The sequence below is a fragment of the Vreelandella titanicae BH1 genome (assembly GCF_000336575.1).
GTDB classification, from domain to species: Bacteria; Pseudomonadota; Gammaproteobacteria; order Pseudomonadales; family Halomonadaceae; genus Vreelandella; species Vreelandella titanicae.
The window spans coordinates 744,070-972,463 of sequence record NZ_AOPO01000001.1 but is presented as its reverse complement, the minus strand read 5'-3'; the positions used below and the strand labels follow the sequence as shown (position 1 = coordinate 972,463).

General features: G+C 54.5%; 221 protein-coding genes and 1 pseudogene (2 of these 222 running past the window's edge). 132 read left to right on the top strand and 90 right to left on the bottom strand.

Translation table 11 applies throughout. From position 1 onward, the window contains the following. From rnpA to mnmE, 3 genes are all read left to right on the top strand, one after another. Nucleotides 1-27 carry the 3' end of a ribonuclease P protein component gene (gene rnpA / locus HALTITAN_RS04320; RefSeq protein WP_027958493.1) on the top strand. The gene continues 372 nt to the left of window position 1, outside the view, so the window shows 27 of its 399 coding nt (coding positions 373-399); the start codon falls outside the window, past its left edge; its stop codon occupies nt 25-27. 121 nt (nt 28-148) lie between these two features. Next, nucleotides 149-1,837 carry a membrane protein insertase YidC gene (yidC, locus tag HALTITAN_RS04315; RefSeq protein ID WP_009286358.1) on the top strand — a complete coding sequence of 563 codons (1,689 nt, stop codon included), beginning with the start codon at nt 149-151 and terminating at the stop codon, nt 1,835-1,837. 135 nt (nt 1,838-1,972) lie between these two features. Next, nucleotides 1,973-3,343, top strand: coding sequence for a tRNA uridine-5-carboxymethylaminomethyl(34) synthesis GTPase MnmE (gene mnmE, locus HALTITAN_RS04310; protein WP_039857850.1), 1,371 nt, complete (start codon nt 1,973-1,975; stop codon nt 3,341-3,343). Between the two features lie 18 nt (nt 3,344-3,361). Here the strand turns inward: mnmE and HALTITAN_RS04305 are convergent, their stop codons facing one another. From HALTITAN_RS04305 to rdgB, 4 genes are all read right to left on the bottom strand, one after another. Beyond that, nucleotides 3,362-4,207, bottom strand: a complete 846-nt coding sequence (locus tag HALTITAN_RS04305; protein WP_009286356.1) for a 23S rRNA (adenine(2030)-N(6))-methyltransferase RlmJ — start codon at nt 4,205-4,207, stop codon at nt 3,362-3,364. 83 nt (nt 4,208-4,290) lie between these two features. Next, nucleotides 4,291-4,965: a YiaD family glycine zipper/OmpA-like lipoprotein gene (locus tag HALTITAN_RS04300; protein ID WP_027958496.1), complete on the bottom strand. Its 675-nt coding sequence runs from the start codon at nt 4,963-4,965 to the stop codon at nt 4,291-4,293. A gap of 76 nt (nt 4,966-5,041) precedes the next feature. Continuing rightward, a complete protein-coding gene (gene hemW, locus HALTITAN_RS04295) occupies nt 5,042-6,226 on the bottom strand; it encodes a radical SAM family heme chaperone HemW (protein ID WP_009286355.1) in 1,185 nt (394 codons plus the stop codon). Further along, a complete protein-coding gene (gene rdgB / locus HALTITAN_RS04290; RefSeq protein WP_009286354.1) occupies nt 6,219-6,827 on the bottom strand; it encodes an RdgB/HAM1 family non-canonical purine NTP pyrophosphatase in 609 nt (202 codons plus the stop codon). Before rdgB ends, hemW begins: the two co-directional genes overlap by 8 nt. A gap of 281 nt (nt 6,828-7,108) precedes the next feature. Here rdgB and HALTITAN_RS04285 point away from each other — a divergent pair, with 281 nt between their 5' ends. From HALTITAN_RS04285 to HALTITAN_RS04260, 6 genes are all read left to right on the top strand, one after another. Beyond that, complete coding sequence (locus HALTITAN_RS04285; protein WP_027958498.1) at nt 7,109-7,801, top strand: response regulator transcription factor; 693 nt, start codon at nt 7,109-7,111, stop codon at nt 7,799-7,801. A gap of 24 nt (nt 7,802-7,825) precedes the next feature. Beyond that, on the top strand, nt 7,826-8,347 hold the full coding sequence (locus HALTITAN_RS04280; protein ID WP_039857848.1) for a CsgE family curli-type amyloid fiber assembly protein: 522 nt from the start codon (nt 7,826-7,828) through the stop codon (nt 8,345-8,347). Further along, the gene (locus HALTITAN_RS04275; protein WP_051051829.1) at nt 8,347-8,760 is read left to right on the top strand and encodes a curli assembly protein CsgF; all 414 of its coding nucleotides are present in this window, start codon (nt 8,347-8,349) and stop codon (nt 8,758-8,760) included. The genes HALTITAN_RS04280 and HALTITAN_RS04275 overlap by 1 nt, the downstream gene beginning before the upstream one ends. 70 nt (nt 8,761-8,830) lie before the next feature. Continuing rightward, nucleotides 8,831-9,661: a CsgG/HfaB family protein gene (locus HALTITAN_RS04270; protein ID WP_009286353.1), complete on the top strand. Its 831-nt coding sequence runs from the start codon at nt 8,831-8,833 to the stop codon at nt 9,659-9,661. Nucleotides 9,662-9,916: 255 nt separating this feature from the next. Continuing rightward, nucleotides 9,917-10,468, top strand: a complete 552-nt coding sequence (locus tag HALTITAN_RS04265) for a hypothetical protein (protein WP_051051827.1) — start codon at nt 9,917-9,919, stop codon at nt 10,466-10,468. 59 nt (nt 10,469-10,527) lie between these two features. Further along, complete coding sequence (locus HALTITAN_RS04260; protein ID WP_009286352.1) at nt 10,528-11,286, top strand: hypothetical protein; 759 nt, start codon at nt 10,528-10,530, stop codon at nt 11,284-11,286. Nucleotides 11,287-11,351: 65 nt separating this feature from the next. Here HALTITAN_RS04260 and HALTITAN_RS04255 read toward each other — a convergent pair whose 3' ends face one another. The 5 genes from HALTITAN_RS04255 to HALTITAN_RS04235 all read right to left on the bottom strand — a co-directional run bounded on the left by HALTITAN_RS04255 (nt 11,352) and on the right by HALTITAN_RS04235 (nt 16,196). Continuing rightward, nucleotides 11,352-11,714 carry a hypothetical protein gene (locus HALTITAN_RS04255; protein ID WP_051051824.1) on the bottom strand — a complete coding sequence of 121 codons (363 nt, stop codon included), beginning with the start codon at nt 11,712-11,714 and terminating at the stop codon, nt 11,352-11,354. Between the two features lie 79 nt (nt 11,715-11,793). Next, nucleotides 11,794-13,074: a glutamate-1-semialdehyde 2,1-aminomutase gene (gene hemL, locus HALTITAN_RS04250; protein WP_009286351.1), complete on the bottom strand. Its 1,281-nt coding sequence runs from the start codon at nt 13,072-13,074 to the stop codon at nt 11,794-11,796. A gap of 36 nt (nt 13,075-13,110) precedes the next feature. After that, nucleotides 13,111-13,920: a bifunctional hydroxymethylpyrimidine kinase/phosphomethylpyrimidine kinase gene (gene thiD / locus HALTITAN_RS04245; RefSeq protein WP_022521042.1), complete on the bottom strand. Its 810-nt coding sequence runs from the start codon at nt 13,918-13,920 to the stop codon at nt 13,111-13,113. Beyond that, nucleotides 13,920-14,351, bottom strand: a complete 432-nt coding sequence (hemJ, locus tag HALTITAN_RS04240) for a protoporphyrinogen oxidase HemJ (RefSeq protein WP_022521043.1) — start codon at nt 14,349-14,351, stop codon at nt 13,920-13,922. Before hemJ ends, thiD (HALTITAN_RS04245) begins: the two co-directional genes overlap by 1 nt. 9 nt (nt 14,352-14,360) lie before the next feature. Then, entirely contained in the window at nt 14,361-16,196 is a 1,836-nt protein-coding gene (locus HALTITAN_RS04235; RefSeq protein ID WP_009286349.1) for a chloride channel protein, read from the bottom strand. Between the two features lie 134 nt (nt 16,197-16,330). On the opposite strand from HALTITAN_RS04235, the gene argC reads away from it, so the two are divergent. The 19 genes from argC (at nt 16,331) to mgtE (ending at nt 34,293) form a co-directional block, all read left to right on the top strand. After that, complete coding sequence (gene argC, locus HALTITAN_RS04230; protein WP_009286348.1) at nt 16,331-17,365, top strand: N-acetyl-gamma-glutamyl-phosphate reductase; 1,035 nt, start codon at nt 16,331-16,333, stop codon at nt 17,363-17,365. Between the two features lie 290 nt (nt 17,366-17,655). Further along, nucleotides 17,656-18,009, top strand: coding sequence for an iron-sulfur cluster insertion protein ErpA (gene erpA / locus HALTITAN_RS04225; protein ID WP_007112206.1), 354 nt, complete (start codon nt 17,656-17,658; stop codon nt 18,007-18,009). A gap of 161 nt (nt 18,010-18,170) precedes the next feature. Beyond that, nucleotides 18,171-18,947 carry a transporter substrate-binding domain-containing protein gene (locus HALTITAN_RS04220; protein ID WP_009286347.1) on the top strand — a complete coding sequence of 259 codons (777 nt, stop codon included), beginning with the start codon at nt 18,171-18,173 and terminating at the stop codon, nt 18,945-18,947. 118 nt (nt 18,948-19,065) lie between these two features. Further along, nucleotides 19,066-19,737, top strand: a complete 672-nt coding sequence (locus HALTITAN_RS04215) for an amino acid ABC transporter permease (RefSeq protein ID WP_009286346.1) — start codon at nt 19,066-19,068, stop codon at nt 19,735-19,737. A gap of 11 nt (nt 19,738-19,748) precedes the next feature. Continuing rightward, nucleotides 19,749-20,519, top strand: coding sequence for an amino acid ABC transporter ATP-binding protein (locus HALTITAN_RS04210; RefSeq protein WP_022521047.1), 771 nt, complete (start codon nt 19,749-19,751; stop codon nt 20,517-20,519). 617 nt (nt 20,520-21,136) lie between these two features. After that, nucleotides 21,137-23,041, top strand: coding sequence for a tRNA uridine-5-carboxymethylaminomethyl(34) synthesis enzyme MnmG (gene mnmG / locus HALTITAN_RS04205; RefSeq protein ID WP_039857846.1), 1,905 nt, complete (start codon nt 21,137-21,139; stop codon nt 23,039-23,041). Further along, a complete protein-coding gene (gene rsmG / locus HALTITAN_RS04200) occupies nt 23,038-23,697 on the top strand; it encodes a 16S rRNA (guanine(527)-N(7))-methyltransferase RsmG (RefSeq protein ID WP_009286344.1) in 660 nt (219 codons plus the stop codon). The genes mnmG and rsmG overlap by 4 nt, the downstream gene beginning before the upstream one ends. Before the next feature lie 47 nt (nt 23,698-23,744). Further along, entirely contained in the window at nt 23,745-24,512 is a 768-nt protein-coding gene (locus HALTITAN_RS04195; protein WP_009286343.1) for a ParA family protein, read from the top strand. Nucleotides 24,513-24,527: 15 nt separating this feature from the next. Next, nucleotides 24,528-25,457 carry a ParB/RepB/Spo0J family partition protein gene (locus HALTITAN_RS04190; RefSeq protein WP_009286342.1) on the top strand — a complete coding sequence of 310 codons (930 nt, stop codon included), beginning with the start codon at nt 24,528-24,530 and terminating at the stop codon, nt 25,455-25,457. Between the two features lie 205 nt (nt 25,458-25,662). Next, entirely contained in the window at nt 25,663-26,055 is a 393-nt protein-coding gene (locus HALTITAN_RS04185; protein ID WP_022521050.1) for an ATP synthase subunit I, read from the top strand. Between the two features lie 32 nt (nt 26,056-26,087). Further along, a complete protein-coding gene (atpB, locus tag HALTITAN_RS04180; protein ID WP_009286341.1) occupies nt 26,088-26,915 on the top strand; it encodes a F0F1 ATP synthase subunit A in 828 nt (275 codons plus the stop codon). 76 nt (nt 26,916-26,991) lie between these two features. Further along, on the top strand, nt 26,992-27,219 hold the full coding sequence (gene atpE, locus HALTITAN_RS04175; RefSeq protein ID WP_022521051.1) for a F0F1 ATP synthase subunit C: 228 nt from the start codon (nt 26,992-26,994) through the stop codon (nt 27,217-27,219). Between the two features lie 76 nt (nt 27,220-27,295). Further along, nucleotides 27,296-27,766 carry a F0F1 ATP synthase subunit B gene (locus HALTITAN_RS04170; RefSeq protein WP_022521052.1) on the top strand — a complete coding sequence of 157 codons (471 nt, stop codon included), beginning with the start codon at nt 27,296-27,298 and terminating at the stop codon, nt 27,764-27,766. An 11-nt stretch (nt 27,767-27,777) separates the two neighbouring features. Beyond that, the gene (locus HALTITAN_RS04165; protein ID WP_027958508.1) at nt 27,778-28,314 is read left to right on the top strand and encodes a F0F1 ATP synthase subunit delta; all 537 of its coding nucleotides are present in this window, start codon (nt 27,778-27,780) and stop codon (nt 28,312-28,314) included. Nucleotides 28,315-28,330: 16 nt separating this feature from the next. Continuing rightward, nucleotides 28,331-29,875 (top strand): F0F1 ATP synthase subunit alpha, encoded by a 1,545-nt coding sequence (atpA, locus tag HALTITAN_RS04160; protein WP_009286340.1) that lies wholly within the window; start codon nt 28,331-28,333, stop codon nt 29,873-29,875. Nucleotides 29,876-29,943: 68 nt separating this feature from the next. Next, nucleotides 29,944-30,831, top strand: a complete 888-nt coding sequence (gene atpG / locus HALTITAN_RS04155; RefSeq protein ID WP_009286339.1) for a F0F1 ATP synthase subunit gamma — start codon at nt 29,944-29,946, stop codon at nt 30,829-30,831. 73 nt (nt 30,832-30,904) lie between these two features. After that, on the top strand, nt 30,905-32,284 hold the full coding sequence (atpD, locus tag HALTITAN_RS04150; protein ID WP_009286338.1) for a F0F1 ATP synthase subunit beta: 1,380 nt from the start codon (nt 30,905-30,907) through the stop codon (nt 32,282-32,284). A 24-nt stretch (nt 32,285-32,308) separates the two neighbouring features. After that, the gene (locus HALTITAN_RS04145; RefSeq protein ID WP_027958509.1) at nt 32,309-32,737 is read left to right on the top strand and encodes a F0F1 ATP synthase subunit epsilon; all 429 of its coding nucleotides are present in this window, start codon (nt 32,309-32,311) and stop codon (nt 32,735-32,737) included. 173 nt (nt 32,738-32,910) lie between these two features. Next, nucleotides 32,911-34,293, top strand: coding sequence for a magnesium transporter (mgtE, locus tag HALTITAN_RS04140; RefSeq protein WP_009286337.1), 1,383 nt, complete (start codon nt 32,911-32,913; stop codon nt 34,291-34,293). A gap of 26 nt (nt 34,294-34,319) precedes the next feature. On the opposite strand, the gene HALTITAN_RS04135 is transcribed toward mgtE, so the two are convergent. Further along, entirely contained in the window at nt 34,320-35,513 is a 1,194-nt protein-coding gene (locus HALTITAN_RS04135) for a cation diffusion facilitator family transporter (protein WP_039857842.1), read from the bottom strand. A 217-nt stretch (nt 35,514-35,730) separates the two neighbouring features. Here HALTITAN_RS04135 and HALTITAN_RS04130 point away from each other — a divergent pair, with 217 nt between their 5' ends. The 5 genes from HALTITAN_RS04130 to nhaD all read left to right on the top strand — a co-directional run bounded on the left by HALTITAN_RS04130 (nt 35,731) and on the right by nhaD (nt 42,724). Next, on the top strand, nt 35,731-36,531 hold the full coding sequence (locus tag HALTITAN_RS04130) for an undecaprenyl-diphosphate phosphatase (RefSeq protein WP_039857840.1): 801 nt from the start codon (nt 35,731-35,733) through the stop codon (nt 36,529-36,531). Nucleotides 36,532-36,543: 12 nt separating this feature from the next. Beyond that, nucleotides 36,544-37,713, top strand: coding sequence for an FAD:protein FMN transferase (locus HALTITAN_RS04125; protein ID WP_009286334.1), 1,170 nt, complete (start codon nt 36,544-36,546; stop codon nt 37,711-37,713). Nucleotide 37,714: 1 nt separating this feature from the next. Beyond that, entirely contained in the window at nt 37,715-39,085 is a 1,371-nt protein-coding gene (gene glmU, locus HALTITAN_RS04120) for a bifunctional UDP-N-acetylglucosamine diphosphorylase/glucosamine-1-phosphate N-acetyltransferase GlmU (protein ID WP_022521059.1), read from the top strand. 188 nt (nt 39,086-39,273) lie between these two features. After that, entirely contained in the window at nt 39,274-41,100 is a 1,827-nt protein-coding gene (gene glmS / locus HALTITAN_RS04115; RefSeq protein ID WP_039857837.1) for a glutamine--fructose-6-phosphate transaminase (isomerizing), read from the top strand. A 157-nt stretch (nt 41,101-41,257) separates the two neighbouring features. Continuing rightward, nucleotides 41,258-42,724 (top strand): sodium:proton antiporter NhaD, encoded by a 1,467-nt coding sequence (gene nhaD, locus HALTITAN_RS04110; RefSeq protein WP_022521061.1) that lies wholly within the window; start codon nt 41,258-41,260, stop codon nt 42,722-42,724. Between the two features lie 89 nt (nt 42,725-42,813). Here nhaD and HALTITAN_RS04105 read toward each other — a convergent pair whose 3' ends face one another. The 3 genes from HALTITAN_RS04105 to HALTITAN_RS04095 form a co-directional block, all read right to left on the bottom strand. Next, entirely contained in the window at nt 42,814-43,413 is a 600-nt protein-coding gene (locus tag HALTITAN_RS04105; RefSeq protein ID WP_027958514.1) for a CBS domain-containing protein, read from the bottom strand. A gap of 131 nt (nt 43,414-43,544) precedes the next feature. After that, nucleotides 43,545-44,930 carry an ATP-binding protein gene (locus HALTITAN_RS04100; RefSeq protein WP_009286329.1) on the bottom strand — a complete coding sequence of 462 codons (1,386 nt, stop codon included), beginning with the start codon at nt 44,928-44,930 and terminating at the stop codon, nt 43,545-43,547. Then, nucleotides 44,927-45,607 (bottom strand): response regulator transcription factor, encoded by a 681-nt coding sequence (locus HALTITAN_RS04095; RefSeq protein ID WP_009286328.1) that lies wholly within the window; start codon nt 45,605-45,607, stop codon nt 44,927-44,929. The genes HALTITAN_RS04100 and HALTITAN_RS04095 overlap by 4 nt, the downstream gene beginning before the upstream one ends. Before the next feature lie 169 nt (nt 45,608-45,776). Here HALTITAN_RS04095 and HALTITAN_RS04090 point away from each other — a divergent pair, with 169 nt between their 5' ends. Together HALTITAN_RS04090 and HALTITAN_RS04085 are read left to right on the top strand one after the other, a co-directional pair. Next, the gene (locus HALTITAN_RS04090) at nt 45,777-46,727 is read left to right on the top strand and encodes a GNAT family N-acetyltransferase (protein WP_009286327.1); all 951 of its coding nucleotides are present in this window, start codon (nt 45,777-45,779) and stop codon (nt 46,725-46,727) included. Between the two features lie 184 nt (nt 46,728-46,911). After that, nucleotides 46,912-47,787 (top strand): c-type cytochrome, encoded by an 876-nt coding sequence (locus HALTITAN_RS04085; protein WP_039857834.1) that lies wholly within the window; start codon nt 46,912-46,914, stop codon nt 47,785-47,787. A 106-nt stretch (nt 47,788-47,893) separates the two neighbouring features. Here HALTITAN_RS04085 and rep read toward each other — a convergent pair whose 3' ends face one another. Beyond that, on the bottom strand, nt 47,894-49,963 hold the full coding sequence (gene rep / locus HALTITAN_RS04080; RefSeq protein WP_009286326.1) for a DNA helicase Rep: 2,070 nt from the start codon (nt 49,961-49,963) through the stop codon (nt 47,894-47,896). Between the two features lie 110 nt (nt 49,964-50,073). On the opposite strand from rep, the gene HALTITAN_RS04075 reads away from it, so the two are divergent. Further along, nucleotides 50,074-50,544, top strand: coding sequence for a tRNA (cytidine(34)-2'-O)-methyltransferase (locus HALTITAN_RS04075; RefSeq protein WP_022521067.1), 471 nt, complete (start codon nt 50,074-50,076; stop codon nt 50,542-50,544). Here the strand turns inward: HALTITAN_RS04075 and pyrE are convergent, their stop codons facing one another. After that, entirely contained in the window at nt 50,545-51,210 is a 666-nt protein-coding gene (gene pyrE, locus HALTITAN_RS04070) for an orotate phosphoribosyltransferase (RefSeq protein WP_039857831.1), read from the bottom strand. Between the two features lie 141 nt (nt 51,211-51,351). Between pyrE and HALTITAN_RS04065 the strand changes: the two genes are divergently transcribed. Then, complete coding sequence (locus tag HALTITAN_RS04065) at nt 51,352-52,119, top strand: exodeoxyribonuclease III (RefSeq protein ID WP_009286323.1); 768 nt, start codon at nt 51,352-51,354, stop codon at nt 52,117-52,119. A 127-nt stretch (nt 52,120-52,246) separates the two neighbouring features. Here HALTITAN_RS04065 and rph read toward each other — a convergent pair whose 3' ends face one another. Further along, on the bottom strand, nt 52,247-52,969 hold the full coding sequence (gene rph, locus HALTITAN_RS04060) for a ribonuclease PH (protein WP_170834128.1): 723 nt from the start codon (nt 52,967-52,969) through the stop codon (nt 52,247-52,249). A gap of 478 nt (nt 52,970-53,447) precedes the next feature. On the opposite strand from rph, the gene HALTITAN_RS25205 reads away from it, so the two are divergent. Together HALTITAN_RS25205 and HALTITAN_RS04050 are read left to right on the top strand one after the other, a co-directional pair. Next, entirely contained in the window at nt 53,448-53,633 is a 186-nt protein-coding gene (locus tag HALTITAN_RS25205; protein ID WP_152419219.1) for a hypothetical protein, read from the top strand. Between the two features lie 41 nt (nt 53,634-53,674). Beyond that, on the top strand, nt 53,675-54,559 hold the full coding sequence (locus tag HALTITAN_RS04050) for a D-alanyl-D-alanine carboxypeptidase family protein (RefSeq protein ID WP_039857826.1): 885 nt from the start codon (nt 53,675-53,677) through the stop codon (nt 54,557-54,559). 123 nt (nt 54,560-54,682) lie between these two features. Here HALTITAN_RS04050 and HALTITAN_RS04045 read toward each other — a convergent pair whose 3' ends face one another. From HALTITAN_RS04045 to HALTITAN_RS04025, 5 genes are all read right to left on the bottom strand, one after another. Further along, the gene (locus HALTITAN_RS04045) at nt 54,683-56,239 is read right to left on the bottom strand and encodes an FGGY family pentulose kinase (RefSeq protein ID WP_009286321.1); all 1,557 of its coding nucleotides are present in this window, start codon (nt 56,237-56,239) and stop codon (nt 54,683-54,685) included. A 13-nt stretch (nt 56,240-56,252) separates the two neighbouring features. Beyond that, nucleotides 56,253-57,245, bottom strand: coding sequence for an ABC transporter permease (locus HALTITAN_RS04040; protein ID WP_039857823.1), 993 nt, complete (start codon nt 57,243-57,245; stop codon nt 56,253-56,255). Beyond that, complete coding sequence (locus HALTITAN_RS04035) at nt 57,242-58,240, bottom strand: ABC transporter permease (RefSeq protein ID WP_022521073.1); 999 nt, start codon at nt 58,238-58,240, stop codon at nt 57,242-57,244. Before HALTITAN_RS04035 ends, HALTITAN_RS04040 begins: the two co-directional genes overlap by 4 nt. Further along, a complete protein-coding gene (locus HALTITAN_RS04030; RefSeq protein ID WP_039857820.1) occupies nt 58,233-59,720 on the bottom strand; it encodes a sugar ABC transporter ATP-binding protein in 1,488 nt (495 codons plus the stop codon). Before HALTITAN_RS04030 ends, HALTITAN_RS04035 begins: the two co-directional genes overlap by 8 nt. Nucleotides 59,721-59,796: 76 nt before the next feature. Further along, nucleotides 59,797-60,780, bottom strand: a complete 984-nt coding sequence (locus HALTITAN_RS04025) for a substrate-binding domain-containing protein (protein ID WP_039857817.1) — start codon at nt 60,778-60,780, stop codon at nt 59,797-59,799. A gap of 300 nt (nt 60,781-61,080) precedes the next feature. Between HALTITAN_RS04025 and HALTITAN_RS04020 the strand changes: the two genes are divergently transcribed. Together HALTITAN_RS04020 and HALTITAN_RS04015 are read left to right on the top strand one after the other, a co-directional pair. Continuing rightward, nucleotides 61,081-62,097 (top strand): substrate-binding domain-containing protein, encoded by a 1,017-nt coding sequence (locus tag HALTITAN_RS04020; protein ID WP_009286319.1) that lies wholly within the window; start codon nt 61,081-61,083, stop codon nt 62,095-62,097. Nucleotides 62,098-62,202: 105 nt separating this feature from the next. Then, nucleotides 62,203-63,081 carry a YicC/YloC family endoribonuclease gene (locus HALTITAN_RS04015; RefSeq protein WP_009286318.1) on the top strand — a complete coding sequence of 293 codons (879 nt, stop codon included), beginning with the start codon at nt 62,203-62,205 and terminating at the stop codon, nt 63,079-63,081. 99 nt (nt 63,082-63,180) lie between these two features. Here the strand turns inward: HALTITAN_RS04015 and HALTITAN_RS24425 are convergent, their stop codons facing one another. From HALTITAN_RS24425 to HALTITAN_RS04000, 3 genes are read right to left on the bottom strand one after another with little or no spacing between them, the layout of a single operon-like run. Next, on the bottom strand, nt 63,181-64,014 hold the full coding sequence (locus HALTITAN_RS24425) for a GntR family transcriptional regulator (protein WP_051051822.1): 834 nt from the start codon (nt 64,012-64,014) through the stop codon (nt 63,181-63,183). Next, the gene (locus HALTITAN_RS04005; RefSeq protein ID WP_223828050.1) at nt 63,954-65,312 is read right to left on the bottom strand and encodes a short-chain fatty acid transporter; all 1,359 of its coding nucleotides are present in this window, start codon (nt 65,310-65,312) and stop codon (nt 63,954-63,956) included. The genes HALTITAN_RS24425 and HALTITAN_RS04005 overlap by 61 nt, the downstream gene beginning before the upstream one ends. Before the next feature lie 55 nt (nt 65,313-65,367). Continuing rightward, on the bottom strand, nt 65,368-67,191 hold the full coding sequence (locus HALTITAN_RS04000; RefSeq protein ID WP_009286317.1) for a CocE/NonD family hydrolase: 1,824 nt from the start codon (nt 67,189-67,191) through the stop codon (nt 65,368-65,370). A gap of 99 nt (nt 67,192-67,290) precedes the next feature. Between HALTITAN_RS04000 and HALTITAN_RS03995 the strand changes: the two genes are divergently transcribed. After that, nucleotides 67,291-68,076 (top strand): sulfite exporter TauE/SafE family protein, encoded by a 786-nt coding sequence (locus tag HALTITAN_RS03995; protein WP_039857812.1) that lies wholly within the window; start codon nt 67,291-67,293, stop codon nt 68,074-68,076. A 202-nt stretch (nt 68,077-68,278) separates the two neighbouring features. Here HALTITAN_RS03995 and HALTITAN_RS25905 read toward each other — a convergent pair whose 3' ends face one another. Beyond that, nucleotides 68,279-68,401, bottom strand: coding sequence for a DUF1016 N-terminal domain-containing protein (locus tag HALTITAN_RS25905; protein ID WP_233974174.1), 123 nt, complete (start codon nt 68,399-68,401; stop codon nt 68,279-68,281). 36 nt (nt 68,402-68,437) lie between these two features. Here HALTITAN_RS25905 and HALTITAN_RS03990 point away from each other — a divergent pair, with 36 nt between their 5' ends. The 3 genes from HALTITAN_RS03990 (at nt 68,438) to HALTITAN_RS03980 (ending at nt 70,854) form a co-directional block, all read left to right on the top strand. Then, entirely contained in the window at nt 68,438-68,764 is a 327-nt protein-coding gene (locus HALTITAN_RS03990; RefSeq protein ID WP_051051820.1) for a hypothetical protein, read from the top strand. 61 nt (nt 68,765-68,825) lie between these two features. After that, nucleotides 68,826-69,866, top strand: coding sequence for a zinc-dependent alcohol dehydrogenase family protein (locus tag HALTITAN_RS03985; RefSeq protein ID WP_009286315.1), 1,041 nt, complete (start codon nt 68,826-68,828; stop codon nt 69,864-69,866). Between the two features lie 112 nt (nt 69,867-69,978). Beyond that, the gene (locus HALTITAN_RS03980) at nt 69,979-70,854 is read left to right on the top strand and encodes a pirin family protein (protein WP_009286314.1); all 876 of its coding nucleotides are present in this window, start codon (nt 69,979-69,981) and stop codon (nt 70,852-70,854) included. Here HALTITAN_RS03980 and HALTITAN_RS03975 read toward each other — a convergent pair. Next, on the bottom strand, nt 70,851-71,477 hold the full coding sequence (locus HALTITAN_RS03975) for a DNA-3-methyladenine glycosylase family protein (RefSeq protein WP_009286313.1): 627 nt from the start codon (nt 71,475-71,477) through the stop codon (nt 70,851-70,853). The genes HALTITAN_RS03980 and HALTITAN_RS03975 overlap by 4 nt on opposite strands. Before the next feature lie 150 nt (nt 71,478-71,627). Here HALTITAN_RS03975 and HALTITAN_RS03970 point away from each other — a divergent pair, with 150 nt between their 5' ends. The 4 genes from HALTITAN_RS03970 (at nt 71,628) to HALTITAN_RS03955 (ending at nt 75,031) form a co-directional block, all read left to right on the top strand. Further along, a complete protein-coding gene (locus HALTITAN_RS03970) occupies nt 71,628-72,971 on the top strand; it encodes a type II toxin-antitoxin system HipA family toxin (protein WP_009286312.1) in 1,344 nt (447 codons plus the stop codon). Continuing rightward, nucleotides 72,968-73,288, top strand: a complete 321-nt coding sequence (locus HALTITAN_RS03965) for a helix-turn-helix transcriptional regulator (RefSeq protein ID WP_039857806.1) — start codon at nt 72,968-72,970, stop codon at nt 73,286-73,288. Before HALTITAN_RS03970 ends, HALTITAN_RS03965 begins: the two co-directional genes overlap by 4 nt. Nucleotides 73,289-73,446: 158 nt before the next feature. Next, a complete protein-coding gene (locus HALTITAN_RS03960) occupies nt 73,447-74,658 on the top strand; it encodes an MFS transporter (RefSeq protein WP_022521089.1) in 1,212 nt (403 codons plus the stop codon). A 121-nt stretch (nt 74,659-74,779) separates the two neighbouring features. Beyond that, the gene (locus HALTITAN_RS03955; protein ID WP_022521090.1) at nt 74,780-75,031 is read left to right on the top strand and encodes a hypothetical protein; all 252 of its coding nucleotides are present in this window, start codon (nt 74,780-74,782) and stop codon (nt 75,029-75,031) included. A 15-nt stretch (nt 75,032-75,046) separates the two neighbouring features. On the opposite strand, the gene HALTITAN_RS03950 is transcribed toward HALTITAN_RS03955, so the two are convergent. After that, complete coding sequence (locus HALTITAN_RS03950) at nt 75,047-75,742, bottom strand: extensin-like domain-containing protein (protein WP_039857803.1); 696 nt, start codon at nt 75,740-75,742, stop codon at nt 75,047-75,049. A gap of 148 nt (nt 75,743-75,890) precedes the next feature. Here HALTITAN_RS03950 and gmk point away from each other — a divergent pair, with 148 nt between their 5' ends. The 4 genes from gmk to HALTITAN_RS03930 all read left to right on the top strand — a co-directional run bounded on the left by gmk (nt 75,891) and on the right by HALTITAN_RS03930 (nt 79,560). Further along, complete coding sequence (gmk, locus tag HALTITAN_RS03945) at nt 75,891-76,523, top strand: guanylate kinase (protein ID WP_009286310.1); 633 nt, start codon at nt 75,891-75,893, stop codon at nt 76,521-76,523. A 115-nt stretch (nt 76,524-76,638) separates the two neighbouring features. Then, entirely contained in the window at nt 76,639-76,896 is a 258-nt protein-coding gene (gene rpoZ, locus HALTITAN_RS03940) for a DNA-directed RNA polymerase subunit omega (RefSeq protein WP_007112267.1), read from the top strand. A gap of 32 nt (nt 76,897-76,928) precedes the next feature. Continuing rightward, nucleotides 76,929-79,073, top strand: coding sequence for a RelA/SpoT family protein (locus HALTITAN_RS03935; protein WP_009286309.1), 2,145 nt, complete (start codon nt 76,929-76,931; stop codon nt 79,071-79,073). A 97-nt stretch (nt 79,074-79,170) separates the two neighbouring features. Beyond that, nucleotides 79,171-79,560 carry a RidA family protein gene (locus HALTITAN_RS03930; RefSeq protein WP_022521094.1) on the top strand — a complete coding sequence of 130 codons (390 nt, stop codon included), beginning with the start codon at nt 79,171-79,173 and terminating at the stop codon, nt 79,558-79,560. On the opposite strand, the gene HALTITAN_RS03925 is transcribed toward HALTITAN_RS03930, so the two are convergent. Then, on the bottom strand, nt 79,557-80,438 hold the full coding sequence (locus HALTITAN_RS03925; protein WP_039857799.1) for an SDR family oxidoreductase: 882 nt from the start codon (nt 80,436-80,438) through the stop codon (nt 79,557-79,559). The two genes, HALTITAN_RS03930 and HALTITAN_RS03925, sit on opposite strands and share 4 nt — an antisense overlap. A 217-nt stretch (nt 80,439-80,655) precedes the next feature. Between HALTITAN_RS03925 and HALTITAN_RS03920 the strand changes: the two genes are divergently transcribed. After that, complete coding sequence (locus tag HALTITAN_RS03920) at nt 80,656-81,585, top strand: hydrogen peroxide-inducible genes activator (RefSeq protein WP_022521096.1); 930 nt, start codon at nt 80,656-80,658, stop codon at nt 81,583-81,585. Continuing rightward, a complete protein-coding gene (recG, locus tag HALTITAN_RS03915) occupies nt 81,582-83,660 on the top strand; it encodes an ATP-dependent DNA helicase RecG (RefSeq protein WP_009286307.1) in 2,079 nt (692 codons plus the stop codon). Before HALTITAN_RS03920 ends, recG begins: the two co-directional genes overlap by 4 nt. Nucleotides 83,661-83,669: 9 nt before the next feature. On the opposite strand, the gene yccS is transcribed toward recG, so the two are convergent. Beyond that, nucleotides 83,670-85,874, bottom strand: a complete 2,205-nt coding sequence (gene yccS, locus HALTITAN_RS03910) for a YccS family putative transporter (RefSeq protein WP_009286306.1) — start codon at nt 85,872-85,874, stop codon at nt 83,670-83,672. 171 nt (nt 85,875-86,045) lie between these two features. On the opposite strand from yccS, the gene HALTITAN_RS03905 reads away from it, so the two are divergent. The 5 genes from HALTITAN_RS03905 (at nt 86,046) to HALTITAN_RS03885 (ending at nt 91,067) form a co-directional block, all read left to right on the top strand. Further along, a complete protein-coding gene (locus HALTITAN_RS03905) occupies nt 86,046-86,864 on the top strand; it encodes a DUF3100 domain-containing protein (RefSeq protein WP_009286305.1) in 819 nt (272 codons plus the stop codon). After that, the gene (locus tag HALTITAN_RS03900) at nt 86,851-87,345 is read left to right on the top strand and encodes a hypothetical protein (RefSeq protein WP_022521100.1); all 495 of its coding nucleotides are present in this window, start codon (nt 86,851-86,853) and stop codon (nt 87,343-87,345) included. Before HALTITAN_RS03905 ends, HALTITAN_RS03900 begins: the two co-directional genes overlap by 14 nt. Nucleotides 87,346-87,355: 10 nt before the next feature. After that, nucleotides 87,356-88,513: a M20 aminoacylase family protein gene (locus HALTITAN_RS03895; protein WP_009286304.1), complete on the top strand. Its 1,158-nt coding sequence runs from the start codon at nt 87,356-87,358 to the stop codon at nt 88,511-88,513. 101 nt (nt 88,514-88,614) lie between these two features. Further along, complete coding sequence (locus HALTITAN_RS03890; RefSeq protein WP_009286303.1) at nt 88,615-89,517, top strand: NAD(P)-dependent oxidoreductase; 903 nt, start codon at nt 88,615-88,617, stop codon at nt 89,515-89,517. After that, on the top strand, nt 89,517-91,067 hold the full coding sequence (locus HALTITAN_RS03885; RefSeq protein WP_009286302.1) for an aldehyde dehydrogenase family protein: 1,551 nt from the start codon (nt 89,517-89,519) through the stop codon (nt 91,065-91,067). The genes HALTITAN_RS03890 and HALTITAN_RS03885 overlap by 1 nt, the downstream gene beginning before the upstream one ends. Here HALTITAN_RS03885 and HALTITAN_RS03880 read toward each other — a convergent pair. From HALTITAN_RS03880 to HALTITAN_RS03865, 4 genes are all read right to left on the bottom strand, one after another. Next, nucleotides 91,046-91,990: a LysR family transcriptional regulator gene (locus HALTITAN_RS03880; protein WP_009286301.1), complete on the bottom strand. Its 945-nt coding sequence runs from the start codon at nt 91,988-91,990 to the stop codon at nt 91,046-91,048. The two genes, HALTITAN_RS03885 and HALTITAN_RS03880, sit on opposite strands and share 22 nt — an antisense overlap. 78 nt (nt 91,991-92,068) lie before the next feature. Next, entirely contained in the window at nt 92,069-92,425 is a 357-nt protein-coding gene (locus tag HALTITAN_RS03875) for a hypothetical protein (protein ID WP_022521104.1), read from the bottom strand. Next, entirely contained in the window at nt 92,425-92,697 is a 273-nt protein-coding gene (locus HALTITAN_RS03870) for an HU family DNA-binding protein (protein WP_007112276.1), read from the bottom strand. The genes HALTITAN_RS03875 and HALTITAN_RS03870 overlap by 1 nt, the downstream gene beginning before the upstream one ends. Before the next feature lie 108 nt (nt 92,698-92,805). Next, a complete protein-coding gene (locus HALTITAN_RS03865) occupies nt 92,806-93,996 on the bottom strand; it encodes an NAD(P)/FAD-dependent oxidoreductase (protein WP_009286300.1) in 1,191 nt (396 codons plus the stop codon). Between the two features lie 137 nt (nt 93,997-94,133). On the opposite strand from HALTITAN_RS03865, the gene HALTITAN_RS03860 reads away from it, so the two are divergent. The 7 genes from HALTITAN_RS03860 to HALTITAN_RS03830 all read left to right on the top strand — a co-directional run bounded on the left by HALTITAN_RS03860 (nt 94,134) and on the right by HALTITAN_RS03830 (nt 100,147). Next, entirely contained in the window at nt 94,134-94,709 is a 576-nt protein-coding gene (locus tag HALTITAN_RS03860) for a chorismate--pyruvate lyase family protein (protein ID WP_022521107.1), read from the top strand. Between the two features lie 35 nt (nt 94,710-94,744). Next, on the top strand, nt 94,745-95,635 hold the full coding sequence (gene ubiA, locus HALTITAN_RS03855) for a 4-hydroxybenzoate octaprenyltransferase (RefSeq protein WP_009286298.1): 891 nt from the start codon (nt 94,745-94,747) through the stop codon (nt 95,633-95,635). A gap of 125 nt (nt 95,636-95,760) precedes the next feature. Further along, nucleotides 95,761-96,450, top strand: coding sequence for a phosphate regulon transcriptional regulator PhoB (gene phoB, locus HALTITAN_RS03850; protein WP_009286297.1), 690 nt, complete (start codon nt 95,761-95,763; stop codon nt 96,448-96,450). 2 nt (nt 96,451-96,452) lie between these two features. Then, nucleotides 96,453-97,739 carry a phosphate regulon sensor histidine kinase PhoR gene (gene phoR, locus HALTITAN_RS03845; protein WP_009286296.1) on the top strand — a complete coding sequence of 429 codons (1,287 nt, stop codon included), beginning with the start codon at nt 96,453-96,455 and terminating at the stop codon, nt 97,737-97,739. Nucleotides 97,740-98,050: 311 nt separating this feature from the next. Next, nucleotides 98,051-98,365: a hypothetical protein gene (locus HALTITAN_RS03840; protein WP_022521110.1), complete on the top strand. Its 315-nt coding sequence runs from the start codon at nt 98,051-98,053 to the stop codon at nt 98,363-98,365. 651 nt (nt 98,366-99,016) lie between these two features. Continuing rightward, complete coding sequence (locus HALTITAN_RS03835) at nt 99,017-99,319, top strand: hypothetical protein (protein WP_022521111.1); 303 nt, start codon at nt 99,017-99,019, stop codon at nt 99,317-99,319. 498 nt (nt 99,320-99,817) lie between these two features. After that, nucleotides 99,818-100,147 carry a hypothetical protein gene (locus HALTITAN_RS03830; RefSeq protein WP_152419218.1) on the top strand — a complete coding sequence of 110 codons (330 nt, stop codon included), beginning with the start codon at nt 99,818-99,820 and terminating at the stop codon, nt 100,145-100,147. A 92-nt stretch (nt 100,148-100,239) separates the two neighbouring features. On the opposite strand, the gene HALTITAN_RS03825 is transcribed toward HALTITAN_RS03830, so the two are convergent. The 7 genes from HALTITAN_RS03825 to HALTITAN_RS03795 form a co-directional block, all read right to left on the bottom strand. Then, entirely contained in the window at nt 100,240-100,734 is a 495-nt protein-coding gene (locus tag HALTITAN_RS03825; protein WP_039857790.1) for a copper chaperone PCu(A)C, read from the bottom strand. An 87-nt stretch (nt 100,735-100,821) separates the two neighbouring features. Beyond that, nucleotides 100,822-101,577: a sulfate transporter CysZ gene (gene cysZ / locus HALTITAN_RS03820; RefSeq protein WP_009286295.1), complete on the bottom strand. Its 756-nt coding sequence runs from the start codon at nt 101,575-101,577 to the stop codon at nt 100,822-100,824. Between the two features lie 78 nt (nt 101,578-101,655). Continuing rightward, nucleotides 101,656-102,381: a phosphate signaling complex protein PhoU gene (phoU, locus tag HALTITAN_RS03815; protein WP_009286294.1), complete on the bottom strand. Its 726-nt coding sequence runs from the start codon at nt 102,379-102,381 to the stop codon at nt 101,656-101,658. A gap of 31 nt (nt 102,382-102,412) precedes the next feature. Next, nucleotides 102,413-103,228, bottom strand: coding sequence for a phosphate ABC transporter ATP-binding protein PstB (gene pstB / locus HALTITAN_RS03810; protein WP_009286293.1), 816 nt, complete (start codon nt 103,226-103,228; stop codon nt 102,413-102,415). After that, entirely contained in the window at nt 103,222-104,646 is a 1,425-nt protein-coding gene (gene pstA, locus HALTITAN_RS03805) for a phosphate ABC transporter permease PstA (protein ID WP_009286292.1), read from the bottom strand. The genes pstB and pstA overlap by 7 nt, the downstream gene beginning before the upstream one ends. Continuing rightward, complete coding sequence (locus HALTITAN_RS03800; RefSeq protein WP_009286291.1) at nt 104,643-105,758, bottom strand: ABC transporter permease subunit; 1,116 nt, start codon at nt 105,756-105,758, stop codon at nt 104,643-104,645. The genes pstA and HALTITAN_RS03800 overlap by 4 nt, the downstream gene beginning before the upstream one ends. A gap of 134 nt (nt 105,759-105,892) precedes the next feature. After that, on the bottom strand, nt 105,893-106,780 hold the full coding sequence (locus HALTITAN_RS03795) for a PstS family phosphate ABC transporter substrate-binding protein (RefSeq protein WP_152419217.1): 888 nt from the start codon (nt 106,778-106,780) through the stop codon (nt 105,893-105,895). Nucleotides 106,781-106,988: 208 nt separating this feature from the next. Here HALTITAN_RS03795 and HALTITAN_RS03790 point away from each other — a divergent pair, with 208 nt between their 5' ends. Continuing rightward, a complete protein-coding gene (locus HALTITAN_RS03790; RefSeq protein WP_022521117.1) occupies nt 106,989-107,405 on the top strand; it encodes an acyl-CoA thioesterase in 417 nt (138 codons plus the stop codon). A 79-nt stretch (nt 107,406-107,484) separates the two neighbouring features. Here HALTITAN_RS03790 and HALTITAN_RS03785 read toward each other — a convergent pair whose 3' ends face one another. The 3 genes from HALTITAN_RS03785 to hexR form a co-directional block, all read right to left on the bottom strand. Next, entirely contained in the window at nt 107,485-108,579 is a 1,095-nt protein-coding gene (locus HALTITAN_RS03785) for a TRAP transporter substrate-binding protein (protein WP_022521118.1), read from the bottom strand. Nucleotides 108,580-108,710: 131 nt separating this feature from the next. Beyond that, nucleotides 108,711-110,909 carry a DNA helicase II gene (gene uvrD / locus HALTITAN_RS03780; protein ID WP_009286288.1) on the bottom strand — a complete coding sequence of 733 codons (2,199 nt, stop codon included), beginning with the start codon at nt 110,907-110,909 and terminating at the stop codon, nt 108,711-108,713. A 256-nt stretch (nt 110,910-111,165) separates the two neighbouring features. Beyond that, complete coding sequence (gene hexR / locus HALTITAN_RS03775) at nt 111,166-112,017, bottom strand: transcriptional regulator HexR (RefSeq protein ID WP_009286287.1); 852 nt, start codon at nt 112,015-112,017, stop codon at nt 111,166-111,168. Nucleotides 112,018-112,342: 325 nt separating this feature from the next. On the opposite strand from hexR, the gene HALTITAN_RS03770 reads away from it, so the two are divergent. Next, nucleotides 112,343-112,558 (top strand): PA3496 family putative envelope integrity protein, encoded by a 216-nt coding sequence (locus HALTITAN_RS03770; RefSeq protein WP_022521120.1) that lies wholly within the window; start codon nt 112,343-112,345, stop codon nt 112,556-112,558. A gap of 89 nt (nt 112,559-112,647) precedes the next feature. On the opposite strand, the gene HALTITAN_RS03765 is transcribed toward HALTITAN_RS03770, so the two are convergent. Next, nucleotides 112,648-113,991 carry a sodium-dependent transporter gene (locus tag HALTITAN_RS03765; protein WP_022521121.1) on the bottom strand — a complete coding sequence of 448 codons (1,344 nt, stop codon included), beginning with the start codon at nt 113,989-113,991 and terminating at the stop codon, nt 112,648-112,650. Nucleotides 113,992-114,146: 155 nt separating this feature from the next. Beyond that, nucleotides 114,147-115,001 (bottom strand): DUF72 domain-containing protein, encoded by an 855-nt coding sequence (locus HALTITAN_RS03760; protein ID WP_027958715.1) that lies wholly within the window; start codon nt 114,999-115,001, stop codon nt 114,147-114,149. 210 nt (nt 115,002-115,211) lie between these two features. Here HALTITAN_RS03760 and hglS point away from each other — a divergent pair, with 210 nt between their 5' ends. Together hglS and aroQ are read left to right on the top strand one after the other, a co-directional pair. Continuing rightward, a complete protein-coding gene (gene hglS / locus HALTITAN_RS03755) occupies nt 115,212-116,573 on the top strand; it encodes a 2-oxoadipate dioxygenase/decarboxylase HglS (protein WP_039857781.1) in 1,362 nt (453 codons plus the stop codon). A gap of 58 nt (nt 116,574-116,631) precedes the next feature. Next, complete coding sequence (aroQ, locus tag HALTITAN_RS03750; RefSeq protein WP_039857779.1) at nt 116,632-117,075, top strand: type II 3-dehydroquinate dehydratase; 444 nt, start codon at nt 116,632-116,634, stop codon at nt 117,073-117,075. On the opposite strand, the gene HALTITAN_RS03745 is transcribed toward aroQ, so the two are convergent. Continuing rightward, nucleotides 117,068-117,847, bottom strand: coding sequence for an IclR family transcriptional regulator domain-containing protein (locus HALTITAN_RS03745; RefSeq protein WP_009286285.1), 780 nt, complete (start codon nt 117,845-117,847; stop codon nt 117,068-117,070). The two genes, aroQ and HALTITAN_RS03745, sit on opposite strands and share 8 nt — an antisense overlap. Nucleotides 117,848-118,077: 230 nt before the next feature. Between HALTITAN_RS03745 and HALTITAN_RS03740 the strand changes: the two genes are divergently transcribed. The 3 genes from HALTITAN_RS03740 (at nt 118,078) to HALTITAN_RS03730 (ending at nt 121,180) form a co-directional block, all read left to right on the top strand. Continuing rightward, nucleotides 118,078-119,064: a Bug family tripartite tricarboxylate transporter substrate binding protein gene (locus tag HALTITAN_RS03740; RefSeq protein WP_009286284.1), complete on the top strand. Its 987-nt coding sequence runs from the start codon at nt 118,078-118,080 to the stop codon at nt 119,062-119,064. A gap of 76 nt (nt 119,065-119,140) precedes the next feature. Next, the gene (locus tag HALTITAN_RS03735) at nt 119,141-119,647 is read left to right on the top strand and encodes a tripartite tricarboxylate transporter TctB family protein (protein WP_039857776.1); all 507 of its coding nucleotides are present in this window, start codon (nt 119,141-119,143) and stop codon (nt 119,645-119,647) included. A gap of 27 nt (nt 119,648-119,674) precedes the next feature. Next, on the top strand, nt 119,675-121,180 hold the full coding sequence (locus HALTITAN_RS03730) for a tripartite tricarboxylate transporter permease (protein ID WP_009286283.1): 1,506 nt from the start codon (nt 119,675-119,677) through the stop codon (nt 121,178-121,180). A gap of 1 nt (nt 121,181) precedes the next feature. Here HALTITAN_RS03730 and HALTITAN_RS03725 read toward each other — a convergent pair whose 3' ends face one another. From HALTITAN_RS03725 to HALTITAN_RS03695, 7 genes are all read right to left on the bottom strand, one after another. Beyond that, entirely contained in the window at nt 121,182-121,925 is a 744-nt protein-coding gene (locus HALTITAN_RS03725; RefSeq protein WP_039857773.1) for an SDR family NAD(P)-dependent oxidoreductase, read from the bottom strand. Between the two features lie 43 nt (nt 121,926-121,968). Next, nucleotides 121,969-122,919, bottom strand: a complete 951-nt coding sequence (locus HALTITAN_RS03720; protein ID WP_009286282.1) for an AEC family transporter — start codon at nt 122,917-122,919, stop codon at nt 121,969-121,971. Between the two features lie 74 nt (nt 122,920-122,993). Continuing rightward, complete coding sequence (locus tag HALTITAN_RS03715) at nt 122,994-123,872, bottom strand: shikimate dehydrogenase family protein (protein ID WP_051051817.1); 879 nt, start codon at nt 123,870-123,872, stop codon at nt 122,994-122,996. Next, complete coding sequence (locus HALTITAN_RS03710; RefSeq protein WP_009286281.1) at nt 123,869-125,755, bottom strand: bifunctional sugar phosphate isomerase/epimerase/4-hydroxyphenylpyruvate dioxygenase family protein; 1,887 nt, start codon at nt 125,753-125,755, stop codon at nt 123,869-123,871. The genes HALTITAN_RS03715 and HALTITAN_RS03710 overlap by 4 nt, the downstream gene beginning before the upstream one ends. Nucleotides 125,756-125,783: 28 nt before the next feature. Then, nucleotides 125,784-127,049 (bottom strand): TRAP transporter large permease, encoded by a 1,266-nt coding sequence (locus tag HALTITAN_RS03705; protein ID WP_009286280.1) that lies wholly within the window; start codon nt 127,047-127,049, stop codon nt 125,784-125,786. Next, nucleotides 127,046-127,543, bottom strand: coding sequence for a TRAP transporter small permease (locus HALTITAN_RS03700; RefSeq protein WP_039857768.1), 498 nt, complete (start codon nt 127,541-127,543; stop codon nt 127,046-127,048). Before HALTITAN_RS03700 ends, HALTITAN_RS03705 begins: the two co-directional genes overlap by 4 nt. A gap of 87 nt (nt 127,544-127,630) precedes the next feature. Next, complete coding sequence (locus HALTITAN_RS03695) at nt 127,631-128,677, bottom strand: DctP family TRAP transporter solute-binding subunit (protein WP_009286279.1); 1,047 nt, start codon at nt 128,675-128,677, stop codon at nt 127,631-127,633. Nucleotides 128,678-128,845: 168 nt separating this feature from the next. Between HALTITAN_RS03695 and HALTITAN_RS03690 the strand changes: the two genes are divergently transcribed. From HALTITAN_RS03690 to HALTITAN_RS03630, 13 genes are all read left to right on the top strand, one after another. Next, nucleotides 128,846-129,511, top strand: a complete 666-nt coding sequence (locus HALTITAN_RS03690; RefSeq protein ID WP_039857766.1) for a TetR/AcrR family transcriptional regulator — start codon at nt 128,846-128,848, stop codon at nt 129,509-129,511. A gap of 198 nt (nt 129,512-129,709) precedes the next feature. Further along, on the top strand, nt 129,710-131,038 hold the full coding sequence (locus tag HALTITAN_RS03685) for a class-II fumarase/aspartase family protein (protein ID WP_039857763.1): 1,329 nt from the start codon (nt 129,710-129,712) through the stop codon (nt 131,036-131,038). Nucleotides 131,039-131,213: 175 nt separating this feature from the next. Further along, a complete protein-coding gene (locus HALTITAN_RS03680) occupies nt 131,214-132,047 on the top strand; it encodes a CoA transferase subunit A (protein ID WP_009286278.1) in 834 nt (277 codons plus the stop codon). Further along, nucleotides 132,047-132,820: a CoA-transferase subunit beta gene (locus HALTITAN_RS03675; protein WP_009286277.1), complete on the top strand. Its 774-nt coding sequence runs from the start codon at nt 132,047-132,049 to the stop codon at nt 132,818-132,820. Before HALTITAN_RS03680 ends, HALTITAN_RS03675 begins: the two co-directional genes overlap by 1 nt. Before the next feature lie 26 nt (nt 132,821-132,846). Further along, nucleotides 132,847-134,049, top strand: coding sequence for a 3-oxoadipyl-CoA thiolase (pcaF, locus tag HALTITAN_RS03670; protein WP_039858068.1), 1,203 nt, complete (start codon nt 132,847-132,849; stop codon nt 134,047-134,049). 11 nt (nt 134,050-134,060) lie between these two features. After that, nucleotides 134,061-135,230, top strand: a complete 1,170-nt coding sequence (pcaDC, locus tag HALTITAN_RS03665; RefSeq protein ID WP_009286275.1) for a bifunctional 3-oxoadipate enol-lactonase/4-carboxymuconolactone decarboxylase PcaDC — start codon at nt 134,061-134,063, stop codon at nt 135,228-135,230. Nucleotides 135,231-135,547: 317 nt separating this feature from the next. After that, nucleotides 135,548-136,486, top strand: coding sequence for a pca operon transcription factor PcaQ (pcaQ, locus tag HALTITAN_RS03660; RefSeq protein ID WP_009286274.1), 939 nt, complete (start codon nt 135,548-135,550; stop codon nt 136,484-136,486). A gap of 134 nt (nt 136,487-136,620) precedes the next feature. Then, the gene (pcaH, locus tag HALTITAN_RS03655) at nt 136,621-137,343 is read left to right on the top strand and encodes a protocatechuate 3,4-dioxygenase subunit beta (protein ID WP_035556096.1); all 723 of its coding nucleotides are present in this window, start codon (nt 136,621-136,623) and stop codon (nt 137,341-137,343) included. Nucleotides 137,344-137,358: 15 nt separating this feature from the next. After that, nucleotides 137,359-138,003: a protocatechuate 3,4-dioxygenase subunit alpha gene (pcaG, locus tag HALTITAN_RS03650; RefSeq protein ID WP_009286272.1), complete on the top strand. Its 645-nt coding sequence runs from the start codon at nt 137,359-137,361 to the stop codon at nt 138,001-138,003. Between the two features lie 324 nt (nt 138,004-138,327). Then, a complete protein-coding gene (locus HALTITAN_RS03645; RefSeq protein WP_009286271.1) occupies nt 138,328-139,353 on the top strand; it encodes a TRAP transporter substrate-binding protein in 1,026 nt (341 codons plus the stop codon). A gap of 12 nt (nt 139,354-139,365) precedes the next feature. Next, nucleotides 139,366-139,893 (top strand): TRAP transporter small permease, encoded by a 528-nt coding sequence (locus HALTITAN_RS03640; RefSeq protein ID WP_039857757.1) that lies wholly within the window; start codon nt 139,366-139,368, stop codon nt 139,891-139,893. Beyond that, nucleotides 139,883-141,172, top strand: coding sequence for a TRAP transporter large permease (locus HALTITAN_RS03635; RefSeq protein ID WP_039857754.1), 1,290 nt, complete (start codon nt 139,883-139,885; stop codon nt 141,170-141,172). Before HALTITAN_RS03640 ends, HALTITAN_RS03635 begins: the two co-directional genes overlap by 11 nt. A gap of 65 nt (nt 141,173-141,237) precedes the next feature. Then, on the top strand, nt 141,238-142,689 hold the full coding sequence (locus HALTITAN_RS03630; RefSeq protein WP_022521167.1) for an aldehyde dehydrogenase: 1,452 nt from the start codon (nt 141,238-141,240) through the stop codon (nt 142,687-142,689). Here HALTITAN_RS03630 and HALTITAN_RS03625 read toward each other — a convergent pair. Next, nucleotides 142,682-143,596, bottom strand: coding sequence for a helix-turn-helix domain-containing protein (locus tag HALTITAN_RS03625; protein WP_009286269.1), 915 nt, complete (start codon nt 143,594-143,596; stop codon nt 142,682-142,684). The genes HALTITAN_RS03630 and HALTITAN_RS03625 overlap by 8 nt on opposite strands. 142 nt (nt 143,597-143,738) lie before the next feature. Here HALTITAN_RS03625 and pobA point away from each other — a divergent pair, with 142 nt between their 5' ends. After that, nucleotides 143,739-144,923, top strand: coding sequence for a 4-hydroxybenzoate 3-monooxygenase (pobA, locus tag HALTITAN_RS03620; protein WP_039857751.1), 1,185 nt, complete (start codon nt 143,739-143,741; stop codon nt 144,921-144,923). A 183-nt stretch (nt 144,924-145,106) separates the two neighbouring features. On the opposite strand, the gene HALTITAN_RS03615 is transcribed toward pobA, so the two are convergent. The 7 genes from HALTITAN_RS03615 to HALTITAN_RS03585 all read right to left on the bottom strand — a co-directional run bounded on the left by HALTITAN_RS03615 (nt 145,107) and on the right by HALTITAN_RS03585 (nt 151,802). Beyond that, on the bottom strand, nt 145,107-145,580 hold the full coding sequence (locus HALTITAN_RS03615) for a MarR family winged helix-turn-helix transcriptional regulator (protein WP_039857749.1): 474 nt from the start codon (nt 145,578-145,580) through the stop codon (nt 145,107-145,109). Between the two features lie 139 nt (nt 145,581-145,719). Then, complete coding sequence (locus HALTITAN_RS03610; protein ID WP_009286266.1) at nt 145,720-146,979, bottom strand: TRAP transporter large permease; 1,260 nt, start codon at nt 146,977-146,979, stop codon at nt 145,720-145,722. Between the two features lie 4 nt (nt 146,980-146,983). Continuing rightward, nucleotides 146,984-147,502, bottom strand: coding sequence for a TRAP transporter small permease (locus HALTITAN_RS03605; protein ID WP_039857747.1), 519 nt, complete (start codon nt 147,500-147,502; stop codon nt 146,984-146,986). 48 nt (nt 147,503-147,550) lie between these two features. Beyond that, nucleotides 147,551-148,552, bottom strand: a complete 1,002-nt coding sequence (locus tag HALTITAN_RS03600; RefSeq protein WP_009286265.1) for a TRAP transporter substrate-binding protein — start codon at nt 148,550-148,552, stop codon at nt 147,551-147,553. A 170-nt stretch (nt 148,553-148,722) separates the two neighbouring features. After that, on the bottom strand, nt 148,723-149,898 hold the full coding sequence (locus HALTITAN_RS03595) for a 3-hydroxybenzoate 6-monooxygenase (RefSeq protein WP_009286264.1): 1,176 nt from the start codon (nt 149,896-149,898) through the stop codon (nt 148,723-148,725). Beyond that, the gene (locus HALTITAN_RS03590; protein WP_035581672.1) at nt 149,895-150,752 is read right to left on the bottom strand and encodes a fumarylacetoacetate hydrolase family protein; all 858 of its coding nucleotides are present in this window, start codon (nt 150,750-150,752) and stop codon (nt 149,895-149,897) included. The genes HALTITAN_RS03595 and HALTITAN_RS03590 overlap by 4 nt, the downstream gene beginning before the upstream one ends. 30 nt (nt 150,753-150,782) lie before the next feature. Next, nucleotides 150,783-151,802: a cupin domain-containing protein gene (locus HALTITAN_RS03585; protein WP_009286263.1), complete on the bottom strand. Its 1,020-nt coding sequence runs from the start codon at nt 151,800-151,802 to the stop codon at nt 150,783-150,785. 336 nt (nt 151,803-152,138) lie between these two features. On the opposite strand from HALTITAN_RS03585, the gene HALTITAN_RS03580 reads away from it, so the two are divergent. After that, nucleotides 152,139-152,918 (top strand): IclR family transcriptional regulator, encoded by a 780-nt coding sequence (locus HALTITAN_RS03580; protein WP_009286262.1) that lies wholly within the window; start codon nt 152,139-152,141, stop codon nt 152,916-152,918. 83 nt (nt 152,919-153,001) lie between these two features. Here the strand turns inward: HALTITAN_RS03580 and HALTITAN_RS03575 are convergent, their stop codons facing one another. From HALTITAN_RS03575 to HALTITAN_RS03540, 8 genes are all read right to left on the bottom strand, one after another. Continuing rightward, nucleotides 153,002-153,553: an aldehyde dehydrogenase family protein gene (locus HALTITAN_RS03575; protein ID WP_200897109.1), complete on the bottom strand. Its 552-nt coding sequence runs from the start codon at nt 153,551-153,553 to the stop codon at nt 153,002-153,004. A 217-nt stretch (nt 153,554-153,770) separates the two neighbouring features. Continuing rightward, nucleotides 153,771-154,697 carry a VOC family protein gene (locus tag HALTITAN_RS03570; protein WP_009286260.1) on the bottom strand — a complete coding sequence of 309 codons (927 nt, stop codon included), beginning with the start codon at nt 154,695-154,697 and terminating at the stop codon, nt 153,771-153,773. Nucleotides 154,698-154,816: 119 nt separating this feature from the next. Beyond that, nucleotides 154,817-156,097, bottom strand: a complete 1,281-nt coding sequence (locus HALTITAN_RS03565; RefSeq protein WP_039857744.1) for a TRAP transporter large permease — start codon at nt 156,095-156,097, stop codon at nt 154,817-154,819. Then, nucleotides 156,094-156,609, bottom strand: coding sequence for a TRAP transporter small permease (locus HALTITAN_RS03560; protein ID WP_039857742.1), 516 nt, complete (start codon nt 156,607-156,609; stop codon nt 156,094-156,096). Before HALTITAN_RS03560 ends, HALTITAN_RS03565 begins: the two co-directional genes overlap by 4 nt. A gap of 51 nt (nt 156,610-156,660) precedes the next feature. Beyond that, on the bottom strand, nt 156,661-157,647 hold the full coding sequence (locus HALTITAN_RS03555) for a TRAP transporter substrate-binding protein (RefSeq protein WP_009286257.1): 987 nt from the start codon (nt 157,645-157,647) through the stop codon (nt 156,661-156,663). A gap of 105 nt (nt 157,648-157,752) precedes the next feature. Continuing rightward, a complete protein-coding gene (locus tag HALTITAN_RS03550) occupies nt 157,753-159,444 on the bottom strand; it encodes a bifunctional 3-(3-hydroxy-phenyl)propionate/3-hydroxycinnamic acid hydroxylase (protein ID WP_161609169.1) in 1,692 nt (563 codons plus the stop codon). Between the two features lie 235 nt (nt 159,445-159,679). Then, complete coding sequence (locus HALTITAN_RS03545) at nt 159,680-160,510, bottom strand: IclR family transcriptional regulator (RefSeq protein ID WP_083868677.1); 831 nt, start codon at nt 160,508-160,510, stop codon at nt 159,680-159,682. Nucleotides 160,511-160,517: 7 nt separating this feature from the next. Further along, a complete protein-coding gene (locus HALTITAN_RS03540; protein ID WP_039857740.1) occupies nt 160,518-161,369 on the bottom strand; it encodes a fumarylacetoacetate hydrolase family protein in 852 nt (283 codons plus the stop codon). Between the two features lie 506 nt (nt 161,370-161,875). On the opposite strand from HALTITAN_RS03540, the gene HALTITAN_RS26175 reads away from it, so the two are divergent. Then, nucleotides 161,876-162,004: a hypothetical protein gene (locus HALTITAN_RS26175; RefSeq protein WP_255200337.1), complete on the top strand. Its 129-nt coding sequence runs from the start codon at nt 161,876-161,878 to the stop codon at nt 162,002-162,004. Between the two features lie 387 nt (nt 162,005-162,391). Here HALTITAN_RS26175 and HALTITAN_RS25100 read toward each other — a convergent pair. The 10 genes and pseudogenes from HALTITAN_RS25100 to HALTITAN_RS03480 all read right to left on the bottom strand — a co-directional run. Continuing rightward, nucleotides 162,392-163,197, bottom strand: a pseudogene (locus HALTITAN_RS25100) (IS3 family transposase); the annotation flags it as partial. A 98-nt stretch (nt 163,198-163,295) separates the two neighbouring features. Beyond that, nucleotides 163,296-164,753 (bottom strand): benzaldehyde dehydrogenase, encoded by a 1,458-nt coding sequence (locus tag HALTITAN_RS03520; protein WP_039857733.1) that lies wholly within the window; start codon nt 164,751-164,753, stop codon nt 163,296-163,298. Nucleotides 164,754-165,017: 264 nt separating this feature from the next. Next, on the bottom strand, nt 165,018-166,076 hold the full coding sequence (locus tag HALTITAN_RS03515) for a hypothetical protein (RefSeq protein ID WP_009286254.1): 1,059 nt from the start codon (nt 166,074-166,076) through the stop codon (nt 165,018-165,020). A 31-nt stretch (nt 166,077-166,107) separates the two neighbouring features. After that, a complete protein-coding gene (locus HALTITAN_RS03510) occupies nt 166,108-167,112 on the bottom strand; it encodes a SphA family protein (protein ID WP_009286253.1) in 1,005 nt (334 codons plus the stop codon). A gap of 440 nt (nt 167,113-167,552) precedes the next feature. Then, a complete protein-coding gene (locus tag HALTITAN_RS03505) occupies nt 167,553-168,530 on the bottom strand; it encodes a helix-turn-helix domain-containing protein (RefSeq protein ID WP_022521192.1) in 978 nt (325 codons plus the stop codon). A gap of 255 nt (nt 168,531-168,785) precedes the next feature. Further along, nucleotides 168,786-169,409 (bottom strand): isochorismatase family protein, encoded by a 624-nt coding sequence (locus HALTITAN_RS03500; RefSeq protein ID WP_035581656.1) that lies wholly within the window; start codon nt 169,407-169,409, stop codon nt 168,786-168,788. A gap of 54 nt (nt 169,410-169,463) precedes the next feature. After that, the gene (locus tag HALTITAN_RS03495) at nt 169,464-170,822 is read right to left on the bottom strand and encodes a TRAP transporter large permease (protein WP_022521194.1); all 1,359 of its coding nucleotides are present in this window, start codon (nt 170,820-170,822) and stop codon (nt 169,464-169,466) included. Beyond that, nucleotides 170,815-171,441, bottom strand: coding sequence for a TRAP transporter small permease subunit (locus tag HALTITAN_RS03490; protein WP_022521195.1), 627 nt, complete (start codon nt 171,439-171,441; stop codon nt 170,815-170,817). The genes HALTITAN_RS03495 and HALTITAN_RS03490 overlap by 8 nt, the downstream gene beginning before the upstream one ends. A 2-nt stretch (nt 171,442-171,443) precedes the next feature. After that, complete coding sequence (locus HALTITAN_RS25715) at nt 171,444-171,731, bottom strand: type 2 periplasmic-binding domain-containing protein (RefSeq protein WP_233974173.1); 288 nt, start codon at nt 171,729-171,731, stop codon at nt 171,444-171,446. Continuing rightward, nucleotides 171,691-172,239, bottom strand: a complete 549-nt coding sequence (locus HALTITAN_RS03480; RefSeq protein WP_039857727.1) for a type 2 periplasmic-binding domain-containing protein — start codon at nt 172,237-172,239, stop codon at nt 171,691-171,693. The genes HALTITAN_RS25715 and HALTITAN_RS03480 overlap by 41 nt, the downstream gene beginning before the upstream one ends. A 963-nt stretch (nt 172,240-173,202) precedes the next feature. On the opposite strand from HALTITAN_RS03480, the gene HALTITAN_RS03475 reads away from it, so the two are divergent. From HALTITAN_RS03475 to HALTITAN_RS03465, 3 genes are all read left to right on the top strand, one after another. After that, nucleotides 173,203-174,705, top strand: coding sequence for an SLC13 family permease (locus tag HALTITAN_RS03475; RefSeq protein ID WP_176316207.1), 1,503 nt, complete (start codon nt 173,203-173,205; stop codon nt 174,703-174,705). 113 nt (nt 174,706-174,818) lie between these two features. Then, a complete protein-coding gene (locus HALTITAN_RS03470) occupies nt 174,819-175,640 on the top strand; it encodes a 3-oxoadipate:acetyl-CoA acetyltransferase (protein WP_039857726.1) in 822 nt (273 codons plus the stop codon). A gap of 39 nt (nt 175,641-175,679) precedes the next feature. Next, complete coding sequence (locus tag HALTITAN_RS03465; protein WP_039857723.1) at nt 175,680-176,087, top strand: nuclear transport factor 2 family protein; 408 nt, start codon at nt 175,680-175,682, stop codon at nt 176,085-176,087. A gap of 13 nt (nt 176,088-176,100) precedes the next feature. Here the strand turns inward: HALTITAN_RS03465 and HALTITAN_RS03460 are convergent, their stop codons facing one another. Next, a complete protein-coding gene (locus HALTITAN_RS03460; RefSeq protein WP_039857720.1) occupies nt 176,101-177,006 on the bottom strand; it encodes a LysR family transcriptional regulator in 906 nt (301 codons plus the stop codon). Between the two features lie 202 nt (nt 177,007-177,208). On the opposite strand from HALTITAN_RS03460, the gene salA reads away from it, so the two are divergent. The 10 genes from salA (at nt 177,209) to HALTITAN_RS03410 (ending at nt 187,913) form a co-directional block, all read left to right on the top strand. Further along, on the top strand, nt 177,209-178,522 hold the full coding sequence (gene salA / locus HALTITAN_RS03455) for a salicylate 1-monooxygenase (protein ID WP_009286249.1): 1,314 nt from the start codon (nt 177,209-177,211) through the stop codon (nt 178,520-178,522). Between the two features lie 67 nt (nt 178,523-178,589). Further along, nucleotides 178,590-179,762: an ABC transporter substrate-binding protein gene (locus tag HALTITAN_RS03450; RefSeq protein ID WP_009286248.1), complete on the top strand. Its 1,173-nt coding sequence runs from the start codon at nt 178,590-178,592 to the stop codon at nt 179,760-179,762. A gap of 510 nt (nt 179,763-180,272) precedes the next feature. Further along, nucleotides 180,273-181,391, top strand: a complete 1,119-nt coding sequence (locus HALTITAN_RS03445) for a muconate/chloromuconate family cycloisomerase (RefSeq protein WP_039857717.1) — start codon at nt 180,273-180,275, stop codon at nt 181,389-181,391. 58 nt (nt 181,392-181,449) lie between these two features. Continuing rightward, nucleotides 181,450-181,740 carry a muconolactone Delta-isomerase gene (gene catC / locus HALTITAN_RS03440; protein ID WP_039857714.1) on the top strand — a complete coding sequence of 97 codons (291 nt, stop codon included), beginning with the start codon at nt 181,450-181,452 and terminating at the stop codon, nt 181,738-181,740. A 64-nt stretch (nt 181,741-181,804) separates the two neighbouring features. Beyond that, nucleotides 181,805-182,779 carry a catechol 1,2-dioxygenase gene (catA, locus tag HALTITAN_RS03435; protein WP_009286246.1) on the top strand — a complete coding sequence of 325 codons (975 nt, stop codon included), beginning with the start codon at nt 181,805-181,807 and terminating at the stop codon, nt 182,777-182,779. Between the two features lie 98 nt (nt 182,780-182,877). Next, complete coding sequence (locus HALTITAN_RS03430) at nt 182,878-184,245, top strand: Rieske 2Fe-2S domain-containing protein (RefSeq protein ID WP_039857713.1); 1,368 nt, start codon at nt 182,878-182,880, stop codon at nt 184,243-184,245. Between the two features lie 33 nt (nt 184,246-184,278). Beyond that, nucleotides 184,279-184,767 carry a benzoate 1,2-dioxygenase small subunit gene (gene benB, locus HALTITAN_RS03425; RefSeq protein ID WP_039857710.1) on the top strand — a complete coding sequence of 163 codons (489 nt, stop codon included), beginning with the start codon at nt 184,279-184,281 and terminating at the stop codon, nt 184,765-184,767. Between the two features lie 24 nt (nt 184,768-184,791). Further along, entirely contained in the window at nt 184,792-185,817 is a 1,026-nt protein-coding gene (benC, locus tag HALTITAN_RS03420) for a benzoate 1,2-dioxygenase electron transfer component BenC (protein ID WP_009286245.1), read from the top strand. Continuing rightward, nucleotides 185,814-186,596, top strand: a complete 783-nt coding sequence (benD, locus tag HALTITAN_RS03415; RefSeq protein WP_039857709.1) for a benzoate diol dehydrogenase BenD — start codon at nt 185,814-185,816, stop codon at nt 186,594-186,596. The genes benC and benD overlap by 4 nt, the downstream gene beginning before the upstream one ends. A 72-nt stretch (nt 186,597-186,668) precedes the next feature. Beyond that, nucleotides 186,669-187,913, top strand: a complete 1,245-nt coding sequence (locus HALTITAN_RS03410) for a benzoate/H(+) symporter BenE family transporter (protein WP_009286244.1) — start codon at nt 186,669-186,671, stop codon at nt 187,911-187,913. Nucleotides 187,914-188,117: 204 nt separating this feature from the next. Here the strand turns inward: HALTITAN_RS03410 and HALTITAN_RS03405 are convergent, their stop codons facing one another. The 4 genes from HALTITAN_RS03405 to HALTITAN_RS03390 form a co-directional block, all read right to left on the bottom strand. Further along, on the bottom strand, nt 188,118-189,242 hold the full coding sequence (locus tag HALTITAN_RS03405; protein ID WP_009286243.1) for an NAD(P)-dependent alcohol dehydrogenase: 1,125 nt from the start codon (nt 189,240-189,242) through the stop codon (nt 188,118-188,120). Between the two features lie 52 nt (nt 189,243-189,294). Further along, nucleotides 189,295-190,761 carry a benzaldehyde dehydrogenase gene (locus HALTITAN_RS03400; protein WP_039857707.1) on the bottom strand — a complete coding sequence of 489 codons (1,467 nt, stop codon included), beginning with the start codon at nt 190,759-190,761 and terminating at the stop codon, nt 189,295-189,297. Nucleotides 190,762-190,908: 147 nt separating this feature from the next. Next, complete coding sequence (locus tag HALTITAN_RS03395; RefSeq protein ID WP_161609168.1) at nt 190,909-191,841, bottom strand: transporter; 933 nt, start codon at nt 191,839-191,841, stop codon at nt 190,909-190,911. Between the two features lie 264 nt (nt 191,842-192,105). Next, nucleotides 192,106-193,998, bottom strand: a complete 1,893-nt coding sequence (locus tag HALTITAN_RS03390) for a sigma-54-dependent Fis family transcriptional regulator (RefSeq protein ID WP_009286241.1) — start codon at nt 193,996-193,998, stop codon at nt 192,106-192,108. 543 nt (nt 193,999-194,541) lie between these two features. On the opposite strand from HALTITAN_RS03390, the gene catA (HALTITAN_RS03385) reads away from it, so the two are divergent. The 10 genes from catA (HALTITAN_RS03385) (at nt 194,542) to HALTITAN_RS03340 (ending at nt 204,410) form a co-directional block, all read left to right on the top strand. Beyond that, entirely contained in the window at nt 194,542-195,513 is a 972-nt protein-coding gene (gene catA, locus HALTITAN_RS03385; RefSeq protein WP_009286240.1) for a catechol 1,2-dioxygenase, read from the top strand. A 94-nt stretch (nt 195,514-195,607) separates the two neighbouring features. Continuing rightward, nucleotides 195,608-196,975, top strand: a complete 1,368-nt coding sequence (locus HALTITAN_RS03380) for a Rieske 2Fe-2S domain-containing protein (RefSeq protein WP_039857704.1) — start codon at nt 195,608-195,610, stop codon at nt 196,973-196,975. A 33-nt stretch (nt 196,976-197,008) separates the two neighbouring features. After that, complete coding sequence (gene benB, locus HALTITAN_RS03375; protein WP_039857703.1) at nt 197,009-197,497, top strand: benzoate 1,2-dioxygenase small subunit; 489 nt, start codon at nt 197,009-197,011, stop codon at nt 197,495-197,497. Between the two features lie 121 nt (nt 197,498-197,618). Next, complete coding sequence (locus HALTITAN_RS03370) at nt 197,619-198,791, top strand: ABC transporter substrate-binding protein (RefSeq protein WP_009286239.1); 1,173 nt, start codon at nt 197,619-197,621, stop codon at nt 198,789-198,791. Nucleotides 198,792-198,856: 65 nt separating this feature from the next. Further along, nucleotides 198,857-199,717: a branched-chain amino acid ABC transporter permease gene (locus tag HALTITAN_RS03365; protein ID WP_009286238.1), complete on the top strand. Its 861-nt coding sequence runs from the start codon at nt 198,857-198,859 to the stop codon at nt 199,715-199,717. A gap of 12 nt (nt 199,718-199,729) precedes the next feature. Next, nucleotides 199,730-200,797, top strand: a complete 1,068-nt coding sequence (locus HALTITAN_RS03360) for a branched-chain amino acid ABC transporter permease (protein WP_009286237.1) — start codon at nt 199,730-199,732, stop codon at nt 200,795-200,797. A 3-nt stretch (nt 200,798-200,800) separates the two neighbouring features. Next, nucleotides 200,801-201,568 carry an ABC transporter ATP-binding protein gene (locus HALTITAN_RS03355; RefSeq protein WP_039857702.1) on the top strand — a complete coding sequence of 256 codons (768 nt, stop codon included), beginning with the start codon at nt 200,801-200,803 and terminating at the stop codon, nt 201,566-201,568. Next, nucleotides 201,565-202,296, top strand: coding sequence for an ABC transporter ATP-binding protein (locus HALTITAN_RS03350; RefSeq protein WP_039857701.1), 732 nt, complete (start codon nt 201,565-201,567; stop codon nt 202,294-202,296). The genes HALTITAN_RS03355 and HALTITAN_RS03350 overlap by 4 nt, the downstream gene beginning before the upstream one ends. Before the next feature lie 74 nt (nt 202,297-202,370). Further along, nucleotides 202,371-203,567 (top strand): benzoate/H(+) symporter BenE family transporter, encoded by a 1,197-nt coding sequence (locus HALTITAN_RS03345; RefSeq protein WP_039857700.1) that lies wholly within the window; start codon nt 202,371-202,373, stop codon nt 203,565-203,567. Between the two features lie 39 nt (nt 203,568-203,606). Beyond that, the gene (locus HALTITAN_RS03340; RefSeq protein WP_039857698.1) at nt 203,607-204,410 is read left to right on the top strand and encodes a universal stress protein; all 804 of its coding nucleotides are present in this window, start codon (nt 203,607-203,609) and stop codon (nt 204,408-204,410) included. An 18-nt stretch (nt 204,411-204,428) separates the two neighbouring features. Here HALTITAN_RS03340 and HALTITAN_RS03335 read toward each other — a convergent pair whose 3' ends face one another. Continuing rightward, the gene (locus HALTITAN_RS03335) at nt 204,429-205,331 is read right to left on the bottom strand and encodes a LysR family transcriptional regulator (protein ID WP_009286235.1); all 903 of its coding nucleotides are present in this window, start codon (nt 205,329-205,331) and stop codon (nt 204,429-204,431) included. Nucleotides 205,332-205,540: 209 nt separating this feature from the next. Here HALTITAN_RS03335 and HALTITAN_RS03330 point away from each other — a divergent pair, with 209 nt between their 5' ends. Next, complete coding sequence (locus HALTITAN_RS03330; protein WP_027957998.1) at nt 205,541-205,984, top strand: universal stress protein; 444 nt, start codon at nt 205,541-205,543, stop codon at nt 205,982-205,984. Between the two features lie 150 nt (nt 205,985-206,134). After that, nucleotides 206,135-206,662, top strand: coding sequence for a large-conductance mechanosensitive channel protein MscL (gene mscL, locus HALTITAN_RS03325; RefSeq protein WP_022521214.1), 528 nt, complete (start codon nt 206,135-206,137; stop codon nt 206,660-206,662). A 60-nt stretch (nt 206,663-206,722) separates the two neighbouring features. On the opposite strand, the gene HALTITAN_RS03320 is transcribed toward mscL, so the two are convergent. The 4 genes from HALTITAN_RS03320 to hemC are packed head-to-tail and all read right to left on the bottom strand — an operon-like array spanning nt 206,723 to nt 211,227. Further along, nucleotides 206,723-208,000: a heme biosynthesis HemY N-terminal domain-containing protein gene (locus tag HALTITAN_RS03320; RefSeq protein WP_039857694.1), complete on the bottom strand. Its 1,278-nt coding sequence runs from the start codon at nt 207,998-208,000 to the stop codon at nt 206,723-206,725. Further along, entirely contained in the window at nt 207,997-209,493 is a 1,497-nt protein-coding gene (locus HALTITAN_RS03315; protein WP_009286234.1) for a uroporphyrinogen-III C-methyltransferase, read from the bottom strand. Before HALTITAN_RS03315 ends, HALTITAN_RS03320 begins: the two co-directional genes overlap by 4 nt. Nucleotides 209,494-209,506: 13 nt before the next feature. Then, nucleotides 209,507-210,286, bottom strand: coding sequence for a uroporphyrinogen-III synthase (locus HALTITAN_RS03310; RefSeq protein ID WP_009286233.1), 780 nt, complete (start codon nt 210,284-210,286; stop codon nt 209,507-209,509). Beyond that, nucleotides 210,283-211,227: a hydroxymethylbilane synthase gene (gene hemC / locus HALTITAN_RS03305; RefSeq protein WP_009286232.1), complete on the bottom strand. Its 945-nt coding sequence runs from the start codon at nt 211,225-211,227 to the stop codon at nt 210,283-210,285. The genes HALTITAN_RS03310 and hemC overlap by 4 nt, the downstream gene beginning before the upstream one ends. A 136-nt stretch (nt 211,228-211,363) precedes the next feature. Between hemC and HALTITAN_RS03300 the strand changes: the two genes are divergently transcribed. From HALTITAN_RS03300 to HALTITAN_RS03270, 8 genes are all read left to right on the top strand, one after another. Continuing rightward, nucleotides 211,364-213,421: a putative bifunctional diguanylate cyclase/phosphodiesterase gene (locus HALTITAN_RS03300; RefSeq protein ID WP_009286231.1), complete on the top strand. Its 2,058-nt coding sequence runs from the start codon at nt 211,364-211,366 to the stop codon at nt 213,419-213,421. A gap of 97 nt (nt 213,422-213,518) precedes the next feature. Next, nucleotides 213,519-214,922 carry an argininosuccinate lyase gene (argH, locus tag HALTITAN_RS03295; RefSeq protein ID WP_009286230.1) on the top strand — a complete coding sequence of 468 codons (1,404 nt, stop codon included), beginning with the start codon at nt 213,519-213,521 and terminating at the stop codon, nt 214,920-214,922. Continuing rightward, nucleotides 214,919-215,062, top strand: coding sequence for an LPS translocon maturation chaperone LptM (lptM, locus tag HALTITAN_RS25710; protein WP_152419215.1), 144 nt, complete (start codon nt 214,919-214,921; stop codon nt 215,060-215,062). Before argH ends, lptM begins: the two co-directional genes overlap by 4 nt. 33 nt (nt 215,063-215,095) lie before the next feature. Continuing rightward, the gene (gene lysA / locus HALTITAN_RS03290; RefSeq protein ID WP_009286229.1) at nt 215,096-216,367 is read left to right on the top strand and encodes a diaminopimelate decarboxylase; all 1,272 of its coding nucleotides are present in this window, start codon (nt 215,096-215,098) and stop codon (nt 216,365-216,367) included. After that, a complete protein-coding gene (gene dapF / locus HALTITAN_RS03285) occupies nt 216,367-217,200 on the top strand; it encodes a diaminopimelate epimerase (RefSeq protein ID WP_022521222.1) in 834 nt (277 codons plus the stop codon). The genes lysA and dapF overlap by 1 nt, the downstream gene beginning before the upstream one ends. A 16-nt stretch (nt 217,201-217,216) precedes the next feature. After that, nucleotides 217,217-217,927: a DUF484 family protein gene (locus HALTITAN_RS03280; protein ID WP_022521223.1), complete on the top strand. Its 711-nt coding sequence runs from the start codon at nt 217,217-217,219 to the stop codon at nt 217,925-217,927. Next, the gene (locus tag HALTITAN_RS03275; protein ID WP_022521224.1) at nt 217,920-218,864 is read left to right on the top strand and encodes a tyrosine recombinase XerC; all 945 of its coding nucleotides are present in this window, start codon (nt 217,920-217,922) and stop codon (nt 218,862-218,864) included. Before HALTITAN_RS03280 ends, HALTITAN_RS03275 begins: the two co-directional genes overlap by 8 nt. Further along, the gene (locus tag HALTITAN_RS03270; RefSeq protein WP_039857690.1) at nt 218,861-219,619 is read left to right on the top strand and encodes an HAD family hydrolase; all 759 of its coding nucleotides are present in this window, start codon (nt 218,861-218,863) and stop codon (nt 219,617-219,619) included. Before HALTITAN_RS03275 ends, HALTITAN_RS03270 begins: the two co-directional genes overlap by 4 nt. Here the strand turns inward: HALTITAN_RS03270 and yihA are convergent. Beyond that, nucleotides 219,592-220,230, bottom strand: a complete 639-nt coding sequence (yihA, locus tag HALTITAN_RS03265) for a ribosome biogenesis GTP-binding protein YihA/YsxC (RefSeq protein ID WP_009286228.1) — start codon at nt 220,228-220,230, stop codon at nt 219,592-219,594. The two genes, HALTITAN_RS03270 and yihA, sit on opposite strands and share 28 nt — an antisense overlap. Nucleotides 220,231-220,580: 350 nt before the next feature. On the opposite strand from yihA, the gene HALTITAN_RS03260 reads away from it, so the two are divergent. The 9 genes from HALTITAN_RS03260 to HALTITAN_RS03220 form a co-directional block, all read left to right on the top strand. After that, a complete protein-coding gene (locus HALTITAN_RS03260) occupies nt 220,581-221,210 on the top strand; it encodes a c-type cytochrome (protein ID WP_022521226.1) in 630 nt (209 codons plus the stop codon). Between the two features lie 164 nt (nt 221,211-221,374). Continuing rightward, complete coding sequence (locus HALTITAN_RS03255) at nt 221,375-222,007, top strand: thiol:disulfide interchange protein DsbA/DsbL (RefSeq protein WP_039858044.1); 633 nt, start codon at nt 221,375-221,377, stop codon at nt 222,005-222,007. 5 nt (nt 222,008-222,012) lie between these two features. Next, entirely contained in the window at nt 222,013-222,846 is an 834-nt protein-coding gene (locus HALTITAN_RS03250; protein ID WP_089691363.1) for an endonuclease/exonuclease/phosphatase family protein, read from the top strand. Nucleotides 222,847-222,947: 101 nt separating this feature from the next. Further along, nucleotides 222,948-223,508 (top strand): TRAP transporter small permease subunit, encoded by a 561-nt coding sequence (locus HALTITAN_RS03245; RefSeq protein WP_009286227.1) that lies wholly within the window; start codon nt 222,948-222,950, stop codon nt 223,506-223,508. After that, nucleotides 223,508-224,914: a TRAP transporter large permease gene (locus HALTITAN_RS03240; RefSeq protein ID WP_022521229.1), complete on the top strand. Its 1,407-nt coding sequence runs from the start codon at nt 223,508-223,510 to the stop codon at nt 224,912-224,914. Before HALTITAN_RS03245 ends, HALTITAN_RS03240 begins: the two co-directional genes overlap by 1 nt. Before the next feature lie 168 nt (nt 224,915-225,082). After that, on the top strand, nt 225,083-226,195 hold the full coding sequence (locus HALTITAN_RS03235; RefSeq protein ID WP_009286225.1) for a TRAP transporter substrate-binding protein: 1,113 nt from the start codon (nt 225,083-225,085) through the stop codon (nt 226,193-226,195). 139 nt (nt 226,196-226,334) lie between these two features. Next, nucleotides 226,335-227,165 (top strand): bifunctional hydroxymethylpyrimidine kinase/phosphomethylpyrimidine kinase, encoded by an 831-nt coding sequence (thiD, locus tag HALTITAN_RS03230; RefSeq protein ID WP_009286224.1) that lies wholly within the window; start codon nt 226,335-226,337, stop codon nt 227,163-227,165. Between the two features lie 124 nt (nt 227,166-227,289). Beyond that, a complete protein-coding gene (locus HALTITAN_RS03225; protein ID WP_022521246.1) occupies nt 227,290-228,135 on the top strand; it encodes a universal stress protein in 846 nt (281 codons plus the stop codon). 105 nt (nt 228,136-228,240) lie between these two features. After that, nucleotides 228,241-228,394 carry the start of a chalcone isomerase family protein gene (locus HALTITAN_RS03220; protein WP_009286223.1) on the top strand. It continues 428 nt past the right edge of the window, so only the first 154 of its 582 coding nucleotides appear in the window; it begins with the start codon at nt 228,241-228,243; the stop codon falls past the right edge of the window.

Below are 228,394 nucleotides of genomic sequence, written 5' to 3'. Positions count from 1 at the left end.
GCACCAACGCCTAAGCGTGACACGTGACCTTTGGTGCACCCCTCGCCGCTCGACCTCGGCCTGCCAACTGGCAGGCTTTCGTGTGTCAAGAGTCGAGTAAATGACACTGCGCCATTAGCATGTTCACCACCCAGCGGGCAGAACCCTCATGGACGTAAAACGACTTTTATTACTGATTCCACTAGCCGTACTCGCTTACTTGCTAGTCGTCCAGTGGAATCAGGATTACGGGCAGCCGAATTACGATTCAGTGCCTGAAACGACGCAACGCAGCAATTCCACGTCTCCTAGCAATGCTGAAGATGGAGAAAGCGGCTTAGCGGTGCCGAGCACGTCTTCACAGCAAAGTGCGGTAGGTGAAGGTATTCCTGATACCGAAAGCGAGACATCAAGCCGCGACTTCATTGCCGTGACCACCGATGTTCTGGATGTGCGTATTGATCCACACGGTGGCGATATTGTTTATGCCGCGTTACCGCAGCACAAACTCTCTCTGGATTCAGACCGTAACTATGTGCTGTTATCCGATAACAGCAGCCGTAGTTACGTGGCTCGCTCAGGCCTGCAGCTCGATGGCCAAGCCAGCCGTATCGCGTTCACGCCTGAAAACTCGGAGTATCGTTTAGGCGATAACGATGACGAGCTAAGCGTTGATCTAACCGCTGATGTTAACGGCGTTGAGGTCATTAAGCGGCTTACCTTTGAGCGCGGCAGCTATGCGGTCAACGTCAACTACTACCTGGCCAATAACACCGACGCACCGGTTAGTGCGCGCTTTATTGGTCAGTTGGCACGCGACAATAGCCCTGACCCATCAAGCGGTGTCTCCATGGGTATGAAATCCTACTTAGGGGCCGCTTACTCAACGCCAGATGCACGCTACGAGAAGATCGACTTTGAGGATATTCAAAGCCATAACTTCGAAAACCGTGAAGCACAGGGCGGCTGGATAGCCATTATTCAGCACTACTTTGTGTCGGCATGGGCGCCTCAGCAGGATCAGCAAAACCTTTTCTACGTCACCACCGACTCCAGTAATCGTAACGTCGTAGCCTTTGCTGGCCCCACCAGCACTGTGGCCGCCGATAGTGAAACCACTCTAGGCGCCACTCTGTACGTCGGGCCAAAAGTGCAGGACTATCTGGAACAAGTCGCTCCCAACCTGCAATTAACCGTAGATTATGGCTGGTTATGGTTTATTGCTAACCCCCTCTTCTGGCTGCTGGATCATATCCACGAGGTAGTCGGTAACTGGGGTTGGTCGATTGTCCTGTTGACCATACTGGTTAAGACAGTGCTGTTCCCGCTTTCAGCCAAAGCTTACAAATCCATGGGTAGGATGCGTAAACTCGGCCCGGAAATGCAGCGCCTGAAAGAGATGTATGGCGACGACCGGCAGAAAATGTCGCAAGAGATGATGAAGTTCTACCAGAAGGAGAAGATTAATCCGCTGGGGGGCTGTCTACCTATTGTGATTCAGATGCCTGTCTTCATCGCTCTCTACTGGATGTTGCTGGAGTCGGTTGAACTGCGGCATGCGCCGTTTATCTTCTGGATTCAGGATCTATCGGTGAAGGATCCGTACTTCATTCTGCCGATTCTGATGGGCATTTCGATGTTCGTTCAGCAAATGTTGAACCCGACACCTCCGGATCCTATGCAGGCGAAGATCATGAAGATGCTACCCATCATCTTTACTTTCTTCTTCCTGTGGTTCCCGGCCGGTCTGGTTATTTACTGGGTGGTCAACAACATCATTTCGGTGGCGCAGCAGTACTACATCACGCGCAAAATCGAAAATGATCCGAGTATCGGCAAAGGCATGAAAACCAAATAGACTGCCTTTGTCATCGCCCTTCAGACCCCCGCCCCGAGCGGGGGTCTGGCGTTTTAAGGTCGACAAATCCAAACTATGTAGATCGATGCTAGACCGATCAAATGCTACTTCTGCCAATTGACTAAGAGATTCACCATGGCCGAACGCCTCTATACGCCTGACACCATTGCGGCGCTGGCAACTCCCCCAGGACGCGGCGGCGTGGGTATTATCCGCGTCTCCGGGCCCGCCTGCCGCGAAATCGCTCAAGCCATGGTTGGGCATTGCCCTGCCCCGCGATACGCTCACTACGGCCCATTCCAAGGCGCAGAAGGGAGCATTGATGAAGGCATCGCCCTGTTCTTCAACGGCCCCCATTCGTTTACCGGTGAAGACGTACTGGAACTCCAGGGACACGGCGGCCCGATTATTATGGATATGCTGCTGGAGCGCTGTGTGGTCTTGGGTGCCCGCCTGGCGCGGCCGGGAGAGTTTTCCGAACGGGCATTTTTGAACGATAAGCTCGATCTGGCTCAGGCGGAAGCGATTGCCGATCTCATCGATGCCACCTCACGCTCGGCGGCAGAAAACGCTGTACGCTCGCTCCAGGGTGAGTTCTCGAAGCGCGTTTCTGCGCTGGTGGAGCGCTTGATCGAACTGCGCGTTTACGTTGAAGCGGCGATCGACTTCCCCGAAGAGGAGATCGACTTTCTTGCCGACGGTCACGTTGCCCAGCACTTAAGCAGCGTCCAGCAAGCGCTGAGCGACGTACGCCAGGCGGCAGGCCAAGGTGCACTGCTGCGAGAAGGAATGAGCGTGGTCATTGCCGGGCGACCCAATGCGGGGAAGTCGAGCCTGCTAAATGCGCTGACCGAACAAGATACCGCCATTGTGACGGATATCGCGGGCACGACCCGGGACGTGCTCCGTGAGCACATTCATATTGATGGTATGCCCCTACATATCATCGACACCGCTGGATTGCGCGATACGCCTGATGCGGTGGAGAAAATTGGTGTCGCACGTGCCTGGGCCGAAATAGAGAAAGCCGACCGAGTGCTGCTACTCGTTGATGCCAGCACCACTACTTCAACCGACCCCATGGCCATCTGGCCGGAGTTTGTCGCTCGCCTGCCCGACCAGAGCCGCTTAACCCTGGTGCGTAATAAAATCGATACCAGTGCCGAGCCGGCGGGCATTGATTTATCCACAACCATACCCATTGTGCGCCTATCGGCGAAAACCGGTACGGGTGTGGATAACTTGAAAGCGCATCTGAAGGATGTGATGGGTTTTGCCGCCACCACCGAGGGTCGCTTCTCCGCCCGCCGAAGGCACCTGGACGCCCTAGATCGCGCCATGGCAGCCCTTGATACCGGCCGTGCTCAGTTGGATGGATATGGCGCAGGGGAACTGCTGGCGGAAGATTTGCGCGACGCCCAACAAGCCTTAGGCGAGATCACTGGCGAATTCAGCGCCGATGATTTATTGGGCGAAATTTTTGGCAGTTTTTGCATCGGCAAATAGAGTTACTTTTTTCGACAACTACTCTCCCACCCACCAATCCGCCTGATAGCGGCTATCAGCGCCGAGCAGCGGGGTAATTTCTGCCATCGCTGCTGCCAGGCGTTTATCCAACCCCCAGGGCGGATTGATCACCAGCATACCGCTACCGAACATGCCGTGAGCCTGCTCGCCAGGTTCGCGCAGCAGCAGCTCGCTGCGCCATATCTTGCGTATTCCACTGGCCTGCAGCACGTCCAACAGCATTTGGTGATGCCCGGCAGGCAGCAGCGGGTACCAGATCATCATCACCGCATGGCGAGCCTTTTCCAGGGCCTGGATAGCAGTGTCAGCGACCTCCTGGTACTCCACCTTGCGCTCAAAGCTTGGGTCAATCAGCACGCATACCCTGGGTGTTGCTACCGGCAGCATCGCTCTAAGCCCTGCCAGCCCGTCGCCATACACGCGCTTGACCTGCGCAGGGAGCGCCTGGCCATTCAAGTGCTGGTGTTCGCCCGGGTGCAGCTCAAACAGGCACAGACGATCGTGCTCGCGCAGCGGCTGGCTCAGCCACCAGGGCGAGCCTGGGTAGAGGGTCAATTCATTATGATCTGGCTGCGCCCCAACAATAGCGTTTAACCAGCTTCCCAGCAGCGCGTCGGTTAGCTGTTCACGCTTCTGCCACAGTGGCCAGATGCCCTCACGGTACTCTTGGAGTCGCTGGGTCTCTTTGGTGGCTAATGGATAAAGCCCTCTACCGGCATGTGTGTCTATATATGTAATAGGTGTTTTTTTACGTAATAGGTAATCAGTGACGGCGTAAAGCGTCAGATGTTTGTGTACATCGGCAAAATTACCGGCGTGGTAGGCGTGTTGGTAGGACAGCATGGTAGCTCGTAAACAGGTGAACGAAAAAAGCCCGCTATAGGAGCATAGCGGGCTTTGAACGGCAATGTGCAGCTTTAAGAGGCTTAGCCCTGGCCGTTACCGGTAGGCGTCAAGGTAATTTCTACCCGACGGTTTTGAGCACGGCCCTGCTCATTGTCGTTGCTGGCGACTGGCTGAGTAGCACCGTAACCAGAAGTATTCAGGCGCATGGATGAAACGCCGTTCTGAGACAAGTAGCTGGAGACGGCTTGGGCACGGCGCTCAGATAGACGCTGGTTATAGCTCGCGTCACCGGTACTATCGGTGTGGCCAGCGATACTAACGCGGGTATCCTGGTACTGAGAAAGTACGTTAGCAACTTCATTGAGTGAGCCACGCGCTTCACTAGTCAACTCAGCAGAGTCAAAGCCAAAGGTAACGCCGCTGGGCATATTGAGCACGATATCGTCGCCACGGCGATCGATTTCAATGCGTGACCCCTGTAGGTTTTCACGTAGCTGCTGCTCTTGGCGATCCATATAAACACCAATACCAGCGCCCGCTGCTGCGCCCACGGCAGCACCAATTAGTGCACGGTCACGACGGCTGGTGCTGCCATCACCAGACAGAGCGCCTGCAGCGGCCCCCACGGCGGCACCAATCCCGGTGCCCATAGCGGTGCTAGAGCGCTGCGTTTGGCCACCGTAAGGATCCGATGTAGCACAACCGGCCAGTAGAATAGCAGCCGCCAACGGTGTCAGTAGTCGAGAAATTCGCATCACTCACTCCTTGTAAGTCGTCAAGCTTGATGGTTCAAGTCTGTTATTTCAGAAAAAAATTTCTGTAGATTGCTGGTCAATCATCACTGATCAAAGCTAGCAACTCATTCAAGAATAATAGACCTTGAGGCGATGCACGCAGTTTTTCAGGCATTTGCATCAAAAGTCCTTTTTTCTCGGCAGATTGTAAACGCGTGAGTAACCTTGCAGGCGCTTCACCGGTGTTAGCTCTCCATGTTTCAAGCGACACCCCGTCGGTGAGACGTAAAGCGTTCATGGCAAACTCCAACGGTAGCTCATCCGTTTTTATCAGCTGTTTACCGGCGATAAAGCCACGCAGATCATCTACGCGCTTTAGGTAGGCGTCTGGCTGGCGAGTTTTCCAGCGCCGTTCAATGTGCCACTCTCCATTTGAGTCAATACGGCTAAGCTTGCCATGGGCACCAGCGCCAATCCCTAGGTAGTCACCAAACTGCCAGTAATTAAGGTTATGGCGACTCTGGTGACCGGCACTAGCGTAAGCCGAGATCTCGTAGCGTTTGAAGCCCGCCTGCTCTAGGAGCTGATGCCCTTTATCCTGAATATCCCAAAGCGCCTCTTCCTCTGGCAGTACCGGGGGGTGGGAGTGAAAGGCGGTATTCGGTTCAAGGGTCAACTGATACCAAGAGAGATGTTCAGGTGCCAATGCCAGCGCTTGGGCAATATCATCCATCGCCAATTGAGGCGTTTGATCAGGCAAACCGTGCATAAGGTCAATGTTAATGTTGGTAAAGCCTGCCTGGCGCGCCTGTGCTACCGCAGTAATCGCTTCATCACCGCTATGAATTCGCCCCAGCGCATGCAGTTGATCAGGCTGAAAACTTTGAATACCCAGCGAAAGACGGTTAATGCCTGCTTTCCGGTAACCAATGAAACGCTCTTGCTCCGTGGTACCTGGATTAGCCTCTAAGGTAATTTCTATCTCTTTAGAGAAGGGTAAACGGATCCGGATCTCTTTCAGTAATCGTTCATAAAATGCGGGGGACAGCAGGCTGGGAGTCCCACCGCCTATAAAGATGGTTTTAATTTCTCGACCAGCCGCCAGGTCAAGATCACTATCCAGGTCTTGTAACAGCGCATATAGATAGGCGGCTTCAGGTAAATCTCGCGGTGTAAAACCGTGTGTGCCCGGCTCATGAGAATTGAAATCACAGTACGGACATTTACGGACACACCAGGGCGTGTGGATATAGAGAGAGAGTGGCGGCAACGTATCAGCCATGCGCCACCTTCAGTAACTCCACTAACCCCTGCAACGCGCGACCACGATGGCTAAGGCGATTTTTACTTTCGCTGGGCAGCTCGGCGACGCTCATACCCTGATCAGGTAACCAGAAAAGCGGATCATAGCCAAACCCCTCCTTCCCTCGGGGATGAGCAAGAATTTCGCCTTCCCAACTCCGTTGCACAATGACCGGCACCGGATCCTTCGGATGGCGCAAATAAACCAGCACACACCAGTAACGTCCACTTCTCTGCCCTTCCGCACAGTCACTTAATGCGGCTAACAACGTTTGGTTATTTTTCTCGTCGCTTCTCGGCTCACCGCCATACCGAGCGGAATAGATACCGGGCGCACCATTGAGTGCGTCTACTTCAAGCCCAGAATCGTCAGCTAATGCAGGTAATCCACTGATGAGGCTCGCTTCACGCGCTTTTAACAGTGCATTTTCGACGAAGGTTAGCCCCGTCTCTTCCACATCCGTGACGCCAAAATCCGCCTGGGGGCGAACATCGAACCCCAAAGGTGAAAGTAACTGACTGAATTCTCTTAATTTTCCTGTATTGCCACTGGCAAGTACAAGGGTATTGACGGCGGCCATGGTATGTACTCCTAACAGTAGAACTGCAGTTTACGCGCTCACTGCTGGTATCAAAAGCCATCAAAATGTTACATAACGTATCTAATAATTAGGTAATTAATTTATTGCTTAATTAATAATAAACATTTGTTAAATAACAATATTTTCCATATTAATAAAAATATTGAAGAGATGAAAAATATTTTTACCATATATTTAATAACAAAACTTTACGAAACGTATCTTATGGTCAACACTTCAGTGGTTACCTGCTCACTCTTTCTTTCCACGAGGGCCACCCAATGTCGCAGGAAAAGTCTACCGGAACGGTGTATGTCGTTACCGAAAAAAGTCCCCAGGTTCAGTTGTTCGCTGAGTACTTGAACAAGCACACCGGCTGTCAAATTAGTATCCATTCTCCTCATACAGCATTACCTATTTCCGCATCGGGCAACTTGCTGATTCTCATTGACAGCGATCATATTGGCATTGATGCACTGCCAGAGTGGCAAGATAAGTTACCCGACACGTTAACTAAAACTCCTCTAGCGGCCTTCAATATTCATGATATGGATCACGCCCTTGAAGCACTTTCGTGCGCTCAGTTAAAAGGCGTTTTTTATCGCAATGAAAGCCTTGAGGTAATTTGTAAAGGCATCCACTCGCTGCTTGAAGGGGAGCTGTGGATGTCACGAGATTTAATGGCGCGTTTAATTCTGTTTTATCGCAAATACCAAAGTAATGCTTTCCGCCCAGCCTGCGGACTCACTAACCGGGAAATGGAAATTATTTCCCTACTTAGTGCTGGCTCTTCTAATCAACAAATTGCCGAAAAGCTGTTTGTTAGCGAACACACCGTTAAGTCACACCTATACAACATTTTTCGCAAAATTAACGTTCACAACCGCATTCAAGCGCTCAACTGGATTCATCAGAACCTGGGCCCGATTCTGCCCAATATTGAGACCGCACGCAGTCTTCAACGACATCGTTAGCGCTAATGCGCAAGGGTAACTGTCATGCCATCAATACGCCGTTTGAGCATCGGCTCTTTAACCATAGCGATGTGGATCATGTCGTCTTTAGTACTGGCCAACGAGCCAGTTCCTTCGGACGAAGCGTTGCCCGCTAACGAACAAGCGGCCATCGACGCGATTAATCAGCTCTCAAGCCCTGATGGGCCTGAAGTGCGCGGCAACGCTAACGGGGGAAGTGAGCTGACTGGCGTCATGGTAGACCGCACGATCACCATGGCCGGTAAAACCTTTTATCGTGCCTTTAGCCAACGGGCGATGGATAACCTGATTATTGGCAATGCCACCATCACCATTAAAGAGCGCCCAGATGCCCGATGGGGTAGCCAAATATGGGTAATGGAAGGCAATCGTATGTATTTCCGCACACAGCTCTCCCCAAGAATAAATGAAGCCGATAGGGCGGCTGGGGAAGCCGTGCAGACCGTCGAAAGAGCACTGATTGAACGGCAAATATCCGCAGCGGTATCTTCCGACCAAGACTTGGGGAAAGAGGAGTTATTCTAATGAAATCTATAAAAAATGGCTTAGTCGTAACCGGGTTGTCCGCTTTACTATGCGCAACATCCCAGGCTGGGGATTTAATCTACAAGCCACTTAATCCATCCTTTGGGGGCGACCCCTTTGTGGGCAGCTATTTGCTAGGGAAAGCGCAGGCGCAAGATACAAATAAAGATCCAAATACACGCAATTTTCAAAGCCTATCTTCAACTGAACGCTTGTTACAAAATTTGGAAAGTAGACTTATTTCCCAGCTAATTTCTGACGTCAGTCGTGGAGAGGTCAGTGAAGGAAGTTTTGATAGTGATGAGTTTGGGGTAGTGGTGAGTGATAATAGTGGGCAACTCGTCGTACGCGTTGTTGATAAAATAACTGGTGACGTTACAGAAATCAGTGTGGGTGGCCTATTCAATCCTTAAAAAATAGTTAAACAACAATTCCAAAGAAATTAAAAAAGACAAACCCAACCTGTTTCATCAGGGGAACACCATGAAAATTATTGTATCTATCATACTAGCCAGTTTACTCACTGGCTGTGCAGGTATGGTCGCGACGTCTGAAAACTTGGAAGGTGCACAACCAACTCTCACTCCAAGAGGCGCCACTTACCAAGATCTGGTCTCTTTACCGCCACCGGCAGGGCGCATTTTTGTTTCAGTTTATGACTTTCGTGATCAAACTGGCCAATATCGCCCAGCCCCCGCAAGCACGTTCTCGACCGCTGTTACCCAAGGTGCCGCAGCAATGCTGACCGGTGCATTGGCGGATTCTGGTTGGTTTATACCGCTTGAGCGTGTGGGGTTACAAAACCTGCTTACCGAGAGACGCATTATCCGCGCCGAATTCGAACGCTTTGGTCAGCCCGATACACTTCCGTCGCTGCGTGCTGCCTCAGTGATGTTGGAAGGAGGTATTATCGCTTATGAATCCAACGTACGCACAGGGGGAGCTGGCGCTGAATATTTCGGTATTGGCGCCTCAGGTCAATACCAAGTTGATCAGGTAACGGTCAATTTACGTGCGGTTGAAATATCCACCGGGGAAGTCTTGGCTAACGTAACCACTACAAAAACAATTTACTCTAAAGAGATGCGAGCAGGAGTTTATCGTTTTATCGATTTTCGTCGTCTACTCGAGGCTGAGGTAGGCCTTACCACGAATGAGCCTGTTCAGTTAGCGGTCATGTCAGCGATTGAATCTTCCGTAATTCACCTCATCGCAAGAGGTATTGAAAACCAACTTTGGAATTTAGCACCGGATACAAATATTCAAAATACTATTTTAAGTGAATATCTTAACGCCTCCATACCAATGCTTTAAACGTACTTTTATAAAACACTAAAAAAGCATTAGCGATATTGACTATAGCTGCTCATTGAGCAGCTTTTTTTATTCAAAAGCTACTGGCATTAGAAAAATGGTAAATCAAAAACCACAAACCTAAACAATTATTAAATATAAATTACTACAATAACAAACTAAGTCTTAATAAAAAATATGATAGAAATTATCTCAAATTAGTCCAAACTCAACCCATGAAACAAAAAGATACAATTAGTTTCAAAGGGACAATGTATGCAACTTTCAGACAGCTACAAAATTACAAAATGTAAAGCCAATAAGAACTGGCACTACTCTCTTGTAGCAGCCGTTCTTATGATAGTGGCAATTACTACAGCCGAAGCTAACGATAAATTTTCAACAAATTTAGTAGAAAGTTCACGAGTTTATCAATATGCAGCTCAAGTGGATAACTCAGTATTAGCAGGAAATGTTAGCATTATTCAACAACAAGGTTATAACAACCAAGCTAATGTAACCCAATCACGCTCTTCAAGTTATCAATTCGCAAACTTTTCACATATTAATCAACTTGGCAATAATAACCAAGCCAATATTACGCAAAGTAGTGGTGACAATGTTGGCGTGATTTGGCAAGTGGGTAACGACAACGCTGCCAATATTTCCCAACAAGGAAACAATTTATCCTTTAGGGCTGATATTCATCAATTAGGTATTAGCGGAGATATATCAATTTCACAATCGGGCAGTGGCCAACGCAGCATTAGCGTCGAACAACAAAGTTACTCGGGCAATGCACGACCGGTCGCTATCGATACCTACTGAGTCGCATTTAGCTTCTCAGTAACAACCAGCGCAAGACGATCAAACCAAGGGGAAACACCATGAAAACTCAAATCGCTACTCTCGCTGCCGCCATCGCACTAGTTAGCGCATTTTCAGCTTCTGCTGATCCGCGAGACTATCAAAACTCAACTACAACGCCAAGTGCGAACACTACAACTAAACCCGTGTTCGATGCGCAGCTGGGTATTCGCTCTGGATTAAATGGATTTGACCGTGATCCAACACGTACATCATTAATCCTTCAATCTGGTAACGGTAACGATGCTGAAACTACCCAAGGCGGTAGCAAACAATACTCACGCGTTGGGCAATTGGGTGATGATAACACTTCGTCGGTATACCAAACCGGCGCAAAGCATGAGTCAATTGTTTACCAAATTGGTACTAGCAATGATGCCTCTGTCGTGCAATCCGGTGGAGAGCTAAATGATTCTTATATACTGCAAGACGGCAGTCACAATACTGCAAATGTAAGACAAGTATTAAACTCTGATAAAAGTGACTCCATCATTGAGCAAACAGGTAATGGCAACTCAGCCGATGTTTACCAAACGCTCAGTACTGATGAAACTTGGAGTTTAATTAGCCAGAACGGTAATGACAACGATGCGAATGTAATCCAGGTTAATGCTGACTTAAGTGCATCTTACATTTATCAAGACGGCGTTGGTCATGTGGCGAATGTGGGTCAGTATGGTATGGAGAACGTATCTACTATCCGTCAGAATTCCACCGCCGCAGTAGCTACTCATGTGCAAGTTGGCAATAACAACTCCGCTATCTCTACTCAGTGGTAATAAATCGAGTTCATGTAAACCGCCCCTTAAGGGGCGGTTTTTTTATCACTGTAAGAATGCAAACATTAACGAATCATCAACGTCAATGTCCCCCCTGCCCCCTGAGTCGACGAACGCGACCGGTTACTGCCCTTTTGAATGTCCACCTCTAGCCGCTCATCGTCACTTAACAGCTTTACCGTGCCTTCGAGTTCTGTACCGGTAAAGGTGTATTCAGCAGGTACCGTCCCACTCTCTTCAACGTGTTCGGTGGTTTCGCCTTCATGGGTAATGCGCCAATGGGCGGAAAACGCAGCACCCGGCGAACCGCTCATGGTGATATGGATCTGGGTCATGTCCTGCTCCTGAGGCGACTGTGCAGCCAGCGGGAAACAGGCTAGCAGCCCCGCTGCGCAAATCACGTATCGCCAAGCCGTTGGTCGTGTCATGAGTGTAGCTCTCATCTAAGCCAAGAGCCGCTCCAGGTGAGCGGCTCTTGCAGTATAGCGGGCTTTTAGTTACCTGCCGTTACATAACTGCGAAGGCTTTTTCTGCGGCATCCAGGGTGAACTGAATATCTTCCGGAGTATGAGCGCTGGACATAAAGCCAGCTTCGTAAGCTGATGGCGCCAAGTAAACGCCGTGATCAAGCATCGCGCCAAAGAAGCGGCGGAAGGCATCCGGGTTACAGGCGGTGGCTTGGGCAAAGTTATCCACACGGCTTTGAGAGGTGAAGAAAAGTCCAAACATACCGCCCGCCGACTGCGTCATCATCGGCACCCGTGCGGCATTGGCACGCTCCTGAAGGCCCGCACAAAGGGTGTTAACCCGCTGGGTAAGCGCATCGTGGAAGCCCGGTACCTGTAGTTTGGTTAGCAGTGCCACACCTGCAGCCATCGCCAACGGGTTACCCGACAATGTGCCCGCTTGGTAAACCGGCCCCAGGGGGGAGATGTTTTGCATTATCTCGCGCTTGCCACCAAAGGCGCCCACCGGCATGCCGCCACCGACAATTTTTCCCAAGCAGGTTAGATCAGGCACTATACCGTAGTGGGCTTGGGCACCGCCCAATGCCACTCGAAAACCAGTCATCACTTCGTCAAAAATCAGCACGCTGCCATACTCGTTACATACTCGGCGCAGCGTTTCCAAAAAGCCCGGTTGAGGCGGAATACAATTCATATTGCCGGCAACGGGTTCAACAATGATGCAGGCAATCTGATCGCCAATTTCGCTAAAACACGCTTCAACCCCTTCAGGGTCGTTAAACGACAGGGTAATAGTGTGTTCAGCCAGCGACGTGGGCACGCCCGGTGAGCTGGGTTCGCCGTGGGTAAGCGCGCCAGAGCCCGCCTTAACCAGCAGTGAATCAGAGTGGCCGTGGTAGTTACCCTCGAACTTAACGATCTTATCGCGGCCGGTGGTACCTCGCGCCAGGCGAATCGCCGACATGGTGGCTTCGGTGCCCGAGCTGGTCATACGCACCATATCCATGGAGGGGATCATCTCGCAGATCAAATCCGCCATGGTGGTTTCGACTGCGGTAGGGGTACCAAAGGACAGGCCGTTGTCTAATCGCGCCCGTACGGCTGCCAATACGTCTTGGTCGGCATGCCCAGTGATCATGGGCCCCCAGGAGCCGACATAATCCACGTAGCGATTGCCTTCGACGTCAAACAGAAAGGCACCTTGAGCACGCTCCATAAAGACCGGCGGGCGGTGCAACCCTTTAAACGCCCGGACGGGTGAGTTTACTCCGCCCGGTATATGGCGACTGGCAAGATCGAACAGTTCAGCTGATGTAGTCATGGCATCCTCTCGGTCAATGGCGTACAGAAGATAGGATCAAAAACGGGCAGCCCGTGAAAAACGATGTGGCAAACACTGGCCGCTGGGCGGTTGAAAGCCTTGAGACAAACTTTGCCAAGTAAAGTGCTGAGCCTGCTCACAAGCTGTTGGTAAGCGCTCACCAACAGCGAGACGAGCAGCTAGAGACGATGCCAGCGTGCAGCCAGAACCATGGAACAATTCAGGCAAACGTGGCCACTGCCACTGGCGAGTAGTATCAGGCGAGTGCAGGGTGTGCACCACCTGTTGGTCGTTGCCGGGCAGCGGCTCATCCGTGGCAGTGACCAGAATGGCTTGGCACCCCTGTGACATCAGTGCCACCGCACGGGCCGTATCATCGAAAGGAGTGATGATGTCGGGCGTAAGCTGAGCCAACTCAGCGCGATTCGGGGTTAAGATATCCACAAGCGGTAACAAGCGATCAATAAACAATTGTCGCAAAGCAGGTGTGGATAACTCAGTTCCGCCACCGGCCTTAAAGACCGGATCGGCCACCACGGGAATGCCTGGAAAACGACGAATAATTTGCTCCGCTGCGCGCAGGGTGTCTTCGTCAGCGAGTAGGCCAATCTTAATCGCCGCGACCTGCATCTCACTAATTGCCTCGGCCATTTGGCGCATCGCGGTCGGCTCAGCAGGGATCACGCGGGTCACATTATGACAATTCTGTACCGTCAGCGCAGTGGGGATCGTTACCGCCCAACCACCACAGGCCGCAATGGCTTCACTGTCAGCGATCAACCCAGCGCCACCAGTCGGATCATGTCCGGCGAGTACCAACACCACGGGGGGAAGCGGTTGGCGCATCAAAAGGGCTTCACAACGGCAAGCAGAATAATCGCCACGAGCGCAATCACCGGCGCCTCATTAAACCAGCGAAAAAACACATGGCCTTTGGTACAACGATCCTGGGCAAACTGCTTCAAATAGATCAAACAAACGTGATGATAGGCGATAAGCAGAACCACTAGCGCCAGCTTGGCATGCATCCAGCCCTGGCTAAACCATTCGGGCACCAGATAGAGCATCCAGCCACCAAAAATGAGTACCGCAATCATCGATGGGGTCATGATGCCACGGTAGAGCTTACGCTCCATGGTTTTGAAATAGCTGATGGCCTGTTCGTCGCCGTTATCCCGCGCAGTGGCGTGATACACATACAGGCGGGGTAAATAGAACAGCGCAGCGAACCACGTCACTACGGCCATTAAGTGAATGGCCTTTACCCATAGGTACATTGTCGCTCCTTAAAGTGATGAGTCCTTCTTACGGGTATCATTCTCTCGTACTTCATTGTCACGAAGGTCGGCACCACGGGGGTCAGTGTAGTGATAATAACGTTCGATGGCGCCACGGGTGATAATACCTGAAATACGCCGCTGCTTTGGGCGATAGCCATGAACGACGTAGAGCGCCCCCAGAGCGTTATCCTGCAGTTTTAGAAACGCTTCGGAAAGCGTCGCCTGTAAACCAATCGGCGCCAGCTCCAGGCGCTGTCCTGGGATTTCCAGTAAGTCGATCAGTTCATCCGTAGGCGGTTCTTCCCCCTGCAACGCCTCATCGTGTTCGAGCAGCCAACGCGCCAATTCAGCGGCTTTTAGCGCCAGCACTGGTTTTTCCTCTGTTGACCGCTCAATCACTAACCACACTGGGTTCTTCTCTAATAAAAGCCGCGCTTGATCAGGGGTGATCATTCGCTCGGTGCGCACCAGTTGACGCTCCATCACCGCAGGCACCGAAACCCGTGAGAGTGCCTGCATCAATGGCTGCTGAAGCGGGTGCAGCCCGTAGCGCACCGTGCTAATAAAGAAACCTTCACAGCCGGTCAATTGACGCGAGGTTAAGCACGCCACCACCACCGCCAGCATGCCGGGAAGCATGATACTCGGCGTATGGGTTAACTCCAAAAGCGCCATTAGGGCAGCAAGAGGCGCTTGTAACACCGCCCCCATCATTGCGGCCATGCCTAGCATCGCGTAAATACCAGGATCCGCGGCTTTATCAGACCAAAGCCAGCCTCCCAGTAAACCAAACAGTGCACCTGTGGCAGCACCTATGACCAACACCGGGCCGATAATACCGATGGGTACACCGCCAGCGACAGTTAGCGATGTAAGCAATAGTTTGACGATCATCAGCGCCAGCAGCACTTTAATTTCCAGCTGGTTATTGAGCGCCGCCGCCACGCTGTCATAACCGATGCCCTGAACCTGGGGGAACCACCAAGCCACCGCGCCAGTTGCCACACCCACCAAGCCAAGGCGCATCCAGAGCGGCCACAGCATAATCCGCTGGTTGCGTGAAATATGAATAAACAGCCCCGCTAACAGACCAATCACCAGCCCGGTAACCACAATCCACGGCAAGTTGATCAGTGAACCTAGTGCTATCTCGGGGATACGAAAAGCGGGTTCATTGCCATAAGCCAACTGTGCTACCAGCGCACCCATGGTAGAGGCCAAAATCACGGGCATAAAGCTCACCAAGGTGTACTCCATCATCACCACTTCCATGGCAAAGATGACACCCGCGATAGGCGTGTTAAAAGAAGCGGAAATAGCTGCTGCGGTACCGCACGCCACCAGTACCCTGAGACTATTATTGGGCAAACGCATCTGTTGGCCTAGTCCACTGGCCGCCGCCGCGCCCAAATGAATCGCCGGGCCCTCGCGCCCAGCAGAGAGCCCGCCCAATACCACCACAACACCTACCCACCACTGATTTAACCAATTGCGTAACGGAAAACGGCCCTGATGATAGGTAAGCCGCTCAATTACATGGCCAACGCCCAGCTTGCGCGCTGCCGGTTTTTGCCGGTACAGCAGCACACCCACAAGGGTAACCGCCAACATAGGTAGCAGCGCACGCAGCCAGGGCACCATGCTTTCAAACGCTTCTGGGTCGCCATCGGTCATGTAGAGCGCGGCGCCCGCTTCCAATAGCAGCCGAAACGCCACCATCACAGCGCCGGTAATAACCCCCGAGACAAGGCCCAGCAAACAGAGTTGCGGAAGGGCGTCGACATTGGCCAACTGGCGACGAAAACTCTCTAAGGTAAAATCCGATCGGGAAAAACGCGCCACAGCGACCTTCCTTACTCTTGTATCTTTACACTCTTGTGTATCATAGCTGGATACGCTTAAACAGCTTGGTGTCCTATGCTTAAGCTAATAGCGAATTTGGTTTTCTACTCAGCAGCATCCGTAAGGAGTGATTTGTGATTAAGGTCGGCATTGTTGGCGGTACAGGTTACACCGGCGTTGAACTACTGCGGCTACTCGCCCAGCACCCCCAAGTCAACGTAGCCATGATTACCTCGCGCTCGGAAACCGGCGTCAAGGTGTGCGATATGTACCCCAACCTGCGCGGCCATTACGACACCTTGGCGTTTAGCGAGCCGGACGCCAAACAGCTGGGCGACATGGATGCGGTATTTTTTGCCACACCCCATGGCGTTGCCCATGCCCTAGCCGGTGAGCTACTCGAAAACGGCACTCGGGTGATTGATCTATCGGCCGATTTCCGGCTGCGCGATGCTGACGAGTGGAGCCGCTGGTACGGCCAGGCCCACGGTGCCCCGGAATTGTTGCAAGAGGCAGTATACGGGCTGCCGGAAATGCACCGAGAGAAAATCAAAAACGCACGTTTAATTGCGGTTCCCGGTTGCTACCCCACCAGCGTTCAGTTGGGCTACCTGCCGCTTCTGGAAGCGGGTTTGATCGACCCAAGCCAACTCATTGCTGACTGCAAATCCGGCGTTACCGGCGCAGGCCGTGGCGCTAAAGTGGGTTCACTGCTTGCCGAAGCCAGCGAGTCGATGAAGGCCTACGGCGCTTCGGGCCACCGCCACCTGCCGGAAATTAGCCAAGGACTTAGGGATATCCAGCAATCCACAGTGGGTTTAACCTTTGTGCCCCACCTAACGCCGATGATTCGCGGCATTCACTCCACACTCTACGGCCAGCTAACCGCTGAGCCGGGCGACCTGCAGACACTCTTTGAGCAGCGCTACGCCGACGAACCCTTTGTCGATGTGATGCCCGCGGGGAGCCACCCTGAAACGCGCAGTGTCAAAGGCATCAACACCTGCCGCTTGGCAGTGCACCGGCCGGGCAATGGCAACACCGTCGTCGTGCTCTCAGTGATCGATAACCTGGTCAAAGGCGCTTCAGGCCAAGCAATCCAAAACCTCAACTTAATGTTTGGCTTTGACGAGAACACAGGACTCACCGCCCCTGCGCTGATGCCTTGAACCAGATACCAGTATGCAGAGGGTACTTCAAAAGGTTTCTTTACCAAGGCAGTTAACGTGGTGCGAGGGCAGGTTGGAGCGAGGGTCTTTCGACATGGATGTCGAAAGTAGCGCCCATGGACGGGTTCACAGCGCCCTCGCGCAAACCTATCCTCGCCACCGAGGGGATCGGTAGCTAACCTAGACGTTCCTAACTAATTCCCAGCAATAGTTGACCAATTTGCTGGGAATTACCCATAATCATCCCCCAATGCCGATTTATTCGTTCTTAAAGCTCGCGGGAGGTACCCATGAGCGGTGCAGAAGCCTTTGTTCCTACTCCACTACTGCTCTCTGATAGCGCACGAAAACGTATTAATGCGCTGATTGCAGAAGAAAATAACCCATCCCTTAAACTGCGGGTCTATGTAACTGGTGGCGGCTGTTCAGGTTTTCAGTACGGTTTCGACTTTGCCGAAAACGTCGCCGACGATGACACCGTAATAGAGTTCGGTAACGCAGCCCTAGTGGTTGACCCCCTCTCCTACCAATACTTGGTAGGCTCCACCGTCGACTACGAAGAGGGCCTGGCGGGCGCACGTTTTCGCGTTCAAAATCCTAATGCCACCACCACCTGCGGCTGCGGCGCCTCCTTTATGGTCTAAACAGCGTTGGCCCGCAGCGCTCCCCGTGACTTGACGCCCTGACGGTTTCTCGCCAAGGTTAATAGGTCAACAACGGCTTAAATAACGGTTTATAAAGAGCATCAAACGGTAAAAAACCGCTTTGTAACCCGCCATCAGCCATATAAAGCACGGGGAAACTTATGAAAATAGCACTACCACTCAGCCTAACCAAAACAACGCTGGCGCTTGCACTGGGATTGGGCAGCGCCACTGCCGCCATGGCCCAAACGCCATCGGTGAACGTGGCCACTGACCCAAGCTTTGTGCCGTTTGAAATGATGGATCAAGAGACCGGCGAAATGGTCGGCTTCGATATGGATATCATCAACGAAGTCGCCGAACGCGCAGGTTTTGAAGTCAACCTCACGACCATGGAGTTCTCCGGCATCATTCCCGCCGTGCAAACCGGCAGCCAGGAAATCGCCATTGCCGGTACCACCATTACGGAAGAGCGTGCCGAAGTTGTCGACTTCTCCGACCCCTACTACGATTCCGGTCTTCGCATTATTGTGCGTGCCGACAATGACAGCGTCGAAACACTAGAAGACCTTCAGGATCTCGCCGTTGGTACCAAAATTGGTTCCACCAGCTACGACTACCTGCAGCAAGAGCTTGGCGAAGATGCTGACATCACCCCCTTCCCGGGTACTGCCGACATGTACATGGCGCTGCTAGGCCGCAACGTTGACGCGGTGCTCTATGACGCCCCTAACGTTGCCTACTTCTCGCAAACCCGTGGCGAAGGCCGTACCAAGGTTGTTGGCCCGCTATATGAAGGTCAGCAGTACGGCATCGTCTTCCACAAAGGCAGCGAGTGGGTGGAACCCACCAACGAAGCGCTCGCCGCGATGAAAGAAGACGGCACTTACGATGAGATCTACACCAAATGGTTTGGTGAAGCCCCCAGCGAAGAGTGAGTGTAAAACCTCTATAATAGCGTAACGCCATTACAGGGCCGGGTGGCCAAAACCCCCGGCCCTGCTGCGTTGATCATGTGTTTTTTGCCAACTGCTTTTTTGTTTCAGGAGTCTACGCGTGGACGTCAATTTTCAGTTTGATTGGTCGGCGGCGTTTGGGTCTATCCCTTACCTGCTGCCGGGTATTCCCTGGACGCTACTTATCTCATTTGGCGGCTTGGCCATTGGTTTTTTTATCGGCATATTCTTTGGCCTGTTACGCATTAGCCCCCTGCGCTGGCTACGCTGGCCGGCCATCATTTATGTCGAAGTGTTCCGCGGCACGCCGATTCTGGTTCAAGTACTGTTTATTTTTTACGGCTTACCACAACTGCTGGGTGGGCCAATTAACGCCCTGGTCGCCGGTATTGCCGCGATCGCCGTTAATTCCGGCGCTTACATCTCTGAAATCGTGCGTGGCGGTGTGCAGTCAATTGAGCGCGGTCAAGGGGAAGCTTCGCTCTCTCTGGGCCTTTCCCGCACTCAGGCGTTTCGCTACGTTATCTGGCCCCAGGCGTTTCGGCGCATGATCCCGCCTCTTGGTAACCAGGGCATCATCAGTATCAAAGATACCTCCCTGTTTTCAGTGATTGGCGTCAGTGAGCTGGTGCGCCAAGGGCAGATCTATATCGCCACCACCTTCACGGCCCTTGAGGTCTACTTTATGGTCGCCCTGATGTATCTGGCGATCACCTGGACGCTCTCCATCATCCTGCGCCAACTTGAGCGCAGAGGCCTGGCCGGACAATAAGGACACGCGCAATGAGCGAGACATTGAACAACACAACGCAACCAATTGTGCGTATGCAGCAGCTCAACAAGCACTTTGGCAGCCTGCACGTACTCAACGATATTGACCTTACGATTGTGCCCGGTGAAGTTGTCGTGATCATCGGCGCCAGTGGCTCAGGTAAATCGACGCTGATTCGCTGTATTAACGGCCTGGAAGAGTTCCAATCAGGCAGTCTGGTGGTCGATGACAATGAACTGCTGCCCTATGGAAAGAGCACCCAAGCACTGCAAACCATCCGCACCGAAGTGGGCATGGTTTTTCAGCAATTCAACCTGTTTCCCCATCTCAGCGTCATCGATAATGTCACACTGGCGCCGATGAAAGTGCGCGGTTTAAGCCGTGACGACGCGGTCAGCAATGCCAAACGTTTGCTTGACCGGGTGGGTATCGCCGACCAGGCCGATAAGTACCCCAGCCAGCTCTCAGGCGGCCAGCAGCAGCGTGTGGCGCTCGCTCGTGCCTTGGCCATGGAACCCCGGCTGATGCTATTTGACGAGCCCACATCGGCGCTTGACCCGGAAATGATCGGTGAAGTGCTCGATGCCATGCGTGAACTGGCCAAAGAGGGCATGACCATGGTGATTGTTACCCATGAAATGGGCTTTGCCCGTGAGGTTGCCGACCGGGTGATTTTTATCCATAAAGGCGAGATTACCGAGCAGGGACACCCGGAAAAACTGTTCGATTCACCGCAACATGAACGTACTCAATCCTTCCTTGCGCGGGTGCTTAAACACTAGATGTGAACACTCAATGCCCTCGCGTAGACCTGCGCTTGGCACCTAAATAACGCGTTCGCTAATGCGAAATGACGCTTTTTTACCGGCCTGTCGACACGACAGGCCATTTTTTTGCCTGTGGATAAACTTTTTTTACATTAATCGTTTTTATCTCCGCAAGGCCTACCATGGGCGTCTCTCAGCGTTAGCTCCACACCCAACGTTGCTTGTTCACAGCTGCGGTAACAACCCAGGTACTGGCCGGTGGATAAGCCGTGGCCAATTGCATCTGTGGATAAGGCGCTATTTCATCCACAGGCTTAGCACCCTTTCTACCCAGGCACTCCCGCCTTCAAACATGTAGAAGTCAACAATATAAGTTGATGAAATAATTAATAATTAATCGCTTATACACAGAAATTGTCCACACTAGTAGTTACAACATTTACAGAACTTCTCTTATTTTATATTTATGTTGTTATTAATAGAGGCGGTTTAGCGATTTGAGGTGTGGAAAAACCTGACGGTTACCCACAGGGGGTTTATACTTGCCGACTCATTGATCTAAGGTGGCTGCGTCTAGAATCGACTGCATTGGCCACATCATCCGTGCCGACAGGCACAAGACGAGGTGTCTCTTGAATTACCCCGACCGCTTTGACGTGATTGTCATCGGCGGTGGCCATGCGGGAACTGAAGCCGCACTGGCCTCTGCTCGCATGGGCTGTCAGACCCTGCTGCTCACCCATAACATCGAAACTCTGGGCCAAATGTCGTGTAATCCCGCGATTGGCGGCATCGGCAAAAGTCACTTGGTCAAGGAAATTGATGCACTGGGCGGCGCCATGGGGCTTGCCACGGACTTGGGTGGTATCCAGTTTCGTGTGCTCAATGCCAGCAAAGGGCCCGCCGTTCGGGCCACCCGTGCCCAGGCTGACCGCATCCGTTACAAGTCAGCGATCCGCGGAATGCTGGAAAACCAGCCCAACTTAACGATTTTCCAGCAAGCCGCTGGTGATCTGATTGTGGATAACGACACCGTACGAGGCGTCGTCACGGAAACCGGCATTCGTTTTCATGCCGACAGCGTCGTGCTGTGTACCGGGACATTTTTGGGTGGCGTGATTCATATTGGTTTGGATCAAAGCAAAGGCGGCCGAGCGGGCGACCCGCCTTCCAACGCGCTGGCTGAACGTCTGCGCGCCCTCCCGTTTCGGGTTGACCGCCTAAAAACCGGTACGCCGCCGCGCATCGATGCCAAAAGCGTGGATTTTTCCCAGTTGGAAGAGCAGCCCGGTGATAGCCCAACGCCGGTTATGTCCTACCTGGGATCGCGGGAGATGCACCCTCAGCAGGTGAGTTGCCACATTGCTCACACCAATCAGCACACCCACGATCTGATTCTGGCCAATCTTGATCGCTCGCCGATGTATTCCGGCGTCATCGAAGGGATTGGGCCACGTTACTGCCCATCGATAGAAGACAAGGTTCATCGCTTTGCCGATAAATCCAGCCACCAGGTGTTTATCGAACCCGAAGGCTTGGATACCCATGAGCTCTACCCCAACGGTATCTCGACTTCGCTGCCCTTTGACGTGCAGATTCAGGTGGTGCGTTCCATCAAAGGCTTGGAAAACGCCCATATCACCCGGCCTGGCTACGCCATTGAGTACGACTTTTTTGACCCACGAGACTTAAAACACTCGCTGGAAACTAAATTTATCCACAACCTGTTTTTTGCCGGTCAAATCAACGGCACTACCGGCTACGAAGAAGCCGGTGCTCAAGGTTTGCTCGCAGGCCTGAATGCCGCCCGCCGCGCTCAGGAGCTGGACGCCTGGTATCCCCGCCGCGATGAAGCCTATCTCGGTGTACTGGTTGATGATCTGATCACTATGGGTACCAAAGAGCCCTACCGGATGTTTACTTCCCGTGCGGAGTACCGCCTGCTGTTGCGGGAAGACAACGCGGATTTGCGCTTAACCGAAGCGGGCCGGGAATTGGGTCTTGTCGACGACACGCGCTGGGCAGCGTTTAGCCAAAAACGCGAGGCTATCGAACAAGAGAGCGCGCGGCTAAGCACCCTGTGGATACAACCGGGAAGCCCAGCGGCTGAGCAAGTGGCCGAAAAAACCGGGGCACCGCTCACTCGCGAGTATTGCTTGAGTGATCTGCTTAAACGCCCTGAATTGAATTACAGCGATTTGGCCAATCTGCCCGGCATTGAGGGCACCCTGGTCACTGACCCAGCAGTCGCCGAGCAGGTGCAGATTCAGGCTAAGTACCAAGGCTATATCGATCGTCAGCAGCATGAGATCGATAAACTCAAGCGCCACGAAGCCACGCCACTGCCTGCGGAGCTGGATTATTTAAAAGTCGAAGGTTTGTCTAACGAAATTCGCCAAAAGCTGGCTGAAGCGCGGCCGGAAACGCTTGCTCATGCGGCGCGGATTTCAGGCGTTACACCGGCGGCCGTCTCTATTTTGCTGGTGCATCTGAAAAAGCGCCGGTTGGTAGCCGCAGCTGAGGTAGTTAACGGATGAGTTCGTTGAACCCACTGTTGAAGACGCTACCTACAAGCGTTGCACCACGGCTCGATCAAGGCCTTACCCAATTAGGCATCGCCGTTGACGAACATCAACGCCAACAGCTGCTAGGCTTATTGGCACTGTTGCACAAGTGGAATCGGGCTTATAACCTCACAGCGGTGCGCGATGTGGACGACATGGTGTCGCGTCATGTGTTGGATAGCGCCGCTGTGTTGCCCTATGTGCAGGGGCCGCGGCTACTGGATGTAGGTGCGGGTCCTGGGCTTCCAGGTATCGTATTAGCGATATTAGCCCCCCAGCTTGATGTAACACTGCTGGATAGTAATGGCAAAAAGGTGCGCTTTCAGCGTCAGGCGGTAATGGAGTTAGGGCTTGAAAACGTCACTCCCGTACAGGCGCGGGTGGAACAGTTTGAAGCCGCCGCTTTTGATCAGGTGATTTCCCGAGCATTTGCCAGCTTGGTCGATTTTGTCACCTTGACCCGCCAGCTACCCAGCGCCGATGGCCAGTGGTTAGCCATGAAAGGCCCGGGGGCGGATGATGAACTGCGCGACCTGCCCGCCGGTATACGTTTATATCAGCGTCACCTATTGGAAGTACCCTTTGAAGCGGCCCAGCGGCAGCTGCTGATCTTGGATGTTGAAAGCTAAATGTGAAAGCTGAACGTTGATTCTGACCCCCAGAAGGAGTTGAGTAAGTGAGCCAGATCATTGCCCTGACCAACCAAAAAGGCGGCGTGGGCAAGACCACCTCGGCCGTTAACCTGGCGGCCAGTCTCGCTGCGCTCGACCGTCGCGTACTGCTGGTGGATCTTGACCCCCAAGGCCATGCCAGCATGGGCAGCGGCATCGATAAATACGAGCTCGATAAAAGCGTGCTTGACGTTCTACTGGGCGAAGCAACGGCCGCTGATACGATTGTCAAAAAGCTGGCGGTCAAGTACGACGTACTGCCGGGTAACGGTGATCTCACCGCCGCCGAAGTCGAGCTGCTAGATCGCGATAAAAGCGAGAGCTGCTTAACCAACGCACTAGCTTCGGTCTCGGATGCCTATGACGTAGTGTTGATCGACTGCCCGCCCTCTTTGAACATGCTAACCGTGAATGCATTAACGGCTTCCGATAGCGTGCTGATCCCTCTTCAGTGCGAATTTTACGCCCTGGAGGGGCTGTCGGCCCTGCTCGATACCGTTGAGCAGATTAAGCAAAATGTGAATCCTGATCTTGCCATTGCGGGCATTTTGCGCACTATGTATGACAAGCGCACCAGCTTAACGCGGGAAGTGGATAAGCAGTTGCGTGACTATTTTGGCGACATGCTGTTGAAAACGACCATTCCTCGCAACGTCAAAGTTGCCGAAGCGCCGAGCCACGGATTACCCGTTACGCAATATGCCCGGTTCTCCCGTGGTAGCCAGGCCTATCGTGTGTTGGCGAAAGAGATGATTCGTCGCCTAGCGTTATAAAATGAGGAAAAGCGAATGACGCGTAAACCCGCGCTGGGACGTGGCCTGGATGCCCTGATTGGTGCCGGTGCCCGTCGCCGTGACAGCTTAGAACTTGCCGGTAGCGGCACCCCGTTGGAGCTTTCTGACGCCGCGCGTAGTGCCGCGGCCGATGACGTTAGCGAAGATCGCCTTGAACGTCTGCCGTTAGGGCAATTAACGCGAGGTAAATATCAGCCGCGCCGGGATATTCAGCCCGAAGCGCTAGAAGAGCTGGCAGACTCCATTCGCGCCCAGGGCGTGATGCAGCCCATCGTCGTGCGTCCAATTGGCGTGGATCGCTACGAAATTATTGCCGGTGAGCGTCGCTGGCGGGCAGCCCAACTTGCTGAGCTAGACGTTATCCCGGCGGTGATCCGGGAAGTCAGCGATGAAGTTGCCCTGGCGCTGGCGCTGATCGAAAACATTCAGCGTGAAAACCTCAACGCCATCGAAGAAGCCATGGCGCTCAAGCGCCTGGGCGAAGAGTTTGAGCTTACCCAGCAGCAGATTGCCGACGCAGTGGGTAAATCGCGCACCCAGGTAGCCAACCTGTTGCGCCTGCTGGCGCTAGATCCGGAAGTGCAAACCCTGCTCGAACGGGGTGACCTGGATATGGGCCACGCAAGAGCTTTGCTGACGCTGAACAGCACCCAGCAGCGGCAGGTGGCTCATGAGGTGGTCAATAACGATATGACGGTGCGGGCCACCGAAGCGCTGGTGAAAAAAGTCCAAACCAGTCAAACACCAACCAAAACGCCTAACCGTCAAAGCAAGCAGCCCGATGTGGCCAAGCTTGAAACACATCTTGGCGAACTGCTCGGTGCGCCTGTCTCCATTGATCATGGTCAAAAAGGCAAAGGTAAGTTAACGATACGTTATACCAGCCTCGAAGAATTGGATGGCATCTTGAATCATATTAAATAGCAGGCTATTCAATATCACGTAAGAAGCGCACACGTTTTCCCCCTTTGGTCGCAAATCAGCCCTTAAGCGGGCAAAATCGGTGCGACTTCGGTTGAAGGTGTGATAGCGCTTCCCTATAATCGCGCAAGATTTGTGCAGGTTGCCTTGGTTTGTCTAGCTATTAGCTGGTCGAGGTATTGGTTTTTATCAGTGAGGCTGGGCCGGTATGCAGCGATACGAAACCCAGCGTCGAAAAGCCTACATCGTTCGGCTCACGATCGCGCAACTGATGATCACCTTCGTTGGTATGTTGGCCGCCTATCTAGTCGCCGATTTAGAAGGCGTGTCATCGGTTTTTAAAGGGGCGCTGGTAGCCTTATTACCGCACGCCTTTTTTATCAAACGAATGGGGGTTTTACGCGCGAGTAGCCCTTCAAAGGCAGCGATGCGCCTGTTTCGCGCCGAGGCAGGCAAGTTTGGTTTGACGGTGGCACTGTTTGTTGCAGTGTTCGTGGCAGCGCCCCCCTCAAACCCTACTTTCTTTTTTTATGCTTATGTTGCAGTTGTTCTAACGCATTGGCTTACGCCTTGGTTAATGCCAAAAAACGCTAATGCCTAGAAAATTGCACAACTGATTGAGGTGACACATCCATGGCCGCAGGAAACGAAGTCTCAACGACTTACTATATCCAGCACCACTTGCAGAATTTGACCTTTGGCAATCATCCTGAGAACGGCTGGTCGCTGGCGCATTCAGCAGAAGAAGCAAGTGAAATGGGCTTTTGGGCCATTCACCTGGATACCATGGGCTGGTCGATTGCCATGGGGTTGCTGTTTATCTGGATTTTCCGCAAAGCGGGCAAAATGGCCACCACGGGAGTACCCAGTGGTCTGCAAAATGCCGTTGAGATGGTCGTAGAGTTTGTCGAGGACATGATCAAGGGGACATTTAAAGGGCATAACCCGATCATCGCCCCCCTCGCGTTGACGTTGTTCGTGTGGATTCTGTTCATGAACACGCTCAAAATTATTCCGGTCGACTACTTCCCCGTGCTGTTCAGCAAGCTGGGCGTGGACTACATGAAAATTGTCCCCACCACCGATGTGAACGCCACGCTGGGTTTGGCATTAGGGGTATTCGGACTGATCCTTTACTACAGCTTTAAGGTTAAAGGCGTGGGTGGTTTCGCCAAAGAGCTGTCATTGACCCCGTTTAACCACTGGGCGCTGATTCCCTTTAACCTCCTGCTGGAAATTGTCGCGCTGCTGGTTAAACCGTTTAGTTTGGCGATGCGTCTGTTCGGCAACATGTTTGCCGGCGAAGTGATCTTTATTTTGATCGCCATGCTGCCGTTCTGGGCTATCTGGGTGCTGGATGTGCCGTGGGCCATTTTCCATATTTTGATCGTCGTACTACAAGCTTTCATCTTTACAGTGCTGTCCGTGGTGTATCTAAGCGCTGCACACGAGCATCACTAATCCGAGCAATGCTTGAAACACATTAACCCTTAACCTCAACCCTCGACCTTTAACTTGAAAAACTAGGAGCATTACCATGGAACTTATCTACATTGCCGCTTCCATCATGATCGGTCTCGGCGCTCTAGGTACCGGCATTGGCTTCGCTATTTTGGGTGGTAAGCTGCTGGAATCTACAGCGCGTCAGCCTGAACTGGGCGACCAACTGCAAACCAAAACCTTCCTAATGGCAGGTCTGTTGGATGCCGTTCCGATGATCGGTGTTGGTATCGCAATGTACCTGATCTTCGTTGTTGCCGGTTAATGACAGCTCAGCCGAGCGTTAAGCGCTCGGTTTTGTTTCACTCCGGTCGCCACGAACTTGTCAGAGGTACATTCCTGTGAATATCAACATGACGCTAATCGGGCAGACGATCGCCTTCGCGATCTTTGTCTGGTTTTGCTTAAAGTATGTGTGGCCTCCGATCAGCAACGCGCTTCATGAGCGTCAGAAAAAAATTGCTGATGGCTTGGATGCAGCCAGCCGTGCTAACCGTGATCTTGAGCTTGCTCAAGAGCGGGCGGAGCAGACGCTGCGCGAAAGCAAGGAGCAAGCTTCTCAGATTCTTGAGCAGGCCAACAAACGCTCTGCCCAGATAGTTGAAGAAGCCCGCGAACAGGCCCGCGCCGAAGGCGAACGCCTAGTAGCGAGTGCACGTTCCGAGATTGAGCAAGAAGTGAATCGCGCTAAGGATGAACTTCGTGCCCAGGTCTCTTATCTCGCCGTTATGGGTGCCGAGCGTGTTCTTGAAGCGTCGGTCGACGAACAAGCCCATCGCAAGTTACTCGATGAGCTTGCTGCTGAACTGTAAGGAGGTGAACCATGGCGGAATTACTTACCGTCGCTCGTCCTTACGCTAAGGCAGCGTTTGAATACGCGCGTGATCATGAGGCGCTTGATAGTTGGTCACAAGCGCTAGGTTTTTTAAGTGTTGCGGTAGCAGATGACGTCGTGCGCCATCGGCTAAGCAGTCCCAAATTAGACAGCGAGCAAAAAGTGTCGCTGCTTGTCGAGCTTATTCCTGAGCAACAGGATGAGGCTTTACAGCGATTTTTGACTGTTTTGGCTGACCAGGGCCGCCTGATGGCGTTGGCCTCCATTGCTGATCAGTTCGAGCACCTGCGTGCCGAACACGAGCAGCGGGTTGAAGTGAACGTCACCTCTGCTTACAAGTTAGATAGTAAGCAGAAGACCAAACTAGCGAACGCGCTTAAGAAACGTCTGAATCGCGAAATCTCTATTACTACTCAGGTGGACAAGTCGCTTATTGGCGGTGTCATCCTGCGTGCTGGCGATACCGTTATTGACGGCTCCGTACGTGGTCGATTGAACCGCCTTTCCGAAGCGCTAACCGCTTGAGTCTGAGGGACATGGCATGCAGCAACTGAATCCTTCCGAGATCAGCGACATCATCAAGCAGCGAATTGAAAAGCTTGACGTCGCATCCGAAGCCCATAATCAGGGCACCATCGTGACCGTTTCCGACGGTATCGTGAAAATTCACGGCCTCGAAGACGCGATGTTTGGTGAAATGATCGAATTCCCCAACAGCATCTTTGGCATGGTACTCAACCTGGAGCGTGACTCCGTGGGTGCCGTAGTGCTGGGTGACTACCTGCAGCTCGAAGAGGGCATGACCGCCAAGTGTACCGGTCGTATTCTCGAAGTGCCGGTAGGCCCTGAGCTGATTGGTCGTGTGGTCGATGCGCTGGGTAACCCCATTGATGGTAAAGGCGACATTAACACCACCATGACCGACGCCGTTGAGAAAGTGGCGCCGGGCGTTATTACCCGTCAGTCCGTCGATGAGCCGATTCAAACCGGTCTGAAATCGATCGATGCCATGGTGCCGATCGGTCGTGGTCAGCGTGAGCTGATCATCGGTGACCGTCAAATCGGTAAGTCCGCCATTGCCATTGATGCGATCATCAACCAGAAAGGCAAAGGCGTGACCTGTGTCTACGTGGCGATTGGCCAGAAGCAGTCGACCATTGCCAACGTGGTACGCAAGCTTGAAGAGCACGGCGCCATGGAGCACACCATCGTCGTCGCCGCTGGCGCTGCCGATCCGGCTCCCATGCAGTTCCTGGCCGCTTACTCTGGCTGCACCATGGGCGAATACTTCCGCGACCGCGGCGAGAACGCGCTGATTGTGTATGACGACCTCTCCAAGCAGGCCGTCGCCTACCGCCAGGTATCGCTGCTGCTGCGTCGCCCGCCGGGTCGTGAAGCCTATCCTGGTGACGTCTTCTATCTCCACTCGCGTCTACTTGAGCGTGCTGCACGAGTTAATGTCGACTACGTTGAGAAGTTCACCAACGGCGAAGTGAAAGGCAAAACCGGTTCCTTGACCGCGCTGCCGATCATCGAAACCCAGGGCGGCGACGTCTCCGCGTTTGTACCGACCAACGTGATCTCGATCACCGATGGTCAGATCTTCCTGGAAACCAACCTGTTTAACTCGGGTATTCGTCCGGCGATTAACGCCGGTCTATCGGTTTCTCGTGTAGGTGGTTCGGCGCAGACCAAAATCATCAAGAAGCTCGGCGGTAGTGTCCGTCTGGCGCTGGCTCAGTACCGTGAACTGGCGGCGTTCTCGCAGTTTGCCTCTGATCTTGACGAAGCCACGCGTAAGCAGCTTGAGCACGGCCAACGTGTCACCGAGCTGATGAAGCAGAACCAGTACTCGCCGATGTCGATCGCTGAAATGGCGCTGTCGCTGTATGCCGCCAACGAAGGCTTCCTGGATGATGTCGAAGTGAACAAGGTGCTGGACTTCGAGCGTGCCTTGCATGACTACATGAAGTCTGAGCACGCTGATCTACTCGACAAGATCAACCAGAGCGGCGACTACAATGGTGAGATTCAAGACAGCTTGAAGTCGGGTCTCGAGAAGTTCAAGGCGACTCAGAGCTGGTAATGTCTAGCCCGTCTGTGATGGACGGGTTTGCATGCTTTCTGAGAGCCACGAACGAAGGGTAGATCGCTATGGCAGCTGCAAAAGAGATACGCACCCAGATCGGGAGCATTAAAAATACGCAGAAGATCACCAGCGCCATGGAAATGGTGGCTGCATCTAAAATGCGTAAAGCGCAAGATCTGATGAGAGCTAGTCAGCCTTACGCTAAGCAGATCCGCAATGTGGTCGGCCACATTGCCGACGCGAACCCCGAGTACAGGCACGACTATATGGTCGAGCGTAGCGAGGTTAAGCGCGTTGGTTACATTGTGGTCTCTACAGACCGTGGTCTGTGCGGTGGCTTGAACCACAACCTCTTCAAAGCCTTACTTAAACAGGCCAGCGAGTGGAAAAAGCAGGGCGCAGAGCAGGATTTTTGCGCTTTGGGCGCTAAGGCCAGCACCTTTTTCCGCAACTACGGTGGCAATTTGGTGGCGGCGAAGAGTGGTTTAGGCGAAGCCCCGACCGTTGAAGGTCTGATTGGCAGTATTAAGGTCATGCTCGAAGCGTACGATGAAGGACGTCTCGACCGGCTTTACGTGGTGCACAACGAGTTTGTGAACACCATGACCCAAAAGCCAGTGGTTCGTCAGCTTCTTCCGCTGTCGCCTGATATGGGCGCAGACGCTGAGCAAGACGACGAAAACGCCCGTCCCGGAAGCTGGGACTACCTGTATGAACCGGATGCCAAGGCGTTGCTCGATAGCCTGCTGGTTCGTTTCATCGAATCGCAGGTGTATCAGGCGGTAGTGGAAAACGGCGCTTGCGAACAAGCCGCCCGAATGATCGCTATGAAAAGTGCCACTGACAACGCAGGCGGCCTTATCGACGATCTGGAGATGGTCTACAACAAGGCCCGTCAGGCCGCCATCACCCAGGAAATTTCTGAGATCGTCGGCGGCGCTGCTGCCGTATAACGCCTAGGGAGTCGACTACTTAAGCGACTCCCGGCAGACAGGTTTCATTTGCAGGTTTTAGAGAGGAACCAAGATGAGCGGACGTATCGTACAAATCATCGGCGCGGTGATTGACGTAGAGTTTCCGCGGGACTCTGTGCCCAAGGTCTACGACGCGCTGAAGGTCTCCGATGTTGAGACCATCCTCGAAGTCCAGCAGCAGCTGGGCGACGGCGTGGTGCGCACCATCGCCATGGGCTCCACTGAGGGCTTGAAGCGTGGCATGGACGTGACCAGCACAGGTGCCGCCATTTCCGTACCGGTAGGTAAGGAAACGCTGGGCCGTATTATGAACGTACTCGGCGAACCGATCGACGAAGCGGGACCGATCGGTGAGCAAGAGCGTATGCCGATCCACCGTAAAGCACCGAGCTATGCCGACCAAGCAGCTTCTAACGAGCTGCTGGAAACCGGTATCAAGGTTATCGACTTGGTCTGCCCGTTCGCTAAGGGTGGTAAAGTTGGCCTATTCGGCGGCGCCGGTGTCGGTAAGACCGTTAACATGATGGAGCTTATCCGCAACATCGCCACCGAGCACAGTGGCTACTCTGTATTCGCCGGTGTTGGTGAGCGTACGCGTGAGGGTAATGACTTCTATCACGAAATGACTGAATCCAACGTTATCGATAAGGTATCGCTGGTTTATGGTCAGATGAACGAGCCTCCGGGTAACCGTCTGCGCGTAGCGTTGACCGGCCTGACCATTGCTGAGAAATTCCGTGATGAAGGCCGCGACGTTCTACTGTTCGTCGATAACATCTACCGTTACACCCTGGCGGGTACCGAAGTATCGGCACTGTTGGGTCGTATGCCATCAGCGGTAGGTTATCAGCCTACGCTGGCTGAAGAGATGGGCGTTCTGCAGGAGCGTATTACCTCGACGAAAACCGGCTCAATCACCTCCGTACAGGCCGTTTACGTACCTGCGGATGACTTGACCGACCCGTCGCCGGCGACCACCTTCTCGCATCTGGATGCTACCGTGGTATTGGCACGTTCTATCGCCGAGCTGGGTATCTATCCGGCGATCGATCCGTTGGACTCCACCTCACGTCAGTTGGATCCGCTGGTCGTCGGTGAAGAGCACTACGCCACCGCTCGTGGTGTGCAGAACGTTCTTCAGCGCTACAAAGAGCTTAAGGATATTATCGCCATTCTGGGTATGGACGAGCTGTCTGACGAAGACAAGTTGGCCGTTTCCCGGGCGCGTAAAATCCAGCGCTTCTTGTCGCAGCCGTTCTTCGTGGCCGAAGTATTTACCGGTTCACCAGGTAAGTATGTCTCACTGAAAGACACCATCAGTGGCTTCCAGGGCATTCTTGCTGGCGAATACGACGATATGCCGGAACAGGCCTTCTATATGGTCGGCTCCATCGACGAAGCCGTCGAGAAAGCCAACCAGATGAAGAAGTAATCCCGTCCATTAGGGGGATTCGCTATGGCGAATAGCTTTACTTGCAATATCGTCAGCGCTGAAGCATCGATCTTCTCAGGTACCGTTGAGCAGGTGATTGCTTCCGGGATTATGGGTGACCTGGGTGTTTTGCCGGGTCATGCCCCGCTGCTGACCGAGCTTCAGCCGGGTCCGGTACGCGTGATTCACGATGGCGGCAAGGAAGAGAACTTCTTTGTCTCGGGGGGCTTCATGGAAGTCCAGCCGAATGTCGTGACGATTCTGGCCGACTCTGCATCACGTGCCAGCGACCTCAACGAGGCCGCTGCCGAAGAAGCGCGTCAGCAGGCGCTGAGAGCCTTTAATGAGAAGTCATCGGAGCTCGATTATACTCGTGCTGCCGCTGAACTTGCCGAAGCCGTTGCACAGCTGCGAACGATTCAGCAGCTGCGTAAAAAGGCGGGTAAAGGCTAATACTCACGCACTTGGCGTGTGTCCAACGCCCCTTAAACCCGCTACCAGGGTTTAAGGGGCGTTTTTTTGTTTGGCAGTCAAATAAGTAAGTATGATGAGTTTGGTCAGTAGAATGGGCTGGGTGATGGATTAGCTCGGCAGCACGACGCTTGTAAGCGCAAGGGGGGAGAATCATGGCACTGAATGATGAAAGCCTACAGGAATTAAAAGCCGAGCTGCTCGACGAGTTGGGCAAGGAAGTGCCCAGTAAATCGGTGCTCTCTTTGCGTTTGGCCGAAACCCGCTCCGCGGATATCGGTGAAGTGCTCGAAGAGATGATCGAGGATGACGAAGAGCTGCCTGCGGCGCTCGCCCTTCTGGATATTCTTTCTGCGGAACGGGCAGCCAATGTGCTGGGCTATTTGCCTGGGGAGAGCCAGCTCGAGGTGGTAGGAAAGCTGGATGACAGCCAGGTTCTCAAGCTGCTCGAAGAAATGGGGTCGGACGAACGTGCCGATCTGTTCAATCTTCTCAACGAAGACCGTCGTGAGGCACTGCTGCGTCGCATGGCTCACCGCGAGCGAGAAGACCTGAAGCGGCTTGCCAGCTACGAAGAGGGTACCGCCGGCGCCATCATGACCTCTGACTATGTCTCCATAGCCAGTGGCATGACGGTGTCGCAGGCGATGATGAGGGTACGCCAGACCGCTCCGGATGCGGAAACGGTCTATCAGCTGTATATCCTGGATAGCGACGGACAACTGATCGGTACCATGTCGCTGCGTCAGCTTATGGTGGCACGCCCCGGCGCCATTGTTGATGACATTATGATCAAGGATGTCATCAGTACACGGGTTGATAGTGCCCAGGAAGATGTCGCCCGTATTGTGGCGAAGTATGACCTGTTGGCGCTGCCAGTGATCGATGCCGATGAACGCATGGTCGGTATCGTGACCCACGATGACGCGATGGATGTCGCTGAATCCGAGGCGACAGAGGATTTCCACAAGGGGATGTCGATCGGCCAACTGGAAGATGGCGTAAGCCGTGTGAAGCTCTGGAGCCTCTACCGTAAGCGCGTGTTCTGGCTGGTACTGCTGGTCTTTGCCAATCTGTTTTCGGGGGCCGGGATTGCCTATTTTGAAGAGACCATTGCCGCCCAGGTAGCGCTGGTATTCTTTTTACCGTTATTGATCGGTAGTGGCGGTAACGCCGGGGCTCAGGCAGCCACGTTGATGGTGCGCGGCATGGCGACCGGTGACGTTGGCGTCAAAGATTGGGGCAAACTACTGGGCCGCGAGCTACTTGTCGCCGGGTCACTGGGTATCACCATGGCCATCGCGGTAACGCCTATTGGCATTATGCGCGGGGGAGAAGAGCTGGCAATGGTGGTCGCCTTGAGCATGGTGACCATCGTGCTGTTTGGCAGCCTGTTGGGGATGTGCCTGCCGTTCGTACTCGAGCGCTTTAAGGTCGACCCTGCCACGGCATCGGCACCGCTGGTGACCACGCTTATTGATGCTTCTGGGGTGGTGATCTACTTCAGCATCGCCACACTGCTGTTGACAGGGTTATAAGAGGAAACAACCAGCGGGTAGAGGCTCTAGCGCATCGAGCTACTGGCGGCGCGGGTGATAAACAGCACCTCGACGTGGCCGAGCCACTCAATATCGCTAGCCAGCGCTTTTAGTTGGCTAGCGAGGCACTGGGGCGGCTGATGCACTGCGTCATCAATGATCAATGATACCGACACCTTATCTTCCAAGTAGTGCAACTGGAGCTCGTTCAGGGTGCGCCACACAGGGTGTTTGTACCAGCGTGCATCCAGGGCTGCCTCTACTTCAGGGCGGAGCGGAAGGCCGGGAAGGCGGCTAGGATCACCCGCCCCGGCGTCGTCTTCGGGGTCAACGTGGAATATCACGTCGGTGAGTGCGGGAAACTCATGGCGTAGGCGACGGCTGACTTCATTACCTATTTCGTGGGCTTCCGACACGGTAATTTTCGGCCCGACCACCACGTGTAGGTCGACCATTACCCAGCCGGCGGATTGCCTGGTACGCAGATCGTGAACACTATCCACACCCGGAACGCTGCAGGCAACATCGTGCATCTGATCCTGTACGTCCTCTGGTAGCGCGGTATCCACCAATTCCCGCGCCGACTCCCACAGCAAGTCCAAACCTACCTTGCCGACTAATAAACCCACAATGATGGCGGCCACGGCATCCAGCCAACCCAAACCAAACTGGGCGCCCACCAAGGCTACTAACACCACGGCAGTGGATAATGCATCACTGCGCGAGTGCCAGGCGTTGGCTTCGAGTAACTTTGACTTTACCCGCTTGGCAACCCGCATGGTGTAGCGAAAAATCCACTCTTTGCTAAACAGCGCGATGACAGTAATCACGATTGCCAGCGCGCCAGGGGCGTTAACGTCGGCGCCGCTAAACAGGCGATCCAGGCTCGACCAGGCAATCGCGCCAGCCACGAAAATCAGTACGCTTCCCAGCAGCAGGGTCGTCAGGGTTTCGATACGGCCGTGGCCGTAGTGGTGGTCTTTATCGGGCTCCTGACGCCCATAGTGAATGGCCGCCAGGACAAAGCCGTCGGTGACTAAGTCTGATAGGGAGTGAATGCCGTCGGCAATCAACGCCGCTGAGCCGACCATAAAACCGATCGCGACTTTGACGATGCTCAACAGGGCATCCAGCCATGCTCCGATGTAGGTAACGCGCTTGGCCTCTTGGCTAAGTCGCGCTTGGTCGTGAACCACTGGCGTATCGATGGTCTGAGTCATGGGTACCTTGCAAGGACGCACGCATTCAATAGACGCCTATTGTAGCGCACTCCTTATATCCTCTATAGCCTCCACTGCTTTCAGGCTGTGAAACGATACCTTTGTGTGTCAGTGGTGGCTAGTCTCAGCAAAGGCAATGGCGGACAACGAATAGGTGGATGTGTATCCTTAAGCGCCATTGCAACCATTAAATTGTTTCTATGCACAGGATTTTTTTATGGATTGGCTCCAGGTGGTGGTGTTAGCGGTTGTTCAGGGAGTGTCAGAATTTTTACCCGTTTCAAGCTCTGCCCACCTAATCTTGGTGCCTGTGCTGACAGAGTGGCAAGATCAAGGCCTAGCCTTTGATGTTGCCCTACATTTAGGCAGCCTCTCCGCGGTGATTATCTATTTCCGGCAGGAAATTTGGCAGATGGTCATTAGCAGCTTGGCTGCGCTCAGCGGCAAAGGAGTGAACGAAGACGCACGACTGGCTTTATGGGTGACGTTAGCGACCATCCCGGTGGGGCTTATTGGGTTACTAATGCACGATGTTATTTCTCATTTTATGCGCTCTACGCTGATTATCGGCTTCAGTTTAATTGGTTTCGGGCTATTGTTGGGGTATGCCGATTGGCGTAAAGAGGGTACGCGCAGCGAGTACCAACTGCGTTTGAAGGATGTGCTTATTATTGGTGGTGCCCAGGCGCTAGCACTCATCCCAGGAACCTCGCGCTCGGGGATTACCATTACCGCGGCGCTGATGGTGGGCATGAACCGAGAAGGCGCCTCGCGCTTCTCTTTCTTACTGTCAATCCCGGTGATTGTGCTGGCAGGTGGCCTAGAAGCAGTAGGGCTGTTTAGCGATCCACAGTCGATTGATTGGATCGCGATGTTGGCGGGCACCCTGTTATCGGGAGTAAGCGCGTATTTGTGTATTCACTACTTTCTGGTGGTTATAAAAAAATTGGGAATGCAGCCCTTTGTGATTTATCGCGTGCTGTTCGGCGCCTGGCTGCTGTGGTTCTTTTATTTTTAGGATAAAGCAACGATGAAAAAGGCTGTTGAACGCACAGCAAGGTGGGGACGTGCACTGATCGTAACGGTCTCACTGCTGGGCTTGGGGTTAGGCGTGGCAGGCTGCTCAGAGAGTGATCGACCGCTGGAACCACCGGTACGCTTTGATGGCAATATTTTCGGCACCTTCTACCAGGTGACCATTATGGATCCGCTTACTCAGGGCGAGTCTCTTGAATTGGAAGAGGGCTTTAAAGCAGAGCTGGAGAGCGTTGATCAGGCGATGTCGACCTACCGGGATGACTCGGAGCTGATCGCCTTCAACGAAGCGCCTTTAGATGAGTGGCAGCCGCTCTCCAATGAGCTTATTGACGTGCTTGCGATTAGCCAATCCGTCGCGGAAGCCAGCCACGGCGCTTTTGATATTACTGTAGGCGACCTGGTCAATTTATGGAGCTTTGGCCCCGGTGCACGGCCTGAAACCGTCCCTTCCGACGATGCCCTGTCCGAGGAGCTTGCCCAGGTAGGCATTGATGCGCTAGAAATCGACACCCAAAATATGCAGGCGCGGCGTACCCGCGATGTGTTTGTCGACCTTTCCGGCGTGGCAAAAGGGCATGGAACTGACCGCGTAGCTGCTTACCTGGAGCAGCAGGGGCTGGAGCACTACTTAGTCAATATTGGCGGAGAACTGATCGCCCGCGGCCTGCGTGATGAGGAAGAACAAACGCCCTGGCAGATTGGCATTGAGGTGCCTGAAAATGGCCGGCAGCGTGCTCAGCATATTATCCCGTTAGAGAGTATGTCGGTGGCCACCTCGGGTGATTACCGCAACTATTTTGAAGTGGATGGCCAGCGCTTTTCCCACACCATTGATCCGCGCACGGGGCGGCCGGTGACCCACCAGCTTGCCTCGGTGTCTGTTTTCCATCCCTCCAATGCCTGGGCAGATGCCTGGGCGACGGCGCTACTGGTGGTTGGCGAACAGGAGGCGATGCAACTGGCCATTGAGAATAACCTTAAAGTGCTTTTGCTCGTGCGTGATGGCGAGCAGTGGCGCAGCATTGCTAGCCCGGAATTTGTTAATTATTTTGGGGAAACGCTGGTTAATGAGTTGGGCATTGAACAACGACGAACCCCAGCGACCAACAGCCCTGCCACAGACAGCCCGGCGCCCGCTGACCCATCAGTAATAGGTGAATAGTATGCAAGAACTGGATATTGTCATTCTCGCCGCGGGTAAAGGCACGCGGATGCGTTCACAAATTCCTAAAGTGTTGCATCCCTTGGCCGGCAAGCCAATGGTGCAGCACGTGCTGGATACCGCTTCAGGGTTGCAGCCGGATCGCACCCATGTCGTTATTGGTCATGGCGCTGACCAACTGCGCGAAGTGCTGGCAGAAAAGCCTGTAAAGTTTGCCGTTCAGGCCGAGCAGAAGGGCACCGGACACGCGGTGGCGCAAGCGCTCGAGCAGTTAGGGAGCGGTAAGGTGTTAATCCTTTACGGCGATGTACCGCTGCTGCAGCGGGAATCCCTGAGCGAGCTGTTGGCCCATGTGGATGAGCAGCACATGGGGCTGTTGACGGTAACGCTAGCTGACCCCTCGGGCTATGGGCGAATTGTGCGTGACGACGCAGGCGAAGCAGTGGCGATTGTTGAGCAAAAAGATGCCAGCAGTGCCGAGCTTGCGATTACCGAATGCAATACCGGTATTATGGCCATGACGAGTGCCCAGCTTAAACGCTGGTTACCGCAGCTCTCCGCAGAAAATGCCCAGGGTGAGTACTATCTGACCGATGTAATTGCCATGGCCGCAGCGGAAGGCATCAAGGTATGCACTGCCCAACCGGCCTCCGCCGTTGAAGTGGAAGGGGTTAATAATCGAGCGCAAATGGCTCGCTTAGAGCGCGTTTATCAACGCCAGTTGGCCGATAAGTTAATGGCACAAGGAGTGGCACTTGCCGACCCCGAACGGCTCGATGTGCGCGGACGTTTGACCTGCGGTCACGATGTGTTTATCGACGTGGGTTGTGTATTTGAAGGCGAGGTGGAACTAGGCGAGGGTGTGCGCATTGGCCCCTACTGCGTGATCAAAAACAGCACCATTGGTGCAGAGAGCGTGATAGAGCCCCACAGCGTGATAGACGGCACCGTGGCAGCTGGCCTGAACCAGGTTGGCCCCTTTGCGCGACTTCGCCCCGGCACGCGGCTAGCAGTAAAAGCCAAGGTGGGCAATTTCGTTGAAACCAAAAACGCCGATGTTGGTGAGGGCAGTAAGATTAATCACTTAAGCTACGTCGGTGATGCCCGATTGGGGCGTGACGTGAACGTGGGGGCAGGCACGATCACCTGTAACTACGACGGCGCTAACAAGCACCACACCGACATTGGTGATAACGCCTTCATCGGCTCGAACACCGCCTTGGTCGCACCTGTTTCAGTAGGCAAAGGCGCTACCATAGGAGCTGGGTCTACGATTGCTAAAGATGTCACCGACTATGCGTTGGCCGTTACGCGAGGCCGTCAGCTAGAAAAAATTGATTGGCTGCGTCCCAGTAAAGTGACAAAGCCATAGGGCGGGAAGGAAGCAATTAAAGAGGGCTCTTGAGTCAGTCCTTAAAACAGCGCTTAAAATCGTTTTTAAATGGTGCTAAGAATCATTAAAAAGACGTATTTATAATCAATGGTCGTCGTTCTACCGTTCAGCGGGTTGGTCGAGTAGCGTTTGTGAAGAGCTCTGGTTAATAAACTAGGAGAGTGATTATGTGTGGCATTGTAGCCGCCGTTGCCCAGCGCAACGTCCAAGAAATTCTATTAGAAGGACTAAAACGCCTGGAATATCGCGGCTACGATTCAGCCGGTATGACGGTGTTCAACGACGGCGTATTAACCCGCCATCGTGCGCTTGGAAAAGTGGCGGCGCTTACCGCTCAATTGGATAAGGCCGCGCTACCGGGTTTTTCGGGTATCGCGCATACCCGCTGGGCAACCCACGGTAAACCCTCTGAGGCCAATGCGCACCCGCACCACAGTAGCGATCAGGTTGCCGTTGTGCATAACGGTATCATTGAGAACTACGAGGCTATAAAAGAGAGCCTCCAGCGCAGTGGCTATGCGTTTAGCTCAGAAACCGACACCGAAGTAATTGCTCACTTACTCTCCGAAAAGCTGGCTGATGGGCTCAGCCTGTTTGATGCTACCCAGCAGATCGTTAACGGCTTAGGCGGCGCCTACGCACTGGGCGTAATGTGTGCTCAAGAACCTGGCGTGGTGGTTGGCGCGCGCCAAGGTAGTCCGCTGGTGGTCGGTGTGGGGATTAATGAGGCCTTTTTAGCCTCTGACCCGCTGGCGCTGCTGCCGGTCACAGATCGTTTTATTTACCTTGAAGAGGGCGATTTGGTCGAGCTGCGCGAGCAGGGTGCCATTCGCATTGTGGATCGCCACGGTAACGACGTCGAGCGCCCTATCCATACCTTTGAGCACGGCGATGGCGCGGCCAGTAAGGGCGATTATCGCCACTATATGCTCAAAGAGATTTTCGAGCAGCCAACGGTGATTGAGGCGGCATTAGAGGGGCGGCTGAGTGCTCAAAGCGTGTTAATAGAGAGCTTTGGCCCCGATGCGCTGGCGCTTTTCCAGCGCACTCGCCACATGCATATCATTGCCTGCGGCACCAGCTACCATGCGGGGCTGGTGGCACGTTATTGGCTGGAGCGCTATGCGGGGGTGCCGGTGCAGGTCGAGGTGGCCTCTGAATATCGCTACCGCCACCCGGTCGTGCCCGAAGGCACGCTGTTTGTCACCCTCTCCCAGTCCGGCGAAACCGCCGATACCCTGGCCGCGTTACGCTTTGCTAAAACCCTCAATTATGTGGGCTCGCTGGCGATTTGTAACGTGCCCGGTAGTTCGCTGGTGCGGGAGTCGGATATGTCTCTGATGACCCGCGCGGGCCCTGAAATTGGCGTGGCCTCTACCAAAGCCTTTACTACCCAGTTAGTGGCGTTAATGCTGCTGACGCTTTCGGTCAGTAAAGCCAAAAATCAGGTTGAGTATCTGGATATTATCGCTGCGCTGCGCACGTTGCCGGAGGTGTGTCAGCGGGTGTTGGCGTTGGATAGCCAGATCGAAATACTTTCCCAAGCGTTTGCAGAGAAACATCATGCGCTCTTCTTGGGGCGCGGAGCTCACTATCCGATTGCCCTTGAAGGGGCGTTAAAGCTCAAAGAGATTTCCTATATTCATGCCGAGGCGTATCCCGCAGGGGAGTTAAAGCATGGCCCGCTGGCGCTAGTGGATAGCGAAATGCCAGTAATATCGGTCGCCCCCAACGATGATCTGCTTGAAAAGCTAAAATCCAACCTTCAGGAAGTCCGTGCCCGCGGCGGCAAACTGTTTGTGTTCGCCGATGAAAGCGTGGGTATCGACGTTCAGGAAGATATTCGTGTGCTGACCCTGCCACACGTGCACGAAGCGCTGGCGCCGCTGCTGTATACCCTGCCGCTACAGCTATTGAGTTACCACGTGGCCGTGCTCAAGGGTACAGATGTTGACCAGCCCCGTAATCTGGCCAAGAGCGTGACGGTGGAGTGACGACGACGCCAAACCTTGTGAGTAGTTGAACTAATAAAAACGCTTTACGAGATGCGGCAATAAGTCGCATCTTATGCGCAACCGTTGCGTTGCAGCATGTCATTAGGGTGCTTATGATCGTGGCGGTCTTTTTCCCTTCTGATTGGATAACATCGCCATGAAACCACCAAACGTCCACGTAACCCGGCATTATGCTAGCCGGGTCGCTTGGTTGTTGCTCGCCTGCACGCTTTTTGTCTTTCCTTCCCTCTCTTATGCCGCCGCTGGGCCCCTTGATCTTACTCTTTCGCTTGCCGGTATCTCTTCTGTCGTGATCTTCGTGCTCGCCTATGCGTTGGTGATGAGTGAAGAGCTACTGCATATGCGTAAGTCTAAGCCGGTGCTGGTTGCGGCAGGGCTTATCTGGGCGCTAGTGGCCTGGGTCTATGTACAAGCGGGGATGCCGGAAGAGGCGGAAACCGCCTTCCGTGAAACACTGCTTGAATACGCTGAGCTACTGCTGTTTTTGCTGGTGGCAATGACCTATATCAACGCCATGGAAGAGCGTCGGGTATTTGATGCGCTACGTTCTTGGCTAGTGCGTAAAGGCTTCAGCTATCGCTCCTTGTTCTGGATTACCGGTGTCATGGCATTCGGTATTTCGGCGATTGCCAACAATATGACCACCGCCATGCTGATGTGCGCCGTGGTACTCAAAGTGGCCGAGGGTGATAATAAGTTTATCGGCCTTTGCTGTGTCAATGTGGTGGTAGCTTCTAACGCGGGTGGTGCTTTTAGCCCATTTGGCGATATCACCACGCTGATGGTGTGGCAGGCGGGCCAAGTACCATTTGAAGGCTTCTTCGCGCTGCTGCTTCCGGCGGTGGTTAATTTCATGGTGCCTGCGGTTATCATGAATTTCTTTATCGTCAATCGTCAGCCTGCTTCGCTTAAAGAGAATGTCTGGCTCAAGCGCGGCGCACGGCGAATTATCGTACTGTTTTTGATTACCGTGGCCATCTCGGTACTGTGCCATTCTATCCTCTACTTACCGCCTGCCATGGGCATGATGTTTGGTTTAGGCCTGCTGCAGTTCTTTGGTTACTACCTACGCCGCAGCCTGCCGCGTTCGCTTGAACGCAAGCGTGAGCGCTACTCCCGCCGGGGCGATTGGAAGAAGCTGGAGCAGCTGGGTAGCGTGGTTCCCTTCGATATTTTCAGCCGTATCGCTCGTTCCGAGTGGGATACACTGCTGTTCTTCTACGGGGTTGTAATGTGTGTGGGTGGCCTTGGCTTTATGGGCTACCTCAGCCTGCTTTCCGAAACGCTCTACGGCAGTTGGAACCCGGTGTGGGCGAACGTGGTGCTGGGGCTTATCTCGGCAGTCGTGGACAACATCCCGGTGATGTTCGCAGTACTTTCCATGGCCCCGGATATGACGGAGGGTAACTGGCTGTTGATTACCTTAACCGCAGGCGTGGGGGGTAGTTTGCTCTCTATGGGCTCAGCCGCGGGGGTTGCCCTTATGGGGCAGGCGCGAGGTATTTATACCTTTGCCGTACACCTTCGCTGGGTACCGGCAATATTGCTGGGCTATGCCGCCAGCATTGCGACGCATCTTTGGATTAACGGCGCGTTGTTTTAAACGCTGTATAGCAAACTGAAAACGCCCCTCACTGAGTAACCAGTGAGGGGCGTTTCTAGATGTAAATTAAATGGGTTAACGATCAGTCGTTATAGATCGTGGCCAGTTATGACTTGGCAAATATCAGCGAAGCTTTTCGCCATAGGCACCGGGTTGATTTCTTTACCTACCGCGCTCTGTATATCACTGGCTGAGATAATGCCGCGAATTCTAAGTTCGTGGTTATCGTTTTGCTCTGTGATTAACAGGTGTTGATCGGTCACGGCTTCCATCGACAGCACCAGATCCTCAATGGTCAGCGATGCCAGCTGGGCGATGGTCATGGCGCTAAGCTTGTGCCACGGGGTCATGATCATTTCAGCGGTCACTTCTTCGCGGCTGAGGTTACGCTGCTGCATGGCGATGTTGATACGCCGCGTACCAATCACTTCTTTTGAGTTAATAATGCCGATGCAGTGCGCTTGGTGATCCATCACGAACAGCAGTCTTACACCGCTATAACGCATCTTGAGATGCGCCTCGTCGATAGGCGTGTCGGCATCAACGGATTGAGGCATGACTTGGGAAAAGTCGGTCAGTACCGTCATCGCTGGGCTAGTAGGCAGTAGCCGCCGCGCCGTTGGCTTGGCTAGCAGTGGTGCTGAGCCTAGTTGAATTAAGGGTTTAGGTGAAAAAGTCACTTGGTTCATCAGGGTACCTCCATGTGGAGAAAAGAGGGAGCCGTGGGTGTCTGGCTCGCCTTGCACCTCCACAGTTGCACGCAATTCTTATCGCAACCTTAAGAGACTCATAAAACTCAGTTTAGCAAGAAAAGAGGGTGCTACTCCTCTTTTAGGCGCTGTAAAACAATACGCACACGCAATCCCCCACTGGGGGCATCATCAAGCTGAAGGGTGCCGCTATGGCGTGTGACCAGCCGCTCAACGATGGAAAGTCCTAATCCTGAACCAGCACTGGGGCCCGAGCGTTGAAAGCGCTCAACCACTTTTTTGCGTTCATTGATTGGTATCCCCGGGCCTTGGTCATCCACCGTTAATTGAAAGCTTTGTGGCGTCGTCGCTAGGGTGATGCTGATGACACTATGGTTAGGCGAGTGTTGGATAGCATTACCGACCAGATTCTGTACCAGGGTTTCAATGGCACCGGGCTCTTCTAATATCGACCAATCTGCCTGCTCATCTGCATTTAACAGTAGCTGCTGTTCGCGCTCAGCGGCCAGCGGCGAAAGCTTGGCCAGGGTCTCACGCACTTCACTAAGCAACTGGCTAGTGCGGTATTCAGGCTGCGACTCCTCTTCAGGCTCCAGGCGAGCCAGCGTTAAGAGTTGGGTAACCAAGCGCGTGGCCCGTGCAACGCCGCCGCGAAGGTGACTGAGCGCCTCCTGACGATCTTCAAGATTGTCGGCAGTCAGGGCATTCTGGGCGTGTAGATCAAGCACTGCTAACGGGGTACGTAATTCATGCGCGGCATCGGCAATAAAGCGCTTTTCACGCACGCGCATTATGCGGATTCGCTCTAACAGCCGGTTGAGCGCACCGGCGATAGTATCTAGTTCCTGGGGCAGTGGGCTGAGGGTGAGGGGCTGTAAATTATGCGGATCACGATTGCGAATTTGCTCGGCCATGCGCAACAGTGGTACCAAGCCCCAGCCAATCGACCACCACAGCAGGGCGGTGAGTAGCGGCAGGCCAATCAGGTCGGGCAGTAACGTGCGCAATGCTACCGCCCTGATCAGCTCCCCGCGAACGTCTTCGCGCTCGCTAACCACAATCCGCTGTATGGAGTTGGGGATGTCGAGTACATAAATGCGCCATTGGATCTCATCAATAGACTGACTAGTGAAACCCAAAGGGAGATCGGCCAACGGCGACTCAGGGGCATTAGCTGAGCGCAACAGGAGGCGGTTCCGTTCCCATAGCTGAAAGCCCAGCTGGCTATCCGCCCGGTAACCTGCAAAGCGTCGATCAGATCTCGCCGTTTTGCCTAGAGCGCTTTCTAGGCTGTTGAGCAGTACTCCCCGGGCCTCATCTGGCAGCGGTGCTTGCAACAAACCTTCTAATAAGCGCGCATTTTGCTCAAGACTGGCATCGTACAGTGCTTCAATTTCATGGGCAGCGTAGCGATAGCTGATAAAGCCAATCACCAGCATGCTAATGCCAAACACCAGCAGCGCTAGCCCCAGAGTGCGTTGGCGGATAGAGGTCATGAGTGCTGATCCTGGTCCGTTTTATCCATTACGTAACCAATGCCGCGTAGTGTGCGAATCAGGTGAGGAAAGAATTTTCTCCGAAGGTGGTGCACATGTACTTCAATGGCATTGCTTTCTACATCTTCATCCCAGCCATAGACCAAGCGCGTTAGGGTATCGCGGGTGAACACTCGCCCAGGGTGACTCATAAACTCTTGCAGCAGGGTTAATTCCCGTCGTGATAACACCACGGGTTTCCCCTGGTAGCTAACCTGCATGGTTAACGGATCAAGGCGAATACCTCGGCACTCCAGGGCGCTGTTTACCTGGTCACTGCTACGTCTCAACAAGGCTCTCAGGCGGGCTTTTAATTCAGCGACCTCAAACGGCTTGGTTAAATAATCATCGGCACCTGCATCCAACCCGGCGATACGTTCATCGACGGCATCGCGAGCGGTTAATACCAAAATGGGCACGCGATTGCCCTGCCGCCGCACGGCTTCCAGTACCTGCATACCATCCATACGCGGTAGCCCCAGATCGAGAATGACCGCATCAAAAGGTTCACCTTCCTTTAACGCGGCCAAGGCGCTAACGCCATCACTCAGGTGATCCACCGTGAAATTCTCGGGCTTTAATGCCAAGCGAATGCCCGAGGCTAAGCTCGGATCGTCTTCTACCAACAATATACGCATGGCGGGATGGTTACTCCTTTAAATCATTCGCTGCCATTAACCTTTGAAATAAGCACGGATAAGGGTGGCGTGCAAAGGCTTAGGCCGTCAGGATGAGGTTATAAATTGTAGGCTAATAACGTAGCACGCTTTATTACTTCTTCGGAGCTCGGCATTTGATTGATCAGCCATGACGTCTAGTGACCCCTCAAATAGCCCAGAGGTAGTACTTTGCCCGCCAGCACGGCGTCGCGAGGCACTGCTGCAGCTGGCTGCTGCTCATGACCCTGAACAGCAAGCGGCACTGAGCGCTGCCGTAAAGGCAATGTACAATCAACCAGATGTCCAGTGGGATGGGCTATGGATAACTATTGAGGCAGGCCAGTTAGTGAGCGCCATCTGGGTACAACCTCTGCCCATGAATATGGCGCAGCTATGGTTACCCAAGCCGTTGCCCAGCGAACAGGGTGTGCATACTAGCGAGCTATTGCGTGCGGCCAATGCATGGGTAGAAGCCCACAATATTCGCTTGTGCCACTTGGAGCTGTCATCCCAGGCGCCCGTATCAGAAGCGCTGCTACGTGAGCATGGCATGCAGCGTTTGGCTTGCTTGGATCATTTAACCGGCAGTAGCCGCTACCGCTTAGCGATGAATGAAGCGCTGCCGCTTTCACTGCAGCCTCTTTGCGAGTTTTCTTGGGCGGAACAGCTGAATCTGCTGGCCGCAGTGGGTCAGGGTTCGCTGGATAGCCGACCCCTGCGCGACGTACTCTCAGTGGAAGAGTTATTGAATGGGTTTTATCAGCAGGATCCCCAAGCGCCACAGCACTGGTACGCAGTGGGCTATCACGAGGCTGTGGTGGGTGTGCTACTGCTTGCGCCGCGCCCTGCGCTAGGCCGTTGGGAGCTAATGTTAATGGGACTAACACCGAATTGGCGTGGCAAAGGCTTGGGGCGCTCGTTGTTAAATAAAGGCCTCGCGCTTGCCCAGCAGGCTGGCGTGCAGGAGGTCACGCTGGCGGTAGATGACATAAATTTACCGGCTAAACGGCTTTACCAGCAGGCGGGTTTCATACGCTATGCGCAGCAACGTTTATTCGCCTGGAAAGGCAGTGGTGAGAGGAGGAGTTTGCCAAATTAAGCTGCCAATAGTAGTCAACGGTTGAATAGGCGCGCTTAGTAGCATTTTCTTGCGCTTTGCGTTGCCGTTATACTAGTCCTATATGCACGTCTTGGCGTCTCAGCTGCGCACCGTCGATATTGGCGCTGCCACGCACAGGGGTTGAGGATAAAAGTTTGATGACAATACTCAAGAGGTGGTGAGAGTGAAAGCTAAGCTGATCATGAGCGGGCTGGCGGCCCTCGGCTTCATGGCGGGCACATCCAGTGTTTATGCCCAAGATGACGCCGCACGTGATGCGATTGCCGAGCGTTTGGCGCCGGTGGGTCAACTCTGTTTACAAGGCCAAGACTGTGGCACCGCAGCGGCACCTCCTAGCGATAGTAGCAGTGGCGGTGATATCGACGGTGAGGGCATCTACGGTAATGTATGTAGCGCCTGTCATGAATCGGGCGCTGCGGGCGCACCTATTCGTGGTGATGAAGAGGCCTGGGCTGAACGTGCTGAACAAGGCTTCGCCACGCTGCTAGATCACGCTATTAACGGTATTGGCGCCATGCCGGCGAAAGGCGGTAACCCCAACCTTTCCGATGAAGAAGTGGAAGCGGCGGTCGCCTATATGGTTGAGCCGGTTATGGAAGTGCCCGAGTTGAGTGGCGGTGATGAAGCTGCTGCAGAGGCCGAAGCTTCTAGCGACGAAGGTGCCGCCGATGAGGCCGCTACCGAAGAGACCGCCGCTGCTGAAGGTGAAGCGGCAACTGAAGAAATGGCTTCTAACGACGATGCAGCGAGTGAAGAAGACGCGGCAGCAGTTAAAGAAGCCAGCGGTGGCAGCGACTTAGACGGTGAAGCCCTCTACGCAAGCTCTGGCTGTGTGGCATGTCACGATAACGGCGTTGCTGGCGCACCGACAATTGGCGATTCAGAAGCTTGGGCGGCGCGTTTAGAGAAGGGGGCTGATGAGCTCTACGCCAGCGCCATTAACGGTATCGGCGCTATGCCAGCCAAAGGCGGTAATCCCAATCTTTCCGATGAAGAAGTGATGGCCGTTGTCGATTATTTAATGGCTGAAGCCCAGTAAAGTAAGCAGCAATGATTTAGCTTGGTAAATTTATCCACAGGGTGTTTTAGTCGCCGCCCTGTGGATATTCTTTTTTTAAAAGCCTAATTTTATAACTCCCACTTTATCACCCCAGCAGCGAACGCAGCCCGGCAATGGCGTCTTTACCGCGGGCCTGCTTCTTATCCGGATCCTCTTTATCGGCACGACCTTCCCACTCCAAATCCTCCCCGGGAAGCTCGTCTAAAAAGCGGCTGGGCGTACAGTCCATCAGTTCACCGTAGGCTTTGCGCTGGCGGGCAAGCGTCAGCGTTAGCGTGCGCCGCGCCCGGGTAATGCCCACATAGGCCAGCCGCCGCTCCTCCTCCACAGTGCCTACTTCGATGGCGTTGCGGTGAGGCAGTAGATCCTCTTCCAAGCCCATTAAATAGACGTGGGGGAACTCCAGGCCTTTTGAGGCGTGCATGGTGAGTAGCTGTACTCTATCCGAGTCATCCTCTTCCGCCTGCTGCTCCAGAATATCGCGCAGTACCAAGCGTGAAATAGCTGCTTCTACGCCGTCGGTTTCGGTCTCGGTGGAATCGGTATCGTCCTCTGGGTCGCGGTTGAGGGATTTTTCTAGCTGGTCGATTAGAATCCACACGTTGGCCATGCGACGTTCGGCGACGGTGGGCGCGCTGGCGTTTTGATACAGCCAAGCTTCGTAATCCATATCCCGCAGCATGTCGCGAATGGCGGCAATGGCATCGCCTTGATCCATGCGCTTGCGCACGCCGTCGATAAAGTGGGTAAAGCGCGACAACCGCTCCACGGCTCGGGTCGGTAATACTTGCTCCAACCCAAGCTCATGGCAGGCGGCAAACAGCGAAATTGAGCGTTCTGTAGCATAGTTGGCGAGCTTCTCTACCGTTCCAGGGCCCACTTCGCGGCGTGGCACGTTCACAATGCGCAAAAAAGCGTTGTCGTCGGCGGGATTAATCAGCAGGCGCAGGTAAGCCATGGTGTCTTTAATCTCGTTGCGCGAGAAAAACGACGTACCACCGGAGAGCTTGTAAGGAATTTGGTAGTGCTGCAGCTTAAGCTCTAACAAGCGGGCCTGGAAATTGCCCCGATAAAGCACCGCAAAGTCCCGCCACTCGGCCTTTTCCTTGATACGCCGGGTGAGCATTTCGCTGGCGACCCGCTCAGACTCCGCCTCTTCATGACGATTCACGATTACTCGAATAGGCGCGCCGTCGCCCATATCAGACCATAGTGTCTTCTCGTAAACGTGGGGGTTATTGGCGATCAGTGTGTTGGCGGCGCGCAGTATCGTGGCGGTAGAGCGGTAGTTTTGCTCCAGCTTGATGACTTTCAGGCGTGGGAAATCCTCACCCAGGGTAATCAGGTTTTCAGGGCGTGCACCGCGCCAGGCGTAGATCGACTGGTCATCGTCGCCTACCACGGTAAAGGTGGAGCGCTCCGCCATCAGCAGTTTCACCAGCAGGTACTGGGAGACGTTGGTGTCTTGATACTCATCGACGAGCATATAGTGGATTTTGCGCCGCCAGCGCTCTAGTGCTTCCGTATCGTTCTTGAGCAGTACCACCGGCAGCAGAATCAGATCATCGAAATCCACCGCGTTGTAGGCTTTTAAATGGCGTACGTAGGCTTCATACACCCGAGCGGCAAAGTGCTCATCGTCATCAGCCGCAAACGAGAGCGCATCGCTGGGCAGCACCAAGTCGTTCTTCCAGGTGGAAATTTTGCTCTGCACGGCGTTGATCTGCTCGGCGTCCACCTGAGCGTCTTTATTCATCAAATCGCGCAGTAGTGCTTTAGCGTCTTCCGGGTCAAATAGCGAAAAGCCCGGTTTATAGCCCAGGGTTTTAAGCTCGCCACGGATAATATTCAGCCCCAGGGTGTGAAAGGTAGAGACCGTCAACCCGTGGCCCTCCTTGCCGTGGAGCATCTGGCCCACGCGCTCTTTCATCTCTCGGGCGGCTTTATTGGTAAAGGTCACCGCGGCGATTCTGCGCGCGCTCATCCCACACTCTTGCACCAAATAGGCAATTTTAGTGGTGATAACGCTGGTTTTACCGGAACCTGCACCCGCCAACACCAGGCAAGGGCCATCAATGTAGCGCACGGCTTCCTGTTGGCGCGGGTTTAGCCCTTTGATGCGGCTAAGAATGCTCTTGGGCGTTGCGGGCGTCATGGCGTCGGTCGTCCTCTACGAGAGTTGCAGGCGGTTTCAATTACGATTTCAAGTACGGTTTCAAGTACAATCGTCCGCTTGGCGAATGCATAATAAACAGGCAGGTGGAGATGTTTGAAGTAGCGCTTTTTGAACCGCGTATGGCGCCCAATACGGGCAATATCATGCGCTTGGTGGCCAATAATGGCTGCCGGTTACACCTGATTGAGCCGCTTGGCTTCGACCTGGAAGAGAAGAAGCTGCGTCGCGCCGGGCTGGATTACCGCGACCTCGACAACGTCACTCGCCACGCCGATTTTAGCGCCTTTCAGCAAACCATGCAGGGGCGGCGCATCTGGGCGATCACTACCAAAGGCACGCGCACCTACAGCGATGCGGACTTTGCCCCAGGCGATGTACTGCTGTTTGGCTCTGAAACCGCTGGGCTCTCACCCCAGGTGCATGAAGCGCTAACTTCGGAGCATAAATTGCGCCTGCCCATGCAGCCGAACAACCGTAGCCTAAACCTGTCCAACGCCGTGGCTATTGTGAGCTACGAGGCGTGGCGCCAGCAAGGTTTTGCTGGCGCGTTGCAGGTCTAATCAGCCAGCAATCCCATAGCGGTCACGATAAGCCCTGATCGCTTCAGCGTAGGCGAGCATTTCGCCACCGGCATGCTCTTCCAGATAAGTGAGCACTTGCTCCAGGGTAACGATACTGACCACCGGCATGGCATACTGAGCCTGCACTTCCTGAATCGCGCTCTGCTCGCCCTGGCCGCGCTCTTGACGGTCGAGTGCGATAATTACCCCGGCGGCCTGAGCACCGCTCTGCTCAATCAGCGTCATCACTTCGCGAATCGCGGTGCCCGCGGTAATCACGTCATCAATGATCAAAATATCGCCAGCAAGCGGTGCGCCCACAATATTGCCGCCTTCTCCGTGGGTTTTAGCCTCTTTGCGGTTGAAGGCGTAGGGCATATCCCGGTCGTGATGATCGGCCAGTGCCGCCGCGGTGACTGCCGCCAGTGGGATACCTTTGTACGCCGGGCCAAACAACACATCGGCGTTTAAGCCGCTATCGACAATCGCCTGGGCGTAAAAACGCCCCAGTTTGGCCAGCGCACGACCGGTTTGAAACAGCCCTGCGTTGAAAAAGTAGGGGCTAACGCGGCCAGATTTAAGCGTAAACTCGCCAAACTTAAGCACGCCTTGCTCAATGGCAAAGGCAATGAAATCGCGCTGGTAGGGTTGTAGAGTGGTGGCCACGGCATTCCTCACTAGGCGGTAGGTTTAAATCAGTACGAAAGCAACAATAAAAGTGGGGTAAATGGCAAGTTTTACTAGCTGCCTTTACCCAAACGTCTAAACGTCGGGTATCATACAGCAGCGACGCAAAAGGGACGATTTATGAAAATTGCCAGCATCAATGTCAATGGTATTCGTGATGCCGTCGATCGTGGCTTCCTGGACTGGCTGGCTCAGCAGGATGTCGACGTGGTCTGCGTGCAGAACATCAAGGCAAAAAGTTTTGAACTGGGTGACCACATTCTGTATCCGGAAGGCTATGAAGGCTATTTCCTGGATGCCGAAGAGGACGGTTTCTCCGGTGTGGCACTCTATTGCCGCAAAATTCCCAAGGCGATTATGTATGGCCTTGGGTTTCCACAGTGTGATCATGAAGGACGTTTTCTGCAGGCGGATTATGAACGCTTCAGTATCGTCTCCTTCCTGATGCCTGACGGAAGTGACCAAAAAGCCAAACAGGCGTTTATGGAGCAGTATCAAGAGTACCTGACGAAGATGTCGCGCAAACGCCGCGAATACATCCTCTGCGGTACCTGGCATATTGCCCATAAAACCGTCGATTTGGCTAACTGGTCGGATAATCAACTGACCTCAGGCTTCCGCCCGGAAGAGCGCGCCTGGATGGATCAGGTGCTTGGTCCCACCGGGTTTATCGACACCTTCCGCGAAATTAACCGCGATGCAGGTGAGTACACCTGGTGGCCGAAGCTTGACCAAGACGTGCCTCGTGAGCGCCAGGAAGGCTGGCGGATCGACTATCAGTTAGTCGGCCCCAACTTCCGCCGCCACGTGGTCGACGCGTGGATCGATTACGATGCGACCTTCTCAGAGTTCGCACCGCTAATCGTTGAGTACGACCTAGCGCTTTAAGCGCTAGGCAACGAACTTTTCCCGCGTCGCCTGTCACCCTTGCTGATTAGCCGGGGTGACAAACAACAGGCCAGCATTTAGCTGGCCTGTTGTTTTTATACGCCTTACTCTTCACACCTCACCTTCATTACCCTCGAATACCCAGCGCTTCGCGCTGATGGTCGCGAAGTGCATCGCCTGCTTTCTCGGCTAAATCGAGCATGTCATTTAGCTCGGCACGGGTGAAGGCGCCGGCCTCGGCGGTTCCCTGTACTTCGATCAGCTCGCCGCTTTCGGTCATTACCACGTTCAGGTCGGTATCGGCCTTGCTGTCTTCCGGGTAGTCCAGATCCAGCACCGGCACGCCTTTATAAATACCCACGGAAATGGCGCTCACCAACTGCTTGAAGGGATCGCCCTTGATCTTCTTCTCGCGTTGCAGATAACGGATCGCATCGATCAGTGCTACGCAGCCCCCGGTAATCGCCGCGGTACGGGTACCGCCATCGGCCTGAATCACATCGCAATCCACAGTAATGGTGAACTCACCCAGCTTCTTCAAATTCACCGCGGCGCGCAGGCTACGGCCAATCAAACGCTGGATTTCCAGCGTGCGACCGCCTTGCTTGCCGCGGGTCGCTTCACGGCCACTACGGGTGTGAGTGGCGCGGGGCAGCATGCCGTACTCAGCGGTGACCCAGCCCTGATTCTTGCCGCGCAGCCAGCGCGGCACACCGGCTTCTACGCTGGCATTACACAGCACTTTGGTATCGCCAAACTCCACCAGTACGGAGCCTTCCGCATGACGGGTGTAATCGCGGGTCAGGCGAATCTCACGGAGCTGGTCGGCTTCGCGACCACTGGGGCGCACAACATCAGGACGCTTAGCACTGCTCACAAATATTACCTCTCGATAAACGCGTAACTGGGAAAAGCCGTCCATTGTACACGTCTGGGAGTGCGCTGATGGGCTTAACATCCAGCTAGCGTCTTGAAAGGGGCGTTTCAAGAGTAGTACGTAGGCGTCCGAAATACGTGAGCGAAATAGGAACTTATGGACGGATGGTACTTCCGTCTCACGCAACAAGGAATAGAAGCTGCTGCGCGGCTCAAAATTGGCAACAAAGCACCATATCTGCGATGTGTTCGGTGAGCAGGAAATCGGTGGCTATAAGATTTATGGGCCTCTGGCGGTATTTGCTTGGAGCCAAGGGAAAGGAAATCGCCAAGCCACTACGCCCTAGAAAATGCGGGAAACGTCGCCTATTCAACATTGCATAAGCAACCAGCCTTGCGCAAAATCAGCTTGGGTATGGTCATTATCGATTTCGCAGCAGAGGCAACAGATCATGTCATTCGATCCAAACTACGTCGCCACAATTGAAGAAATCGCGGATGCAATCACAAATGATAACGTGACATGGGCTAACCACCTATCCTACGACCCGGATGGCAACGGAGCGATGACTGCTATCTGGTTTGCAACTTTGACAAATTCGTCGTCGCTGAGCGCAGACGACATCTTTGTCATCTGAATCCTAGTGACCGTTGACGACAACAGTAGGGAATAACGGAATTGGCTAATCACGCTCCGTATGATGAACGCAAATCAATAGGCCCTACGCCCGACCTCGCCGCGAAAAGTGCGATCTGTTTGCAGTTGCCCCACAACTCCACTGGCTCTGATGTCATCATCTATGAGAAGGATGCCGACAAGGCAATGGCGCCTGCGTCAATCGTCAAGCTGATGACGGCCATCGTTGCTATCGAGATGGCAAGTAACTTCCAGTTGCCGAAAAGCTTCAAGCTAGAGATGGTTCCTGAAGATGATGTCGAAGGATCTGGTCGTAACCTTCATGCAGGAGACCGCCTTTCACTCGGCGACAGCATCGCTAACCTTTTGGTGCCGTCATCAAATGTAGCAGCCAATCTGATTGCGCGGACATTTGGCCAAATGATGCTGGGATCGAAGACATGCACAAGTCACGACGCCGTGCAACGCTTCGTTGCGGAAATGAACACGACCGCTCGAAATCTTGGGATGACGAAATCGCAATTCCTAAACCCACACGGGTTGGCGGTACGCGGACAACGATCTACCGCCCGAGATTTATCATTGTTGGTGAAGAAATGTCTGATCTATGGCCCGATTACGAGGGTTTGGGGGGCCAAAGCTTTTGCTATCGGGATAACGGGACCGGTGCCGCGCAGGCTGGTTTTAAAGTCTGCTTTTCACTCCTCAACGCGACGGGCTGTACCGGAATTCTCGCTTCCGCAATATCTTGGCGGGAAAACGGGCACGCTGTGGCCAGCTATATTCAACCTGGCATCTGTTTCGGCAACTAAGAACGGAGGGATCTGCGTCTCAGTATCGTTTGGGTCACCAACAGTAGAGGAGCGATACCACGACTATTTAAAATTGGTTGACCTCAGTAATGAATTAGCACGTGGCACCGTCTGAATCTGTACCTTGCACCGCTGATGCATCATTGCTCCGGGTGGGAACGATGTTTATGTTTTGTTCCCGGATTTCGGACGCCTACGCACTACTCATGTAATGACCCCATGAAACAGGTTGGCTGTGTCAGTCGAGACGCCCTTCGTAAAGTTTCTTGAAAGCGGCATAACGCGCAGTGTGCAGCGCCTGCATTGCCTGGTCGGGCTCTAATGTTTGTTCGCCTGGGGCGAGGCCATTGGCAACGCTAAGCATCTCACCATTGGCCTGAGCAGCCAGCGCCGCCACGGCTACCCCAAGTAGTACGGGTTCCGGCGCATCCGCCAGCACAACCCGACAACCGGTACCGTCGGCATAGAGCTTTCGCAGCAGTGCTGAACGTCCATGCCCTCCGCTGAGGTGCAGGGTATCGATGGCATAACCATGGGAATTCATACGCTCTATGATGGCGCGGGTGCCGTAAACCAGCGAGGTGGCTGCCGCCCAATAGACCTTGATGAAGCTCTCGCGAGGAGTATCAAGGGTCAATCCCGTGATGGAGCCGCGAATTTCCGGATCCGCCAAGGGTGAGCGGTTGCCAATGAAGTCAGGACAAACATGGGTGTCAGGAGCTGGGTCGCCGGATGCCAAGCGCTCGAGTAGAAGGTCTGATAACGCGCCGTGAAGATCGTCGCCGAATTCACTGCTGGCTGAAAATAGTGCCGCCAGGTGATCTAGAAGGGCACCGGTAATGCTTTGCCCCCCTTCGTTGGCAACAAAACCGTCGCATAGCGCCCCCGGATAAGGACCCCACACGCCGGGTACCTCTCGCCGCACCGGCTGGGCGCCGATATGGCAGGTGGAAGTGCCGCCAATCACGGCAAGGCGGCGCTCGGGAGCATCAGCGAGGCTTCTGCCTAGCGTGCCAAGCGCACCGGCATAGGCATCAATCATGCCCACTGCGAAGGTACACCGAGTCGTCAGTCCCAAGTCATCGGCGGCTTCTTCGGTCAACTGCCCAAGTGCTACGCCCACGGGAAGGGCTTGGTCGGGTAATCGGGCGCACTCGAGTACATCCTGCATATCTATCTGCTTTAGAAAGTCGTGATCCCAGCCATGACCAGGGCGTGGGTCAAACGTCCACTTGCAGGAGAGCATGCAGACCGAGCGTTCAAGAGAGCCGGTGCATTTAAAGCCCAGCCAATCGCCTAGATCACCAGCGTAGCCGATCTTTGCATAGAGCTCGGGCCGGTGCCGCTTCAACCACATGAGCTTAGGCATCTGCATCTCTGGAGACATGACGCCACCCAGATTGCGCAGCGGCGCTGCCTGGGTAGCCGTGCACTCAGCGGCTTCTGCGGTTGCCCGATGATCCATCCACACAATGATATTCCACGCCTCATCGCCCGGTGAGAGCGCTAGCGGCTTATCCTGCTTATCAAGGAGCACCAACGAGCAGGTGGCGCTCACCGACATACTGGTGATGGAATCGGACGTTACACCGGCAGCCTCGCGGGCGCACTGGGTTGCACTGCATACCGCGCGCCAGATATCCGCTGAGCTTTGCTCCACGTGATGCTCGGCAGGGCGATGCATTGCAATGGGTGTTTTCGCTTCGGCAAGCATCACGCCATCCGGCGTGAAAATGCCTGCTCGGGCGCTGCCCGTACCGATATCAATGCCTAGAACATGTTCTTGATGACTCATGGGAAAACCTTACTCACGACTGTTTAATAAATGGCATACGTAGTGCCATTACAATAATTAGAAAAGCCCCCCATACCGCGGTGGCTAGATGCTGGCTGGCGCCCATCAGATTCATGCCGGAAGCGATTACCTGCAGGCTCATCAAGCCCAGCACCAGTGGCAGTACGCGGCCAAAGCCACCAAAGGGGTTTGCCCCGGCCAGAAAACAGGCCAAAACCGTAATCAGTAGGTAGCTCTCGCCGTGGCCTACACGTACAGAGTTAAAGCGGGCGAGCATCACCATGCCCGCTAACCCTGCCAAAATGCCGGAAATCGTGTAGACGGTGATCAGCACGCGCTTGACGTTAATGCCCGAGTACTCCGTCGCCCGAGAGTTGGAGCCCAGCATATAAATCGAAAAGCCAGTGCGGGTGAAATGCATGATGTAGATCAACCCTGCGGCAGCGGCGAGAAAGATCAGCATGGGGATTGGTATGCCCAGAAAACTGCCGCTGCCGATGGTTTGAAATACCTCCGGCATGCCTGAAATACCGCCACCGCGGGTTAAAAACTCACCCACACCCTGCAGAAAGATCATTGCCCCAAGGGAAACCAAAATGGGGTGGGCGCCCACATAGGCAACGATAACGCCAATCAAAAAGCCTGCGGCAGCGCCGACGGCAAGCCCGGCGATAATCGCTATGGGAACGCTTAGTATGCCCATGCCCGCCAGTAACCCCTGTACCAGCCAAGCGGTCATCAGCCCTGCGATATTGGCGGTAAAGGTAACCGAGAGGTTCAGGCCACCGGAAATGATGGGCAGCAACATCGCCAGTGAGAGTAACCCCAGCTCCGGCAGCTGCATCGACATCGAGCCAAAATTAGTGGCGGTCAGAAAGCCCGGTGCCAATAGCGAGAAGAGTCCAATACTGCCGATGAGCAGAGCCGTCATGGCGGCCACTTCAATGCTATCGCCCCCCAGGCGGAGTCCGGCCGTGGAGGGCTGTTTATTCAGGCGCTTATTCATACGTTCCTCGCCTTGGTGGTGCGGGGCAACAGGTTGCCTAGGTTGCTGGTGGTGATCGCAATCAAGATAATCAGCCCGACAATCATGCGGAAGGCGTAAGGAGTGACGCCCAGCAGGTTCAGGCCGTTTTGGACAACGGCGAGAAGCAGCACGCCCAGTACAGCGCCGAGCACTGAGCCGCGCCCGCCGCCCAGGGTGGCGCCGCCTAGCACGACAGCCGCCAGAATTGGCAACTCCTGGCCTATCAAGGCGTTGGGCACGACCTCTTGTACGATATGAGCCTGCATCAGGCCCGCCACCCCCGCGCATAGACCCAGCCAGCCGTAGGCAAAGGCATGGATCTTCCAGACACTAACGCCAGAGCGGCGGGCGGACTCGGGATTTGATCCGAAACCGTAGATCGCGCGCCCAAAACCGGTGCGGGCCAGAATGAACCAGGTGAGTATTACCATCACCACCATAACTGCCGCGGGTAAGTAGAGCGTGGCTGATCCGCGTTCGGCGGGTAGGTCAAGCAACGGAACCGAGTAGTAGAGCCAATCGGGGATGTCGTAGATGGATACCCCGCTGGTGAAGTACATCAAGAGGCCGAAAAACAGGTTAAATGTGCCGATAGTGACGATGATCGAAACAATTCGGAAGCGGTGGATCAGCAGCGCATTGAAGAGCCCCAGTAGCATACCAACCAGCATCGAAAGCAGGATGCCAAGTAACCAGTTGCCTCCGCCCAGGTAATTCATCAGGAGTGACAGCACCACGTACTGCACCACGGATGCCGCCACGGCGAAGGAAATATCTATCCCACCCGCAATCAGAACGACGACCAGGCCCACTGCAAAGATGATATTGACCGACTGATTGTTAAGCAGGTCAAACAGGTTCTGAAAGGTGAGAAAGCTGTCGGTCGCAAGTGCTAACACCACGCACAGCAGCATGAGGATGCTCAATAGAGTACCTTCAGTGCCGATCCTTCTGTTTAGCAGTCGTTTATGCATTGATGATCGCCTCCAGCGCTTCTTCCGTGGTCTCCGCAGGTATAACCTCGGAGTAGATGCGCCCCTCGCGCAATACGAGCGCACGGTCTGCGTTCATCCAGATTTCTCCTGCTTCATCCGAAATCAGAATGATGGCCATGCCCTGGTCGGCAAGATTTCTGATGATGTCGAAAATACCGGCTTTGGCGCCTACATCGACGCCAATCGTCGGGCAGTCAAGAATGAGAACGTCGGGTTCGGTGGCTAGCCATTTGGCGAGTGCAATGCGTTGCTGGTTACCGCCGGATAATGAGGAGACCGCAAGCTCGGGATCACTCACCTTGGTTTTAAGCTGCTCAATCCAGTGGGCGGTCAGTGCCTTGATGCGCTGAGGGGAGAGAAAAAAGCGCGGTTTTTCCAGCCTTGGTAATACGGTCACTGCGGTATTCATATTGATGGACTGGTTTTGCACCAGGCCAAGATTGAGTCGGTCTTCAGAAAGATAGGCAATGCGATGGCGCACGGCATCGCGGTTGGAACGCAGCGCCAGCGGCTGCCCCTCTTTTAGCAACTGCCCTGAAGTGGGCTGGGTCATCCCAAAAATCGTGTGGGCTATTTCGGTACGCCCTGCGCCCAGCAAACCCGTCAGGCCAAGAATTTCACCGCGATGCAGGGTGAAAGAGACATTTTCAAATTCCCCTTCACGACTTAAGTTTTTAAGCTCCAGTACCGGGGCGCCTTTGTGTGTTTCAGCACGAGGGGTAAACTCAAGTTCAAGCCCGGTCATCAGGGTTGAAAGTCGTGCCTGGGTCATCCCCTCGGTGGGGTAGGTGCCGACCAACTTCCCGTTGCGGAGCACGGTGACGCGTTGACACACCTCCAACACTTCCACCAGCCGGTGGCTGATCAAGACAATGGAAATGCCTTTCGCCGCCAGTGAGCGGGTAATGCCCAGCAGCGTCTGCACCTCTTTATAGGTAAGCGAGGCGGTGGGCTCATCCATAAAAATGATACTGGCCCCTGCACGCAGCACGCGGCAAATCGCAACGAGTTGACGATGGGCAATCGAAAGGTCTTCAACACGGGCCATCGGATCCAGGTCGAGGCCAAACTGCTGAATGATCTCGCGGGATTGCGTCAGCGCATCTTTGTAGGAAATAGGCCGCCAAGGCTTGGCAACGTAGTCATCGAAGACGATATTTTCCGCGACGGTCAGGTGCGGGAACAGCGCGAGATCTTGCCAGATCACATGGATGCCCCGGTTGCGCGCCTCTATCGGGCTAATGGCAGAGAGCGTTTCATCGCCAAACGAAAGCTCTACCCCCTCTTCAGGCGTGTATACGCCGTTAATAATTTTAATGAGCGTGCTTTTGCCACAACCGTTTTCACCTGCAAGGCAAAGCACCTCACCCCGGCGAAGTTCGAATTCGACATCATCGAGCACCCGGCTTTGACCGAAAATCTTGCTAACGTGACGCGCTCGAATCGCGATATCGCCCATTGGAGGCTCCTCTCTCAACATCACTGCCGCGCTCTTCAGGAGCGCGGCAGCCTTTACACGATCAATAAGCGCAGTCTTACAGGCCGAGCTCTGCCAGCTCATCCACGGTATCTTTGCTCAGCTTGAGTGGCTGTGAGGCAAAGATCGTTTTGCCGTCCAGGGTAATTTCACCCAGTACCGGCAATTCGGCGCCATCGGTAATCTCTTCGCCGTTATAGAGCATTTCACCCAGGGCAACGAACGCTTTGCCCGCGTCCAGAGGGCTCCACTGGAAACCACCGGTAATCACACCTTCGTGCACCAGACGGCGCCCCTGGCCAGGAGAGAACAGGCCCATAACGGCCACATCCCCTTCCAGCCCCCGCTCTTTCACGGCCCGAGCAGCGCCGATGGTTCCCTGGCTACCAAATGACATGATGCCGGCCAAATCTTCGTGGGCACGCAGCAAGTCCAGGGTGGTGTTGCGGCTGTCATCGACGCTTTCGGCCACGCCGAAACGATCAGCGGCCTGGGTCAAGCCCGAGCAGTTATCATCGAGCCAGCTCACGGCAGCATCTGCCCAGGCGTTGTGAGCGGGAACGCTGAGGCCGCCAACGTAAACGGCATAAGAGCCTTCGCAGCCGGTGGTGTCAGCCAATAGCTTGGCGTGCTCTTCACCTAACTGCTGCGCTGAAATCATTTCAAAGTCGTAGTCGATGTTGACCGATTCGGGGCTTTCATGGGTCAGTACGATAATTCCCTGATCACGTGCTCGTTCCAATACCGGCTCAAGAACCTCACGATCATTCGGGACAACGCCAATGACATCAACGCCACGGCTGATCAGATCCTCTATCGCGCGTACCTGCAGGGCGGGGTCAGCACTGGTGGGGCCTACCATATAGGCTTCTACTCCAAGCTCTTCACCCATTTGTTCGATGCCCATTTCCATGGCATTGAACCAGGGGATGCCCCCCACCTTGGCGACCACGGCAATCGTAGGAGACTCCTGAGCCATTGCGCCGGTGCTGCCGATAATGCCTGTTAGCGTAGCTGCGGTAAGAAGTGCTTTGTATTTCATTGTGATTTCCTGCTTGCTGTTGGCTGACCCAGTCAGTGGAATAGAGTGCATTGAAGCGCTTTAATAGTGCTGCTGTACGTTGCGTCATGGTCAAATAAAATGGCGCAGACGCTTCCGAGCCTCACAATGCATAGGAGCTTTACACAGTGCTGGATACGTTGAGTGGTGCCTAAGCGATGCGTCATCGCTATCGTTATTGTCATTTAGTCGAGAATGCACAATCGGTTGTGCATAGCGTAGGATTGATCTATTGCATCATCACGTCAATGCTACTTTTATCTAATCGCAAGGAGCTGCCACGTGGTTAGCGACTCTTCATCCAAGCGGCTGACTATTTACGACCTGGCGAGGTTGGCAGAAACATCGCCCAGTACCGTCAGTGCCGTGCTCAACGGCACTTGGCAGCGCCGTCGCATCAGCAAGAAACTTGCCAGCAAAATTCTTTCGCTCGCCCAGTCGGAAGGCTACTCGGCCAACATGCAGGCCCGTGCCTTGCGGCGCGAACGCTCAGGTATCATCGGCATGATCCTGCCGCTGTACGACAACCGCTATTTCAGTTCGATAGCCCAACATTTCGAATCAGAAGCACGTCGACGGGGGCTGTTTGCGATTGTTTCGTGTACGAATCGAGATCCCAAGCAAGAGTGTGAAGCAGCCCGAATGATGCTGGCTTACCGTGTTGAGTGCCTGGTATGCACCGGCGCAACGGATCCGGATACGATTGCACAGATGTGTGCAGAGAGCGGCGTGCAAAGCATTAATCTCGATCTTCCTGGCAGTAAGGCACCGTCGGTGATTTCCAATAACCGTGATGGCGCGCGACAGCTTACCCATGCCATCCTCAACCGCCTTGCTGAAGAGAAGCGCAGTGATGACCCTGTGCTATTTATTGGCGGCCGTGATGAGGATCACAATACCCGCGAGCGTATTGCCGGCTTCAAGCAAGCGAGAGAGGAGGTGGGGCTGGCGACGGCGGAAGAGAATATCCTCCCCTGCGATTATGCTGCCGATAAGGCCCAGGCTGCGTTGGCAACATACATGCGTAACCGGTCTACTCTGCCCAGCGCTATGTTCGTCAACTCCACGATTTCTCTTGAGGGCATCGTTCGTGGGTTACAGCTAAATGGCTATTATCTAGATGACATTATTTTTGGTTGTTTTGACTGGGATCCTCTTGCCGCTGCCTTTCATCCGCGTTTGATGATGGTTCGGCAAAATGTGATCGAGATGATCGACCGCGTCTTCGAGCTGATTGATACGCCACCGCGGGATTCCCGTCTGCTCATAGAGGTTCAGCCAGAAATAATGGGTGTTTGATACGCTCTTTCGCACAGCATTTACTGAATCGAATGAATAGGCTAGCCATTTAGACACGACTGTTGGCAATGCTTTATACACCGTTATTCACTACCAGGATGAAACATGGCCACTTCCAGCCGCGTACACAGCATGACCGCCTTTGCCCGCACCGAGCAGGCTGCCCCGTTTGGCACCCTGCAGGTGGAAATTCGCTCGGTGAACCAGCGCTATTTAGAGCCTCACTTCCGCCTGCATGAAAGCCTGCGTGACCTAGAGCCAGGGCTGCGTGAAGCGCTGCGCACCCGTTTAGCCCGTGGCAAAGTCGAGTGCAGTGTTCGCTTTGAGAGCGCCGAAACTGCCCAAGCCCCCGCCGTTAACAGCGCCCGCTTAGCCGCTATTGCTGATGCGCTAACCGCCATACAGCAACAAGTGCCCAGCGCCGTGCCGCCCACCACGCTTGCGCTACTCAACCAGCCCGGTGTGATGGAAGCCCAGCATCTCGACCAAGACGCCATCAAAGCCGCCGCCAAAACCCTGTTTGATCAGGCACTGAATGAGCTAATCGACGCTCGCGCCCGAGAAGGCGCAAAGCTCGCCGAGATGATCACCACCCGACTAACCGCCGTAAGCGAGCAGGTAGCCACCGTGCGTAGCCTGCTGCCGCAGATTCTTGAGCGCCAACGCGCCCAACTACTGGAACGCCTGGAAGTCGCCAAAACTGAACTCGACCCCCAGCGCCTGGAAGCCGAACTGGTGCTTGTGGCGCAAAAAGCCGATGTGGATGAAGAGCTGGATCGCCTGACCGCACATATAGAAGAAGTGGGCCACCAGCTCTCTCAAAAAGGCCCCAAAGGCCGCCGTTTGGACTTCCTGATGCAGGAACTCAACCGCGAAGCCAACACCCTCTCATCAAAATCCGTGGTAGCTGAGACGACACGCTGCGCGGTTGAGCTAAAGGTGTTGATTGAGCAGATGCGGGAGCAGATTCAGAATATTGAGTAGTGGAAAGGATTTGATGAATATATCTCGCTGACCGGGCATGGATTATTTGCTGGTTGTTGAGAGTGCTTCATTGATGGTGGCTACTCTTTCTGTGCTGTCCTAACTTAAAGAGGTCTCCAGCAGCTCTGGAAGGTTGAGAATAGCTCGCATAGTTGCTTCTTCGCCTAGAAGTAAATGCTCAGCCATAAGCTGGGCAGCCTCTTCTCCATTATTGGCATAAAGCGCATCCACAATTTTAGAGTGGTCGTCGCTCCATCTTTTATCTGATTGGTTATATACCATGCTGACATAAGAGATACGTAAATGATCGTCTGATAGCTCCTGGATTAGGCGTGCTAAACGGTCGTTACCAGCGGCTTGTGCGATCAGACAATGAAAACGGTGATTTGCATGTGAGAAGGTAATTATTTCGCTAGCCTTTTGGCTATCATAGGTGGCCTCGCTGCAAGTTCGCAGCATCGCTAAAGTCTCAGCATCAAGCTTGCCAGCCGCTAGTCGGCAGAGTTCAGGTTCCACCAAACGACGTATCTGGTAGCTTTCACGAATGCTCTTAATAGTGATTGGAGCGACGATGTAGCCAAGCCGTCCCTGGTTGACCGTTAATCCCTGCTGGGTCAAGCGGGCCAAAGCGTGACGTATAGCCGCCTTCCCTAGGGCATAATGTTTGGTGAGCCATACCTCTGTAATGGTGGCTCCAGGCTTGAGGTGGCAGGAAATGATGTCGCTTCTCAGTATATCGAATGCCTGGTCGTTGAGACTGCCTTTCTGTGTTGTTGCCATGAACTGTTCCATGTTGAACGCGTGACGGCGCTGGTTGATATTATCCCAGCGCCGCCTAATTCTAACATTTACCGGCAGTTCGATGGTAAAGCCTAGACCATTGATAGCAGCACGAAAGTCGCCATGATTGCCGCCCCGCAGATCAACGTCCACATAAGGCAGTATCCCATGATATCGCGCGCCGAAAGCCCAGCTACACCGAGCAGTGGAAGAGCCCAAAATGGTTGCATTTGGTTAGTCCAAGCATCGCCCCAAGTAAAAGCCATAATCGTCTGAGGAATATCGGCGCCTAAATTTTTAGCCGCTTCAAGCATTATCGGCCCTTGAATAGCCCACTGGCCTCCCCCTGATGGTATAAAAATATTAACAATGCCTGCAGAAATGAATGTCACAATTGGAAAAGTATGAACATTGGCAATGCTAACAAACCAATTAGATATTCCATCAGCGAGTCCTGATACTTGAACCATGCCAGCAATACCTGCATATAACGGGAACTGCATAATGATGCCACGGCATGCTAGAACGCCTTCTTTGACTGCAGTTCCAATAGATGCTGGGCTCGGTTGAAGTAATAACCCTATTGCTAAAAAAATTACAATTAACATGTTTAGGTTCAGGTTGAATCCAATTTGTTGAAAATTAACTATGATGTAACCAATAGGCAATATAGCGAGTGCAAGGTTAAGAATCCGATAGTGCTCAAGTTTTTCAACCCAGGGCATTCCTTTGGTATTCACTTTCTCGGCAGGGGTGTCTAGTATTACGTCTTTAAACGGCCTTATTTCATCCACTTCTGGTTTGATTCTAGTAAAGACCCAATAAACTAAAAAAAGCAGGGCAGCAGATAGCCCAAGGTTCCACCAAGAGAAAAGCGTATCTGTAACAGGAATAACTCCCACCACACTTTGCATGAAGTTTCCCTCAGTCGCCATCAGTAACGGAATAGATGCAGTCATACCACGAATAATATCACCAGCATAAGCTGCAGCAACGGCTAGAGGAAAGTGCAAGCCTGGCACTCGGCGCCCCATTTCTCGGGCCATGAATGCACCGGCGATCATACCAAAACCCCAATTTATGTAGAATGTGACCATTCCAAATACTGCTATAATACCGATAGCCTGAGTAGGTGTTTTAGCTATAGACGCAAGTCGATCGATCATATTCGATACGGAAGGCGTCTTTGCTATTACAAACCCGGTAAGTAGAATCAGAGACATTTGCATAGCAAACGTAAAAAGTTTTGAAAAACCTTCTCCCCACCCGTTAAACATTGTGCTGGCACTTTGCCCCCCAAATATCATGCCAAGAAGAAAGACTACAATGCTTAGCACCATGGCAAGCAGAAACGCGTTAGGCAAGCATTTCTCAACAAACTTAAGGCTTATTCTTGTTAAAGCCTGCATTGGGCTCCAACTTTTGCTTATGTAGGCATCTCTTTTTGACATTTTGTTTTACCTTTTTAAGATTTTGGCCCTTCAAATAGTTGAGGGGGCGGGGTTGCTAACTCTCAATGATTGGCAACTCTATGCAGGATGCTTGTATTGAGTTGCGATAAACTTCGATTGTGGGAATTACTCCATCTGGAATGCGCGAGAAGTGATCGCTATCTGCCAGAGCAATAGCGATCCGTAATCGATGGCCAGCCTTAAACAGCCACGAGGTTGGCAAAAGATCAAAAGTGATTTCACTGCATTCACCGGGAGTCATGTAACGAGCGTCACGTTCTAGAAAACTATGACTGGGGCCAATGTTGGGTATATTGGTATGGCCTTCTGCAATACGCCGGTGTAAAGCTCGGAAAACTCCTTCGGTTACATAGTGAACCTTGCCACTCTTATCTATATCCTCCAGATAAACGAACAAAGCACAGTCCTGCGTATCACTGGTCAGATACAACCGAATGATCGGATGACCGGTCACTTCTATATTCTTCTCAAAAACATCGGTGGTGTAGCACAGCATCCGTTTATCGCGATCGTGCCAGTCGGAGTAGTAATTATCGACGTTTTGAGCATATAGCCGATTGTAGCGGGAGCTTTCACCTGTACCGCAGCTATAATCACCTACGTAGTGGTCAAAAGCCTCTTTCGTGGCTGGTGGCTCTATGCCTAACCGGTGGCTTTCTTGAAAGAAGAGTGTGCGGTAGTTAGTTTCTGCTGGTGGCCATTCATTGGCTGATTTCCATCGCTCTTCACCTACGGTGTAGTAGTGAACTGGGGCCTCATCGCTCATTCCAGTATCAAGACCCATTAGGTATTCGTCGAAGAAGCGTAAGGTTTCTGCCAAAGCTTTAGTCTGTGGGGTCTTATCGTTATGGTAAGGGCTAGAGCCGGTACGAGCACCGTGATCCCAGGCCCCAAGCATCAGACGCTTGTGCGGGTTTTGCTGCCATTGGTAGCGGAGCGCCGCTCCCCGGGAATAGTGTCCATCCATCCAGCCAGAGATGGTATAGACAGCAGTTTGTGCATCCGCTGTCTGGTTGGCGTAGTAGTAGGGACTAATGATTTCTGATGTAAAGTCAGGATCGGTATGTAGTGCACGGTCTCTAAACGTTAGCTGATGGACAAAGTCTGCCATGTCGAAGTTAGCAACATGATCTTTCAGCGCTTTCTCTAAAATGCTCCCGTCTTCATCTTCGTCGACGGGTGCGGGGCCATCGTAGTAATCACCTTTAAAATAGGGGAATTTACTGCGGACTTCAGCTCTGTCGTCATCAAGAGCCTCCATCAGATTGCCGTACTCCTTAACTAGTCGGCGGCACATGACTCCCCCAGGATAGAGCTGGTTTGACCAGGTATCCCATACTGCGGAATGCGGCACGATAGCTTTTACAGCGGGATGAGCCCAAGAAGCAGTGAAATCGGCAGCAGCGCCCAAGTAGGAGATGCCCGTAACCCCTATTGATCCCTTGCACCAAGGTTGCTGGTTAATCCACTCAACAATTTCCAGATAATCGCCACGTTCATTCGGCGAGCGGAGTCCATTTCGTGTACCGAAGGATGCCCCGCTACCGCGTACGTCGACAGCTACCAATGCATAGCCACGAGCAAGAAGGAGCGAACGAAAAATGGCGATATTCGGGCAATCTTCGGTTCCCTCTGGTGCTCCCGGCTTTAACTTCATTCGCCGATAATAAGGAGTAAAAAATACCACTACCGGGAAGCGGTCATTTTCAGCCTCTATTGTGCCAGGCAGATGTACGTCGATGGCGATCTGAACCCCATCACGCATGGTGAGATAGCGCGAGAATAAGCGCTGACCTTCAAAGCAGGGTGGTCGATTTGCCAGCCAATTTTCGGGCCAAAATAGAGCCATATTTTCCATGCATCAGGTTCCATATTTTGTGATTGGTTTTTGTAAGGTTGTATTTTAGTTTTTAACATGTCAAATTTATTTGTATAAAATTTCACCGTGGAGGCACAGGTGAATGAAATAGCGATCTATCCGCTTATCGGCCTGTTAGCTGGCTTTCTCGCAGGTATATTTGGTATCGGTGGGGGAGTAGTGATAGTGCCGTTATTGGTTACGATATTGGGATGGCAACAGGTCGATGACGATTTAGCCTTATCCCTGGCGGTGGGAACTTCGCTAGCTACGATCGCCGTTACTTCCATATCATCGGCGCGAGCACATTACCGCCACGGCAATGTTCGGAGGGATTGCGTGTGGTTGCTGTTGCCTGGCTTGGTTTTCGGAGCGATCAACGGTGTTGTTGTGGGTGACGTGCTCTCTGGAAAAACTCTTTCGCTGTTACTGGGAGTATTTTTCTTAATATTGGCAATTAAAGTGCTGGTTAACTCTCGCTCGGTAGGCAGTTATCCGTTACCCGGTCGTAACGGCATGCTCATAGCGGGTAGTTCGATCGGCTTAGCCTCGGCTCTATTTGGAATCGGTGGTGGTACATTGATGGTGCCATTTCTAGAAAGACACAGTATTCCTATGCGTCAAGCAGTAGGCACCTCGGCAGCGGCTGGTATTCCTATTGCTATCGTCGGTGCTATTACCGCTATGGTCGTCGGCGATACGAAAACCTCGGTGAGCTGGACAACTGGCTATGTCTATTGGCCCGCTTTTGTTGGGATTGTGATCCTTAGTATGCCCGGCGCTAAGCTGGGGGCACTAGTCGCCTCCCGCCTTAAAGCTAAAGTGCTAAAGCTAACGTTTGCAGGTCTACTGATTGTTGTTGGTTTAAATTTTCTACTGGGTTAAATATTATTTTTTTTTGAAACGGGTATCGTCAGCTAATAACAGGCACACCTATTTTAGGTGAAAACCAAAGCTTTTCAGTTGTTTATGAACCCAGGGTTAAAGTGCTAGGTGCGCTCTCTGCATGATCAGCGAGTAGAGCCAATACCGCACATGTTTCTCTTGAGAAATTAGCACCTATTACAACCAAATAAACAGAAACTGATCACAGCAGCAGAGTCCGATAGTGAGTCCAGCTCAAAACGGTACGCACTGCGTTCCGTTTTGGAAAGCTTTGATAAAACTGGCGCATATTGCGTAGATGAGAGATATCAAAACCCTTTCCCAGCCGCTCGGTAAGCTGTTGTGAGAGCTGCTGCTCGCTGTGTTGAGCATATTCTCGGCCACTGCCCCGGTAAACGAGGCAACCTGGCAGGCGCTTGAGGAAGGCGGCTTGGTGATTCTCATGCGCCTACCCCCCCCCTGGCTGGATTCGTTCTTCCGCGGGCGCGGTGATCAGGCGTCAATTACTCAAGCCGCTCAAGAGCAAATCGCTGCATGGCAGGGGCCGGAGAATTTGTTGCTGCTCACCCATCAGGTCAATATCACCGCACTGATGGGTGGCGGCGTTGGCTCGGGTGAGATGATCGTGGTGCGTCCAACGGATGATTTGTTTCAGGTAGTGGGGCGATTAAGCGTTAGCGACCAATAATTTGCTTCTTATCCGCATGAGACTTTATAAAGTGAAGAACGATAGAGTTTAGGAATCCTTTATGAAAGCCGTTGTTTTTGAGCAATTTTCCGCCCCACCACAGATCCAGCAACTGCCGGATCCCACCCCTGAGCCGCATGGCGTTGTGGTGAAAGTCATGGCGACCGGAGTTTGTCGCAGCGACTGGCATGGCTGGGTGGGGCATGACACCGATATTCAACTTCCCCATGTGCCGGGGCATGAGCTTTCCGGCGTAGTCGAAGCTGTGGGTAAAGACGTAAAAAAGTGGCGCATTGGCGACCGCGTCACGGTGCCGTTCGTGGGTGGCTGTGGCACTTGCCCTGAGTGCCACTCCGGCAATCATCAGGTTTGCGATAGTCAGTTTCAGCCCGGTTTCACGCACTGGGGCTCATTTGCCGAGTATGTGAGTATTCACTACGCTGATGTGAATTTGGTCGCGCTGCCAGAGACACTCGACTTTGCGACGGCGGCGAGCTTGGGTTGCCGGTTCGTTACCTCTTTTCGGGCCGTGGTGGATCAGGGCAAAACAGCGGCAGGCCAGTGGGTGGCCGTCCACGGCTGCGGTGGGGTTGGGCTTTCTGCTGTAATGATTGCCAACGCCGTCGGTGCTAACGTGGTGGCCATCGATATTTCGGAAGAGGCGCTTGATCTGGCCCGTCAACTGGGTGCCACTGCCACCGTGAATGCTGCCAAGGTACCCAATGTGGTGGAAGCAGTTGCAGAGATAACCCGGGGAGGCGCTCACGTATCGCTGGATGCGCTGGGCCACCCGACGACCTGCTTTAACTCCATCAGTAACCTGCGTAAACGTGGCAAGCATGTCCAGGTCGGGTTGATGTTGGCCGAGAACAGCACGCCCGCCATTCCCATGAGCAAGGTCATTGCCCATGAGCTTGAAATACTGGGTAGCCACGGCATGCAGGCCCACCGTTATGACGCCATGCTGGCGATGATCGAGTCGGGAAAGCTGGCGCCTGAAAAACTAATCGGCAAACGAATCAATCTTGAGCAGTCGATTGATGCGCTGATGAACATGGATAAGTTCGAAGGGGCGGGCGTGACGGTGGTGACCGAGTTTTGAGGAAACCGCTGAGACGTTTAATAACAATTTCCTTCAATGAAACAAGGCAAATTATTCGCTCCTCATCTGCGGGTTGAGGTTTTACGCTGGGCGTATTGATAAGGAGTAAGTTATGCCATCAGACACTATTCAATCAGCACGCCGCGTGATCGCCCAGCATCCAGCCAAGCGCGATGATATAGGCGATTTAGTTACCCGGCGCCCGCTGCCGGGGCCGCAGCTTGAACAGCTCGATCCGTTTCTGTTTCTTAACCATCACGGACCGCAGACGTATCCGGCCAATAATCGTGGCCTGCCGTTCGGCCCGCATCCGCACCGGGGCTTTGAAACGGTCACCTTTATCTTGGAAGGCTCATTGGCCCACGCCGATAGCGCCAAGCATCAAAGCGTGATCAATGCGGGCGGCGTGCAGTGGATGACCGCGGGCAGCGGCATTGTGCATGCGGAAATTTCGCCGGAGGAGTTTCTGCGCGACGGCGGCCCGTTGGAAATTCTGCAGCTATGGATCAACCTGCCGTCGCGCTTGAAAATGAGCGCGCCGCGCTATGTGGGGCTGCAGCAAGAATCCATTCCCGCTATTAAGTTGCCGGGTGGCGGTGAGCTGAACCTGATCTCAGGTGAGTGGCAGGGTAGTGCTGGCCCTATCGACACGCTAACCGGCGTGTTTATGTCGACGCTGCGGCTGCCTGCCGGTAGCCACGAGCAACTGCCCGTAGCACCTGGACGGCAGGTGTTTCTCTACGTGGTGGATGGCGATGTCACGGTGGGAGGCGAGCCAGTCAAGCCGCACCATCTGATTGAAGTAGATCGCGATGGCGATAACCTCGATATCGAAGCCAGTAGCGACGCGCGCTTGCTGTTTGGTCATGGTGAGGTGATCGATGAGCCTGTTTACTCCCACGGCCCTTTTGTAATGAATACCCGTGAAGAGATCGTTCAGGCGGTCGAGGACTACCAGAACGGTAAGTTTGGCGGGCTGGATGCTTAAAGCGGCTCGCCGCGATAGTAGTGCCACAGAAACAGCGAACCCACGCTGCGCCAGGGCGCCCAGTGTTCTACCAACTGGCGGGCCTGCTTGGGCGTGGGTTTGTCGTCCATGCCTTTTAAGCGGCCCAGCGCTACCCGCAGGGCAAGGTCATCAGCGGGGAAAATATCTGGGCGTTGCAGCGAGAACATCAGGTAAATCTCAGCGCTCCAGCGGCCAAAGCCGCGTAGCTCGGTAATCGCGGCAATCGCCTCGTCGTCGCTTAGCTGTTCAAGCCCCACGGCGCTAAAAGTGCCTGCCAACTCTGCTTCTGCCAGCCCTTTAGCGTACTCGATCTTACGCCAGGAAAGCCCCGCATCGCGTAGCGCTTGGCCCTCTACCTCCATCACTGCCTTGGCGTGAAGCTCGGGCAGCAGTGTATTTACACGACCCATAATCGCGCGAGCCGCTTCGGTGGATAGCTGCTGGCTAACGATAGTCGAGAAGAACGTCGCAAAGCCTTTATCGCGCTCCCGAGGCGAGGGTGCCCCCACTAGAGGTAGGGCGTGGGCGATATCGGGGTCGGCCTCGACGAGTTCAGCCATGGCGTGTTCGATCGTGTTAAAAGATGAGGTATTAGCTGGCATTATTACTCCTGGTTAAAATGAGTATTATATTGCTCACTATTTGGGTTTTTATATATTTATGAGTATTAAAATGCACATTCCGGAGCCTTGGACTACACTATTGAGCATTAAGCTGCTCAGTTATTAACTGCTCAATTAAGGTGTCCCACGTTGCTAACCATCCAGGCATTTCATCATGGCCAGTGGCACGATGCCGCTGAGCTGGTGATTGAGCACCCAGAGCAAGGTCGTCGAGGACCTGCGCGTTTGGGCTATATCACCGATTATGCCCTTGAATGGTTGGATCGCGATGATGAGCATGCTTGCAGCCTGCTTTTGCCGATTGAACTCATGAATACTCATCAATCGCCACGCTGGTTCGCTTTTTTAGACGATATCATGCCTTCTGGGGCCAGCCGTCGTTACTGGGTCACGCAGTTGGGGATATCGGCGCTTACTGAGGCTGAACAAGATTACGCCCTATTGGCTAAAGGGACGATTGCTCCGGTGGGTAATTTACGTATTAAAGAGGCCCTTCCCGAGCGTCCAGTAGGTAGCACGCTAGAGCAGCAGCGCTTTGCCTTACGCGATGTTGTGGATCGAGATAGCGATTTTCTTGCTTATGCGCAGCAAATGGGAGCCGCTGGGGGGGGGGCGACCGGCGCTGGCGGCGAAGCGCCTAAGCTACTGCTACGCTGTTCGCCAAACGATCAGGTCTGGATCGATACCTATCAGGATGATCCGGCGAATACCGACCAGCACTATCTGGTGAAATTTCCTCGCGGCCAGCGCACCGAGCTTGATAACAATATCCTTCGCGCCGAATACCATTTCTATCATGAGCTGGCGTCACTCGGCATAGCGACGATCGACACTCAAGGGATGCGGCTACTGGAAGGCGAGCGCTATCCATCTCTCTGGTTGCCCCGCTTTGATGTTGATTACCCCGCTGGGAAGCGAACGCTGTATGGGCTGGAGTCGGTTTATTCCGCGATGAAGCGTCAGCCGGGAAGCTTCTTAAACCATTTTGACGTGATTGAGGCACTGGTTGGCCTGTTGAGCCAGCAATACCGCGTTCGCGAGTTAGGAGGTCATTTTGATACGGCGCGTTTCGTGAGCGAGTGGGTGAAACGTGATCTGCTTAATGTCGCTTTTGCTAATAGCGATAACCATGGCCGCAATACGGCGCTGTTGAAAACGCCTCAGGGAATCTGGCTGGCGCCAGTCTACGATTTTGCGCCCATGAAGGCTGACCCAGAAAGTATTATTCGCACCACCACTTGGGGCGCGCCGTTTGAAGAGGGTCCTGAATTCAACTGGGTCGCCATTGCGGAGAACTTAAATGCCTATGTGCCAGCCGAGCAGTTGATGGCAGAGCTAAAAGCGCTGGGGAGGCAGTTAGTCGGGCTAAAAGAACGACTTGCTGCGCGGGGAGTGCCGGAAGCGTTGCTAGCATCGAATGCGGTGGGGTTAAATTATCTGGATGCTAAGCTGCGCCGCTGGGGGCTGGTATGAAACGCAAAGAACTCTCTAGCATTGAGCGCGAGGCACTACTTATGGCGCTATTGTCCCAGCTGCTGCGGGAAGAGATCAGCTCAGGGCAGGTGCTGCGTCAACTACGCCGCGAAGTGTTGGGAATGTCGCAGACACAATATGCCGAGTTGGTAGGTATCAGTCGCCGCACCTTGTCTGATCTGGAAGCCGATAAAGCAAGCCCTACACTGGCGCTGCTAAACCAAGTATTCCGCCCCTTGGGTCTGCAAACCGGCTTGGTGCCGCGTAACCGTCGTCTGCGTGAGCGGTTGCTTTCAGTGGAATCCCCTATCGCCTGACCGCCAAACACCTTATCCAAACATTTCCTATTCAACCCAACTTAACGATTGTGTTCGCCCGCTAACTTTTTAAACGCAGCATGTTTCTACTTTCGTCTAATCCTGCGATCATTTGCGCCATCGTGATACCAACCGGGCGGTATCCCAAGGAGTTAAGCATGCAGGATTCGACAGCATCGTCGTCTCAAGGGCTGGCGCGCAACCCGCGTTTGGCCGAATTTGTGTTGGCGCTGGGCGGCTTTGGAATCGGCACCAGCGAGTTCGTCATTATGGGCCTGATGAACCGTGTGGCGGGTGATTTAGCGGTAACGGTGCCGCAAGTGGGTTACGCAATAAGCAGCTACGCCTTGGGCGTGGTAGTCGGTGCGCCGCTGATTTCGGCGCTGGCCGCGCGAGTACCTAGGCGGTCGCTGTTGATTATGCTGATGCTGGTATTTGCGGTGGGCAATATTGCCAGTGCCATGGCACCAGGGTTCTGGTCATTCGTAGGGCTGCGTTTTCTGGCTGGTTTGCCTCACGGCGCCTATTTTGGCATCGCCGCACTGGTGGCCGCGGGAGCCGTGCCGATAGACCAACGGGCGCGGGCCGTTTCTCGGGTGATGATGGGCTTAACCGTGGCGATTCTGATCGGTGCGCCGCTGGGTACCTGGGCGGGTAACCTGTTGGGCTGGCAGATCGCCTTTGCGGGTGTCGGTGGTATTGCGTTGCTCACCGCCCTGTTGATCCGCTTCTATGTACCGGTGCAGCCCGTCGATACTCTAGCAAGCCCGGTGCGTGAGCTTTCAGCGCTGCTTAAGCAGCGGGTGTTGGTTACCCTGGCGCTTGCCTGCATCGGCTGCGGCGGCATGTTCGCCATTTTTAGCTATGTGATGCCGACATTAACCCAGCAGGCGGGTATGAGCGAAGCGCTGGGGCCGTTGGTGCTGGTCATTTTCGGCCTGGGCTCTATTGCCGGTAACTTAATCGGCGGGCGCATGGCGGATAAAAACCTGATGCGTGCCATACCTACCATTCTGCTCTGGTGTGGCGTGGTACAAGGGTTGTTTTACTTTGCGGCGAATAACGTTTGGACGGGGCTGTTGTTCGTTGGCCTGGTGGGCACCAGTATGGCGCTAGCGCCTTCATTACAAACCCGCTTAATGGATGTGGCAGAGGATGCCCAAACCATGGCGGCCTCACTCAACCACGCGGCCTTTAACGGTGCCAATGCCCTAGGGGCGTGGCTTGCTGGCCTGGCAATCAGCGCTGGCTTTAGCTGGTCGAGCACGGGCTTGGTCGGTGCGGGATTGGCACTCTGTGGCTTGGTGATTTTTGCCGCTGGGCGATGGTTGGAAAAGCGCACCTACGGCGCCGTGGCCCAGCGAGCCTAGCGTTGGCTAACGTTGCATTGTGATTGGCCAGCTGCTTAGTTATCGAACAGTGATAATTAACATGGCTAAAAAGTCGAATTCTCTCTACTGTGTAAGAGTAGTAACCCATAAGGAGATGACCATGCACATTCAGGTATTGAATTTGACACGCATATTGACCCTCGGCGCGGTGGTGGCGTTAACCATTGGCTTGGTGGGTTGTGGTACCACTACCGGAGAGCGCGCTACTAGCGGCGCGGGTGTCGGTGCTGCCATTGGCGCGGGTGCCGCAGCCGTAACCGGTGGTAGCGTCGTTCAAGGCGCCGTTATCGGCGGTGGCGTTGGTGCTGCCACCGGTGCCGCCACCGATGCAGATGACATCAATCTCGAATAAGTAATGGTTGATCTCTTAGCGACACAGCCTAAATCCGCGCATGCCCATATGAAAGTGATCCGCATGCGCGGCGTTGTAATCGGGCCCCAATACATTACCGAAGGTATGGCAGGCGCCATCCCGCGCAGCGCGTAAAAACTCACCTACCTCGCCTTCATCATCCCAGTCATTGATCAGCGTAATACGCTGGCCGTTCTCAAACTGAAATCCCACTACATCCAGCGCTTCGGCGGTGGCGTGTTCGCTTCGCCTGCCGGCTTCGCGGCCATAAACGTTACGGCAGGCAAAGCTACCTACGTGGTTAACCTGGCTCACTCGGCTACCCATAATCTCCTTGGCGGCAGGCTGTAACGCGTGGCGTTCATACATGACCCACGCCAGTGCCATCGGGCAGGAGGCCACGAAACTCTGATTGAACGCGACCCCGCTAGAGTGCATGCGCACGATATTGGCAAGCGGGCAGCTCGCCGTGGGGGCGTAATCGGCCAATGGCGTATAGCGCAGCTCGCCCTCGGGGACGGTATCTAACGCAGCTAAACAGCCTGCGCGGTCGTCTGCCAAGCGGCTTAACTTAAGCTGTGTGACCGGCGTAATGGGGTCGTCAATATGCAGCGGAGCCCATGGCGCCCAGTGGCGGGGAATCTCAATGATGCCTTTTTGCAGGGCTACGCCCAGCGCAATCAGGGCTAAAATAAATAGCGTACTGCGCATGCCTACCTCCCTGTATGTCACCACCAACGCTACAGTCGTCGCGCTGGGTGTGCGATACTGCGCAGCCTTGCTGCTCTGCTGCAGTCGCTTTACTTGCGTTTACTACGTTTTCCGCTACTTATTTTGCTAACTGAAGGGAAAGTACTTCATGTCCCAAGGTACGCTGTTTATCGTTTCTGCCCCCTCAGGTGCTGGCAAGACTAGCTTGGTGCGCGAGCTAATCGAAAGCCTGGATGGGATTCAAGTGTCGGTGTCGCACACTACGCGTGCCAAGCGCGAGGGTGAGGTGAATGGCGTCAATTATCATTTCACCGATGTAGCCGAGTTTGAAGCGATGATCGCGCGGGGTGAGTTCTTCGAGTATGCCAAAGTATTTGATAATTACTACGGCACCTCGCGCCAGGCAGTAGAGGTATTGCTAGCGGCAGGTCAGGACGTCATTCTGGAAATCGACTGGCAGGGCGCTCAGCAGGTACGCACACAAATGCCTGATGCAGTGTCGATTTTTATTCTACCGCCCTCCCGCGAGGAGCTGGAGCGACGTCTTGCTAGCCGTGGCACCGATGAGCATGCGGTGATTGCCCGGCGGATGCGCGATGCGGTGAGTGAAATGTCCCATTACCACGAATATGATTACCTCGTCGTTAATGATGACTTCACCACGGCGCTGCAGGAGTTACAGTCACTGGTAATCAGCCGCCGCTTAAGTCGCCCGTTAATGACCGAGCGCCATGCGCCGCTGTTGGCTGCGCTCTTGTCACAGGCGCCTACGGTCGAGTAATCTATACGGTTCTACTACTTTCTATTGCATTGCAGTACATCTTTTTCGCTGGGTCGGTGCCGTTAGTTTTTTTATAACGGCGTCGGCCCGGTTCCGTCATAACAGGAAGGCTCCCATGGCTCGCGTAACCGTTGAAGATTGTCTTGAAAATGTTGAAAACCGTTTCAAGCTGGTGATGATTTCCACCCAGCGTGCTCGTCAGCTGGCGCGCGGCTCCCGCGATGCTCTGCTACCTTGGGAAAATGATAAACCTACGGTGATGGCGCTGCGTGAAATTGCCGCAGGCCTGGTCGATCACACTGTACTGGACGAGCCCGTTGAAGCCGCTGTTCGTCCGCGCCCGGCTATGGCGCCTACTCATATCGACGACTAACGTTTTCAACGAAACCGATAGAGGCGCGGTAGATGTTCACCATTGATGACCTGGCCGATAGACTCGGCGGCTATTTACCCTCGGATGAGATCCAGCAGGTCAAACGCGCCTTTTACTATGCTGAGCAGGCCCACGACGGCCAACGGCGGCGTTCCGGCGAGCCATACGTTACCCACCCACTGGCGGTAGCGAATATTCTTGCCAATATGCACATGGATCATCAAAGCCTGATGGCTGCCATGCTGCACGATGTTATCGAAGACACCGGCGTATCCAAAAAAGCCCTGGAGGCTCAGTTTGGCAAGCCGGTAGCAGAGCTGGTAGACGGGGTATCCAAACTTACCCAAATCACCTTTGAAGACAAAGCCGTCGCCCAGGCGGAAAATTTCCAGAAGATGGTGCTGGCGATGTCGCGGGATATTCGCGTTATCATCGTCAAGCTGGCAGACCGGTTGCATAACATGCGCACCCTGGGCGCCCTACGCCCAGATAAAAAGCGTCGCATTGCCCGTGAAACGCTGGAAATTTACGCGCGAATTGCCGGACGGCTGGGTATCAATACGATTCGTATCGAGCTTGAGGATCTCTCCTTTCAGGCGATTCACCCCATGCGCTCGGAGCGCATCAAGCGTGCGGTTGCCAAAGCGCGGGGGCACCGGCGCAGTGCCATGCGCGAAATACAGTCCTCCCTGCAAAAAAGCCTGGACGATGACGGGCTTAATGGCACCGTCATTGGACGCCAAAAGCATCTGCTGTCGATCTATAAAAAAATGCGCGACCAGCGTAAGCCCTTTGTCGAAATTATGGATGTGTTTGGCTTTCGCATCATTACCGAAGATGTGGCCAGCTGCTACCGTATTCTAGGCGTGGTGCATAACCTCTATAAGCCGGTACCGGGGCGCTTTAAAGACTACATTGCGATTCCCAAAGCTAACGGTTACCAGAGCCTGCATACCACTTTGTTTGGCCCCCGCGGTATGCCCATTGAGGTGCAGATACGCACCCGTGAAATGGAGGCCATGGCCAATAACGGTATCGCTGCCCACTGGCTTTATAAAGCGGGGCAGACTTCCCATCCGATTGCCGAGGGCAGCCATGCACGTGCTCGCGCCTGGGTTAAGGGCCTGCTGGAAATGCAGCGCCACGCTGGCGACTCGCTGGAGTTTATCGAACACGTTAAAAACGATCTGTTCCCCGACGATATCTACGTGTTCACACCTAAAGGCGATATTATGGAGCTGCCCCAGGGCGCTACCGTAATCGACTTCGCCTACACCGTGCACACGGATATCGGCAATAACTGTATCGCTTGCCGTATTGATCGCCATTTGGCGCCGCTCTCGACGCGCTTAGAGAGCGGTCAGACGCTGGAAATTATCACCGCCCCCGGTGCGAAGCCCAATATTACCTGGCTCAATTTTGTGACCACCGCAAAGGCGCGTTCGGCAATCCGTCACGCGCTTAAATATCAGCAGCAGACCGAAGCGGTCATGCTGGGACGACGGTTGCTCAATAAAGCCCTGGCGCCATTCGATACCAGCCTGGAAGAACTGGATGAGAGCGCCCTTAAGCGCGCCTTCAAAGAGTTGGATGTCTCTTCTGAGGATGCTCTGTTGGAGTCGCTCGGGATGGGCAACCGCATGACCCACGTGGTGGCACGCCGCCTAGTGGCTGCGGCGCATGGCGAAAGCTATGAGCACCCTGTAGGCGGGGAGGGTAGCAAAGCCGTCATGATCAGCGGCAGCGAAGGCATGGTGATTAACTTTGCGCGCTGCTGCCATCCGCTACCAGGCGACCCCGTGGTGGGCCACCTTTCCACAGGCAAAGGGTTGGTGGTGCATCGCGCTGAGTGTAAAAACGTGGTGGATAAGAACTTCGCCGATAAAAATGACCCTGATAAGCTCTTCGCGCTGGAGTGGTCGGACACCATTGATGAAGATTTCCCGGTCGCGCTGCGTATCGAAATTGAGAGCCGTCGTGGGCTAGTCGCAGAGCTTGCCGGGCTGGTCACCGATGCCGATGCCAATATTGAGCGGATTGGTATTGAAGAGCGCGATGCCCACCTTTCCACCGTCAATCTGACGCTGTCGGTGAAAGGTCGTGTGCATCTGGCACGCATCATTAAACGCATCCGTAACCTTCCCAACGTTGGCAAAATTACCCGACTCGCTAATTAATACTATACATAACAACATGCTGATATAAATCGGCAGCGATCGCTATTTTTCAGTATCAAATAATTAAGTATTACCCATTACAGGAGCGAAACAACGTATGAGCAATAAGGCCGTTATCAACACCAGCAAAGCCCCCGCGGCTATTGGTCCTTACTCCCAGGCCATTAAAGCGGGCAACACGGTTTATCTCTCTGGCCAGATCCCGCTGGATCCCGCGACCATGGCGATTGTGTCTGAGGATTTCGAAGCTCAGGCACGCCAAGTCTTCACCAATCTACAGGCAGTATGCGAAGAAGCGGCGGGTTCGCTAAGCGATATCGTGAAGCTGAATCTCTACCTGGTGGACTTGGATAACTTTGCGATTGTTAACCAAGTCATGGAGGAGTTCTTCACCGCTCCTTTCCCCGCCCGCGCCGCCGTTGGCGTCAAAGCACTACCCAAAGGCAGCCAGGTGGAAGCGGAAGCGGTGATGGTTATCGGTGACTAGGCTTTGTTTAGCTCTAGAAAGCCGCCCTCTTTGAGTACCTGTGCATAGCCTTCGCGGTAGCTGGGAAAGCGGAACTGATAACCAGTGCTCAATATGCGCTGGTTATCGCAGCGTTTGCTCGTTCGCCGACGTAAAGGGGACTGCATGGTCTCTGTGGCCTCTACTTTTAACTGCTCGGCCAGCCACATCATTACGTTATGCATGGTGACCGGTTCGCAGTCGCTGCCCAGGTAGATATCATCCAGCGTCTCACCGCTCTCCTGATAGCGAATCAGGTGGGCAATAATGCCGGTGCAGTCGTCGCGGTGAATGCGGTTTGAGTACACCACAGGAGTGATCGCAGCCACGCGGCCTTCAGCAACCTGATGAATCAGTCGATCGCGGCCAGGGCCGTAAATGCCGGAAAAGCGAATCACCGTGCCCGGCAGGGGGTGATTGATCAGCGCCTGCTCAGCCTCGCACATTAGGGTGCCAGAGAAGCTAGTGGGGTCGGTGGGGCTCTCTTCGTTAACGACCTCGCCCTCCTGCTGGCCATGCACGCTAGTTGAAGAGACGAAAAACACCCTACGTGGAGGCGTTTTGTGCTGCTCCATCACGCTCAGCACGCGCTTTAAACCTTCAGGGTAGGCACTTTGATAGGCGCTCTCTTCGAAACGATCAGCGCTGACGGTATAGACCACGTAGTCAGCCTGGGGCAGGCTTTTGGCATCGGCCTCTTCAAGGCTATCCAGGTCTAACGCCAGCGGTTTGATACCGGTGTCTTTTAAGGCTTCCACGTTGCGGCGTAGGCCAATCACTTGGTGCCCTTCCTCAAGCAGCTCGCGCCCAAGGTTGATCCCTATATCGCCACAGCCGATAATCAGTACGGTTAGCTTCACCGTGCTCACTCCTCTTGATTAATATTCCCTATTAGATGCAAAGTCTCTACCAACGATGACATTGAACCGAGATATTGTCGGTTGAGAAGACCGACGGCAGAGCTTGCTTGTCCTTTTCCGTCTCGCTGACTGTCATGATGCAAGGCCTTGCATACAACATTTTTTTCATACAAGCCCTAGTCACGAGCTGCTACGAGAGGATGCCACTGGCACCGCTATGACTTTAACAGAACTTCGCTACATCGTAACCCTTGCCCAGGAGCGTCACTTTGGCCGTGCGGCGGAACGCTGCCACGTTTCACAGCCCACGCTCTCGGTGGCGGTGAAAAAGCTGGAAGAAGAGCTCGAAACGCCGCTCTTTGAGCGTTCCAAGTCCACCGTCCAGGTTACCCCGCTGGGTGAAAAAATCGTCGCCCAGGCCCAGCGTGTGCTGGAGCAGAGTAGCCTGATTTTTGAGCTCGCCAGTGCGGGTAAAGATCAGTTGGCCAACCCGCTGCGCATTGGGGCGATTTACACCATTGGGCCCTACCTGTTTCCTCATCTAGTGCCTGCCCTGGCGAACGCGGCCCCGCAAATGCCTCTTTATATTGAAGAGGGCATGACCGGTACGCTGCGCGCCAAGCTAAGAAGCGGTGAGCTGGATGTGATTATTGTGGCATTGCCGTTTACTGAAACCGATGTGGTCACCAAGCCAATCTACGACGAAGCCTTTGAAGTTCTCATTCCCGCTAACCACCCATGGGTCGAGCGGGAAGCGATCAATAAAGAGGACTTACTCGAAGAGCGCCTGCTGCTGCTCGGCGAAGGACACTGTTTTCGCGATCAAATTTTGGAAGCCTGCCCGGCGATTACCCAAAAACTCAACAGCCCCAACAATACGCTGATCGCCGAAGGCGGGTCACTGGAAACCATTCGCCATATGGTGGCCTCTCGATTAGGTATTACGGTGCTGCCGCAGTCTGCGCTGGGCACCGACCAGTATGAAAATGCCATGCTGGCCAGTCGGCCATTTGTGGAGCCAGCGCCGTCGCGCACCGTGGCGATCGCCTGGCGGGCGAGCTTTCCCCGTCCCAAGGCTATTGAGGCGCTGATTCAGGCGATCAGCCACTGCCGCCAACCTACTAAAGCCGTGAAAAGCGCCCTATGAGTGATCTTTCCGCGCCCATCACCGCTCTGAAGGGCGTAGGCGAAGCGCTGGCGCTGAAACTGGGTCGATTGGGTATTGAGCAGGTAAGCGACCTGTTGTTCCACCTGCCGATGCGCTATCAGGATCGCACGCGGCTTACGCCTATTGGCCTGCTGCGTGCAGGTCAGGAGGCGGTGATAGAGGGCGAAGTGACCGCTTGCGACGTAGTTAAAGGGCGCCGCCGCAGCCTGCTGGTGCGCCTGCGTGATGCTAGCGGTATTTTGAGCCTGCGGTTTTTTCACTTCTCACCGGCCCAGCAGCAACAGATGCGCTCAGGTGCGACCGTGCGCGCCTTTGGCGAAGCGCGGGCTGGGGCGACCGGTTTAGAGATCTACCACCCGGAATACCGGCTCAGTGGCGGTAGTGAGACCCCGGTGGAGGAGTATTTCACGCCTATTTATCCCACCACCGAAGGGTTGAACCAGCCGCGGCTGCGTGCTCTGGCTCAGCAGGCGCTCGGTTTACTGGACAGCGCCCCCGAGGCCTTGCCCGATGTAATACCCGATGCCCTGCTTCAACGCTTTCAGTTGCCAGGCCTACACGCCAGCCTGCACTTGCTGCACCAGCCGCCTCCCGATGTGAATATAGAGCAGTTGACCAGTGGCCAGCACCCGGCCACTCGGCGGCTGGCGCTGGAGGAGCTGCTCGCCCACCAACTAAGCCTGCGTGAAGTTCGCCTGCGTATTCAGGCGGATGGCGCGCCCACACTTCCCTCTGGGCGCAGCCTACAGGCACGCTTTTTGGCCCAACTGCCGTTTGCACTGACCGGCGCCCAGCGCCGCGTGTTGGAGGAGATTAGCCACGATTTAAGTCGCCCAGCGCCGATGCTGCGGCTGATCCAGGGCGATGTTGGCTCGGGAAAAACCGTGGTCGCCGCCATGGCCGCGCTGAGCGCTCTGGCGGGCAACTGCCAGGCGGCGATCATGGCGCCGACCGAGATCCTCGCCGAGCAGCACTACCGCTCGTTTAAAGCTTGGTTTGAACCATTGGGCATCGAAGTGGCGTGGCTGGCGGGCAAGCTCAAAGGCAAAGCACGGTTGGATGCCAAGGCGGCGATTGCCGACGGGCGTGCGCGTATGGTGGTGGGCACTCACGCACTGTTTCAGGACGACGTGCACTTCCAGTGCCTGGGATTGGCGATCATTGACGAGCAGCACCGCTTTGGCGTGCATCAGCGCCTGGCGTTACGCGAGAAGGGCGAGGCGGGCGGGCTAACCCCACACCAGTTGATCATGACTGCCACGCCGATTCCGCGCACTTTGGCCATGAGCGCCTACGCGGATCTGGATGTTTCGGTGATCGACGAGCTACCCCCCGGCCGTACACCGGTAAAAACCGTGGTGGTGCCCGACGAACGCCGCCCTGAAGTGGTTGAGCGTATTCGGCTGGCCTGCAGCGAAGGTCGTCAGGCGTATTGGGTGTGCACGTTGATTGATGAATCCGAGGCGTTGCAGTGCCAGGCGGCCGAGGTTACCCGCGATGAGCTAACCATAGCGCTGCCCGAGTTGGCGGTGGGCTTGGTTCACGGGCGCATGAAGTCGAGCGAGAAAGCCGAGGTGATGACCGCCTTCAAAGCGGGGGAGCTGGATTTGCTGGTGGCTACCACGGTGATCGAGGTGGGAGTGGATGTACCCAACGCCAGCCTGATGATTATCGAAAACCCCGAGCGTCTGGGGCTTTCCCAACTGCACCAGCTGCGCGGCCGGGTAGGGCGTGGCAGCACGGAAAGCTTCTGTGTGCTGCTCTACCACCCGCCGCTGTCGAAAAGCTCCCGCCAGCGCTTGGCGGTCATGCGCGAAACCACCGATGGCTTCCGCATCGCCGAGAAAGACCTGGAAATCCGCGGCCCCGGCGAAGTGCTCGGCACCCGCCAAACCGGCCTTGCGCAGATGAAAATTGCCGACCTGGAGCGCGATGCCGACCTTCTGGAACGAGTCAGCGCCATGGCCCAAACGCTGCAGGGCAGCCCAGACGTTACCGCTGTCCTGGTGCGCCGCTGGCTTGGCGAGGCGGCAGGGCGCTATGGGCAGGTGTAGTTAGCTTGGTTAGACGCTAGCGGTGCTTGGCGTATACTCTTCACTTCCCACCAGACGATTCGCAGCTTCACCCAGCGGGGCGAGCTGCTCGGTAATAAGGCGTAGCTGGCTTTGAATAGGGCGGTAGAGCGTGACGGCTTTTTCATCTGCTGATAGCGCACTTTTCTCTTCTAGCTGGGCTAATAACTCGGCAGCTTGATCCGCTAGTGGCTCAACCGGCTGGCGCTGGTTTAATCGCTCGGCGATTTGTCCCAGCAGCTCACCAATACGTTTTGCTACCGGCACTAGCGTGGCATCGTCTTCATCGTCTGCCAACTGGTGGCGATGGGCGCCCAGTGCAGAGAGGTGGCTGAGTAGGGTATTGGAGAGCACCAGAAAGCGCAGTCCGTTGTCCGCGTCCAGTTTCCGGTAATGCCCCGGCTCATGGAGCATATTGGTGAGCAGGGTGGAGAGCGCTGCATCGGCGTTATGGGCATTGCGCCGCGCCAGGCGATAGGCCAAGTCATCCTGCTTACCCTCCTCGTACTGGTGGATAATCTCCTCCAGGTAGCGGCGGTGGTTATTGAGCGCGTTGGCGGCTTCGCGATAAAGCCTGCGACCCTGCCAGTCGGGCAGAATAAAAAACACCGCTAAGCCGGCGATGAGTGAGCCAAGCAGGGTGTCGAGCAGCCGCGGTAGGATCAGGTTATAGCCGTCGCCTACCTGGTTGAAGCTGCACAGCACGAGCAGGGTGATAGAGGCAGTAGCGATTACATAGTGTTTTTCGCGGTTAGCGAAGAACGAGACCCCGGCGGCCACGGCGATCATGCTCTGCACCAGCGGGTGCGGAAAGAGGCTGATCGACGCCCAGCCCACTACCAAGCCAAGTACCGTGCCCATTATCCGTTGGGACAAAAACCGCCGTGTGGTGGCAAAGTTGGGCCGGCAAACAAACAGCGTGGTCAACAGAATCCAAAAGCCCTGCTCGGGGTCGATCCACTGCATCAGCCCATAGCCGGTCGTGAGGGCAATGGAGAGCCGCACTGCATGGCGAAAAGTGGGGGAGCCGAGAGTAAAGTTTAGGCGCACCCGCTTCCACGCTTCCTGCACACTCGATGGCGAGCGGTCATACAGCGAACTGTCGCGCCGCTCATCGCTGACACCGGGATTGTGGGCGCTGGCGAGCTGGTTTTCCAGAGTGGCCAGGTTCTCTGCCAGCGCGCTCAATGGGTAAAGCAGTGGGCGCCACTCGGGCTTGCCACGGCCGCGCAGGTTCTCAATCGAGGCGTGAAGGTCGGCCAGCGCCTCTTCACTCTGCTGATGATCAAACGGCCTATTGAGTAGCAGCGATTTGGCTAGCTGACGGCAGGAGCGCCCCTGTTGATCCAGCAGCCTCTGGCAGCGAAACAGCACATCGTGGTGGAAAAAGGCTTTGCTGAGCGCGCTGTAGGGGTAATGGGTGGAGCTGGCGCGTTCGTGAATATCCTGGGCAATAAAGTAGATACGCAGGTAGCGGTTGAGTTTTTGGTCGCCGCGCTGGCCTTCCAGCCGCCTAAAAATCATCTCTTTGGCTTGATTGAGCGCAGCGACGACTTTGCCGTTCTGGCGCGCCAAGGCCACCCGACGCGCTTCCACATCGACACCGCGCACCGGTTCAAACAGCGCCGATTTCAGTATCAGAAACTCGCCCAGCGCTTTGTACACTCGCGCCATGCTCTGCTTGACCGGCTGGCGCGAAAACAGTGCGCACCACACCACCGAAATTAGCCCGTACCACACCGCCCCAGCCAACAGCAGCAGTTGGCGCGCCGCCACGTCTTCATCGACCCCGCCGTGCTGCTCGATGTTGATCATCGAGTAGATCGAGAGTATTAGCGTGCCGGAAGCGATGGTGGCATAACGCTGTCCGATAGCACCGAGCATAATTAGGCAAAAGGTCGAAAGCCCTAGGCCCACTACAAATAGCCACGGCCAGGGAAATAGCCACTGCACGATAAAGGACGCTGACGTAAAACACACCAACGTTACCAGCAGCGCTTGAAGACGGCCTTGCCAGCTATCGTCAGTTTCAGACAGCGCACAGGCGATAATGCCGAGAAAAAGCGGAATGACCAGCGCCACATCGCCCATTAAACCGCTAAATAGCAACGCTCCGCTGAACGCTATAAAAACGCGCAGACTGTAGGCGAATTTATCGAGAGTCCAAAGGCGCCGTAGCGGCAAAGATATGGGCATAAAAGCTCTTATAGATGGTTGTTAGACTTTAGTATAAATGCGTAGGCGTTGGATGTCGCTACTCAGCACTCAACGTTTGGGTGTTCTAAAAAATAGCGCACTAAAGCCCTATGATTGAAACAGTAACCTTTCGATACTCGGAGTGACTCTAAAAAAAACAGGGACACTCCTATGAATATCAAACTGCTGCTGGACTGGCGTCTTCACCTTACGGTGATTGTGACGTCGATGTTTGCCGAGTGGGTCGGCATCGCACGCATCCCCCTCGGGCCTGGAACACTGTTGTTATTACCGCTGCTCTACGCCTTTGTGATTGGTGTTCTGTTCAACCCTCATCTTTTTTCGGCAATGGGTAAGGTCATTCCCAAGCCGGTCAGCAATGCGGCGGGCCCGATTATTCTAATCGCCATCCTGCCGTTTATCGCCAAATTCGGTTCCACCATTGGCCCAGCGATCGAGCAGATCATCGCCGCCGGCCCTGCACTGATTCTCCAGGAATTGGGTAATCTGGGCACCATGCTCATAGCTCTCCCCTTTGCAGTATTAGTCCTCAAAATGGGACGTGAAGCGATCGGTGCCACTTACTCTATCGCCCGTGAGCCCAATATTGCCATTATTTCAGACCGTTACGGGCTGAGAAGCCCTGAAGGTATCGGCATTATGGGCGTTTACGTAGTGGGCACCATGTTCGGTACGCTCTACTTCGCCTTAATGGCGGGCTACATCGCCTCGCTGGATATTCTCGATATTCGTGCTCTGGCCATGGCCTGCGGGGTGGGCAGTGGCAGTATGGTGGCGGCGTGTTCAGCAGCTTTAGCTGAAGCGGTACCCGCATCCAAAGACGAACTACTCGCCTTTGCCGGGGCAAGCAACCTGCTTACCTACGCCACCGGTCTGTATATCTCGCTATTTATCGCGCTACCGATCACCGAGTGGATGTACAAGCGCTTAAAAGGCTCGCGCCAGGAGGTTAGCCATGAAAACTCATGAGAGCCCAATCGATCAGTTCGATGCTGAGGCGTTAAAAGAGCTACGTCCCGAAAATCAGCTAGGCAAAACCGCGTTGGTACTGGCGGCAGTGTGTGTGGCGGCGTGGTTTAGCAATATCGTCAACGGTTCACCTTTATTAGATGCGCTGCCCGGCATGTTGATTCTCTATGTCATGGTCATTATCGGCTTGGTGGTTGGGCGGTTTTGCCCTTTTTACCTGCCCAGCGTGGCCTGGGTGTCGCTGGTGAGTATTATCGCGACGCTGCCGTTCTTCCCGGGTAATGGGTGGATCATCGCACGGTTGGCCGAGGTGGATTTCCTGGCAGTGGTCACGCCGGTATTGGCCTACGCAGGGCTGGCGCTTACCGGTCGTGAGTTTGCCATGTTCAAGCAGACTGGCTGGAAGCTGGTGATTGTGGCCCTGCTGGTCTTTACCGGTACTTTTATTGGCTCTGCTGTTGTCGCCCATGTGATGCTTTAAGGATAAGACGATGACTGCTTCAGTAGACTTACCGGATCACGCAGAACTAAAAGCGTGGCGCCATGATTTTCACCAGCACCCGGAAACGGCTTTTGAAGAGCACCGCACCAGCGCACGCATTGCCGAGCTGCTGACTGAGTGGGGCTTTGAGGTAACCACCGGGATTGCCGGAACGGGTGTGGTAGCCGCGTTGGATGGTCAACAAGGTGAAGGTAAAACCATCGGCCTGCGGGCCGATATCGACGCCTTGGATATTCGTGAAGAGACTGCGCTTGCCTACGCGTCGCAAACGCCGGGCAAAATGCACGCTTGCGGCCACGATGGACACACCACCATGCTGTTGGGCGCTGCCTGGGCGTTAAAGCAGCAGCCGGATTTCAAAGGCCGGGTGGTGTTCATCTTTCAACCCGCCGAAGAGAACGCAGGCGGCGGGCGGGTGATGGTTGAAGAGGGCCTGTTTGAGCGCTTTCCCATGGATGCCGTGTACGGCTTGCATAACTGGCCGGGTCTGCCCGTAGGCGTCGCCGCGGTGCACGATACCGACGTCATGGCCGCCTTCGATATCTTTAGCCTGACGCTGACTGGCAAGGGCTGCCATGCGGCGATGCCCCATTTAGGTACTGATACGGTGTTGGCGAGCTGCCAACTGATCAGCCAACTGCAAGGGCTGGTGAGCCGCGAAACGCCGCCAGACAAATCTGCCGTGCTGAGTATTACCAGTATTAACGCGGGGGATACCTTCAATGTGATTCCCGAACAGGTGGCGCTTCGCGGCACGCTGCGCTGTTTTGATATGGTGCTTAAAGAGCACTTGGAGACACGCTTTAAGCAGGCGATTGCCAGCTTGGCAGAGTTTCACGGCTTAACCGTTGAGCTGGATTACCAGCGCTGCTATCCCGCCACTATCAATACCCCTGAACATGCCCAGCACTGCGCCTCGGTGCTGGAAAGCTTACTCGGCAGCGACAATGTGGTGCGCAACCCGCCGCCCAGTATGGCCTCTGAGGATTTCTCGTTCCTGCTGGCCGAGCGCCCAGGTGCCTATATCTGGATGGGCAATGGCGAGGAGTCCGCTTCGCTGCATAACCCCCGCTATGACTTTAACGACGCGTTGCTGCCGCTGGGCACGCGCTACTGGGTGGAGCTGGTAAGGGCGTTACTCGTCTAAATTCCTGACTTAATACACGTTATTCGCTCTCTGATGCCCTCTGGGTAGGGGAGCGTCTACCCGGAACATAGCGTCTTCATGACGTTTAAAGGAGCTTTACTATGTCTTTAGTCACCACCCCTTTATCGATTACCGTCATTGGTTTGGGGCAGATGGGCGGCAATATGGCGCTCACCCTCAAAGCAGCAGGGTTTGAAGTAACGGGTAGCGATGTATTTGAGCAAGCGCGATCGCGTCTTGCTGCTCAAGGACTAACCGTTGTGGCTCCCGAAGAATTACCCGCTAGCGACGTTTACCTGCTGTCGTTGCCCACCTCTGCCCATGTGCGTGAGGTGATCGAGCAATCGCCAGGCCTGCTTGACCTTGCGCCGAAAGGTAGCGTGATTGTCGATACCTCCACCAGTGACCCCGCCGTGACGCGTGAACTGGCCGAAAAAGTAACCGCAGCGGGCCTTCTATGGTTGGATGCCCCGGTCAGCGGCGGCCCGAAAGGCGCTGCCAGCGGCAAGCTAGGGATGCTGTTAGGAGGCGATGTCGCCACCATTGAGCGGGTATTGCCGATGCTGGAAGCCATGTCGGCCAAGCGTACCCATGTGGGCGGCCCGGGCAGCGGCCATGTGGTCAAACTTGCCAATAACTACCTGTGTGCCGCGCACTTGTTAACCACCGCCGAAGCCGTTGCTATGGCAGTCAAGGCGGGCGTTGACCCCGCGGCCTGCTTGGCGGGCCTTAACAGTGGCTCGGGGCGCAGCGCGGTCAGCGAGGTGAACTTCCCAGAGTGGGTGTTGAGTGAGCGTTTCGACTCAGGCTTTACCACCGGTTTGATGCGTAAGGATTTACGTTTGGCCCGGGATGCCGCTGAGCAACTGGATATCCCCTCGCCGCTGTTACAAGCCGTGGTCGATGCCTGGCACGCGAACCCCGAACAACCAACCGATAGCGATGACTTTAACCATATCACCACGCCGATATTAGCTCGTGCCAGCCAGGCGGAGGAGCAGTAATGAACGCACTTAGCCAACATGCCCAAGATCACCTTGCCACGCTACTCGAAGGTTTTGGATTAACGGCCACCACGCTGCTGAGCAACTGGGTTGATGGCGGTTTAGTGGCAGGAGAGGGGGACGTGATCACCCTGACCAATCCAGCCACCGGCGAAACGCTGGTGAGCTATCGCGATGCGGGTGCTGGACTGATTGAGCGTGCTACCCAAGCGGCACAGCGAGGCCAACGTGAATGGATGGCGCTAACCGCCAGCGAGCGTGGACGGCGTATGAATGCCGCCATACGCGGCCTGGCGGGCCATGAAGAGGCGCTGGCTCAGCTGGAAAGTGTGGTGGCCGGTAAGCCGATTCGTGACTGCCGGGCTGAAGTAGGCAAAGTACGCGAGATGTTCGAGTACTACGCGGGTTGGTGCGACAAGCAGCATGGCGAAGTGATTCCAGTGCCTACCTCGCATCTTAACTATGTGCGCCATGTACCTTACGGCGTGGTGGGGCAGATTACCCCCTGGAATGCCCCGATGTTCACCTGTGCCTGGCAGTTAGCCCCTGCCATTGCGGCGGGCAATGGTGTGGTGCTAAAGCCTTCCGAACTGACGCCCTTTTCATCGGTGGTGATTGCCAAGCTACTTGAAAGCGGCGGACTTCCTAAAGGGCTGATCAATATCGTCAACGGGCTGGGCAAGTCGACCGGCGCAGCGCTGACCGACCACCCTGCCATCAGCAAACTGGTGTTCGTGGGCTCTCCCCAGAGTGGTCGCATGATTGCTGAAGCGGGCGCGAGGCGGTTGGTGCCCAGCGTGTTAGAGCTGGGGGGTAAATCCGCCAATATCGTCTTTGCCGATGCCAAGCTGGATGAAGCTGTCGCGGGTGCCCAGGCGGCCATTTTTGCCGCCGCCGGCCAGAGCTGTGTGGCGGGCTCGCGGCTGTTGATCGAGCGCCCGGTGTTTGAGCAAGTCACCAGCCGTTTGGCGCGGGCGGCGGAACAGATTTCGGTGGGCCTGCCTAACGATGAAGCGACCCGCATGGGGCCTTTGCAGAATCACCGCCAATTTGAGCAGGTCACCCGCATGATCGACGCGGCGGTAGCCGCTGGCGCAACGTTGTTAACGGGCGGTAAACGGCCAGAGGGATTACCTACCGAGGCTCAGGGCTACTTTATCGCCCCTACCGTGCTGGTCGATGTCACGCCGGATATGGAGATTGCTCAACAAGAAGTGTTCGGTCCGGTGCTGGTGGCCATGGCCTTTGACAATGAAAATCAGGCCATTCAGCTCGCCAACGAGACCCGCTTTGGCTTGGCTGGCGCCGTTTGGAGCCAGGACGTAGCGCGAGCGCATCGCGTAGCTGGGCAACTGCGTGCTGGTACGGTATGGATCAATAGCTATAAGGCGATCAGCGTGATGTCACCGTTTGGTGGCTTTGGCGATAGCGGCTTCGGTCGCTCCAGCGGCTTGGATGGCCTGCGTGAATACACGGTGCCGCAAAGCGTCTGGGTGGAAACCGCCCCGGAAGCCAGCGTGGCGTTTGGTTACGGTAGCGGTGTTGGCTGATCGCTTACCGAGCCTGGGGCGCGAAACGCCTGCATCCAGCGCTGCAGGTGGCGTAGCAGCAGAATGCTGGCCTTGGGCTGTTGGCGGCCTACCCGCGTGACCATGTGGGCCTGGGAGCGCTGAAAAAGCGGATTATCTACCGGGCGCGCCACTAACGTGCCGAGCTCTAAATCGTGGGCGACGGCAAAGGCGGGTAGCAGGGTAATGCCCATGCCGCTGCGCACATATTGAGCCAGAATCACCATTGAGTTGGTATTCATCGCCATGCGCGGGGCTATGCGTGACTGCTGGAACGCTTGGTCGACCATTTGACGTACCCCATGAGTGGTGTCCCACATGGCCATGGGCTGGTCGCTAAGCTGAGTCAGGGTGAGCGGCGCCGTTTGGCTGGTTAACGGGTGGTCGGGCGGCAGAATGGCCATGAGTGGCTGAGGAGTAGATGACCAGAAACGCAGCTGGGGATGGGTACGCTCATGGAACATCAAGCCGATATGACTGTGATCGCCGACAACAGCGTCAATAATGCCCGAGGTGCCTGCGGTATGGATATCGAGCTGAATGCCCGCATAGCGTTGGGTAAATTCATGCAGTGGGGAGGCTACTAGGTCACTGACAAACCCTTCTCCGACGGTAAGCGATATCTTGCCGGTTTCCATGCGTTGGTAGGATTCAAGTGACGCAATAAACCCTTCATCAAGGGCGCCGCGGCGCTCGCAGTACTCAAGCAGCATTTCGCCTACCGGAGTAGGCGAAATGCCGTCGCGCTGACGCTCCATAAGCGTCGCTCCCAAGGCTTCTTCCAGCAAAGCAATTTGCCGGCTTACCGCCGAGGGAGCAATATCCAAGCGCGCCGCTGCGCGGCGCACGGAGCCAGACTCAAGGGTAACGCGAAAGTAAACGAGGCGTTGATGAGGTATGTCCATCGATAGCTTTTATACCTCTACCTTGTTCAGCCTAAATTTATTTAATCTAAGCCGTTACCCTATGCCAATCGTAAACCGCTACAAATACTTGAGTAGTTTTTGCAGCTTATTCATATCGGCGGAATCACCCACTAAGCGCACGTCGCCGTTTATCATGCCGTCGAGAAAGGCCTGCTGTGTTGGCTTTTTGAGCACTTTCAAGGCGGTATTCTGATCACGGAAGCGTAGCTCAAGATCTAAGTCCACAGGCAGCCCTTTGCCGGTACTGATACTTTTCGGTGTCATCCGGTAGTGGCGGGCAATACTTAGATCTTCCGTGGCAATCCCCCAGTCCAGGCCGCGCATGCGTTCTAACTGTTCACGAAAGCGCGGCTTGCGGCGCAGGGCACGTTTGAGCAGTACGCCCAGTAGCCACAGCGTCAGCTTGAGCTTCATTAAGAAACGGCGTCCTTAAGTCCTTTGCCTGGCTTAAAGGCAACGTTTTTGCTGGCCGGAATCTGCAGCGGGGCACCGGTTTGCGGATTTTTGCCGGTACGTGCTGCGCGCTCACGTACCGTGAAGGTACCAAAACCAATCAAAGCGACATCTTCGCCCTTAGCAACGCTGTTGGTGATCTCATCCAGAATAACGTTCAGCACTTGGCCAGCTTTATCTTTGGATAGGTCGGCACTTTCAGCGATGGCTGCAGCGAGTTCAGGTTTGCGCATAAGGAATCTCCCCTTTTTAAAAGAAATCAAACATCAAACAAATGCATGTTGTTGGGTGCGTAGCCGATTAGGTTAACTTCTCTAGCCTAGTCGTGAACGCGACGAAAATCAGCCTAGCAGTGCAGGTGCTGCTCTGGAAAGCTCCACTTTCCTTCTCACGCAGCCGCCTGTCAACGCAAAACCAATCAAACGACCGTCTTTATTTTCAGCCAAGGCACTGATATCACCGCCTTCGCCTTCAATTCGCCAGTGCTCAGGCGTGTTCGTTGGCGGGTAGGCCACCACTGGTAGCAGCGGCGTTTTAACCACTACCGGCCAAGCACCGAAGCTAACCGGCGTGGGCGCGCCTGAAAGGGTTGCCGCCAGCGCCTTAACGCTGGCTTGTAGTGGCTGCACGTACATGGCATTAACACCGTCTACGCAGGCTGCATCGCCTAGGGCGTAGATATTGGGGTGCGATGTACGCAACTGGCGGTCAACGACTATACCGCCAGGTGATACGTTTAAACCAGCCGATTCGGCAAGTGCTGTGCGAGGTGCAAGGCCGGTTGCCATCAACACGAGATCAGCGCTGACAGCGTCGCCGTTATCCAGACGTAATACGATATCTTCGCCGCTTTCGGCCGCTATCGAATCAATCGAACGTGCAAGGTGAAGATGGATACCTGCTTCGCTAAAGGCATCGCCTAGGGCGTTCCCTAAGGGCGGTGGCAGCAAGCGAGGAAGTAGGGTTCCTTCTGGGGCAATGAGGCTGACACGATGGCCGCCAGCGTGGAGATCGTTGGCAAATTCACAGCCGACCAGCCCCGCGCCAACAATCGCCATCCGTGCGGGGCCATGGCCTAGCGCCGTGTGAAAGCGGCGGTAGTCATCCAGGTCGTTAATGGTAAAGCAGCGTGGGGCTACGCTGGGCTCAATGCTGAAGGGCGCCCGTGGTGCAGCGCCAGTGGCCAGTACCAGTGTTTCGTAGCCGAGCACCATGCCGTCTTCAAGCAGAATTGTTTGGTTATCCACATCCAGTGCGGTTACCTGGGTGTGGATAACCATTTGGGCATTTAGCTCTTCGCCCAGGTCAGTAGCGCTGCGCTGGGCTAATTGTTCGGGCGCGAGGCCCTTGGCGAAGCCGGTGGAGAGCAACGGCTTGCTGTAATCATCGCCGCTGTCAGCGCTCACCAGCGTGATTGAGCGTTGGTCGCCCAATCGGCGCAACGCCCGGGCAAGGCCAACCCCTGCCATTCCAGTGCCAATAATCACCAGCGCAGCGTGAGAAGACGTTTTTTGTGTTTGGGTGGCGGGCATGCAGACACCAAAAAAGTTGCTAAATAAGATTGCGAAAAAAGAAGCGCTAAACCGAGTCGTTAAAAAAGTTGCTGAAACAAAAGCCTTTCAGTGCCCATGTTACACTAGCCAACCCGTTAATTGCCCTGGAGAACTCGGTGACGGCTGCTGCTTTTCGGCAAACTCCTCTATTTTCCCGCTGGCGCCCGATTGATGCGGCGCGCCCGGCGATGAGTGCTTCCTGGTGGCAGTGGGTTGCCTCCACCGACTCGTTAACCGCCCGCTTAATGGTCGCAGGTGGCGAGAAGCCGTTTCGAGTACGACTGCTGCGCCAGGGGGTTGGTTGGCCGCGCCAGGATGAGGCTCAGGCGCTGGGCATTGGTGCCAAGCGTTACGCCTGGCTGCGGGAAGTGGCGCTGTGCTTAGATGGAACGCCATGGGTGGTGGCGCGCTCGGTCGCCCCGCTCTCACAGGTAAAGGGCCAACGGCTAGAGTGCCTGGGCGAGCGCTCGCTAGGTAGTTGGCTATTTCGCCAGCCGGGTTTAGTGCGTGGGCCATTGGAAGTAACGACGCATTCCCCCCAGTTTGCTAGCGTCAACGGCATACAGGAAGGCTGTGCCTGGGGAAGGCGCTCTGTTTTTTATCACGGCTGTAAGCACGGCAGTCTGTCGTTATTAGTGCAAGAGTATTTTTTGACGGCGATGGCGGATGATCTTGGCCTGCCTTCGCGCTAGGCTAGCGCCTGCATCTTATTCTTCGTGAGGTAAGCATGGATCGTTCACTGTTGCGGCCGAAGGGATGGGCTCGCGTGGCAGATTTTTTACAGCTGATGCGCTTGAATCGGCCGATAGGCACATGGCTTTTGATGTGGCCGACGCTGTGGGCATTATGGGTGGCTGCGGAAGGTGTACCAGGGCGAAATGTGCTGCTGATTTTTGTGGCCGGCGTTTATGTGATGCGCGCTGCGGGCTGCGTGGTCAATGACTATGCGGATCGCCACTTCGATGGGCATGTGAAACGCACAAAACAACGTCCGCTAGCGACGGGCCGTATCAGCGAAACCGAAGCTCAACTGCTGTTTATCGCCCTGGTGGCCGCTGCGTTTATTCTGGTATTACTGACCAACTGGTTTACGGTGCTGCTCTCGCTGGGCGGGGTGCTGCTGGCGATTATTTATCCGTTTATGAAGCGCTATACCCACTTTCCTCAGGTGGTGCTGGGCGCGGCTTTTTCCTGGGCAATTCCGATGGCTTTTGGCGCCGTGCTCGGCCACGTGCCGCTGGAAGCATGGCTGCTATTCTGCGCTAATGTGTGCTGGACAGTGGCCTACGATACCCAGTACGCCATGGTCGATCGCGACGACGATTTAAAAATTGGCATTAAATCGACGGCCGTGCTGTTTGGAAATGCGGATCGTTTGATTATCGGCTTACTCCAGCTAGCCACCCTGGGGTTGCTGGCTTGGGTAGGCTGGTGGGTTGGTTTAGGTGGTTTCTTCTGGTTAGGGCTAGCGGCAATGGCAGCGACTTTTCTGCATCAGCAGCGCTTAATTCGCGACCAGGAGCGGGATGCCTGCTTCCAGGCGTTTCTCAATAATCACTGGTCGGGACTGCTGATTTTTGCCGGTATCGCGCTAAGTTGGTGGCCTGCGGCTGGCTGATCGAGGCGATTGTCATGTAATTGTCATCAAGTCATGGTGTTATCGTCACTGACATGTCATTGATCTGTTTTTCTTTGAACTGTTTTTCTTTGAACTAGTTTCTTTGAACACCGTGAGGCTCTGGTATGACCGCCAAGACCGTTCTGATTGTCGATGATGAGGCGTCGATTCGCGAGATGATCGCGGTAGCGCTGGAAATGGCTGACTATCGCGTGCTCGAAGCGGATAACGCCCAGGATGCCCATGCCATGGTGGTCGACCACCAACCCGATTTACTGCTGCTGGACTGGATGATGCCCGGCACTAGCGGTATTGAGCTGGCGAGACGCCTAAAACGTGAAGAAACCACCGCTGAAATCCCGATTATTATGCTCACCGCGAAAGGCGAAGAGGATAATAAAATTCAAGGGCTTGAAGCCGGTGCCGATGACTATATCACCAAGCCTTTTTCACCCCGGGAATTGGTGGCACGGCTAAAAGCGGTGCTGCGCCGTGCGACGCCACGTGGCGTTGAAGACCCGATTGAGATTAACGGCCTGCTGCTTGATCCGGTGAGCCACCGGGTAAGTGCCCACGGCAAAGCGCTGGAAATGGGCCCCACCGAGTACCGTTTGCTGCAGTTTTTTATGACTCACCAAGAGCGCGCTTACACACGTAGCCAGCTGCTTGACCAAGTGTGGGGCGGCAATGTTTACGTTGAAGAGCGCACGGTCGATGTGCATATCCGCCGCTTGCGTAAAGCGCTGGGCGACGTGCATCAAAACCTGATCCAAACGGTTCGGGGTACCGGTTACCGTTTCTCTGCACGGGTGTAAATGTGCGTTTATGGAGTCGTGAGCTGTGGCGAATAGCGTGGCTGGCCACGCTGGGCACTTGCTTGGGCTGGCTGTTGGGCTCGGCTGGGCTGGGGCTTGCAGCAGGGCTTGCGGGATGCTTATTTTACCACTTACGACAGTTACGCGAACTCTATTTGTGGCTCACCCTCCACCCTAACGATGAACCGCCTGCCGCTCGCGGGATGTGGGGCGAGCTATTCGATCGTTTATACCGCTATCAAAAAAGTCAGCGCATCACCCAAAGCCGTCTGCGGGCTACTTTGGCACGTATTCAAGAGTCGTCTGAAGCAATGCGTGATAGCGTGGTCATGCTTGATCGCCACGGTGATTTGGAGTGGTGGAACAGCGCCGCCACCGCCATGCTGGGGCTACAAACCGCCCATGATCGTGGTCAACACATTACCAACCTGCTGCGCGACCCGGGCTTTATCAGCTATTTTAATTCGCGTAACTACAGTGAGCCGTTAACGCTCACCTCACCGATTGATGAACGGCGAATCCTGCAGTATCAAATTACCCTCTACGGTGACGACGAACGCTTAGTGATGGCTCGCGATATCACCCGCTTGCATCGTCTTGAGCAGATGCGGCGCGACTTTGTCGCCAACGTTTCCCATGAGTTACGTACGCCGCTGACCGTTCTCTCCGGCTATTTGGAAACCTACAGTGATATCTCCGACCAGCTTCCGCCGCGCTTGGGACGTAGTATTCAGCAAATGCAGGAACAGACCCAGCGGATGCAGAATCTGGTCAACGATTTATTGCTGCTCTCGCGTTTGGAAATTGACCAGGGCGGCCAAGATCATCATCCACTGTCACTCGAGCCTTTACTGCAAAGCGTTTGTGATGATGCGCTGGCCCTATCGCATCAACGTCATACTATCACCGTCGCCCTTGAGAGCGATGCCCGACTGTTAGGCAGTGAACAGGAGATTCGCAGCGCCGTCTCTAACCTTGCCTTTAATGCGGTTCGCTACACGCCTGCTGGCAGCCAAATCACCCTGCGCTGGAAAGCTAGCGCTACTGGTGGCGGCTATATCGATGTGGAAGATAACGGTGAAGGGATTGATCCCGTTCATATTCCCCGACTAACAGAACGCTTTTACCGTGTTGATAAGGGGCGCAGCACTGCGACTGGCGGCACAGGTTTAGGCTTGGCGATCGTTAAGCACGTGCTGTTGCGCCACGATGCGCAACTACAAATTGAGTCCCTTCCCGGCAAGGGTGCGTTGTTTCGCTGCGCCTTCCCCCCCTCGCGTCTTGTTTAATTTAGCAAGTCATCCCATCGCATAATATTTGTAGCAATGTGCAATATTGGCATGCAAGGTTGGTAAAGCTTTACCCATGTGCCATTTTTACACAGCTTAAAGCGTTGTGTCGTGACTCAGTCGATGCCTTTTTGGCATAACTTATTTTTAATTAAGAGACTGATTTTGTTGTTTTTATTTATATGCTTAAGTTTTTTGGCATGCCTTCTGCAGAGTACAGATTGAAGGAAGATGACCGCAGGAATTGCTGGCTTCTCAGTAAGCCTTTCTTTCTTCATTAAGCGGTACTAAACAGCGATCGGAGGTAGGATATGACGTCCAAGGATTTTCTCAAGAAAGCTGGCATTTTAGGTGTATCTTTTGGTCTGATGGCAAGCCCATTAGCTTTTGCACAAACCGATGAAAATTCGGCGATTGACGAAAACCAAGGTATTACCGCTGACGAGCAACCGATGGATTCCCAAGGTACCGGTAGTTCAACTGGCAGTGATACAACAGACATGACTGACGATTTAACCCATGACGAAGGTGATGGTGCCAGCGACATGGATCCGCAATCAAGCAGTCACTCAGACGATGCTGAGTATGACAAGGATGAGCTTGTAGAAGAAAATGGCGGTAGCTAATTATCAATGACCTTTTAGATATCATTAAAAGCTTTTTCAGAGAATGAATAAGCGATTAACAGGATGTTACAAAAGCAAGAATGCTTTTAAGATTCACGGATGAATCAGTAGGCAATCAGAACACTAGTCAGGGTTAATTCCAAGGTTGGAGCCCCGCACAAGGAGTGGAAGCTAGCGTTAGTTATTACCTATAGCCAATTCTGATATCGGGCCCCGCAATGCGGGGCCTAATTTTTGCTGCCTACTTTTTATCTCGCTTATCCCCCCGCTACTTTCTCCCCTATCTTTTCCGCCGATCTTTCTTTGCGCCTCTCTATCCAATGCCATGTCTTGTTTTTTATGAATTGATGCCGTAGCGCTTTGTTGGCATCGAGCCTTTTATTTTGCTGAGTGTGTCATAAAGGCACAGACAGTTTTGCGCATGTGTCATTAGTGCACATGTAATTAGCGTGCTTTTGTTTTTAGCGGTGTATAATTGTGCACAATGTATTTATTTTAAATTATTGATTTATATAATTATTTTATTTTTATAAGAGAGTTGGCATTACATATGCTATCTAGAGGTAGTGAAGCTAGCCGCAGTGAGATCTGGCCAGAGAGCCCTTCTCACTTCACTTCAGCGGTATCAAACGGTCACCAGGAGTAAATAGTATGTTTAACGATTTTGTTAAAAAAGCAGCCGTCGTAGGTCTCTCTTTTGGTTTGCTGGCAAGCCCGCTTGCCTTTGCCCATATGTCCATCGAAGCAAATCAAGATTTGACCGTTGACGATGAGCCTATTCAAGCTCAATCACATCATACCTCGGGTCAGGCTAAATTTAGCCCCTCTGATTTGATGTATGACGAAGGCGACCGCCCTCGAGTCATCAAGGCAGAGTCGCATCACACTAGCGCTCAAGCGGAGTACACAGCAAAAGATTTGACCCAAGACGTAGGTGATGGAAACGTTTGGTAACAAAAATTTGCAATTCTGAAGAAATATATTACGATTAACATGTGATCTAAACACGCGAAAGCGTGTCACACCGATACGGATGCATATCGATTCAAGGAATGAATCAAACGACAATCAGAGCGTTGGTCAGGGTTAAATTCCAAGGTTGGAGCAGCCCCGCAAAAGGAAAGGAAGCTAGCGCTAGTCATTGTCAAAGTCTTGTGTCCTTAGACCCTGCTGATGCGGGGTCTGATTTTTTGTGGCATCCAACACCTCTCCCACACTATTCTTGTTTTAGTTTAAGGTACGGCTTTCTAGCGGAGCCTAATTTCATTGCGTCGCTATTTATACACTGCCCATCATCAGCCTGCCGGTGGGTTATGTCTCAGGCATCCGGTCTCACAATCATTTTGACCGTAAAGGGTGAGCTAACTTTTTTGACGCCTAATATGCAACGCAAAGCGTAATAGCCGTTCTAATCATCAATGAACGGAATCCATGGATAATGAGGAGAACATCTTGCTGTTAAAAGAAATGAGCCAAAAAGTCGCCATAGTAGGTATTGCTTTTGGTTTGGTCGCGAGCCCCATGGCGATGGCGCACTCATCTATTGAACTGAACCAAGACCGTACCGCTGGTCAGAATGTCATCAACAAACCTGAGTCGCATGCAGCTTCCAAACCATCTCATGTCTCTGCGGGCGACTTGAACCGTGACGAAGCTGATAGCTTGGACTTTTCGCCTTCCAGTAGCCGTCCTTCTACGGCTGAAAATGGGCCTACTTCTCGCCAAGAGGGTTACACTCCTGGAGAACTCAACCGGGATGAAGGTGATAGCACCGACTGGTAAATAATAGGATAAGTGTAACTGCTAATGTAAGCGTTACTCGCTAAAAACCCCGCTTCGGCGGGGTTTTTGCTATGTGTTAAAAGCCAACGACATCAGTGGTGATGCCCATCAGCAGCTTCGCTACCGTCTTGGGCGCTCTGTATCCAGACCTCGATGTCTACGTCACCTTGTTCAGCGAAGGTGAGCGTGAGGGGAAACCGCTCACCCTCCTTCAGCGGCTCGGTTAAGCCAATCAGCATTAAGTGAAAGCCGCCACCAGGGCGCATGGTATAAGTCTCCCCTGCCTCGACACGAATCTCGTCCACATGCCGCATCTGCATCATATCGCCGTCCATTTGCATATCGTGCAGCTCAACGTTGCTGCTCGCAGGACTGCTCGCGCCAACCAGAGTGACGGGGCCTGAAACGGCGGTGATATCAAGGTAGGCGGCACCGTTTACCGCACCCGGTGGGGTTGGGGTAGCGAAGGGGTGCGCAATGCGAAGAGTCTCTGTTTTTACGTCGTGGGCTAACGCCATAGATGTCATCGAAATAGACATAGCGCCAATCAAGAGTACGCCACCCAGCCAAGCCATCGATTTTATCATGCGGTGATTCCTTTGTTGTTGATTGAGCCCAGGATAGACGAACAAAATATAAAGGTAGCAAAGTGACGTAGCCTGGGTAATAGGCGCCTACTGCGGTGTAATGCCACGTGCATCGCCACGTTTGTCGCTACGTACGTCTCTATAGTGGTCGTCCCACAGCAGTACGGCACCCGCAACGGCGCCGGGAATCAAAAACAGGTTGGCCAGCGGAATCCAGGTAATTAAGGTCACTAACCCCCCAAAGGTGAGGCTTTGCCACCAGCGCTTAGAGAGCCGTTGGCGCATATCGGCAAACGTTACTTTGTTGTTATCCATTGGGTAGTCTAGATAAGTGATTGCCATCACCCAGGCAGAAAACAGTGCCCAGAGTAGCGGAGCAACTATATTGACGCCTGGAATCCAGCTAAGCACAAATAGGCCTGCGGCACGAGGCAGAATATAGGCGAGCTTAACAAACTCGCGTCCCACAGCATCGATGGCTGTTTTGGTCAGGTTTCGGTCATCAATGGGTTCGCGGCCAGTGGCTTGGATTTCAACTTTGGCGGCTAAAAAGCCGTAAAAAGGGGCTGCAATCAAGCTGGTAACCAGCGTGAAGGTAAAAAACACCACCACCAACAGGCTAATCACAAACAGGGGCCAGATAAGCCAGGATAACCAGTCAAGCCAAGCGGGTACCATGCCCATCCAATGGGCGAGCCAGCCATCAAAACGGTTGAGCACAAAGCTGAACATGCTCACGTAGACAATCAGGTTGACCAGAATAGGCAGAAAAACATAGCGGCGCATACCCGGTTGATACACACAGCGTGTACCTCGGCTAAGCGCAGTGACAGCATCCAGCATTTAGGTGAGCTCCTCGTGATTCCAACGTCCAGGCTGCGTGGCAGCCTGGACGTATTGCAGGAGGAAAGCCCCATCAGGTCAAGACTTTTTTGGCACCTGTGGTTCCAGTTCATCGGTGTCGCTATGGCGAATATCCAGACCTTTGACGAGATAGACCACGTACTCAGCAAGGTTATCGGCGTGGTCGCCTACCCGCTCTAGCGCGCGCAGTACCCACATGATGCTGAGTACTGACGTAATAGAGCGTGAGTCTTCCATCATAAAGGTCATTAATGAGCGCATAGCGCTGCTGTACTCGTCATCCACCAGTTCGTCTTCGCGTACGACCTGCATAGCTAGGTCGGTATCAAAGCGGGCAAAGGCGGTGAGCGCATCGCGCAGCATTTTTCGTACGTGCTCGCTAATGTGACGCACCTCCACCAGGCCACGAATGGTGCTAGAACTTTCGCTCAGGAGCAGGGCGTTGCGGGCGATTTTACTGGCTTCATCACCAATGCGCTCTAAGTCTGAGGTGGCGCGGATGACGGCCAGCACCAGACGCAAATCGGAAGCAGCAGGCTGGCGGCGCGCCAGTACGCGGGTGCATTCGTCGTCGATTTGCAGCTGCAGGTCGTTGACTTGGCGGTCATTGTCACGCACCTGCTCGGCTAATCGGGTGTCTCCTTCCAGTAGGGCAAAGACAGCGTCCTGCACTTGTTTTTCCACCAGACCGCCCATGGCCATCAGGTGGGTTTTCAGCTCTTCCAGCTCCTGGTTGAACTGGCGAGAGATATGCTGGCTGTGAGAGTCGCTAGTAATATCCATGGAGCACTCCTGACGGTTCAGTTGCTAAGGCCTAGGTGATACGGCCGGTGATGTAGTTTTCAGTGCGTTGCAAACGGGGGTTGGTGAAGACCTGATCGGTAGGGCCGTATTCAACCAGCTCCCCTTGATGCAAAAAGGCGGTGTAATCCGATACGCGCGCCGCTTGTTGCATATTGTGGGTGACCAGGATCAGCGTCAGCTCCGACTTGAGGTTACGGATCAACTCCTCAATTTTGAGGGTTGAAATTGGGTCTAGAGCTGATGCTGGCTCATCAAGCAGTAGCACGTCGGGTTGTACTGCTAAGGTACGGGCGATCACCAGACGCTGCTGCTGGCCACCGGAAAGCTGCCAAGCGGAACGGTGTAGGCGGTCTTTCACTTCATCCCACAGAGCGGCGGAAGTTAGCGCCCACTCAATAATGTCGTCCCTTTTGCGCTTGGGCATGCGCTGTTGCAGTCGTAGCCCAAAGGCCACGTTTTCATAGATCGACATAGGGAAGGGGTTGGGCGTTTGAAACACCATCCCGACACGCCGCCGCAGCTCAGTCACATTCATTTGCGGGTCATGAATATCCTGCCCTTCCAGCGTGATTTGGCCGCTGTGGGTGACTGACTCATTAAGATCGTGCAAACGGTTAATTGCCCGTAACAACGTCGACTTACCGCAACCTGACGGGCCGATAAAGGCCGTTACACGATGCCGGGGAACACTGAGGGTTAACTCGCGCAACGCCTCTTTCCCCGCGTAGGCGAGGCTAAAGTGATCGATACTCAGGCAGCTGTGCTCGGACGAAAAGTGCGCCACTGGTGCCTGAGAGGTATTGGCTGAATGTAATGACGCTAGCATTCGTTTCCCCGTTGACGCCTAAGATAATGACGCAGAAATATGGCAGTTAGGTTAAGCACCAGCACAATTAACACTAAAAGTAGCGCTGTGGCGTAAACCAGCGGTATGGCAGCCTGCACATCTTCGCCGTGAAAGGCGGTATCAAATAAATGATAGCCAAGGTGCATGAACTTGCGCTCTAAATGTAGGTAAGGAAACTCACCATCGATGGGCATTTGAGGCGCCAGCTTAGCGACGCCAACCAGCATTAGCGGCGCCACTTCGCCGGCCGCGCGAGCTACTGCTAGAATGATACCTGTCAGCATGGCAGGGGCTGCCATGGGCAGTACAATGCGGGTGAGCATCTCTAAGCGCGTAGCGCCGAGCGCCACGGCGCCTTCCCGCTGCGCCTCGGGAATCCGCGCTAACCCCTCTTCTGTTGCCACAATCACCACCGGTAGGGTCAGCAGTGCCAGGGTGAGCGACGCCCATAACAGGCCGCCGGTGCCAAAGGTGGGCGAAGGTAGGGTATCGCTGAAAAACCACTCATCCAGCGAGCCGCCAATGCCGTAAACAAACACTCCCAACCCAAATACGCCATACACAATCGACGGAACGCCCGCCAGGTTGCGCACACCAATACGTACCAGCCGGGTCAGCCGCCCCTGGTGAGCGATTTCATTGAGATAAATAGCGGCCAGCACCCCAAACGGGGTCACCATCACCGACATTAAAATCACCATCAGCACCGTGCCAAATATCGCGGGCCAGACGCCACCGTCGGTATTGGCGGCCCGTGGGCCCTCACTCAGAAACCGCCAAACCGCATCCCCCCAGGCGAGCGTTTTCTGCCACACGCTCATGGCATTGGGAGCCTGAGCGCTCGCCACGCTGGCCAGCGGTTGGCGCAGGATTTGGCCGTCCACGGTGGTAAGCAGCAGTTGGCTATCCTGGCGTTGGCTGGCGGGAAGTGCCAATAAAGCGTTTAATCGCTGCCAGGCAGCGTCTCCCTCCCAGCGTTGATCATGCTGCTCAATGGCCACCAAACGGCCAATAAAGTCACCCCAGGGGCTGCGATCAAGACGAATCAAATCGTCTGGCTGGGCGCGCTCGGCAATTTCATCAATCACCACCCAGCGCCAGCGAACGCCCTCTATATCCTGGTTGCCGGTAAAGTAGAGGCGTTCATCCCCAGCTCGCTGGGGTAGCGCGACTTCGCGCACAGCTTGACCAGCAAAGGTTTCACCCGAGTCAAGGGTGACCTCTTCCAGCGTAGCGGGCCAAAAGTGCCCTAGCCCGCGTACCAGCAGTAGCGCGAGTAAGGCGCCCAGCATCAGCAGGGAGAGCGCTACGCTGGCTGCGCAAAGCCAGGGCCATACATCATTTACCCGGCTAAAACGACGGCGGCGAGAGGCGGTGTGGGTCGCAGAGTTCATCATGTGCCCCCCATCTGGCGGAAGCGGCGGCGTAAACGCTGGCGGACGACCTCGGCAAGGGTGTTGACCAGAAACGTGAAGATAAACAGCACCAGTGCAGCCAAGATCAGCAGATGGTAGGTTTGGCCACCGGGTGACGCTTCAGGCAGCTCAATGGCGATAGCCGCGGCCATGGAGCGCATGCCTTCAAAGGGGCTGGCGCTAAACAGAGCCGTATTACCGCTGGCCATAAGCACTATCATGGTTTCGCCCACCGCCCGGCCCGCACCGATCATTATCGCCGAGAAGATACCTGGGCCCGCTGCCACCAGCGCCACTTTCCATAGCGCCTGCCAGCGGCTGGCCCCCATCGCCTGGGCGCCCTCGATTAAGCTAGCAGGCACATCGGCGAGCGCGTCTTCTGCCAGTGAATATATGCTGGGAATAACGGCAAAGCCCATGGCAATGCCGACAATCAGTGCGTTACGGGTGGCGTAATCCATGCCATAGCGCTGGTCGAGTAACTGGCGTAAATCACCGCCTAACCACTGCTGCTCCATCCAGGGCGCGAGCCATAGTGCTATCGCCACCATTACAGCGAGCCAGGGAACGAGCCAGAGGCCCGCCCAGGAGAGCGGTAAGCGGCGGCGTAGGCGTGTTTTGGCCCACTGCCAGAGTAAGCCGGCAAGCGCTGCGCTAAGCGGCAGCCAAATGATCAGCACCAAAGCGCTGGCGAGATGGCGCTCTACCCAAGGTGCCAAAATAAGCCCGGCAATAAAGCCCACCACCACACCGGGGATCGCCTCCATCATTTCGAGCGCGGGCTTGATCCGCGAGCGCAGGCGCGCTGACATAAACAGCGCGGAGTAGATGGCGGCCCCCAAGGCCACGGGAATGGCGAACAGCAGTGCGGCTAGGGCGGCTTTGAGCGTGCCCCACGCCAGGGGAGAGAGCTTAGCCAGCGCTAAGGTATCGCCAATCGCCAGCAGCGGCAGGGTTTCCCACACCAAAAAGACACCGATAGCCAGAATTGCCAGCAGCACGCCTATGCCGCCAGCGGTGATTAAACCGGTGGCCATGCGGTCTTGCAGTAGCCTAAGTGGCTGTCGAGAAGAGGTTAACCGAGGTAGGGTCATGTGGATATCATGGCAAAACCGAGGTGATCATAGCGCTGACCAATAGGTAGTGAAAAACCAGAATGTGGTGAAAAACAGTGCATAGACAGGATCCCTACCCTAAGACAATTATGTGTCAGTTAGATGACAGTGGTTTACCACCTCTGTTGTGCACTAAGGACACTGGAGGTTAATGGTACAAAGCCGGATGCGCGCGCAATCTGCTGGCCCTCATCGGACATAATCAACTTGAGCAGTGCTTGCTCGGCGGGGGGTAAGTTCTCCCCCGGCGGTAGGTTCACATAGAGGTAAAGATAGCGCGACAGCGGGTAGTCACCGCTCTGTATCGCCGCTTCATCGGGCGGTATCGCAATGCCATCATCGTTATACAGGCTCAATGCATGCACGGCTGGGGTGAGGTGGTTAAACCCCGCATAGCCCATCGCATTGGCAGATTCGCCAACGGCCGCGACCACCGCCGATGAGCCGGGGTGTTCACTAATGTCGTCACGAAAAAGACCGCCACATAACGCCCGCTGTTGAAATAGCCCATGGGTACCCGAGGCAAGGTTACGCCCATGCAGCGCAATGCTACCAAATGACCAGTCACGGGTTGCCGATAGCTGCTCCCAGCGCCTGATCGGCGTTTCGCCACCGCAGGCCAGCGAGGTTGAGAAGATCGCATCAACCTGCTGGCGGGTCAGAGCGCGCAAGGGGTTATGGCGGTGTACGACTACAATCAATGCGTCACGGGCGACTTTTAATTCCAGCGGTGGATAGCCATAGCGCTCAATAAAGTTATCACGCTCTTCGCTGGTCATCGCACGAGACATCGGGCCTAGCCGGGTGGTGCCAGCCATCAGCGCCGTGGGCGCACTGGCTGAACCACTTGCTTGAAACTGCAGCTTCACGTCAGGATAGCGGGTGGTGAGGGTTTCACCCCAGCGCAGCATTAGCCCCGCCATAGTGTCGGAGCCCACCGCGCCCAAGGTGCCGCTAATAACTGTTGGCTGCTGCCCCCAGGTCAGGGGCGTTATCAGCATCAGTATAAACGCCACTCCGCTCAATACGGTGCGACGGACGGCGGAAGTTAACCTCCGATTAATGCAAAGAGTCGTCAAACGAGTATTCAAACGAGCGTCCTCTTATGGTTAACTAAATTCATTCCTTTGTGTTGCGATGCAGCAACACGCATAAACAACGTGCCACTCTGCAACGTTTACAACAATAAACTGACTAAGCGACTAACTCATGACTCTTCTGGAAACCGATTTGGATGACGTACCGGCCCCTCAAGGGCAGCTTACTTTAAAACTACTGGCTTCCCGCCAAGATACCAATTTTTATGGTGATATACCCGGTGGATGGCTGGTCAATCAAATGGATCAAGCGGCTGAGCTGGCGGCCGGTCGTGAAGCGGGTGGTCGCACGGCGACCGTGGCGATTGAAGCCATGGACTTTTTAAGCCCGGTGCGCGTTGGCTCAATGGTCAGCGTTTACACCCAAGTGCAAGAAATTGGTCATAGCTCGATCAAGATTGATGTGGAGGTCTGGGTGCGTCCTCCCCATGGGCAACGCATAGAGGAGCGCCAAAAAGTTACCGAGGCGCGCTTTGTGATGGTTGCGTTGGACGATAATGGGCGCATCCGAGCAGTACATAGCGACTAGCTCACTTCAACTTGAAATAGCAAAAGGGCGCTTAGGGCGCCCTTTTGTCGTGCTTGTCATTTACTTGTCTAGCGGCTCATTAACCGTCGACGTTATCGCGGTTCTTGAGGTAGGCGTATTCACCCACATCGCTGAACGGGCGCAGCAGCTTCTGGAAAGCCGAATAAGACTCGTAAACACGGCGAGACTCTTCGTCGCTGTCGACCTGGCGCTGGATGGCTTCCAGTGAAGAGGTGTGAAGCGCTGCCATTACGTCGTCAGGGAAAGTACGTAGCTGAACGCCATGCTCATCGACCAGAGTTTCCAGTGCTTGCGCGTTGCGGAAGGCAAATTCGCTGATCATGGCCAGGTTAGACGCCCGCGCCGCTTCGCGGATCACGTCCTGCAGGTCTTCTGGCAGGGAGTTCCAGGCATCCAGGTTGATCGTCCCTTCCAGTACCGCAGAGGGCTCGTTCCACGCCGAGGTGTAGTAGTAGTCAGCCACCTGATGCAGGCCGAATGCCATATCGTTATACGGCCCCACCCAGTCAGCGGCATCCAGCGCGCCGGTTTGCAGCGAGGTGAAAATTTCTGAGCCTGGCATAGTAACCGTACTGACGCCGATGCCGTTCATCGCCTCACCCGCCAGGCCCGGCAGGCGAAGTTTCAGCCCCTGCATGTCGTCGAGTGAGTTGATCTCTTTCTTGAACCAGCCCGCCATCTGCGTGCCGGTATTGCCCACGGCAAACGGCTTCAGATTGTGATTGGCGTAGATCTCATCCCAAAGCTCCTGACCGCCGCCGTGGTACAACCAGGCGTTCATTTCGGTAGTCGTCATACCGAAGGGTACAGCGGTAAAGAACTGTGAGGCAGCGACTTTGCCACGCCAGTAGTAAGAGGCAGAGTGGCCCATTTCAGCGGTACCAGCTGCTACCGCATCGAAGACTTCCAGGGCAGGTACCAGTTCACCCGCGCCGTGGACGCGGATCTGCATGCGGCCGTTGGAAAGCTGTTCTACCCGGCGGGCGAAATCATTCGCACCAGTACCCAGGGCAGGGAAGTTTTTTGGCCACGAGGTGACCATGTCCCAGGTGAAGGTTTCTTGAGCGCGAGCACTTGAGGTGGTTACGAAGGGGGCGGCAACGGCCCCGGCGACGCCAAGGCTGGCAGTTTTGAGGAAGTGACGGCGTTGCATGGTGAGCAAAACTCCGGAGATTATAGGATTTTTTTGTCAGCGCGCACAAAGGCGCAATGTCCGTTCGCCAGTATGCGCTAAGCGGGTTTTAATCGGCAAGCCATTGCACTCAACGCCACGCGCGTAGCGGCTTAAAGCGGCGTTAGCTTAGCAAAACCAAGCACTAGCCATTTGACCCCTTCGCCTTCAAAGCTGACCTGTACCCGGGCGCGGGCACCTTCGCCTTCCGCGTTAAGAATAATCCCTTCGCCGAACACCGGGTGCTCAACGCCTTGGCCGACATGTAAGGCGGGTATATCACCGCTGCTCTCGACACTTTGCTGAGCAAAGGAGGTGCGCGACGCGGTGACTGGGCGGGAAATATGCCCGCGCAGACGGACTTCTTCGAGTAGGTGCGGCGGTAGTTCGCGCAAAAAACGCGACGGGCGTGGAAACACTTCTTTGCCGTGCAGGCGGCGGGTTTCGGCGTGTGTGAGGTAGAGCTTCTGCATCGCGCGTGTGACGCCGACGTAACAGAGCCGGCGCTCCTCTTCGAGCCTACCCGGCTCTTCCAGGGACATCTTGTGTGGAAACAGCCCCTCCTCGACACCGGCAATAAATACTACCGGGAACTCCAGGCCTTTGGCGGAGTGCAGCGTCATCAGCTGTACGCTGTCCTCAAACTCTTCGGCTTCGTGGTCGCCTGCGTTAAGAGCGGCCTCTGAGAGAAATGCTTCCAGTGCCGCCATGCCTTCGCCCGCTTCAGGCGCTTCAAAGACATCGCCTTGGGTAAAGGCACGGGCAGCGGTAACCAACTCTTCCAGGTTCTCGACCCGCGCTTGGCCTTTCTCGCCGCGCTCACTTTTGTGATGCTCTATCAGACCCGTGTGTATCGTGACGTGATCGATAATTTCGTGCAGCGCCATGCCAGAGGCATCGTTATCGAGCTGCTCGATCAGGTTGGCGAAGGTTTGCACGGCATTGGCCGCGCGGCCTTTCAATGTGCCGTCGTTAATCGCATCGTGGAGCGCTTGCCAGAGAGGGATACTTTGTTCCCGAGCGCGCAGGCGGACAATCTCGACCGTGCGCGTGCCGATGCCGCGAGTGGGTACGTTAATCACCCGCTCCAGCGAGGCATCGTCGTCGCGGTTGAGCATCAGGCGAAGGTAGGCCAGGGCATTCTTGATTTCCAGGCGCTCGTAGAAGCGGTGGCCGCCGTAAATACGGTAGGGCATGCCTTGGCGAATCAGCGTCTCTTCCAGCAGCCGCGACTGAGCGTTTGAGCGGTAGAGAATCGCGATATCGCGGCGGTTAAAGCCTTCGTCGACCTTCTCCTTGATGGTATCGACGATATAGCGGGCTTCTTCCAGGTCGTTAAACCCAGCGTAAATTGAGATCGGCTCGCCTTCGATGCCGTCAGTCCACAGGTTTTTACCCATCCGCTCGCTGTTGTGGCTGATCAGCGTATTGGCGGCTTCCAGGATGGCGCTGGTGGAGCGATAGTTCTGTTCAAGCCGTACGGTGTGGGTTTGCGGAAACTCTTGCTCAAAGCGGCTGATATTCTCCACCTTGGCACCGCGCCAGCCGTAGATCGACTGGTCGTCATCACCCACCGCCGTCATCGGCGTCTTCATGCCGGTGAGCAGTTTTAGCCAAGCGTATTGCAGGGTATTGGTATCTTGGAACTCATCTACCAGTACATGACCAAAGCGCTCCTGGTAGTGGTTTAACAGCGCCGGGTTGTCGCGTAGTAGCTCCAGGCTTCGCAGCAGCAGTTCACCGAAATCGACCAGGCCGCCGCGCTCGCAGGTAAGTTGGTAGCGCTCGTAGAGCTCGACCATCTGGCCCATGTAGGCATCGCCATCCACATTGACTTGGTGTGGGCGCAGTCCCTCCTCTTTGCAGCCGGAGATAAAGTGCTGCACTTGGCGGGGTGGGAAGCGTTCGTCGTCGATCGAGTAATCTTTCAACAGCCGTTTGACCAGGCGTAGCTGATCGTCAGAATCGATAATCTGAAAGTGTTGCGGTAGCTTGGCGTCCTGCCAGTGGGTGCGCAGCAGGCGGTGGGCGATGGAGTGAAAGGTGCCCACCCATACATGGCGCATCGAGATGCTCAGCAGTGCCTCAAGGCGGGTGCGCATCTCTTTGGCGGCTTTATTGGTAAAGGTCACTGCCAGCAGGGCATAAGGGGACAGCCCTTCGGCCTGCATCAGCCAGGCGATGCGATGCACCAGCACGCGGGTTTTACCGGAGCCTGCGCCTGCGAGCACCAACAGATTACCTTGGGGGGCGCTCACTGCTTCGCGCTGGGCGGAGTTGAGCTGATCGAGAATCGCCGTGACGTCGTCCATAGTAGCCGCTGCCGGATCAAAAAATAGGCGGCTAGTCTAGCACAGCCAGCGAACTGGCTGTGTATACAGGTGTAGTGATTGCAGTTATTCGCAACTGCTACCTTTAAAAACTTTCTAACAGGGACGAGGGCAGGCTGAAGCGAGGGTCTTTTGCCATGGATGGCAAAAGTAGCGCCCAAGGACGGGTTTACAGCGCCCTCGCGTAAGCCTGTCCTCGGCACCGAGGCTTATAGTTATGGCAGCGCTAAGAAGCTAATTATTCTTCTGGGAAACGCAGCGTATTCAGGCTCTTTTTAACTGCTTTGAGCTGTTCGGCGAGTTTCGGCCCGCGGGTTTTGGCCACACCCACGGCGAGTACATCGATCAGCACCAGATGGGCAATGCGCGAGCTAAGCGGGGTGTAAATCTCGGTGTCTTCATGAACATCGATATACAGCGGCAGGCTGACCTCTTCGGCGAGTGGCGAGCCGCTGGGGCACAGGCCAATGACTGTTGCACCCGCCTCGCGAGCCAGGCGTACGCTGGCGACTAGCGCTTTGGTACGGCCGGTTTGTGAAATTGCCACCACCACATCGCCATCGTTCAAGGTCACTGCCGACATATTCTGCATATGCGGGTCGGCGTAGGCAGAAGTGGAGATCTGCAGGCGAAAAAACTTGTGCTGGGCATCAAAGGCCACTGCACCGGAAGCCCCAAAGCCATAGAACTCGACCCGGTTGGCCATCGCCAGGGCGTTTACCGCACGGCCCAGGGCATCGTTATCCAGCCGGTCACGAACCGAGAGCAGTGTACCCACGGTCGAGTCGAAGATGCTGTGGGAAAATTCAGCGACCGAGTCGCTGTCGTTCATGGAGAATTGCGCGAACTGACTGCCGCTGGCCAGCATTTGCGCCAGCTGTAGCTTGAAATCCTGAAAGCCATTGCACCCCAGCGCACGACAAAAGCGCACCACGGTAGGTTCGCTAACGGTGGCTTCGGTGGCCAGATCCACAATGCGCATGTGGATGACCTCTTCGGGGTTGCGCAGTACAAAACGCGCCACTTTTTGCTCGGAGCGTCGAAAGTGCTCCATGCGGCGTCTCATTTCATCGAACAGGGCGCGACTCACGTTCAGCTCCTTGGGTGCTCAACCAACAGGTAGTCAACAGTACGCCAATATACAGTCGTTTTAAACGACCGTTTCTGCCTATCTGCTCACTGTGATGCTTCGTATTGCTTCAATGCGATAAGGACAGTATGCCTCAATGAGCCCATAGGGCCACAAACTATTAGGCAGCGATCCAACAGCGTTTAAGGTCGTTAGTCAGTTTTTTTAAGATTGGTCATCATTTTGTCAAGTAGGTTATAGTAATAATTGAAGTGCCGCACTGCATCATCACAGTCGTCACGGATGCAGGTGGACGAAGGCATATTCATCTGGAGGAACGTCGATTATGAGAAACGTCGAACGAATCACCTCGGTTAAAAGCGAATTGCTCGACATCTTTATGAGTATGGAAGTCGATGAGCATGCCCAGCGCCAGCGCAGCGCTGCCCAACGCAGCTTAAGAGCGCGGCGGGGTATTGAGCTTCATCGTGAGTTTCAAAAGTTATCGCGGGATATCGCCCCCTTGCCCGATGAAGATCGGCAAGAGAGCGAATTGCACTAAGTTTTAGGATGCCAAGAGGTTAGGGGCGCAACTATTATCTGCGCAGAACCACGCTGCCCTGCCGGCTAGCAGGGCCTTGGCGGCTCAGCTTAGATTAGCCCTGTTACGAACACGGCAACAACGCCAGCGGGCGCTACATAGCGCGCGATAATGTTCCATACGCTCTTGCCGGTCGCTGAAAGACCCAGTTCGTCTTCCACGCTGCTGCGCTCCAGGCACCAAGCGGTGAATAGAATCGCACCCAGCCCCGTCAGCGGCAGCATTATTTTGCTGGTCAGCGTATCCAGCAGGTCAAACACGCCCAGTCCAAACAGCAGCGGTTCGCTCCACACGTTAAATGACAGCAGCGCTGCAATACCCAGTAACCAAGCACCCACACCGGCCACAACGGTAGCCATGACGCGGCCTAGCGGCGTGCGCTCTTCAATGAATTCCACCACGGGCTCAAGCAGTGAAATGGCCGATGTTAATGCCGCAAACGTCAGCAGCAGAAAGAACATCAAACCTAAAAGTAAACCACCATCAATATTGCCAAAGGCCAGTGGTAGGGTGACGAAAATCAGCCCTGGGCCCGAAGCGACATCCAGATTATTAGCAAACACGATCGGGAATATAGCTAAACCCGCGCCTAAAGCGATGACGGTATCCATGATGATGACCGTGCGGGCGGTTTGCAGCAGATCGATCTCTTTGTCCAAATAAGAGCCGTAAGCCATCATGATGCCCATACCCAGTGAGAGGGTGAAGAAGGCGTGGCCCAAGGCGGCTAGCACGGTTTCTGCTGTGAGCTTGCTCCAGTCCGGGTTGAACATATACGTCAACGCCTCGCCAAAGTGGCCGGTTGTCATGCCATAACCGATCAGCACGACCAGCAGTAGTGCGAGGACTGGCATCAGAATGCGTACAGCGCCTTCAAGGCCTTTGGTAACGCCGCGGGCGACAATCCCAATGACCAGCAGCATAAACACGGAGTGGCCCAGCAGCAGCAACCCAGGGTTACTCAACATGCCATTAAATAGCGCGCCAATGCCATCGGCATCTTGACCGCTAAAAGCACCGCTCACCGAGTTGACGGTGTAGTAGAGTGACCAGCCGCCAATCACGCTGTAAAACGACAAAATCAAGAAGGCCCCGACAATGCCGCTAATGCCCACGATGGCCCAGGCTTTGGGCTTTTTCGCCGTGCGCGCTAGCTCTGACATGGTGCTGGCGGGGTTCTTCTGGCCGCGCCGCCCCAATAGCCACTCAGAGACAAGAATGGGCAAGCCGATCAGCGCGATACAGAGCAAATACACAAATACGAAAGCAGCGCCGCCGCTTTCACCCACCATATACGGAAATTTCCAGATATTCCCTAGACCCACCGCTGAACCAGCGGCGGCCAGCACAAAGGTCATTCGCGATGACCACTGCGCATGCGCAAGCTTCGCCATACATCACCCATTAAGTCGATTGTTGTGTAAGTCACTGCGTGTTGAACACGCTAGTTTTCGGAAAATTGCGTCATTGCCAGCGTGCTTTTCCGAAAGTAAGCGCAATTTATCTGATCGACCGCAAGCATGCCAGTTAGCTGGCCTAAAAAGGTGGGTTAAAACAGTTGGCTTTGCTTTTCACCCGCAAAGGGGCCAAGAGCGGGTAATGGCGTCACTTCTCCTAGTGCGTTATAGAGTAAACGGGCCATGTGGGGAGACTCGCGGTTATCCGCAGTATGCACAAATAAGAAAGGGGTTTTCCCCTGACTTATCCACAGCTTTAGGCGGGCTTTCCAGGCGGTGAAGTAGTCACTATTAATCGTTTTGTCAATATGGCCAATAAAGCGAATGACAGGAAAATTTGCCGTGGAAAGCACGTGTAGCGGGAGTTTCGGCTTTTCTTGCTGGGCGTGGGCCAAGCCCAAATGGTCATTTGCCGGGGTTGAGAAGAGCGGGCGCACGTCGAGCATCACGCGGTTGGCCGAATAAGTTATCAACAGGCGGTTAAGGGCAATTTCGGCGGCCCCTTTGTGGAAAAACTCAGGATGCCGAACCTCGACCGCGCAAGGCAAATGGGTAGGCCAAGCGGCAAGTAGCGCTTCAAGCTGGGGAAGCTCTTGGGGGCCGAAATCTCGTGGTAGTTGCACCATGGTGGGGCCAAGGCGGTCGTGCAGAGGTTCTAGCGCCGCTAAAAATGCCCAGGCCTCCTCTAACCGCGTTAGCCGTTGATCGTGGGTTACGCTGGCCGGTAATTTAAAACAAAAGCGAAAGTGGGATGGTGCCTGGCGCGCCCAGGCAGCAATGGTGTCCGGCTTTGGGGTACCGCTATAAAAGGTAGTGTTGCCCTCAACGCTGGAAAACACCGCCGCGTAATCGCTTAGCAGCTCAGTTTTGGCGTGGCGTGGATAAAGGTTGCCCAGCCAGTCTTGATTGGCCCACATAGGCAAGCCTAGATAAAGAGGAAGCGTCATGGGTGCCAGCCTACATCGACAAGATCAAGCGCTAATGTAACAGGTTAAGAGCCTTGCCCGTTAAGCGTGAATGGCGGCTTTTATATAACCTTTGTATGGCTTATATGTATAGCAAGGCGCGGAAAAAGTGAAATTGTTAAGGCGCCGATAGCGCTACTATGTAGGTATAGCCCTTTATTGGCAGTAGCCGTTTACAAACAGGATAGCGCCATGTGTTCAGCTTACGTTAGCAGTGATGAAATCCGCGACCAGTTTTCCCAAGCGATGTCGGCAATGTATCAGCAGGAGGTGCCGCAATACGGCACCTTGCTGTCACTGGTTGAGGCAGTCAACCAGGAGGTGCTAGCCGCTAACCCAGGGCTAAATAACGCATTGCAAAATAGCGATGAGCTGGCGCGTATCAACGTTGAACGCCACGGCGCTATTCGAGTGGGGAGTCCAGGCGAGCTTGCTATGCTGCGGCGAATGTTTGCGGTCATGGGGATGGAGCCAGTGGGGTATTACGACTTATCGACCGCAGGCGTGCCGGTACATTCCACCGCGTTTCGGCCGGTCGCGGATAGTGCGCTCAAGCGTAACCCCTTTCGTGTCTTTACCTCGCTGTTGCGCCTTGAACTAATTGAAAAGTTCGAGCTAAGAGAACAGGCGAGTGAAATTTTAAGTGCCCGCGATATCTTCACTGCCAAAGTGAAAGCGCTTATCAAGCGTTTTGAGCAGCAGGGTGGCCTAAGCGCCGATGATGCCAAGCAGTTTGTTCAGGAAGCGTTGGAAACGTTCCGCTGGCACGACAACGCCACGGTCGACTTGGCCACCTATGAGCGTTTGCATGCCGAACACCGCTTAATTGCCGATGTGGTCTGCTTCCGCGGCCCGCACATTAACCACCTAACGCCGCGCACGTTAGACATTGATGAAGTGCAGCGGCGCATGCCCAGCGTTGGCATCGACCCTAAAGCGACTATTGAAGGCCCACCACGCCGGGATTGCCCAATCCTTCTACGTCAAACCAGCTTCAAAGCACTGGAGGAGACGATTGCTTTCGCGGACGCTGCTGAAGGTAAACACACCGCCCGCTTTGGTGAAATCGAACAGCGCGGTATCGCATTAACGCGCAAAGGACGCGAGCTATACGACCGCCTGCTAGCAGCTACCAAAGAGAACTCGCCCACAGCAGCCAATAATGACGCCCATCAAGCGCATTTATCTGACGTGTTTAAAGAGTTTCCCGATACGTATGAAACGCTGCGTCGTGAAGGATTAGCGTTTTTCCACTACCAGGCGGTTCAAGGTGTATCTGTGCAAGGGCCGATCTCAGTTGAGCAGGTGGATATCTTGATCGAGCAAGGCGCTCTGAGAGTTACCCCCATGATTTATGAAGACTTCTTACCCGTGAGTGCGGCCGGTATTTTTCAATCCAACCTGGGGGGAAGCAGTCATGACCATTACGCCAGTAGCGCAAGCCAGCAGGCGTTTGAGCAGGCCCTGGGGAGAGCCGTCATCGATGAAATCGAGCTGTATGCCCAGCGCCAGGAAGCATCGCTTGAACAGGCGCTGGCGCAGTTGGCGGTTTAAGTGATAAAACAGGTAGCTACGTCAATTTACCCACTAACGCTGAAGGTTGAAGAGAGTTATGAGTCAAGGAAAGGTATTGGTATTACATGGCCCCAACTTAAATTTGCTGGGTAGCCGTCAGCCAGAAATATATGGGTACGAGACGTTAGACGACGTGAATAACATCTTGCGGGAGAAAGCAGTGATGGCCGACTGGGACATCACATGCCTGCAGAGCAACCATGAAGGCGAACTGATTGACGCCATTCACGCCGCACGCCTGGATGGCACCCAAGCGATTATTATCAATCCCGCTGCCTACACGCATACCTCAGTGGCCATTCTTGATGCGCTCAATGCTTTTGATGGCAAAGTAATTGAGGTGCATTTATCCAATGTTCACAAGCGCGAAGCCTTTCGCCATCACTCCTACGTCTCGCTGCGCGCCGATGGCGTCATTGCTGGCCTCGGGGTTCAAGGCTATCGAGCTGCGCTAGAGGCAGTGATGGTAGAGGCTAATTAATATGCGCCCTTACTTGAGCCACTTTATTTTGTAAAACAGGTAAGTACACATTAATCAACGTATCAAGATCGACCCGGGCAGCGTTAGTGCTGATATTGATTGCGCCCATTAAATGCTGCTTGGCGTCATAGACAGGAACGGCAATGGAGCGCAAGCCGGAGTCAAGCTCTTGATCAGAAATTGCATAGCCCTGCTGCCGCGCTTTTATTATCTGGTTTCGTAGCTCACTCACATCTGTCACCGTTTTATCGGTGTAAGACTCTAGAGCAACCGACGAAAGAAAGTGATCAAGGTCGGTATCGCTGAGTTGAGCGAGCAACATGCGCCCCATGGAGGTATGAGCTGCTGGCAGTCGAGTGCCCACTGAAAGCGTAATCGCCATCAAGCGATGCTTTGCTGCCGAGCGCGCTACGTAGATAACATCATTGCCATCGAGCACACCAAGCGAGGAGGACTCACCGGTTTCAGCGGTAATGTCTTCGAGATGTTGCTGAATAACATCTCGGTAATTATTAGCCGATAAAAAGGCATAGCCGAGCTGAAGCACGCGGGGTGCCAATTCAAAGTAACGTTGCTGTTTTCGCACGTACCCCAGTGCATGCAGAGTGAGCAAGAAGCGCCTAGCCTTTGCTCTATTCATTCCCGTGCGCGCGGCGACTTCGCTTAGTGTCATACGCGGGTGCTCATGATCGAATGCCTGGATAACTTCCAGGCCACTAGCAAGCGCCGTTACAAAGTCGCGATTGTCTTCACTCAGCATTTCTTCCTGCATTTTTACTATCCATTGTCCTAAAATCTGAGATAAAAGATTAGCGTAAAAAAGTTCGCAGTGCGAACGTGCCTCACTCTTCCAGCCAACTATCTCGCCTCTTACTACTAAAGTTGTGTTTTTTAAAGGGTTAGCAACAACGTAATCTCAAGCTAGATATTACGAATACGTGTACGTCTTACGAACAATAGTTAAGTATAAGCAATCGCTTAGCAACGCACAGGAAGATAACAATGAATAAACTCCTTAGCGCAACATGTCTGGCTGCCTTCGGTAGCGCTCTGGCGTTGGGCCTTGCGGTTTCCTCCGCCAGTGCCAATGAGTGGCCCACCGACGATATTCGTCTTGTCGTCCCTTACGCCCCAGGTGGCACTACGGATGTGCTATCCCGCCGCGTCGCGGATCTTCTTCAGCAAGAGCTGGATGCTAACGTGGTTGTGGAAAACCGCCCTGGCGCGGGTTCTACAGTGGGCACCGGTCGTCTCGCCCGCGGTGGGCGTGATGCTGATCACACGATTCTGATGGCATCACCCGGCCACACGATCGGCGCAGCTATTTATCCCGATCTTAGCTACGACCCCGTCGAAGATTTTGTCTTCCTGCAGAACATGATCGATATCCCCAATGTCATGGTGGTGCCTGCCGATAGTCCTTATGAAAGTGTCGTCGAGTTCGTTGAAGCCGCAAAGGAAGAGAACATGACCTTCAGCCACAGTGGCGTGGGCAGTTCCATCCATATGTCCGGTGAGCTCTTCAAGACGTTGACGGAGACCAATATGACGGCAGTGCCTTTTGCTGGCAGTGGTGCGGCGCTTCCTGCGCTATTGGGCGGCGATGTCGATGTCTCCTTTGAGAACATGCCGACCGTCCTGTCGCATATTCGCTCGGGTGACTTGCGCGCTCTGGCGGTTACCTCCGCTGAGCGGTCAGAGTATTTGCCTGATGTACCCACGCTATCGGAAGTGGGCGAGTATAACCTCGACCAGTTCGTCACAACGGCATGGTTTGGCTTAGTGGCACACAGTTCTTTCCCTGAAGAAGCGCAAAGCGTTATGCGGGATGCCCTTGCTAAGGTGATGGAACGTGAAGAGTTTTTGGACTTTGCTGATCAGCTGGGCGCTGAACCGGGTCAGGTGTCTGGCGAAGAGTTCAAGCAGTTCATTGCTGATGAAGTCGAACGTTGGCAGGGCGTTGCACAGCAGGCCGGTATTAGCCAGTAACTAGCTACTCTTCCGTTATAACAGAGAGGCGAGGGCCGCTACCCTCGCCTCTCTTGTTCCCCAGGAGAAGGCCGCGATGACACCCTCGGGTTCCAAGCGCAGAGTAAAAATAAAAGATACCAGCGACCTCATCAGCGGCATCGTATTGCTGGGGTTTGCCATAGTGCTGGTCTTTTATCTGGTACCCAACTATATAAACGAACCGCCGATCCTACAAAACCCAATGATGTCGCCGCGATGGCTGCCGACGATTATCGGCTGGCTGATCCTGCTGTTTTCGGTTCTGCTTATTCTTCAGGCCTTCATTGTGGAACAGAGAGCCGAGGAGGATGAGCGGGCGATTGAGAAAGGCTCTACGCGGCGTTTCGTGCTAATGGTGTTGTCACTGGTGATATATGTTGCCTTGTTTGAGGCGATGGGCGCCGTGTTCTGCGGTATTTTGGCAACACTCGTTCTTTTCGTAGCACACCCGGTTCGCACCTGGTGGGTATATAGCCTGGCATTTCTGTTTCCTATTATTGTGACGCTCTTATTTGTAGAAGTAATGAACGTGCCACTACCGATAATGCCGCTCGGTTTCTGATTCGCTACTTATTTTTCTGGGTGTCCTATGGAAAACTTTTCGGAAGTGGTTGGCATATTCTTTAGCCTGGATAACTTTCTGGCCATCGCCGTAGGTGTGGTGATCGGCGTGGTGGTGGGATCCATCCCTGGTTTAACCGCCACCATGGCGGTGGCCTTGGCACTCCCTTTTACCTTCTCCATGCAGCCAGTTGCCGCTATCCTGCTGTTGGTAGGCATCTATAAGGGTGGGATGTACGGTGGCTCGATTACTGCCATTCTAATCAGAACGCCGGGTTCGCCCGCTTCGGCCTGTACCTTGCTAGACGGCTATCCGATGGCTCAGCAGGGGCATGCAAAAAAAGCGCTAAAGGCTGCGCTTTACTCATCGGTCATTGCCGATTTTATCTCCAACATAGCGTTGATCTTTTTTGCCGCCTACTTGGCCAAAATTGCACTGAACTTCGGGGCTCCCGAATTTTTCTGGCTGATCTGTTTTTCTCTTACCATTATCATCTCGCTAGCCAGCGGCTCTATGATCAAGGGTTTGATGGCAGCGCTGCTAGGTATTTTGTTATCCATGGTAGGGCTGGATGAGGTCTTCGGTTCACAGCGGCTTACCTTCGATAACTACAACTTGATGGACAGCATCTCTTTTATCCCTCTATTGATTGGCCTCTTTGCTATTCCAGAGATTATCGAGTTTTATCGTAAGAAAGCGATCCCGCATATTAAAGCGAAGGCAAGTGGTGCCGGTTTGGCCTTCTCTGAGCTCAAGCGTTGTATGAAAAGTATTGTGCGCGGCAGCTTAATTGGCGTGATTATTGGCGCCATCCCCGGCACCGGGGCGACGGCGGCAGCGTTCATCTCCTACAGCGATGCCCGACGGCGCTCTCCTAACAGAGCAAATTTCGGCAAGGGCGAGGTAGAAGGGGTGGCAGCGGCTGAGGCCGGTAACAATGGCGTTGCCGGGGCGACGCTAATTCCGCTGTTATCGCTCGGTATTCCAGGGGATGTCATCACCGCCATCATCCTGGGGGCTTTTATGGTGCATGGGTTAACGCCTGGCCCGCTTATGTTCCAGGAAAATCTGTCGCTGATCTATGCACTGTTCCTGGGGATTATGTGCAGCTCGGTCATCCTGTTGGTGGTGGGTAACGTTGCCATTAAGTACTTCTCGTTAATTGCTGATATCCCCAAATCAATTCTCTTTCCTATCGTCTTGATGTTCTGTGTTTACGGCGCCTATGCGGTCAATAACGCCACGTTTGACGTGTGGCTGATGCTGGCTTTTGGGGTATTGGGATATATCTTCAATCGTGCCGCCATACCGGCGGCGCCGTTTCTGATTGGCTTCATTCTGGGGCCGATGTTCGAAGACAACCTGCGTCGTTCTCTGCTTATCGGCTCCAATGACCTGTCGATCTTCGTGCGTGGACCGATTACCTGGGCCTTCATTGCGCTGACGGTGGGATCCATCGGCCTGGCGGTTTATCGCTTTGCCGCATCCCGACGTGGCGCGCGGGATAGCACTGACGAGTCACGCCAAAACTGATTTAACCGACCGTCACTCCGCCGCAGACAAACAGCGTCTGGCCGGTAATGAAGCTGCTACGCTCGTCGCAGAAGAAACTTACCGCCTGGGCGACATCCTCGGGCTGGCCCATTCGGCCTAGCGGAATGTTATCGATGATACGTCGGGCGCGCTCAGAGTCGGGCGGGTTGTTCTGCCAGAAGGCGCTGGTGGCGATAGGCCCAGGGGCGACGCAGTTAACGGTAATGCCGTGCTCTGCCAGTTCCAGTGCCCAGGTGCGGGCCATGGATTGCAGCGCGCCTTTGGTGGCGCTGTAGATTGTTCGTGCTTCCTTGCCGAGTACCACACGGCTGGCATTCATGACGATACGCCCCGCTCCCTGTGCCTTCATGGCAGGTAGCATGGCTTGGGTGCAGATCAGCGCTGAGCGCACGTTCAGCTGCATTAATTTATCGAAGTCTTCAAGCGTTGCTTCTTCAAGCAGCGCAGGGGCAACAATACCCACGTTGTTGATTAGGCGGGTCACCGTATAGCGCTTGGCGATGTCTACCATCATCTGGCGTGTAGCGTCGGCGTCTGCAAGGTCGACCTGATAGGCGTCTGCTTGCAAAGAGGCCGCTTCTGGTTCAACGATATCCACTACGATAACGCGATAGCCGTCCTGCTGAAGACGCAGTGAGATGGCTTGGCCGATGTTTCTTGCGCCGCCGGTAACCAAGGCGTAGAGCGGTTGAGAATAGTTGTTTTGATCAGAGGGTTGGCCCATTTTTATTGTCCTTATGTAAGGTAAGCCGTTGGTGTATCAGGATTTAAAACGTTAGTAATCCTAACAGTGACATTAATCCGATGATGAGGCTAAGGGTGAAAAAGGAAGCGATCGTCGCTACCAGCATTGCCGCAGCGCTAACGCCACCTAAACCATAGCGCTGGCCAAACAGGGGGTAAATACTGATCATCGGCGCGGCAGCAAACAGCAAGGCACCGGCCATATAAAGCGGATCAATGCCAGGAACAAAAGAGAAGGCGATGAAGATGAGCAGGGGGTGAATAAGCAGTTTGCCGATGACAATTTGAGCTACGTCGCTCGCCATACCTTTAACCTGCAAGCCAAACAGCGCGCCGCCGATCACAAACAGCGCCGCAGGGCCTGCCGCTTCGGCCAGCATATCGATGGCTTTAAACAGCGGCGCGGGAATATTGATGCCGGAAACGGCCAGGCAAATGCCGATCAGTAAGCCTAATAATACGGGGTTTTTGATGAGACTAAGGGCTGTCTGCTTAACTGTTTTCCATACGCTAGCACCTTGGTGGTTACCCATTTCGGCCAGAATCAGGGCTGCGGGAAGAACCAGCAGGTTTTCAACGAGCATATTGAGCGCTAACAGCACCGCCGCAGGCGAGCCGATGACCATGGCGGCCACAGGATAACCCACAAAGCCGCTATTGGCGGCCGACATGCCGAGTGCCTGCATGGCGCTGGCGTTCAGTGGTTGGCGCTGTAGTTTTAAGCAGAGCAGTAACCCCGCACCGAAAACGGCGATAGAGCCCAGGCCGTACGCCACCAGATAGTTGAGCTTGAAAACCTCTTCCAGAGGCTGCTGGGTGAGCGCGCGGATCACCAGCGCGGGCAGCGCGCAGTAGAGCACAAAGACGCCCACTCCCTGCATCTGTTCGCGCTGGATAATGCCACTCCATCTCGCTATATACCCTAAGCCAATGAGTAGGAATATGGGCGTCGTAATCCCAAGTATAGCGAGCATAGCGGCCCCTTAGCGCATGAAGGCAAATATTTAAGTTCGAATAACGAATAATTGTACGCTATTTCTCTGGCGCTTCATGGCATGGAGTGAGTAGAAGGCGTAACAAGTTGCTCTATGTAGTGCGTACGTAGCGGTATCACCTGCGGATCGATCTGTTCAGGAGCGATACGGTCTGCGGTGAAAAAGCGAAACGCATCCACGCCCTGGAACACAAACAGGTCAACACCCGACAGTGTTTTGGCGCCCGCCTGCTGGGCGGCGCTTAACAGCTCGGTATGGGCGGGGATGTAAACCGCATCGAAGACCCAATGCTGGGCACCCAGCCCGGCGGTATCGATGGGGCAGCCGGGGTGATTGATATGGCCAATAGGTGAGCAGTTAACCACGCCCTGCCAATGAGGAAGTTCTCGCTGCGCCTGCTCTGGCGTGATGCACGCCGCTTTAATCCCCATGGCGTTAAGATCACGACTGAGGTTCTCAGCCCGGGTGCTGTCATGTTCAAGAATGTGTATGCAACTAACAGAAAGCTCCCCCAGCGCACACGCCACCGCACGGCCCACGCCACCGGCGCCGATCAGTAGAACCTCACCAGCGGGCTGGCTACCGAATGAGTGGCGGTAGGCGCTGATAAAACCGGTGTAATCGGTGTTTTCAGCGCGCAGCCCCTCAGCGTCAAACAGTAGAGTGTTGGCGGTGCCTACCCGCCGTACGCCTTCACCGCGGATATCGGCGAGCTGTGCGGCTTTTTCCTTGAAGGGGAACGTAACATTGGTGCCCCGGTACCCCTCGTCACGCAGCCTTCGTATCGCGCTGGAAAAATCAAAATCCGTCGCTCCCCGGCTATCGACTAAATCGTAACGTACCGGCTCGCCCAACGACGCACCCAGGCGCTCGTGCAAATCGGGAGATTGCGATTTAGCAATGCCTTCGCCTACCAGTCCAAGTTTGATCATGTTTGGCTCTCTCCCGAGTCGTGGTTTGGCGTTTCTTGGGCAATACCATCAATTTTCGCTTCCAAGCGCTGCTGCGCGGTGACGCGCACAAAAGCATTCGGCGCACCCAGCCCTTGGTACCCTTCACGCTGCACCAGCTCAAAGAAGAACGCCTGGCGGCCGGGTTGGGTATACAGCTGATGGAAGTCACCGTCGCTGTCCTGATCAAAGAGGATGTGGTGCACTTGCATCCATTGCAGGGTTTGCGCCGGTAGGTCGAAGCGCGCGGCCAGGTCGCGGTAGTAATTCCCGGGAATCGGCAGTACCGGCGTGCCCGCCTGCTGCAGCGCAGCGCTGGTGTCGCGCATGGCGTTGGTGCGCAGGGCGACATGATGAATCCCCGAGCCGCCGTATTGGCGCACAAAGCGGTTGCTGGCGGTATCCGGCGAGGCGCTGGCGTTAAGCGCCAGGCGAAAGCGGCCGTTGTAGTTCTGCAGCACTTGGCTCTGGATCAGCCCGCGGGGATCGGTGACATCGAAGGAGGGTGTTGGCGCCAGCTGGAAAATAGCGCGGTACTGCAGCATCAGCGAGAGGTAGTCGTGGTAGGAGAGCGCCACGCTGATATGGTCGATATCCACCAGTGCGCCCTGGGGAACCGGTTGCACATCGACAGGGAACTCGCGATCCCAGGTGCGGCTTAGCTGCGAGTCATCAATAATGTAGGAAAGGCTGCCATCCACATTGCGCAGTGCACTCATGCGGTGGCTGGCACCCACCTCTTCGGGCTCGACAATATCGTAGCCAAGCTTGTCCGCCCGCTTAAACGCCTCATAGGCGTTGCCTACCCGCAGGCCAATTGCCGTTACTGCGGTGGCATCACGTCCTGGCGTGCGGCCGGTAAAGCTCGATTCGGCATTGAGCACCAGATTGACGTCACCTGCCGCCCAGCGCTCGGCGTTAAGCGTATGGTGGCGCCCCACGCAGGCCATACCCAACGCACTGAGCAGCTCGCGCAGCGGTGCTAAATCCGCAGGCTCAACGGCGATCTCCAGAAAGGCGACCGACTCGATTGGCTGCGGCGCGGGAATCCCGCTGTCGCCCTGCATGCTGCGTAGCAAGTGATAGGAACGCAGGCCGTCCCGGGCCGTCTGGTCGCTGTGTCCCATGCGGAACACATCGTTAAAGATCTCGTGGGAGAGCGGGCCGTCGTAACGGGTCTCATCCAACATGGCCATGAACTTATCCATCTGCAGCTCGCCCTGGCCGGGGAAGCAGCGGTAGTGGCGGCTCCACGATAGGTGATCCATGGAGAGACGCGGCGCATCGGCGGTCTGAACCAGAAAGATGCGATCCCCCGGAATGCGACCGATGGTGCCCAGCTCCGTCTGGCGGGAGAAAATATGGAAGGTATCCAGTACCAGGCCGACATTGGGGTGGGCTGCGCGGCGCACCACTTCCCAGCTGTCGCGGTAGTCATGAATATGGCGGCCCCAGGCCAGCGCCTCATAGGCCACTCGCAGGTTACGCCGCACGGCACGCTCGCCGAGCTCATAGTAGTCATCGGCGGCGCGGCTTAGCCCCGGTAGTGAGTCGGGATGAACGGTGCTGCATGCCATAAGCAGATCCGTGCCGAGCTCCTCCATCAGATCAAACTTGTGCTCGGCGCGGTCAAAGGCCCGCTCCCGTGCGCGGCCCTGGAGACCCTCAAAATCGCGAAACGGCTGGAGCGTCACCAGCTTAAGGCCGCGGGAGCGTATCAACTCACCTGCCTCCCGCGGTGTACCGGTGAACGCCGTTAGGTCATTTTCAAACAGCTCCAACCCCTCAAAGCCGGCTTGAGCAATGGCGTCTACCTTCTCTTCCAGTGATCCGCTTAAGCAAACCGTGGCAATGGATGAGTACATGGCATCACGCTCCTTACATTGAATAGCATCAGTAACCCGCCAGTCGCGGCAGGAAGGTGACCAGTGCGGGGACGAAAGTAATCAGCAGCAGAATCAAAAACTGCACGCCCAGCATCGGCAGAATGCGGCGGATAATTGGCCCCATTCCCACGCCGGAGACGGAGTCTGCGACAAACAGGCAGAGCCCCATGGGCGGTGTGATCAGCCCCATCATCAGGTTGAAGATCACCACGATGCCGAAGTGCAGCGGGTCGATACCCAGCGCCATGGCGATGGGGTGAAGGATGGGTACCAGTACCAAAATGGCCGCGATGCCCTCCAAAAACAGCCCCACCACCAGTAGCAGGAGAATGACGGCAATCAGGAAAGTCCACTGGGTGTCGATGCTCATCAGCGCCCACTCGGTGAGCATGTTGGGCACGCGCTCGAAGGTTAATACCCAGTTGGCTGCGGCAACGGCCCCCATGATGACCATGATCACGGCGCTGTCGCGCATCGCCCGGGCGAAGATGCCAGGCAGATTCACCAGTTTGATATTGCGGTAGAGCACCACGCCCAGAATCAGCGCGTAGACCACGGCAAAGGCCGCCGCCTCGGTGGGCGTGACGATACCGGCAAGAATGGCACCGACCACAAACACCGGCATCAGCGCGGGCAGCAGGCCGTGGAGAAGGGCGTGGCGGCGCGACTGCTGTTTTGACTGGGTGGCGCCAAGGTCACCAGCAAAAAAGTAGACGTAGATGGAGAGCCCCAATGCCAGCAAAAAGCCCGGCACGATACCAGCCAAAAACAGTCCCGGTACCGACACACCCGACACCGTCAGTGCATAGATAATCACCGGAATACTGGGTGGAATAATCGGGCCAATGACCGAAGAGGCAGCTGTGAGCGCAGCGGCAAAATCCCGGGGGTAGCCCTCTTTTTCCATTGACGGTATGAACACCCGCCCTAACGCGGAGGTGTCGGCAATCGCCGAACCGGAAAGACCTGCAAAAATCACCGAGGCCCAGATATTGACGTGTGCCAGCCCCGCCTTTAGGCGGCCGACAATGGCGGTGGCCAGGTTAATAATTCGATGGGTGATACCCGCTTCGTTCATCAGCTCGCCGGCCAGAATAAACAGCGGGATCGCCAGCAGTGGGAAGGACTCCATACCGCCGAAAAACTGCTGCGAGACGATACGGATGTGGTAGGGCAAATCGCCGGTACTCATTAACACCGTCAATGAGCCGAGGATGGCAAAGGCAAACGGCACCCCGAGCAGTACGAGGGCTAAAAGTAGTATAAAAATCATGATGAAGCCTCCTCTCCACGCTGATCACACAGACGCAGCGCGCCCATTACCAGTGCAGAGAGACAGAGCAGCGCGCCACCGATGAGCATGGAGGCTTGAAACAGCCACATTGGCATTCCTGTGCTCGACGAGGTGCGGCCTCCGCGGGAGGCGATAAACTCAACGGCTGACACCATCAAGCCAATGCCCACTACTAGCACTATCAGGTCGACAGCCACGGCTTGCCAGCGCACCCAGCGCGGCGGCAGCAAGCGACGAATAAGGTCAAAGCCGATGTGCTTGTCCTGTAGGTACGCCCAGGACATGCCAAACATCAGCCCGTAAATCATCAGGTAGATGGCGGTATCTTCTCCCCAGGTAATGGAGCCGCCAAAGGTGTATCGCGCAAAGGCATTGCCTGCGACCAGCAGAAAAATCAGCACCATGGCAAGCCCTGCCAAGCTGCCATTGAACAGGATCAGACCGCGGTGTAACCGGGCGAGAAGAGGAGACATAAGAGCACCTTCGATCGATAGTCAGGCACGCAGGGTTGCGAGTGAACCTCCGAAGGCCCACTCGCAAGCGCTTTGGTTCGGCGGGGATTAGAAGCGCGCGGAAGCCTCTTCCACAGCGGAAGAAAGGCGCTCGATCCACTCTGCGTCATCGCCAAGTTCTTCTGTCAGGTACGCCTGAACCGGTGGCTGGGCGGCTTCGCGGAAGGCCTCCATCTGCTCAGCAGTGGGCTGGGTGATCTCCATACCCTCCGCTTCCAGTTTGGTGATCCCCTCTGCCGAATTGAACTGCTGAATGGCACGGCCGGTAGTGCCGGCGACCACAGCGGCGCGCTTCACCGCGGCTTGCTCCTCTTCGCTAAGCGACTGAAATATCTCATCGTTGATCAGCAGGTGATCCACGCCGTAAACGTGACGATCCAGGGTCAAATAATCCTGAAACTCATAGAAGTTATTGCCGTAGATCACTGAGATGGGGTTCTCCTGGCCATCGACTACGCCGGTGGCAAGGGCCGTTGGCACCTCTCCCCAGGCGATGCCCTGAGGCTCTCCACCTAAAGCACTGACCATTTCCAAGTAGAGCGGAATAGTCTGCACGCGGAACTTCAGGCCCTGCATATCCTCAGGCGAGTTGATCGGGCGCACGGAGTTGGTGAAGTGGCGGAAGCCCGTTTCGCCGTAAGCCAGTGTGCGTAGGCCAGTCTGTTGCAAGCAGTGTTCGGCTAGTGCTGTACCAAACTCGCCGTCCATTACTTGCCACGCCACTGGCGCTGACGGGAAGGTGTAAGGGATATCCGTTACGGCGACCGCCGGGCAGAAATTAGCGTAGGCGCCGGAGACCATCGCAATGCTGATGGTGCCATCCTGGGCGCCTTCAATCAGCTCGGTTTCACCGCCTAGTGAGCCAGCGGGGTAGAGCTCCACGGTGAGATCAGTTTCGGCTTCCACCAGGTTTTTAAACACCTGACCAGCTGCGCCTTTTTTCGAAGTAGTCCAGTCATCTGGGTCAACGTGGGCGAAGCGTAGCGTCTGGGCAGAGGCGTTTGCGGCAGTCACTAGCGTGGCAGCGGCGATGGCGGCTGCTAGCGTGCGCTTCATGGACGTTTGTTTTAGTGCAAACAGTGGGTGTAGAGACATTGTTGTTGTCCTCTTATTGGGCCGTTGTCATGGGGTCTGGAGAAGCCTTCGGTCTTGGCGTGCTTGGCTCTTCCATCCTTTCCTGAGCAACAATGTACGAAATGGTACGTTCAGTCAAGCTATGGCATACTAGACAAAAGACGACCACGACAATAAAAGGCACGCTCTATGACAGCCCCTTCGACCAAGGCCAACCCCCCTGCCGCGCGGCGACGGCGTAAAAATGATCCCGAATCCGTGCGCGCCGATATTCTTGCGGTGGCTACCCGCGAATTCTCAGAAAAAGGCCTCTCTGGGGCCCGGATCGATGAGATTGCCGAGAAAACACGCGCCTCTAAGCGCATGATTTACTACTACTTTAATGATAAAGAGACGCTCTACCTACACACCTTGGAAGCCGCCTACCAGAAAGTGCGCCTGCAGGAGGCCGAGCTGGATCTTGACCACCTGGCCCCGTTCGAGGCGCTTAGCCGACTGGTGCGTTTTACCTTCTGCCACCACGCCAAAAACCCTGACTTTATTCGCCTGGTAATGATCGAAAATATTCATCATGGCCGCTTTTTAGCGCAGTCAGAGTTGATTCAATCACTCAATGCCGGGGTGATTGATGTACTCACCAACGTTTATATCCGCGGTGTAGAAGAGGGTTGTTTTCGTGAAGGCTTGGATCCTCGGGAACTGCACTGGCTGATTAGCGCGCTGTCTTTTTTCAATGTCTCAAACCAGCATACTTTTTCGCGGATTTTTGATTGGCACCAAGCCGCGCCTGAGAACCAGCAAAAATTAGAGGAGCATGTTACCGAGATGGTGCTGCGTTACGTGCGTCCTGAATAAGCAACGCCTCAATTGTAGTCAAGAGTCAGCACATGTTGATCCGCAAGCTTGCCTTCCGAAGCAGGGCGACGCTTGTGAGTTCACGCCTACCTAGTTAACGTACAGTTCGAATAGCGAACATATGTACAATTTTGTCTTGAGCCATGCTTTTTGAGCTATTTTTAGGCTCAGGACAGCGTTAATAGGAAGCCTACCGCCATGCCCTCTGCATTTTTAAAACACCCTTTCATGAGCCAGCGAGCCGTTGCCGAGTGCGACGATGACGCCATGGTGCGTGCCATGTTGGCCTTTGAGTTGGCCTTAGCGGAAGTGCAAGAAGCCAGCGGAGCCGTGCCTGACGGGATTAGCCAGCAAATGCGTGAGCAGCTTGAGCACGCCCACTTGTCTGTTTCTGAGATCGCCGATGGCATCGCCAGCGGTGGCAATGTTGCGATTCCTTTCGTCAAGCAGAGCCGTGCGCTCCTTGCCAATGACCTCAAGCGCTACTGGCACCAGGGGGCGACGAGTCAGGACGTAGTCGACTCCGCGCTGATGCTGCTGCTTAAGCCACGCTTGGCGGCGCTAGACGAGTTACTGCTGCGCTGTCGATCAGCGGCGTTAAAACTAATGGACACTCACATCGACACGCCTATGGTGGGGCGCACCCTAATGCAGCAGGCGCTGCCGATCACCTTTGGGGTGAAGGTGGCTCACTGGGCAATCGGCCTGGAGCAAGCGCGCCGCCGTTTAAGCGCTGTTGAGCTTCCCGTGCAGTTTGGTGGCGCGGTGGGGGTGCACTCGGGTTGGGATAATCTCGGGCTTGAGTGGATGGACGCGCTAGCCGAGCGTTTAGGCTTGGCGGTGCCGGTGCTGCCCTGGCATACCGACCGCTACCCGATTCATGCCCTTGGCACGGCATTAGACGCTGTCGCCGGCGCCGCTGAAAAAATCGCCCTGGATGTATCTCTGCTCACCCAAACCGAAGTCGGTGAAGTGGCAGAGCCCTCTGCGCCGGGAATGGGGGAGTCGTCATCCATGCCCCATAAGCGTAACCCGGTACGCAGTGCGCTGATTCGCGGCGCGGCGCGGCAAGTGCATGGTCACACCAGCGTATTGATCAACGCCGCCGCCCAGCCGCTGGAGCGCGGGCTAGGCGAGTGGCATGCGGAGTGGGCGCCGCTGATGGAGAGCGCTCTGCTTGTAGAGGGTGCATTAGAGCAAGTGGCCGTGTTGCTGGAAGGACTCGAAGTCTACCCCGACAACATGTGGCGCAACCTGGCAGCCACCGGCGGCGGCATCATGGCTGAGCCAGTCGCACGTTTGCTGGCGCCTACGCTAGGCGTGGAGAAAGCTAAAGCGGTTAGCGCTGAAGCGGCAGAAACCTCACGCCGGGAAGCACGCCCCTATTCAGAGGTGCTTGCCGAACATTCTGATGTAAAAGGGACCGTAGACCCCGATGCGCTGAGTAACGCCTGCGACCCCGCTTTATACCTTGGTAGCAGCGCCGCCCAGGTCACTCGTGCCAAAAAATGGTTAGCAGCGCAATAAGCGTATTTAAAAACAAAGTGTTACGTTTAGGTTTGGCGTGGTGGGTGGATTCAGCAGGGTAATTAGGTAAGCACCAATGGGTTTGACCCTATTAGCGTTCAGCAGTAGATTGTTCGTATGGAGGATCTATGTTCGCTTAACGAACATTTCTGCTAATCGCTAAGAGGCACCCATCATGGCCGAGTTTCTCAGCTTGCATGACGCGGTAGCGCGCTACGTCCAAGACGGCGCCACCGTGGCCATGGAAGGTTTTACCCACCTGATTCCGTTTGCCGCCGGTCACGAAGTGATCCGTCAGAAAAAGCGCGACCTGACGCTGATCCGCATGACCCCCGATATCATCTACGATCAGATGATTGGCGCGGGCTGCGCTAAAAAGGTGATCTTCTCCTGGGGTGGCAACCCCGGTGTGGGATCGCTTCACCGCTTGCGCGATGCGGTCGAGAAAGGCTGGCCGCGCAAGATCGAGATTCTGGAGCATAGTCATGCGGCCATGGCCTGTGCATTTGAAGCCGGTGCGGCAGGTTTACCGTTGGCAGTTTTTCGCGGCTACATCGGCAGCGAGCTGCCCAGCGTCAACGATCAAATCAAATTCATCGAGTGCCCGTTTACCGGGGAGCGCCTAGCGGCCGTGCCGTCGGTGCGCCCGGATGTCTCGATCATTCACGCTCAGCGTGCGGATCGTCAGGGCAATGTGCTGGTGGAAGGGATCGTTGGTGTGCAGAAAGAGGCGGTACTGGCGGCCAAACACAGTATCGTCACGGTGGAGGAGATCGTCGATGACCTCAACGCCCACCCCAACGCCTGTGTGATTCCTAGCTGGGCTATCAGCGCCATTGCGGTAGCCGAGAAAGGCGCGCTGCCCTCGTACACCCACGGCTATTACGGCCGTAGCAACCGCTTCTATAAAGAGTGGGATGCCATCGCCCGCGATCGCGACACCTTTACCCAGTGGCTCGACGACAACGTTTTTAATGCTGCCCAAAATCATGCCGGGGAGAACAGCTAATGAGTCTCGAATATACCTCTTCTGAAATGATGTCGGTGACCGCCGCGCGGGCGCTGGAAAATGGTATGACCTGCTTTGTGGGTATCGGGCTGCCCTCGGAAGCCGCCAACCTGGCACGGCTGACGCATGCCCCCGATGTAGTGCTGATTTATGAGTCTGGCACACTGCAGACCAAGCCCGATATTCTGCCGTTATCTATTGGCGATGGTGAGCTGTGCGAATCGGCGCTCACCACCGTGGCGGTGCCAGAGATGTTCCGCTACTGGCTGCAGGGCGGCAAGGTCGACGTGGGCTTTTTAGGTACCGCGCAAATCGACCGCTTTGCTAACCTGAATACCACGCTGATCGGCGATTACAAGGCGCCCAAGGTTCGCCTGCCGGGCGGCGGCGGTGCGCCGGAAATTGCCACCAACGCCGGTGAAGTGTTTATCACCCTGAAACACTCCAAGCGCGCCTTTGTGAAAGATGTCGACTTCGTCACCACCCTTGGCTTTGGCCGCGACGGCAAAGGCCGCGACAACGTACCCAATATCGGCAAGGGGCCCACCCGGGTAATCACCGACCTGTGCGTGATGAAGCCCGACCCTGAGACCAAAGAGCTGGTAGTCGTCTCTCTGCACCCTGGCGTTAGCTGTGAAGATGTCGTTGATGCCACCGGCTGGGAAGTCCGCTTTGCCGAGCAGCTTGAGAGCACCCCAGAGCCCAGCGAAAATGAGCTGACGATTTTGCGTGAGCTGAAAGCACGCACTGAGCGGGCCCACGCGGACGCATAAAGGAGCTATTTATGAGCGATGTTGTGATGCAAGACGTCTTTCTATGTCATCCCCGCCGCACCGCTGTTGGACGCTTTGGTGGCACCCTGGCCAGCGTGCGCCCGGATGATTTCGCCGCGACGATTTTTAAAGCCGTACTGACAGAAGCGCCGGATCTCGACCCTGCTGCCATTGAAGAAGTCTTTATGGGCTGCGCCAACCAAGCCGGTGAAGATAACCGCAACGTAGCGCGTATGTCGTCACTGCTGGCGGGCATTCCTACCTCGGTGCCCGGCACGACCATGAACCGCCTGTGCGGCTCGGGTATGGATGCGGTGGGTACCGCGTTTCGTGCCATTAAAGCCGGTGAAATGGAGTTGGCGCTGGCAGGCGGCGTGGAGTCCATGTCTCGCGCGCCCTACGTGATGGGCAAGGCCGATAGCGCTTTCGCCCGTAGTCAAAAACTCGAAGACACCACCATTGGCTGGCGCTTGGTCAATCCGCTGATGAAGAAAACCTACGGCATTGATTCCATGCCGGAGACCGCAGAGAACGTCGCCGAGCAGTTCACTATCTCCCGGGAAGACCAGGACGCCTTTGCCCTGCGCTCCCAGCAGAAAGCTGCTGCCGCTCAAAAAGCGGGGCGTTTTGCTCAAGAAATCACCGCCATTGAGATCCCGCGCCGCAAGCAGGAGCCGCTGATCTTTGATCAGGATGAGCATCTGCGGGAAACCACGCTGGAAAAACTGGCGGGCCTACCTACTCCTTTCCGTGACGGCGGCAGCGTGACCGCAGGCAATGCGTCGGGCGTTAACGACGGCGCGGCGGCGATGCTGGTGGCCAGTGAAGCAGCGGTTAAACAGCACGGTCTTAAACCGATGGCGAAAATTATTGGTATGGCCACGGCAGGCGTCGAGCCGCGCATCATGGGCTACGGGCCGGTTCCGGCAGTGCAGAAACTGCTGAAGCGCACCGGTATCGCCATGGACGATATCGATGTGTTTGAGTTCAACGAGGCATTTGCCGCCCAGGCGTTAGCCTGTATGCGCGACCTCGGCCTGGCCGACGACGACCCACGCGTCAACCCGAACGGCGGCGCGATTGCGCTGGGGCACCCGCTGGGTATGTCCGGTGCCCGCCTGTTGCTGACCGCCGCCCATGAGTTGCAAAACAGCGGCAAGCGCTACGCACTGTGTACCATGTGTGTAGGTGTGGGGCAGGGTATCGCCACGCTGATTGAACGCGTTTAACGGAGACCATCATGGCATTTCATAGCATCAATGGCCGCAGCGTCGCTTACCGATTGCTCGGCTTGGAAGTGAATCCACTTATCGTGCTGGCGCATCCGCTGGGCATGAGCCAAGCGGTATGGGACGACGTGATCCCCGCGCTGCTGCCCCGCTACCGAGTGCTGACCTGGGATCTACCCGGCCACGGCGCAAGCCAAGCGGTCAGCGGTGAGCAGATTACGCCCGCTGACCTGGCCACTGAAGCGTTGGCGCTGGCAGATATTGCTGGCGCTGAGCGCTTTCACTTCGCCGGTACCTCAATTGGTGGCGTGGTCGGCCAGCAGTTGATTGCGGCGCACCCTGACCGCCTGCTTACTGTGACGCTGACCAACACCGGCGCAGTGATCGGCAACCCGGACTTATGGAATACCCGCGCAGGCCGCGTGCGGCAGGAAGGCTTGGCGGCGATGTCTGAAGAGATCGTGCCGCGCTGGTTTGCACCAAAGGCCTTTGAGGCAAGCCCGGCGCTGCAAGCGGGATGGTGCGTACAAATGGGCCGTGGCGACGATGAGTCCTACGCTCAGCTGTGCGAAATGCTTGGCCGCGATACGTTTGCCGGTAAGTTGGCGTCGAAGCACGTAGAAGTGCAGCTATTTGGCGGCAGCGAAGATATGGCCACCCCGCCCGCGACGCTGGAAGCGCTGTCTGAGGAACTCGGCGGCGTCCCACTGGAGATTTTTGACGGCGTGGGCCACGTGCCCTCGGTAGAAGCCCCGGCGCACTTCGCACAAAAGTTACTCACGGTGCTCGCCGCCGATTTGGGCGACGTGGCGAACCACGGCGTGGCTTACGCCACAGGCCTGGAGACCCGCAAGCAGGTACTGGGAGACGAGCATGTAGCGCGCTCTACCGCCAACGCCAACAGCCTGGACGCCCCCTTCCAGCAGATGATTACCCGCCTGGCCTGGGGCGAGCTTTGGACCAATGACGACCTAACCCGCCGCGAGCGCAGCATGATTACCACCGGTATTCTCGCCGCGCTTGGCCGTGAAGAGTTAACGCTGCACCTAAAAACGGCTAAGCGGATTGGGCTGACAGAAGCTGAACTGCGCCAGGTACTGATGCACGTAGCGATTTACGGTGGCGTTCCGGCCGCCAATCACGCCTTTGCCCTCGCTAAGGAGTTGGGCTGGGGTGAGTAGATTAGTGGCTCCATGAACGGTTGTTTTTTTTAAGAACAATGCATTTGCAAAGTGAGTGAGCCATTGCTGATCGAAGTGCCAACACCCCGGCATAGCCAAAAGCAGTGTGATTGTGCTGTACCCCTCAACAAAGACAACAAGAGGGTTAAGTGATGAAACGCCCCATCGCAAAAGAGCTACTCCTTGCTTGCAGCTTGGTTATATCCAGCTGCGTGCAGGCTGACACACGGCTTACCGTACTCGCGTCAATTTAGCGTTTTCATTGTTTGCGCTAATCGGCGAAAGTAGGGCATCTTTTTTCGCTGATATAGAACGCCATGCTGAACGCTCGAATCAAACTACGTCACTTGATGGCGTTTCTCGAAGTGGCCAAGCGGCGTAGCTTTGCGCGTGCTGCCGAGGCGCTGGCGATTACTCAACCGGGCATTTCCAAGGCAATACGCGAGCTTGAGGAGATTCTTGAAGCGCCGCTTTTCGAACGCACGTCGCAAGGCGTGTCGCTTACCCAAGCGGGGTTGACGCTGCTCCGACATGCAGGCCCTGCCATACGGGCGCTGGATGAAGGCGTCAGCGCTATTGGCGATGCCCACCGGGGCGGACGTTGGCTGCGCGTCGGGGCGCTTTCCACTGTTGAGAGCCGCCTGTTGCCAGTGGCGATACAGCGCTGGCATACCGCCGCGCCGCCGGGCCAGGGCGATACCAGTGTATCGGTGGTGACCGGGGCCAGCGCCTATTTACTGTCGCGCCTGCGCCTGGGCGAGCTGGATATGGTGGTTGGGCGGATGACCGAGGCGCGAGAGATTGGCGATCTCTACTTTGAACACCTCTACTATGAGCCTTTGGTTATCGTCGCGCGAAAAGAGCACCCGCTTGCCCACGTCACGCCGGTCACGGCGGATCAACTGGTTGCCTATCCCTGGGCGCTACCGCCGCCGCAGACCACGCTGCGACAGCAGGTGGACAGTTTCTGCGTGCGCCATGCCATTAAGCTGCCGCCGCGGCTGCTGGAAACTCTCTCGCTGCCCGTTAGCTATCGCTACACTCTGGAGAGTGATGCGCTCTGGATAGCCCCCCGGGAAGCGGTGGCCGAAGAATTGGAAAAAGGTCAGCTGGTGAAGGTCGCGCTGCCTTTTGAAGCCCATGGTGGCTCGGTGGGCATTTGTACGAATGCGAGCATGGAAACGTCGCTGCCCCGTGAAGCGTTTTGCGAAACCCTACGCCAGGTGGCAGCTGAGCGCATTCAACTAAGGTCGTAAAAGCCATAACCTATGAGTTATGGGCGAAGATGACTCTTCAATTGGCAAGGGCTGAGCCGCAGGTCACACTTTGCGAGTAAAAGTGTAAAGGGGCAATGCCCCTCTGCCCCTGTAGCCATAAAGAGCATTTTGCCATGCAAAATAATCATAACCGCTTTGTGACCCGTGACCGCAACTGGCACCCGCCTGCCTACGCGCCGGGCTACAAAACTTCGGTGGCACGCTCGCCGCAGCAAGCGCTAGTGAGCATGCAGCAGCCGACCGTATCTGAGTTGACTGGTCCCAATTTTAGTCATCTGCGCATGGGGCCGCATGACAACGACCTACTGATGAATTTCAGCCAAGGTCAGGGGTTGCCGCAAGGTGAACGGATCATCATGTTTGGCCGAGTTGTCGACCAGTTCAGTAAGCCAGTACCGCACACGCTGGTGGAAATGTGGCAGGCCAATGCCGGTGGTCGCTACCGCCACAAAAACGATAAGTATCTGGCACCGCTGGATCCTAACTTTGGCGGTGTAGGTCGCTGTTTGACCGATGACCAAGGCTTTTACCGTTTCCGTACCATCAAGCCTGGTCCTTACCCATGGCCCAACGACATGAATAGCTGGCGACCCGCGCATATCCACGTATCAGTCACCGGCCCTTCAATCTCTACTCGGTTGATTACCCAGATGTATTTTGAGGGCGACCCGCTGATTCCTCTCTGCCCGATTGTGCATACGCTGAAGGACCCTGACGCCGTTGAAACTATGATCGGACGGTTGGATATGGCCCACAGCAAGCCAATGGATTGCCTAGCCTATCGCTTTGACATTGTGGTGCGCGGAGAGCTGCAAACCTACTTTGAAAACCAATAAGGGCGAGGATACATCATGAAACAGCCTTCTATTCAGCCCAACAGCCAGCCGACCAGCGCGCTGATGCTGCGTGAAACTGCCTCGCAAACCGCTGGCCCCTACGTGCATATTGGTCTTGCACTCGCAGCGGCAGGCAACCCCGTCCGTGAGGAAGAGATCTGGAACGAGATGGCCAAACCCAATGCTGAGGGTGAGCATATCGAAGTGGTCGGTACCGTCATCGACGGCAACGGTGATCTGGTGCGCGATACGTTTGTCGAGGCGTGGCAAGCTGATGCCAACGGCCACTATCAAGCCGATTACGACCTCAGCAAGCCGTTCAACAGCTTTGGGCGTACCGCCACCACCTTTGATCATGGTAGCGAGTGGTCGTTAACTACCATCAAGCCCGGCGCGGTGGAGCACCCTAGCGGGCAGTTAATGGCACCGCATATTAACCTGACGCTGTTTGCCCGTGGAGTGAACATCCACCTGCAAACGCGGCTCTATTTTGATGATGAGGCTGAAGTGAATGCGCAGTGCCCGGTGCTATCACGTATCGAGTCTCCGGCGCGTCGGCAAACCCTGATTGCCAAGCGGGAAGAGGTGGATGGTAAGGTGCGTTATCGCTTGGATATCCGCCTGCAGGGCGAAGGAGAGACGGTGTTTTTTGATTTCTAGCCCCTCGTCTGCAAAGTTTGTAAATAAAACTGAAAAGCGTTGCTTATCCGTAAGCAGCGCTTTTTTTGTTTGGGTTCGACCTTGGTCGTGCATTGATCTTGTAAAAATCCAACTTTTACCTGTCATTGTACCTTTTGGAGACGGCGTGAAAGCAGCAACACTGGTGATGCGAGGCAGGAAGCTGAAAAGACCGGGCGACATAGTCTGAACATAGACGAATGTCGATTAGCCCTACGCCTCATAGTGAATTAATGTGAATGCTTAAAGCGAACTAGTATTCGCTATGCGAACTTACAATAATCCAAGAAAGTCCTGGAGGTTCCTATGAAAATGTCCCTATCCCGTTGTGTGTTGGCGGCAGCGATTGCTGGCCTTGCTGTTAGCTCTGCCCAGGCAGAAACTACGCTGCGTATGGCGCACTTTTGGCCTGGCCCTTCAGGCGTTAACCAAGATGTGTTGCAGGCGTGGGCTGATACCATTGAAGAAGAATCCAATGGTGATCTAACCATTCAAATGTTCCCCGCCGGTACTTTAGCCAAACCGGATTCCATTTATGAAGCCGCTGCCAACGGTATAGCCGATATTGGCGCCACCGCCCAGGGCTATACTGCCGGTCGCTTCCCCCTCTCACAGATCGTTGAACTACCTGGGGTAGCGAGTACGGCAACGCAAGGTGCTTGCGTACTGCAAACACTCTATGATGACGGCCATTTGGACAGCGAATACGCAGACACCCGCCCGCTGTTTATGTTTACCACGGGCCCCGGTGGCATCCACACCATCGACACCGATGTGCAAACCCCTGCCGATCTGGAAGGGCTGCGCATTCGCCGCCCCACTGCCGTAGCGGGTGAGATGCTGGAAAATATGGGTGCAAGCCCGGTGGGTATGCCAGCGCCAGACATCTATACCTCCATGCAGCGCGGCGTGATTGATGGCTTGAGCTTTCCTTGGGAAGGTTTAAAAGGCTTCCGCATTAACGAGTTGGTGAGCTACCACACCGAAGTACCGTTTTACACTTTGATCTTTGTCGCCACCATGAATCAGCGTTCGTACGATAATTTGACGCCCGAACAGCAGGCGGTGATCGATAATAACTCAGGCATGAAATGGGCTGAAAACGCCGGTGCGGTGTTTGATCGCCTAGATGTGGAAGGTAAACAAGAGGCGGCCGACGCTGGCCATACCATTCGTGAAATCGCCAATCCGCTAGAGCATCCTGACTGGCAGGAACCGCTAGAAACGGGCATTGAGAACTACCTAACGCAGTTGGAAGAGCGCGGTCTGGATCAGGCTCGAGATGTATATCAAGCAGCTCTGGCAGCCAGTGAGTCTTGTGGTACCCAATAGGGGTAAGGTTTTATGAAGTCTACTCTCTACAGGGCCAGCCACTGGCTGGCCCTCATTTGTCGCTTGGTGGCCGGGGTCGCTTTGATTGGGCTGCTGGCGGTTACCATTGCTGATGTCAGCACACGCTATCTTTCCCGGGTAACGGAGGGCGCAATTGCTCTGCGCGTGTCAGGAAGCGTGGAGTTGGTTAGCTATTTGATGCTGTTCGCGCTACTGGCGGCGATGGCGGCGAATGTCGAAAAAAGCCAAGTGGTGGTAGAGGCGTTCTCTCACGGCTTGCCGCAATCGATTAAGAACCGTTTACAGGGTCTCTTTTTCCTCGGTTTTACGGCGCTGGGGCTGATTCTATTTGTGGGCTTGCTGGATTCGGCCGCAGCGGCCAGTCGGCACGGCGAAATAACCCAAGACCTGCGATTGCCCATGGGTCCCATTTTCCAATTGGCAGCGGTGCTTAGCTTAATGCTGGGGTTGCGTAGTTTTATTCATGCGTTGCTGGGCATGATTTATGCCGCAGGTGAGGAGGCCGCTCATGGGGAGTGAAGCGATTGGCGCCATCGGGCTAGGGCTTTTATTGGTATTGATGATTCTGCGCGTGCCGGTTGCCCTCACGATGCTGATCGTGGGGGTGGTGGGCTTTGCCCAGATCATTAGCTGGGACGCAGCTGTCGCTCAGTTAAAAACCGTACCGGTGGAAGTACTCTCTAACTACAGTTTCAGCGCCGTGCCCATGTTTATCTTAATGGGTGTGCTGGCTGCTCATTCGGGGATGGCCGGGAAGCTGTTTGATTCAACCCGGATTATTTGCGGTGGCTGGAAGGGCGGCCTGGCGATTGCGGCCGTGGGCTCTTGCGGTATCTTCTCCGCTATCTCCGGCTCTTCGTTAGCCACGGCGAGCACTATGACCCGGGTGGCGCTGCCGGAGATGGAGCGCTATGGCTATAACCGTGGCTTAGCGACCGGCGCGCTGGCTGCAGGCGGCACGCTGGGTATTATGATACCGCCCAGTATCGCGCTGCTTATCTATGCCATTCTTACCGAACAGTCCGTTGGCGATATGTTCATGGCGGGGCTGATTCCCGGTCTGCTGGGGCTGGTGATGTATTCACTGACCATTACGGTAGTCATGTATCTGCGCCCTTCCCTTGCCGTGGCGGGTGAACCCACTGCTTGGAAAGAGAAACTGCTCTCGCTAACCGGCTTAGTGCCCTTCTTTGGCGTTTTTCTGGTGATGATTTTAGGTATCTATTTTGGTGCCTTTACACCGACGGAGGGCGCTAGCGTCGGGGCGTTCGCCACGCTGCTTTACGCCCTAGTGAAAGGCATGCGCGGTGCACAGCTATGGCACAGCGTACAAGAGACGTTGGCGCTGTCTGCGGTGGTGTTCTTTATGCTGGTGGGGGCTGAGACGCTGGGTTACTTCATCTCGGTGTCGCGCATTTCGTTCTCTATCACTGACCTGCTCTACGGCATGGATCTAACCCCTATCGTCGTGGTGCTGTGCATTCTGGCGCTCTACTTTGTGCTGGGTATGTTTATGGACTCCATCGCCATGCTGGTAATCACCGTACCGGTGGTTTATCCGATTATTCAGGCAATGGGTATCGACCCGGTATGGTTCGGTATTTTGACCGTACTGACCGTTGAGCTGGGACTGATGACCCCGCCGGTGGGGATGAACGTGTTCGTGATTAAAGCGATGGCGCCGCACGTGGGGCTGGGGGAGATATTTAAAGGGGTGGCGCCTTTTGTCGTCTCCGACCTGATACGGCTGGCGTTATTAATTGCTTTCCCCATTTTAAGCACGCTGTTTCTACTCTAGCGGCAAGTACGCTTGCCTCTATTCAAGCCAGCGCGATCACAACCACAACTACAGGAGCTTATGCCATGTTCACCACTCAGCTAATGTTAGCGGGCCAATCTACCCCTGCCGAGCATACAGCCACCTTTACCCGTGCGAATCCGTTAAGCGGTGAAGTGGTGACCACTGCTGCGGCGGCAAGTGTCGGTGACGCTAACGCGGCCGCCGACGCCGCAGGCCAGGCGTTTGAGGCATGGTCACAAACGGGCCCTGGGGAGCGGCGCGCCAAGCTGCTGAAAGCCGCCGAACTAATGGAGCAGCGCCAAGCGGATTTCATTGATCGGATGGTAGAAGAGACTGGCGCTACCCTTGGCTGGGCAGGTTTTAACGTTAAAGTGGCGGCTGATGTGCTGCGTGAGGCGGCGGCGTTAACCACCCAGATCCAGGGCGATATCATCCCCTCTAACGTGCCTGACAGCATAGCCATGGGCGTGCGCATCCCGTGTGGCGTCGTCGTGGGTGTTGCGCCCTGGAATGCGCCGATTATTCTGGGTACGCGAGCCATTGCTACGCCCTTAGCGTGTGGTAATAGCGTGATCTTGAAGGCTTCTGAGCAGTGCCCAGCGACACACCATTTAATTGGTGAAGTGCTGCAAGCAGCGGGGTTGGGCGAGGGCATCGTCAACGTGATTACCAACGCGCCTGAAGATGCCGCTGACGTGGTAAGCGCGTTAATTGCCCATCCTGCTGTGCGGCGGATTAACTTCACTGGCTCCACGGGCGTTGGAAAAATCATTGCCGAGCAAGCGGCCAAGTATTTAAAGCCCGTGCTGCTTGAGCTGGGTGGCAAGGCACCGTTTTTGGTATTGGATGATGCCGACATAGACGCTGCCGTGGACGCGGCAATCTTTGGCGCGTTCTTTAACCAAGGCCAGATCTGCATGTCCACCGAGCGGGTTATTGTTGATAACCAAGTGGCGGATACTTTTGTGGAGAAGTTTGCCGCGCGGGCTCAGGCGCTAAAAGCAGGCGACCCACGTGATGAAAGCAACAGCCTGGGCACTTTAATCAACGCGCAGTCAGGTGAAAAACTAAATAGCCTCATCGATGACGCAGTCACTCAAGGCGCGCACTTAGCCGCGGGTGGTAAAGCCGAGGGCGTGGTGATGCAGGCCACGGTCATCGATGGTGTGACCAGTGCTATGCGGCTATATAGCGAAGAGTCGTTTGGCCCGGTCGTCGCAGTGATCCGTGTTGATGGTGAAGAAGAGGCAGTGCGCATCGCTAACGATAGCGAGTACGGCCTCTCATCAGCGGTGTTCAGCCGCGATAGCGCACGCGCAATGAAAGTGGCAGGGCGCTTACAAACGGGTATTTGCCATATCAATGCCCCTACGGTACACGATGAACCGCAAATGCCGTTCGGCGGTGTGAAGTCCAGCGGCTACGGGCGCTTTGGGGGTAAAGCAGGCATCGAAGAATTCACCGAGCTGCGCTGGATGACCATGCAGCTCGGGCCGCGGCACTATCCTATTTAGTGGATTCGTTAGCCGCCATTTGCCGTAGCCGAAAATCCCTTGGTGAAAGGGCGGTATTGCGCTTAAAAAAGCGCGTGAAGTAAGCCGGTTCTGAGAAGCCTAAGCTGTCGGAAACCTCACCAATGGTCATATTGGTGTAGGTAAGCTGGCGCTTGGCTTCCAGCAGTAGGCGTTCATGCAGTAATTGAAGGGCGCTACGCCCGGCAAGTTGGCGGCATAGCAGGTTCAAGTGTGCGCTGCTCACACCTATCTGCTCGGCTAACTGTTCAATGCTTGGCTGTTCACGGTAATGAGCTTCGATCAGCGCTTGGAAGTTCTCAAGATGCATGCGCCCCTTATCGTACTGGCGGGGGCCATGGCGCTTTGCAGGCCTGTCAGGATAATCGGTAAGACGCGATAACTCTACAACTAACGCCTGTACCAGCGCTTCAAGCAACCGGTTTCGTCCAGGAGCGGGCTGGCGGTACTCCTGGTCAATTTGGTCGATTAACGTTGCAATGCGCTGGGTGTTAGCGGGCTGATTAAGGCGAAGAAAGTCGGCTTTGCGTAGCGCACTGCTTTCACCCATTAGCTCGTTAAGGTGATCGGCCAACGGCTTCGCCAGGGTAATAATGTGACCGCCGATATCGGGAGAAAAATGAAAACCATGGATGGCCATCGCGGGCACAATAATAGTTACCGCGCCTTCAAGGCGTTGTTTAGCTCCTTCAAGCTCTAGTTCAAGGCTGCCGTGGCTGATAAATAGAATATGCACTAAATCAACATGCCGGTGAGGGCGAATGCGCCAATCATGCAGACGGCTGCGCTCGGGAATTGACTCACAGTGTAATAAGTCCGGCGTCGGCCAGTGCTGGGTTTCACCGTATAGCTTGAACACGGGAACATGGGTTGTCGTTGCTGTTTTCACGCGCTGCTCCTCATGCGACTAATGTCGTGCCATAACGCTTGGAAAGTCCAATTAACTGTTCCATTCATGCCTTATTATGCGCATCGTTTCATTGAAAAATACAAGTAACAAGCATTTATATAATGACAACGATGAGGCCCCTATGAAAACCCAGGTCGCGATAATTGGCGCAGGCCCCTCTGGCCTATTGCTGGGCCAGCTACTACACCGCCAAGGCATTGATAACGTGATTGTTGAGCGGCGTAGCGGAGAGTATGTATTAAGCCGTATTCGCGCCGGTGTGCTTGAGCAGGGCATGGTGGACCTACTGCGCGAAGCGGGGGTTGACCAGCGGATGGATGAAGAGGGCTTACCCCATGATGGTTTTGAGCTTGCCTTCGACAACCGCCGCGTGCGTGTCGCTCTGGATGAGCTGACCGGTGGCAGTAAAGTCATGATTTACGGTCAAACCGAGGTAACGCGGGATTTAATGGAGGCTCGTGAAGCTAACGGTGCAACAACACTTTATGAAGCAGAAAACGTTCAGCCCCACGATCTGGAGAGTGACAGCCCCTATCTCACCTTTGAGCACAACGGCGAAACGGTCAGGCTCGATTGCGATTACATTGCCGGTTGTGATGGCTACCATGGTGTATCCCGCCAATCGATTCCTCAAGAGCGTATTAAAGAGTTTGAAAAGGTCTATCCGTTTGGCTGGTTGGGGGTTCTCTCGGACACGCCCCCGGTCTCTGATGAGCTGATCTACGCGCGCCATGAGCGCGGCTTTAGTCTGTGTAGCATGCGCTCCGCCACCCGCAGCCGTTACTACCTGCAAGTGCCGTTAGATGAAAAAGTTGAAAACTGGTCAGATGAGCGGTTTTGGCAAGAGCTGAAGCACCGCCTGCCTGACGACGTTGCCGCAAAGCTGGAGACTGGGCCTTCGATTGAGAAGAGCATCGCGCCGCTGCGAAGCTATGTGGTTGAACCCATGCAGTACGGGCGGCTGTTTCTGGTCGGCGATGCGGCGCATATCGTGCCGCCCACTGGTGCCAAAGGGCTGAACTTGGCTGCCAGCGATGTCAATACGCTTTACCGGTTAATGATGAAGGTCTACCAAGAAGGCCGTACAGATCTGATCGAGCGCTACTCGCAAACGTGTCTGAAACGCATCTGGAAAGCCGAGCGTTTCTCCTGGTGGATGACCTCCATGTTGCATAACTTCTCAGATGAAGAAGATTTTAACAGCCGCATGCAGCTGGCCGAGTTGGATTACGTGACTAGCTCTAAAGCGGGGCTAACCACCATTGCAGAAAACTATGTTGGCTTGCCCTATGAATCGCTTGAGTAGCGTTTAGCCCTTTCTCATTTTCCTCATTGCCCAAGCGTCTGCTTGGGCTTTTTTGCTTAAATGTCATGAAAAGTTGTAAAGTTCTCCACGCTTTCATGTCCGGTAATAAAGACATTCTCGGGAGCTTCTTAATAACCAAAGTGGAAGTTATGGGAGGCGTAGGTTCCGCTACAGATAACAGTACTATCTTTCGTTTAAGCGCACTGGCACACGGCTTAAATGGTTATTACCGTTAGCGATCTTTTGCAGCAGAGAAAGCAATATCTGTTGCTCTTCGGCGTTAAGCGGCGCCAGGATATCACTTTGCACCTCTTCAACAGCAGGCTCTACGGCTTCTCGTAACGTCTCTCCTTCCTTGGTAAGCTTCACAACCATCGAACGACGATCTTCAGGGTTGCGGTGCCGGGTAATGAGCCCGCGCTCCTCTAATTTTCGTACTACGACAGCGATGGTATTGCGATCCAATGCCGTATAGCCACCTAAGGTGATTTGGTCACTGGCTCCCATCTCTTCAAGCGCAGAAAGGATAATATATTGCAGTTGGGTAAGGTTAAACGCCTCGCACTTGCGCAGAAAAATAGCCACGCTAATTTGGTGGCAGCGTCTTAAAAGATTGCCAGGTAAGTCAAAAGCTTCAGATAGCGGTGATCGAGTCATGTGGAGTCTTATAAAGGGGAAAATACGCTGTGACCATAGCAGAAGTTTCTGTAATAGGCACTGGATGGGAGCACTGGCCAGCATGATACTAGCCAGTGCCCCACATCAATAAAGAGTAAGCCGGAGGTAGCGGCTAGAGTTAACGGAAAACGTTAACGAGCCAGGGATTAAAGATGACCGCCAAAATGACGAGGCAAGCCGCTATTATGAAAGGCAAGATCCACTTCGTAATGCGGGGCAAGCTAACGTTGCTGATAGCGGAGGCAACATAGAGCCCTGCACCCACCGGGGGGGTTAACAGCCCCAAGCTCAGTGTCATACAGGTGACGATGCCAAAATGGATGGGATCAATACCATAACTTTGCTGCGCCACCGGGAGCAAAATAGGCACTAGGATGATCAGCGCAGCGATCCCATCAAGCACCATGCCTACTACCATCAGCATCACAAACACCAGAAGCATAAATACCAGCGGGCTTTCGGTGGTGCCTTGCATTAGTCCGGCTACCTGTTGAGGTATCTGGTTGTACACCAGTACCCAACCAAAGGCTTTCGCAGCGACAATCAGAAATAGCACAATGGCGGTGTTGCGTGCTGTTCGGCTTAAAACACCAGGTAATTGCCCCCACTTAAGCTCTTGAAAGAAGAGGGCGCCTATCACCACCGCCATTAGCGTCGCAGCCGCCGCGGATTCAGTCGGCGTCACTATGCCAAATGCGATACCGCCCACAATGACGATGGGAATGCTAAGTGTGAGCAGTGCGCCACGAGTCGCACGCCATAGCGGTGTGCGTTCCTGATCAACGCTTCCTTTCTTACGCGCACGGCGCGCCATGATTGTGATCAAGCCGCTGATCAGTATAAACAGCAGTAGCCCAGGAAGAATGCCGCCCATGAACATGGCACCAATCGACACTTGAGCAATGACGCCATAGATAATAAACACCATTGACGGCGGAATAATCGGCCCCAGCAGGCCAGCACCTGCCGTCAACGCCGCGGCGAACCCCTTGTCGTAACCATCACGCTCCAATTCGGGAGTCATTACTCGGCTCATAATAGCGATCTGTGCCGTCGCTGAACCCATAATAGAGGCAAGCATCAAGTTCGAGGTGAGGGATACATAGGCAATGCTGTGAGGAATCCACGCAAACCAGGCACGTGTGGCGGTGATAATGCGACGTGTAATACCACCCTCATTCATGATTTCGCCCAACAGGATAAATAAGGGAATCGCCAGCAGATCAAATACCTCTAGCGAGCCAAAAATAACCTGGGGTAGGTTTTCAAATAGACGGTAGTTACCGGAAGTGATCACGAAGGTAAGTGTTGAAGCCAAGAGGACAAAGGCAATTGGCATTCCAAGTAGCATTAACACAATAAAAGCCGCAAGCGTCATAGGGTTACTCCTCGTCGTTGGCTAGGACGAAACTCGCTCGCGAGCGATCAAAAAGCCTAGCGACGAGGTGAAAAATCGATGTGAGGCAGAAAAGCGGCACGATGAGATAGAAATGCCACTTGGGCCAATCGAGCGTAATAGCGATATCGTAGTGGATCGAAGGTGACCGCAGCCAAGCGATGGCGTACCACAGGACAGTAACCATTATCGCCAGGCAGATCAGCTCGGTAAGCCAATAGCAAACGCGCTGAGCCGCTTTAGGCAGTATCGCAATCAGCATGGTCAAACGTACGTGCTGGTCGTTATGTATGGCGATAGAGATGGCGAGAAACGCCATCCAAATCAGAATATAGACGGCTAGCTCATTGGCAAAAAAAAGTGGGCTGTTGAGTACGTATCGTGCGAAAACATTAGCAATAAGCAACGCGCTAAAAGCTATTATCAGTACGTTGCAGAGCAGCTGTTCAACCCTGGCTAGCTGTCGGCTCGCCTTGGTTAGCCAGGTGTCTTGGGGAAAATGCATCTTGGGTACGCCTCTTTGGTTCGGGGCGCAGAAGCGCCCCGACGCGTTTTATTCAGCGTTAAGGAGTTCGGTGGACTGTTGCTGGAATGCTTGGATAAGCGGATGGTCACCAAAGCGCTCAGCGAACGCTTGGTTCGCCGTGCTGAAAGCGTCTTCAGCGCTTTCTAGCGTATACACATTAATGCGGTCTTCGAGCAAGGTGCGGTTGCTCGCTTCTGCTGCAATTTCCGTCTCAGTACCCCAGGCAAGTGCCTCAGCCATGGCGGTATCAATTAGCTGGCGTTCTGCATCGCTAAGTGAAGCGCGGGATGCTTGGCCCATTATGGCTACCTCAGGAAACGCCATATGGCTAGTCAGTGTTAGATGCTCCGCTACTTCATAAAAGCCCGAACCTACTAAGGCATCGAGGTCAATATCCACACCATCCAGCATACCGTTTTGGAGGCCTTGGTAAACATCCGGCAAACTCGTCGGGGTGGGCCGAGCCTCAACGGCTCGCCACCAGGTATTCATCGCTGCGAACGGAATAATGCGGATGTTTTTGCCGCTAACATCCTCAGTGCTGTTAACAGCGCTTTCGCGCATAAGAATATGGCGCATGCCCGCAAAAGTATAGCCGAATGCGTGCAGACCTTTGCTCTCCAGGTTCTGCAGCATCTGCTGAGCAGCGTCTGTCTCGGTGGCCTTGGCCGCCTCTTCTACGCTGGAAAAGAGGAAGGGAGTGAACCAGCCGACGAAAGCTGGTTCACGCTGGCTGGTAGCTGCGGCGGTCATAAGCCCTATGTCTAGCAGTCCGGTCTCCATTTGGGTGAACATGGCCGATTCATCCCCTAGCTGGCCGGATGGGAAAATGGTAATGGTTAAATCACCATTACTTCGCTCTGCCACTGTGTCGGCTAGGCGTTGGGCGGTTTGATTCAAAATATGCTGAGGCGGAGTAATTAATCCCAGGCGTAACTCTTTGGCCTCGACTTGTGTGCTGGCAATTAACGCTAGGCCTAGCGGAATCGCGCAAAGATAGCGAGTGGCAGTATTTAGTATGTTTGTCATTGTATTTACCTTATTTTTAGAGGTTTTTTTTCTTTCTCACTGAAAATTAGTTGTGCTCTTATAAAATCATAAGTCAAAAACGGAATTCTAAAATTTTATGAGCATGGTAGTTTGCAAGAGTTGTAAACAGTTATTACTTTTTATTAGGAAATTATTATATTAAAAGCGCGTCAAATATCCTTATCATATAGCCAAGCCAGCCCTTCATAAGACTGCTCTGGCGTCCGAGAAGCGAGCATGGCATTGCGCAGTTCAGCCGTAACCCCTGTCGCGTGATAGAACTCACCGTGAACACGGGCCATAATCTGACAGCGTCCGGTGCGCAGGTAGCGCCGCTGCTGGTACGCCTGAAAGGCACTGGCGATATCGTCACTGCAGCGGGCAACCTCATCAGCTAGCACAACAGCATCCTCTATAGCCATGCAGGCACCTTGGGCAAGGTATTGCAACATCGGGTGAGCAGCGTCTCCGACCAGGGTGGCAAGGCCACGGCTCCACTCTTTCACAGGCTCTCTATCGCATAGCACCCACATACGCCAGCTATCAATTTTGGCTAACAGTTCTTGAACCGTATCGCAGGTTCCAGCGAAACGCTGCTTGAGCTCCTCAGGATCTCCTTCTGTATTCCAGCCTTCTACATAGCGATCGCTATGGAACACGGCAACCAGATTGAAGAGCTTTCCTCCACGTAACGGATACTGCACGAGGTGGTTTTTGGGGCCGCCCCACAGAATCATGGCATTCCGGCGATAGGCTTCTGGCACTTCCTCGATAGGAATTACCGCACGATAGGCAATGTGACCGGAAACCCTCGGAGCTCCATCGCCGACAATGCTCTCGCGAACCTTAGACCATAGGCCATCGGCCCCTATCAAAGCACTTCCTGAGATTACTTCCCCCTGAGCTGTGGTGACATTCATCTTGCCATTGGCCTCTGAGAAGGAGGCGACCCTAGTAGAGGTTCGAAACTCTATCTGGCTCGATGCACGACACGCGTTGAGCAGTACGTTGTGTAAGTCGGCACGATGGATCAGTGCATAGGGGTACTGGAAGCGTTCGATGAATGAGTCACCCGCCGGGATCTCAACGACCGGCGTGGCATTGACGCTGTCCATCATGATCAGTTCATCTGGCAGCACCGCCAGTTCACGTGCCTGCGCCAATACCCCTAGGCGATCAAGGGCGCGGAAGCCATTCGGTCCTACTTGGATACCAGCACCCACTTCACGAAACTCATCGGCCTGCTCAATAACCAATGTTGGGATGCCGAGACGAGACAAGGCCAGTGCTGATGCAAGGCCACCAATCCCGCCGCCGATAATAAGAATAGGCTGCTGAGTACTCATGATGCCTCCACGTTCACACTGATCTTACCAATACGCTCAATCTCACAATTGATGGTGTCACCAGGCTGGATAGGCCCCACCCCCTCTGGTGTCCCGGTATACAGCAGATCGCCGGGCTCGAGGGTGTAGAATTTGGAGGCAAACTCTATAAGTTCGGCTACATCCATGATCAGATCTTTGGTATTGGCGCTTTGTCGCACTTTTCCATTCACATCTAGGGTCATCGCTAATGCATGAGGGTTTTCTATCTCATCGGCGGTAACCAGCCAGGGGCCCAGCACTGTGTAGGAATCTAGCGACTTACGCAGGCTGCGCTCCTCCGGCCCACGAATCGTGATATCCAGCCCGATGCTGTATCCCGCCACGTAGGACAGCGCATCCTTTGCTAAAACGTTTTTGGCACGTTTGCCAATGATGGCAACCAATTCGATTTCGTGGTCGGTTCGGCGGTCCGGAAGACCGACGTACACAGAATCATCAGGACCGACCAGTGAACTTGTAGCTTTGAGGAACAGCCCTGTCTCCTGTATCTTTCGCACATGTGCTCGGGAGAAAGTCGCGGTATCCTCAATGGCCTCATCCAAGTGGGCTTGGTAGTTGACTGGAGCCGCGACAACCTTGCCGGGGTTGGCAACCGGGGAGCGCAATGTCACCTTGCTGAGAGGATAACGCCGAGCGAATTGTATGGCATCCGCTATGACAGGCATTAATTCTGGTAAGCAAGCAATCAGTTGATCTCCACGGGGATAGGGATATTCCGAGGCACCGATACGAGTTAGGACGCTTGAGACGTCCAATACCTCGTTACCGTCTACGACACCCAGGCGATTGTTATTGAACAAGCAGATTTTCATGCAATGGTTATCCTTTGTATCAGGGAGTTGTCAGGCTTTTTTACTCTCGCCCTTCCAAAAGCCCAAATGTTCCTGAAGGGGGCGATCTGAAAAACTGAACAAAACACATTCATCGGAGGCTTTGAAGCGACGCCAGGCCCAGCCAGGAACCACAAACACATCGTGCTGATTTGCTGTCCACTCCTGATCTCCGACGTGAACGCGGACACTACCCTCCACTACGCAATAGACCGCACCATCTGTTTCCCTATGCTCCACGCCCTGAAACCCAGGTGGCAGAAGCTGTATGTAAGCGCCCATGGTAAGGATCGGTGATTCACCATTGGTGGGATTGGTAAAGGTCAGCTTGAGCCCAATGGCAGGATCACAATCACCACTCTCAGCGAGCTGAGTCAACGCCGCCCGAGTGCGCTTATAGGGGTAGTGGAACAAGGGGCTCGTCGTGCCACTGCCCTGATACCCAACTGGGGTTAACCCGGATGCATAACGCGCTTCAGAGTCGCCCGCCGGTCGACGAACTTCCTGGCGATTGTTCGGATCGTCAGCAGAGAAGCCCGCGTTAAGCATCTGTACGACAGGTACATCAAGGCCATCCAGCCACATCACCGGGTCGCTGCCCTCGGCGCCATGGTCGTGGAACACCCCGGATGGTGTGATCACGAAATCACCAGGGCGCATCATTACTTTTTCACCGTCCACATTAGTGAAGCCACCTTCGCCGCTGAGAATCAGGCGCAAGGCCGAAGCCGTATGCCGATGACTTGGCGCGACCTCGCCAGGCAGAATCATCTGAATGCCTGCGTATAGTGAGGTGGTTACCAAGGATTTACCGCGTAGCTTTGGGTTTTCCAGCACCAGGACGCGACGCTCGGCATCCTCAGCTGAAATGGCTTCACAAGCCATCTCCATGTTCTTGCGAATCGTTTTATCACGCCAGATAACGGGCTCCAGTACCTGTTTAGGCTCACGTGGTGTCAAACCTCGCAGCACCTCCCATAGTGGCGCCATGTTGTCTTTGGAGATTAATTCTTTAAATGCTGTATCGGTCATAGCTCCTCCTTAAGATTCAGCTGATGTGTTTGTAAGGATCAGCAATTATTGTCTCTGCCGTAAATAAAACAATTTTTTTCGTATTGTGATAATTTTGCTTTTTATGCGGTTGGGGTCAAGGCAAAAATATGTATTTGCGACAAAAGTATTATCTTCTGGAGGCTTTGATACAGGCTATGGTGCTGGGCGCTCAAAAATTTTTTTAAGCAATCACAGCGTATTGAGGCAACTGATGGTCATGTGTGACAGTCAGTTATTGCTGTAAGCCCCTAGTGAGCTTTGCAAAAGATGCGCGCAGTGGTTTAAGGGCGCTATTAACAGACTGGAAATGTTGAGGTGGCTTTGAAAGAGAATTCTCAGGAACGGCTGCTGCGATTACTTTCCCTGTTCGCTGATGAAGAAAAAGGGGAGTGGTCGGTCGATGAGGCGTCTGTACACTTGGGGATTTCGGCCAGCCAGACCTACCGTTACTTTAGAACGCTTGCCTCGGCCGGTTATATTTCAGCCTATACGACAGGGAGGTATGTACTTGGCCCGGCGATAATTGAGCTGGACCGTAAACTAAGGATTGGCGATCCAATGATTCATGCGGCGAGAAGTATTATGCGAGAAATGCTCAGCACGGCACCTTCTGCCAGTATCGCCATTCTTTGCCGCTACTTCCGCGGCCAAGTAATGTGTGTGCATGAGGAATTCGAGACTTATCAGCACCATGAGATTAGCTATGAGCGTGGCCAGCCGCGACCTTTATATCAAGGCGCTGCATCAAAAGTGATTCTGGCCAACTTACCCTTACGCCAAGCTAGAGCCTACTTCAACCACGCTCCTGATAAATTCAACCAGTTTGGCCTTGGCGCCAATTGGACAGAGGTCAAGCGAAGCCTTCGAGAGCTTAGAAGCCAGCCTGCTATTATCACGGCAGGTGAGCTTGGAACAAGTGCCTCTGGGATTTCAGCCCCTATTTATGACGACAAGCGAGTTCTTGGAAGTGTTAGCCTCGTCTTACCGATAACCGTCGCAACAGAGGAAGTAACCTCTTTTTTGATGCCCGTTGTAGCAGCAGCAGGTCAAGAAATGACCCGTAAAATGCAGCACTTGGCTCAATTGCAGCAGTGATGAAGACGCCATCTATTTTGCCCCGTGCCTGCTTTCGCAGCACAGGGCTTTTTGTCAATCGCAAATGCTTAATTCATTGAGCGCTAGAAGGGATACTGGATACCTTGCTCCATCACACTGATCCATTGGGTGGTGGTGAACTCATCTAGGTTTGCGGGGCCACCGAAGCGACCGCTGGTACCTGAGCGGCCCATGCCACCGAAGGGTACCTGAAACTCATTGTTTACCGTCTGATCATTAATATGCACCATGCCTACTTTGATGCGATCAGCAATGCGCAGGGCTCGCTCTGTAGATGTGGAGTGAATAGCGGCGGCTAGCCCATAGGAGGAAACATTGACTAATGCGATAGCATCCTCATCGGTATCAAAAAGTGTAATGGGGGCTACAGGGCCGAAAATCTCCTCGCCAAAGGCAGGCATTTCTGGCGTCACGCCGCTAAGAACCGTGGCTTCAAAGAAGTTGCCATCGCGTTTACCGCCAGCGACTACCTTGGCACCCATTGCTACTGAGCGGTTCACGCTCTCCTCGAAGTGCTTAGCTTGTGTCTCATCAATCAATGGGCCGAGGTGTACCTGTTGTGTCCAAGGGTTACCTGTGACTAAGCGGGCGGCCCGGTCGGAGAGATTCTTCATGTATTTTCCGTCACTGAACGATGTATTAAATGGCGATCTACTATACGGAAAAATTTGATTTTCCAGCACAATCATGTAAAACGATCTCCTTCTTCATGACTGAAAAACCTAAACTGGCCTATCTAGACTAAGGGTCGACAACCCCGTGGAGCCGAGGTCGCCGACAATCTGTTTCCACAGATGGAAGAGGGTCTATGGAACAAGGCCTTATGTCATTTCACGCTTCTTTAGCCATTTTGCGGAATTTGGATAGTTGGCCTCCCCACAGGTTGACGCTGCGCGGTGTCGGCTCCCAAAGACGAGGAACATACGTCACCAAATCGTCGTGGAATTTCTCCATTTCCGCCGACAGTTCGATATGAGTTCCTGCTGGGTCATCGAAGAACACGAACAGGTTGTTGCCAGGACCGTGGCGGCCAGGCCCCCAGGTAACCTCTACGTTAAGATCGGTTAGTCGGTCGCACCACTGCTTGAAATCCTCCCACTCGCTGAGATCGAATGAGTAATGGTCCAACTGACCCCGCATTCCAATGTCAACAACCGCTAAGGTGTGGTGGTCACGATCACTTCTCAGCCACGCAAAATTGCCATTACTAAGCTGGTCGGAAAGAGAAAAACCAACAATATTGGCGTAGAACTCCACCATCCGTTTGACGTCGTCACTACCAACCGTCGTATGTTGAAAGCGAATCGGCCGACGCCCTATGTCCGCTTGGTGTTCCCCTAGGTGATCCATTGCCGTATGAAAGTGCACTCGGTTGCCGTCGGGATCTTCAAACTCAATGCCCTGCGGATCGCCAACAGCTGCATCCATATAGGCAGCATCCAGTGCCCTTACGACCACATTGGCATCTTCTAGCCGGCTTTGCAGTGCGTTGATCGATTCGCTATCCTGTGTTTCAAATCCGAAGTGGGTTAGCGCGTACTTTCCCGATATTAGTTCGATGACGTGGTGCCCACTTCCCCAGCCTAGACGTACCACGCCCTCCAAGGAATTTTCATGCACTGCCATACCTAATACTCGCTGGTAGAAAACTGTGGTTGCCTCAATATCAGGTACACGGAAACCGATATGAGAGACGCGCGTCCCACTCAGCTTTTGCTGTGAAGGGTTCGTATCAATGAGCAGTCGGTTGTTATTCATTATTTACTCCAGAATTAGTGAGTTGCCGAAATGTAGCCTTGTTAATTCAAGGGTGCTCTGGTTTAACCAAGATGGCTGATTGTTAAGCCGTCTCTGACATGTCTGGTGCATTATGCTAATTAGCTAAGCCCTAATTGCTGCGGAAGCCACAGCGACAAGGCGGGCACCAGGTTGATGATTGCCATGCACACGAACATGGCAATCAAAAATGGGATCATGGCTCTGAACAGCCCGAACATGGATACTTGAGTGGTCGAGGTAACGACAAACAGGCCCGGCCCCACCGGTGGTGTCACGAGGCCAATAAGAGTCGCCAAACTTATCACCACGCCGAAATGGATTGGATCAATGCCCAATGCCAGCACGGTTGGCAGGACGATGGGCACTAACACAATCAGAATGCTCATGCTCTCCAGGAACATCCCTAGCACCACGACCAGCAGGTTGATAAGCAGCAGGAACACCCAGGGCGATTGGGTCCATGCATTAATCATCGCAACGATGCGGTCCGGTACGCCCACAAAGGAGAGCGCCCAGCCGAACATAGTCGCCGCCGCAATAAGGCCTGTGATTAACGCGGTGTTAAGGGCGACCTGTTTGAATATTTCCGGTAGGTCGCTCCAAAGGATGGAGCGATAAATCCACTTACCGATGATTAGTGCCAGCAGAGCGCCCACGGCACCCGCCTCAGTGGGTGTCATCACCCCTGCCGAGATGCCGAAAATGATAAACACCGGAATCATTAGCGGAGAAAGTTGCTTAAGCAGCCCTATCAGGCTCACCTTGCGCCGTGCAGTCCGCTCCAGCTTGGGGAAGTCATGGATAAAGCCGAGCATCATCACCACGACGACAAAACCGAGAAAGATCAGCAGTCCGGGTAGCACCCCCGCCAAAAACAGCGCGGAAATCGGCTGCAGCGCGATGACGCCGTAGATAATCATGATCATTGAGGGAGGAATGATCGGCCCCAACAAACCACCGGACACGGTCACCGCCGCTGCGAAGTCGCGTTTATAACCTTGCTTCTCCATGGCGGGGATCATGACCTTGCTCATCACCGCGATTTGGGCAATGGCAGAGCCCAGAATAGAGGCCGCCACGGCGTTAGTCAGCAAGTTGACGTAAGCCAGGCCGCCTCGCATGCGCCCAAGCAGCAGGTTGGCTAGTTCGACAAGGCGATCGGTCAGCCCGCCTCGGTTCATCAACTCGCCCACCAGCATAAACAGTGGGATGGCGAGCAGGCCATTCTTCTCTAGGGCACCGTAAAACTGCAGGGGCAAGCTGCTAGAGAGCAACAGCAGGTCGCTTTGATGCAGGAACACCAGGGTGCCCAGCATCAACGTCAGCAGAATAGGCAAACCGAGAAACAGCGTAATAAAGAAGACGGATAAGGTGATCATGTGCACACCCTCTCGGAGGCTTGGTGGCTAACCAGTCGCTGGATGGAGAGTAGAAGGCTGACGAACTGGTGGTAACTCATGACCATCAGCGCCACGAGCATCACGCTGAAGTAGTACCAACGCGGTAGTTGCGTCGTTGGCGACAACTCGATTTGCGTATGCGGTGAGGCAATCCATTGCCACGTCAGTGCGGTGAAAATCGCCAAGACACATAGGCCGAGCAGGCAAAAAAAGGCCTCAAGGCACTGGGCCGCTCGTTGAGGCAGTAGGCTGGGAAGGATGTCGATCCGCACCAGGGAGCGGGTATAAAGTAGATGGCTGACACCAATGAAGCTGATGGCCACCAGTATCTGCAACGCCACCTCCTCGGCCCAAAAAAGTGGGGTGCCGAAGATATAACGCAACACCACTTGGGTGATCAGCAGCCCGGCCAGCAGTCCCGTCAGGATAATAAGCACCCATGTTTCCAGTCGAGCCAGCGCGCTATCGCACCACTTCAATATGTTAAGCATAATGCCCCCTATGCGGCATGGGCGTGACCTGAGCCACGCCATTGCCACATTTCATTGATTGGCCACGACCTGGTGATAGAACTCGGCGATTAACGGGTCGCTATCGATATAGGTCTGGCGCACTGCAGCAGCCGTTTCTGCGTAGCCAGCGGTATTGATCTCGACCACTTCTACGCCAGCGTCCTTGAGCGTGGCGAGATTCTCCTTCTCGACACGTGCTTGCTCCTCGATGCCCCACTGCTCGGCTTCTTGGAAGACCTCGCGGATCATCTTCTGATCGGCTTCGCTCTGCCTATCCCACCAAGCTTTGGAGACCAGCACTACGCCAGGGAAGGCCATATGATTGGTGAGCGCCAGATGTGGAGCCTGCTGGTAGAGTTTCAGCGCAGTGACGAAGTCAAGGTCAACGTCCACAGCATTCAGCAGATTGGTGGTCAGTGCTGGTGCGACTTCGGAGGTCGGTAGCGCAGTGGGCGCCGCTCCGTTGGCCAGCCACCAATCATTGAAGACAGGGTTGGGGAAGACACGAATCTTCTGGTTGGTGAAGTCATCTATGGACTCGACCGAATCGGTCGACAGCACGTGCCGCATGCCGGCGATGATGTAACCAAGACCGATCATGCCCTGGGGCTCCAGCTTTTCGAGCATACTGCGGGCAGCTGGCAACTGTGTTGCTGCTCCGGCCTCGTCGTAGTTCTCGAATTCGCCAGGTAGAAACCAGCCATTAAAGGAGGGCTCGCGGCTGGAGAGCGATGCGGCGGGAACCACGCCGAGCTGCACCGCGCCATGCTGAAGGAGCTGGATCAGTTCGTTATCGTTACCCAGCCTGCCATAGGGGGATACCTCGATAGCGTAACGCCCGTCGGAGCGTTCGCCGAGATTTTCCGCGAGACGTCCGGAAACCTTGCTAAAGATGTGGCTGGGCGGCACTGGAGTGCTGAGCCGAAGCGTCTCGGCCTGCGCAGTGGCGGAGACCATAAGGCTGCCTGCAGCACAGGCAAGGCCAACTAACAGGGGATTGAAGCTCGATAATTTCATGTCGTACTCCGTATTGTTGTAGTAGTTATCTTCAAGAATCCACCTTCCAGCCGATCCCCCTTAACCATGGGGATACACCCTGCTATCGACGGGAAGATTTGGGTTTTACAGGGTAGCGGTGGTACTCAAAGGCTGATGAGAATGACCTAAAGCACTGAACTCGGGAGGGCGCAGCATCTCACCAAGTTGAATGGCATCCGTGGGCAAATTGTCCTTGTTAAGAACCGCCATGGTGTAGCGGTCCGGTCTCACTAGATAAAAGACGTGCTCGCCAGCATGCGCCCTGAATATCCAGTCGTTGGCTTGGCTGTGGGCATCTCGCAATACCTCGATACCCTCGACGGGAACAGGGTTGTAGTTCCGCGGGGTAACACACACTTTCTTTAGGTCATCCGGTAGATACTTGAGCCAGGGCTGGATAGCGTCGAACGCCATCTTCGCATCAGGGTGGTAAGTGATAAGTGCGAAGTGGCCGTCGATGTAGCGATCCAACAGCGCCATCTCGCGGTTTGGATTCTCAAGCATCGGCTGGGCAATCATTCGTCCAGTGCGTGTCTTGCGGGCAGAGACAGCGTCGCTGATAAAGAAACCAGTGACGAAACGCGGCGTCGGCTTGTAACGCATCTGGGTAACGTAGTCACGAGCCGGGCGGTAGACGCTCAACCAGCGCAGGCCTGTCTGCAACAATGTTGCGTGTATACGGCTCTTTGGCATCATGAACTTGCCGAGCATGGCGGCCATTTCAATCAGTTGCCAGGCATGCGGTTTGCGCTCTTCTTCGTAGCTGTCTAGCAGCGTTTCAGGCAACTTGCGCTTGAGCACCCAAGCCAGCTTCCAGGCTAGGTTCACCGAGTCGCGCAGGCCGCTGTTCATGCCCTGACCAGCGAATGGAGGGGTTAAGTGGGCGGCGTCGCCGAGCAGGAAAATGCGCTGCTGACGCCAGCTCTCAGCTTCTCGGGCATGGAAGGCGTATACCTGTTTGCGGACGATCTCTGCGTCGCGGTCCGGGCCATGCTCAGCCATCAGTTGGCGAACGTACTCTTCTTCTACTGCTTTTTGTTCATCTTCGTCGGGCAGCAGCATAAATTCGAAACGGCGGCTGCCACCGGGACCAGGCAGATTGATGCCGGGACGCGCTGGATCACAGTAGACGCGAGTCTGGCGGAAATTGTCCTGCGTCCCTTTGAGATCGATGATCAACCACTTCTGTTCGTAGGTAAGACCTTTCAGTTTGATATTCAATTCGCTGCGCACAAAGCTGCGTCCACCATCGGCTGCCGCCATGTATTCGGCAACAACCTCGTAGCGCCCCTTATCGGTCTCGACCCTTAAACGCACACAATCGGCGTCCTGCACAAATTCGACAACACGATGGCCGAAGCGCGCCTCAACATGGGCAAAGCGCTTGAGCCCGTTACGTAGGATTGCCTCCAACTCTGGCTGGTGAAAAGCATTACGCCGCGAATAGCCATACTCACGCCCTCTCGGTTCAATATTGGCGAAGGGCACGCGCTTTAGGTCAAGATAGACCGAGCCATAGTCCTGGGCGCAGCATGCAAGGACACTCTTCTCAAGCCCAATGGCCTGCATGGTTCGCATCGACTCGTCATCGATGGATACCGCCCTCGGCTCGGTCACCGTCGAGAGATTGCGTTCAAGCACCAGGGTGCGAATCCCATAGGTTCCCAGCAGGTTGGCCAGGGTCAACCCGCTGGGGCCACCTCCGACAATAACGACAGAGAAGCGGTCGGCTAGTGAAAAAGCGGCGGTACTGGCATTGTCAGGTTGTTGTTTCATTATTGTTGTCCTTACGACACCGTCATTAAGACGCATCCTTCCCCTCTGCCCAGAGCAGACGACAAAAATCGCGTTAAGAAGGAAACGAGGTGTTATTTGTGCAGGAAGACCTACCTCCGGTCATTCAGATGCTTTGGCGCATAAATTCAGTCGCCACTATATTATTGCTACATGTTCTTGCTATATGCCCTTGCTACAAGCCCTCGATGCATCTTTTCAATACATCACCTGTGTCTTACGAACTGATCAACTGCGTTAACTTCTCGGTTAGCCGATTCGCAAGAGTCATGATCACCTGGCGCTGCTTTTCCGCTTGGTCTTCACGGTAGGAAGTTTGCGGCCTTACGCAGCTTAGACTGGCGACCACTTTGCCGTTACCATCAAAGATCGGAGCGGCAAGCCCGAAGAGGTTTGGATCCACCTCACCATGAGATTCGCTGTAGCCCTGCCGCCGAATCGTCTGGAGGACGTCCTTAAACTCCTCCCACGACGAGCCCAGGCTTCCTTTCACCACCTCATTCTGATGCTCCAAGAAAAGTCGCATATGCTGTCGAGCAGGCAGGTAAGCCAATATGATTTTCGATGTCGCCCCCATAAACAGCGGGCGTGGCGTACCCCGTGCATAGCTAACAGGCTCTTTCAGGTGACCATGGCTGTGGACGCAAATCACTTGATCATTGAATAGCCGACATACGATCCAGATCTGCTCACCGTCGAAGACATCGAGTTCAGGCTCGATCCCCCGCGTCGCCTTTACCAAAGGATCAGTCAGTCGCAGCTGTCTATCCCACTGGATGATTCTTGAGCCTAGGCCGTAGCGCCGGGGCTCAACCTGAAACAGCAGCCCCGCTTCAGTCAGTTCCTTGGTATAACGATAAGCAGTCGAACGCGTATAGCCCAGCGCATCGCACATTGCCTCTACCGACCAGATCGGCACCTCTTCCGAGAACAGATCCAGAATCACCAGCATTCTTTCCAGACTGCTATTGCTCTTGCTGCTTCTGCCTGCTCGGGAAGCCTGCTCCTCAAGATGCCGATCAAGGGCCACGGGATGCTGTTGACTCATAACTTGATTACGCCTCGTCTGCGATAGTGTTGCGCAGGGTGCCGATGCCCGAGATAGCAATTTCGATGCTATCACCTGGTTTCATCCAAACCGGGGGTTCGCGGAAGGCGCCCACGCCGCCAGTGGTGCCGGAGACAATAACGTCGCCCGGCGCCAGCTCGGTAAATGTACTGCAGTATTCAATCAGTTCCGCCACGCCGAAGATCATATCGCTGGTATCGGTGTCCTGCATGACATCGCCATTCAGGCGGGTGGTCAGGTGTAGCGCCTGCGGGTCGGGAATCTCGTCGCTAGTCACAAGCCATGGGCCAAAACCGCCCGTATTGGGGAAGTTCTTGCCAGGAATAAACTGGATAGTGTGCTTTTGGTAGTCACGTACGCTGCCATCGTTATAGCAGGAGTAACCAGCAACGTATTCAAGGGCATTCTCAGCCTTGACGTGGCGCGCGGTCTTGCCGATCACCACAGCCAGTTCCCCCTCGAAATCCAGCTTGTGCGAGACAAACGGGCGAATAAGCGGCGTTAGATGACCCGCCTGGGAGTCAGCGAAGCGGGTGAATATCATCGGGTGCATCGGCATATCACGCCCCGTCTCTTTCACATGCGTCGTATAGTTGATGCCCACACAGAGGATCTTGCCAGCATCCGGAATGACCGGCAGAAACTCAATTTCGTCTAGGCTTAATGAATTTAAGCTTGAGGTATCAAATCCCACCAAGTCGGAAAGAACACCTTTATGTATCATTTCTTTGAGTGAACCACCTAGACGATCGGCAAGGGGAGCGAGATCGAGGACTCGGCCGCCATCCACTAAACCGATGCTGATGGTGTTCTGATAACGGAATGTAACAAGTTTCATATTTTAACCTTTCTCTCGGGCTAGCGAGGCGGAAGAGGTGAGCAAGCGACGATAGCGACTAATGTTATTTACTCTATTGAAATGATTCTAGTGCCACAATAGAGTAATTTCAATATATCCCGCAATGTAGGATTTTATACACACATTGCTTTGTAATCGTATATCGTTGAGGAATGGATTTTTTTTTGTGTTAAGCACCATAATAAGCGCTTATGGCTACGACCAATGTCTATTGGTGAATTTGCTCAGGGCAAGGTCAATTTTTTTGAAAGAGAGTATTGGGCTAACCCGTCATAGCGACCGTTCGATTTTAGCGTTCTATATAAGCATTCTGCTGGGGCTTTCCTGTCTGGATACACATGAGCTGAATACCTCGACCTTCCGCCCATGCCGATAACTTACCGCTGATATGTTCTGGCCCGTAGTACTTGCTGAATAAGCAGGTTGGAGCCAGCCATCTGTACCAAAATCTTTGATGCCAATCAGTGGATTTAGGAGATGTACACATGGCTGACAACGTAAAGAATAGCTCTGTGAAGGTGATGATCGCCATCGACATTGCTAAAACGTCCCATGATGCGTCATTTTATGGCCTTCAGGTCGTACCAAAACGTTTAAGTTTCCTAACACGTTAATGGGTTATCAGAACCTCATTAATGCAGCAGAAGCATCTGCTGAAGATATTTTGGTGGCCTTTGAGCCAACGGCTGACTTTCATCGTAATATTGCCTATTGTTTAAGGTCTCAAGGGGCCTTTTGCCATATGGTGTCGTCTTTAGCCTGCGCCAGAGCGCGTGAAATGTTGTTTAAAAGCTGGGATAAAATGACAAAAAAGACGCGCGGGTTATCATTTACTTGATGCAGCAGGGCATGATGCAACCATTTTACGATCCGTTAGTGAATGAAATGGTGAGCACCCTTTAGATATGGTTGCAACGCATGAGCCTGAGTAGTGAGCAAGTGTTCCCATGTTGAGCACGAAGTGAGATTTTGTGTGCATATTGAGCGGGTTCCTTAGGTAGTCCGTTATCCGTCCGAATGGCGCTAGGTAGACCACGTTGTAAAGCCAGATGATCAAGAATACGTGTTAAAAAAAGTCCGCCAATGGGACGCTCAGGCACGATTGCCACGGCTTCATGGGTACCGTCGTCGACAACGGTGAGGCTCTTTATCACTCGCCCCTCTGCTGTACGATCAAACACAAAATCCATTGACCAGACTTGATTGGCGGCCCCAGGGCGGCCAAGGGGCATCCGCTCAGACGTGGGAACCTTCTTGCGCTTGCGGCGTTTTACCTGCAACCGAGCAGCCGCGTAGAGACGCTCGACGCGCTTATGATTGACCTGTTCACCGGCTTGACGCAGCTTCAGATAGATCATGTCAGCGCCATAGCGACGATGCCGATGGGCCAAGGCAACAATGCGTTCACGCAATGCTTCATTACGGTCAGGAGCCGATTGATAGCGCAATGCACTGGCACTCATACGGATGACACGGAGTGCTCGGCGCTCACTGAGGCCACGTGACACCATAAAGCGCACCACATCTCGGCGTGCAGGTGCACTCACCACTTTTTTCTCAGCGCCTCGCGAGTGACCTCCATCTCCAGTAGCGACTCCGCGAGCAGTTTTTTCAATCGTCCATTTTCGGCTTCGAGTTCTTTGAGTCGCTTGGCATCGGGCACGCTCATGCCGCCAAACTTGCTGCGCCATAGGTAGTAACTGGCTTCTGAGAAACCGTGCCGACGGCATAGCTCCTTGATGGGCAGTCCTGCTTCTGCCTCGCCCAGAAAACCAATGATCTGTTCTTCGCTGAAACGCTTCTTCATGTCCAATCTCCTTACGCATAGGATCGGACTCTAAAGTGTAGCGCTACTCAATCAGGGGGTGACGTCGTATCAATAGCAAATGCTTAATTCATTGAGCGCTAGAAGGGATACTGGATACCTTGCTCCATCACACTGACCCATTGGGTGGTGGTGAACTCATCCAGGTTTGCGGGGCCACCGAAGCGACCGCTGGTACCTGAGCGGCCCATGCCACCGAAGGGTACCTGGAATTCGTTATTCACAGTCTGATCGTTGATATGCACCATCCCCACGCGGATGCGCTCGGCGAAGCGTTGGGCACGTTCCGTGGAGGCAGAATGAATGGCAGCGGCGAGTCCGTAGGGCGAGGCGTTGACCAGGGCGATGGCTTCTTCGTCACTATCGAAGAGTGTTATCGGCGCCACTGGACCGAAAATCTCCTCGCCAAAGGCAGGCATTTCTGGCGTCACGCCGCTAAGAACCGTGGCTTCAAAGAAGTTGCCATCGCGTTTACCGCCAGCGACAACGTTAGCACCCATGGCCACAGAGCGGTTCACGATCTCTTCAACGCGGCGCGCTTGGGTCTCGTTGATCAACGGGCCGAGGTGTACCTGCTGTTTCCAAGGATCACCCGTGACTAAGCGCGTGGCCCGCTCGGCGAGTTTGTTCATGTACTTGTCCGCCACTGAACGGTGCACTAAGTGCCGTCCTGCCTGCATGCAGATTTGACCCTGGTGGAGGAAAGCCCCCCAAGCCGCGGAAGAGGAGGCAGCCTCCAAGTCGGCATCTTCTAAAACCACCATTGCATTATTGCCACCAAGCTCAAGGGCACATTTCTTGAGCATACGCCCGCAGGTTTCGCCAATTTTCTCGCCAACGGCGGTAGATCCCGTAAAGGAGATCATGCCGACATCCGAGTGTTGAACCAACGCCTCACCCACCTCGGGCCCACCTGGTAGTACGTGGAACACGCCCTCCGGCAAGCCAGCTGCTTCTAGAACCTCGGCCATCAAAGCACCTCCACAGATAGCGCTCATTGGGGCTGGCTTCAGGATCACACAGTTGCCCATGGCTAAGGCAGGAAAGACAGAGCGCATGGCTAAGAGGATGGGGAAGTTCCAAGGAGCTATAACCCCCACTGTGCCAATGGGTACCCGCTTCCAGTAATTGCGACGACCTGGCATGCTAGAAGGGAAGATCTGTCCGTTGGGTTGCATGGGGAGTGCTGCGGCCATCTGGGCCTGTTCATAGGTAACCTGCAGTTCCCATTCAGCCTTGGCTGCTGTAGAGCCGCACTCACGAATATTCCAGCGATTGATTTCTTCGGCCCGCTCTTTGAGCAGGGCGGCGGCCCGGCGTAGGATCTCTGCTTTTTGATCGAAAGGTAACGTGGCCCAATGTTGCTGAGCTGAGTTAGCGATAAGTGCAGCGCGACCTACGTCTACGGGAGTAGCCGTCTGAACTTTAGCGAGGACTTCGCCGGTGGCGGGTCCAATTACGGCAGCCTGAGGCCCTTCAGCAGTTTGCCACTGTCCCAGGTAAATTTTGTCTTCCCAGATGGGTGAAGTCTCATTCATGTAAATATTCCTTATTGTATTTGCGAGTGTAATGACTAACTGAGATGGCTTTAATTCGGAAACAACTGATATGCTGATGTGGAAATATAACTGTTCTAGGAAGTAGGCCAATTGAGGAGAAAGGTAGACGAAATATTATTTGGTGTTTCTGTACTACGTGTTTGTGGCTGCCGCAAAAAATCATTGTTTTACTGGGATAAGGGGCAAGTCAGCAACAATATCTTATTCTAAGTTCTACTTATGCTTCATTGCCCCCGAAGTCTCCTAGTCTAAAGCCCCTGCCTTCTTCTCTAATTCGTCAACAAAATTATCTTCACTGTTACTTTTTTTACTAGAAGCTGCTGCCTCCAGGGCTGCATGGTATGGACAGCCAATAAATTTGGGGTCGTCCTTATATTGTTGAGCAAAGTGTTCAGGAAAGCGTCCATCCAGATCCTTTATCTCGCTCCGAATACTTTTTTTCTCTTCGCTTGACATCCGCAATCTTTCTTCGATATAGCTTTCGGTTGGGTCGTCAGCGTTTTCTTCCATCTGCCAGAAAATATAGCCCATAAGCTTCGGGAGAATCTCCGCAGCCATTGGGTCGGGTGGGTCGATACCGAGCGTTTTTAGCGTAGTGGGTAGCGACATGGCCCTAATTAGCTGATGGCCAAACCAGTGAAGCGGGGGTGGAAAAAACCTGAAAACAAACTGCTCATAGATAGCATTAGCTACCAAGTTGGCTCGCTCGGGTGTCGGCCTAGGAGTGTTTTCATACTGCTCACAGAACTCTACTAGCTCTTCAAAACTATTTGGATAGCCTGTGATGGGTTGACCGTTTTCTGCATAAAAAAGTTTAGACATGTCACGCCAAAAAAGGTGAGCCGCTATTTTCTCTTTTTCAGATATACCAGGGGCCCCCATCTTCAGTTTTAGGCGATGCATTGTGGTTGCAGAAAACGCCAACGTATAGATGTAATCTTCATTATAGGAGAATGCGCCAGGGTACTTTTTGGCCCAATAAACATGAAGCTTATTTATACTCTCAATAGATTTGAGAGTTCTCTCATCGTTAGGGCCATAGAACCACCAAAGAGCATTGGCACTGCCCGTCTGCTCAACCCGCGAGGTGGATTGGTGAAGTACTTTCCCTCCATCTTCACGCCAGACAGCTTTTGACCCCCAGTCCGTTACGATAAAGTTGGGGAAGGTCAATGCATAAATAAAATTTTGCATGAAGTCATTCAATCGATAACTGCTTGAAAGTCTCCATATTTCGATGTAATCTTTATAGGGATCGAGGCTCTCGATCTTATCTGCGATCCATTTTTTTGGCTTATTCATAGCTTTACACCTCGTGGTAGATTCATTTTAATTAAAGTGGATACGCTAAGCGCGCTTGGACTGAGAAGTCGTTTTTTGCGCGATTTTCGACTTCTGTCTCGTGATATACGTTGAACCAAAGCCATGGCCCTTTGGTGTTTTTCCACAATAGCCCTGGTCCAATGCCTAATACCTCCTCTCGCGAATCTTCAAGACGTTGTCCATTGACTTTGTCGTCCTCCAGTTGCTTAAAGTAGTATCCATTTAAGCCAACTGACACGTTCGGAATGACTTCATAAGAGGCGGCGAAGTTTGACCAGGCGGCTTGGCCTGCTTGGGTATCGCGAACTGGATCACCATTGAACAGCTGGTAGGTACTGCTGGCAGGATCGCTGTTTTTGAAGTTGTATAAATAATGCAGCCTCCAGCTCATTTCCCAACGCTCAGCAGGCATCCACGTTGCCGCCCAATAAGGGTTTATCGAGTAAAAATTTGAACCGGGATTAAAGTCTTTAGTCTCATCGTATTCACCTATAGGCAACGAAACATCAAGCGCCAAACGCTGAACGAACGTAGGCCGTCCCTGAGCGTCGACTATTGGATCAAACTGAACCATTGGGCCAAGAGATATATCTCCAAAACCTGTGCCGTTGTCTTTTAATTGAGGGCCTTTAGCCCCAAAATCAGCATCGAGTGAAACGATTGGTAGAATGATGCTCCAGCCTAAATGCCCTCCTCTCCCAATTGTTTTTGGTGAGTAGTAAGTAAATTGATTTACTAAAGTGGTGGCACTGAACTCTGGGTTATCAAAAACCTTATTATCATTGCCATCGTTATCGCGGAAAGACGTTGCTCTACTGTGCTGTAAGTAAATATTGTGATTAAGTCCAGGCGGCCCAGCGAAGCCGTCATAGAAACTGGTATTACCAAGGTTTATGCCACCTGGCTGACTAACGGCAGGTGGGGGTGGACCATTTGCCGCCAAGGCAGAAGAACATACCAGGGCAAATAGAGACGACGATATTATTGCACGTGCGTACATGGGAGCTTTATTCATACATCAAGGCCTGTTGTTGTTATAGTGTTTTTGGGTGTTTAAGTTTTAATGCAGAGGCCTAATGCCTCTGTTGCACCTGACTTTAGGAGAGAAAAAAGATCGTGTCTTGTCTGAAAGCGACATATTTGAACAGCTGTGCCATTACGACATTTCATGAGTCGTAGCGTATGCGAGTTACTTAAAGTTCAAGCTCATGGCCCCCCCTTTGCAAGATACGGGGAGGCATTTTTGAAGGTGATTATTGAAAGCAAGAGGGGTGGGCCTGGAGCTCTGCCAACTGTCAAACAACATATTGTCCGAGAATACGATGGTTAGCCTGTGTTGAGCGAGGAGGGCTTCCAAAGTAGCTCGGCTCATAGCAATGGGTAGCCGATAGAGATGAGTGGGTTTGCTTAATAGCTTTTCGTTAATATTGTTAAGTAAAATTAAGTTTTGAAATATCAGCCGGCCCTGGCTGAATCGCGAAAGACTCGCGGTGAAACGCCATAAGAAGCTTTAAATGATCTGCTAAAGTGTGCACTACAGGTAAAACCCCATTTATGTGCTACATCACTAATCGTGCGCCCTATGCTATTTGGGTCTCGAAGGTCTTCTGCACAGCGGGTTAAGCGGCGCTGCCAGATATACTCACTTAAACTACACTCACTTTCATCTTCAAATGCGCGATGAAGGGTTCGTGTAGAGCACTGCGCAATCTGGGCTATTCGCTCTACGGTTAATTCATGGCTAGAAAGGTTCCTATCAACGAAATCTTTTATCCAGTTTTTCTTAAATAAGCGCGGGTTATGCTCAAGCTCTTCTTCCTTGTTCTTGTTTTCAACCGTGTTCTGGAGCAAGGAAATAATACTTTTGCCTAGCGAACAGGATGTGGCATCGTTCAGGAGAGGGTACTGTGTATAGGCGTCGACAATAAAATTATGGAGCATTCGGCCTAGTCCATTCCGATTATTTATGCGTAAATCTTTTGGGATGGTGGCAGGCGTGCCAAGATCGCCACAAAGAAGCATTAAATACTCACAGTTTTTGGTACTTGTAACAGTGAAATGTCGGCCACAGTCTAGAAAGAGGAGGTCTCCGGGAGTGAAGGTAGAGCTTTTACCACTTTGTTCAACCTGGCTCACTCCGCCCATTTGTAAAACCAGCAACCCAGGGTGAGCATCCCGATATGCGGTTTTATTAATGCGTCGAGAAAATCGGTGAGGGCTGCAAACCATTCTGCAGAATTGCAACTCACCAAGCGCGCCGTATTCAAGTCGTCCCTTGAATGGTTCTTTGTATAGTGGTGAAACCGAAGTACTTTCCAATCGCCGGATGCGTTCCGGGGTTTTCCCCAGATGAATACTCATGACATCTTGCCATTCTTTAAGGCGTTTAGTATGGCTGAAATGCTCTGTGCTAACGCTGGAAAAATGTCTCATGGTGCGCACTCATTTTGTGTGAGGTGGCTATTAAAAAGTACATCCTTAGCTTTAGGCTGGCCCATTGCAGCAGTTGCTGGCGGCTATACGGTATTCAAGAATCTTAAGCGCTCTAAGCGTTGATGACCACCCCCGGAGCGTCAGTGCAGGGGCAGCAGCAATAATAGTAATAGGGAGGACCTTGTTGAAACTGGTTTTTTGGCTTCTGCCTGCATCCCCTTTTTTTAATTCATGAACAGCAATATATTGTTTGCTTCAAAGTCTTTCTATGACTTCATCAGCCGATGCAATCTCAGCAACACAGAATGAAAGGCTTGTTAGTGTCGCCTTTTGGACATCTTCGGCACTCATAGCACCGGCACCCAGGTCAGGATGATCCATAGTGCCAGTAGCGTCCGAAACAAAAATGGTTTTGTAATCTCTAAACTGAGCATCTCGAGCAGTCGATTCACAGCACATATTAGTAACAGTGCCAGTAATAATAAGCGTATCAATTCCCCTATTTCTAAGCTGAGTCTCAAGGTCCGTGTTGTAAAAAGCACTGTAGCGGTGCTTTTTGATGACAAGCTCTCCTTCTTGGGGAGCGATGTCTGAATATATTTCTGTACCCGGTGTGTTATCAACAAGAGCTTCTTGGCTGTCGATAGGCGGCCAGAAACCTGACATCAGCCCCATGTCGCCACGATCTTTTCCGTGCACATGAGTTGTGTAAATTACCGTGGCGCCCTTTTTCCTGCAGACATCTATCAGTTTCTTGATATTCGGTACAGCTTTAGTAGCCATGGGTACACACATCGGTGCACCTGGCTTAACAAAATCATTTTCCATGTCAATGACAAGAAGAGCAGTTTTTGTGGGGTTGTTTAGTTCAAATTTCATTACTCATTCCTTCTTAAATGTCTATGGGCTAAATAGGAAATAGTGTCGAAGGAGTCATGGCAACAAACCAGGTAACCAGAGCGCTATTGCAGGGAAGAATATGCACAGAGCCAACCCAGTGATCTGAAGAAGGACGAACGGGATGATCGAACGATAAATAGTGCCGATTCCGATCTTACCTTCCGTAATTCCCTTAAGGTAGAACAGCGCATAGCCAAAGGGCGGTGTGAGAAAACTCGTTTGTAGGTTTATGGCGACCAAAATGGCAAACCAAATCAGAATGGCTTGACTGCTTAGTCCCAACCCGAAATCCAGTATTTCTACCACCGGAGCTACTAGGGGAAGAACCACGAAGCTGATCTCAATCCATTCCAGAAAGAAACCAAGCACAAAGATCAAGCCCATGATCAGCAGTAGCAAACCATAGGGCCCAAGCCCCGTACCAGTGATCAAGGCCTCGATCATGTAATCACCACCCAACCGCTTGAAGACGACAGAAAAACTGGTAGCACCGATCACGACGAACAGAATCATCGCCGATGTGCGGGCGGTCTCCTGTACGGTTTTACTAAGTGTGTTCCAACTAATACTGCGCATCAGCAGCGCAAGGATCACACTGCCCAGTGCACCGATTGCCGCCGCCTCCGTCGGTGTAGCTATCCCTGCCATGATTGAACCCAGTACGGCGAAGATCAACACGCATGGGCCAAACAGGTCCCGCGCCAAGGCTAACATGAGAGGAGATGTGTCGGTGTCAGTGGCGTCGAGGTCCGGCAGCGGCGCCCAATGGGGCTTGATACGAGCGATGATCAATAGGTAAGCAACATAGAGGGCGCCGAGCAACAGCCCGGGAATTAGTGCGGCTTTGAACAAGTCTCCTACCGATACTTGAAGTATCGAGCCCATGAGAACCAGCATGATGGAAGGTGGGATGAGAATCCCAAGCGTACCGGAAGCCGCTATCACCCCACAGGCCATCTCCGGGTGATAACCTTGCCGCATCATCACGGGTAACGCTAGAAGGCCAAGCATAACCACTGACGCACCAATAATGCCCGTACTGGCAGCCATCACTACGCCCAGAATAGCTACAGAAATGGCGAGTCCACCGGGCGTCCGCCCGAATACACGCTGCAAGGTTAGTAGCAATCGCCTCGCCACGCCGGAACTCTCAAGCATTAGGCCCATAAACACGAAGAGCGGGATGGCGATCATCAACCAATTCTCGACCACACCACCGTAGATACGTGATCCTACTGTGGCCAAGAAAGGAACGGGAATGCCGCCGATGAAGGCGAAAATAATGCCTAGCCCGCCTAACAGGAACGCTACAGGATAACCGGTAAAAATACCGGCCAGCAGCGATACCACCATCAACATCGCCAAATAATATTCACTGATGAATTCAGCCATTGTTGACCTCGTGATCTGTCTCCGCTTTTCGCGGGTCAAGGATGATGGTTAGCTTCTCGAATACTTGACCAAGGGCTCCCAAGGCTAAGAAAACCAGAGAGATGGGAAGTATGGCCTTGATCAGATAGCGATCCGTGAGTCCCCCGTAGTTCGATTTCTCCCCTGTCAAGAAGGACATCGTCACGAAGTGCTTAGAAAGCCAAGCGACCAGCAGACAAAAGGGAATCAGCAACACCAAGTGACCGATCACATCAACCATGGCGCGATGACTAGGCGATAAGCGGTGATAAATCAGATCGACACGCACATGGGTATCGTGATGTAGGGCGTAGGTGCCTCCGAACAGTGTCAAGACACCGAAAAGGTGCCACTGAAGCTCAGTGATGCTGTTGATGGTCAGGGCATTTCCGAAAAGGAGCACCTTATCGTTCCAGCGAGCAATCTCGTTGATGCCAGTAGCGTTGAGCAGTACGGTCAACAGGACAGCCGCCATCACCAGCAATACCAGCCAGCTGGTGACGCGACCTACCAACAGCCCCAGCCCGACCAAGGGTCGAGACAGGGCGGAAGAGACCGCAGCGCCACGCTCACGCCAAGGGGCGAGAGGGGCCGTAGTCATAGTCAGTCCCCTTGGACATCTGTTTTGCTAGGAAGGGTTTGGAGGTCATGCCACTGCTGCATCTTTTCGGCATGCTCCATTAGTGATGTGTACGCTTCGTCGAACTCGGGACTCTTAGCCATTAGTTCGCTGCGCACTTCATCCCAACTATCGTGTAGGGCATTGAGAACCTCATCAGGGAATCGGCGGATCTTGACGCCACTCTCTTCCAGTTCACGTAGCGTCTCTACCTGGGCCGGGATCACCTCATCAGCCTCTTTCTGGATATTGGCCTGACAAGCGGTACTGATCTGCCCACGCTGAGCATCGCTGTATCCGTCCCAGACGCTCTGGTTGATGAGCAGTGCAAGCCAGGAACTTGACGTTATAAGGGTCCAGCGCCTTCTGCAACAGCTCGCTTCCTTCGCCAGCAGACGTCCAGGAGAACACTGCCTCTGCGGGTGGGCTAAAGGGTAGAGCGCCATAGAGATTGGCAATGGGCAAGTTGCCGGAAAGATAGGCGATGCTGGTCCAGCCGGCGGGGATGGCACCAGACGAGACAGAGTTGAAGATCTCAAACGGAGGTACGAGTTCGCCCGGATCATGGACGGCGAACTCAAACTCACCTGACGACATCATTTTGATTCTTTCGGAGATGTTCTTGGCGCTCTGGCCAAACAGGTTCTGAGTAGAGTAGGCGCTCGCGACATCTAGCCTTTCGCTGGCGTGTGCAGTATCTACTGCTGCCGCCGCTATAGCGGCTGCCAGCGGGATAATGCGTGCGGTGGTTGTTAAGTGTCCAAGGCTCTTTGTAGTCATCTCATTACCTTATTTTATGTTTGAGTATGTTTGTTAGCCTTGAAAGGGTCACAACCGCTGCAATCTAGAGCAAATACTTAATAGGTTTAAAGGCATGCCTTAAAGGTTTGTCTTATTTAGTATTTAGAATACTCTTACATGAAAAGCTTCCTTTTAGACGGATAAAATCACGATCTCTGTGCTTTGAATGAAAAATTATCGTGTAATGAACTTATAAAATAATACTTTAGTCCTTTATGCTAAAGATTTATTTTTCACTGTAATACAAATTCAAGGACGGTTCATTCTTCTGATCCAAGGGGGCTCATAGGTTTTTTCGATTAAATCCTGTGCTGTTATATAGTAGCTTTTATTTGCAGCTGTTTTCGCGCGAGGGCGGAGAGGTTAGATGTGTTGGGAATCTAGCCACTTTGGATTGTTCTGTCATCAACGGTCATGCGGTATTACCATTAGTCCAACTCTGGGGGTGTACGGTTTAAATCATGCTATTGCACTCACAACGTCTCTAGAATACTCCGCGTCTTATCTCCGATCTGGTGTGCCCAAGGTTTGCGGATGCTGTGTGACTAGTTACTTCGTCTGGTTTCCGTTGACAAACACGGTGCTATTGTCAGTTTTCGATTCGTGTTTCTTACCACCCCATACTCGTTAATGTACTTCCAAGTTCCCGGCGACCGGCCATCGAAAGATAACGACATCTACAGTGTCATTTATTGGTCGCACATTACCCAATGTGAAAAAAGTTGGATTCCCCGTAAGCCTGCGTTTTGAAAATGTGCCTCACCAACGAGTGTGACAACTAAATAACGGCTAAATTTCTGTTTTTTATCGTTACATAGGCATTTTTGCAGTCTTGACTCATTGATCGGTTGGGTATAGGTAACAACCCGATAAGTATTGGAATCAGTGAACCCGAGCAGTAACACTCACCTGCACTGTTATTGCTCTGCGGGTAAAATGATCATGTCGCAAACCACCGTGGCCGTTGAACAAACGCCCTACGCTGAAGCTTCTGCTTTCAAACCAATCTCGCTCGTCATGGGCATTGTCATTGGCTTGGGTGTTTTCTTCCTTTTACCCGAAACGCTGGCCTTCAATGCTCGTCTTGTAGCGGGCATTGCCATGCTGATGGCCACTTGGTGGATGACCGAGGCGATCCCGATTCCTGCCACGTCGTTGCTGCCACTTGTCCTGTTCCCATTTTTCGATATTGCCTCGGTCGGTGAGACCGCCTCGCCTTATGCCCACAGCATTGTCTTTCTAGTGTTGGGGGGCGTACTGCTGGGTTTGGCAACGCAGCGCTGGAATTTACATCGCCGCTTCGCTCTACTGACGGTGCTCACCGTGGGTACCAAGCCGGCTCAAATCGTCTTTGGTTTGATGTTCGCTAGTTGGTTTATCACCATGTGGGTCAGCAATACCGCCACCGCAGTGATTATGGTGCCCATTGGAGGCTCGATCATCGCGCTAGTGAAGTCACTGGGTAACGGTGATGACACGCCCAAGTTTTCTGCTGCTGTGTTATTGGGCATTGCCTATGCCATCACCATCGGCTCCATGGCCACGTTGATCGGCCAGCCGCCGATGGCGCTAATGCGTGCCTACATGGAAGACACCCACGGACTTAGCATCGGCTTTGGTCACTGGATGTTAGTGGGTGTGCCGTTCTCATTCACCATGCTGATGCTGGCTTGGCTAGTGCTGAGCAAACTGGTGTTCCGCTCGGAAGTTGAGAACATTCAGGGCGGTCGGGCGATGATCGAGACAGAGCTCAAGGGGATGGGCCATCTATCGCCTGAAGAGTCGCGTGTATTGATGGTCTTTGCCGGGGCAGTGTTCTGCTGGGTCTTCGTGCCGTTAATTGCGAGAATTCCTGTCGTGCAGAGTGCGCTGCCTTGGTTGGCTAACATCAACGACACCAGTGTGGCAATCCTTGCGGCGATTCTGATGTTTGTGGTTCCTGCCTCTAAAGGAAAAGGGGCGTTGCTGGAGTGGTCGGCCACGCGTGACGTGCCTTGGGGAGTGCTGATTCTATTTGGCGGTGGCCTAACACTTTCAGCCCAGTTCACCGCCACGGGTTTGAGTGCCTGGGTTGGCGAGAGCGTCTCGGGACTGTCGGGCCTACCGCCAATTTTGATTCTAGCCATCACCGCTATCGTGATCATCCTATTGACCGAGCTAACCAGCAACACGGCGACCGCGGCTGCCTTCTTCCCGATTATGGGCTCTATTGCCATGGGGCTGGGTATTGAACCTTTCTTGATGACCATCGTGGTTACCTTTGCTGTGAGCTGCGCCTTTATGTTGCCAGTGGCAACACCTTCCAATGCGGTGGCTTTCGCAACAGGGGATCTTCCCATCAAAAGCATGATTCGGGCAGGTATTTGGCTCAATGTCATCGGTTTGTTAGTGATCATGGTCGCGCTCTACACCATTGTTCCTCTGGTTTTCGATGTCTCTTTCTAAAATATGACGAACAACATCATTGGCAGTGATTTCGATTTGACGCTAATCAGTATCCAGTCTATTTTGTTCGCAATGCAAATTTATGTTCGCAATAAGAACAGAGAGAGGTGTTTATGTCTCAACCCTGCATTATTTGCGTCGCTATTACCGGCAGTCTGCCGCGTAAAGAGAACAATCCAGCCGTGCCGATTACGGTGGATGAGCAGATTGAAAGCACCCAGGCGGCGTTCGAAGCGGGCGCTAGCATCGCTCACTGCCACGTACGCAACGATGATCAAACGCCTTCATCCGACCCAGAGAAGTTTGGCCGCCTGATGGAAGGGCTCAAGAAGCACTGCCCCGGCATGATCATTCAACTCTCCACTGGCGGGCGCTCGGGTGCAGGAGAAGCCCGGGGCGGGATGCTGCCGCTGAAGCCTGATATGGCCAGCCTCTCGGTAGGTTCCAATAACTTCCCCAACCGCGTTTACGAGAATCCGCCGCAGTTGGTGGAGTGGCTTGCCGATGAGATGCTGAAGTACGGCGTAAAGCCTGAAATCGAAGCGTTTGACCTGTCGCATATTCACCAAGCGGTGAACCTTTCGAAGCAAGGCAAGCTAAAGACGCCGCTTTACGTGCAGTTTGTCATGGGCGTAAAGAATTCGATGCCAGCGGACAAGCCAACGTTTGATTTCTATATCGACACGCTCAAGCGATTGGCGCCGGATGCTCAGTGGTGTGGCGCAGGTATTGGTGCGAATCAATACGTACTTAACGAGTGGTCGATTGCTGCAGGTGGTCATACCCGTACGGGTCTTGAAGATAACGTGCGCCTGGATAGCGAAACACTGGCGCCCTCCAACGCGGCATTAGTCGAGCGAACCGTAGCACTGTGCGAGAAGTACCAGCGCCCGGTGGCTACCTGGCAGCAGGCCCGTGAGATGCTTGGGTTATAAAAAATATAAAACCGACAATTAATACGCAGGAGTTAAGTTATGACCGATGTCACTATCGTGGGTGATGCACCTGAGATCGACGAGATTAAGCGTGTTGTGCAGCTATATGTTGATGGCTTTCAGGGCGGTATAGAAAAGCTTGAGGAAGCGTTCCATAAGGATGCGTGGATTTTTGCTTTGGACGCTGATGGTGCGTTAGCGACTGATCTGATCAGCGATCGTTTCGAGCGCTGGGCTGATAGTCACCGCGCAGTGAAGAGTCGCTTTATTGCGGTGACCCAGGCCGGGGAAGTCGCCAGCGTGTTGTTAGGCTTTGACAATAGTGAAAATCTTGCGGACTCCTGGGTCGATGTTATTGCCCTGGTGAAGATCGATGGCGCTTGGAAAATCACCAATAAAACGGCAGCCCACAGCACGCGTGCAGCGTGGGCGAAGCCGAGCTCCTAAGCGTTAATGACACCTATTCAGAGAACAGAGAAAACATCAGCCCACGCAGCCAGCGGTTGCCTGGGTCTTGATGAAAGCGACGATGCCAGAAAAGATTAATCGGGATTTCTGGGAACGTTAGGGGATGCTCGCGAATGGCTAACCCGAAACGTGTTCGCGTTGCCTCGGCTAATTTATCGGTGACCGTCACCACTAGATCGCTGCTGCTGACGATATAGGGGACCGCTGCGAAATGCGGCAGTGTTAACCGAACTGGGCGCACAACCCCAGCGTGCGCAAGCTGCTCTTCGATAATGCCATGCCCGGTTCCCCGGGCAACCACCACAGCGTGATGCGCTGTGCGAAACGCCTCAAGGCTAAACTCCTTCGCAGCGAGCGGGTGATGCTCGCGCATTAAGCAAACGTAGCGTTGTACAAACAGTCGCTGCTGGTAGAAGCCTGCCCCTAATTGCGGGATCAGGCCAACTGCCAAATCTATCTCTCCCTCCTCCATCTCGTTTTTCAGGTCATTATGGTGGCTGCGCACGGTGTTGAGTGAAACCCCCGGCGCATGGCGTGAAAGATGTTGCAGCAGGCGTGGAAGAAATACTATTTCACCGATATCGGTCATGTTGATATGGAAGGTGCGCTCACTCTTCGCGGGGTTGAAATCGTCGCATAGGTTCAGCGTGTCGTTCATTCGTGCCAACGCATCCGCAATGCCGGGGTGAAGTCGACTGGCACGGGGCGTAGGTTGCAGACCTTGCGACGTGCGCTCGAAAAGTTCGTCCTCCAGCAAGTGGCGTAAACGCTTCAGTGCATGGCTCACCGCCGGTTGGGTGATACCCAAGCGCAGCGCCACCCGTTGTGTATTTTGTTCTTGGTACAACAAGTCAAAAACAACCAGCAGATTCAGGTCAATGTTGGCAAGTTTCTCCATCACCTTGCGCCTCGCAACGTATTCCACAATAGTCGAATGCAGCCGTCAGAGAGGTTTTTAACTGGTTGATTCATCTTGTTATTAGCGCCGTTTATAGTTTGAATGAAGGAAGCTGTGTGGTGGCAGTTGGCGCTTCCGAATAGCGTTAGGGGAGAGCATAACGTTCAACATATAACGATAAGCCCCTGAGCAGAGTTAAATCATGGTAGCTAACAGCACAGTAGCAAATATACAGCCAAAACGTCTTTCGATTGGCGTCGTAGGTGGTGGCATCGGAGGGGTGGCTTTCGCCGTCGCGTTGTCCCGTGATAGCCAGCTTGATGTTCAGCTTTTCGAAGCGGCTCCTCAGTTCTCAGAGATTGGTGCGGGTGTCTCCTTTGGCCCCAATGCGGTAAAAGCCATTCAGCTATTGGGATTGGAAGACGCGTATCAGCGTATTGCCGACGCCTCACCAGCGCCCTTTGAGGATGTTTGGTTTGAATGGCGGCGTGGTAGTGATGATGGTTACTTAACCGCCAGTTTAGCCCCTGGCGTTGGCCAATCCTCGGTGCATCGTGCCGATTTTCTTGATGCGATTGTTGCCAATCTGCCTGAGGGTATCGCCCACTTCGGCAAACGCTGTATAGACGTTAAGCAAGACGCCGACAGCGCCACCGCCAGCTTCGATGATGGCACTCACTTTACTGGTGATGTGATCATCGGCTTTGACGGCATTAAGTCGGCGGTGCGCCCCCATGTGCTACCCCCGGAGCAGTACGGTGAAATTACTCCGTTCTGGAGTGGCACTTACGCTTATCGCGGCATGATTCCCACCAGGGATCTAGAGGCTGCTCTAAAGGCTAAAGGCAGCGAGAGGCGCTTGGCCTTGGTGCCTCAGATGTATCTTGGCAAAGATCGCCATATTCTGACCTTCCCGGTTAAGCAGTCCCAACTCGTTAACGTCGTGGCCTTCATTACGGATCGTTCGATACCGAACCCTAAACTGCCCGAAGGCGAAGAGTGGGTTCAAGCCGTCAACCAGGAGGAAATGCTAGAAGTATTTGAAGGTTGGAGTCCGGCTTGCCAAGCCATTCTTGAATGCATTTCTGAGCCAACGCGCTGGGCGCTGCATGAGTTACCTGAGCTTGCCCGCTACCAACGCGACCGCGTACTGATCGTTGGCGACGCCGCCCATGCATTAGTGCCTCACCAGGGGGCGGGGGCCGGTCAGGCGCTGGAGGACGCCTATGTGCTGGCGACTCTGCTGGCGGATGCCAGTTGCCGTAGCAACAACGTGAGTACTGTGTTGTCTGCCTTTGAACAAGTACGCCATAGCCGTACCTGCAAAGTGCAGCGTACCTCCCATGAGGCGGGCGATGTCTACGAATATGCAGGAGAGGGCATCGGCGACGATGAAGCCGAGCTAATTAACAATCTTGAAAGTCGCTTCGAGTGGCTCTGGAATCATGACCCGCACGATGATGTGATTGCCGCTAAAAATAGCTTGAAGTTTGAAGCAAGCGAGAACTGGGGGTAAGCCAAAAGCTACCCATTTAAAGCAATAACTTCTTTTATAAAGACGAACTACAACAAAGAGTGCAACGATGAAAACAAATAATACAACACTGACGTCGTTACTTGGAGCAGGCTTTTTGCTGGCAGGGCAACTTGCGATGGCTGAAGATGGCGAGCCTGTAAAGCTGGGGTTAATGTTGCCCTATACGGGTACCTACACGGCACTGGGCGAGGCTATTACCAATGGTTTGAAACTCGCTATTGAGCAGAATAGTGGACAGCTTGGAGGGCGTGAAGTCGAGTATGTCCAGCTTGACTCCGAGGCCAATCCCTCCAAGGCCCCCCAGAATATGAGCCGATTAGTTAACAGTGACGAGGTCGACTTTGTTATTGGCCCTGTCCACTCAGGTGTGGCTATGGGGATGCTTCGCGTTGCCAAGCAAACCGGCGCTATTACCATTATTCCCAATGCTGGTTTGGGGGCGGCAACGAACGAACTTTGCATGCCCAATGTCTTTCGTACTTCGCATAACATGTGGCAGGACAGTTATCCCATGGGGAAAGTAGCCTATGATCGCGGTCACCGTGAGATGGTAACGATCACCTGGGATTATGCCGGTGGTAAAGAGGATATTGCTGCTTTTGAGGAGGCGTTTACGGAAGCCGGTGGTGAGATTATTGAGCAAATTCTGGTTCCTTTTCCCAGCACTGAGTTTCAAAGTTATTTGACGCAAATTGCCAGCCTCAACCCCGACGCGGTTTATACGTTCTTCGCGGGTGGAGGGGGTGTCAGCTTTGTGCGTGACTACGCTGCAGCCGGACTTAAGGAAAATATTCCCCTGTTGGGCTCTGGCTTTATGACCGAAGGTAATTTGGCAGCATTGGGGGGCGCGGGCGAGGGGGTGTTAACGACGCTACACTACGCTGAAACGCTGGAGAGTGAAGAAAATCAGAGCTTCGTAGCTGCTTATCAAGAGGCTTACGGTGAGATGCCTGATGCTTATGCCGTGCATGGTTATGACACTGGAGCCATGCTCATACAAGCGCTTGATGCAGTAGAAGGTGATTCCACTGACCGCGATGCACTCATTGACGCACTCGCTGCCGTTGAGCTGCAGAGCCCACGTGGACCATTGCGCTTCTCCAAGTCCCACCACCCGATACAAAATATCTACCTGCGTGAGATCCGCGATGGTCGGCACGAAGTATTATCGGTAGCGCATGAGCTACTCGAGTCACCCGATGCTGATTGCCAGATGTAAGTGAGTTTTTAGAGAGTTAGCGCTTATTATTGTTGGCAGTACGACTAAATCGTGTGATTAGCGTCGTGCTGTCTTCCTGTCCTTTACGCCTCATGTCTCAATGATGTGTCTTATTCTTTTGTCTTAAAAGAAACACCACTCAGCTGGCTTTGGCGTATGGAAAGTGTGCTATCACGTTAATAGTTAGTCGCAGATATTATCTACTCACCGTGTCGCTATGCCTTACCCATCATTACGTCGCTCATTTATGTGTAAACCGCCGTTAAAATGCCACCATGTTTGTCAATCTATTGATTAATAAAGGAAATTAAAGAAGGTGAATAGGGTTGAAGAAGCTGAGCAGAGGTAGAGGTGGTTTAATAAAAATAGTTGCCCGTTAAAAAAACAGGCAGTCATCTCCCTTTGTTGATACCTCCTCGGTATAGCTAAGCACCTAAACAATATTGGTTCCCTCTTCCTCACGCAATCAAACTGACATCAAGTCAACGATTGCCAGACGCTGGAGCCTGCATGTCAACCGTCATCCAACATATTGAGACGCTGCTGGTCGACTTACCGACCATCCGCCCTCACAAACTCTCCATGACCACCATGGCCTGCCAAACCATGGTGATTGTGCGCATGCGCCACTCCGACGGTATCGAAGGGCTCGGCGAAGGCACCACCATTGGTGGCCTGGCCTATGGCCCGGAAAGCCCGGAGAGCATCAAGCGTAATATCGATACCTACCTTGCACCGCTGTTGATCGGTCAGCCTTCTCACAATGTTCATCAGCTGCGCACCCGGCTCAATCGCCACGCCCGCGGCAATATGATCGCCAAGTCAGCGCTAGAAACCGCGTTATTAGACGCCCAGGGCAAGCGCTTGGGCTTGAGTATCGCTGACCTTCTTGGTGGCGCTCATCAACAACACTTACCCGTGCTTTGGACGTTGGCCAGCGGCGATACCGCCAAAGATATCGATGAGGCGTTGCTGCGTTTAGAGCAGCGCCGCCATTGCGACTTCAAGCTTAAAATTGGCGCTAATCCGCTTGATCAGGACGTGCGTCATGTGGCGGCGATTAAAGAGGCGCTGGGTGACCGTGCCAGTGTGCGCGTTGATGTTAATCAGGCCTGGGATGAGTCGACTGCGGTGCGGGGTATTCAGGCGCTGCAGGATGCCGGTATTGAGTTAATCGAGCAGCCCATTGCTGCTCGTGAACACGCCGGTCTAGTTCGTTTGGCTAACCGCTTCAATGTGCCAATGCTCGCCGATGAGGCGGTGCAAGATGCCCGCGACGGGCTTGATCTCGTGTGCGGCGGCTTCAGTGGTGCCTTTGCGCTGAAGATTGCCAAATCCGGCGGTATTTACGGGGTACTAGAGTTAGCTCACGTCGCCCAAGCGGCTGGAATTGGCTTATATGGCGGCACCCTGTTGGAGGGCACTATCGGTACGGCTGCCTCTCTACATGCCTGGGCAACGCTGCCAGCAATGGCCTGGGGCACGGAAATGTTCGGCCCTCTGCTGCTGCAAGACGACATCGTCGTTTCCCCTCTCAACTACACCGAATTTGGGGTGGAGTTGCCGCAAGGGGCTGGGCTCGGCATCACCTTAGATGAAGATAAGTTGGCGCACTACTCACGTAAGTAAAAGCCGCAGTAAATAAAGCCATCGCTTGTGATCGCCCGCGATGAAAGAGGAGAGCCATATGCTGTTTCAAGTCGAGATGACCGTTAAGTTGCCGCCCGACATGCCTGACGAGCAGGCAGCCAAGATCAAGGCAACGGAAAAGGCGTATTCCCAAGACCTACAGCGCCAGGGTAAGTGGCGCCATTTGTGGCGGGTGGCGGGTAGCTACTCGAACGTCAGTATTTTTGACGTGGAAGACAACGCCGAGCTGCAAGAGCTGGTCAGCAATCTGCCGCTCTTCCCCTATATGGAGATCAGCGTCAAACCGCTGTGCCGTCACCCCTCTTCAGTGCGTGACGACGACAGCTAATTATCGATAGAACACGCCAGTTCTTTTTATAAAACAAAAGCCTATAAAAATAGAGGTTTTCATCATGACCGTGAAGATATTCGATACTCCCGAAGTGCAAGACTTTGTCAAAACCGTGGCCGGCTTTGATCAGTCAGGCGGCAATGACCGCGCCAAGCAAATCGTTCATCGCCTGGTGAGCGATCTGTTCAAGCTGATCGATGATTTTGATGTCACTGAGGAAGAGTACTGGGCGGGCGTTAACCTGCTCAATGCCCTGGGCAGCCAGACCCAGTTCGGGTTGCTCTCGCCCGGTCTCGGCTTTGACCACTTCCTCGATATGCGCCAAGACGCCATTGACGCAGAGGCCAAGCGCACCGGCGGCACCCCACGCACTATCGAAGGCCCGCTCTATGTGGCCGGTGCCCCGGAAGCGGAAGGCTTTGCCCGCATGGACGACGGCAGTGATCCTGATGCCGAGGTGATGTGGCTGACCGGTCAGGTGCGCGATGTCGACGGCACCCCAATCCCCGGCGCCAAGGTCGAGATCTGGCACTGCAACTCCAAGGGCGGCTACTCGTTCTTTGATCCCTCCCAGGACGAGTACAACATGCGCCGCACGATCTACGCAGACAGCGACGGCCGCTACACCGCGCGCAGCATCATTCCCTCCGGCTACGGCGTACCCGAAGGCGCCCCCACTGATGTAGTGCTCAAGTCCCTGGGCCGTCACGGCGAACGCCCGGCGCATATCCACTACTTCGTCTCCGCCCCGGGCCATCAGCACCTGACCACCCAGATCAACCTGGCGGGCGACCCCTACACCTTTGACGACTTCGCCTTCGCGACACGGGAAGAGCTGGTGGTGCCCGCTGAACGGATCGAAGATCCGGCCGAGATCGCCAAGCGCGACCTGGACGGCCCCTTCTCCCACGTGGTGTTCGATGTGGAGCTGGCCCAAACCGACGCCGCTGAACTGCAGGTACGTCACGCCCGCCCACGGGCTAAAGAAGATGACCAGGATCTTGCCAGCCAGCTCGCTGGAACCGCCAAGGTTTAAAGCCCCATAACCTCGCGCTAACGACTGGCTGACTTCCACCGCCTGATACGTTAGCGCCTAACACCCCAGGTTATGCCTAAGTATTGAGGAGAGAGATCATGACCACGCAGCTTGATCAGCTCGAAGCCCGTGTGCGCGGCGCCGTCCAAGACGACCCCGGCAATGGCATCTTCCGCTGCCACCGCAGCATGTTCACCGACCCCGCCTTCTTTGAACTTGAGCTCAAGCACATCTTCGAAGGCAACTGGCTGTTCCTGGCCCACGAGAGCCAGATCAGTGAGCCGGGTGACTACATGACCGTCACCATGGGCCGCCAGCCAGTGATTATCACCCGGGACAAGCAGGGCGAGCTGCACGGCCTGATTAACGCCTGCGCCCACCGTGGTGCCACCTTGTGCCGCCGTAAGCGCGGCAACAAAGGCACCTTCACCTGTCCGTTCCACGGCTGGACGTTCAAAAACGACGGTCAACTGCTCAAAGCCAAAAACGAGAAAAATGGCGCCTACCCTGACCAGTTCAAACAGGATGGCTCCCACAACCTCAAGCGTCTGCCGCGTTTTGAAAACTACAAAGGCTTCCTGTTCGGCAGCTTAAGTGACGACGTACAACCGCTCGAACAGCACCTGGGCGAAACCACCAAGGTCATCGACAACATCGTCGACCAAGCCCCCGAAGGCCTGGAAATCCTGCGCGGTACCTCGTCCTACACCTACACCGGCAACTGGAAGCTACAGGCCGAAAACGGCGCCGACGGCTACCACGTCAGCTCCGTGCACTGGAACTACGCCTCCACCATGGAGCGCCGTAACTACGACGCCGGCGGCACCAAAGCGGTGGACGCCGATGGCTGGTCGAAGAGCAAAGGCGGCTTCTACTCCTATGAAAACGGCCACATGATGCTGTGGACCCGACTGCTCAACCCGGAAGTACGCCCGGTCTATCAACACAGAGACTGGATCCAGGAGCAACTGGGTGATGCGCGCGCCGACTCCATCGTCAACCAGACGCGCAACCTCTGCCTCTACCCCAACGTCTACCTGATGGATCAGTTCTCCACGCAAATCCGCGTGATCCGTCCCATCGCCGTGGACAAAACCGAAGTCACCATCTACTGCTTCGCCCCCAAAGGTGAAGCCGCCGAAGATCGGCGTGTGCGCATTCGTCAATACGAAGACTTCTTCAACGTCTCCGGCATGGGCACCCCCGACGACCTCGAAGAGTTCCGCGCCTGCCAAGAAGGCTACAACGGCGCGCTGGCCGAATGGAACGACCTTTCCCGCGGGGCCCAACAGTGGATCGAAGGCGCCGATGAAACGGCCCAAGCGATCGACATGAAGCCCCTGCTCAGCGGCGCCTCCCCGGAAGACGAAGGGCTCTACGTGCTGCACCACCAGCACTGGGTCAGCGAAATGCTGCGCGCCATCGACAAAGAGCGCAGCCAATTTATCGCCACTGCGTCCGCCTAAGCGCCCAGCGCCAGAAGAGAGGAGAGAAGTGCCATGAGCATTAGCTATCACGACATCCAAGCTTTTTTGTACCGCGAAGCACGGCTACTCGATGACCGGGAGTGGGACGAGTGGCTCACGCTGTACCGTAAGGACGCCGAGTTCTGGATGCCCGCCTGGGACGACGACGACCAGTTGACCCGCGATCCGCACAGCGAAATCTCGCTGATCTACTACCCCAACCGTGACGGGTTAGAGGATCGGGTCTACCGGATCAAGACCGAGCGCAGCGGGGCGAGTACACCGGAGCCGCGCACCACCCACCAAGTAAGCAACCTGGAAATCCTGTCGCAAGAGGGGGACACGGTAAACCTGCGGTTCAACTGGCATACGCTCAACCATCGCTACAAGAAGACCGACAGCTTCTTCGGCACGTCGTTTTATACCCTGGACGTGTCGGGTGAGAGCCCGCTGATCACAAGAAAAGTCGTGCAGCTGAATAACGACTATATCCATCAGGTTATCGACGTGTATCACGTGTGACCTGAGGAGAGAGGAGAGTTAACCATGAGTTATACCATTGCCCTCAACTTTGAGGACGGCGTGACCCGGTTCATTGGCTGTAAAGAGGGAGAAACCGTTCTCGACGCTGCTTACCGGCAGAAAGTAAACCTGCCGATGGACTGCTCCGACGGCGTATGTGGCACCTGCAAAGGTCACTGCGAACAGGGCGAGTTCGACATGGGCGACGAGTACCTGGAGGAGGCGCTTTCCGATGAGGAGGCCGCGGAAGGTCAGGTGCTCACGTGCCAGATGGTGCCTTCTTCGGATTGTGTTATTCAAGTGCCAGTGGCATCCACGCTGTGTAAAACCCAGGTGGGCAAGGTTGAGAGCACGGTAGCAGCAGTTGAGCAACTTTCCGAAGATAGTATTGAGCTCGTCGTTGATTTGGATGATGCCGAAGGCCTCGCCTTTTTGCCAGGGCAGTACATTCATATTGATGTGCCCGGTACTGAGGTGCACCGCTCCTACTCTTTCAGCTCATTGCCGGGGGATAAGCGCGCCACCTTCTTAATTCGCAACATCCCCAAGGGGGTAATGAGCGGCTATTTAACCGAGCGCGCTGCTGTGGGCGAAAAGCTTACGCTGACCGGCCCGCTGGGCAGCTTCTACCTGCGAGAAGTGAAGCGCCCGGTGCTTATGCTTGCTGGCGGCACGGGTCTGGCTCCGTTTCTCTCCATGTTAGCGCAATTGGTCGAAAAGGGCTGTGATGCACCGATTCATATGATTTACGGCGTCAATAAAGATGACCACCTAGTCAAAACCGATGCGTTAGATGCCTTCGTAGAAAAAATTCCCAGCTTCACCTACGCCACCGTGGTGGTCGACGAGGCTAGCGAGCATTCGCGTAAAGGTTACGTGACGCACCACATGGACGCCGAGGTAATGCATGACGGCGATGTGGACGTTTACCTGTGTGGCCCGCCCCCGATGGTAGATGCCGTGCTGAAGTACTTCGACGCAGAAGGAATCGAGCCCCAGAGCTTCCACTATGAGAAGTTCACCCCCAATGAAGCAGGGAGCGCATCATGACACACCGCTTTCAAGACAAAGTAATGGTGATTACCGGCGCTGCGCAAGGAATTGGGCAGCGGGTGGCTGAGCGTGCCGCCGCTGAAGGCGCCCGCTTGGTATTGGTAGATCGCGCTGACCAAATCCATGAGGTTGTCGCTGAAATAAGCAAGCAAGGGAGTGAAGTGATTGCGGTTCAAGCCGACCTAGAAAAATGGGAAGGCGCCGAGCAAGTCATGCAGGCGACGCTCTCTCACTTTGGTCGTATCGATATTTTGGTTAACAACGTTGGGGGCGCGATTAACTTCAAGCCTTTTACCGAGTTTAGCGAGACGCAGATCGCCGCAGAGATCAACCGTTCTCTAATGCCTACACTTTGGTGCTGTCGTGCGGCGCTGCCAACAATGGTGGAGCAGGGCAGCGGTGTCATCGTCAATGTCTCTTCAGCGGCAACGCGGGGTATTCACCGTATCCCCTACTCGGCAGCAAAGGGCGGTATCAATGCGATGACTGCGTCGCTGGCGTTTGAGTATGCCGAGCACGGTATTCGTGTCGTCGCCACGGCACCCGGTGGCACCGAAGCCCCGCCACGGCGTATTTCGCGTGGAACGCCAACGCCCAGTAACGAGACTGAGAAGGCGTGGTTTCAAGCACATATCGATCAGACTAAGCAGAGCTGCTTGATGAGCCGCTATGGAACATTGGATGAAATGGTTGCGCCAATTCTATTCCTTGCTTCCGACGAGGCCAGTTATATCACCGGTAGTGTATTGCCCGTAGCGGGCGGTGACCTTGGTTAGCAATAGTGGAAAAGGCAATTCTAGATAAAAACTAGCAATCGCTCTAAGCACAATAATCCCCTGGAGTAGACCGTGAAACATATTGAGAAAGGCGTCAGCCTACGGCATGCGCCTCGCGATTTCCTGCGCGACCTCAATGCCGACAACGCCAGTACTGGGCTAGTGGCGGGAATTTTAGGGCTCAGCGTTGGGGTCGTTCACATCAGCGCTGGCACGTCTGCGGGTCTGGATTCCTCCTTCATCATGATCTGGGTGATCAGCTACTTGATGATCAATGGCTTTTTTGGACTCTTCATGCCGGCCTATTACCGCTTGCCGTTGCCAATGGCGAACTCTATCCCCGGTGCACTGATGTTTGCAGCGGTCATCCCTGTAATCGGCTTAGAGGCTGCATTAGGCGCAAGCTTGATTGCGGGGGCTATTACGCTAGTTGCTGGCGTGACCGGAGTGATGGGTATCGTTATGCGTTTGATACCGATGCCGATAGTGATGGGCATGGTGGGCGGCATGCTACTTAGCTTTGGCCTCAACATGGTTAAGCCGTTGGAGAGCGCTATCGTGCCAGCCTCTATCATGATCCTGGCTTTTTTCCTCTCTGCTCGCCTCTTACGTAAGGTTCCGCCTCTGGTTGTGGCGATGCTGGCGGGCATTGTGTACTTGATGGCAACCGGCGTTGACCTGTCTGGTATCGAGGCGACGATCCGTTTTCCCGAATTCATCGTTCCCGAGTTCACGCTGGGTGCCTTCCTAACCTACGGTTTACCACTTGCGATCATTTTGGTGGGTATGGAAACGCCAGCGGGCGTCGGCCTAGTGAAGGGAATGGGCTACAAAGAAGTGCCCGCTAATGCGATCACAGCAGTGGGCGGCGTCGGCACCATGGTGTCGGCTTTTTTCAACCTGCACAGTACTTGTATAGCCGCACCCATGACCGGTGTCTGCGCCTCACCGGAAGCTGGCGTTCATGACAAACGTTGGGTGGCGGCGGTGATTGCCGGGGCTATCTTTGTGGTTGCCGCGCCTTTCTACGGCTATGTGGTCAGCCTACTGGAGGCTACGCCGCGCTACTTTATTGCCATTATCGCTGGGCTGGCACTGATGCGGGTCATCACCTCCTCGATGGCTATCGCCTTTTCAGGCAAGAAGCATGAAATAGGTGCACTGTTTGCCTTTCTAATTGCCGCGTCGGGAATTCAGATTCTCGGCATCGGCGCCACGTTTTGGGCGTTGGTATTGGGCGTGGTCGTTTCAGCAATCTTCGAAACCAAGGACTTCGAGTTTATTTTCACCCGTGAGGTGGTCACCAAAAGCGGTTGACCTTTTGTTACCTCTGTCACTCGATAACCGCATCCTCCTTTGCCCGTGTCTGCTATCGCTGCTCGGGCATTTTTTCTCAACAGCATTGGATAAAAATGCCGATGGAGAACTTCCACCGGCAAAAGCTTGTTTTCAATGCACTTAAGGCGGTGCGCTGATGCCGCGTCCACTATAAGCTAGCCAGCATTAATGGATGCTATACGCTCAGCCATTCATCCGGATAATAGGCTTAAGCGTCATTCCTTCAGCACTATCGGCGGCTGCTTGGTTGATGTCCTCAAAGGAGTAGTACTTCACCAGCTTATCGAAGGGGAAGCGACCCTGTTGGTAAAGTTCTACCAACTGAGGAATAAACTGTCTTGCCACGCTGTCTCCTTCGACGATACCGCGAATACTTTTTCCTCCTAAAAGGAGATCGTTCACATCAAAAGCGGCCTCGGTGCCCAAAGCAGGAGCCCCCACCACCCCTAGCATGCCTAGACCGCCAAGGGCATCTACCCCTTGACGAAGCACCTCGGGACGGCCTGTCGACTCCAACGCGAAATCAACACCGCCTCCGCTTATTTGCTGAATACGTTCTACTACTGACTCCTCTTTGGAGTTGATGGTATGTGTCGCCCCCAGCTCTTTGGCTAGCTCCAGGCGTGAAGGGATGATGTCAATGGCAATAATGGTAGTGGCACCTGCAATTTTTGCTGCCATGATGGACGCAAGCCCCACGGCCCCTGCACCAAAGGCGGCAAAACGGCTTCCAGGCGTGACTTTGAGAGCATTGATAACGGCACCGGCGCCTGTCTGTATGCCGCAACCTAGGGGGCCAAGTAATTCAAGAGGCGCGTCTTTTGGCACTTTGACTGCATTGTTTTCCCGGCTCAGGGAGTAGGTAGCGAAGGAGGACTGGCCAAAAAAATGATCGTGCAGAGGCTGGTTGTTACCATCACGAATGGCTTGGAAGCCGTCGGGGTCACCACCGCTGAAATTGCGTCCAAAAAAGTCTTTACAGTACGATGCATGTCCGGCATCACAAGGGTTGCAAGCACCGCAGTATGCATAACTCAGGACGACGTGGTCGCCAATTTCAAGTGAGGTAACTCCAGGGCCTACGGCTTCCACAACACCTGCGCCCTCATGCCCCAATACGGCAGGTAATGGCACCGGATAATACTGATCACGTACGATCAGGTCTGTATGGCACATACCGGTCGCCACCACCCTGACCAGCACTTCGTCTCCCTGGGGTGGGCGAATGCTCGCTTTTTCTATTGTAAAGTCAGCTCCTTTCTCTCGGGTGACTGCAACTGTGATGTCTGTGTGTGTATTGTTTGTCATGGTTCACCTCGGTATTGCGTTGTAATAAGAAATTTCTGGCTAAAGGCAGCATTTAAAGAGGGTAGGCGGGCGCCTCCCCCTTGAGCGTTAGCCACTGCCACTGCGTGAATTCATCTATATTGCTGCTCCCCCCCACGCTGGTTCCATTGCCTGAGGCGCCAACCCCGCCGAAGGGGTTGATGACTTCGTCATTCACTGTTTGATCATTAATGTGCAACAACCCTGTTCTTAGCTGCTCGCCTAAGCGTAAAGCACGGCCCACATCGCGCGAAATCACCCCGGCCGATAGCCCATACTCTGTATTATTGGCAAGTGCTACTGCCTCTGCGTCTGTGTCGAAAGGGATAACCACGGCAATAGGGGCAAACGCCTCCTCGTGAAAAATAGGGTTATCGGTGGTGACATCGCTGACGACCGCCGGCTTAAAGAAAAGCCCGTCAGTTTCACCACCCACGAGTACGTTGCCCCCGGACGCTTTTGCGCGAGACAGCAGGTCACATGCGTGATCCAGTTGGCCCTTGTCAATCAATGGGCCGAGAGCGAATTCTCCACTGCGCGGGTCACCAACGCTTAAGCTGCGTGCTTTCTCTGTCAGGCGTTCGAGGAAACGATCATAGATGTCCCGCTGAACCAGAATGCGGCCGCTCGACATGCAGATTTGACCCTGATGCAGATAGGCCCCCCAAGTGGCATTACTAATGGCCAAATCTAGGTCGGCATCATCAAGTATGATCAGCGAGTTTTTGCCGCCTAGCTCCAGCGATACTTTCTTAAGCAAACGGCCCGCGGTTTCGCCAATTTTTCGTCCTGCGGCTGTCGAGCCCGTAAACTGAATCATGGCAACGTTACGGTTCTCGACCAGTGCCGCCCCTGCTTCACCGCCTCCTGGCAGCATGGCAAGCACACCTTTAGGTAAGCCCGCCATCTCAAATAGACGCGCAATACTGACACCGCCACATACACTGGTGCGTGGGTCGGGTTTGAGTATGACCGCATTACCCAATGCCAGCGCAGGGGCGACCGCGCGTATAGCGAGGTACAGGGGAAAGTTAAAAGGTGATATGACGCCGACTACACCCACAGGACGACGGCGTGCAATATTGAGTCGGCCAGGCGTTGAGGGCATCAGCTCTCCCGCCGCACGTGAAGGTAACGAGGCGGCTTCGTGCAGTACTTTTATTGATATCGCCACTTCAAACGCGGCCTTGGCGGGCGTTGAACCGCTCTCGTCTATGAGCCAGTGGATCAATTCATCTTGGTGCTCCTCAGCGGTACGGGCGGCTTGGCGCATGATGGCCGCACGCTCATCGTATGAAGTGTCGCCCCAAGCAATGGCGGCTTCATGGCTTTTGTCGGCGACGGCATCTAACTGCTCGCTTGTCGTGCTGCCAATATGGCCGAGAGTTTCACCACTGGCAGGTGCCGTGACCGGCAATACATTGCCTGAACCGGCTACCCATTGACCTGTAAACACGTGCTCTTGCCATATGGTAGGTTTCAGTAATAGTGCATCGGACATGATGTTTCTCCTTTTCAATCGTCTCCCGCGTGCTCCAATATCGGTGCTACGCTTTTCTCTAAGTTACCCCATTGCCTTAGCCATGCTTGTGGCAACAAGGCCTAGGGGGCATATGCCATTGTGTTGGCGTTGTCAGTAGGTGAGTGTTCAGAATACTTTGGCTACACGAAGATTAATGCGCTGGTCTTCCTTGAAGCCATTTTCAACATTAATGTCCTGGCCGTACTGCAGCTGGAGTTGAAGAGTGGGCTGAACAAAGGTTGCGAACGTGGCCTGCCAGCGATTGTTATCAAGTGCGTCGTCTTGCCGAACTCCGCCAACGGTCGTTTCGCCGCCGAAGGAGTGATAGTAGGAGAGGGCAAGATGGCTTTGAGGGCTGAGTAAGTATTTGAAATGTGTCTGTAGGCTTTGGCTATCATTTTGCTCACGGCGCATACCTATAAAGTCATCGTTATCGCCGTAAGTCGCATATTCGGCGATGATATCCAGCATAAAATCGTCACCAAGACCGGTGACGTAACCTGCTTGGAAAATGCCTTTCCAGCGATTTTCACCGACATTAATGGGGCCATTAGAGGCGTCGTACTTTCCCGCAGGGATTGAGGCAAAGGCGGAGAAACCAAACCACTTTTGTTGATCCGGGTTGTTCACTAACCACGTAGTGGCGCCGATCATGGGATCGCCCATGCCACTAGAGGAGGTCGGCTCCAGAGGGCCGAAAGGTGCTTTCAATTCAACCCTACCGAAAGGCAGTATTATCTGGGGATTGACGGTATACCCACCGATATCCAGGTAGTGAATAAATCGGGCTAAACCGATACGGGTATCGAGCCCCGTATCACCGCGAAGCAAATCACCGTTCGCGTAAACTGAATCCCGGCTAGCATGCTGTAAATAAAGCAGCCCTAGCGTACTGCCTTCTGGTAGTGGTACGTAGTCACCTGGGTCTGTGGCAATTTCGGCGGCATTGGCGGTTAAAGTGGCGGTGGTGCTAAGCGTTAATGCTCCAGCCATCGCGAGAACATGTCGAATCTTTTTGCTCAGTGGGCTGCAGTGCATGGGCAGGCTATACGTCCGCATGTTATGTATCTCCATCATGCTTATTAATCTTGTAAGGTGCCTGCAATCTGTAGCGAGAAGCATGCCAACTGAGACGGTCGTGAATATTTATTTTAAGTTTTTGATTTTTATGATCCCCAAGCGTTCTTTCAGGGCCTTGATATAGTGCGTAGGCGTCTCAAAGTGAGAGCAATGTCTTAACATTCTCATTTTGATACAGCTTTAGCTTAGGGTGTATGCGCCGCTCTTCTGTTGCTCTTATGCCATGAGGCCCAGCTTGGACGGCTATTTTATGCTCTGGATTTCCTTGATTTTGCGATAAAGCGTGGCGCGGCCTATACCTAGATGTTTGGCAGCTTTGCTGATATTGCCATCGGTCTTTTCTAACGCTGCCTCGATCATATGCTGCTCTTGGGCCTTTAGTGTCGATGAGTAGCGCTTCCTTGAATGTTGAGGTGGGCTGTCAACGATCTCTGTGGGTAGGTGGCAAAGATCGATCAGATGATCGCTATCATCAGCCATTACATCAGCGTGTTTTAGGGCATGGCGCAGTTCGCGTACATTTCCTGGCCAGGGGTAGTTCTCCATTCGTTTGAGGGCATCAAATGATAGCTGACGCGTAGCCTGGGTGACTTGTGAACACTGCTCTACTAAAAATGCCTGTAACCGCGAGCGCTCTCTTAAAGGTGGGATTCTTAGCGGCATCCCTTGTATGCGGTAAAGCAGATCATCACGGAAAGCACCTTGAGCTACGGCTGATGCCAGATCATGGTGAGTTGCACAGATTAACTGGAAGTTTACGCTTTTCGTCTTACCCGCCCCCAGGCGGCTCACTTCGTGTGTTTCCAGCACTCTCAGCAGCCTGGATTGAAGAGTAAGGGGCATATCCCCAATTTCATCGAGAAATAAGGTGCCGCCGTTGGCCTGCTCGATCTTACCCGGCGCGCCGCCACGGCGAGCGCCTGTGTAGGCCCCCTCGGTATATCCAAAAAGCTCGCTTTCAATCAATGTCTCAGGAATAGCGGCGCAGTTAATAGCGATGAACTCTCCTGTTTTGTTGTCACTCTGTTCGTGAAGAGTCTTGGCCATGACTTCCTTGCCTACACCGGTTTCTCCCAGAATCAATACGGGAAGACGCTTGTTAACAGCTCTCAGGGCAAGTGGAATCTGTTTGTTAAGAGTCGCGTCGCCAAAGTCGGGTACTGATTCAACCGCTGACAAATGACGCTTGCTATCTTTGCAGGTAGCCGTTCCCTCAATCAGGCTTGTCTGATGCTGCACCGTTGGATTTAGTACGAAGGAAAGTCCGGAAGATGTCCGGCCTAACAATGGGGGGCGCTGACCCCTGGCGGCATCGACCAGTTCGCCAAAGCGAAGATCAAATAGTTCTTGGAAGTTTTTCGGGGCATGGCTAGCGGTGAGGCCGATCACTTCGCGCACCTTCGGCGTCATACCCAGGATTTCGCCCTCGGGGCCGAGGGCGATCAACATATCATTAGTTGTGGGTACTTGCTGCCAGCTTAGTTGCAGGATCAAGTAGGGCCGTAGCTGCATGATCAAGCGATGTTCGATCGCCCGCGCGCACTGGGTGACGAGTGAAAGTGCACTGCCTGGGGCCAAACTGTGCTCCCGAGTGATATCAATCGAACCAATCACTTGACCGTAGGGGGCGATGATGGGAGCGGCCGCACAATTCAGCGATTGATTAGTGGTGTAGTAGTGCTCCGGTCCTGAAACAGCAACAGGTCGGCCAGCCGTAAGCGCGCAGCTCATCGCCGATGTCCCAATGTATTGCTCCGAGAGATTGACCCCAGGACGGAAGGCCTGCTTGAGAACCCTGCCGGAGTGAGCGTTAGCTTGATAGGTGCATAGAGCATGGCCTTGGCGGTCAGTGAGTAGCAGTGCGTAGCCCGCACCACTAATGGTGCGATGAAGCTGTTCAATTGGGATAGTGGCTGCATTAGTAAGATTTTGATTTTTTTGTTTAATTTCGTTAAATCTACTGCACGGTACCGTTTCGTATATGACCCGCTCAGTCACACTCTTGTGCTCGGCGATACAGCGTTTCCATGAGTTCAGGATAGCTTCGTCTATTATTCCATTAGGAATATTCCCATCTTGGAAGAAAGCCTTTCTAGCCTCACTCAGCCTTTGTAAGGGCGTCAGTTGTGTATTCATTTATCCCTCTTCACTGCAATATTGTTCTATGTGGGCTTCAAATTCGGATGCGTTGCCAAGGATCTATTACATAAGAAAATATTAAATTGGTCATTGGAGCTTGCCTTGCACTGGCTTGTTATTCTTTTGTCGTAATTCAAAAATCTGTTGGATGCCCTCTTAGGTGTGAAATGCCCTGTACAGGGTTAACTAAACCCTACATAACAAAAAAAATAAATAAGCCGAGTATCCCTTTCGCAGAGCAGTAAGAATACTTCCATGTTTTTATTTATTTTTTACATATAAAACAATTGGTTATTTTTTAACAAAGCATTAGAAAGCATTGATGCTTGTAGGTGAGGGTGCCGCATCGAGATACCTATGAAGTATGGCAAGGAACTCAAACGATATTGGTCTGTTAAGTGGGGTCTAGTCGATATTACTGACGAACCAACAACAACTGTCGTCTTTAAGCCCATGATAGACGTACCCCAATCTCACCTCGAATGTTGCTGCTATCGCCGGGCCCCAAGACAACAATAAAACCAACGATAGGGTTTCACCATGACCGTAAAAATATTCGACACGCCCGAAGTGCAAGATTTCCTAAATGCCGTTGCTGGCGTTGATCAGTCAGGCGGCAATGACCGCGCCAAGCAGATCGTTCATCGCCTGGTGGGTGATCTGTTCAAGCTGATCGATGACTTCGATGTCACCGAGGAAGAGTACTGGGCGGCGGTTAACCTGCTCAATGCCCTGGGTAGCCAGACCCAGTTCGGCCTGTTGTCCCCAGGGCTGGGCTTTGACCACTTCCTCGATATGCGCCAGGACGCTATCGATGCCGAAGCCAAGCGCACCGGCGGCACCCCACGCACCATCGAAGGCCCCCTATACGTGGCCGGAGCCCCCGAGGCGGAAGGCTTCGCGCGCATGGACGATGACACGACCGAGGGCGAGACCATGTGGCTGACCGGCCAGGTGCGCGATGTGAATGGCACCCCGATTGCCGGTGCGAAGGTCGAGATCTGGCACGCCAACTCCCAGGGCGGCTACTCGTTCTTTGACCCCTCACAATCCGAGTACAACCTGCGCCGCACGATCTATGCGGACAGCGAAGGTCGTTACACCGCGCGCAGCATCATTCCCTCCGGCTACGGCGTGCCCGCAGGCGCCCCCACCGACGTGGTGCTCAAGTCCCTGGGCCGCCACGGCGAGCGCCCGGCGCATATCCACTACTTTGTCTCCGCCCCGGGCCACCAGCACCTGACCACCCAGATCAACCTGGCAGGCGACCCCTACACCTATGACGACTTCGCCTTTGCCACCCGCGAAGAGCTCGTCGTGCCCGCCGAGCGGATTGAAGACCCCGCCGAGATCGCCAAGCGCGAGCTGGACGGCCCCTTCTCCCACGTGGTGTTCGATGTGGCGCTGGCCCCGGCCGAGGCCCCCGAGCTGCAGGTGCGTCACGCCCGCCCGCGGGCCAAAGAAGACGACCAGGATTTGGCCAGCCAGCTCGCCGGTACCGCCAAGGTTTAAAGCCTCATAACCCCGCGCTGACAATTGCCGTCGACCACCGTCCGGTGCGTCAGCGCTACCTCCAGGTTATGCCCAAGCATTGAGGAGAGAGATCATGACCACACAGCTTGATCAGCTCGAAGCCCGCGTGCGCGGCGCTGTACAAGATGACCCTGACAACGGTATCTTCCGCTGCCACCGCAGCATGTTTACCGACCCCGCCTTTTTTGAGCTTGAGCTAAAGCACATCTTCGAAGGCAACTGGCTGTTCCTGGCCCACGAGAGCCAGGTCGCGGAACCCGGTGATTACATGACCGTCACCATGGGCCGCCAGCCAGTGATTATCACCCGCGACAAGCAGGGCGAACTGCACGGCCTGATTAACGCCTGCGCCCACCGTGGTGCCACCCTATGCCGCCGTAAGCGCGGCAACAAGGGCACCTTCACCTGCCCGTTCCACGGCTGGACGTTCAAAAACGACGGCCAACTGCTCAAAGCCAAGAACGAGAAGAACGGCGCCTACCCTGACCAATTCAAACAGGATGGCTCCCACAACCTCAAGCGCCTACCGCGTTTTGAAAACTACAAAGGCTTCCTGTTCGGCAGCCTAAGCGATGATGTTCAACCACTCGAACAGCACCTGGGCGAAACCACCAAGGTTATCGACAACATCGTCGACCAAGCCCCCGAAGGCCTGGAGATCCTGCGTGGTACCTCGTCCTACACCTACACCGGCAACTGGAAGCTGCAGGCCGAAAACGGCGCTGATGGCTATCACGTTAGCTCCGTGCACTGGAACTACGCCTCCACCATGGAACGCCGTAATTACGATTCCGGCGGCACCAAGGCCGTCGACGCCGACGGTTGGTCGAAAAGCAAAGGCGGCTTCTACTCCTATGAAAACGGCCACATGATGCTGTGGACCCGGCTGCTTAACCCGGAAGTGCGTCCGGTCTATCAGCATAAGGACTGGATCCAAGAACAGCTGGGTGACGCCCGCGCTGACTCCATCGTCAACCAGACGCGCAACCTCTGTCTTTATCCCAACGTCTACTTGATGGATCAGTTCTCCACCCAAATCCGCGTGATTCGTCCGATCGCCGTGGACAAAACCGAAGTCACCATCTACTGCTTCGCACCCAAAGGTGAAGCCGCCGAAGACCGTCGTGTCCGCATCCGTCAGTACGAAGACTTCTTCAACGTCTCCGGCATGGGCACCCCCGACGATCTCGAAGAGTTCCGCGCTTGCCAAGAAGGCTACAACGGTGCATTGGCCGAATGGAACGACTTGTCCCGCGGGGCCCAGCAGTGGATCGAAGGCGCCGATGAAACGGCCCAAGCCATCGACATGAAGCCCCTGCTCAGCGGTGCTTCCCCGGAAGACGAAGGGCTCTACGTGCTGCACCACAAGCACTGGGTCGACGAAATGCTGCGCGCCATCGACAAAGAGCGCAGCCAGTTTATCGCCACCGCGTCTGCCTAAGCGTCCAGCGCCTGAAAAGAGGAGAGAAGTGACATGAGCATTAGCTATCACGATATCCAAGCCTTCTTATACCGCGAAGGACGACTGCTGGATGACCGCGAATGGGACGAGTGGCTCGCGCTGTACCGCAAGGACGCCGAGTTCTGGATGCCCGCCTGGGACGACGACGACCAGCTCACCCGGGATCCACACAGCGAGATATCGCTGATCTACTACCCCAACCGTGAAGGGTTAGAGGATCGGGTCTACCGGATCAAGACCGAGCGCAGCGGGGCGAGTACACCGGAGCCGCGCACCACCCACCAGGTAACCAACCTGGAGATCCTGTCGCAAGAGGGCGACACGGTAGAGCTGCGGTTCAACTGGCACACGCTCAACCACCGCTACAAGAAGACCGACAGCTTCTTCGGCACGTCGTTTTATACCCTGGACGTGTCGGGTGAGAGCCCGCTGATCACAAGAAAAGTCGTGCAGTTGAATAACGACTATATCCATCAAGTTATCGACGTATACCACGTGTAATCGATAGAGATAAGACAGGGACGTCACTTACTGCGGTACACATCTTGCTAATAACCACCCAAGAACCACCCAAGAACCACCCAAGAACCACCAACAACAACTCAACCCTGGTGAAAATATAATGAAAACATTTAAAAAGACCTCTCTTGCCACGCTTCTAAGCGCTACTGCCATGCTGTCAGCAGGCAGTGCCATCGCCAATGAAGATCCGGTGAAACTCGGTTTGATGCTCCCTTACTCAGGTACCTATACGGCACTTGGAGAAGCCATTACTAACGGCCTAAAGCTTGCCATTGAACAAGAGGGCGGTCAGCTAGGCGGTCGTGATGTGGAGTACGTTGAGCTTGATTCAGAGGCTGACCCTTCCAAAGCACCTCAGAACATGAGTCGTCTAGTTAACGGAGACGATGTTGACTTCGTCATAGGGCCCGTACACTCCGGCGTTGCCATGGGCATGCTGCGCGTGGCTAAGCAGACGGGCGCGATTACGATCATTCCCAACGCGGGGCTGGGTGCCGCTACTAATGAGTTGTGCATGCCTAACGTTTTCCGTACCTCGTTCAGTATGTGGCAAGACAGCTACCCCATGGGCAAAGTGGCCTACGATCAAGGGCATCGCAAAATTGTGACGATCACCTGGGATTATGCTGGTGGTAAAGAGGATCTGGCAGGTTTCGAGGAGGCTTTTACCGCTGAGGGCGGCGAGATCGTTGAGCAAATTTTAGTGCCATTCCCCAGCACGGAATTTCAGAGTTATTTGACGCAAATTGCCAGCCTTGAGCCTGACGCTGTTTATACCTTCTTTGCGGGCGGTGGCGGTGTCAGCTTTGTTCGGGATTATGCCTCGGCAGGTCTTAAAGAGAGCATACCGCTGCTAGGGTCAGGCTTTCTTACCGAGGGTAATTTATCCGCTTTAGGCGACGCAGGCGAAGGGGTAATGACCACGTTGCACTACGCTGAAACCCTCGAAAATGATGCCAACCAATCCTTCGTTTCGGCCTACGAAAATGCCTACGGTGAACTGCCTGATACCTACGCGGTACAGGGTTATGACACAGGCATGATGCTGGTTCAGGCTCTTTCAGTACTGGGTGGCGATACCTCAAATCAGGAGCGCTTGATTGATGTATTGTCCAACGTCCATTTGGCGAGTCCACGGGGGCCCTTGAGCTTCTCAGACTCCCACCACCCCATTCAAAACGTTTATTTACGCGAGATCCGCGACGGTAAGCACGAAGTCGTTCGTATCGCTCATGAGAATCTAGAAGTACCCGATGAAGCCTGCCAGATGTAACCACATCTGTATGCACTCTGGGGCGGGCATGGCCCGCTCCTCACTCTGATTCTCGGAGGGATCTTATGGATCTCGCATTTTTCAGCGTACAGCTCCTTAACGGTCTGCAGTACGGTCTGCTACTCTTTTTGATTGCCAGCGGTTTGACGTTGATTTTCGGCATTATGGGCATCATCAACCTGGCCCACGGCGCCATGTATATGATTGGTGCCTATCTGGTTTACGACCTCACTCTGCGTTTGGGCAATTTTTGGTTGGCCATTCTGGCGGCTATTCCTATCGCTATTGTATTGGGACTCATCATTGAGCGGCTGTTTCTCGATACGCTCTATAAGCGCGATCACCTCTATCAAGTATTGCTAACCTTCGGGCTGATTTTAGTGCTCAACGAAGCGCAGCGGATCATTTGGGGGGGCGATGTGCATCGCGTAGCAGTGCCCGCACCGTTCGATGCCAGTATTCAGTTGACTGATAACCTGCAGTACTCGGTCTACCGCCTCTTTGTGATGGGCGTCTGCCTGGCCTTGGCAGGGGTGATCTATTGGGTGATGCGCCATACGCGGCTGGGCATCATCATCCGCGCCGGTGCCGTCAATCGAGACATGGTGGAAGGGCTGGGAATCAACGTGCGTACCCTTTTTACGCTCATCTTTAGCGTCGGTGTGGCGCTTACCGCCTTCGCGGGAATGATTGCTGCACCGCTCACCTCCATCGCGCCAGGCATGGGCGATAGCATCCTTATCACCTGCTTTGTGGTCGTCGTCATCGGCGGTATTGGTTCCATTAAAGGAGCCTTTTGGGGCGCCATCATCATTGGCATGGCCACTACCTTTGGAGCGGTACTCATCCCTAGCCTTGCCAGCATGGTGATCTACCTGATTATGGCCGCGGTACTGCTGGTGAAACCGCGCGGTCTTTTCGCGTGAGGAGAATAAGCAATGTTACATAGATATCCCAAGCGCGTTGCGTTGATTATGTTGGTATTAACGGCGTTGGTAGCCGCGTTTCCTCTCTGGGGAGAGGCCGTATTCGGTAATCAGGCCAACTTTATGTTGGAGAAGCTGACGCTGATGTTAATCCTGGCGCTGTTTGCCATGAGCCTGGATCTGCTGGTAGGCATCGTGGGCTTGGTTAGCCTTGGGCATGCGCTCTTCTTTGGCTTGGGGGCGTATACCCTGGCATTAGCCAGCCCAGACTTTAGTCCAGCGTCAATGTGGTGGATGCTACCTCTTGTAATGGGCGTCTCTGCCTGTGTGGGGTTAGTGATAGGTATCTTAGTGATCCGCACTAAAGGCATCTTCTTCATCATGACAACGCTGGCGTTTGGCCAGATGCTTTACTACTTCATCAGTACGTCTCAGTTCGCGGGAGGAACCGACGGCGTTTTTATTATGTTCCGACCGAGCTTGGCGTTAGGCGAGCGTACGCTGGTAGATCTTGATAACCCTTACAGCTTCTTTTACTTCTGTTTAGGGATGCTGCTTCTCGGCTACTTCTTTCTACGCTGGCTCACTCGCTCCTACTTTGGTCAAGTGCTCGACGGTATTCATGACAACGAGCACCGAATGCAAGCCTTAGGCTATGCCACCAGCGGCTATAAACTGGTGGCCTTTGTTATCGCTGGGGTTATGGCAGCGATTGCTGGCATGTTAGCGGCGATGCAGTACGGCTTCGCTAATCCGGCTCAGCTTGGCTGGCATACCTCTGGCGAAGTGCTAATGATGCTTATTTTAGGCGGCATGGGCACCATCTTCGGTCCCATCTTAGGCGCCTTCGCTTACGAAATTCTTCTCTATGTCTACGAGCATGCCACGACGCACTGGCCCATCCTGATGGGGCTGACCATTATCGTTGCGGTACTGGTGCTTCCTCGCGGGATTGCCGGTTTGATTATCGCGCCCCCCTGGCAGCGTAAGCCTCAAGCAGCCTCTAAAACTTTGTCTGAACGAGAGAAGGCAGCAGTGGCTCTCTCCGCTCAACCCGTTACCCCGCGTAAGGAGAACTAAGCCATGAGCGACGACATTGTCTTAGCCACCCACGGTTTGACCCGGCGTTTTGGTGGTTTAGTGGCGGTTAACGAGGTGGATTTTGACGTTAAGGCCCATGAGATACACGCCATTTTGGGTCCCAATGGCGCGGGTAAAAGCACGCTGATCAATCTGCTTTCTGGTGAGTTCCCCCCTTCTGAAGGTCAGGTGCTCTATCGCGGTCAGCCGATTCAAGGCAAAAGTGCGCGTCAGATTGCACGCCTGGGGATCGGCCGTAGCCACCAGAAGACCAATATCTTCCCTCGCCTGAATTGCCTGCAGAACTGCGAGTTGGCGGCGCGTATCCATATGGGCGGTGTATTTGGCAGTTGGCGTTCTCGCCAAACTGCACGGCAGGTGAGCGAGCGGGCTCAGGAAGTCCTGGAGACCTGTCAATTGAACCACCGCGCTTATACCACCGCATCAGCAATGAGCTATGGCGAACAGCGCCAGTTGCAGATCGCGATGGTGTTGGCGACGGCGCCGACGCTGATGCTACTTGATGAGCCGATGGCGGGCATGGGGCGAGAAGAGACTGCTCAAGTCACCGAATTGCTCGCCAGCCTAACGGATCGCTACACCCTGGTACTAATTGAACACGATATGGACTCGGTCTTTCGCTTGGCTGACCGCATTACCGTCATGGTCGATGGCTGTGTGTTGGAAAGCGGCCCGACCGAGCAGATACGTACTAGCGAAAAGGTACGCGATGTCTACCTGGGGCGTCATGAAGAGGGGGCAACCGCATGAGCGCAGAGCAAACCAATACGCCATTGATCGATGCCCGGGGGCTGCATACTTACTACGGTGAGAGTCATATTCTGCATGGGGTGGATTTGACCCTCATGCCTGGTGAGACGCTGAGTCTGCTGGGCCGTAACGGTATGGGTAAAACCACGACACTGAAGTCGATACTGGGCTTTGTTCCACCGCGGCATGGCGAGGTCTTTATCAAGGGAGTCTCTGCGGCCAAACGGCGACCCTGGCAACTGATTCGCCAAGGCATCGGCTACGTGCCAGAGGGGCGGGGTATTTTCCCCGGTATCAGTGTGCGTGAACACCTTATTATGGCGGCGCGTCCCAATGATCGAGGGGAGTCACCCTGGACGCTGGAGCGCGTTCTGGATACGTTTCCACGCTTGGGCCAACGCATCAATCATGACGGCTCTTTCCTCTCGGGCGGTGAGCAGCAGATGCTTTCCATTGGCCGAGCACTAACGACCAACCCTGATCTGATGATTCTTGACGAGGCCACCGAAGGGCTCGCCCCGCTGATCCGCGATGAAATCTGGAAGATCATTGGTGAGATAAAGGCGACCGGTATTTCTACCATTATTGTTGATAAAAATATCGATAACCTGCTGAAGGTAGCGGAAAAACATCTGCTGCTGGTCAAGGGGGAAGTGGTTTATAGCGGTGATTCCCAGGGGTTAAAAGATAACCCCGCCATTCTTGAAACCCACCTCGGCGTTGCTTGATACGGACCCTGCAAGTAGCTGCTTGCTGGAGCCGTCGGCTACTCGTTAAATACTGACACGGAGAAGTGTGTTGCATGCATTTTCACAAGCAATTGCAAAAGGATCTGTCGATTCCAGCCATCACGGCTGGCTTTGTAGCGGTACTGGTCTCTTACTCTGGGCCCCTGGCCATTTTTTTCCAGGCTGCTCAGAGTGCTGAAATATCTAGCAGCATGATGACATCCTGGGTCTGGGCCATCTCTATCGGGGCAGCCGTCTCGGGTATTTTTTTAAGCCTGTGGTTAAAAGTGCCGGTGGTGACCGCCTGGTCGGCACCGGGGACTGCGCTGTTGGTAACGCTATTCCCGGGATTGACGCTTAATGAAGCGGTGGGTGCCTACCTAACGGCCGCCGTGATCATTTTTCTGATCGGCATTACGGGTTCTTTTGACCGTATCATCCGGCTGATACCGCCGGGCATCGCTAGCGCGATGATGGCAGGCATTCTTTTCCAGTTCGGGGTGGGAGTCTTCGTTTCATTGGAGAGCGTGCCAGCACTGGCCATTGGTATGTTTATCGCTTACCTGCTCTTTAAGCGGCTTACCCCTCGCTACAGCTTGGTGCTGCTGTTAATCGCTGGCATCACCTTGGCGGTCTTGTTAGAGGGCGCCAGCCTGCAGGGGGTGTCACTCCAGTTTGCCGAGCCCCAGTTTATCCGCCCCGAGTGGTCCTGGAATGCGACGCTGAGCCTGGCCATTCCCCTGGTACTGGTGAGTTTGACGGGACAATTCTTGCCCGGCATGGCGATTCTGCGCACTTCTGGTTACTCCACCCCGGCTAGGCCAATCGTTATCGTGGCTAGCGTAACGTCCTTTTTTACCGCTTTTTTTGGCGGTATTACCACTGTAATCGCGGCGATTACAGCAGCAATCTGTACGAGTAAGGAGGCCCACGAAGATCCTGATAAGCGCTATGTCGCCGGGGTGGCAAACGGGGTTTTCTACCTGTTTGGCGCTATTTTTGCGGGCACTATTGTGGCGCTGTTTACCTCGCTACCGAGGGAGTTTGTGGCAGTACTCGCAGGACTTGCGCTGATTGGTGCTATTACCAGCAATATTAGTGCTTTTGCGGCCGAAAAGAGCCACCTGGAAGCCTCTGTCATTACTTTCATTGCCACTGCATCGGGCGTTAGCTTTTTAGGCTTAGGCTCTGCCTTTTGGGGGGTGGTCGCTGGGTCGCTTGCCTATAACCTGCTGCATCGACGTTTTAGCTCGCTTAACCATAAAACCTAATAACAGTGATACTACTGAAGCGGTAGTGGGAGTGTAACCATGGAAAAGATTGTTGTGGCGGTTGATGATAGTGAAAGTGCTTTGCATGCCCTGCAATTCGGACAAACGTTTGCGGCCCAGCTGGGGGTAGAGGTAAGCGCTATCTCGGTGGTGCCGACGCAAGATGAGATCGGCCCACTGCGCGCTAAACTACAGGGGCGCTTGGCGTCGCATCATCTCGATGCAGTTGCTATCGATGTCGTTGCTCATGATAGCGTCAAAGCGTATCTGGGTGAACTCGCTAGTTGCGAGGATACCGGGCTATGTATGATGGCCCATGGTCGACGCCCGGTACCGGAGATGCTGATCGGCAGCGTAACCGCAGGGGTTGTGCGAAGGGCTCAGCGTCCGGTTTACCTGTGTGGCCCCCGTTATGACAGTCGAGCCCACCAGCGGGTCGACGTATTAGCCGTTTGTGTTGATGGGTCTAAGCTATCCGAGAAAATTTTGCCCTATGTAGCAACTTTATCGAAGCGTTTGGGAGCTCGTTTGCAATTGTTGCAAGTGATAGATGCCTCTGCTGCCAGAAAATCAACAGCGTTAGGTCATACCGATGTGATGGAGTCAGCCTATCTAAACGCGCTGGCACGCCGTGTCGAAAGTGAGCAAAAACTGGAAGTAGACTGGGAGGTGCTTCATGGCGACCCCGCCGACTCTATCGTCAGTTATTTAGCGGGTAGCCATAATACGATGCTTGCCATGACCACCCATGGGCGTAGCGGCCTTTCGCAGGTGGTGGCGGGCAGTGTCAGCCACGAAGTGCTGCATGAAGCTTCTTGCCCTGTGGCTGTTCTGCGACCTTGAATCACTGGCTTGCTGCCATTATGGGTAGCGCCCAGAGCGGCGATTTTCAACGAGTACCTCTAAAATAGCATTGGCTTCCTGCATAAGCGGGGAGGGTTTTTCGCCCCGCCGACGGCTGCAGATAACGGGGGATGTAATTGATTTATCGGCCAATGGTACATAGCAAATACCATCGCGTTGGACACGCTTTACCTGCTCTGGAACCAGCGTAATGCCAATGCCGGAAGCGACAAGGCTAAGTGCCGTTTGAACCTCGTTGGCTTCCTGCACAACTTCGACCTTTAATCCTTGACGGCGGAAAATTCCCAATACCATATCGGCAAGGCTAGGACGTGGTTTTGCGGGAAAAAGGATTAGAGGGTAGCGGGCCAGCTCTTCGCAGCTAGGGGTTGTGCCCTCTAGCGGGTGACCGCTAGATAGAGCTGCAATTAATGGCTCGTCGAAGAGAATTTCCTGCTCGACGTCGGGGTCATCAATACGTAAACGCCCGAAGCCCATGTCGATGCGACCCGCTTTGAGCGCCTGAATTTGTTGTACTGTCGTAAGCTCTGCCAAGGAGAGCTCGACATTATCCATGCGGCGCAAATCACGTACGAGCATTGGAAGCTGCCCGTAAAAAACGGACGGTACAAAGCCAATGCCGAATAGTGCCCGCTTGCTACGCGCCATGTGTCGAGTGGCGTCGATGGTGACTTCCACTTTCTCTAAAATCTGCAGAGCGTGCTGCTGAAAAAAGACACCTGGCGGCGTCAAACGCAATCCTCTTGAGCTTCGTTCAAACAGTTCAGCTCCCACCTCTTGTTCTAATTGTTTGATTTGGCGGGAAAGAGGCGGTTGAGACATATGCAACCGTTCAGCCGCACAGGTAAAGTTAAGCTCTTCAGCGACGACGCAGAAGTACCTCAGGTGGCGTAGTTCCATGATACCTCCAAGGTATGAGCGGCTACTTAAACAATATTGGCTTTGTCATTCGCTTGTTAGCATGCTGGTGATGCTTTTCACGTATTGAAGGCAACTTTAAAACCAGCCTAACCAAGCGCCATAACGCTACCAGCATTTAAACGTTTAAAAGCGAAATATCGACTACGACTTTAGTAATGAACGCTAGAATAAAAGGGGATAGACCTGCCATGTATGCGCGTATTTTAGTTCCTGTCGACGGCTCTGAGAGCGCTAAACAAGCTTTGAAGGTGGCTTGTAAGCTGCTGGATAGAGAAGGCTCAACGCTCTATTTATTACATGTACCTGAAACGCTTGCCTATACGACCACACTGGTGTGGGGCATTGGTGCTATTGATGCAGGCACTACGCTTGCTGAACGCGAGAAGGTGGGTGAACAGCTATTGGCCCAGGCGGTGAGTTCCGCGCAGGCAGAGGGCGCTAAGCACATTGAAGAGTTGCTGACGCAAGGTGACCCAGCCCGCGCCATTATAGAGGCTGCCAACGCCAATAATATCGATACCATTGTGATGGGAAGCCGAGGGTTAAGCGACTTGGCGGGGGTGGTGATTGGCAGCGTATCGCACAAAGTGGGCCATTCAGCCAAGTGTCCTGTGATTACGGTGAGTCAATAAAAAGCAACGTCGATATCTGCCCGCACCTCCCCCGAAATAGTCTTCAACCTGAATAAATTTACTTGCCGTCTAACACACCCTAGCCCATGCTTTTAGCAAGACGCTATAACCTAGGGTATTGGCTAAAACGAGACGTTAGGACGTTTGAACATGGCAAAATTCTTCCAGGAATTCCGAGAGTTTGCGGTAAAAGGCAACGTCGTCGATATGGCGGTGGGGATTATTATCGGTGGGGCGTTTACGCTGATTGTGCAGAGCCTGGTGGCGGATGTGATGAACCCGCTGATTGGTTTGTTGGTGGGCGGTGTGGATTTTTCCAATCTGTTTGTAGTGTTACGCCAAGGGGCGGTGGGCGGCCCTTATGCGACGCTGGCGGATGCCCAGGCGGCAGGGGCGGTAACGCTAAACCTCGGGCTTTTTATCAATGCAGTGGTCAGCTTTATGATTGTCGCCTTCGTGGTCTTCTTATTGGTACGCACCATTAACCGATTAAAGCGCGAAGAGGCGGTAGCGCCTGCGAACCCTACGGAGCAGCCGTGCCCTTACTGTTTGATGGTGGTGCCGATCAAAGCCACGCGCTGTGGCCACTGCACAGCAATGCTGGATCAGCCAGCGGAGGCTGAAACGCCGGTTGAAGTTACCTCTGCGCCACCGCAAATGCCACCCGCCAAACCTTGAGCCACTAAAAAGGGCGCCACTGCTGAAGTGGCGCCCTTTCACGTTATACCAGCAGCAACCCTAGGCGCTTTTCTTAATGGTTTTGCTGTCTTTTTGCTTACTGCCGGGCTTTTTGCTGTCGTTAGCATCGCTGGGTTGCGGCAGCGATGGCAGCGATTTGGCCAGCATTTCGACGCTGTGGCGATAGTAGAGCTGGCTCTTATTATGCTCGCCAAGGCTTGCATAGAGACGTGCAAGTTCAGCGCAAACTTCGCCATTGGGGCGCTGCCGCTGGCTGGCTTCAAAGTACTCCAACGCCTTTTGCCACTGGCCGGTGCGCAGCGAGAGGCGACCGCAGGCGAGCAGCAGCTCGGGGTCGTTGGGGCGTTCCTGCAGCCACTTCTCGGCTTTAACTAGTTGGCGACCGGCGTTCACATTCAGCAGGCCGTAGCGTTTTACTAAGCGTGCGTCCCAGTGGTGATCCAGCGAGTGGTTGAGCAAGCGCTCGGCAATGGGCTCTTCGTGGGCTTGAATCAGCGCTTCGCTGTATAGCACGATCAGCTCGGTGTTGCCGCGCAGGTAGTCGGGCATATCAGCCCAAAGGCCACGCACTCGCTCAATGTTGGTGGGGTTTTGCGCTTCAAACACGATCAGCTCGCGGTAGGCTTTAAACTCCAACTGCTCACGCTCTTGCTGGGTGATGAGCTTCTGCGCCGCCAAGCGTGGAATCAAACGCCGTAAGCCTTCCCAATCGTTGACGCTTAAATGCACCTGCTTGAGTAGCTTGAGCACCTGGGGGTGGTTGGAGAGCTTCTTATCCAGGCGATTCAGAATCGCCTGGGCTTCTTCCGGCTGCTGACGCTCAATCATCATTTGCGCCTGCATCAAGCCAACGGCCGTATCGGCTCCGTCGGTGGTTAGCTGCGCCTGATTCAGGTGCTCCTGGGATTTCACGTGGTGGCCCTGATAATGGGCCGCCAGCGCTGCGGATAGGTAGTTGACCAGCGGTGTGCTGGAATCATCGGCGGCATTAACCAGGGTTTTTTCGGCTTTTTTCCAGCGCCCTTCGGTCAGTGCTACCAGGCCACGCACGGTGCGCTGCATGGCGCGACGGTTACGTGCGCGGCTGTTCCAGCTACGAAAACGCCCCATAGGGCGAATAATGCCGCTGAGCAAACGCAGTACAAAGTGTAGGACGATAAAGGCGGCAAACAGCAGCACCAGACCAAACCAAAACGATGTCTGGATGGATGAGTCGCCCACGCGGATTAGCCAATAGCCGGGCACCGACATCATCAGGTGCCCAAACAGGGCCCCGACGGCGAGGCCTGCGACAATGAGGAGAACAAGCTTTCTCATGAATCACCTCCGCTTTGGCCACGCGTCTTATAGCGGTTGTCGATAAAGCGTGCGAGCTCCTGCTGTGAAGCGCTGATATCGGGCAGCTCGGGTTTTACCTCTGCTTCCTTGAGCTCTTGAAGGCGCGTAATAACGCTTTGGGTCTCTTCACGAGTGGTGTCGTAGTAGTCGTTCAGCAGCTGTAGCGCTTTGTCGATACTCGCGTCATAAAGCTCTTTCTCTTCGTTGAGCAGGGCCAACTGCGTCTGCTCCAGCACTAAGCGCAGACTTTGGCGTAGGTAAGACTCTTGCTCTGGGGTAATCAGCGCTTCCAGCGCTTCATCGTGATGGCGAACCACCACCAGGTCTTTGAGCTCTTCACCGAAGCGCGCCAGCTGGCGCTGGAAAGTGCCGGTCGGCGGCTGCTCGATGCTGGAGGTTACCGCTTGCTCCTCAATTTCTTGAGAGAGTCGCAGAGAGGAGATACGTTCCTGCTGGGCATTGAGCGCTAAGTAGAGGCCTGTACGGTCAACCTGGGGCACGGCATCCAGAGCGGCTAGCTCATTGGCGATCGCTGCGCGTACGGGCGTCAACGCCGGGTTGTCAGCATCTACTAGGCGCGCATCGGCGGTACGCAGCAGCGCAGCTGCGCCATCAACGTCGCCTTCCAGCTGTAAACGCTGATTGGCCAGACGCAGCAGGTAGGCGGCTTCGGCATGCAACCACTCGCGCTCGTCGGTGTCCTGCTCTTGAGAGAGCTGGTCCAGCACTTGGCCCAGGGTCTCATCGACGTCGCTGCGGTAGCTGTCAAATTCATCACGCAGGTCACCCAGTGTGCTTTGCAGCGCTTCATCGCGCTCGGCTTCGCCGCTATCAAGGCGTGACTCGAGGTCGCTAACCGTTTGCTGTGAGGCGCTCCCCTCAGCCTGCTGTGCGACTTCGTCGAGGCGTTGCTGCTGGCTCTCCAGGCGCAGCCAGCCCTGCCAAGCGATAAATGCCAAGGCAATCGCCAGGATAATCACCAGGGCAATCGCGAGGCCGCCGCTTTTACTGCCTCCGCTTTTGCCCCCACCGCTTTGGCCGTTACCGCTGTCTTTGTGGCCGGTGGGCGGCGTAGTGCCCGCCGATGACTTGCCGCTGGTCGGCTTTGACGAGGCGGCGCTTGACGATGGCGAACTAGAAGTCGACCCGCTTGAGGAGGATGGGCTGGGTTGAGCGGCGCTCTGGGAAGGTGAGGCTGCACTGCTGGATGTGGTATCTGTCGATTTAGCCGTGCTGGTAGTACTGCTAGCAGCGGTTGAACTCGCAGTGGGCGAGCCCTTTCCACGCCGCCGCGACCGGCTATTTTTAGCGCCACTCTGAGCAGGTGTTGTTGAGCTCGGCGGCGTGTTCGGCTTGCTGGGCTCAGTCGCGTCGGTCGTGGAAGCTGCTTTGTCGGTCGTTTTAGGGACGCCTTGAGAGGCATCGGAGGACGTCGGTTGTACATCGTCCTGATCGTTTACTTGTTTGCTCATGTGTCGCTAGCCCTTAGTAAGTTCCTTGATCGACATCGGCACCCTGTGGGTCGCAGGTCTCCAACGCCGCTATCAACGCAGCTGGCGTAGCTCCGGACGCCACCTTGAGGTCACAAAAACCCAGTATGCCAGCCAGTGTAGCCAAACGGCGACTGGAAACGATTAGCGGTTGGTTCAAGGCCGCCTGATTGCACCATTTTGCCAGATGTTCCAGCAGTTCGCTGCTGGTGACGATCAACGCCCGGTAATTACCTGAACAAAGGCGCGTTTGCAGAGCGGGTTCAAGGGGGTGAAACGTGCGTCGATACACCGCTACGCGAGTCACCTGCGCGCCCCGCTCAGCAAGCGTTTCAGCGAGCAGCGGGCGGCCACCTTCTCCCGCCACCAGTAGAATACGCTGGTGCCCTAACTGTTGAAGCGAGGCAAGCGCAAGCAGTGCTTCGCTGGTATCTTCACCTGCACTGGGCGCAGGCACATGCACACGTACGCCCAACTGATCATAAAGCGTTGCCGCGGTGGCGCTGCCAACGCTGTAGTAGTCAATGCCAATGGGCAGCTGTGGCCAGAAGCGATCCAGCGCTTCACTTAAGCAAGTGGCCGCAAAGGGGCTGATGACTATTATCTTATGGTACTGATCAATATCCAGCCAGATACGCCGCATTTCAGGGGTTTCTAGTAAGGCTTCGAGTTGCATCACGTTGAGTGATTCAACGCTCTCGCCTCGCTCGCGCAGAGCAGCAGCCAGTGCTTCACCGCGCTCGCCAGGGCGGCAGATCAGTACCGGTTGGCTCATATGGCGCGGCCGTAAACCTCAGCCAAAATATCGCCAGCGCCTTGGTCGAGCAGCTCTTCGGCAATGCGAATGCCCAGCGCTTCGGGCTCATGCATCGAACCACGGCCTTCGGCGCGCAGCACTTCGGTGCCCTCTGGGTTGCCCACTAAGCCGCGTAGCCAAAGGGTTTCATTTTCAATATCCAGCACCGCGTGGCCCGCAATAGGCACTTGGCAGCCGCCCTCTAAGCGCGTGTTCATGGCCCGTTCGGCGCGCACACGCGTCGCGGTATCCGCGTCATCCAGCGGGGCTAGCAAGGCAATCAGCTCGGGGTCATGCAGGCGGCACTCAATGCCTAGGGCTCCTTGGCCGCAGGCGGGCAGGCACACTTCCGGCGGCAGTGCCTGGGCAATCCGCTCATCCAAGCCCAACCGCTTAAGGCCTGAGGTCGCCAGGATGATGGCGTCAAATTCTCCCGCGTCTAATTTACCTAGCCGCGTTTGTACGTTGCCGCGCAAGTTGAGAATTTGCAGGTCGGGGCGGGCTTCACGCATCTGCAGGCCACGGCGTAAGCTGGCGGTGCCAATTCGTGCCCCTTCGGGAAGCTCATCAATGCTAGAGTAGTGGTTGGATACAAACGCATCGGTAGGGTCGGCCCCCTCTAGGATGACCGACAGGCCCAGCCCTTCGGGGAAGAGCATGGGTACATCTTTCATCGAGTGGACGGCAATATCGGCACGGCCATCGAGCATGGCGTCTTCCAGCTCTTTAACGAACAGCCCTTTACCGCCAATTTTTGAAAGCGGTGTATCGAGAATTTTGTCGCCCTTGGTAGACAGAGCTACAAGCTCGACCTCAAGGCCGCTGTGAGCCGCCATTAAGCGGTCACGAACGTACTCAGCCTGCCACATGGCCAGTTGGCTTTTACGCGTGGCAATGCGCAGTTTGGTGATTGATAGCACGTTATTCTCCCTATACCGCAGACACGGCGAGTCAAGCTATGATAAGTGTCATCATAAAGCACCGAGCGCCACAGTAAAAATAACGGAACTGATTAGGCGCCCGTAACGTGCTTTATCCGTCCCCCTAGGAAATTGTATGTCCTCAGTGTTACCCCGCGGCCAGCTTGACCAGTTTTTCCTGCTTTCACGGGATCTGTTCTGCTGTATCGACTTTAAAGGCACGCTGCTGCAAGTCAATCCAGCCTTCGAGACGCTGCTGGGATATACCTCTGAACAGTTAATCGGGCGTTCCTGTGGTGTCGTCATTAACCCCCTTGACCACCCGGTGATCGAACGGGCGTTACAGCGAGTGCATCAAGGCGAAAAGGTCATTCCTTTTGAGGTGCGCGCTGTTTCCGCAACCGGCAAGCAGCACTGGTTAGAAATTTCGCCGTCGTTGGGGGAGGACGTGATTTACGTAATCGCCCGGGTGATTACGCGGCGTAAAGCTAGCGAACAACAGCTAAAATTATTGGAGCGTAGCGTTGAATCAAGCACCAATGGTGTTCTTATTGTCGATGCTCAGAGCAGCGATCTGCCTCTGGTTTACGTCAACGCTGCCTTTGAACGCATTACCGGCTATTCGCGCAACCAGGCACTGGGGCGTAACTGCCGTTTCCTACAGGGGGAAGAGACCGATCCCGCCACCGTCAAGCAGCTACAGGTAGGGATTACCGAGCAGCGTGAAGTACACGTGGTCATCCGTAACTATCGGCATGACGGCACGGTTTTTTGGAACGACTTGCACATTTCACCTGTACGCGATGAGAACGGCCAAGTGACCCACTTTGTCGGCGTACAGAATGATATCTCTGAACAGCGCGAATATCAGGCTCAACTCGACCATAACGCCCATCACGACGCCTTGACCGGGCTGCCCAACCGCTTGTTACTTGGTCAGCGCTTGGAAGAGGGGGGCGTGATGGCGCGCCGCTACCATCGCTATATAGCCGTGCTGTTTATTGACCTGGACGATTTTAAGCCGATCAACGATACCTTGGGCCATGAAGTGGGCGACTTTATTCTGGTTGAAGTGGCCAGGCGGTTGGAGAATGAACTGCGCCCCTGGGACACCGTCGCGCGTTTTGGCAGCGATGAGTTTGTGGTGTTGTTGCCGGATCTAGCCCATCAGGACGATGTTATACAGGTGGTCGAGCGGGTTCTCCAGGGGCTTTCGCCGCCCTACTGGTACCGCGACAGCGAGCTGCGCATCACCGCCAGTATCGGGATTGCCATCAATGACGGCAGCATGGACAACCCCCGCCAGCTTATTCAGCAGGCGGATTTGGCCATGTATAAAGCCAAGCGGCGCGGGCGTAATACCTACCACTGGTATACCGAAGACTTGAATCGCAAAGTGAGCGAAAGGGTGAGCTTGCGCAGCGCACTACAGCAAGCCATTGAACAGCAGCAGTTCGAACTGCATTACCAGCCGCAAATTCATGCGCCCAGTGGTCGCGTGGTGGGGGTGGAAGCACTAATCCGCTGGCAGCACCCTGAGCGCGGCAATATTCCGCCCTCTGATTTTATCAGCCTTGCCGAGGATACTGGTCAGATCATACCTATCAGCGAGTGGGTGCTGGCCACCGCTTGTCGCGATGCCCAGCAGCTTAATGGCCTAGGGTTGGGTGAGATCACCATGGCAGTCAATATCTCGCCGATGCAGTTTCAACGTCCCGGCTTTTTCGCCTCCATTGAGCAGGTGCTGGCGAGCAGTGGTTTAAGGCCAGCGCTATTGGAGTTAGAGCTCACCGAAAGCGTCCTGATGGAGAGTGCCGAGCAAGCCATCCAGGCGTTAAAGCATTTGCGTGCCCTGGGGGTTCAGATAGCGTTAGACGACTTTGGCACCGGCTTCTCTAGTCTCAGCTACTTAAAGCGGCTGCCGATTAATCGCATCAAGATTGACCGCTCCTTTGTGCGCGACGTGATCTCTGACCGCCACGATGCTGCGATTATCGAAGGCGTAGTCGCTATGGCGGGAAAGATGGGGCTTGAGGTATTGGTCGAAGGCGTCGAGACGGCAGAGCAGTTTGGCTACCTGCTAAAGCGCCACTGTGACTACTATCAAGGCTACTTCTTTGCTCGCCCCATGCCCCTCGGTGCCCTGCGCGAGTTTTTGCACCAGCCCCCTGCCGTCATAACGTCTCTCTGTTAGCTGACGCATAAGTAAAAACGGCGTGCCGCTGACCGGGGCGACTCTGGTACACTTTCTGCTAACGACTCCTTTGTTTTGTTAGCAGGATATATCTTCGATGAGCCAAGCCACGAATCAGTCTTGGGGCGGTCGCTTTAGCGAGCCCACCGATGCCTTTGTTGCACGCTTCACCGCGTCGGTTAATTTCGACCAGCGACTGGCCCCCCAGGACATCCAGGGTTCCATTGCCCACGCCACCATGCTTGCTCGGGTAGGCGTGCTGACCGATGAAGAACGCGATGCGATTATTAACGGCCTGAACGAGATACAGGGCGAAATCGAGCGCGGTGAATTTAACTGGTCGGTGCCGCTTGAAGATGTGCATATGAACATCGAAGCGCGGCTGACCGAAAAGATCGGCATTACCGGTAAAAAACTCCACACCGGGCGCTCGCGCAACGACCAGGTCGCCACCGATATTCGCCTGTTTATGCGCGATGAGATCGATGTTATTGAAGTAGAACTCAAGCGCCTGCGCGAAGGTATGATTGAGCTGGCCGATCGTGAAGCTGAAACCATTATGCCCGGCTTTACCCATCTGCAAACCGCCCAGCCGGTCACCTTTGGTCATCATATTCTGGCTTGGCAGGAGATGCTGGCTCGTGACCATGAGCGCCTGCTGGACTGCCGCAAGCGTGTCAACGTCATGCCGCTGGGCGCCGCGGCGCTGGCGGGCACTACCTATCCCATCGACCGCCACGTCACCGCAGAGCTGTTAGGCTTTGACCGCCCCACGGAGAACTCCCTGGACGCCGTCTCGGATCGTGACTTCGCTATTGAATTCACCAGCTTTGCCAGCATCCTATTGATGCACCTGTCGCGCATGAGCGAAGAACTGGTGCTGTGGACCAGCGCCCAGTTCAACTTTATCGACCTGCCCGACCGTTTCTGCACCGGCTCATCCATCATGCCGCAGAAGAAAAACCCTGACGTGCCGGAACTGGTGCGCGGCAAAACCGGTCGTGTTTATGGCCACCTGATGTCGCTGTTAACGCTGATGAAATCGCAACCGTTGGCCTACAACAAAGACAACCAGGAAGATAAAGAGCCGCTGTTCGATGCCGTGGATACCGTGCGCGACTGCCTGAAAGCCTTCGCCGATATGGTGCCCGCTATTGAGCCCAAAAAAGCCAGCATGTATGAAGCGGCGCGGCGTGGTTTCTCCACCGCGACGGACTTGGCTGACTACTTGGTGCGCAAAGGCGTGGCCTTTCGTGATGCCCACGAAATCGTCGGCCAGTCGGTGGCTTATGGCCTAAAAAGTGAAAAAGACCTTTCTGAAATGAGCCTGGAAGAGCTCCAGCAGTTCTCCGCTACCATCGAGCAGGATGTGTTCGAGGTATTGACTCTGGAAGGCTCGGTCGCCGCCCGTAACCACATTGGTGGCACGGCTCCCAACCAGGTGCGGGCGGCCGCCCAGCGAGCGCGTGAGGCGTTGGCCGCGCTCAAGGCGGGCGCATGAAAACGCTGGCAATCATCGCTCTTACAGCGCTGCTGTTAACCGCGGTTACTGCCTGTGGGCAAAAGGGGCCGCTTTATCTGCCGGACAATGCACCCGCTGACGAGCAATCTACCCAGTCGTCTGACCAGCCCTCTGAATAGATAGCCGCAGGCCCAGGAGAAGGGGAGAGCCCTATGGATTATTTTAACTACCGCGATGGCGTGCTATACGCCGAAGATGTGCCGCTGTCACGGATTGCCGACGAGTACGGCACGCCCTGCTACGTCTACTCAAAAGCGACCTTTGAGCGCCACTTTCGTGCCTACACCGAAGCACTGGGCGGCCATCCGCACTTGATCTGTTACGCGGTGAAGGCCAACTCCAATCTGGCTGTGCTAGGCCTGTTAGCCAAGCTGGGTGCGGGGTTCGATATTGTCTCTATCGGTGAGCTTGAGCGGGTGCTAAAAGCCGGTGGCGACCCGGCGAAAGTAGTGTTTTCGGGCGTTGCCAAGCAACCCCATGAAATGGTTCGTGCGCTGGACGTGGGCATTAAGTGCTTTAACGTTGAGTCACGCCCCGAACTTGAGCGCTTGAATCGTGTCGCCGGTGAGTTGGGGAAAATTGCCCCGGTCTCATTGCGGGTCAACCCAGACGTGGATGCGGGTACTCATCCGTATATCTCCACTGGTTTGAAGGATAATAAGTTCGGCATCCCGGTGGATGAAGCGTTGGCGGTTTACGAACTAGCCGCAAGCCTGCCCAATTTGCAGGTGAAGGGGCTCGACTGCCACATCGGTTCACAGCTAACTGAAACCGCACCCTTCCTGGATGCCCTTGATCGCTTACTGGTGCTTATGGAGCGGCTGCGTGAGCGGGGCATCGAAATCGAGCACCTTGATTTAGGTGGCGGTTTAGGCGTGCCTTACCGCGATGAAAAACCGCCCCAGCCGTTTGATTACGCTAGCCAACTGTTGGCGCGGCTTTCGCGTTGGGAAGGTGGCGAAGCGCTTACGTTGCTGTTTGAACCCGGTCGCTCCATCGCCGCCAATGCGGGTGTCATGCTCACTCGGGTAGAGTTTCTCAAGCCTGGAGAGACCAAGAACTTCGCCATTGTCGATGCGGCCATGAATGACCTGATTCGCCCGGCGCTGTACCAGGCCTGGCAGGCGATTGTGCCGGTGGATACTCGTCAAACACGCGAAAGCGCCCTTTACGACGTAGTGGGCCCAGTGTGTGAAACGGGTGACTTCCTGGGTAAGGAACGCGAGCTGGCGATTACCGAAGGCGATCTTTTGGCGGTGCGCTCGGCGGGGGCCTACGGTTTTGTTATGGCGTCGAACTATAACAGTCGCCCTCGCGCCGCCGAGTTAATGGTTGATGGCGACAGCTGCCATGTGGTGCGCGCGCGGGAAACCGTTGCCAGTCTGTGGGCGGGTGAAGCGCTGCTGCCCGAAGGGGGGCGTTGATGCTGTTACACTTCACCAAAATGCATGGCCTGGGTAATGACTTTGTCATGGTGGATCTAGTCACTCAGCGCGCCCGGTTGGACGAAGCTCAGATTCGTGCACTGGCAGACCGGCGTTTCGGCATTGGCTTTGATCAGTTGTTGCTCGTCGAACCGCCCCGGGATCCAGAGATGGATTTTCGCTACCGCATTTACAATGCTGACGGCAGTGAAGTGGAAAATTGTGGCAACGGTGCACGCTGCTTTGCCCGCTTCGTGCGCGATCAGCGATTGACCCACAAGCATGAAATCCACGTAGAAACCGCCGGGGGCCCGTTGGTGCTGACCGTGCAGCACGACGGTATGGTGCGAGTGGATATGGGCCGCCCGCGGTTTAGCCCTTTGGCGCTGCCGTTCGATGCCCCTGGGGATCAACCCCTGCATCAGTTACAAGTGGGTGATGAAACGCTGCAGATCGGCGTGGTCTCTATGGGAAACCCACATGCTGTGATGCAGGTTGAGAACGTTGATAGCGCCCCGGTGGAGCGCCTCGGGCCGTTGGTAGAGGCGCATCCGCGTTTTCCCAAGCGTGTTAACGTGGGCTTTATGCAGGTACTCTCGCCCAGTGAAATTCGTTTGCGTGTGTATGAGCGCGGCAGTGGCGAAACGCTGGCCTGCGGTACCGGTGCCTGCGCTGCAGTGGCCAGCGGTATTCGCCAGGGGCTGCTAAAAAGCCCCGTAAAAGTCCATTTACCCGGTGGAGAGCTCAGCATTGAGTGGCCTGACCCTGAAGGGGCGCTAACGATGGTGGGGCCAGCTACACGCGTCTTCGATGGCCGCGTAGCACTTAATTAATTCGAGGAGAACGGCGATGTCACAAGCCCCTGAACCCCGCAAAACGCTCGAGCCTGATCAAGTGGCGTTCTGGCTGGCGCGTCATCCCGATTTTTTCGTCGGTCGTGAAGGGTTACTGCAGCAGCTGCAGGTGCCCCACCCGCATATCGACGGGGCGGTGTCACTGCTAGAACGCTTGGTGTTAGACCTGCGCAAGCGCGCGGAAACCGCCGAGGGCCGCCTGGAGCACCTGCTGGAAACCGCTCGCCATAACGAGTCCCAGTACCGCCGGCTGCGGGAAACGTTGATAGCCCTGGTGGAAGCGCCGGATCGCGATGCGCTGGCGCAAGCATTGGCCACTCAGCTTAGCGAGCGCTTTGAAACCCCGGCCATGGCGCTGTGGTGTCCGGCCACGTTAAGCGATAGTGAACCGACGCCGCCTCAACCGCCACGGCACGTGCTTGATCAACATGCCAGCACACGGCTGTCGGCGCTGCTGGATGGCCGCACTAGCCGCTGTGTGAAGCTTAGCGTCAGCGACTGGAAGTGCTTGCTGCCCCATGTCAAAGCGCCGCGCAAAGCCGGTTCCTGTGCGATTTCACGGCTCTCGGCGGGTGACCCTTTGGGCTATTTGCTGCTGGCCAGCCCCAGCCCTGACGCCTATCGGGCCAGCATGGATACGCTGTTCACTGAGTACTTGGGTGATATCGTCGCGCGCCTGCTGGTGCGCCTGGGCGACTATGGCTGAAGCTCTTCCAACGGAAATAACGATAGCCAAGCGCGTTGAGGCTTTTTTAGCGGCGCTGGCATACCATGCTAGCCCTGCCACGGTGGCGGCTTATCAGCATGATTTGGCCGCACTGTGTAACTTCACCGAGCGACGCGATGTGACAAATCCTGCAGCGTTAGATACCGCTCTGCTGAGGGCTTTTCTGGGGTCGGAGCGTAGCCGGGGGCTGGCGCCTAGAAGCCTTGCCCGGCGGCGGGCGGCACTTTCCCGCTTCGCCGATTACCTGGTCAAGCAGGGTGTGCTGGTCGATAACCCGGTGGGACTACTGCGTACGCCCAAACAGCCCAGCCACCTGCCGCGCCCGGTGGATGTCGATGCCCTGGCGCGCTTTCTCGATACCCCCCACGATGGCTCGCCGCTGGGCGTGCGAGATCAGGCTATTCTTGAACTGTTTTACTCCAGTGGCCTGCGCTTAGCGGAGCTGGCGGCGCTTGATTTGGGCGATTTGCAGAATAGCCGGGTAAGGGTGATCGGCAAAGGCGGCAAGCCGCGTCAGGTGCCGGTAGGGCGCCGCGCCCAGCAGGCGCTGGCTGAGTGGCTGGGATGTCGCTCAGCGCTGGCACCTATTACTGAGCAGGCGCTATTTGTGGGCCAGCGCGGGCAGCGCTTGGGCCATCGTGCCATTCAAAAGCGTTTAGCTCAGCTGTCGATTGCCCGTGGCTTGCCCGAACACCTGCACCCGCACCGTTTGCGGCACTCCTTTGCCAGTCACCTGTTGGAGTCGAGCCAGGATCTGCGCGCCGTGCAAGAGCTGTTGGGGCACGCCAATCTATCGACCACGCAAATCTACACCCGGCTTGATTGGCAGCATCTGGCGACCAGCTACGACGCAGCGCACCCCCGTGCTAAACGAGGCCCCAACGACAGTAAGAATAGCCCCAGGAGCAAACCATGACGATGCTGCAGGCCATTACCTTCGATTTGGACGACACCCTATGGGACAACCACGGAGTCATGGCGCGTACCGAAGAGGGCCACTACCGCTGGCTACTGGAGGCACTTGAGGCATGGCGAGCGGCACGCCAGGAAACAGCGCTGGCGTTATCCCACGAAAGCGGCGGGCTGGATTATCTGCAGCGCCGTCAACAGTTGGCAAAAGAGGTGCCCGAACGGCGCGGCGACTTCACTTGGCTACGTTTGCGCTCACTGGAGGCCCAGTTAGAACACGCAGGTCTGCACCGCAGTGCTGCGTTGATGTGGGCAGCAGCAGCGATGAATGAGTTTCACCGCCTGCGCGTGCAGGTCACGCCCCATCCAGAAGCGGCCGGACTGCTGGCTGCCCTGGCAGAGCGCTATCAGTTGGCGGCGATCACCAACGGTAATATTCATCTTCAACGTCAGCCGCTGGCTGGCTACTTTCCGGTGGCCATTGCCGCGGGCGAGTTACTGGCGCCCAAGCCTGATCCGATGCCGTTCCTCACCGCGCTGTCGCGCTTAAACGTCGCCCCCGAGTGCGCTATGCACGTGGGCGATTCGTGGCAGGAGGACGTGCTCCCTGCCCAGCAGCTGGGCATGCACGCGGTATGGATTTCTGAAACAGAGGATCAGCCGCTCCCCCCGCGTGTGCATCGTATTGCCCATATTAAAGAGCTGCCCAGCATTCTCGAGAAGTTAGAGGCGCATCATTCTGGCGGTGTATACAGCCACTGATTGAGTTTCTGGGACAGCGTATCGACGCCGTCGCGCTTGAGTGAAGAGAACAGCTGAACAGAGACGAGGTCTTCCCACTCTTTCAAGCGTGAGCGCACTTTTTGCAACGCAGCGCTGGCAGGGCCTTTTTTCAGTTTGTCGGCTTTGGTGAGCAAAATATGCACCGGCATGCCGCGCTGGTCAGCATAATCGAGCATCATTTGGTCGAACTCGGTGAGCGGGTGGCGCACGTCCATTAGCAGTACTAAGCCGCGTAGACTGAAACGGTTGCGCAGGTACTCGGCTAGGTGCTTTTGCCACTCTAGCTTGACCGCCTCCGGCACCTTGGCGTAACCGTAGCCGGGTAGGTCGACCAAACGCCGCGACTCGTCGTTCATAACGCTGAAAAAGTTGATCAGTTGGGTGCGCCCCGGTGTGCGCGAGGTGCGCGCTAACGCATTTTGTTGCGTTAATGCGTTGATAGCACTGGATTTGCCCGCGTTTGAACGCCCGGCAAAGGCTACTTCTGCGCCGGTATCATCCGGGCACAGGGCCAGGGTGGGGGCGCTGATAAGAAAACTTGCCGTCGGGTAGTTCAGCCGAGGGACTGGGCTATCATGGGGGGTAGTCATTGGGTTGATCCTGAAAAACGAACATAAAAGCGGCCTACTCTGCGCACTATCACCTCTCTATCGCTTCGATAAAGTAGAACGCATGATAGCGACTCATGATAGAGAATTGAGAGCAGTACCGCGACGAATTACCCCTAAAGCAGTCCAGCACTTGCATTCCCGCCGCTGGGGTGATTCGTTATAATGCAAGCGGTTTATATCTGCGACCTGGGGCGCTAGTGTACCATCGCGATACGTTGTTGGTATTAGCGAAGGTTGGTATTGGCGGAGCTAACCCTGGTAACTTGTGAAACCTGGGAAGCGCCCAGGGTGCGTACCAGTCAAACATAAAACGGCATAGTGGAATAGCAATGAGAAAGTTACTGGCAAGCCTAGCAATTACCATGGGCGCCGTTGGCATCGCCCACGCTCAAACGGACTATCAAGCTGATGCTGACGCATCCGCTGGCCAGGAAATGGCCCAGACCTGTGCCGCCTGTCATGGGCAACAGGGCATTAGCCCATCGGGCGCTTTCCCTAATCTAGCGGGTCAGCAGATGTCCTATCTGGCGAAACAGATTATGGATATCCGCGACGGCAACCGCATGGTTCCCCAAATGGCCGGCCAAGTGGATGACTTCTCCGACCAGGATGCCTGGGATGTGGCAGCACACTTTGCGCGCCAGGATGCCAACTTGGGCCAGACCAGCGACGAAGACGCTGAGTTGCTGGCTCGCGGTGAAGAGCTTTACCGCGCTGGTGATATGTCCAAGGGCATTCCTGCCTGTTCAGCCTGCCATACGCCAACGGGTGTCGGTATCGGCAGCGCCGTTTACCCCGGTCTATCTGGGCAGCACGCTCAGTACACGGTCTCAACGTTGCAGGCATTCGCGTCAGGCGATCGTAACAATAGCCCCAATAACATCATGGGCGACATCGCTTCAAAAATGAGCGACAACGATATGGAAGCAGTGGCTAATTATGTGCTGGGTTTGAACTAAGGTTGTCAATAAGCGCGTTTAAAACCAGCAATCGATAGCCTAAACACTTCCTTATGCCGTTTGCGGGCCCTCACTAGGCAACGTTCGCTAGCTGAGGGAACCCGCTGGCTTATCAACGGTCTCACTCCCCGCTTACCCACGGAGAAACTTACACGATGTCTAATATGTTCAAAACGCTAATGGTTGCAGTGGCAGGTTTGGGGCTTTCTGCGGCAGTGAGTGCCCAGGAAGTGGTTGAAGGCCAACATTATGAGCTGCTTGAAACGCCGGTAGAAACCCAGGTTGATGACGGGCAAATTGAAGTCACCGAAGTATTTTGGTTTGGCTGCCCGCACTGCTACCGCCTGCAAACGCCGATTAATGAGTGGTACGAGACCCTGGACGATGACGTTAGTGTCGTCAAAATGCCCGCCACCATGGGTGGGGATTGGAATACCCACGCTACAGCATTCTATGCAGCTGAGTCGCTGGGTATCGAAGAGGAGCTACACGCCGACTTCTTTAACGCCATTCATCAGGAAAATCAGTCGCTCACAGAGCCCGATGAGATTGCTGCTTTCTTTGCCAACTACGGCGTCAGCGAAGAAGAGGCCAAGCAAGCGCTGACTGACTTTGGTGTGCGTAGCGAAGTGAATGATGCCAATAACCGTATGCGCAAAATGAAGTTAATGGGTGTGCCTGCCCTGGTGATTGATGGCCGTTTTCTGGTGACGCCGAGCTCAGCCGGTAGCCTGGAAAACATGCCGAAAGTCGCTGAAGCGTTGGTTGAGCAGGTGCGTGAAGAGCGCACAGAGTAACCGTGTTGCGTGAAGCGAGGGAGCGTGACACAACAGCCATCAATGGCTCACGCTCGACGCTGTTTGAAGATGGGCACTTGCGTTTGCTGACCTTTAATTTGCAGGTGGGCATCCAGACCTCGGCGTACCATCACTATCTTACGCGCAGTTGGCAGCACCTACTGCCCAACCCGCGTCGCCAGAAGCGGCTGGACGTGATGGGCGAAGTGCTGAGCAAGTTTGACGTGGTGGGGCTGCAAGAGGTCGATGGCGGTAGTTTTCGCTCAAGCCGCGTCAATCAGGTGGAGTATCTCGCTGCCCAAGCGGGGTTTCCCCATCATGTTCAGCAGCTCAATCGCAATCTGGGGCACATTGCCCAGCACAGTAACGGTTTACTCTCGCGCTTGGTACCCAGCCAAATAGAAGAGCACCGTTTGCCGGGGGCAATGCCAGGGCGCGGTGCGATTCACGCCCGCTTTGGCGAAGGGCCTGATGCGCTGCATATCTTTGTTGCCCACCTGGCGCTAAGCCACCGCGGCCGGGTGCGTCAGCTCAACTACTTAAGCGATATTATTCAACCACTGCGCCACGTGGTGGTCATGGGGGATCTCAACTGCACCCCTGACCAACTGCACGCTCACGAGCGTTTTAGTGCGTCGCTACCGCTGCACCCGGTTAAACCCCTGTTCAGTTACCCCTCCTGGCAGCCGCGCCATGCGTTGGATCATATTCTGCTTTCGCAATCGTTAGAGGCCGCCGAAGTGCGGGTGCTGGATCATCTCTTCTCTGACCACCTGCCGATTGCTGTCGATTTACCCTTGCCCGAGGCCTGTTTAGCGGCAATTCGTTCAAGCGTTTAATAATAAGCACGCTGTGCACTCCGTGAGCGCTGCATTGTCCGCGTATATGCGCTATTGTCTGGGACGCTGATCCCCTTAGCCGTTTTACGCGAGACACTCCCATGTCGGACACAACACAACTACCTGCTTTTATTGGTGCGCTGGACCGCGCTTCCGAATGGTTCGGGCGTACCCTTGCGTGGCTGATCATCCTTATGATGTTGATTCAGTTCGCGATTGTACTGCTTCGCTATGCCTTCAGTGTGAATAGCATCTTCATGCAAGAACTAGTGATGTATATGCACGCCAGCGTGTTTATGCTCGCTGCCGCCTATACGTTTCGCCACGACGGCCACGTGCGGGTGGATATCTTCTATCGAGGCATGACCCCGCGTCGCCAGGCGTTAATCAATGTGGTGGGCATTATCACGCTATTGATTCCAGTGATGGTCTTTATCATCGCTTCCAGTCTGGGCTACGTGGCCAACTCCTGGCGTATTCTGGAGACCTCCTCCGATTACGGCGGTATTCCGGCAGTCTACGCTCTGAAAACCTTGATACCGTTGTTTGCCGTGCTGATGATCGTGCAAGGCGTGATTGAAATTGTGCGCAATGGCTACGTGATGACCGGGCGGATAACGCCGGGAGCTGCTGGTGGCAATCACCTTGAGGAGCGTGTTTGATGCTGGAATTTATGCCAGTTATTTTATTTGCCGTTATCTGTATTGTGTTGATGTTCGGCTTTCCCGTGGCGCTTTCGCTGGCGGGCACGGCGCTGCTGTTTGCCGGAATGGGACTCGGGTTGGAAGCCATCGGTATCGACGCTAACTTTGATAGTGGCTATCTTGCCGCCTTGCCCAACCGGCTCTACGGCATAATGACCAACCAAACGCTGTTGGCGGTGCCGCTATTTGTCTTGATGGGCGTGTTGCTGGAAAAATCCAAAGTGGCTGAGACGCTGCTGGATGCCATGGCTCTGCTGTTTGGTGCCATGCGCGGTGGCCTGGGTATTTCGGTGACCCTGGTGGGTATGCTGATGGCTGCCTCTACCGGTATTGTGGGGGCCACGGTGGTCACCATGGGGCTGATGTCGCTTCCCACCATGCTAAAGCGTGGCTACAGCACCTCGTTGGCAACCGGCACCATCTGCGCCACCGGCACTCTGGGGCAGATTATTCCGCCTTCCATTGCCTTGGTACTGCTTGGTGATGTGCTGTCATCGGCGTATCAGCAGGCGCAGTTGGATATGGGTATCTTCAGCCCTAAAACGGTCTCCGTGGGCGACCTGTTTATGGGCGCGCTGGTGCCTGGGCTACTTCTGGTCGTGATGTACATGGTCTATGTGGCCCTGGTGGCCTGGTTGCGTCCGCATATGGCGCCTGCTGCCGACCGTGAAGAGTTGATGGCCGAGCTTGGTCATACCTCAGGGATTGGCATGCTACTGCTCAAAGGGTTGGTGCCACCGGTGGTGCTGATTGTGGCGGTACTGGGCTCGATTCTTAGTGGTTTTGCCACGCCGACCGAGGCCTCAGCGGTAGGCGCCTTCGGCGCTTTAGTGCTGGCGCTGGCTTATCGTCAGCTCGATTGGGCGACGTTGAAGGACGTGCTGCGTTCGACCACTCACGTGACTACCATGGTGTTTTTGATCCTGATCGGTGCAGCGCTGTTTTCGCTGGTGTTTCGTGCTTACGGCGGCGAACACATGGTGACCGAACTGTTCGAGGGTATGCCTGGTGGGGTGGTCGGCGCGACGATCATCGTTATGCTGGTGATCTTTTTGCTCGGCTTTATTCTCGACTTTATCGAAATCACCTTTGTGGTGGTGCCCATTGTCGGGCCGATCTTGCTTGCCATGGGCCTTGACCCGATTTGGCTGGGCATCATGATCGCGATTAACCTACAAACGTCGTTCTTAACGCCGCCGTTCGGCTTTGCGCTGTTCTATCTGCGTGGCGTAGCGCCGCCATCTGTATCTACCTCGGCTATTTACCGTGGCGTTATCCCGTTTATCCTAATGCAACTGGGTATGTTGCTGATGCTAACGTTCTTCCCGCAGTTGGCAACGTGGCTGCCAGCGCAGTTTGGCTAATAAAGGGTTAGTTGAAAAACATCGCTGCTATCAACGTTAAGAAGTGGCAACCTAATTAATAAGCAGTAAATAGCCATTAATGGCCTGAAGTAAACCGCCTAGTGTTCTACGCTAGGCGGAGTATTCCCTACTCATAATAGTAATAATAGAAAGTAAGAGGGTTATTGTATGAAAGCCAAGACACTCCCTACTGCCATCGCCATGACGACTGCACTTTCCGCCAGTTTGTTGGCAGTCTCTAGCGTTGATAATCACGCCCAGGCGCAAGAGGAAGAATTCCGTTGGAAAATGGTCACCTCCTGGCCGAAAAATTTCCCAGGTGTTGGTCAGGGTCCCGAGCGGTTATCCCAGCTGGTCGATGAAATGTCGGATGGCCGCCTGACCATTGAAGTCTTCGGTGCTGGCCAGTTGGTACCGGGGTTTGAGGTGTTTGACGCCGTTTCTGACGGTACCGCTGAGCTAGGCCACTCCGCCTCCTACTACTGGAAAGGCAAAGCGCCTGCTGCGCAGTTCTTTGCTGCCGTGCCGTTTGGCATGAATGCACAAGAGATGAACGCCTGGCTAAGCTATGGCGGCGGTATGGAGTTGTGGAACGAGCTCTACGATGACTTCGGCGTTGACGTCATGGTGGCGGGTGCCTCAGGCGTGCAGATGGGCGGCTGGTACAACAAAGAGATCAATTCGGTTGCCGACCTCGACGGACTGAAAATGCGTATGCCGGGCCTGGGTGGCGAAGTGATGAGCCGCATGGGTGTCGCGATTGTGAATATGCCGGGCGGCGAGATATTTACTTCGCTGCAATCCGGTGCGATTGACGCAACAGAGTGGATTGGCCCTTACAACGACCTGGCATTCGGACTGCATCAAGCCGCCGACTATTATTACTACCCAGGCTGGCACGAGCCGACGGTCATGTTTGAGGCAATCGTTAACGAAGAGGCTTTCGCGGAGCTGCCAGCGGATTTGCAGGCGATCCTGCGTACCGCTATTAGCGACATTAACCAGAGCGTACTGGATGAGTACACCGCACGTAACAACGATGCGCTGGAAACCCTGGTGAACGAGCACGATGTTGAGCTACGCCGCATTCCCGATGACGTACTGGCCCAGGCGCGTGAGCACTCTCAAGATGTGGTCGCCGAGCTGGCTGAATCGAGCGAATTAGCTACGCGTATCTATGACTCCTATCAAGCGTTCCAGGAGAAGGTCGAGGATTACCACGCCATCTCCGAGCAGGCGTATTACAACGCCCGCAACCCGGAAGGTGACACCGCGCAATAGTTTGCCGTGCTTGATACACACTAACGAGCCGCCTTCGGGCGGCTCGTTAGTGTGTTTGGTATGTACGTTTTCGGCAGCATAAGTCGCCCAGCTTGGGTATCCTAGGCGTACAGTGACGTTTTTGCCGTGAAGGAGCCCCATGTCTACCCATTCCCGTCTTCGCAATGTGCTTACCATCGCCGGCTCCGATCCCTCGGGGGGCGCCGGGCTGCAGGGAGATCTAAAAACCTTTTCAGCCCTTGGCGTTTACGGCACCAACGTGATTACCGCGGTGATTGCCCAGAATACCTGCAGGGTGGCCTCGGTGTACCCCGTTTCGCCTCAGGCCATACGCGAGCAGTTGGAACACCTGCTGGATGATGTGGTGATAGACGCGGTTAAAATTGGCATGGTGGCGAGCCGTGAAGTCGCCGAGGTTATTGCTGATGTGCTGCGTCAGCGCCGCCCACGCTGGATTGTGCTCGACCCTGTGATGGTCGCCAAGAGCGGGGATGTTCTGGTCGACGACGCCGGTATTCATGCAGTCCGCGATATTCTCGTGCCGCTAGCCGATGTGATTACCCCCAATCTGCCGGAAGCCGCTGTATTGCTCGACACGCCGTCGCCCACCAGTTTAGACGCCATGGAAGCGATGCTGCCGGGGTTAACGCAATTGGGCGCGCCCTATGTGGTGCTGAAAGGCGGCCATCTGCGCGGGGAAACCTGCCCAGACTTGCTGGCAACCCCCAATGGTCATGAGTGGTTGCCCGCCTCGCGAATCGATACCGACAATTTGCACGGTACCGGCTGTGCGCTCTCCTCAGCGATCGCCGCCTGCTTGGCGAAGCTACCCGTGGATGCCGAAGGGGATGCCCCGGTAGCCGCTATCAGTGATGCCAAGCAGTGGCTGCACGCAGCCCTGGAGGCGAGCGTGCGCTTAAACGTGGGGAAAGGACGCGGCCCGGTGCACCATTTTCACGCTTGGTGGTGATGCTAGCTGTAGCCAGTGGCATTTGGGCAACAGTGCTTGCGAGAATGGACATTGCACACCATGCTAAGGAGTGTTTGCTTAACGGCTTGTAAGGCTGAGCTGCTCAGCCGAGGAGCGTTTCGCCATGCCTCGCACCATTCTGTTTGCCACCGATCTTTCCGCTGATAATCGCGCCGCTTTTGCTCGGGCGTTACGTTTGGCCTATGCCCAGGGTGTTCAGCTAGACGTGCTGCACGTGTTGGATCCTTACCTACCCAGACGTGTGCTGCTGGATGTCGAGAGCGCGGTAGTGGAAGACATCACTACCATGTTGACGGATCTACGCGAAGACTACGCCCTAGAGGCGCCGAAAACGCTGATCCAGACCGTGACCGGCTCGCCTCACGTTGAAATCGTCCGCGAAGCTCATGAGCGCAACGCCGAGCTGATTGTGCTGGGCATGCATCGCAAGCGCGGGCAAAAAGACCTGCTGGCGGGTACCACGGTAATGCGCGTGCTGCGCAGTGCACCATGCCCTGTGGTGGTCTCTTCTCACCAGCCGACCCAGCCCTGGCAGCATATTTTGGTGCCCATCGATTTTTCACTGACGGCGCGGCATACCTTGAAAGAGGCGCTGATTCGCTTCCCTGAAGCCACGCTGACACTGTTGCACGCCTGGACACTGCCCGGCGAGCGCGAGTTGGGTTCGCAAGCCTATTACGCCCATTGGCGTGAACATGAAGTGCAGCGTCTGCGTGAGCAGTTGAGTAACGAAGTCGATAGCCTGATACGCGAGTTAGAAGGAGTTCCCGATGTGGAGTTGGTGTTAGAACAAGGCGCGCCCTGTGATGTGCTGCAAGCATATATGAAGCGCCACACGCCCGATCTCGTGATGATCGGCAGTCGCGGTCAGCCCCACCACACCAGCCAGCTAACCGAGATGCTCCTGTGTGAACCGCACTGCGATTTAATGCTCTGCCGTGCCTGGTAAGTGGGTGGTGTTAATAATCAGTAGTGAACGGCCAATCATATATATTGTACGGAACCTTTATATGGTGTGTTGGTATGTATAGATATACTGCCATGAGGAGGTTCTATGTCTATATGCTTATTAGGGGCTAGGCGCGCCATACAATGGTCACTGCTGTTAGCTGGCCTATCGCTAACGCCTTGGGCGATGGCCAACAGTGTGACGGAAAAAGGCGAAGTGTTTGAGCGCACGGTAGAGGAGCACGGCCAGCGCTATAGCC

Excerpts from the sequence above, each read along its gene's own strand:
- yidC (WP_009286358.1), top strand. The coding sequence starts at position 149 with ATGGACGTAAAACGACTTTTATTACTGATTCCACTAGCCGTACTCGCT.
- mnmE (WP_039857850.1), top strand. The coding sequence starts at position 1,973 with ATGGCCGAACGCCTCTATACGCCTGACACCATTGCGGCGCTGGCAACT.
- HALTITAN_RS04305 (WP_009286356.1), bottom strand. The coding sequence starts at position 4,207 with ATGCTGTCCTACCAACACGCCTACCACGCCGGTAATTTTGCCGATGTA.
- HALTITAN_RS04300 (WP_027958496.1), bottom strand. The coding sequence starts at position 4,965 with ATGCGAATTTCTCGACTACTGACACCGTTGGCGGCTGCTATTCTACTG.
- hemW (WP_009286355.1), bottom strand. The coding sequence starts at position 6,226 with ATGGCTGATACGTTGCCGCCACTCTCTCTCTATATCCACACGCCCTGG.
- rdgB (WP_009286354.1), bottom strand. The coding sequence starts at position 6,827 with ATGGCCGCCGTCAATACCCTTGTACTTGCCAGTGGCAATACAGGAAAA.
- HALTITAN_RS04285 (WP_027958498.1), top strand. The coding sequence starts at position 7,109 with ATGTCGCAGGAAAAGTCTACCGGAACGGTGTATGTCGTTACCGAAAAA.
- HALTITAN_RS04280 (WP_039857848.1), top strand. The coding sequence starts at position 7,826 with ATGCCATCAATACGCCGTTTGAGCATCGGCTCTTTAACCATAGCGATG.
- HALTITAN_RS04275 (WP_051051829.1), top strand. The coding sequence starts at position 8,347 with ATGAAATCTATAAAAAATGGCTTAGTCGTAACCGGGTTGTCCGCTTTA.
- HALTITAN_RS04270 (WP_009286353.1), top strand. The coding sequence starts at position 8,831 with ATGAAAATTATTGTATCTATCATACTAGCCAGTTTACTCACTGGCTGT.
- HALTITAN_RS04265 (WP_051051827.1), top strand. The coding sequence starts at position 9,917 with ATGCAACTTTCAGACAGCTACAAAATTACAAAATGTAAAGCCAATAAG.
- HALTITAN_RS04260 (WP_009286352.1), top strand. The coding sequence starts at position 10,528 with ATGAAAACTCAAATCGCTACTCTCGCTGCCGCCATCGCACTAGTTAGC.
- HALTITAN_RS04255 (WP_051051824.1), bottom strand. The coding sequence starts at position 11,714 with ATGACACGACCAACGGCTTGGCGATACGTGATTTGCGCAGCGGGGCTG.
- hemL (WP_009286351.1), bottom strand. The coding sequence starts at position 13,074 with ATGACTACATCAGCTGAACTGTTCGATCTTGCCAGTCGCCATATACCG.
- thiD (WP_022521042.1), bottom strand. The coding sequence starts at position 13,920 with ATGCGCCAACCGCTTCCCCCCGTGGTGTTGGTACTCGCCGGACATGAT.
- hemJ (WP_022521043.1), bottom strand. The coding sequence starts at position 14,351 with ATGTACCTATGGGTAAAGGCCATTCACTTAATGGCCGTAGTGACGTGG.
- erpA (WP_007112206.1), top strand. The coding sequence starts at position 17,656 with ATGAGCGGTGCAGAAGCCTTTGTTCCTACTCCACTACTGCTCTCTGAT.
- HALTITAN_RS04220 (WP_009286347.1), top strand. The coding sequence starts at position 18,171 with ATGAAAATAGCACTACCACTCAGCCTAACCAAAACAACGCTGGCGCTT.
- HALTITAN_RS04210 (WP_022521047.1), top strand. The coding sequence starts at position 19,749 with ATGAGCGAGACATTGAACAACACAACGCAACCAATTGTGCGTATGCAG.
- rsmG (WP_009286344.1), top strand. The coding sequence starts at position 23,038 with ATGAGTTCGTTGAACCCACTGTTGAAGACGCTACCTACAAGCGTTGCA.
- HALTITAN_RS04190 (WP_009286342.1), top strand. The coding sequence starts at position 24,528 with ATGACGCGTAAACCCGCGCTGGGACGTGGCCTGGATGCCCTGATTGGT.
- HALTITAN_RS04185 (WP_022521050.1), top strand. The coding sequence starts at position 25,663 with ATGCAGCGATACGAAACCCAGCGTCGAAAAGCCTACATCGTTCGGCTC.
- atpB (WP_009286341.1), top strand. The coding sequence starts at position 26,088 with ATGGCCGCAGGAAACGAAGTCTCAACGACTTACTATATCCAGCACCAC.
- atpE (WP_022521051.1), top strand. The coding sequence starts at position 26,992 with ATGGAACTTATCTACATTGCCGCTTCCATCATGATCGGTCTCGGCGCT.
- HALTITAN_RS04165 (WP_027958508.1), top strand. The coding sequence starts at position 27,778 with ATGGCGGAATTACTTACCGTCGCTCGTCCTTACGCTAAGGCAGCGTTT.
- atpA (WP_009286340.1), top strand. The coding sequence starts at position 28,331 with ATGCAGCAACTGAATCCTTCCGAGATCAGCGACATCATCAAGCAGCGA.
- atpG (WP_009286339.1), top strand. The coding sequence starts at position 29,944 with ATGGCAGCTGCAAAAGAGATACGCACCCAGATCGGGAGCATTAAAAAT.
- atpD (WP_009286338.1), top strand. The coding sequence starts at position 30,905 with ATGAGCGGACGTATCGTACAAATCATCGGCGCGGTGATTGACGTAGAG.
- HALTITAN_RS04145 (WP_027958509.1), top strand. The coding sequence starts at position 32,309 with ATGGCGAATAGCTTTACTTGCAATATCGTCAGCGCTGAAGCATCGATC.
- mgtE (WP_009286337.1), top strand. The coding sequence starts at position 32,911 with ATGGCACTGAATGATGAAAGCCTACAGGAATTAAAAGCCGAGCTGCTC.
- HALTITAN_RS04135 (WP_039857842.1), bottom strand. The coding sequence starts at position 35,513 with ATGACTCAGACCATCGATACGCCAGTGGTTCACGACCAAGCGCGACTT.
- HALTITAN_RS04130 (WP_039857840.1), top strand. The coding sequence starts at position 35,731 with ATGGATTGGCTCCAGGTGGTGGTGTTAGCGGTTGTTCAGGGAGTGTCA.
- HALTITAN_RS04125 (WP_009286334.1), top strand. The coding sequence starts at position 36,544 with ATGAAAAAGGCTGTTGAACGCACAGCAAGGTGGGGACGTGCACTGATC.
- glmU (WP_022521059.1), top strand. The coding sequence starts at position 37,715 with ATGCAAGAACTGGATATTGTCATTCTCGCCGCGGGTAAAGGCACGCGG.
- glmS (WP_039857837.1), top strand. The coding sequence starts at position 39,274 with ATGTGTGGCATTGTAGCCGCCGTTGCCCAGCGCAACGTCCAAGAAATT.
- nhaD (WP_022521061.1), top strand. The coding sequence starts at position 41,258 with ATGAAACCACCAAACGTCCACGTAACCCGGCATTATGCTAGCCGGGTC.
- HALTITAN_RS04105 (WP_027958514.1), bottom strand. The coding sequence starts at position 43,413 with ATGAACCAAGTGACTTTTTCACCTAAACCCTTAATTCAACTAGGCTCA.
- HALTITAN_RS04100 (WP_009286329.1), bottom strand. The coding sequence starts at position 44,930 with ATGACCTCTATCCGCCAACGCACTCTGGGGCTAGCGCTGCTGGTGTTT.
- HALTITAN_RS04095 (WP_009286328.1), bottom strand. The coding sequence starts at position 45,607 with ATGCGTATATTGTTGGTAGAAGACGATCCGAGCTTAGCCTCGGGCATT.
- HALTITAN_RS04090 (WP_009286327.1), top strand. The coding sequence starts at position 45,777 with ATGACGTCTAGTGACCCCTCAAATAGCCCAGAGGTAGTACTTTGCCCG.
- rep (WP_009286326.1), bottom strand. The coding sequence starts at position 49,963 with ATGACGCCCGCAACGCCCAAGAGCATTCTTAGCCGCATCAAAGGGCTA.
- HALTITAN_RS04075 (WP_022521067.1), top strand. The coding sequence starts at position 50,074 with ATGTTTGAAGTAGCGCTTTTTGAACCGCGTATGGCGCCCAATACGGGC.
- HALTITAN_RS04065 (WP_009286323.1), top strand. The coding sequence starts at position 51,352 with ATGAAAATTGCCAGCATCAATGTCAATGGTATTCGTGATGCCGTCGAT.
- HALTITAN_RS25205 (WP_152419219.1), top strand. The coding sequence starts at position 53,448 with ATGTCATTCGATCCAAACTACGTCGCCACAATTGAAGAAATCGCGGAT.
- HALTITAN_RS04045 (WP_009286321.1), bottom strand. The coding sequence starts at position 56,239 with ATGAGTCATCAAGAACATGTTCTAGGCATTGATATCGGTACGGGCAGC.
- HALTITAN_RS04040 (WP_039857823.1), bottom strand. The coding sequence starts at position 57,245 with ATGAATAAGCGCCTGAATAAACAGCCCTCCACGGCCGGACTCCGCCTG.
- HALTITAN_RS04035 (WP_022521073.1), bottom strand. The coding sequence starts at position 58,240 with ATGCATAAACGACTGCTAAACAGAAGGATCGGCACTGAAGGTACTCTA.
- HALTITAN_RS04030 (WP_039857820.1), bottom strand. The coding sequence starts at position 59,720 with ATGGGCGATATCGCGATTCGAGCGCGTCACGTTAGCAAGATTTTCGGT.
- HALTITAN_RS04025 (WP_039857817.1), bottom strand. The coding sequence starts at position 60,780 with ATGAAATACAAAGCACTTCTTACCGCAGCTACGCTAACAGGCATTATC.
- HALTITAN_RS04015 (WP_009286318.1), top strand. The coding sequence starts at position 62,203 with ATGGCCACTTCCAGCCGCGTACACAGCATGACCGCCTTTGCCCGCACC.
- HALTITAN_RS04005 (WP_223828050.1), bottom strand. The coding sequence starts at position 65,312 with ATGTCAAAAAGAGATGCCTACATAAGCAAAAGTTGGAGCCCAATGCAG.
- HALTITAN_RS04000 (WP_009286317.1), bottom strand. The coding sequence starts at position 67,191 with ATGGAAAATATGGCTCTATTTTGGCCCGAAAATTGGCTGGCAAATCGA.
- HALTITAN_RS03985 (WP_009286315.1), top strand. The coding sequence starts at position 68,826 with ATGAAAGCCGTTGTTTTTGAGCAATTTTCCGCCCCACCACAGATCCAG.
- HALTITAN_RS03980 (WP_009286314.1), top strand. The coding sequence starts at position 69,979 with ATGCCATCAGACACTATTCAATCAGCACGCCGCGTGATCGCCCAGCAT.
- HALTITAN_RS03975 (WP_009286313.1), bottom strand. The coding sequence starts at position 71,477 with ATGCCAGCTAATACCTCATCTTTTAACACGATCGAACACGCCATGGCT.
- HALTITAN_RS03965 (WP_039857806.1), top strand. The coding sequence starts at position 72,968 with ATGAAACGCAAAGAACTCTCTAGCATTGAGCGCGAGGCACTACTTATG.
- HALTITAN_RS03960 (WP_022521089.1), top strand. The coding sequence starts at position 73,447 with ATGCAGGATTCGACAGCATCGTCGTCTCAAGGGCTGGCGCGCAACCCG.
- HALTITAN_RS03955 (WP_022521090.1), top strand. The coding sequence starts at position 74,780 with ATGCACATTCAGGTATTGAATTTGACACGCATATTGACCCTCGGCGCG.
- HALTITAN_RS03950 (WP_039857803.1), bottom strand. The coding sequence starts at position 75,742 with ATGCGCAGTACGCTATTTATTTTAGCCCTGATTGCGCTGGGCGTAGCC.
- gmk (WP_009286310.1), top strand. The coding sequence starts at position 75,891 with ATGTCCCAAGGTACGCTGTTTATCGTTTCTGCCCCCTCAGGTGCTGGC.
- rpoZ (WP_007112267.1), top strand. The coding sequence starts at position 76,639 with ATGGCTCGCGTAACCGTTGAAGATTGTCTTGAAAATGTTGAAAACCGT.
- HALTITAN_RS03935 (WP_009286309.1), top strand. The coding sequence starts at position 76,929 with ATGTTCACCATTGATGACCTGGCCGATAGACTCGGCGGCTATTTACCC.
- HALTITAN_RS03930 (WP_022521094.1), top strand. The coding sequence starts at position 79,171 with ATGAGCAATAAGGCCGTTATCAACACCAGCAAAGCCCCCGCGGCTATT.
- HALTITAN_RS03920 (WP_022521096.1), top strand. The coding sequence starts at position 80,656 with ATGACTTTAACAGAACTTCGCTACATCGTAACCCTTGCCCAGGAGCGT.
- recG (WP_009286307.1), top strand. The coding sequence starts at position 81,582 with ATGAGTGATCTTTCCGCGCCCATCACCGCTCTGAAGGGCGTAGGCGAA.
- yccS (WP_009286306.1), bottom strand. The coding sequence starts at position 85,874 with ATGCCCATATCTTTGCCGCTACGGCGCCTTTGGACTCTCGATAAATTC.
- HALTITAN_RS03905 (WP_009286305.1), top strand. The coding sequence starts at position 86,046 with ATGAATATCAAACTGCTGCTGGACTGGCGTCTTCACCTTACGGTGATT.
- HALTITAN_RS03900 (WP_022521100.1), top strand. The coding sequence starts at position 86,851 with ATGAAAACTCATGAGAGCCCAATCGATCAGTTCGATGCTGAGGCGTTA.
- HALTITAN_RS03895 (WP_009286304.1), top strand. The coding sequence starts at position 87,356 with ATGACTGCTTCAGTAGACTTACCGGATCACGCAGAACTAAAAGCGTGG.
- HALTITAN_RS03890 (WP_009286303.1), top strand. The coding sequence starts at position 88,615 with ATGTCTTTAGTCACCACCCCTTTATCGATTACCGTCATTGGTTTGGGG.
- HALTITAN_RS03885 (WP_009286302.1), top strand. The coding sequence starts at position 89,517 with ATGAACGCACTTAGCCAACATGCCCAAGATCACCTTGCCACGCTACTC.
- HALTITAN_RS03880 (WP_009286301.1), bottom strand. The coding sequence starts at position 91,990 with ATGGACATACCTCATCAACGCCTCGTTTACTTTCGCGTTACCCTTGAG.
- HALTITAN_RS03875 (WP_022521104.1), bottom strand. The coding sequence starts at position 92,425 with ATGAAGCTCAAGCTGACGCTGTGGCTACTGGGCGTACTGCTCAAACGT.
- HALTITAN_RS03870 (WP_007112276.1), bottom strand. The coding sequence starts at position 92,697 with ATGCGCAAACCTGAACTCGCTGCAGCCATCGCTGAAAGTGCCGACCTA.
- HALTITAN_RS03865 (WP_009286300.1), bottom strand. The coding sequence starts at position 93,996 with ATGCCCGCCACCCAAACACAAAAAACGTCTTCTCACGCTGCGCTGGTG.
- ubiA (WP_009286298.1), top strand. The coding sequence starts at position 94,745 with ATGGATCGTTCACTGTTGCGGCCGAAGGGATGGGCTCGCGTGGCAGAT.
- phoB (WP_009286297.1), top strand. The coding sequence starts at position 95,761 with ATGACCGCCAAGACCGTTCTGATTGTCGATGATGAGGCGTCGATTCGC.
- HALTITAN_RS03840 (WP_022521110.1), top strand. The coding sequence starts at position 98,051 with ATGACGTCCAAGGATTTTCTCAAGAAAGCTGGCATTTTAGGTGTATCT.
- HALTITAN_RS03835 (WP_022521111.1), top strand. The coding sequence starts at position 99,017 with ATGTTTAACGATTTTGTTAAAAAAGCAGCCGTCGTAGGTCTCTCTTTT.
- HALTITAN_RS03825 (WP_039857790.1), bottom strand. The coding sequence starts at position 100,734 with ATGATAAAATCGATGGCTTGGCTGGGTGGCGTACTCTTGATTGGCGCT.
- cysZ (WP_009286295.1), bottom strand. The coding sequence starts at position 101,577 with ATGCTGGATGCTGTCACTGCGCTTAGCCGAGGTACACGCTGTGTGTAT.
- phoU (WP_009286294.1), bottom strand. The coding sequence starts at position 102,381 with ATGGATATTACTAGCGACTCTCACAGCCAGCATATCTCTCGCCAGTTC.
- pstB (WP_009286293.1), bottom strand. The coding sequence starts at position 103,228 with ATGCTAGCGTCATTACATTCAGCCAATACCTCTCAGGCACCAGTGGCG.
- pstA (WP_009286292.1), bottom strand. The coding sequence starts at position 104,646 with ATGATGAACTCTGCGACCCACACCGCCTCTCGCCGCCGTCGTTTTAGC.
- HALTITAN_RS03800 (WP_009286291.1), bottom strand. The coding sequence starts at position 105,758 with ATGACCCTACCTCGGTTAACCTCTTCTCGACAGCCACTTAGGCTACTG.
- HALTITAN_RS03795 (WP_152419217.1), bottom strand. The coding sequence starts at position 106,780 with ATGCTGATAACGCCCCTGACCTGGGGGCAGCAGCCAACAGTTATTAGC.
- HALTITAN_RS03790 (WP_022521117.1), top strand. The coding sequence starts at position 106,989 with ATGACTCTTCTGGAAACCGATTTGGATGACGTACCGGCCCCTCAAGGG.
- HALTITAN_RS03785 (WP_022521118.1), bottom strand. The coding sequence starts at position 108,579 with ATGCAACGCCGTCACTTCCTCAAAACTGCCAGCCTTGGCGTCGCCGGG.
- uvrD (WP_009286288.1), bottom strand. The coding sequence starts at position 110,909 with ATGGACGACGTCACGGCGATTCTCGATCAGCTCAACTCCGCCCAGCGC.
- HALTITAN_RS03770 (WP_022521120.1), top strand. The coding sequence starts at position 112,343 with ATGAGAAACGTCGAACGAATCACCTCGGTTAAAAGCGAATTGCTCGAC.
- HALTITAN_RS03765 (WP_022521121.1), bottom strand. The coding sequence starts at position 113,991 with ATGGCGAAGCTTGCGCATGCGCAGTGGTCATCGCGAATGACCTTTGTG.
- HALTITAN_RS03760 (WP_027958715.1), bottom strand. The coding sequence starts at position 115,001 with ATGACGCTTCCTCTTTATCTAGGCTTGCCTATGTGGGCCAATCAAGAC.
- hglS (WP_039857781.1), top strand. The coding sequence starts at position 115,212 with ATGTGTTCAGCTTACGTTAGCAGTGATGAAATCCGCGACCAGTTTTCC.
- aroQ (WP_039857779.1), top strand. The coding sequence starts at position 116,632 with ATGAGTCAAGGAAAGGTATTGGTATTACATGGCCCCAACTTAAATTTG.
- HALTITAN_RS03745 (WP_009286285.1), bottom strand. The coding sequence starts at position 117,847 with ATGCAGGAAGAAATGCTGAGTGAAGACAATCGCGACTTTGTAACGGCG.
- HALTITAN_RS03740 (WP_009286284.1), top strand. The coding sequence starts at position 118,078 with ATGAATAAACTCCTTAGCGCAACATGTCTGGCTGCCTTCGGTAGCGCT.
- HALTITAN_RS03735 (WP_039857776.1), top strand. The coding sequence starts at position 119,141 with ATGACACCCTCGGGTTCCAAGCGCAGAGTAAAAATAAAAGATACCAGC.
- HALTITAN_RS03730 (WP_009286283.1), top strand. The coding sequence starts at position 119,675 with ATGGAAAACTTTTCGGAAGTGGTTGGCATATTCTTTAGCCTGGATAAC.
- HALTITAN_RS03725 (WP_039857773.1), bottom strand. The coding sequence starts at position 121,925 with ATGGGCCAACCCTCTGATCAAAACAACTATTCTCAACCGCTCTACGCC.
- HALTITAN_RS03720 (WP_009286282.1), bottom strand. The coding sequence starts at position 122,919 with ATGCTCGCTATACTTGGGATTACGACGCCCATATTCCTACTCATTGGC.
- HALTITAN_RS03715 (WP_051051817.1), bottom strand. The coding sequence starts at position 123,872 with ATGATCAAACTTGGACTGGTAGGCGAAGGCATTGCTAAATCGCAATCT.
- HALTITAN_RS03710 (WP_009286281.1), bottom strand. The coding sequence starts at position 125,755 with ATGTACTCATCCATTGCCACGGTTTGCTTAAGCGGATCACTGGAAGAG.
- HALTITAN_RS03705 (WP_009286280.1), bottom strand. The coding sequence starts at position 127,049 with ATGATTTTTATACTACTTTTAGCCCTCGTACTGCTCGGGGTGCCGTTT.
- HALTITAN_RS03700 (WP_039857768.1), bottom strand. The coding sequence starts at position 127,543 with ATGTCTCCTCTTCTCGCCCGGTTACACCGCGGTCTGATCCTGTTCAAT.
- HALTITAN_RS03695 (WP_009286279.1), bottom strand. The coding sequence starts at position 128,677 with ATGTCTCTACACCCACTGTTTGCACTAAAACAAACGTCCATGAAGCGC.
- HALTITAN_RS03690 (WP_039857766.1), top strand. The coding sequence starts at position 128,846 with ATGACAGCCCCTTCGACCAAGGCCAACCCCCCTGCCGCGCGGCGACGG.
- HALTITAN_RS03685 (WP_039857763.1), top strand. The coding sequence starts at position 129,710 with ATGCCCTCTGCATTTTTAAAACACCCTTTCATGAGCCAGCGAGCCGTT.
- HALTITAN_RS03680 (WP_009286278.1), top strand. The coding sequence starts at position 131,214 with ATGGCCGAGTTTCTCAGCTTGCATGACGCGGTAGCGCGCTACGTCCAA.
- HALTITAN_RS03675 (WP_009286277.1), top strand. The coding sequence starts at position 132,047 with ATGAGTCTCGAATATACCTCTTCTGAAATGATGTCGGTGACCGCCGCG.
- pcaF (WP_039858068.1), top strand. The coding sequence starts at position 132,847 with ATGCAAGACGTCTTTCTATGTCATCCCCGCCGCACCGCTGTTGGACGC.
- pcaDC (WP_009286275.1), top strand. The coding sequence starts at position 134,061 with ATGGCATTTCATAGCATCAATGGCCGCAGCGTCGCTTACCGATTGCTC.
- pcaQ (WP_009286274.1), top strand. The coding sequence starts at position 135,548 with ATGCTGAACGCTCGAATCAAACTACGTCACTTGATGGCGTTTCTCGAA.
- pcaH (WP_035556096.1), top strand. The coding sequence starts at position 136,621 with ATGCAAAATAATCATAACCGCTTTGTGACCCGTGACCGCAACTGGCAC.
- pcaG (WP_009286272.1), top strand. The coding sequence starts at position 137,359 with ATGAAACAGCCTTCTATTCAGCCCAACAGCCAGCCGACCAGCGCGCTG.
- HALTITAN_RS03645 (WP_009286271.1), top strand. The coding sequence starts at position 138,328 with ATGAAAATGTCCCTATCCCGTTGTGTGTTGGCGGCAGCGATTGCTGGC.
- HALTITAN_RS03640 (WP_039857757.1), top strand. The coding sequence starts at position 139,366 with ATGAAGTCTACTCTCTACAGGGCCAGCCACTGGCTGGCCCTCATTTGT.
- HALTITAN_RS03635 (WP_039857754.1), top strand. The coding sequence starts at position 139,883 with ATGGGGAGTGAAGCGATTGGCGCCATCGGGCTAGGGCTTTTATTGGTA.
- HALTITAN_RS03630 (WP_022521167.1), top strand. The coding sequence starts at position 141,238 with ATGTTCACCACTCAGCTAATGTTAGCGGGCCAATCTACCCCTGCCGAG.
- pobA (WP_039857751.1), top strand. The coding sequence starts at position 143,739 with ATGAAAACCCAGGTCGCGATAATTGGCGCAGGCCCCTCTGGCCTATTG.
- HALTITAN_RS03615 (WP_039857749.1), bottom strand. The coding sequence starts at position 145,580 with ATGACTCGATCACCGCTATCTGAAGCTTTTGACTTACCTGGCAATCTT.
- HALTITAN_RS03610 (WP_009286266.1), bottom strand. The coding sequence starts at position 146,979 with ATGACGCTTGCGGCTTTTATTGTGTTAATGCTACTTGGAATGCCAATT.
- HALTITAN_RS03605 (WP_039857747.1), bottom strand. The coding sequence starts at position 147,502 with ATGCATTTTCCCCAAGACACCTGGCTAACCAAGGCGAGCCGACAGCTA.
- HALTITAN_RS03600 (WP_009286265.1), bottom strand. The coding sequence starts at position 148,552 with ATGACAAACATACTAAATACTGCCACTCGCTATCTTTGCGCGATTCCG.
- HALTITAN_RS03595 (WP_009286264.1), bottom strand. The coding sequence starts at position 149,898 with ATGAGTACTCAGCAGCCTATTCTTATTATCGGCGGCGGGATTGGTGGC.
- HALTITAN_RS03590 (WP_035581672.1), bottom strand. The coding sequence starts at position 150,752 with ATGAAAATCTGCTTGTTCAATAACAATCGCCTGGGTGTCGTAGACGGT.
- HALTITAN_RS03585 (WP_009286263.1), bottom strand. The coding sequence starts at position 151,802 with ATGACCGATACAGCATTTAAAGAATTAATCTCCAAAGACAACATGGCG.
- HALTITAN_RS03575 (WP_200897109.1), bottom strand. The coding sequence starts at position 153,553 with ATGAAGAATCTCTCCGACCGGGCCGCCCGCTTAGTCACAGGTAACCCT.
- HALTITAN_RS03570 (WP_009286260.1), bottom strand. The coding sequence starts at position 154,697 with ATGAATAACAACCGACTGCTCATTGATACGAACCCTTCACAGCAAAAG.
- HALTITAN_RS03565 (WP_039857744.1), bottom strand. The coding sequence starts at position 156,097 with ATGATCACCTTATCCGTCTTCTTTATTACGCTGTTTCTCGGTTTGCCT.
- HALTITAN_RS03560 (WP_039857742.1), bottom strand. The coding sequence starts at position 156,609 with ATGCTTAACATATTGAAGTGGTGCGATAGCGCGCTGGCTCGACTGGAA.
- HALTITAN_RS03555 (WP_009286257.1), bottom strand. The coding sequence starts at position 157,647 with ATGAAATTATCGAGCTTCAATCCCCTGTTAGTTGGCCTTGCCTGTGCT.
- HALTITAN_RS03550 (WP_161609169.1), bottom strand. The coding sequence starts at position 159,444 with ATGAAACAACAACCTGACAATGCCAGTACCGCCGCTTTTTCACTAGCC.
- HALTITAN_RS03545 (WP_083868677.1), bottom strand. The coding sequence starts at position 160,510 with ATGAGTCAACAGCATCCCGTGGCCCTTGATCGGCATCTTGAGGAGCAG.
- HALTITAN_RS03540 (WP_039857740.1), bottom strand. The coding sequence starts at position 161,369 with ATGAAACTTGTTACATTCCGTTATCAGAACACCATCAGCATCGGTTTA.
- HALTITAN_RS26175 (WP_255200337.1), top strand. The coding sequence starts at position 161,876 with ATGGCTGACAACGTAAAGAATAGCTCTGTGAAGGTGATGATCGCCATC.
- HALTITAN_RS03520 (WP_039857733.1), bottom strand. The coding sequence starts at position 164,753 with ATGAATGAGACTTCACCCATCTGGGAAGACAAAATTTACCTGGGACAG.
- HALTITAN_RS03515 (WP_009286254.1), bottom strand. The coding sequence starts at position 166,076 with ATGAATAAGCCAAAAAAATGGATCGCAGATAAGATCGAGAGCCTCGAT.
- HALTITAN_RS03510 (WP_009286253.1), bottom strand. The coding sequence starts at position 167,112 with ATGAATAAAGCTCCCATGTACGCACGTGCAATAATATCGTCGTCTCTA.
- HALTITAN_RS03505 (WP_022521192.1), bottom strand. The coding sequence starts at position 168,530 with ATGAGACATTTTTCCAGCGTTAGCACAGAGCATTTCAGCCATACTAAA.
- HALTITAN_RS03500 (WP_035581656.1), bottom strand. The coding sequence starts at position 169,409 with ATGAAATTTGAACTAAACAACCCCACAAAAACTGCTCTTCTTGTCATT.
- HALTITAN_RS03495 (WP_022521194.1), bottom strand. The coding sequence starts at position 170,822 with ATGGCTGAATTCATCAGTGAATATTATTTGGCGATGTTGATGGTGGTA.
- HALTITAN_RS03490 (WP_022521195.1), bottom strand. The coding sequence starts at position 171,441 with ATGACTACGGCCCCTCTCGCCCCTTGGCGTGAGCGTGGCGCTGCGGTC.
- HALTITAN_RS03480 (WP_039857727.1), bottom strand. The coding sequence starts at position 172,239 with ATGACTACAAAGAGCCTTGGACACTTAACAACCACCGCACGCATTATC.
- HALTITAN_RS03475 (WP_176316207.1), top strand. The coding sequence starts at position 173,203 with ATGTCGCAAACCACCGTGGCCGTTGAACAAACGCCCTACGCTGAAGCT.
- HALTITAN_RS03470 (WP_039857726.1), top strand. The coding sequence starts at position 174,819 with ATGTCTCAACCCTGCATTATTTGCGTCGCTATTACCGGCAGTCTGCCG.
- HALTITAN_RS03465 (WP_039857723.1), top strand. The coding sequence starts at position 175,680 with ATGACCGATGTCACTATCGTGGGTGATGCACCTGAGATCGACGAGATT.
- HALTITAN_RS03460 (WP_039857720.1), bottom strand. The coding sequence starts at position 177,006 with ATGGAGAAACTTGCCAACATTGACCTGAATCTGCTGGTTGTTTTTGAC.
- salA (WP_009286249.1), top strand. The coding sequence starts at position 177,209 with ATGGTAGCTAACAGCACAGTAGCAAATATACAGCCAAAACGTCTTTCG.
- HALTITAN_RS03450 (WP_009286248.1), top strand. The coding sequence starts at position 178,590 with ATGAAAACAAATAATACAACACTGACGTCGTTACTTGGAGCAGGCTTT.
- HALTITAN_RS03445 (WP_039857717.1), top strand. The coding sequence starts at position 180,273 with ATGTCAACCGTCATCCAACATATTGAGACGCTGCTGGTCGACTTACCG.
- catC (WP_039857714.1), top strand. The coding sequence starts at position 181,450 with ATGCTGTTTCAAGTCGAGATGACCGTTAAGTTGCCGCCCGACATGCCT.
- catA (WP_009286246.1), top strand. The coding sequence starts at position 181,805 with ATGACCGTGAAGATATTCGATACTCCCGAAGTGCAAGACTTTGTCAAA.
- HALTITAN_RS03430 (WP_039857713.1), top strand. The coding sequence starts at position 182,878 with ATGACCACGCAGCTTGATCAGCTCGAAGCCCGTGTGCGCGGCGCCGTC.
- benB (WP_039857710.1), top strand. The coding sequence starts at position 184,279 with ATGAGCATTAGCTATCACGACATCCAAGCTTTTTTGTACCGCGAAGCA.
- benC (WP_009286245.1), top strand. The coding sequence starts at position 184,792 with ATGAGTTATACCATTGCCCTCAACTTTGAGGACGGCGTGACCCGGTTC.
- benD (WP_039857709.1), top strand. The coding sequence starts at position 185,814 with ATGACACACCGCTTTCAAGACAAAGTAATGGTGATTACCGGCGCTGCG.
- HALTITAN_RS03405 (WP_009286243.1), bottom strand. The coding sequence starts at position 189,242 with ATGACAAACAATACACACACAGACATCACAGTTGCAGTCACCCGAGAG.
- HALTITAN_RS03400 (WP_039857707.1), bottom strand. The coding sequence starts at position 190,761 with ATGTCCGATGCACTATTACTGAAACCTACCATATGGCAAGAGCACGTG.
- HALTITAN_RS03395 (WP_161609168.1), bottom strand. The coding sequence starts at position 191,841 with ATGCGGACGTATAGCCTGCCCATGCACTGCAGCCCACTGAGCAAAAAG.
- HALTITAN_RS03390 (WP_009286241.1), bottom strand. The coding sequence starts at position 193,998 with ATGAATACACAACTGACGCCCTTACAAAGGCTGAGTGAGGCTAGAAAG.
- catA (WP_009286240.1), top strand. The coding sequence starts at position 194,542 with ATGACCGTAAAAATATTCGACACGCCCGAAGTGCAAGATTTCCTAAAT.
- HALTITAN_RS03380 (WP_039857704.1), top strand. The coding sequence starts at position 195,608 with ATGACCACACAGCTTGATCAGCTCGAAGCCCGCGTGCGCGGCGCTGTA.
- benB (WP_039857703.1), top strand. The coding sequence starts at position 197,009 with ATGAGCATTAGCTATCACGATATCCAAGCCTTCTTATACCGCGAAGGA.
- HALTITAN_RS03370 (WP_009286239.1), top strand. The coding sequence starts at position 197,619 with ATGAAAACATTTAAAAAGACCTCTCTTGCCACGCTTCTAAGCGCTACT.
- HALTITAN_RS03365 (WP_009286238.1), top strand. The coding sequence starts at position 198,857 with ATGGATCTCGCATTTTTCAGCGTACAGCTCCTTAACGGTCTGCAGTAC.
- HALTITAN_RS03360 (WP_009286237.1), top strand. The coding sequence starts at position 199,730 with ATGTTACATAGATATCCCAAGCGCGTTGCGTTGATTATGTTGGTATTA.
- HALTITAN_RS03355 (WP_039857702.1), top strand. The coding sequence starts at position 200,801 with ATGAGCGACGACATTGTCTTAGCCACCCACGGTTTGACCCGGCGTTTT.
- HALTITAN_RS03350 (WP_039857701.1), top strand. The coding sequence starts at position 201,565 with ATGAGCGCAGAGCAAACCAATACGCCATTGATCGATGCCCGGGGGCTG.
- HALTITAN_RS03345 (WP_039857700.1), top strand. The coding sequence starts at position 202,371 with ATGCATTTTCACAAGCAATTGCAAAAGGATCTGTCGATTCCAGCCATC.
- HALTITAN_RS03340 (WP_039857698.1), top strand. The coding sequence starts at position 203,607 with ATGGAAAAGATTGTTGTGGCGGTTGATGATAGTGAAAGTGCTTTGCAT.
- HALTITAN_RS03335 (WP_009286235.1), bottom strand. The coding sequence starts at position 205,331 with ATGGAACTACGCCACCTGAGGTACTTCTGCGTCGTCGCTGAAGAGCTT.
- HALTITAN_RS03330 (WP_027957998.1), top strand. The coding sequence starts at position 205,541 with ATGTATGCGCGTATTTTAGTTCCTGTCGACGGCTCTGAGAGCGCTAAA.
- mscL (WP_022521214.1), top strand. The coding sequence starts at position 206,135 with ATGGCAAAATTCTTCCAGGAATTCCGAGAGTTTGCGGTAAAAGGCAAC.
- HALTITAN_RS03320 (WP_039857694.1), bottom strand. The coding sequence starts at position 208,000 with ATGAGAAAGCTTGTTCTCCTCATTGTCGCAGGCCTCGCCGTCGGGGCC.
- HALTITAN_RS03315 (WP_009286234.1), bottom strand. The coding sequence starts at position 209,493 with ATGAGCAAACAAGTAAACGATCAGGACGATGTACAACCGACGTCCTCC.
- HALTITAN_RS03310 (WP_009286233.1), bottom strand. The coding sequence starts at position 210,286 with ATGAGCCAACCGGTACTGATCTGCCGCCCTGGCGAGCGCGGTGAAGCA.
- HALTITAN_RS03300 (WP_009286231.1), top strand. The coding sequence starts at position 211,364 with ATGTCCTCAGTGTTACCCCGCGGCCAGCTTGACCAGTTTTTCCTGCTT.
- argH (WP_009286230.1), top strand. The coding sequence starts at position 213,519 with ATGAGCCAAGCCACGAATCAGTCTTGGGGCGGTCGCTTTAGCGAGCCC.
- lptM (WP_152419215.1), top strand. The coding sequence starts at position 214,919 with ATGAAAACGCTGGCAATCATCGCTCTTACAGCGCTGCTGTTAACCGCG.
- lysA (WP_009286229.1), top strand. The coding sequence starts at position 215,096 with ATGGATTATTTTAACTACCGCGATGGCGTGCTATACGCCGAAGATGTG.
- dapF (WP_022521222.1), top strand. The coding sequence starts at position 216,367 with ATGCTGTTACACTTCACCAAAATGCATGGCCTGGGTAATGACTTTGTC.
- HALTITAN_RS03280 (WP_022521223.1), top strand. The coding sequence starts at position 217,217 with ATGTCACAAGCCCCTGAACCCCGCAAAACGCTCGAGCCTGATCAAGTG.
- HALTITAN_RS03275 (WP_022521224.1), top strand. The coding sequence starts at position 217,920 with ATGGCTGAAGCTCTTCCAACGGAAATAACGATAGCCAAGCGCGTTGAG.
- HALTITAN_RS03270 (WP_039857690.1), top strand. The coding sequence starts at position 218,861 with ATGACGATGCTGCAGGCCATTACCTTCGATTTGGACGACACCCTATGG.
- yihA (WP_009286228.1), bottom strand. The coding sequence starts at position 220,230 with ATGACTACCCCCCATGATAGCCCAGTCCCTCGGCTGAACTACCCGACG.
- HALTITAN_RS03260 (WP_022521226.1), top strand. The coding sequence starts at position 220,581 with ATGAGAAAGTTACTGGCAAGCCTAGCAATTACCATGGGCGCCGTTGGC.
- HALTITAN_RS03255 (WP_039858044.1), top strand. The coding sequence starts at position 221,375 with ATGTTCAAAACGCTAATGGTTGCAGTGGCAGGTTTGGGGCTTTCTGCG.
- HALTITAN_RS03245 (WP_009286227.1), top strand. The coding sequence starts at position 222,948 with ATGTCGGACACAACACAACTACCTGCTTTTATTGGTGCGCTGGACCGC.
- HALTITAN_RS03240 (WP_022521229.1), top strand. The coding sequence starts at position 223,508 with ATGCTGGAATTTATGCCAGTTATTTTATTTGCCGTTATCTGTATTGTG.
- HALTITAN_RS03235 (WP_009286225.1), top strand. The coding sequence starts at position 225,083 with ATGAAAGCCAAGACACTCCCTACTGCCATCGCCATGACGACTGCACTT.
- thiD (WP_009286224.1), top strand. The coding sequence starts at position 226,335 with ATGTCTACCCATTCCCGTCTTCGCAATGTGCTTACCATCGCCGGCTCC.
- HALTITAN_RS03225 (WP_022521246.1), top strand. The coding sequence starts at position 227,290 with ATGCCTCGCACCATTCTGTTTGCCACCGATCTTTCCGCTGATAATCGC.